The organism is Pantoea sp. SORGH_AS_0659 (genome assembly GCF_031453915.1).
GTDB lineage: Bacteria > Pseudomonadota > Gammaproteobacteria > Enterobacterales > Enterobacteriaceae > Pantoea > Pantoea leporis.
This window is the reverse complement of sequence record NZ_JAVJAK010000001.1, coordinates 2,466,865-2,693,596: the sequence shown is the minus strand read 5'-3', so window position 1 is coordinate 2,693,596 and position 226,732 is coordinate 2,466,865. Positions and strand designations below refer to the sequence as shown.

Here is a 226,732-nt window from a genome sequence, read left to right as displayed (position 1 = left end):
TTTGTTGATATCTCTATCGGCAGAACAACAGGGTTCTTTAACGCTTTATAGCGATATCAGAATATTCCCATCCGCGTCGACGCGACCACTGACAACCTGACCATTTCCCATCCTTACGCGCACCATTTGTGCCGCGCTGGCGTTGTTCAGCGCACGTCCTTCGCTGCTGGCATTAAACCCGTTTCCACTGGCGACTACCATCACATTTTGACCGGCTTTTACGCGCCACGGCTGACGCACCATGGTGGCAGTGACCGGCTGTCCTGGCGGGATATCGCGTAGCGCGATCGCATCGATGACGCCGCTGCTATCCATCAATGCGCGTGCTGGCAGTTCATCGAGTCGTCCGGTTGCCAGACGCACGTCCGTCGGGCTGAGATTACTGCCGCGCGCCACCTGACGGCTCGCCACCAGATATTGCCCGGTGACCTGCACCTGAACCTGCAGGAAACGACGATTTTGATCGCAGTTAGCAGCGATGCTGATGTTGCCCCACTGACGGCTATTGCCCGGCAGCTGCAGTTCAGGGGTTTCGCAGTTTGGCCACTGCGCCTGTGGCGTACGCACCACCACCGTCATGCCGGCGGCATGTTGTGGGTCGCGCGCTTTAAAAAATTGGGTCAACTGCGCGGTAAGGTCCGCAGCAGAACTGGGTAGCGCCAGTGCCAGCAAAAGTGTGGCTAGCAACGTGGAATATCTGCGCATAACGCCTCCTGACGAGAAGATGGCACTGAGTCTACGCCTCGCGCAAAAAAATCAATGTCAAAAATAGCCGTCATTTTTGCTGCTATTCAGACGATCACCCTTGCATTTGTCCACTTAAGCTGTCAGCTCGAAATTCTCATTCGCGGAGGAAGCATGCTCGACAAACTCGATGCCGCGCTGCGATTTGGTACTGAAGCGTTAAACCTACGTGCTCAGCGTCAGGAAATCCTGGCGTCAAACATTGCCAACGCCGATACCCCGGGCTACCAGGCGCGGGATATCGACTTTGCCAGCCAGCTGAGCAAGGTGATGCAAAACGGTCGCGCCGAAGGCAGCAGTCTGGCGCTGAATGTGACGTCCTCACGCCACATTGAAGCGCAAACCAACTCTCAGCCGTCACTGGATCTGCTGTACCGCATTCCCGATCAACCCGCCGCGGATGGCAACACCGTGGATATGGATCGCGAACGTACGCAGTTTGCTGATAACAGCCTGAAATACCAAACCGATCTCACCCTCATCAGTAGCCAGATCAAAGGCATGATGAGCGTTCTGCAGGGGCAATAAGCATGGCATTGCTGAATATCTTTGATATCGCCGGTTCTGCGATGACAGCGCAATCACAGCGCCTCAACGTCAGCGCCAGTAACCTGGCCAACGCCGACAGCGTGACCGGTCCAGATGGCCAGCCTTACGTGGCGAAGCAGGTGATTTTCCAGACCGACGCCGCACAAGGTGCAGCCACCGGCGGCGTGAAGGTCGCTGGCGTGGTGAACGATCCTACCCCGGCAAAACTGGTGTATGACCCTGGCAATCCGCTGGCGGATCAGAAGGGCTACGTCAAGATGCCAAACGTTGATGTGGTGTCCGAAACCGTTAACACCATGTCCGCGTCGCGCAGCTACCAGGCCAACGTTGAAGTGCTGAACACGGTGAAGTCAATGATGATGAAAACTCTCACTATCGGTCAGTAACGGAGAACGAATATGAGCGTAGCAGTAGGAATTAAAGACAGTCTGGATCCAACGGTCCTGACTTCCAGTAGCGCTTCGAGCGGTAACTCTTCCGCCGACCTGCAGAATCAGTTCCTGAACATGCTGGTGGCGCAGCTGAAAAACCAGGATCCCACTAATCCTATGGATAACAGCCAGCTCACCACGCAGTTGGCACAGATCAACACCCTGAGCGGTATTGAAAAGCTGAATACCACGCTGGGATCCATCTCCGGCCAGATCACTACCAGCCAGTCGCTGCAGAGTTCAACGCTGATTGGTCACGGTGTGATGGTCAATGGTTCGCAGGTATTGGTGGGCAGCGGTACGACTACGCCGTTTGGCATTGAGCTGGCGACAGCGTCCACGGCCACCAGTGTCACGATTAAAGACAGTAACGGCGCCACGGTCCGCACCATTGACCTCGGCAAACTGAGCTCTGGCGTCCACACCTTCTCGTGGGACGGCAAGCTGGATGACGGTTCTACCGCCGCGGATGGCAAATATTCTGTTTCGCTGGCCGCCAGCAATGGCAGCACGCAACTGGTGGCGCAGCCGCTGAACTATGCCTACGTCAATGGCGTCAGCACCACTGATGGCACCACAAAACTGGATCTCGGCACCATGGGCTCCGCAACCCTCGATGAAATTCGTCAGATTCTCTGATTAACCTTTTAGCAGGAGAGATTACATGTCTTTTTCACAAGCGGTGAGCGGCCTCAATGCTGCCTCCAGCAATCTGGATGTGATTGGTAACAACATCGCCAACTCCGCCACAGCCGGTTTTAAATCCAGCACCATTGCTTTTGCCGATATGTTTGCCGGCTCTAACGTGGGTTTGGGTACCAAAGTTGCCGCCGTCATTCAGGACTTTGGTGATGGAAGTACGACGTCAACCAGTCGTGGACTGGATGTGGCACTGAGCGGCAACGGTTTCTTCCGCATGACCGACGCCAGCGGCGGTGTGTTCTATTCCCGTAACGGCCAGTTCACGCTGGATGCCAACCGTAACCTGGTGAACACCCAGGGTCTGAACGTCACCGGCTATCCGGCCAGCGGTACACCACCAACCATTCAGACCGGTGCCAACCCAGTGGCGCTGAGTATTCCAACCACGCAGATGGGGGCACGTGCAACAACAACTGCTACCCAGGTTGCCAACCTGAACTCCACCAGCACCACCCCGACCGTCACCCCGTTTGATAAGTCCAACGTTGATAGCTACAACGCGAAAACCACCATGACGGTGTATGACACGCAGGGTAACGATCACCAGTTAGACATGTACTACATCAAAACGGCGGATAACACCTGGACCGTGCATATGGTTGACTCCACCACCGGTAATGAAGTTGGTAATACTGCGGGCGGTGACAACCTGGGTTATCAGATGCAATTTGATGCTAACGGTAAGCTGACGCAGGTGGGGAAAATCACTGCAGCGGGTGTTGCTGACACCAGCGCTTCCCTGGCAAACCTGGTTGTGGACGGCACCAACGGGGCGAATGGCATGAACATCAGCCTGAGCATGTTGGGTAGCCTGCAGCAAAACACCGGTGCGACCACTTTTGGTAACCCAACGCAAGACGGTTATCAGCCTGGCGATCTGACCAGCTACACCATCAATGATGACGGCACCATTACCGGCACTTACTCCAACCAGAAAACACAACTTCTGGGACAAATTGTCTTGTCGAGTTTCTCTAACCCGGAAGGTCTGAAGTCTGAAGGTGACAACGTCTGGTCTGCCACCAGCTCATCAGGTCAGGCCGCCACTGGTCTGGCAGGCACCGGTACTTACGGCAACCTGACTTCAGGTGCGCTGGAAGCGTCCAACGTCGATATGAGCAAAGAGCTGGTCAACATGATCGTTGCGCAGCGTAACTATCAGGCCAACAGCCAGACCATCAAAACTCAGGACCAGATTCTTAACACCCTGGTTAACTTACGTTAATTCGCTAACGGGATTGCTTTATGGATCACGCAATATATACCGCCATGGGCGCGGCCAGTCAGACGTTGGATCAGCAGTCGGTAACGGCCAGCAACCTCGCCAACGCCTCAACGCCGGGCTTTCGTGCTCAGCTCAACGCGTTGCGCGCGGTGCCGGTCAGCGGCTGGTCGCTGCCGACGCGTACGCTGGTTGCCGCTTCCACGCCGGGCGCCGATATGTCACCGGGCTCGATGGACAACACCGGCCGTACGCTGGATGTGGGCGTCGCGCAGGACGGCTGGTTGGCGGTGCGTGCCGCTGACGGTACCGAAGCTTATACCCGCAACGGCAACATGCAGATCAGCGCGACCGGTATTTTGACTATTCAGGGCAATCCCGTAATGGGCGATGGGGGTCCGATCGCCATCCCGCAAGGCGCTGAATTGACCATCGCGGCAGACGGGACCATCACCTCGCGTAACGCCGGTGATGCACCCAATGCCACGGTGCAGATTGGTCGTCTGAAGCTGGTGCGCGCCACCGGTAAAGAGATGCAGCGCGGTGATGACGGCATGTTCCGTCCTAATCAGCAAACCCAGGCGACGCGCGGCGCTGCGCTGGCAAATGATGCCACCATGACGGTGATGCCCGGCGTGCTGGAGGGCAGTAACGTCAAGCCGGTGGAAACCATGGTCGATATGATCGCCAACGCCCGACGTTTTGAGATGCAGATGAAAGTGATCTCCAACGTCGATGAAAACGAACAAAAAGCTAACAGCTTGCTCAACATGAGCAGCTAAGGCGTAAGGAAAACACCATGATTCGTTCTTTATGGATCGCCAAAACCGGTCTTGACGCTCAGCAAACCAACATGGACGTCATCTCCAACAACCTCGCGAACGTAAGTACCAACGGCTTTAAACGTTCGCGCGCGGTATTCGAAGATTTGATGTACCAAACCCTGCGTCAGCCGGGCACGCAGTCGTCAGAGCAAACCACGCTGCCGTCTGGTTTGCAGATAGGTACCGGTGTGCGTCCTGTCACCACTGAACGTCTGCATCAGCAGGGTAACCTGTCGCAGACCAGCAACTCGAAAGACGTGGCGATTAACGGCCAGGGTTATTTCGAAGTGCAGATGCCGGACGGCACCTCGGCGTATACCCGTGATGGTTCATTCCAGGTTGACCAGAACGGTCAGCTGGTGACTAACGCCGGCTATCCGGTACAGCCAGGCATCACTATTCCGGCCAACGCCACCAGCATCACGATCTCGCGCGATGGCGTGGTGAGCGTAACGCAGCAGGGCCAGACCAACCCGGCGCAGGTCGGTCAGCTGACGCTGAGCACCTTTATGAACGATGCGGGTCTGAACAGCCAGGGTGAAAACCTCTATCAGGAGACACAGGCATCCGGTGCGGCGACGCAGAGTACGCCAGGCCAGAACGGCGCGGGTCTGCTGTATCAGGGTTATGTCGAAACCTCGAACGTCAACGTGGCGGAAGAGCTGGTCACCATGATTCAGACGCAGCGTGCCTACGAGATCAACAGTAAAGCGATCAGCACCTCCGATCAGATGCTGGCGAAGTTAACCCAGCTGTAATGCTGGTGTCGTTGGGCCAGCTCTGCTGGCCTGATTAAGCAACATGAAGAAGGTCAAAAAGTGGCGAAGCAAGTGATTCTCAAGCCTGGTCATTGGTTGGTAGCCACGCTGCTACTCACGCTTAACGGTTGTGCGCTGGTTCCGCGCACACCACTGGTACAGGGATCGACTACGGCAGAGCCGACGCCATCCGCACCGCCGGTGGTGAACGGTTCCATTTTTCAGGGCGTCGCACCGCTGAACTACGGCTATCAGCCGCTGTTTGAGGATCGTCGTCCACGCAACATTGGCGATACATTGACGATCACCTTGCAGGAAAACGTCAGCGCCAGCAAAAGTTCTTCGGCCAATGCCAGCCGCGATGGCAGCAACAGTTTTGGTGTGACGGGTGTACCAACCGGCCTGAGCGGTCTGGTGGGTGCCGGTGGCGAAAAAGCCACGCTGGATGCCAATGGCAAAAATGACTTCGCTGGTAAAGGTGGCGCGACAGCCAACAACACCTTTACGGGCACCATCACCGTCACCGTCAATCAGGTGTTGTCGAACGGCAACCTGCGCGTGGTGGGTGAGAAACAGATCGAAATTAACCAGGGCACCGAATTTATCCGGTTCTCGGGCGTGGTTAACCCACGCACCATCAGCGCCAGCAACGCGGTGCTGTCAACGCAGGTGGCCGATGCACGTATTGAGTACGTCGGAAATGGTTATATCAATGAAGCGCAGACGATGGGCTGGTTCCAGCGTTTCTTCCTGAACGTCTCGCCGATGTAAGAGGTAGTAACAATGAATATGACGACTCTGCTCCGCCTGAGCCTTGGCATGCTGCTCGGTTTCAGCTTACTGGCGCATGCTGACCGCATCCGCGATCTAACCTCCGTGCAGGGCGTGCGCGACAACCAGCTGATCGGTTACGGTTTGGTGGTGGGCCTTGATGGTACCGGTGACCAGACCACGCAAACGCCGTTCACCACCCAAACCGTGAGCAATATGCTCTCCCAGCTCGGCATTACTGTGCCGGCTGGCACCAATATGCAGCTGAAAAACGTGGCGGCCGTGATGGTGACCGCTAAGCTGCCAACCTTTGCGCGTCAGGGGCAAACCGTTGATGTGGTGGTTTCTTCGCTGGGTAACGCCAAGAGTTTGCGCGGCGGTACGCTGCTGATGACGCCGATGAAAGGCGTCGATAACCAGGTTTATGCGCTGGCGCAGGGTAACATTCTGGTCGGCGGTGCCGGCGCTTCTGCCGGTGGCAGCAGCGTGCAGGTTAACCAGCTGAACGGTGGCCGCATTACCGGCGGTGCCACGGTAGAGCGTGAACTGCAGAGCAACTTTGGTAGCCAGAACACCATTAACCTGCAGCTGAATAACGAAGACTTCAGCATGGCGCAGCGCATTGCCGACGCCATCAACAGCCGTGGGATTGGTTCGGCGCACCCGCTAGATGCCCGTACCGTGCAGATTCGCGTCTCGCCTAATAACAGTTCTCAGGTGCGTCTGCTGGCCGAAATTCAGAACCTTGATGTTGCGGTGCCGCTCGAAGATGCCAAGGTGATTATCAACTCACGTACCGGTTCGGTGGTGATGAACCGCGAAGTGACGCTGAACACCTGTGCGGTGGCGCAGGGCAATCTGTCGGTTACCGTCAATCAGCAGCAGAACGTCAGTCAGCCGGATACGCCGTTGGCGGGTGGGCAGACTGTGACCACCAACAATACCCAGATCGATCTGCGTCAGAGTGGCGGCGCGCTGCAACGGGTTAACGCCAGCGCCAACCTCAATAATGTGGTACGTGCACTGAATGCGCTGGGTGCGTCACCGATTGAGCTGATGTCGATTTTGCAATCGATGGAAAGCGCAGGCTGCTTGCGCGCCAAACTGGAAATTATCTGATGAACGATACGCAATCGCTGGTGAATGCGGCGTACGACAGCCGCTCGCTGAACGACCTGAAACGCGAAGCCGCCGCCGACCCGAAAGGGAAGGCGATGCAGGTGGCCAAACAGGTGGAAGGGATGTTCGTGCAGATGATGATGAAAAGCATGCGTGCAGCGCTGCCGCAGGATGGCCTGCTGAGCAACGATCAGACGCGGCTTTTCACCTCGATGTACGATCAGCAGATTGCGCAGGACATCGGCAAACGTGGTCTCGGCATGGCCGATATCATCGTTAAGCAGATGCAGCCCGCTCAGGAGCCGGACGAAACCGCCGGTACGGTGCCGATGAAGCTGGATAACAGCTTCATCTATAGCAACCTGCCGTCGAATCAGTTGGAGCAGATGGTGCGTAAGGCGGTGCCGCGTTTGCCGGTCTCGCCCAGCAGTTTGCCGAGCGACAGCAACGACTTTATCGCGCAGCTGGCGCAGCCGGCGCAGGTCGCCAGCCAGCAGAGCGGTATTCCGCATCACCTGATTCTGGCGCAGGCCGCGCTGGAATCCGGCTGGGGCCAGCGACAGATTCTGACGCGTGACGGCAAGCCGAGTTACAACGTGTTTGGCATTAAGGCGAGCGGCGACTGGAAGGGCGAAACCACCGATATCATGACCACCGAATACGAAGGCGGGGCAGCGAAGAAAGTGCGCGCCAGTTTCCGTGTGTATGGTTCCTATATGGAAGCGCTCAGCGATTACGTCAAACTGCTGTCCAATAATCCTCGTTATGCCGCCGTTGCCAACGCACCGAGTGCCGAGCAGGGCGCGCGTGCCTTGCAGGCCGCCGGTTACGCTACCGATCCAAAGTATGCGCAGAAACTGGTGGGAATGATCCAGCAATTCAAAAACATGGGCGAAAAAGTGGTGAAGGCGTACAGCAACGACATCACCGATTTGTTCTGATTTTTGCTCTCAAGTTTCACTTAAGCACGCCGATAACAATCACATGCCGCGGGCGTTCTCGTCCGCGCAATCGCACTGATGACTGCCAGCCCGGTTAACGGGAAATTAAGGAACCGAGATGTCCAGCATAATAAACTCAGCGATGAGTGGGCTGAGCGCCGCACAGGCTGCATTAAGCACCACCAGTAACAACATCAGTAATTACACGGTAGCGGGCTATTCGCGTCAGACGGCGATTTTGTCGCAGTCGAACAGCACCTTGCAGGGCAACAACTATTACGGCAACGGTGTAACGCTCTCCGGCGTACAGCGTGAGTATGACGAGTTCATTACTGCGCAATTGCGTGGCTCCAGCGCCAACTACAGCGCAGTGAACACGCAATACAACCAAATTTCCAACATTGACGATCTGCTGTCGACGTCGACCACCAGCTTGTCGACCTCAATCCAAAGCTTCTTCACCAACGTGCAGAACGTGGTGAGTAACGCCAACGACCCGTCGGCGCGTCAGTCAATGCTGAGCTACGCCCAAGGCCTGGTGAACCAATTCCAGACCACCGCGCAATATCTCAATAATATGCAGAACAGCGTTAATACGGATATTGCCTCGAACGTCGATCAGATCAACACCTTCACCAGCCAGATTGCCGACCTGAACAGCCAGATCGCCAAGCTGACCACCGGCGGTGGCGCGGCGCCGAACAATTTGCTGGATCAGCGCGATCAGCTGGTGAATAGCCTGAACAATGTGGTGGGCGTGAACGTATCCCAGCAGGACGGCAGCTATATTGTCTCGATGGGCAGTGTGACGTTGGTGAATGGTAAAAACTCCACCAGCTTAGTGGCGATGCCGTCCAGCAGCGATTCAACACGTACCACTGTCGGTTATGTCGATAAGCAGGCAGGTAACGTTGAGATCCCTGAGAAGACGCTAACCACCGGTTCACTCGGCGGTTTGCTGGCGTTCCGCACCCAGGATCTGGATACCGCGCAAAATCAGCTCGGCCAGTTAGCGGCAGCGTTCACCACCAGCTTCAATACTGTGCACAGCGAAGGTTATGACAGCAACGGCGACCAGGGGGGCAACTTCTTTAATATCGGTTCGCCAACCGTGGTGGGTAACAGCAAAAATACCTCAGCGGCTACCGTTACGGCGGCATGGTCAGACACCAGCGCGATGAAAGCCTCTAACTACACCGTAAGTTATGATGGCAGCAACTGGTCGGTGACCCGCATGTCTGACAACGTGAAGTTTAGCGTTACGCCAGATGCGACCGACGGCACCCTCAACTTTGATGGCCTGAAACTGACGGTGAGCACCTCACCCGCGCCTAACGCGAAAGACAGTTTCCTGGTCAAACCGGTCCAGAACGTCATTGCGGGCATGTCGATCGCGATCACCGATGAGTCGCAAATTGCTGCGGCATCCAGCGCAACCAGCGGTGAAAGTGATAACCGTAACGCGCAGAAATTGTTGGATCTGCAGGATAGCAAGCTGGTGAATGGTAATGCGACCATCGCCCAGGCTTACGCCAGCATTGTCAGCACCGTCGGTAATAAAACCAGTACATTAAAAACCGCGAGCACCACCCAGGAGAACGTGGTGACACAGCTCAGCGATCGCCAGCAGTCAGTATCGGGTGTCAACCTTGATGAAGAGTATTCGAATCTGACTAAGTATCAGCAGTTCTATATGGCGAACGCGCAAGTGCTGCAAACGGCGAGTACCATTTTTAATGCGCTGATGGGCATCCGCGGCTAAGCATAGAGGATAAAAACCATGCGTCTTAGTACCAATATGATTTTCAACCAGCAGGTGCGCGGGATCACCGATTCGCAAGCCTCCTGGTTAAAAGTGGGTGAGCAACTCTCTAGCGGACTGCGCGTCAGCAATCCTTCAGATGATCCTATCGCCGCCTCACGTGCCGTCGTGCTTTCGCAATCGCAGGCGAAAAGTACCCAATATGCCACGGCACGCAGCTTTGCCGATCAGAGCTTGTCGATGGAAGAGAACGCACTCTCCAGTGTGACCAGCAGCATCCAGGATGCGCAAACCATGATTGTGTATGGTTCTACCGGTACGCTGAGCGACGATGACCGTGCTTCCATTGCCACCAAATTAGAAGGCATTCGCTCGCAATTACTTAACCAGGCCAATAGCCGTGATGGTAACGGACGATACATTTTTGCGGGCTATCAGACTGATGTCGCGCCTTTCAGCGATGCCGGTGCGCCGGCCGGTGTCACTTATGTGGGTGGCGCGGATGCCATTACGCAGAAAGTCGATGATGGTCGCACGATGGCGGTGAGTAGCACAGGATCGTCAGTGTTTATGTCGATAACCAGCAACGCGAAAGCCGAGCCGGACGGCAGTGCCAGCGAGACCAATCTGTTTAACATGCTCGATAGCGCAATTGCAGCGTTAAAAACGCCGCAGGATGATGCTGATGACGCAACCAAGCAGGTTTTCCAGGATGCCATGGATAAAACCAACCGTGGCTTGAGCAACTCCTTGAACAACGTGCTGGCAGTGCGTTCAGCCGTGGGCTCACAGCTGGCTGAACTCGATACGCTGGACGCGCAGGGTGATGACCGTGACACCATTATGGCATCGCAAATGACGGATCTGGTGCAGGTTGATTACACCCAAGCCATTTCAAGCTACACCATGCAACAAACGGCCTTGCAAGCTTCGTATAAGACCTTCACAGATATGTCGAAGCTGTCACTGTTCCAGCTTAATTCGTAATTGACCTGAACCTTTGAGCGTACTTTAACCGGGTGCGCTTAGTTTCTCCCACCGCCTTTTGGGGCTGTGGGATTTTTTTTGCCTGTTATTCAGGTCGCCATAAATGCCGCCTGCAGGCAATAAAAAACCCCGGACTGGCCGGGGTTTGATGTTGACTGACTTGCCAGAGGTTACGCGCTTTCCGGACGGGTTGCCGGTGCGGTTGCCTGATGCGTCGCGCTGTGACCACCGGCTGAGCCGCGGCCCTCGAAGCCAAAGGCTGGACGGACCCAGTCGCTGTTGCGAACCGGTTCAGGTTCCCACGCCGGTGCCGGTGCTTTGGTCATCGGTGCGGTAGCGTGATGCTTGAAGCGCGTCTCAACCGTGGTTACTGCGGTATCACGTGCCGCAACCGGCGCATGAGGTTCAGTGACTGGCGTGACTTCGGCTTCAGCGGCGACTGGCGCAGCCAGCACGTCTTCAACCTGAGCTTCAACGGCTGGCGATACATCGATCGGCGCCTGTTCAGCAACTGCAGCCACTTCGCTTACTTCAGGCTTCGCTTCTTCAGCCACGGCAGCCGGTTCCGCTTCAGCCGCGGTTTCCTGAGCAACCTGTTCGTCAGCAGCAGAGATCACTGATGGCTCTTCGTTAACGGGCGCGGCAATCGGCGTGACGTCATCCGTATTCACCACGGGCACATCGGTGTGCGCCTGCGGTTCAACCTGATGTACGGCTTCTTCAGCGGCAACCTGCTCAACGGCCGGTTCAACAGCGGCAGCGGGTTGAGTCTCGGTATCAGGTGTTTGCTGGTAACCGTAATCCGACACTTCATGCATCGCATCTTGCGTGCTGTACTCTTCCTGCGCTTGCGCAACCGGGTAAGAGATCCACACTTTGCCTGACGCCATTTCTGGTGAAGCAGCAGCAGATTCCAGCGGCATTGCAGACTGCGTTGGGTAACGCTCGTCACGATAGCGACGACGACGCTGACCGCTTACGCGCAGATGACGCGGTGAACGACGTGAACGGCGCGGCATATTGGCGCTATCACGGTTATCGCTATCATCTTGCTCGTCATTGCTGGCTTCAGGATGCTCTTTGTACTGAGCACGCGGCGCAGTTTCAACGGCAGCATCATGAACCACCGGCGCTTCGACAGTGATGTCAGGCGTTTCGCCAACACGCACGCGCTGTGACAGCTGACGCTGCTTACGACGTGGCATGACCTGAACGCGTTCTTCTTCGTGCTCAACGTTTTCGTCAACCGCAGGCGCCTGAACAACCGGTTCAGCGGCTTTCTGATCCTGCTGCTGAGCACGTTTTTCTTCCTGACGACGACGCTGGCGATCGGCACGCTGTTCGCGGCGCTGTTGCTGCTGCTCGTCACGTTGCTCAAGCGCTTCATCGCTCAGCACTGGACGCGCTTCACGCGGCTCGTTCTGGCGCTTATTGCGACGGTTGTCCTGATTATCACGCGGTTCGCGGGCTTCACGTGGCTCACGTGCTTCACGCGGCTCGCGCGGTTCACGACCTTCGCGCACCTGACCGTTCTCGCCATTACGCGGCGTACGTTCACGACGGTTGTTGCGACGGTTATTATTGTTACGACGTTCGCCACGCTGCTGGGTGGTTTCAGATTCAGCGGCAACAACGGCTGGGGTTTCCTGCTTAGTTTCAGCAGGCGCCGCAGCGGGCGCATCACCGGCAAACAGTTTCTTCAAGCCACTCAGCAGGCGAGCCACGAAACCAGTGTTGGTTACTGCAGGCGCAGCAACTGCTGGTTTGGTTTTCACTTCTGCTGCTGGCTGAGACTCTTTCACCACTTCAACCGGCGCAGGCGGCGCATCAGGCATCGCGAAGGCGGCCAGTGCTGGCTGCTCCGGACGACGACGCTCAGCGTGCTCTTCTTCAGAAGGCAGCGCCATTTCCGCTTCGTGCAGTTTCGGTAAGTGATAGCTCAGCGTTTGCGTCTCTTCGCCAGTGCGAACACGCAGTACCGAGTAGTGTGGCGTTTCCATCTGATCGTTCGGCACGATGATGGCACGCACTCCGCCCTGGCGTTTTTCAATGGCGCTAACGGCATCACGCTTTTCGTTCAGCAGGTAAGAGGCGACCTGAACCGGAACAATGGCATGCACTTCTTTGGTGTTGTCTTTCAGCGCTTCTTCTTCAATCAGACGCAGAATAGACAGCGACAGCGATTCGTTATCACGGATGGTGCCGGTTCCGCTGCAGCGTGGGCAGACGTGATGACTGGATTCACCCAGTGACGGGCTCAGACGCTGACGCGACATCTCCAGCAAGCCGAAGCGTGAAATGTGGCTAATCTGAATACGCGCACGATCCTGACGTACTGCTTCACGCAGGCGGTTTTCCACCGCGCGCTGGTGGCGTACTGGCGTCATGTCGATGAAGTCGATAACAATCAGGCCGCCGAGATCGCGCAGACGCAATTGGCGTGCAATCTCATCGGCCGCTTCCAGGTTGGTGTTGTACGCGGTTTCTTCGATATCACCGCCGCGAGTAGCGCGTGCGGAGTTGATATCAATCGCCGTCAGGGCTTCGGTGCTATCGATAACAATCGATCCGCCTGATGGCAGACGCACTTCACGCTGAAAGGCGGATTCAATCTGCGATTCGATTTGGTAGTGGCTGAACAGCGGGATTTCACCGGTGTAGAGTTTGATTTTGCTGCTGAAGTCCGGACGACCCAGTGCAGCAATGTGCTGACGGGCCAGTTCCAGTACTTTTGGATTATCGATAAGGATTTCACCGATATCCTGACGCAGATAGTCGCGGAAGGCGCGCACGATAACGTTGCTTTCCTGATGGATCAGGAAAGGCGCTGGGCGGCTGTCTGCGGCTTTCTTAATGGCTTCCCAGTGCTTCATACGGAAGCTGAGATCCCACTGCAGTGATTCGGCAGATTTACCCACGCCCGCAGTGCGGACGATCAATCCCATGCCGTCTGGAAGTTCCAGTGCGGAAAGTGCTTCTTTTAATTCGGTACGGTCGTCGCCCTCAATGCGGCGTGAAATACCACCGGCACGTGGGTTGTTCGGCATCAATACCAGATAGCTACCGGCCAGGGAAATAAAGGTGGTGAGTGCTGCACCTTTATTACCGCGTTCCTCTTTATCAATTTGAACGATAACTTCCTGACCTTCACGCAGCACATCTTTGATATTCGGACGACCATGTGCGTTGTAATTGGCGGGGAAGTATTCGCGGGAAATTTCTTTCAGAGGGAGGAAACCGTGACGTTCTGCACCATAATCGACAAATGCAGCTTCAAGGCTGGGTTCAACGCGGGTGATTTTACCTTTGTATATGTTGGCTTTTTTCTGTTCGTGTCCAGGACTTTCAATATCCAGATCGTACAGACGTTGTCCATCAACCAGGGCAACGCGCAACTCCTCCTGCTGAGTTGCGTTAATTAACATTCTTTTCATCGTGACTTACTCGTTATTCTCACATGAGTGATCTAGCTGCGGGCATCGTTACCCTGGACGAGAATCAACCGATGGCCCCGTGTCTTAATGCACTGACGTCAACCTCACGGTTGTCGGCGGCTAAAGGGGCGCAAATCTTGTCGGTGGCCTGTTTTTCATAAGGAAATCCAGCGCCTGAAGGTGGAAATGTTACAGAGTATTCAAAAATCCACACATCCTGGTCTGTCGTCCAGGCCGCAACCCGCAGCCCGCTAAGTGCCTGATTTAACATTACGTCTTACGCCATTGCTGCGTGTCCGTTAAATCCGGCAAAATGACTTATTTCGCTCTTTTTCCTGCCTGAATCTTTCCAGGGCAGAAACCCCTGCATTATTCCATTGCTAACTCACATTAAGCAAGGCGACTTTTGCCAAGCTGAGAAGTTTATTCATCCATAACCTGTTCATTTGCAGGGCTAATCATCGCATCGCTGAAAATGTCGCCATTTTCACCGTTTCAATACGCGACAAAGAGAGAGTTAAGCACAGAAAAAGGGGTGGCGCTATCCAGGTACACTAATTAGAATCGCCGCCATGAAAACAGAGAATCCCGGCGTACAGTATGTCGCCATCACGGCTGAAAATGCCGGTCAACGAATTGATAACTTTTTGCGCACCCAGCTCAAGGGCGTGCCGAAAAGCATGATTTACCGCATTTTGCGTAAAGGCGAAGTACGGGTAAATAAAAAGCGCGTGAAACCGGAATATAAGCTGGAGGAGGGCGACGAGCTGCGTATTCCGCCGGTGCGGGTTGCCGAACGCGAAGAGAATACGGTTTCGCCGAAACTGGATAAAGTGGCGGCGCTCACCAATGCCATTCTGTATGAAGATGATTACCTGATGGTGCTGAATAAACCGTCGGGCACTGCGGTGCACGGTGGCAGCGGATTGAGTTTTGGCGTGATTGAAGGGCTGCGTGCGTTGCGTCCGGAAGCGCGTTTCCTTGAGTTAGTCCATCGTCTGGATCGTGATACTTCTGGCATTCTGCTGGTGGCGAAGAAGCGTTCTGCTTTGCGCTCGCTGCACGAGCAACTGCGTGAAAAGGGCATGCAGAAGGATTACCTGGCGCTGGTGCGCGGTGACTGGCCGTCGCATCTGAAAGTGGTGCAGGCTCCGCTGCTAAAGAACATTTTGCAGAGCGGCGAACGCGTGGTGCGCGTGAGTGCGGAGGGCAAACCTTCCGAGACGCGCTTTAAAGTAGAAGAGCGTTTTGGTTTCGCGACCTTAGTGAAAGCCAGCCCGGTAACGGGCCGTACCCATCAGATTCGTGTGCATACGCTGCACGGTGGCCACCCGATCGCTTTTGACGATCGTTACGGTGACCGTGACTTTGATGCACAGCTGGGTTCGACGGGCTTGTCGCGTCTGTTCCTGCATGCGGCTGCGTTGACCTTTACCCATCCCAACACCGGAGAAGTGCTGCGGATGGAAGCGCCACTGGATGGCGCACTGAAACACTGTCTTGCACAGCTGCGTCAGAAGAAAGACTGATTGAAGGGGCATCAACACAATGCGTTGATGCCCACCGCTCTTAACATCTCATTTAGCGCGATCAGCGGTAAGCCAATCAAGGTATTAGGATCGCGACCTTCTAGCCTGTCAAATAAACAAATCCCCAATCCTTCGCTTTTAAAACTGCCGGCGCATTGTAGCGGCTGTTCCTTTTCGACATAGCCGCGAATCTCTTCGGCACTCAACTCGCGGAAATGCACGGTAAAGGGTTCGCAAATAACCGATTGGGTGCCGCTCTGCGGTTGCAGAAGCGCCAGGCCGGTATAAAAGGTGATGGCGTTACCGCTGGCGGCCGCGAGTTGCTGGCAGGCCTTCTCCACGCTATGCGGTTTACCGGTTATCTCGCCATTCAATACACAAACCTGATCGGAACCGATAATCCAGCGGTCCGGGTAACGTGCGGCCAGCGCCTGCGCTTTGGCTAATGCCAGCCGCTGCACCAGCTCGGAGGCTGATTCGTGAGGCAGCGGGGATTCGTCGCAATCGGGAGCGGCGGTAATAAAAGGCAGGCCCAGTTTGCTTAGCAGCGCCTGACGAAAAGGGGAGGTAGAAGCTAAAACCAAAGGTGTCGTCATTTTTTTTCAGAATAGATAGCGTAAAGATGACAGTCATTTTAAACTATGCGCCGCACTGGATGCGACTAACGGGTGAAAGATGCCGTAAACCGGCCTTTTTCTTTGACTCTATGACGTTACAAAGTTAATATGCGCGCCCTATGCAAAAGGTAAAATTACCCCTGACGCTCGATCCGGTCCGCGCCGCGCAAAAACGCCTTGATTATCATGGTGTTTATGCACCTGAATTGGTGGCGCGCTTGGCCGAAACGGTCGTGAGTGTGGACAGTGAAGTTGAATGCGATATGTCGTTTGCGGTTGATAACCAGCGCCTCGCCGTTCTGCAAGGAACAGCCGAAGTGCAGGTGACTCTGTCATGTCAACGCTGCAACCAGTCGTTTCCACGTCATGTTCACGTAAGCTATTGCTTCAGTCCTGTCTCTTCTGATGAACAGGCCGAGGCACTACCGGAAGCCTACGAGCCAGTTGATGTCAATGATTTTGGTGAGATCGACTTGCTGGCAGTGATCGAAGATGAGCTCATCCTCGCGCTGCCCGTGGTTCCGGTGCATGATTCTGAACACTGTGAAGTGTCCGACGCGGACATGGTATTTGGTCAATTGCCTCCAGAGGCAGAAAAACCAAATCCCTTTGCCGTATTAGCCAGTTTAAAGCGTAAGTAATAGGAGTAAGGTCCATGGCCGTACAACAGAATAAACCAACCCGTTCTAAGCGTGGTATGCGTCGTTCACACGATGCGCTGACCACTGCTGCTCTGTCAGTAGATAAAGTTTCTGGCGAAACTCATCTGCGTCACCATATCACTGCGGATGGTTACTACCGCGGTCGCAAGGTTATCACCAAGTAATCCTCGCGATTACACAAGGCGATACCTTGACACGTTTGACCCTGGCAGTTGATGCCATGGGCGGGGACTTCGGTCCTTGCGTGACAGTGCCTGCAGCCTTGCAGGCACTGGCCTCTCATTCGGAGCTGGTTCTTCTTCTGGTCGGCGATCCCGACATCATCTCGTCATTTCTTGCCAAAGCGGATTCCTCGTTACAGAGGCGTGTGCAGGTTATTCCTGCCGAATCGGTTATTGCAAGTGATGCCAAACCTTCTCAGGCGATTCGTAACAGCCGCGGCAGCTCCATGCGTGTGGCGTTAGAGTTGGTCAAAGAGGGGAAAGCACAAGCCTGTGTCAGTGCGGGAAATACCGGCGCACTGATGGGCCTGGCGAAAATGCTATTAAAACCGCTGGATGGCATTGAGCGTCCGGCGTTGATGACGGTGTTGCCGCATCAGCAGCATGGCAAAACGGTGGTGCTGGATCTCGGCGCTAACGTTGAATCCGACAGCGCCATGCTGGTGCAGTTTGCGATCATGGGCGCAGTGATGGCCGAAGAAGTGTTGGAGATCGCCCAGCCGCGTGTTGCGCTGCTGAATATTGGTCAGGAAGAGACCAAAGGATTGGAAACAATCCGCGCCGCATCTGCGGTGCTGCGAGCGTCACCGCAAATCAACTATATTGGATATCTTGAGGGGAACGATCTCCTCACCGGCAAGACGGATGTGCTGGTTTGTGATGGCTTCGTTGGTAATGTCACGTTGAAGACCATGGAAGGCGTGGTAAGAATGTTCCTCTCTCTGATTAAATCGTCAGAGGAAGGAAAAAAACGGGCCTGGTGGCTTACATTGCTGGGACGCTGGATTCAAAAGCGTCTGGCGAAGCGTTTCGGCCATCTCAACCCCGACCAGTACAATGGCGCTTGTCTGTTAGGATTGCGCGGGACAGTGATCAAAAGCCACGGTGCGGCGAATCAACGTGCATTTGCCGTGGCGATAGAGCAGGCAGAGCAGACGGTGCGAAAGCAAGTCCCTGAAAGGATTGCGGCGCGCCTTGACACTGTATTAGCCAGGAGTGACAAAGCGTAGATGTTTACCAAAATTATCGGTACGGGCAGCTATTTGCCTGAGCAGATTCGCTCCAATGCGGATCTGGAAAAAATGGTCGAGACGACGGACGAGTGGATTGTCACCCGTACCGGCATCCGTGAGCGTCGTATTGCCGCTCCGGAAGAAACCGTTGCTACTATGGGCTTCACCGCAGCACAGCGCGCGTTGGAAATGGCGGGTGTGAATGCGAGCGAAATTGGCCTGATCATTGTGGCGACCACCTCTTCCAGCCATGCCTTCCCAAGTTCAGCATGCATGATCCAGCAAATGCTGGAGATTAACGATTGCGCTGCCTTCGATTTGGCCGCTGCTTGTGCGGGCTTCACCTATGCACTGAGCGTTGCCGATCAATACATTAAAAATGGTGCGGTAAAACATGCGCTGGTGATCGGTGCAGACGTGCTGGCACGTACGCTCGATCCTAACGATCGCGGCACCATCATTCTGTTTGGTGATGGCGCGGGCGCGGTGGTGCTGAGTCAAAGCGAAGAGCCAGGCATCCTTTCTACCCATCTGCACGCCGACGGCCGTTACAGCAAACTGCTGACGCTGCCGTATCAGGATCGTGCCCATCAGGATGAGCCTGCTTATCTGACGATGGCGGGGAATGAAGTCTTCAAAGTGGCCGTGACTGAACTGGCGCACATTGTGGATGAAACTCTGCAAGCCAACAATCTTGATCGTGAAATGCTCGACTGGCTGGTGCCGCATCAGGCGAATCTGCGCATTATTAGCGCAACCGCCAAAAAGCTCGGTATGGGCATGGAGAAAGTTGTGGTCACGCTGGATCGTCACGGTAATACCTCGGCCGCGTCAGTGCCAAGTGCACTTGACGAAGCGGTGCGCGATGGCCGTATCAAGCCGGGACAACTGATTCTGCTGGAAGCCTTTGGTGGCGGTTTCACCTGGGGTTCTGCGCTGGTTCGCTTTTGATTGACAGGAACGAAAGATGACGCAATTTGCTTATGTTTTCCCAGGACAGGGATCGCAGACCGTCGGCATGTTAGCCGAGCTGGCCGCTGAAAACCCGCAGGTTGAAGCCACTTTCCGTGAAGCTTCTGACGCACTGGGCTATGACTTATGGCAGCTGGTCCAGCAGGGACCAGCTGAAGAATTGAATAAAACCTGGCAGACACAGCCTGCGCTGCTGGCGGCTTCTGTTGCCATCTATCGCGTATTGCAGAGCAAAAATGCGGTGCAGCCAAGCATGATGGCCGGTCACAGCCTTGGTGAATACTCGGCGCTGGTTTGTGCCGGTGTGCTGAATTTCGCTGACGCCATTAAATTGGTTGAGCTGCGCGGCAAACTGATGCAGGAAGCGGTACCGGAAGGTACTGGCGCTATGCAGGCGATTATCGGTCTGGATGATGCATCCATCCGAAAAGCCTGCGAAGAGAGCGCTCAAGGCCAGGTGGTTTCGCCGGTTAACTTCAACTCGCCGGGCCAGGTGGTTATCGCGGGCAACAAAGAAGCGGTTGAGCGTGCCGGTGCAGCCTGTAAAGCTGCCGGTGCCAAACGTGCATTGCCGCTGCCAGTCAGCGTGCCATCGCACTGTGCGTTGATGAAACCTGCTGCCGATAAGCTGGCAGTGGCGCTCGAAGCGATCACCTTTAGTGCGCCTTCGGTGCCGGTGGTGAATAACGTCGACGTGAAGTGTGAAACTGAAGGTGCTGCGATTCGAAGTGCGCTGGTCCGTCAGCTGTATAGCCCCGTGCGCTGGACCGAATCGGTCGAATTTATTGCTGCGCAGGGCGTTGAGCAGCTGCTGGAAGTCGGTCCAGGTAAAGTTCTGACCGGTCTGACCAAACGTATTGTGGATAGCCTGAGTGCCGCTGCGGTGAACGATTCTGCTTCACTGAGCGCTGCACTTACCCAGGAATAAGAGGAAAAACATGAGCTTTGAAGGTAAAGTAGCGCTGGTTACCGGTGCAAGCCGTGGAATTGGTCGCGCCATTGCGGAAACGCTGGCTGCGCGCGGTGCCAAAGTGGTGGGAACCGCCACCAGTGCAAGCGGTGCGGAAGCAATCAGTGCTTACCTCGGCGACAAGGGCAAAGGCCTGCTGCTGAACGTTACTGATGCCGCCTCAATTGAGAGCGTCCTCGAACAAGTTCGCGCCGAATTTGGCGAAGTGGACATTTTAGTCAATAATGCAGGCATTACGCGTGACAATCTGTTGATGCGCATGAAGGACGATGAGTGGGCGGATATCCTTGATACCAACCTGACATCTGTCTTCCGTCTTTCTAAGGCGGTTATGCGTGCCATGATGAAAAAACGCGTGGGCCGTATCATTACCATCGGTTCTGTAGTTGGGACCATGGGTAACGCGGGTCAGGCAAACTATGCGGCAGCAAAAGCAGGTTTGATTGGCTTTAGCAAATCACTGGCGCGAGAAATTGCGTCACGTGGCATTACTGTAAACGTCGTGGCCCCGGGCTTTATCGAGACGGACATGACGCGTGCACTGAACGAAGATCAACGTTCGGGTATTTTGGCAGAAGTTCCCGCAGGTCGTTTAGGTGACCCGCAGGAGATTGCCAATGCTGTTGCATTCTTAGCCTCTGACGAAGCAGCCTATATCACGGGTGAAACGCTTCATGTCAATGGCGGCATGTACATGGTCTGATAATCACGAAAACATTTGCTTTATCTACGGTAAACACCGCAGAATAACGCAAAATCGTGGTTCGACCAGCCGGGATTTTGTTGCATCTTTTTCAACATTTTATACACTACGAAAACCATCGCGAAAGCGAGTTTTGATAGGAAATTAAATAGTATGAGCGATATCGAACAACGCGTTAAGAAAATCGTAGCTGAGCAGCTGGGTGTTAAAGAAGACGAAGTGATTAACACTGCTTCTTTCGTTGAAGACCTTGGTGCAGATTCTCTTGACACCGTTGAGCTGGTAATGGCTCTGGAAGAAGAGTTTGATACTGAAATTCCAGACGAAGAAGCTGAGAAAATCACTACCGTTCAGGCAGCGATCGACTACATCACTAGCCATCAAGGTTAATGAATATCTTCAGGCGGTCACCTCGACCGCCTGAGTTTTATGTTTGCCCCACATAGCGTTATTTTTTCCCTCCCTGGAGGACGTGCGTGTCTAAGCGTCGTGTAGTTGTGACTGGTCTTGGCATGTTGTCTCCTGTCGGCAATACCGTAGAGTCTACCTGGAGTGCTCTCCTTGCCGGTCAGAGCGGCATTAGCCTGATCGACCATTTTGATACTAGTGCCTACGCAACGCGTTTTGCGGGCTTAGTAAGAGATTTTAATTGCGATGATTTCATCTCGCGCAAAGATCAGCGCAAGATGGATGACTTCATCCAATACGGCATCGTTGCTGGTATTCAGGCTATGGCAGACTCCGGTCTGGTCGTAACCGATGAGAATGCTGGTCGCATTGGTGCGGCAATCGGTTCTGGTATTGGCGGACTGGGTTTAATCGAAGATAACCACAGTTCGCTGGTCAACGGTGGACCGCGCAAAATCAGCCCATTCTTCGTGCCTTCAACCATCGTCAACATGGTTGCTGGTCATCTCACCATCATGTACGGCCTGAAAGGTCCAAGCATCTCTATCGCAACTGCCTGTACGTCTGGTGTGCACAACATTGGTCATGCAGCGCGTATCATTGCGTATAACGATGCTGATGTGATGTTGGCGGGTGGTGCGGAGAAAGCCAGTACGCCACTTGGTGTCGGTGGTTTTGGTGCTGCTCGTGCGCTCTCCACGCGTAATGACAATCCTCAGGCGGCAAGCCGTCCGTGGGATAAAGATCGTGACGGTTTCGTGTTGGGTGACGGTGCTGGCATTGTCGTACTGGAAGAGTACGAACACGCTAAGAAACGTGGTGCGAAGATTTATGCTGAGATCATCGGTTTCGGCATGAGCAGCGATGCTTACCACATGACGTCACCTCCGGAAGACGGTTCAGGTGCAGCCGCGGCGATGGTTAACGCGCTACGTGACGCGCAGCTGAACGCTGAGCAGATCGGTTATGTCAACGCGCATGGCACCTCGACGCCAGCCGGTGACAAAGCGGAAGCGCAGGCGGTGAAATCGGTGTTTGGTGCGGCAGCTCACAGTGTTATGGTCAGCTCTACCAAGTCGATGACTGGCCACCTGTTGGGTGCGGCGGGTGCAGTAGAAGCGATTTATTCGATTCTGGCGCTGCGCGACCAGGCGATTCCACCGACCATCAACCTCGACAATCCTGACGAAGGTTGCGATCTGGACTTCGTGCCGCATACGGCGCGCCAGGTCAGCGGACTGGAGTACACCTTGTGTAACTCCTTCGGATTTGGCGGCACTAACGGCTCGCTGATCTTCCGCAAGGTTTAATCGCTCCTCAGCCATACAGAGGCCCGCAATGCGGGCCTTTTTTATATTTTTAACGGGCTAATCAAGGCGGCCAGCATGTGGATAAACGGCATACCGCAAACCGAGCTTTCAGCACGCGATCGCGCAGTGCAATTTGGTGATGGCTGCTTTACCACCGCCGCGGTGATTAACGGCCATGTTGTGATGCTGGATGCGCATCTGCAGCGGCTCAAAGAGGGCTGTGCAAGGCTAATGATGGATGCGCCGGATTTAGTTCAGCTCGCTACAGAAATGCATAATGCCGCTGCGGGACACACACAGGCGGTGCTGAAGGTGATCGTGACGCCGGGCGCAGGCGGACGCGGTTACAGCCGCGCAGGCTGCCACTCACCTACGCGCATTCTTTCGCTCTCGCCGTGGCCGCAGCATTACGCCACGTTGCAACAGCAGGGCGCTGTGCTCCACACCAGCCCAATACGTCTGGCGCGCAATCCGTTGCTGGCCGGCGTAAAACACCTAAATCGCCTTGAGCAAGTGCTGATTCGCCAGCATCTTGACCAGACGGGCGGTGACGAGGCGCTGGTGCTTGACACTGGCGGGACGGTGGTGGAATGCTGTGCGGCCAATTTGTTCTGGCGTAAGGGCAACAATGTTTTTACGCCGCAGCTTGAGCAGGCTGGCGTGGATGGCATTATGCGTCGTTATCTGATGGCGCAGATGGCCGCAAATGGCCAGACTTGTCAGCTGATTGATGGCAGCAGGGACGACGTATTGAACGCCGATGAAGTGGTGATATGTAACGCCCTGATGCCCGTTTTACCCGTGCGACAAATTGACGACGTTTCATTTACCGCACGCTCGCTGTATCAGCAACTGCGCGCCAGTTGCCCGACGATGGAAGTATCATGACTCGAATGAAAAAAATTCTCGCAGGCGTTGTAATTGTCGCAGGACTCACAGCCGCCTTTGGCTATTGGCAGATTGAACGTTTAGCTGATACGCCCTTAACACTGCAGCAAGAAACCATTTACACCTTGCCCGCTGGCAGCGGTCGCGTGGTACTGGAAGCGCAACTGGAAAGTCAGAAGATCATTCCGCAAAGTATCTGGTTTGGGCCGCTGCTGAAACTGGAACCGGAACTGGCACGTTTTAAAGCCGGTACCTATCGCCTGGAAACCGACATGACGGTGCGCCAGCTACTGCAACTGTTGGCCAGCGGTAAAGAAGCGCAGTTCCCGGTGCGTTTTATTGAAGGTTCGCGTCTTACCGAGTGGTTAGCCGAGCTACGCAAAGCGCCATACCTGAAACACACGCTGAGCGACGATCAATTTGCCACCGTTGCCGCCGCGCTTAAGCTTGATGTTAGCCAGCTGGAAGGCAGTTTCTATCCGGATACCTATCTCTATACCGCCAATACCAGCGATGTAGCGCTGCTGGAGCGTGCCCACGCGCGCATGAACAAGCTGGTCGATGAGATTTGGCAAGGACGCATGGAAAATCTGCCTTATAAGAAAGCGCAGGACATGGTCACTATGGCGTCGATCATTGAGAAAGAGACTGGCGTGAGCGAAGAGCGCGCGCGCGTGGCGTCAGTGTTCATCAATCGACTGCGGACTGGAATGAAGCTGCAGACCGATCCCACGGTGATTTACGGCATGGGCGACAGCTACACCGGCACGCTAACGCGTAAAAATCTGGAAACGCCGACCGACTACAACACTTATACCATTAGCGGTTTGCCGCCGGGACCGATTGCGATGCCGGGCCGTGCTTCACTGGAAGCGGCTGCGCATCCGGAAAAAACCAACTACCTCTATTTTGTCGCGGATGGCAAAGGTGGACACACCTTTACCACCAATCTGGCCAGCCACAACAAAGCGGTGCAGGTTTACCGGCTGGCAATGAAGGAAAAAAATGAAAAGTAAGTTTATCGTCATTGAAGGCCTGGAAGGTGCAGGCAAAACCACCGCACGCGATGCGCTGGTTGCCGTGCTGCATGAGCACGGCATTAATGATGTCGTCTTCACGCGCGAGCCCGGCGGTACGCCGCTGGCGGAACAATTGCGTATATTGGTCAAGCAGGGCATAGACGGCGAGCAGGTGACCGATAAAGCCGAGCTGCTGATGCTGTACGCGGCGCGCGTGCAGCTGGTAGAGAACGTCATCAAACCGGCGCTGGCACGCGGTGCCTGGGTGGTGGGCGATCGCCACGATCTCTCTTCCCAAGCCTATCAGGGCGGCGGACGCGGACTGGATGCGCAACTGATGACCACGCTGCGTGATGCGGTGCTGGGCGATTTCCGTCCCGATCTCACACTCTATCTCGACGTCACGCCAGAAATTGGATTGCAGCGCGCCCGCGCACGCGGTGAGCTGGATCGCATTGAGCAGGAATCATTGCGCTTCTTCGAGCGTACGCGTGAACGCTATCTGACCTTAGCTGCTCAGGATCCCTCGATACTCACCATTGATGCGACGCAAAACATTGCAAACGTGACATTGTCACTTCAACGCACCTTGCGTAGCTGGCTGGCAGGCCAATCCGCATGAATTGGTATCCGTGGTTGAATCAGCCTTATCGACAAATTATCGCCCGTCATCAAAGCGGCCAGGCGCATCACGCCTTGCTGGTACAAGCCATTGCAGGCATGGGTGACGATGCGCTGATTTGGGGCGTGAGCCGTTGGTTGATGTGTTTACAGCCGGAAGGATTGAAAAGTTGCGGCCATTGCCACGGCTGCCAGTTAATGCAGGCGCACACGCATCCCGATTGGTATCGCCTGGAAGCCGAAAAGGGGAAATCTTCGCTCGGTATTGATGCGGTGCGCGACGTCACTGAAAAGCTGTATCACTTTGCCCAGCAGGGCGGCGCAAAAATCGTTTGGTTGCCCGATGCTGCGCAGCTGACGGAAGCCGCCGCCAACGCATTATTGAAAACGCTGGAAGAGCCACCGGCCAATTGCTGGTTTTTCCTCAGCGTGCGCGAACCTTCACGCCTGCTGCCTACGTTGCGCAGTCGCTGTATGACGTGGCATCTGTCGCCGCCGGAAGAGGCGCATAGTTTGCAATGGCTGCAGAAACAGCAACCGCAGCCGGAAGAGAAGCTGCGCGCTGCCTTGCGTTTGAGTAATGGCGCACCGGCCGCCGCCTTGACGCTGTTGCAGCCCGAGCGCTGGCAGGCGCGTGAAACGTTGTGTGAAACGCTGATTAAAGCGCTCAACGGCGATGTGCTGCAGCTGTTACCCGCGCTAAACAGTGAAGATGTGGCCGTACGTCTCAGCTGGCTGATTTCACTGCTGGTGGATGCGATGAAAGTGCAGCAGGGCGCAAGTCAGTGGCTGAGCAACGGTGATCATCCGGATGTGGTCACACAGTTGGCGCAAAGAATGAACAGCAGTGCGCTCAACAGCAGCGCGCAGCAATGGATGCAGTGTCGCGAACAGCTGTTGCATGTCGCCGCACTCAACCGTGAATTAATGTTGACCGATCGTTTACTCGCCTGGGGACGTTTACTGACTCCGGCAACGGTCGGCTAAGCAAAAGAGAACTCTATGTTTATTGTCGATTCCCACTGCCATCTCGATGGCCTCGATTATGAAAAGCACCATCGCGATCTGGATGATGTCATCGCCAAAGCGGCGGCGCGCGATGTGAAGTTTATGCTGGCGATTGCCACCACCTTGCCGGATTACTACAAAATCAAACAGCTGGTGGGCGATCGTGAAAACGTCGCGCTGGCTTGTGGCGTCCATCCGCTTAATCAGGAAGCGCCGTACGACGTTGAAGAGTTCCGCCGTCTGGCCGCAGAGGATCGCGTGGTCGCGCTGGGTGAAACCGGGCTGGACTATTTCTATCAGCAGGAAACTAAAGCGCAGCAACAAGCTTCGTTTCGTGAGCACATTCGTACCGGCATTGCGCTGAATAAACCGATCATCGTGCACACGCGTGATGCGCGTGAAGACACGCTGGCGATTCTGCGCGAAGAGCAGGTAGAGAAGTGCGGCGGCGTGCTGCACTGTTTTACCGAAGATAAAGAGACCGCAGCCAAATTGCTCGATCTCGGTTTTTATATCTCTTTCTCCGGCATTCTGACTTTCCGCAACGCCGAACAGATCCGCGATGCGGCGCGCTACGTGCCGCTTGATCGTATGCTGGTGGAAACCGATTCGCCGTATCTGGCGCCGGTACCGCACCGTGGTAAAGAGAATCAGCCAGCGTTTACGCGTGATGTGGCGGATTACATGGCGGTGTTAAAAGGCGTTGATATCGAAACCCTCGCCGCTACTACTACCGAAAATTTCTCCCGCCTGTTCCACATCCCGATGAGTCGTCTCGGCGGCTAAACGCTTTATTTCAAACGCTGTAATTAATCAGAAATCATTCAACTGCACTGCGTCTTACGGGACGCAGGCAGTGATTTATTGCTGTTTATTAGCGCAAGTCAGTAAGAAATGACTGAAAGGAAAGGGGCCTCCTTAGCGAAATGTGATGGCCGTCAATTTAACAATTAGCGATTTATTTTACTCTTCGTAATAAATCAAAAGACGCTCAGCGTCACCCCGGCGAAGGATCCTCCCCCTAAGCCATGCGCACTGCGCAAAAAATTGCACTCATACTCAGGAGTTTCTATGTTCAAGAACGCATTTGCGAACCTGCAGAAAGTAGGTAAATCGCTGATGTTGCCGGTATCGGTTCTGCCGATTGCCGGTATTTTGTTAGGTGTTGGTTCTGCAAACTTCAGCTGGCTGCCGGAAGTGGTTTCCCACGTCATGGCCGAAGCGGGTGGTTCGGTATTTGCCAATATGCCGCTGATCTTTGCGATCGGTGTGGCGCTTGGCTTTACCAATAACGACGGCGTTTCCGCGCTGGCGGCCGTGGTTGCCTACGGCATCATGGTGAAAACCATGGCGGTGGTTGCACCGCTGGTGCTGCATATGCCTGCCGGAGAAATTGAGGCTAAGCATCTTGCAGATACCGGTGTGCTCGGCGGAATCATCGCCGGTTCCATCGCGGCGTATATGTTTAACCGCTTCTATCGCATCAAACTGCCTGAGTATCTCGGCTTTTTTGCCGGCAAGCGCTTTGTGCCGATCATCTCCGGTCTGGCGGCGATTTTCACCGGTGTGGTGCTGTCATTCATTTGGCCGCCAATCGGTACCGCGATTCAGGAATTCTCACAATGGGCAGCCTATCAAAACCCAGTCGTCGCCTTTGGACTGTACGGTCTGATTGAGCGTTCGCTGGTGCCGTTTGGTCTGCACCATATCTGGAACGTCCCTTTCCAGATGCAGATTGGTGAATTCACCAACGCCGGAGGCCAGGTATTCCACGGTGATATCCCACGTTACATGGCGGGCGACCCAACGGCAGGCAAACTGTCTGGCGGCTTCCTGTTCAAAATGTACGGTCTGCCAGCGGCAGCGATTGCGATTTGGCATACGGCTAAACCAGAAAACCGCGCCAAAGTGGGCGGTATTATGATCTCCGCCGCGCTGACCTCGTTCCTGACCGGTATCACCGAGCCAATCGAGTTTGCCTTCATGTTCGTGGCGCCGATTCTGTATGTGATCCACGCGATTCTGGCAGGTCTGGCCTTCCCAATCTGTATTCTGCTGGGGATGCGTGATGGCACCAGCTTCTCACACGGTTTGATCGACTTTATCGTGCTGAGCGGTAACAGCAGCAAAATCTGGTTGTTCCCGATTGTGGGTATCATCTACGGCCTGATTTACTACACCGTATTCCGTTTCCTGATTGTGAAACTGAATCTGAAAACCCCTGGCCGTGAGGAGACCGCGATGGAGCAGAGCAGCGCAACCGGCAGCGAAATGGCGGGTAAACTGGTTACCGCGTTTGGTGGTAAAGAGAACATCACTAACCTTGATGCCTGTATCACGCGTCTGCGTGTCAGCGTGGCGGATGTCGGCAAGGTTGATCAGGCTGAACTGAAAAGCCTCGGCGCGCGTGGTGTGGTGGTAGCAGGTTCAGGCGTTCAGGCGATTTTCGGCACCAAGTCCGATAACCTGAAAACCGAAATGGATGATTATATCCGCAGCATGTAACTGAAAAAGGCGGGCAGAGCTGGTGCGATGAAGCGGCGTCAGATCGTAAAGACGCCATAAACCTTCCCTGGGGCTCGGCCCAAGCCATCCATGGCTTGGGACGCTTTACTCCTCTGCCGCCGCTTCAACGCACATTACTTACTGTGCGTAAAAATGCCCTCAAATGAGGGCATTTTTTTATTTACAGATAAACCCGCAAATACTCCGTCAAACACAGCAGCGCCATGGCCTGACCATACGGCATTGAGGTGAGCGGGATTTGGCGGTAATACTCGAGATCGCTGCCCATCGCTGTTCCGAACGACACCTGCTTCAATTCCCCATCCTCATCGATATTGCCGATCACGCCGCGCAACGCTTTCTCCGCCAGCGGCAAATATTCGGGCGAAAGATAATGTTTGCGCACCGCTTTAAGAATGCCATAGGCGAAACCGGCGGTGGCGGAGGCTTCCGGATAACTGTTGGGATCGTCGAGCAAGGTGTGCCACAAACCGCTGCTGTGCTGACAGGCGCTCAGCGCCTTCACCTGACTCTCCAGCACCTGCTGCAGGAAACGCCGCGTGGCGTGCTGTTCCGGCCAGTTCATCATCTCGAGGAAATCAGGAATAACGATAGTCAACCAGCTGTTGCCGCGCGCCCAACGTGCATTGGCAAAGTTGTGCCGTCCCTCAAACGTCCAGCCGTGGAACCACAAACCGGTTTGGCGATCCATCAAATATTGGGTATGAATCAGGAACTGATAACTGGCTTCTTCGACAAACTCAGGACGATCCAGCAGCTGGCCAATCTTCGCCAGCGCCATCACGCTCATCATCAAGGTGTCATCCCACAGCTGCTGGGTGTTTTCGTTGTTGTAGACGATGTGCTGCAAGCCGCCTTGCTCGGTGCGCGGCATCTCATACATCACCCATTCAGCCCAACGCTCCAGCACCGGCCGCCACGCAGCATTTCGCGTCTCTTCATAGCGATACGCCAGCGTCAGGAACGGGCAAACGGTATTGACGTTCTTGGTTGGCGTACCTTCCGCCAGGCGCGTGCTGAACCAGTCATCGATAATCTTCAGCGTCGCTTGATCGCCGGTTTGCTGATAGTAGTGCAGCATGCCGTACAAGCCGATGCCATGCGTCCACTCCCAACCGGCCCAGCCTTTGGTATCGATCACGCGGCCATCATCGAGGCGCAGCAAAAACTCGCCGCTGTGATCGGTAATATTCACCAGATTATGGGTTAGCCGCTGAATCAACTGCACCAGCTCAGTACGTGGCAACAGATATTCAGGCTGGCGCAGTAACGCGCTGTGCTTTACAGGAAATACAGTCATGGTTCATTCCTATCGTTAATCAGGGTAGAGAGAGAAGGTAAAGATCGTGGCTGCGTCGGCAGCGGCGGTGCGGCAGGCTTATGACGGTTGAGATAGCCGACGTTGTTATTGCCCCACAGATTTTCATACGGCATGCCCGCCAGCATTTCGACCACTTCACGCGCCTGTGGCGAAATACGCTCTGGCACCACGCGTCCGGCTTCGCGCATTTTCAACGTCTCTTCGCGCAGCACGGTGTGGGTTTGCAGATTGAGTTTAAAGCGCAGTGAAATAATGAAGCCGCAGGCCAGCACACAGAGCGTGCCCACGCTGAGGATCGCCAGGATGGTATGGCCGACAGCCGGCACCTGCGTGGCCTGGCCGGAAGAGAAGCCCGCCAGCTGCAACACGATACCGACGAACATCACCGCACCCGCTTGCGAGGCTTTGCGCGTCAGCGTCATGATGCCGGCAAAAATGCCTTCGCGACGTTGGCCGGTAATCACTTCATCGACGTCAGCGATATAGGTGTAAGTATTCCACGGCACATAGTTGATGCCGCCGCGACCAAGACCGGCAAGACCGGAAATCAGTACCAGCAGAGCGAAGTTGTCGTTCATGCCGCTGTACCACAATCCGGCGTAGGAGAGGGCGCTAAGCCCAAACAGCACCACCACCATACGGTATGCGGGCGCAGGCCCAAGGCGGATACACAGCGGAATCATCGCCATCACCGCAATAAACTGCATCACCGCCATGGTGCCCATCAGGTTGGAGGCGATCTGCGCGCTTTGCATCAGCACAAATACCACATACCAGGTGAACACCGCGTTAAAAACGTCCTGCGCGATATAGCCGCCGAGATACATGCCCAGATGCTGGCGGAAAATACGAATGCGCAGCGTTGAGGCCAGCTCGGTGTAGAGGCGCTTCAGGCTCTGTAGCAAGGTCAGCTGTGATTTTTCCTGCTCGGCGCGGCGCGATTCGGCAGAGAAATCGTCAGGATCGCGTTCCCAGGTAAACAGCCACACCAACGTTAATACCAGCGCACAAATCACCGAGAACACCAGGCTGGCGTAGAAGAAGGAGATCGGATTCTCTTTGCCAAACCAGCCAATCAGTATGCCCGGCAGGAACGCTGCCAGAATGGCCGACAGCTGCGCCAGGCCAATACGCGCGCCAGAGAAGCGGGTTTTCTGTTTGAAATCATCGGTCATCTCCGGTACCAGCGTTTCGTAAGGCACCAGAATCATGGTGTAGACCATATCGAACAGCAGATAAGTCAGCAGATACCACCAAAAACTCATGTCGCCAACCCACATCAGGCTGTAGCTGAACACGCACGGAATACCGAGCAGGATAAAAAATTTGCGGCGGCCAAAGCGCTTGCCGAGCCAGGTCGAACCGAAGTTATCGGTCAGGAAACCCATCAGCGGGCTCACCACCGCATCCAGTACGCGGGCGGCGGCGAAAATGAAGGTCGCCTGAATCGGCGAGAGCCCACAAAAGGTGGTGTAAAAGTAGAGCAGCCAGGCGGCGGTTAGCGCCGTGGTGCCTGCACCGAGGAAATCCCCGGACCCATAGGCCAGATAATGGCCCAGGCCAATCTTACGAGAGCGCATGGCAGGTTCTCCTTGAATTAGTCGGTAAACACATCCCTCATCACTCCGTACAACTTGCGCGGATTGGATTGAAAGTAGAGCGGCTTAAGCTGGCAAACCTTCGTGATTTCGCAATGACCTGCAGGTGAGTGGCAAAATCACAAAGAAAAAGGCGTGATATCTCTAATTTATAAAACAGCGTTTCATTTTTGTGGTTAATGAGAGGTTAGAAATGCGAGCTGCAGCACAATGCGTGGCGAAGTGAGAAAACGGCTTAAAGGCAGCCATTTAATGCAGGAATTGTGGTCCTGAGGTTGAAAGAAATGGAATTCCTCACGCATACTGCCTGACTGAACTCAGGCTTAAGGAAATGCACCATGGCTGAAGAAACCATTTTCAGTAAAATCATCCGTCGCGAGATTCCCGCCGACGTGGTTTATCAGGACGAACTGGTCACCGCCTTCCGTGATATCGCGCCCAAAGCGCCTACCCATATCTTGATCATCCCCAACGTATTGATTCCCACCGCCAATGATGCGCAGCCCGCACACGAGCAGGCGCTGGGCCGGATGATCATCGTGGCCGCCAAAATTGCCCGTGAAGAAGGCATTGCCGAAGATGGCTATCGTCTGATCATCAACTGCAACAGCCATGGCGGTCAGGAGGTTTATCACATCCATATGCATTTGGTTGGCGGTCAGCCGCTGGGCCCGATGCTGGCCAGCTAACTCAGGCGGACAACGTGATGCGTCAATGGCTGAGTGGCTTGCTGTTGCTGACCCTTGCAGGTTGCAGCAGCGATAAGCCGATGATTAATACCTCGCAGTCGCTGGTGATGGAATCGGCGGTGTTATCCGCGGGCATTATTACCGATGATCCGAAGTTGACCGAACAAGATGGTCAGCAGCGTGCCATGAGCATGTTGTACAACCAGCGTGAAACGCCGGTGAAAGTGCACTATCGTTTCTATTGGTACGACGACAAAGGATTGGAAATCACGCCGGAAGAGCCGGCGCAAAGCCAAATCGTTCCGGCGCACGGCAGCGTAGAAGTGGCCTCACAAATGGGCAATCCGACCGCCAGTAAGGTGCGTCTCTATCTTTATCTTTGAGGAGTAAGCTGTGATTCGCAGTGTAAAACGTTCGGGCGCGTTGTTATTTGCGCTAATGCTCACCGGTTGTGTGGTGCAACAACAGACGCCGGCACCGGTAGAACCCACGCAGCCGACTACGCCCACTCAGCCGGTTGAACCTACGCCGCAGCCAGTGCCGCCGCCGCAAACCGTGCCGCAGCCACCAAAGCTGAAAACCATTAACTGGGATGCCAGCGTCCAGCCGTTGGTCGGCAAGATGGTGCAATCTTCAGGCGTGAATCCGGGCAGCGTGCTGCTGGTGGATCGCATCAAGAACAGTACTAATGGCGCGCTGCAAACCGACAAAGCCACCGATGCGATTCAGAATGCGCTGGCCAACAACGGCAAGTTCACGCTGATCACCCCAGAACAGCTGGCGCAGGCCAAGCAAACGCTGGGCTTGTCGCCGGATGACAGCCTCAACTCGCGCAGTAAAGCGATTGGCCTGGCGCGCAACGTTAACGCGCAGTATGTGCTCTACAGCAATGCGCAGGGCGATGTGAAATCACCGACGCTGCAAATGCAGCTGATGCTGGTACAAACCGGTGAAATCATCTGGTCAGGAAACGGTGTTGCTCAACCCTGATCCCCAGCTGCAAAACCTGCTTCAGCAACAATGGCCGACGGCGCAAGCTGCCGGTCATTTTTTCGCGCTGCCGGGACTGAGCGGGCAAAGCGTGCGCGTGCAGATGCCGCAGGGCGAATTGCTGGCGCGACGAGCGCCGCCGCAGCCGATCCCGTTTGTCGATCGCCAGCGCGAATACCGCATTCTGCAGCAGTTCCGGCATGCACAGCTGGGGCCGCAGCCGCTGGCGTGGCGCCATCCCTGGCTGCTGCAAAGCTGGCTGCCGGGCGAGGTGCTCACCTCCGCGCAGTTTAACGCGCAGCGGCAGGCGATTGTGGCGCTGCTGCAGCGTCTGCATCAACAGCCGCTCACCGGCTACCGTTTACGATTAGCGCCGCTGCTACAGCGCTATTGGCAGCTTTGCCGGCAGCGTCACTGGCGCTGGCAGCGTCGTCTGCAACGCTTATTACAGCAGGGCGAACCGCAGCCGCTGCGCCTGGCACCGCTGCATATGGATGTCCACGCCGGCAACCTGATTGCCACGCCGGAAGGTTTACGCCTGATCGACTGGGAATATGCCGCCGACGGTGACGTGGCGCTGGAGCTGGCGGCGGTGTGTGCGGTTGATGGCGATACGCGTTCTGCGTGGATTGCCGATTACGCCGCGCGCGCGCAACTGGATAAGCCAGCACTGGCGTGCCAGATGCAGCGCTGGCAACCATGGCTGCAGCTGTTGATGGCCAGCTGGTATCAGCTGCGTGCCGAGCAGAGCCAGGATGACACCTTACTGCAGCTGGCGCAGGCTAGCTGGCACGACCTTTAACTCAGGATTTTAATCATGACCATGAACACACCCGGACCGCTGATGCTCGACGTCGAAAGCTATGAGCTGGACGCCGAAGAACGCGAAATTCTGCAGCATCCGCTGGTGGGCGGACTGATTCTGTTTGCCCGCAACTTCCACGATGTCGAGCAGTTGGCAGAGCTGGTGCGCCAGATTCGCGCCGCTTCGCGCAATCGTCTGGTGGTAGCGGTGGATCAGGAAGGCGGTCGCGTGCAGCGTTTCCGCGACGGCTTCACGCAGCTGCCGGCGATGCAATCCTTCGCCGCGCTGCACGATCTCAATAGCGCGGGTGAACTGGCGCAGCAGGCGGGCTGGCAGATGGCGTCGGAAATGATCGCCATGGACATCGACATCAGTTTCGCGCCGGTGCTCGATATTGGTCACATCAGCGCGGCGATCGGCGATCGTTCATTCCATGAAGATCCGGCCATCGCCCTGCAGGTCGCGCGACGTTTTATCAAAGGCATGCATGAAGCCGGCATGAAAACTACCGGCAAACACTTCCCCGGTCACGGTGCGGTCAGTGCCGATTCGCATAAAGAGACGCCGCGCGACAACCGCGATGCCGCCACGCTGCGTCAGCATGACCTGGCGATCTTTAAGCAGTTGATCGACGAGCAGCTTCTTGATGCGGTGATGCCGGCGCACGTTATCTATACTGAGGTGGATCCGTTGCCTGCCAGCGGTTCGCCGTATTGGCTGCAAACCGTATTGCGCGAGGAGCTCAGCTTTAACGGCGTGATTTTCTCCGACGACCTGTCGATGGAAGGTGCCGCGGTGATGGGCAGCTACGCCGAACGCGCGCAGCAGTCGCTGAATGCCGGTTGCGATATGATCCTGGTGTGCAATCAACGCGCGGGCGCGGTGAGCGTGCTGGATAACTTGACGCCGATCGGGGCAGAGCGCGTGACGCAGTTATACCATCAAGGGCGTTTTACCCGTCAAAGCCTGCTGGCAAGCGAGCGCTGGCGGCAAAATCAGCGTCAGTTAAGCGCGTTGCAAGAGCGCTGGCTGGCGCACAAAGCCTCGGGCAGATAAGCATCGCTGCCCGGATTTCACTCCACGCTGAGGATAATCATGATCATCTATCTGCACGGTTTTGATTCCAACAGTCCGGGCAACCATGAAAAGGTGCTGCAGCTGCAGTTTATTGACCCGGACGTCAGATTAGTCAGCTACAGCACCCGCCATCCCAAACACGACATGCAGTTTCTGCTGAAAGAGTGCGACAAGCTGCTACAACAGGGCGACGATGCGCATCCGCTGATTTGCGGGGTTGGGCTGGGCGGTTATTGGGCCGAACGCATTGGCTTCCTGTGCGGCATGCGTCAGGTGATCTTCAATCCAAATCTGTTCCCGTTTGAGAACATGGAAGGCAAAATCGATCGCCCGGAAGAGTATCTCGATATCGCCACTAAGTGCGTCAACGATTTCCGCGAAAAGAACCGCGAAAAGTGTCTGGCGATTTTGTCTCGTCAGGACGAAGCGCTGGATAATCAGCGCAGCGCGACGTACCTGCAGCCGTTCTATGAAATTATCTGGGATGACGTAGCCAGCCACAAATTCAAGAACATCGCGCCGCATTTGCAGCGCATCAAAACCTTCAAACTCCTCGCCTGACCGTCCGCGCGCCGTGTGATGCGGCGCATAAAATGTGTAACATTCTGATAATGCAGCTGAAAGATTGATGTACATCAATTTTCTTATGTGATGTCTCTGACGCCGTGATATTCTGCCCTCAGCTCGCGATTTAACGTCGCCAACCCTATGTTTATTAAGGTTTTTATTAACCATTAATTAACTATTGGTTTACAACTTTGAGGGGGTCTTTGTTGACTACATCTATGGAAAAAATCGTTATCATCGGCGGTGGTGCTGGCGGCTTAGAGCTGGCAACGCAGCTCGGTCACAAGCTGGGACGCAAGAAGAAAGCCGAGATCATCCTGGTCGATCGTAACCACAGTCATCTGTGGAAACCGCTGCTGCATGAAGTGGCAACCGGTTCGATGGACGAAGGGATTGATGCGCTAAGCTATCTGGCGCACGCGCGTAATCACGGCTTCCAGTTCCAGCTGGGATCGCTGACGCAAATCAACCGTGAAAACAAAACCCTTGAGCTGGCCGAAATCCGCGATGCGGAAGGCGCACTGTTAGTGCCGCAGCGTGAGCTGGCCTACGATCGTCTGGTCATCGCGCTTGGCAGCACCTCAAATGACTTCGGCACGCCGGGCGTAAAAGATCACTGCATCTTCCTCGACAACCCGCATCAGGCGCGTCGTTTCCACAACGAAATGCTCAACCTGTTCCTGCGTTTCTCGGCCAGCGAAGGCAGCCTGGAAAAAGTCAACATCGCCATTGTCGGCGGCGGCGCCACCGGCGTGGAACTCTCTGCAGAGCTGTATAACGCGGTGAAACAGCTGCACAGCTACGGCTACAAAGGTCTTGATAGCAGCTCGCTGAATGTCACGCTGGTGGAAGCCGGTGAACGCATTCTGCCGGCGCTGCCACCGCGCATTTCGGCGGCGGCGCATCAGGAGCTGACCAAACTTGGCGTACGCGTGTTGACGCAAACCATGGTCACCAGCGCCACCGAAAACGGCTTGAATACCAAAGGCGGCGAATTCATTGATGCCGATCTGATGGTGTGGGCGGCCGGTATCAAGGCGCCAGACTTCCTGAAAGAGATTGGCGGTCTGGAAACCAACCGCATCAATCAGCTGGTGGTAAAAGAGACGCTACAAACCACGCTGGATGACGACATCTACGCCATTGGTGATTGCGCCTCCTGTGCGCTGCCGGGGGGCGGATTTGTACCGCCGCGCGCGCAGTCAGCACATCAAATGGCGTCGCGCGCGCTGGAGAACATCCTTGCACAGCGTAAAGACAAACCGTTGAAAGCCTATGTTTATAAAGATCACGGTTCGCTGGTGTCGCTGTCGCGCTTCAGCACCGTCGGCAGTTTGATGGGTAACCTGATGCGCGGATCGATGATGGTGGAAGGGCGCATTGCGCGTTTTGTCTACATCTCTCTATATCGTATGCACCAGATTGCGCTCCACGGATACTTCAAGACCGGTCTTATGATGCTGGTCGGCAGTCTTAACCGCGTCCTGCGTCCGCGCCTCAAGCTACACTGATGATTTTCGGGCGGTGAATGCCGCCCTACGCCACACCAGCTGCCGTAACCCGCTGAAAACTGCACGTTCAGCTTTAGGTTACGGCACTATTTCATCCGCTCTCGGAACTCTCCTAAAAGCTGGCCCTGATGGGTTTCCGCTGCGTTTCCTCCATTAATCTGATGTTGCAATTACGGTCCATCTGTAAAACTTATCACCAACAAACACGGCGCGGCGCGCACGCCGGTTATGCCTCGGCTACACAGGATCTGGTAGCGGCAGGAATGCGCGGTAACAACCTTCAGGAGGATATTCCTGTGAATAAATCAATGTTAGCGGGTATCGGTATCGGCGTGGCAGCAGCGTTAGGTGTTGCCGCAGTCGCCAGCATGGATGTTTTCGATCGCGGCCCGCAGTTTGCACAAGTTCTGTCGGCGACGCCGATTAAAGAGAGCATCAAGCAGCCGCGACAGGAGTGTCGCAATGTGACGCTGACCCATCGTCGTGCGGTCCAGGATGAGAATCGCATTGCCGGTTCGGTGCTGGGCGCGGTAGCCGGCGGCGTGTTGGGCCATCAGTTTGGTGGTGGACGCGGACGCGATGTGGCTACGGTAGCGGGCGCGTTAGCTGGCGGTTACGGTGGTAATCAGGTGCAGGGTGCGCTGCAGGATCGCGACACGTACACCACCAACGAGCAGCGTTGCAAAACGGTATATGACAAACAGGAAAAAATGCTGGGTTATGATGTGACCTATAAAATAGGCGACCAGCAGGGCAAAATCCGCATGGAAAACGACCCTGGTACCCGCATTCCGCTCGACCGTAATGGTCAGCTGATCCTCAATTCAAATCAGGCCTAATTGGGCAAAGATGCATCACAGCAGCAGTAACGAAAAAAGCGCCGCAAGGCGCTTTTTTTTATGTGTGAGATCCTCAACGCGCACGGATTCGTAGCGGCGCAATTTGTTGCGCATCATCAATGGCGCACGGAGTCAAAGGCGCGCGATGAATCGCGCCGCAACGATTCCGTGCGGATATCCACTAAACCCGGTTTTTCGCCAGCTCGCTGACAAATCCCTGCACCCACTCCATACGGATTTTCCGGTCCGCCATATCGCGGGTGAACTTCAATCGTGTTGGGCCATCCAGCTTCCATTGCTGAGGATCTTTCTGCAGCAGGCCAATCAGCCAGCCCGGATCAACCTGATTCTGCGGCGCAAACTCGAAGAATCCGCCTTTGTCGCTGGCTTCAATCTTACGAATCCCCAACTGGCGCGCCACTAAACGCAGCCCGGCAACATCCAGCAGATTACGCGCGGCATCCGGCAGCTTGCCGAAGCGGTCAATCATCTCAACCTTCAGCTCCGCCAAATCCTGCTCATCGGCGGCGCTGGCCACACGCTTGTAGAGCGACAAGCGGGTATTCACATCCGGGATAAAATCATCCGGCAGCAGGGCAGGCATACGCAGTTCAATTTCGGTTTGATTGCTGGTGAGATCTTCCAGCGACGGCTCGCGGCCCGCCTTCAGCGCATCGACCGCGTTCTCCAGCAGCTCCATATACAGCGTGAAGCCGATGGTTTCCATCTGGCCGCTTTGATCTTCGCCGAGCAGCTCACCCGCGCCGCGAATCTCCAGATCGTGGGTTGCCAGCGCAAAACCGGCGCCGAGATCTTCCAGCGACGCGATAGCTTCCAGACGTTTTTGCGCATCAGTGGTCATCGCTTTTGGATGCGGCGTCAGCAGCCACGCATAGGCCTGATGGTGCGAACGTCCCACGCGGCCACGCAGCTGATGCAGCTGCGCCAGACCAAAGTGGTCGGCGCGTTCGATGATAATGGTGTTGGCGCTGGGTACGTCGATACCGGTTTCGATGATGGTGGTACACACCAGCACGTTAAAGCGCTGATGGTGGAAATCATTCATCACCCGCTCGAGATCGCGTTCGCGCATCTGACCGTGACCAATGGCAATGCGCGCTTCCGGCACCAGATCGGCCAATCGCTGCGCCGCTTTCTCGATGTTTTCCACGTCATTGTAGAGATAGTAAACCTGGCCGCCGCGCAGCACTTCACGCAGGATTGCCTCGCGCACCACCAGGCTGTCGTACTCACGTACAAAGGTTTTCACCGCCATGCGTCGTGCCGGTGGCGTGGCGATAATCGACAGATCGCGCATGCCGCTCATCGCCATATTCAGGGTGCGCGGAATCGGCGTGGCGGTGAGCGTCAGGATATCGACATCGGCGCGCATCGCCTTGATCCGCTCTTTATGACGCACGCCAAAGCGGTGCTCTTCATCGACAATTAGCAGGCCGAGATCGTGCCACTTCAGGTCGCTCGACAGCAGCTTATGGGTGCCAATCAGAATATCGACTTTGCCCTCGCGCGCCTGTTCCAGCACCTGACTCTGCTCTTTGGCGGTGCGGAAGCGCGACAGCATTTCAATGCGCACCGGCCAGTTAGCGAAACGATCGCGGAAGTTGTCGTAATGCTGCTGCGCCAGCAGCGTGGTGGGCACCAGCACCGCGACCTGTTTGGCGTTCTCAACCGCCAGAAACGCAGCGCGCATCGCCACTTCGGTTTTACCAAAGCCGACGTCGCCGCACACCAGACGATCCATCGCCAGCGGCTGACACATGTCGCTCAGCACCGCGTTGATCGCCTGGCCTTGATCCGGCGTGGTTTCAAACGGGAAGCCTTCGCAGAACAGCTGATACCGATCGCGATCGTGCTTAAAGGCAAAGCCGGTTTTGGCTGCGCGCTGAGCGTAAATATCCAGCAGCTCTGCCGCCACGTCGCGCACTTTCTCAGCAGCTTTCTGCCGCGCGCGTGACCAGGCATCGCTGCCAAGTTTATGCAGCGGCGCGTTTTCATCCGCGCCACCGGCATAGCGGCTAATCAGATGCAGTGATGAAACCGGCACGTACAGCTTGGCGTCGCCCGCATAGGAGAGCATCAGATACTCAGCGACGATGCCGCCGGCTTCCAGCGTGGTCAGGCCGATATAACGCCCAACGCCGTGCTCCAGATGCACCACCGGCTGGCCAGGATGCAGCTCGGCGAGGTTGCGGATCAGCACATCAGGATTGATGGTGCGGCGATTATCCTGGCGACGACGACTGACGCGCTCGCCAAGCAGATCGCTTTCGCAGATCAACGCCAGCTGGCGTTGCGTATCGATAAAGCCGCGCTCGCTGGCGCCAATCATCAGGCTAAGCGGCTGATTGGCGGCCTGATCAAAGTGATCGATAGCCTGTGGACGCAGTTTAATGCGCGCCAACAGCTCTTGCAGGCTTTCACGGCGGCCTTCACTCTCAACCGAGAAAATCACCTGACCGCTGAATTGTTCAAGGAACTGACGCAGCAGATCGAGTGGCGCTTTGGCCTGCGCCTGCACCGTCAATTCCGGCAGCGGCTGATAACCGAGATTGATATTCGCTGCTTTTTCCGGCAGCGTCTCGCTGCTTAACTGCATGCGCGGCCAGGCTTTCAGTTCGCTCATCAGCGTGTCGGGACGCAGCCACAGCGTGACCGGCTCCAGCAGCGGGCGCATCGGATCGATACGGCGATTCTCAAAGCGCGCGTTGGCGTCAAGCCAGAAGCGCTCGGCGCTGGCCAGCAAATCGCCGCTGTTGAGCAGCAGCGTATTGGCGGGCAGATAGCTGAACAGCGTCGGCAACGCCTGCTCAAAGAACAGCGGCTGCCAGTATTCGATACCGGCGGGCAGCGTGCCTTTGCTCACCTGCTGATAGACATGCTCCGGCTCGCGCCGTACGTCAAAGGTTTCGCGCCAGCGGCTGCGGAACAGCTCGATGGCGGCTTTATCCGTGGGGAATTCATGCGCCGGCAACAGGTTGATGGCGTTGACCGCCTCCAGCGTGCGCTGCGTATCGACGTCAAACAGACGCAGGCTGTCGATCTCATCGTCAAAGAAGTCGATGCGATAAGGTTGGTCGCTGCCCATCGGGAACAGATCGAGCAGCGCACCGCGCGTGGCGTATTCACCGTGCTCCATCACCTGATCGACGTGGCGATAACCGGCCTGCTCCAGCTGATCGCGCAGCGCATCGCGCGACAGCTTTTGCCCTTGCTGCATCACCAGCGCATGGCCGTGCAGGAAGCTGTGCGGACATACGCGCTGCATCAGCGTGTTGACCGGCATAATCAGCATACCGCGCGTTAAGTTGGGCAGTTGATACAGCGTGGAGAGGCGAGCTGAGATGATGTCCTGATGCGGCGAGAAGCTGTCGTAGGGCAGCGTTTCCCAGTCAGCGAGATGGGTGACCGGCAGATCGGTGAACTGGCGAATCTCCTCCTGCAGACGCAGGGCAGATTGCATATCCGGGGTAATCATCAACACCGGACCGCTGTGGCGTTCGGTGATGCTGGCGCACTCAAGCGCTTGCGCGGCGCCGACGAGCTGGCCGAGCTGGCGATGGTCGCCGGCTTTGACTGGCAGGGTATAACGACTCTGTTCCGACATGGGATCTCGACATTCTCTCCTTGGATTACAGGGCGTCATCATTCCATAATCCGCCCTGAGGATCATCTGTCGTGGTGCGATTTCTCACACTTTTGCCGGTTGAGCTACTTACTCGATTGCTGTGTGTAGTGCATACGTGGGCGGTCGACATTGGCCCAGGACAGCTCTTTCTCCAGATGGTAGCTGTGGTTGCCGTCGTCCCACTTCACGTAATAGCCGGTTGGCGCATCTCCCTGTTCAAAAACGTTGACGATCTCGCCTTTAATTTCACCCGATTTATGCTTAACAATGCTGCTTTTGGGGAACTTGAACATGGTGTACTCCTCGTCGCCTACGGTAATTCACCTTTAAGTCTACGCCAGCCAATGACGAATAAACGTACAAATAACATCATTAATTTGTCGCAATTTTATGCATAAGCGTTGGCTGGGACGGTTTTTGACACAACTTTGCCGCAGACTCAGAGGGTTAGAGGTTTCATAAAGGGGACGCCTCCTTTATCATCCCACTACTTATTTTCAGGCAACTGCCAAGACGGATCTCATGTATCAACCAGTCGCGTTATTCATCGGTTTACGCTACATGCGTGGACGTGCCTCAGACCGCTTTGGTCGCTTCGTCTCCTGGCTCTCAACTATCGGCATCACGCTCGGCGTGCTGGCGCTGGTCACCGTGTTGTCGGTGATGAATGGCTTTGAGCGCGAGCTGGAAGGCAATATCCTCGGCCTGATGCCGCAGGCGCTGATCACCAGCGAAAAAGGCAGCATCAGTCCGGAGGCGTTGCCCGCCGATAATCTCCAACTGCAAGGGGTTAAGCGCATCGCACCGCTGACCACCGCCGATGTGGTGCTACAAAGCGCGCGTAACGTCTCGGTCGGCGTGATGCTCGGCATCAATCCCGACGAACAGGATCCGCTAACGCCATTCCTCGTCAACACCCAACAAAGCGTGCTGCAGCCGGGCCAGTACAACGTCATCCTCGGTGAACAGCTGGCTGCACAGCTGGGCGTGAAGCGCGGCGATCAGCTGCGTCTGATGGTGCCATCGGTCAGCCAGTTCACGCCGGTAGGACGTTTGCCGAGCCAGCGTATTTTCACCGTGGCTGGCACCTATGCCGCCAACAGCGAAGTGGATGGCTATCAAATTCTGGTCAATCAGCAGGATGCGTCACGCGTGATGCGCTATCCGCTCGGCAACATCACCGGCTGGCGTTTGTGGCTGGATAAGCCGTTAAGCGTTGATGCGCTCAGCCAGCAGAAACTGCCGGAGGGCCTGACGTGGAAAGACTGGCGCGAACGCAAAGGCGATTTGTTCCAGGCGGTACGTATGGAAAAAAACATGATGGGGCTGCTGCTGAGCCTGATCATCGCGGTGGCGGCTTTTAATATCATTACCTCGCTGGGCCTGCTGATCATGGAGAAGCAGGGCGAAGTGGCCATTTTGCAAACGCTGGGGTTAACCCGCCGCCAGATTGTTGCGGTGTTTATGGTGCAGGGCGCCAGCGCGGGCATTATTGGCGCGCTGCTGGGCACCGTGCTTGGCGTGCTGCTCGCCAGCCAGCTGAATAATTTGATGCCGGTGATTGGTCTGTTCCTTGATGGCGCGGCGCTGCCGGTCGACATCAACGTGTTGCAGGTGATCACCATTGCGCTGGTCTCAATGGCCGTCGCGCTGCTTTCTACCCTTTATCCGTCGTGGCGCGCTGCCGCCGTCCAACCCGCTGAGGCTTTACGTTATGAGTAATACTCCTTTGTTGCAGTGTCGTGACCTGTGCAAACGCTATCAGGAAGGCAGCGTGCAGACCGATGTGCTGCGCAATGTGGCTTTCAGCCTGCAGCCGGGTGAACTGACGGCGATTGTCGGCAGCTCCGGTTCGGGTAAAAGTACCTTACTGCATCTGCTTGGCGGTCTGGATGCGCCGACGTCAGGCGATGTGATTTTTGATGGTAAATCGCTGAATGCGATGTCGTCGGCCGCGAAAGCCGAGCTACGCAACCGCGAGCTGGGCTTTATCTATCAGTTCCACCATCTACTGCCGGATTTTAGTGCGCTGGAGAACGTGGCGATGCCGCTGCTGATTGGCAAAATTGGCAAAGCGGAAGCGGAATCACGCGCGCGTGAAATGCTGGCGGCGGTCGGGCTGGAAAAACGTGCTGCGCATCGGCCTTCTGAGCTGTCGGGCGGTGAACGTCAGCGTGTGGCGATTGCCCGCGCGCTGGTGAATCGTCCGCGGCTGGTGATGGCCGATGAACCTACCGGTAACCTCGATGCGCGTAACGCCGACGCGATTTTTGAACTGCTCGGCGAGCTGAACGTTAAACAGGGCACCGCTTTTCTGGTAGTGACGCACGATCTGCAGCTGGCGAAACGCCTGAGCCGCCAGATGGAAATGCGCGACGGTGAGCTGAGCGACCAACTGACGCTGGGAGTGATCTGATGGCTTCGTCATTATCCCTGCTGCTCGGGCTGCGTTTTAGCCGCGGTCGGCGGCGTGGTGGCATGGTCTCGCTGATCTCCATCATCTCCACCATCGGCATTGCGCTGGGCGTGGCGGTGCTGATCATCGGCCTGAGCGCCATGAACGGCTTTGAGCGTGAGCTCAACAACCGCATTCTGGCGGTAGTGCCGCACGGTGAAATCGAGCCGGTGAATCAGCCGTTCCGTCACTGGCAACCGATGATCGCGCCGATTGAGCAGGTGGCCGGCATTGCCGCCGCAGCGCCCTATATCAACTTCACCGGGCTGATTGAGAGCGGCGCAAAGCTGCAGGCGCTGCAGGTGAAAGGCGTCGATCCGCAGCAGGAAGCGCGTCTCAGCGCCTTGCCGAGCTTTGTGGCCGGAGATGCGTGGTCACAGTTCGCGGCTGGTAAACAGCAAATCATTCTGGGTGGCGGCATCGCTAAATCGCTCAACGTGAAACAGGGCGACTGGATCACCATCATGATCCCCAATAATGATGGCGAGAATAAGCTGCTGCAGCCAAAACGTATTCGTCTGCAGGTCAGCGGCGTGCTGCAACTGAGCGGCATGCTCGATCACAGCCTGGCGCTGGTGCCGCTGGCCGATGCGCAGAAATATCTGGATATGGGCGACAGCGTCAGCGGTATTGCGCTGAAGATGAATGACCCGTTCCAGGCGCAGAAGTTGATACATGACGCCGGTAAAGTGACGCACTCTTACGTCTACATCAAGAGCTGGATTGGCACTTACGGCTACATGTACCGTGACATCCAGATGATTCGCGCCATTATGTATTTAGCCATGGTGCTGGTGATTGGCGTGGCCTGCTTCAACATCGTCTCGACGCTGGTGATGGCGGTGAAAGACAAGAGCAGCGACATCGCGGTGCTGCGTACGCTGGGCGCCAAAGATGGTTTGATTCGCGCCATCTTTATCTGGTACGGCTTGCTGGCGGGCCTGCTCGGCAGCGTCAGCGGCGTGGTGGTCGGCGTGCTGGTGGCGCTCAATCTCACGCCGGTGATGCGCGTGTTTGAGCACCTGACCGGGCATCAGCTGCTGGCGGGCGATATCTACTTTATCGATTTCCTGCCGTCCGAACTGCACTGGATTGATGTGATTTCGGTGCTGGCCACCGCGATTGTCCTGAGCCTGATTGCCAGCTGGTATCCGGCACGACGCGCCAGCCGTATCGATCCGGCCCGCGTACTCAGCGGTCAGTAAAGATAAAACGCAGCCGCTGTGCGGCTGCTATTATCGGGCAGAGTAGCCCGAAAAATCCCCGATGCGCGGCAATAAACGCCGCAGATAAGGAGCTTTTATGCGCATACCGCGCCGCCGCCTACGACTTGCCCGCGACAAAAAAAACCGCCGCAAGGTGCACCAGCGCTTTCGCCAGCGCATCTTCGAGCGCGATCGCAAAGCTGAACTGGCCGCGCATCCGCAACCGCGCGTGGTGGTGCTGACTGGCGCGGGGATCTCCGCCGAATCCGGTATTCGAACTTTCCGCGCCGCCGATGGCTTGTGGGAAGAGCATCGCGTGGAAGATGTCGCCACGCCGGAAGGTTTTCAACGCAATCCGGCGCTGGTGCAGGCGTTTTACAACGCGCGGCGTCAACAGCTGCAGCAGCCAGAAATTCAGCCTAACGCCGCGCACAAAGCGCTAGCGGAACTGGAGCAGGTGCTGGGCGATAACTTCCTGCTGGTGACGCAGAATATCGATAACCTGCACGAACGCGCCGGCAGCCAGCGCGTGCTGCATATGCACGGTGAACTGCTGAAAGTGCGCTGCGTCAGCAGTGGACAAGTGCTGGACTGGACCGAAGATTTAACCGCTGACGATCGCTGCACCTGCTGCCAGTTCCCGGCCATGCTGCGCCCGCACATCGTGTGGTTCGGCGAAATGCCGCTGGGGATGGAAGAGATTTATCAGGCGATTGAGCAGGCGAATCTGTTTATCGCCATTGGCACGTCGGGCCATGTCTATCCCGCCGCCGGTTTTGTCCACGAAGCGAAACTGCAGGGCGCGCATACCGTGGAGCTGAATCTGGAACCGAGCCAGGTCGGCAATGAGTTTGCCGAGCGTCATTACGGCTTAGCAAGCGAAGTGGTGCCGGAGTTTGTGCATACGTTTTTGCGTGGGTTGTATAAGTAGGTTTGTGCGCGCTTTCCCTCATCCCAACCTTCTCCCAGAGGGAGAAGGGGCTAGACGGAACCCTCTCGCGCTTGCGAGAGAGGTTAGAGTGAGGGGAAGCCGCAGAGAGTTAACGTCCCGCCTTCAGCTTCTGGAACAACGTCTCATACTGCACGCTGGCGTCACCGACATCGTTCTGCCACTCGCCGTTTTTGATCACATCCTCAGCAGGATAAAGCGAAGGATCGCTGGCCACTTCCTGTGGCAGTAACTTCTTCGCTGCCAGGTTTGGCGTGGGATAGCCGATGGTTTCCGCCACCTGTGCCGCCACATCCGGACGCAGCAGGAAGTTAATCAGCTTTAGCGCGCCTTCACGGTTTTTCGCATTGGCCGGAATCGCCAGGTTATCCATCCAGAAAATCCCGCCTTCCTGTGGCCAGATAATCTGCAGCGGCGTACCTGCCTGGCGCGCCACGTAAGCGGAACCGTTCCAGATCATCCCAACGTTCACTTCGCCTTCCATAAATGGATTTCCCGGATTATCGGAGTTAAACGCCAGCACGTTCGGCATCAGCTTTTTCAACTCTTCATAAGCGGCTTCGATCTGCTTGGGATCGCGGGTGTTGCCCGAATAGCCCAGCTTAAGCAGCGCCATCTGGAACACTTCACGCGCATCGTCGGTCAGCAGCAGGCTTTGCTTATACTCAGGCTTCCACAAATCGGCCCAGCGGGTAATGCTTTTGGCATCCACTTCGTCAGTGTTGATGCCAATGGCGGTCGCGCCCCAGATATAGGGGATCGAGTAATCATTGTTAGGATCAAACGGCTTGTTGAGCAGGTTAGGATCGAGGTTTTTGAAGTTGCTGAGCTGGGTTTTATCGATCTTTTGCAGCATGCCTTCATTACGCATTTTGGCGACGAAGTAGGTTGAAGGCACCACCAAATCGTAGGCGCCATCTTTCCAGGTCTTCAGCTTGGCATACATGCTTTCATTGGATTCGTAGGTGGAGTAAATCACCTTGATGCCGGTCTCTTTGGTGAACTGCTCCAGCAGTCCCGGCGGCACGTATTCGGTCCAGTTATAGAAGTAGAGCGTTTTGCCGGCATCCGCCTGCGCGCTCTGCATGCCCAATGCCAGCGCCCCAGCCGCCAGCCAGTGAGACCACTTTTTCATCGATTATCCTCTATTTGGTTTTATCACGGAGCAACAGCTGACTGAGCGCCACCAACAGCAGCGACAGCAGCAGCAAAATTGTCGCCAGCGCGTTCACTTCCGGTGACACGCCAACTTTCACCATCGAATAGATTTTTAACGGCAAAATTTCGAAGCTCGGGCCGGTGACGAACGACGATACCACGACATCGTCCATCGACAGCGTAAAGCTCAGCAGCCAACCCGCTGCGACCGCCGGCAGCGCCAGCGGCAGCAGAATTTTGCGCAAAATGGTGACTTCGCTGGCACCAAGATCTTTGGCGGCTTCCAGCATGCGCACATCAAACCCTTTCAGGCGCGAATAGACGGTGATGACCACAAACGGCAGGCAGAAGGTGATATGCGAGAACAGCAGCGACCAGAAGCCCAGCGAAATGCCCAGCAGCATAAACAGCACCAGCAGCGAAATCGCCATCACGATATCCGGCGACATCATCACCACAAACAGCATGCCGCTGACGAACGGTTTACCACGGAAGCGATAGCGATAGAGCGCGACGGCGGTCAGCGAGCCGATAATCGTGGCGCAGCTGGCAGAGAGCACGCCCATCAGCAATGAATGTTGTGCCGCCTGAATCAGGCTGTCGTTATTCATCAGCAGGCGATACCACTGCGTGCTGAAGCCCTGCCAGTTAATGCCGAAACGCGAACGGTTGAAGGAGTTGACGATCAGAATGATGATCGGGATATAAAACCAGGCATAAATCACGGCCATGAAGCCGCCACGTAACCAGCGCGCCATCATTGCAGTTCCACCTTGCTGTTCAGCATACGCGCTGCGCGCCAGTAAGCCAGCAGCATCAGCCCCATCAGCAGCGTCATCACAATGCTGGTGGCAGCACCGAACGGCCAGTCACGGATATTCAGGAACTGGCTCTTGATCACGTTGCCAATTAACAGGTTTTTCGCGCCGCCCAGCAAATCCGCTACAAAGAACAAGCCCATCGCCGGGATAAACACCAGCAGGCAACCAGCGACAATGCCCGGCATGGTGAGCGGCAGAATGATGCGTAAAAAGGTTTTCACTTTGTTCGCGCCAAGATCGCGCGCCGCTTCGAGGCAGGATTTATCCAGCTTTTCCAGGCTGGAGTAGAGCGGCAGCACCATAAACGGCAGCAGAATGTAGATCAGCCCCAGAATCACCGCTTCCGAGGTGTACATGATGCGAAACGGTTTATCGATCACCCCAAGCCACAGCAAAAATTCATTCAGCCAGCCGCGCGTGCTGAGGAAGATTTTCAGACCGTAGATACGGATCAGCGAGTTGGTCCAGAACGGCACAATCAGCAGGAACAGCATCAACGGACGCAGGCGCGCCGGCAGTTTCGTCAGACACCAGGCAAACGGATAACCGAGCAGCAGGCAGCACAGCGTGGCGATCAACGCCATATTCAGCGAGTGCAGCAGCACATCAGCGTAGAGCGGATCGAGCAGCCGCGTGTAGTTATTGAGGGTGAAGGCCATACTGACAAAATGCGCATCATCGCGCGTCAGGAAGCTGGTGGCGAAAATCATCAGGTTAGGCAGCAGCACAAACAGCGTGAGCCAGCTGACGATCAGGGCAACAATGACTTTCTGCAGGCGGTTACGCATCAACTTCATACGGCAACACCACCTCCCAGTTGGCGACCCAGCTGACGGCCATTTTCTGGTTCAGCGAGTGATCAAAATCGGGATCGTCTTCGTTGAAGAACTCGCTCACCGTCAGCAGCTTGCCGTTCTCCAGCTCAACAGTAGACTCCAGCGTCATGCCTTTATAGTTGCGCTCGCGCACGAAGCCGATCAGATTATCGCTGCGGCTGTCGTGATCGATCTCTTCAACGCGCAGATCTTCCGGGCGCAGCAGCACGTGCAGTTTATCGCCGACGCTGACCGGGAAATCACATTGCAGCGTGCATTCAAGGCCTTCCACGCGCGCGCGGATTGTAGGCGCATGATCGCTGTTCAGCACCTCGGCATCGAACACGTTAATCTCGCCAATAAAGCGCGCCACAAACAGGTTGGCGGGCTCTTCGTAAATCTCGCGTGGCGTGCCGTCCTGTTCGATGCGGCCATCGCGCATTACCACGATACGATCGGACATGGTCAGCGCCTCTTCCTGATCGTGCGTCACAAACACAAAGGTGATGCCAAGCTTACGCTGTAGCGCTTTGAGCTCGTTTTGCATCTGGCGCCGCAGCTTGTAATCCAGCGCCGACAGCGACTCGTCCAGCAGCAGCACTTTCGGGCGATTAACCACCGCGCGCGCAATCGCCACGCGCTGCTGCTGACCGCCCGAAAGCTGATGCGGACGGCGATCGGCAAAACTCTCCAGCTGCACCATCGCCAGCGCATCGTTAACGCGCGTGGTGATCTCCGCCGCCGGGGTTTTCTGCATGCGCAGGCCAAAGGCGACGTTCTCAAACACCGACATGTGCGGGAACAGCGCGTAGCTCTGAAACACGGTATTAATGTGGCGATGCTCGGCGGGCAGATCGGTGATGTCGTTGTCATCAAGAGTGATATGACCGCGATCGGCCGCTTCCAGCCCGGCAATCAGGCGTAAAATGGTGGTTTTTCCGCAGCCGGAAGGGCCAAGCAGCGTGATGAACTCGCCGTGACGGATGGTCAGGTCAAAGTCAGAGATGATGGTTTTGCCATCAAAAGCTTTACTGATGCCAGAAAGCGTAACCAGCGCAGGCGCGCGTGTTTGCGTCATTTTAGTCACTCAGTCTGATGGTGAATCAGGTTACAGCATAGCCGCTGGTGGCCGCTTGCTGTGATGAAGGGCGCGATGATACCGCAAAAATGTGTCAATGCCATGTTTTGCCACGGATTTACCTTGAAAACTCTGAAAAATGCCGGAGTATGCGTAACGGATAAGTCAGACAGGCGCGAGTGAGCGAATTTTCAACGCAAGTCACGTTGAGAGAGCTAACCTGAAGGATAATGATTTGACGCAACATGGTGCCATTTGGCCACCATGATAATGACGCAGGTTCTTTAGAGGGATGACAGATGGATCAATTACTTGAGCGTTTTCTCAGTTATGTTGCAGTAGAAACTCAGTCAAAACCTCAGGCACGACAGGTGCCAAGCAGCGAAGGGCAGTGGACGCTGGCGCGTCAATTACAGGAAGAACTTATCGCGCTGGGCTTTGTTGATGTCTCTCTGAGCGATCACTGCTGTGTGATGGGCACCTTACCGGCTAACGTTGATTGGGCCACGCCGGTGATCGGCTTTATTTCGCATATGGACACCTCGCCGGATTTTACCGCCAAAAACGTCAATCCGCAGATTATTGAAAACTATCGCGGTGGCGATATCGCGCTCGGCAACGGTGATGAAATTCTGTCACCGGTGATGTTCCCGGTACTGCATAAGCTGATCGGTCATACGCTGATCACCACCGATGGCAAAACGCTGCTCGGCGCGGATGATAAAGCCGGTATCGCCGAGATCATGACCGCGATGGCGCGTCTGGCAAAAGGGGATACGCCACACGGTGCGATTCGCGTGGCCTTTACACCCGATGAAGAGATTGGTCGCGGCGCGTCGCACTTCGACGTCGAAGGCTTTGCCGCCGATTGGGCGTATACCGTTGATGGCAGCGATCTCGGCGAGTTCGAGTTCGAGAACTTCAATGCCGCTACCGCGATGGTTAAAATCACCGGCAACAACGTGCATCCAGGCAGCGCTAAAAATGTGATGGTCAATGCGTTGGATCTGGCGATGCGCTTCCACGCGGAACTGCCAGCCAAAGAGAAGCCGCAGTATACCGACGGCTATGAAGGCTTCTTCCATCTGCACACCATCAAAGGCACGGTTGAACATGCCGAGCTGATGTATTTGATCCGCGATTTTGATGCCGACAGCTATGAACAGCGTAAACAGCTACTGGAAGAGATTGGTCAGCGCGTCAGCAAAGGGCTGCAAAGCGAATGTTCGGTGAAAGTAGAGATCAGCGACAGTTATCGCAACATGCGCGAGAAAGTCGAACCGCATCCGCACATTATTGAGCTGGCGCTGCAGGCGATGCGCGATTGCGGCATCGAACCGAACGTCAAACCGATTCGCGGCGGCACCGACGGCTCTGCGCTGTCGTGGAAAGGATTGCCATGCCCGAACCTGTTCACCGGCGGCTACAATTATCACGGCAAGCACGAGTTCGCCTCACTCAATGTGATGGCACAGTCGGTGGATGTGATTGTGCGTTTGGCTGAGCTGACGGGGCAGAAGAAGGGGTGATGGTGCTTGCTTAGTGCGGGTTGTCCCCCATCCCGGCCTTCCCCCATAAATGGGGGAAGGAGACGCTGCCACATGTAGCTTCAGAACGAACATATGGCAGCATCTTCCTCCCCCATTTATGGGGGAGGACCGAGGAGGGGGACAGCCAGCACCCACCGAGCACCCACCGAGGAGGGGGACAGCGAGCACCCACCGAGCACCGTCCGAGTTTTAGAGACCCCGAGACAGACTGAAACTTACTCGCCGAAGAACCAATACCCGCTATTCACCAACGCCGCCAGCTGCGCCAGCAGTGAAGGGTCATCCAGCGCATCGCCGAAATCTTCCAGCGTCAGCACGTGATTGTGCGCCAATGCCGCCAGCACATGCGGATGGCTGCTGGTGACCGATTCACCGTTCACAAACACCACATCGCCAATGGTCAATACGCGCAGGCCGCCGAGCCGCGTCAGCGCATCGCCTTGCTGCAATGCATCGTAAATTTCGTCCGGTTGATACGGCGGCTCTGGCGGCGCGACGTCCAGCTCATGACGCGATTGAGAAATAAACTCGCCAAACCACTGATTAAACTGCTCCGGCTGGTTAATCACATCCATCATGACTTTGCGGATGCCTTCCAGTTCTGACGGCAGAATTTGCGATGGGCATTCACGCGATGGCACATCGGGATCGCTGTAGCGGTAGCTGCCCAATTCGTTGGCCAGCATGTGATCGGCAAAACCGCTGATCAGCTCGCGACCGTTCGGTGCGCGGAAGCCGACCGAATAGTTGATGGCGTTTTCCAGCGAATAGCCTTCGTGCGGGAATCCTGGCGGAATATAGAGAATATCGCCGGGCTCCATCTCTTCATCGATGATGGCGTCGAAAGGCTCAACCTGCAGCAGATCCGGATGCGGGCAGTGCTGTTTCAACGGCACTTTTTCACCCACGCGCCAGCGACGGCGGCCAGTGCCCTGAATGATAAACACATCGTACTGATCGAAATGCGGACCGACGCCGCCGCCCGGCACGGCAAACGAGATCATCAGGTCGTCAACACGCCAGTCGGGCAGAAAACGGAACGGACGCATCAGTGCGGCAGAAGGTTCATGCCAATGGTTGACCGCCTGAACCAGCAGCGACCAGTTGCTCTCACCGAGATGATCGTAGCTTTCAAACGGGCCGTGGCTGACTTGCCATTTGCCCTCGTTATGGCTGACAAGGCGGCTATCCACCTCATTTTCCATCGCCAGACCGGCCAGCTCGTCAGGAGAAATAGGATCGACGAAGTTTTTAAATCCACGTTTAAGCACCACCGGGCGTTTCTGCCAGTAGCGTTGAATAAAGTCGGGCCAGTTGATATCGAGCTGATAGTCCATATGAGGAGTCCGTTTGCTGCAAAGAATGATGGCAAGTATAACAGCCCGCGTCCCTTTCTACTCGCGGTGATGCTCGACTTCCTGGCGCTGGAAAATCACTTCCATGCGCGCGCCGCCGAGCGGGCTGGTGGTGGCGATCACCTGGCCGGCGTACTGTTCGAGGATGTCGCGCACCACGGCTAAACCTAATCCCTGGCCGGGACGCAAGGTGTCGGCACGTTGACCGCGCACGAAGATCAGATCGCGTTTGCTCTCCGGGATGCCGGGGCCGTCATCATCAATAAACAGATGCAAAGTGTTGTCGGTTTGTCGTGCGGTGACTTCAATAAATTCGAGGCAATATTTGCAGGCGTTATCCAGCACGTTGCCAAGCACTTCCATAAAGTCATTCTTATCGCCGATAAAGGTCAGCTCCGGCGAGATATCCAACGTGATCGCCACGCCCTTGCGTTGATAGACTTTATTCAGTGCCGAGCACAGGCTATCGAGCAGCGCCGAAACCGAATGCAAATCGCGCTGCAGAGGATTGTGATCGGCCTGCATGCTGGCGCGATGCAGGTAATAACCAATCTGCTGCGAGATGCGGCTGATCTGCTCCAGCATCACCGGTTCGGCCTGTTCAATGGTTAACTCTTTACCATTTCGTAACGATCGCAGCGTACTTTGCAGCACTGCCAGCGGGGTTTTAAGGCTATGGGTGACATCCGACAAGGTGGTGCGATAGCGCGTGTAGCGTTGACGTTCGTTGGTCAGCAGCAGGTTAAGATTGCGCACCAGACTGCGTAACTCTTGCGGCGGATTGTCATCAAGATTCTCGCGCTGACCGGTTTCCAGCTCGCGCACCTGCGAAGTGAGATCGCCAATCGGCCGCAAACTCCAGTGCGCCGCCAGCCACAGCAGCGGGATCACCAGCAGCAGATTGGCCGCCAGCACATAGCTAAACCACGACCACACCACATCGGAATGCTGCAACTCTTGCGGAATTGAGTCGACCACCACAATGGTCAGCGCCGGTAAGTTAGTGGTGGCATCGTAGCGATTGACCGCGACCGAGTGGGTGAAGGTGTCACTGCTGTCGCTATCCAGCGCGTGCAGCCGCTCTTTCGCCTGCGGGTTGTTGCCCATCGCCGCCATGCTGGTGCGATTGCTGGTATCGATTTCGTAGAAATCGGGCTTGAGCAGCCATTCACGATGAATCTTTTTGCGGATTTCGGGCACATCGCGCTGCTGCCACAGCAGTTTGCCGCGTTCATCGTAGATAAAGACCAGCGTGGGGAAATTGAGCGTCATGCGCTCCGGCTGCCCAATGGTGAGCTGATTGTCGTGCCACTGCGCCAGCGTAAAGAACAGATTGCTCTCGCCGCGCATCACGCGATAGGTATTTTTATCGAAGCTGACGACATAGCCAACCACCGCGACCATGCCGTAGGAGAGTGACAAAAACAACACGATCGCCGCGGTCGCCAGCAGAAAACGAGCGCGGAGAGAGAAGGGGCGTAAACGCCGGAACCACGTCATAAATCAGAGATCAAAGCGATAGCCCTGGCCGCGTACGGTGTTGATCACTTCGGTTGGATAGAGTGAGAGAATTTTTTTACGCAGACGGCCCATCAACACGTCGATGGTGTGACTTTCGCGCAGTTCGGCATCCGGATAGAGTTGCAGCATCAGCGAATCTTTGCTCACCACTTTACCCGCGTTGCGAATCAGGGTTTCGACGATGGTGTATTCGAAAGCGGTCAATTTTACCGGTTCATCTTGCACCGTCAATTCGCGGCGAGAGAGATCGACCTGGAACGGCGGCATAGAGATAATTTGCGACGCGTGTCCGCTGTTGCGACGCATCAACGCCTGCAAGCGTGCAGCCACTTCTTCAATGTGGAACGGCTTGGTGACATAGTCGTCGGCACCCGCTTCCAGCGCTTCCACCTTGGCCTGCCAGCCTTCGCGCGCGGTTAAGACCAGAATCGGTTGACGTACCGCATCGGTGCGCCAGCGGCGAATCAGCGACATGCCATCTTCATCGGGCAAACCGAGATCGACCAGCGCGATGTCGGGGACATGTTCTTGCAGGAAATAATCCGCTTCTTTGGCATCTTCTGCGGCGTCGACCTGATGGCCCATTTCACGCAATTGCACGGCGAGGTGATGGCGTAGCAGCGCATTATCTTCCACAACCAGAACACGCATAGTATTTCCTTAGCTTCGAACGTAGTGATGATGAGGAGAGTATACGCAAAGCCAGCTAAACCAGAGAACAACCAGGCGCGCGAAACGCGCCTGGCCACCGCATTACTTCAAATCATCAACCATCTGAATCGCACGGCCGAGGTAGTTGGCTGGCGTCATCTGCTTCAGACGCACTTTTTCCTCTTCCGGCAGTTCGAGGCTATCGATAAAGGTTTGCATACCGGCAGCATCAACGCGTTTACCGCGCGTCAGCTCTTTCAGCTTCTCGTACGGTTTTTCGATACCATAACGACGCATCACGGTTTGGATCGGCTCAGCCAGTACTTCCCAGTTGTGATCCAGCTCGTCCAGCAGACGATCGCGGTTCACTTCCAGTTTAGAGATGCCTTTCAGTGTGGCTTGATAAGCGATCAGTGCATAACCGATGCCCACGCCAAGGTTACGCAGCACGGTGGAGTCGGTCAGGTCGCGCTGCCAGCGTGACACCGGCAGTTTGCTGGCCAGATGCTGCATCATGGCGTTAGCCAGGCCGAGGTTGCCTTCGGAGTTTTCGAAGTCAATCGGGTTCACTTTGTGCGGCATGGTGGACGAACCGATTTCACCGGCGATGGTTTTCTGCTTGAAGTGATTGAGCGCCACGTAGCCCCAGATATCACGATCAAAGTCGATCAGAATGGTGTTGAAGCGCGCGATGCAATCAAACAGTTCAGCGATGTAATCGTGCGGCTCAATCTGCGTGGTATACGGGTTCCAGGTGAGACCTAAGGAGGTAACAAACTGCTCGCTCAGCTGGTGCCAATCCACTTCCGGGTAGGCGGAGATGTGGGCGTTATAGTTACCGACCGCACCGTTGATTTTACCCAGCACGTCAATTTTGCTCAGCTGACGCAACTGGCGCTCGAGACGGTATGCCACGTTCGCCATCTCTTTACCCATGGTTGACGGCGTTGCCGGCTGGCCATGGGTGCGCGACAGCAGCGGAATGTCACGGTATTCGTGTGCCAGACCTTTAACAGCATCGATCAGTTGGTTCCAGAACGGCACGATCACATCACGACGAGCGGTTTCCAGCATCAGCGCATGCGACAGGTTGTTGATATCTTCGGAGGTACAGGCGAAGTGAATGAATTCAGACACCGCATGCAGCGCGGGTACATCGGCCACTTTCTCTTTCAGGAAATACTCCACGGCTTTGACGTCGTGGTTGGTGGTGCGCTCGATGGTTTTGATGCGTGCCGCGTCTTCTTCGCTGAAATTGGCGACAATGGCATCAAGGAAAGCGTTTGCGTCGGCATCAAATGCAGGAACTTCCTTGATCTCGACAGTCGTGGCCAATTTTTGTAACCAGCGAACCTCAACCTCAACGCGGAATTTCAGCAAACCGAACTCGCTGAAAATGGCGCGCAGTGGGCTGACTTTATCGCCGTAACGACCATCGACAGGTGAAACGGCGGTCAGAGAGGATAATTCCATCAGTGCAACTCCTGAATCGTTTAACAATTATGCCGGGGCGGCGCTTAATACGCCGGGCCCAGGCGGGATAAAATGGTTTTGGCTTCGCTCAGCAAGCGCTGGCGCGAGAACATCAGCTGCAGACGGCCACCGCCAACCTGCTGCCATAACACCGCAGAGCGAATGCCGGCCAGCAAGGCGGCGCGCACTTTACTCTGCACTTGTGAATTCTGTAGCACCTGCGGTGAACCGGTCACCTGAATGCGCGGGCCCAGCGGGCTAATTACATCCACATAAATGCCGGCCATTGCGCTGATGATGGTGTCCGATTCCAGCTCGTAATGCGCCAGCTGGCGGTCAAGCTGGCCGATGCGTTGTGCCAGCGTGTTCATCGCGGTTTTGTTGCCATGCAGCTTACGCTCCAGCACCATCATGCTTAAGGTATAACGGGTCAGTTCAGCGCTGGCACCCTGACGATTGCTGCTGTTGAGCACCGCCATCAAGGTCTCTAATCCAACCTTTAAATTGGCTTCGTCGTTGCCAAACACTGCCAGCGTCGAACCGGGATTGAGATCGATCAGGCTGCGCAGCGACACATTCATTGCCGCGTTATTGCAATTTCCCTGCTGCGCGAGCTGTTGCACCACATGGGCGGCCTGGCATACGCCCGCCAGCGCCAGCGTAATCTCATAATAGTTCTTAGCCACGCTTAACTCCTGTCATCGCGTCGGGCAGCGCCGACCTTAGGCTTCTGCCAGAGGCAGGCGTTGTTCGATAATGCCGCCGCCGAGGCACACTTCACCGAGATAGAACACGGCGGATTGGCCTGGCGTGACGGCCGCAACCGGCTCGTCAAAACGGACTTCAATACGGTCATCGCCGTGCGGAATAATTTCACACGGAATGTCGGTCTGGCGATAGCGGGTTTTCACCGTGCAGCGCAGCGGCGCGGTCATTGGCTGGCGATCAACCCAGTGCAGCTGTTGGGCAATCAACCCCACGGACATCAGGCGCGGATGCTCGCCGCCTTGCGCCACGATCAGGCGATTGCGCGCCACATCTTTGTCGACCACATACCAGGGATCGTCGTTGCTCTCTTTACGGCCGCCGATGCCCAGACCTTTACGCTGGCCGAGCGTGTGGTACATCAAGCCCTGATGTTCACCGACGATTTCGCCGTCAACGGTTTCGATTTCGCCCGGCTGCGCAGGCAGATAACGACCAAGGAAGTCGCGGAACTTGCGCTCACCGATAAAGCAGATGCCGGTGGAATCTTTCTTCTTTGCGGTGATCAGATCCAGCTGCTCAGCGATGCGGCGCACTTCCGGCTTATCCAGTTCGCCAACCGGGAACAGGCTTTGCGCGATCTGCTGGTGGCTGAGCGTGTAGAGGAAATAGCTCTGATCTTTGTTGCCGTCGAGGCCGCGCAGCAAGCGGCTTTGGCCATCCACATCCTGACGGCGCACGTAGTGGCCGGTGGCGATGAAGTCTGCGCCGAGATCATCCGCCGCGAATTCGAGGAAGGCTTTGAACTTGATCTCTTTGTTGCACAGGATGTCAGGATTCGGCGTGCGGCCGGCTTTGTACTCTTCCAGGAAGTGCTCGAACACGTTATCCCAGTACTCAGCGGCGAAGTTGATTTTGTGCAGTTTGATGCCGAGTTTGTCACACACGGCTTGTGCGTCAGCCAGATCATCGGCGGCGGTGCAATACTCCTCGCCATCGTCTTCCTCCCAGTTCTTCATGAACAGGCCTTCAACCTGGTAGCCCTGCTGCTGCAGTAACCAGGCGGAAACGGAAGAATCGACGCCGCCGGACATTCCGACGATCACTTTTTTCTGGTTGTTGTCAGACATGACGCACTCTTAAATTACGATAAAAACAGGCGGCGCATTCTATCATGCAGAAGCGGGGCGCGCACCCTCATGAAACGGCCACTGGAACGGCGCGACCAGATGCAGCGGATAACGCTCGCCTTGTTGCCACAGTCGCACGCTCTCTGCCACTAACGGCGAACGCAGGCGATTGGCCGTCAGAATCTGCTCTGGCGGCAGCCACCAGCAGCAGTCGATGTCGCGATCGTGCGGCGAGGTATCGACTTTTTCGGCCAGATCGAGGCCAAACAGGAAACGCACAAAAGGTGTATCGTCCGGCGCAATCCACTGCTGCACGCCGAGAAAATATTCAGGTTTGGCTTCAATGCCGGTCTCTTCAAACAGTTCACGCTGGGCGGCCTCGAGCAGGGTTTCATTGGCCTCAAGATGCCCGGCGGGCTGGTTCCAGGTAATACGACCGTGCACGCGCTCTTCAACCACCAGCAAATGTCCCTGTGCCTGCACAATACAGGCGACCGTTACATGAGGTTTAAACATCCTTTCTCCGAAATTGTTAACTAAAAGTTATTAAATGGCTGCACTGATATCGCGCCATTCACCCGGGGGCAAATCGCCTAACTGATGTTCGCCCATCGCAAAGCGAATCAGGCGCAATGTCGGAAAGCCGATGTGTGCCGTCATGCGGCGCACCTGGCGATTTCGTCCCTCAAACAAGGTGATTTTCAGCCAGCTGGTGGGAATCGCTTTGCGTTCACGAATCGGCGGCTGGCGCGGCCATAGCCACTCTGGCTCGCCCACTAACTCAATCCCTGCCGGCAAAGTGGGGCCATCGTTCAGCGTCACGCCGCTGCGTAACAGGGATAAATCTGATTCCTGCGGCGCACCTTCCACCTGCACAAAATAGACCTTTCCGGTGCGCTTGCCGGGCTGCGTCAGCGCGGCCTGCAGCGCGCCATCGTTGGTCAAAATCATCAATCCTTCGCTGTCGCGATCGAGTCTGCCAGCGGCGTAGACGTCGCTCACCGGCACAAAATCCTTCAGCGTGCGGCGTCCGGCTTCGTCACTGAATTGCGGCAAAACATCGAATGGTTTGTTAAAGAGTATGACGCGTCTTGGGCCTTTCGGACGGGTATCGCGGCGCACGGGCTTACGTGCCGGGGCGCTTGCGCGCTTATCCTGGTGAATTCGTTGAGAAGTTTTTCGCATGGGCTTTGCAGTCGGAAACATTCGGCGCATTATAGCGCGAAACTACGGTGATTGGCGTAGCGGAAATAATCAAGTAGTATTGACCCGCATCTTACAAATCATTAACAAAAAATCGCTCGAAGGAGAGGTTGATGGAAAGCAAAGTAGTTGTTCCGGCGGAAGGTCAAAAAATCACCCTGGATCAGGGAAAACTGAATGTTCCGAATAACCCGATTATTCCTTACATTGAAGGTGACGGTATCGGCGTTGATGTTTCCCCGGTAATGTTGAAAGTGGTTGATGCCGCTGTGAAGAAAGCCTACAACGGCGAGCGAAAAATTTCCTGGATGGAAATTTATACCGGCGAAAAATCAGTAGAACTCTACGGCCAGGACGTCTGGCTGCCGCAGGAAACCCTCGATTTAATTAAAGAATATCGCGTTGCCATCAAAGGCCCGCTGACTACTCCAGTTGGTGGCGGTATTCGTTCTCTGAACGTTGCGCTGCGTCAGGAGCTGGATCTGTACGTTTGTCTGCGTCCGGTTCGCTACTACAAAGGCACGCCAAGCCCGGTTAAGCGTCCAGAAGAGACCGACATGGTGATCTTCCGTGAAAACTCAGAAGATATCTATGCCGGTATCGAGTGGAAAGCGGGCACGCCAGAAGCGGATAAAGTGATCAAGTTCCTGCGCGAAGAGATGGGCGTGAAGAAAATTCGCTTCCCTGAGCAGTGTGGTATCGGCGTTAAACCATGCTCGGAAGAGGGCACTAAACGTCTGGTGCGCGCAGCAGTTGAATACACCATCACCAACGACCGTGATTCTCTGACCCTGGTTCACAAAGGCAACATCATGAAGTTCACCGAAGGTTCTTTCAAAGACTGGGGTTACCAGTTAGTGAAAGAAGAGTTCGGCGGCGAGCTGATCGATGGCGGCCCGTGGATGAAGTTCAAGAACCCGAACAGCGGTAAAGAGATCATCGTTAAAGACGTGATCGCCGATGCCTTCCTGCAGCAGATCCTGCTGCGTCCGGCGGAATACGACGTGATCGCCTGTATGAACCTGAACGGTGATTACATCTCTGATGCCCTGGCGGCACAGGTTGGCGGTATCGGTATTGCACCAGGCGCCAACATCGGTGACGAATGTGCCCTGTTCGAAGCGACGCACGGTACAGCACCGAAGTATGCAGGTCAGGATAAAGTGAACCCAGGTTCAGTGATCCTGTCGGCAGAAATGATGCTGCGTCACCTGGAGTGGTTCGAAGCGGCTGACCTGATCGTTAAAGGTGTTGAAGGCGCTATCGCTAACAAAACCGTGACCTACGATTTCGAACGTCTGATGGATGGCGCTAAACTGCTGAAATGTTCAGAGTTTGGTGACGCGATCATCAACAACATGTAATAACTCATGTTATTGTCACCCCGATTTCCTTTCAGGAAGTTGGGGTGAATTAACCACCTCGAAATCTCTTCTGCAAAACTCCTGCAAAACCCTTCTGCAAAACTGGCTAAAAATCTCTCTAATTTAGACTGCCACTATCAGCCATTCTTTACCCCTGTCATCATTGTATTTGTCCGTTTGAACCTGATTTTTATGTCCAAGTAGGCGTTTTGTATCCATGCCTTGTTCACGGTAAAGCCGTTCAGCAAGTGACCTTTGTTCGTGGAATGTTGGAGGGGTACCAGATTCCCACTCGATATTGGTCAATTTCCTAGCTTTGCTGAATCCTGTGGTGATAGAGCTGATCGTCAGAGCCTCACCACGTTGTGCCTGAGAAGTAGTGTGATGGTGATGGATCACGAACTTACTCAGGATTCTGTCTCTACATCTCGAAATAACATCTTCAAGCGTCATATTTATCGAGCTGCATCGTAAAGATAAAGGGATTGCTAACTTAGTGCCGGTCTTCTCTTGCTGAATATGTAAGTGACCATCCCAAATATCACTGAATTGCATCTTCGCGATATCCCCTAGGCGTTGACCTGTTACCAGGGCGAGCAGCATTGAATTCTGAACATAGTTCGGTAAGGCTGCGGCGGCATCAAAGATAGCAGTCCATTCTTCAAGATTAAGGCGTTCCCTCTGAACCTTATTGCGGGGCATTCTCGTAGCGAGGGCAGGGTTATAACCAGGTGGAACTTCACCTGCATGTTGCGCCTCTTTATAAAGGTCAATCAGCACCATCCGCACAATCTGGGCCATACGGTTCTGCCCACGCTCTTTGTACTGGTCAAGAAGATCGGCGATTTCACGAACGGAAATATCATCGACACTCTTCAATCCAACTTCAGAAACAAAAACTTTTAGTGGTGCCAGCTTTTGCTTGTGAGTGTTGAACCGAATTTCTCCGGTCTCAAGTCGCTCTGCCTGAATTTCCAGATATTTTTCCACCCAAGCAGAAACAGAAATTCCCTTTTTCTGCTCCCGGCTTATCTCATCTCTCACTTTCAATAGCTGCGCCATTTGCCGTTCTGCCAACCTTGAGTTGGCTTCTATGGCAATTTGCTTTGCTGCGTCACCATCAGTTCCCAAACCGTGAAATTTTCCCGTCACAGGATGCTTGTACCTCCAGTAAACCTTTTGGGTACGAGCATCCGTGAAACAGGAAAGGCCGGGGATATTGACGTTATATTTCCTCGGTCTAGCCATCTTCTAATATCCTCTTGAGGAGTGGGCTATCACTATCCTTAGTCATGGGTTTATCGATCCCCACGAATTTCGCATTACATTCAACACGCCAATGTCTGCCAACCTTACGGGCCGGGGGCGATATCATGCCATTTTTCGCAAACTTATGGAGCGACGCCTTGCCGGGTATCGGCTTCCCAAATTCACTCTCAGCCCACTCTTCAAGAACTACCCAACGAGCCATAAAGAACCTCCACGCATTACCTGCTGCAACAGGTTTACTTGCTGTGACATGTCACAGCGTTATTTTGGTTTCATGCCAGCCGCGATTGGCCCAACATGCTGCTTCGTCTTTGCATGGGCAATCCTGCACCGGCAGTTGATCACCACACTTCCCACATTTCCGCTTACTGATTACCCGAATACGGCCACGCACACGCGCATCATCCTGGCGAATCAGCAGCGCTATATACTCAGCCATCTCATAGGGTTCGCGACCGGGACGACGTGCGGCGCAGTTGTGCGCCAGCATCGCTAACTCCTGACTATCCAGAACCAGCTCCAGTTTCTGCTCACCGGCAGCGGCTTGACGCGCGCGCTGTTCTGCTTTGCGCTCTGCGGGTGACTTAGCCATTTTCCCCCCTAATGACTACCGCTCGCGAATCACGCCATGCGGAGTAAGAGCGGCCAGCAATGTTGATGCGTTGTAGCTTTAGCTGGTGGCGTGGCGACTTCATATTGAGATAATCAAAGCCGGTGCGTCCCAGCTTATGAAGTTTGAACATGGTCAAACCTCCTTACTAACGACCGTAAGCACGCACTCAGGTGCAGGCTTAACAAAACGGCGTCGGTCGGCAATTCGCTGGGCCAGAAGGCGCTGATTCATCATTCGAAGGTTGATCAGCTCATCCGCCATAGATTTCACCACTTCTGGTGGCGCGAAATGATCGTTTAGGTTGTCCCATAAACGGCACATTTCGGTGCTGTTGTTTTTGTTAACATCTTCGTGGTTACCGGCGATCGCCAGTAGCACTTCGGCTGCGCACGCGCTGACATCCTGCAAAGTTTTTAACTTGAGCTTGCTCATGCATCACCCTCCACGCGCTTAAACTCAATGACCCACACCCACGGGTTAGCCTGCCAGCTTTCCTCGCCGTAGATGGATTGCCACAATCCGCCAAACTGGTAAACGGCAGTGTGTCCCATCTCTTCAACTTCGCGAGTGCCAGGCTGGAACCTCAGCGCCTCAAACGTACAACCTTCAGCCTTGGCATCATCCTCTGTAATATCCCAAAGCCGCTCCACACGAACGCCGGTAATCTCCAGCGTTATGCGGGAAGCCCAGCGCGGCATGTGGATGGACGGTGTCCACTTATCAACCACTGCTGGCTTATTGCATTTCTCAATTGGCACGCGGTGCGTCTGATGCGTCCAGCTCTGCTTCTCACTGGATTTATAAACCAGAGTGGCCACGTCAGTAGGCCGGCTATGAACCCGGAATGCCTCACGCACCCATAGGCGATCACCTACTGCACCGAACGGGCATGCAAACAGTTTTGAGCGGACATGATTGCCGGTGGCATTTGACTCGGCCCAGTGGTACTTGCCGGTATCACTGCGGTTAGTGGAGGCAGTAATGCGCAGCAGGCCAAGCTGATTTGATTCAGGCTGCACCTTCATAATCCGGCGCGTCTGCGTCTTTCTGCCTTCCAGAACTGCACGAACCATTTCGGCGTTGAAGATAATTCCGCGCTCACGCATGGTCAGCATCCTTTAAAAAGATAATCCAATGAGTCTTATCGCCTTTGCCGGTTCGCTGCCAGATTGTTGGCTTAACGTCTGTAAGGGCGATTACCAGGCTAACGGGTATCTGCGTTTCATTCCATTTGAAGATGAGCGTGCCGTGTGGCCGCAATACGCGAAACGCCTCGCTGAAACCCGCGCGGATATCGTCACGCCATGTTTTCTTGTTGAGGGCACCGTACTTTTTGCGCATCCAGCTGTTTTCGCCAGCACGCTCAAGATGCGGCGGATCAAATACCACTTGGGCAAAGCTATTATTGGGGAAGGGCAAAGCACGAAAATCTGCGATGATGTCGGGCTCAATATGAAGCGAACGACCGTCACACAGCTTGTGTGATTCTTCGCGGACATCAGCAAAGATTGCGCGCGAATCGCCTTTATCCAACCAGAACATGCGCGAACCGCAGCACATGTCGAGGATCGGCTGATCATATGCAGGCGTCATCACTCACCATCCTTGGCTGCACATAATTGCTTTGCGATAGCAGCCCGCACTTCATCCAAATAATCACGTTTAAATTCATCTGATGATGCGTTCGGCAAGAATTCAAGAGCCGTCAAAAAGCCACCGGATATGTCGTAGGCTTGAGCTGGCGTATCGTTAACAAATCCGCTTTCCCACGCAGCTAACATACGATTGACAGCAAAGTGAATACCTTCAGCCCGTAATGAATTGAGAATTACGTTCGTTTCCGGAGTTGCAAGAGAGCGACTTAAGAAAACGACATCGTCATTTTCACTGGCTTCCTCATGACCGCATGCTGAGCAAGCGGAAAAACCAGCCGCGTGAAGCTCAATGATATTTTTAACAGCGTAGTTTTCAGTAGCCAGCGCCTTATTGCAGGAATCCATAACATCAAGGCGTGTAGCCAGGTCTGATACCAGCTTTGCGATTTCAGTAAGTGGCGCATCTGCGCCCTGTGCTTTAGCTAATGCGTGACCAGCTGCCACGAGTTCTTTGTTAGTCATGCTGGTGGCCCTCAGTGAACGGTACGGCTTGCGCTGTTGAGGCGCTCGGCAGCTTTCTGAGCTGCGATTGGGTTACTGATCACTGAGCCGTCAGGCATAATCCAGCCGGCTAAAATGATGCTGTAGGGCAGGGTGACAATGCCCACGGTGATGTGATCATGCGGATGCTGCATCGACATACTCCCTCTTAGCTGAATCAAACTCGCTGCCTAAAATCTCAACCGCTTGCGCATCTTCATTTGGCTTCGCGCCAGTTTTTACGTAGATGGCATCGCCAAATCGGAAATATGTGATTCCAGTGAGGAACAACATTCCCCAATCCAGACCGATCGAGGTGTAGAACTGATCATTCTCGACTTTAGTTTTTGGATAGTTCTCTTTCCAAATGACCAAAAGTGATTTGTGTTCTTCACTTAGACCCTTTGGCGCGCGCGCTTTAGGCCACGATGCAAATCCGGTATTGCTTGTCGGTTTGGTCCAAAGGTCTTTAGCAACATAAAAACCTTTATCGAACTTCACGCCGTAGAACGTTGAACGACCAACGTCATTGGTGAACACCGGTTTGGCCTGAAATTTCTCAGCCAGGGCAAAGCCCTCGGCACGCATCAACTGCTCATCGCTGCGCAACTTATCCCACGCCGCCAATTGCTCAGGTTTAATAAATTTCCAGTACCCCATACATCCTCCACGCCTGTTTTGGGCTGTAAGAATCCCTTGCCATTGCTGGCAATAAATCACTGAGGGATTCATTTAATTGGCTGACAGGTTCTGCAAAACCTGTAGCCTCGTTACTCCACGTTGAAAGGTATTGCGGTGCCGGGTGCCTCCCGGTGCTCTGGCTGAACTGGCAATAACCAGAGCGGGTTTAGACTTTCAGACTCAACCGATCGCGTAATCGTTAGGGCCAGTTCACCACACTCGCACTTGGTGCCATCACCACAATGGTTGAGAGAACTGTTAGCAATAATTCGGTTAAAGTTCCCACGCCCACCCAATTACCGCCCATGCTCCAGATTTTTCAGTTCTCTCACCATTGTGTGCCGGTTACCCCATCCGGCGCAGGCACTGCCATCAATTATGATTAAGCAACCTGCGGATTTAAGTTGTGATGACCGGTGCTAATCTCCGGCTTTGGTATTCATTGTCATGTCACCGAACGTCTTCGGCTAAACCTCGCTGGAGGGACTTAACCACATGCCCCGCGCCAATAAAGGGTTTCACGCTTAGCTTGCGCATTCACCACAACGTTGAGAGCACTTAACGCCTCTGTGACGCGGCTCGGTGCGCCCGTCAAATGCTCTCATCGTTGTGAAAAAGTGGCGGTTAAACCGGTCGAACACTATCTTCCCTCTCCTGAATGGGTTGAAAGCCCCGGAGAAACCGCCCAAACACTCAACGTTTAAAACACAGCCTTGTATTCCACATCTACTTCACAGCATTCGAACGTCATGACACCGGTATCTGCATCACAGATGAGTTCGGCATCAGGGAAGAGGTACAGGAAGGTGATCAAGTCCCGTAAGCTGGTGTCGGCCATGTGCTTGATCATTTTCGCTGCGGCACCCTCATGTATACATCCGATGGGTTAAATATACTTGCGAGTATATTAAGTGTAAATACTCAAAGGTAAATAAATTGTACGCGCGGGTATATGGATATGAATAAAAAGAGAATTTATTTATTGGCGAGATACTGCGGGCATAAAAAACCCGGTAAAGACCGGGTTAGATGGGACTGACGATGGTTAAGGTAGGTTGGTGACTTTAGCATCCACTACAACACCTATTATCCGACAATTACCGTTAATTTCAGTCATAGGGTACTGAGGATTCAACGGCTTAAGAAATTTTCGACCTGCATCAATGACCAATTTCTTAAAGGTGGCTTCGTTCTCGCTATCAAGCTTTGCGACAACGAGCTTGCCATTTCTGGCTTCAACCTCTGGATCAATCAGAATTGCCATGCCTTCGGGGATACTTAGCCCAGCCGGCGCTGTCATCGAATCACCTTTAACGTCCAGCCAGAATGAGCTCTCAGAGCAATCAACAGTTGTTTCATACCAGCGGTCGATACTTTTGCGGTGATAGGGTTCTACAGCTTCCATCCATTGTCCTGCACTAACCCAGCTGATCACTGGAAAATTTCCCTTCGGTTCGTTCGGGCCTACGTAGGCCACATTTGAATCTTTAGTATTAGCTAAACCATCCAACCAACCGCGACTCAAGCCTAAAGAGTCTTCGATTTGGCGTGCAGATTGCTCGCCAATATTGCGCTTGTTCGCCTTACCTGAAGGGTAAAGCATTCGAGAAACGACGGTCGCATCAAGGCCTGCTGCCTCTGCGAACTTCCGCTGAGTTTCGTACCCATCAACCAGCTCTTGAAGCTTAAGTCGGCGGATTTCGTAGATGTCATGGCTTGGTTCAGTTTTCATACCCGGATCATACGAGAAATTACTCTCAGGTAAATGACTTGCAGGTATTGAATAAAATATACTTACAGGTATACTCACTTCATCAACCACAGGAGGCTACATGGAAACGTTACGAACGTATCTGAACGGCCTTGCGCTTGGTAAGCAACGGGACTTCGCTGCAACTTGCGAAACTTCACTTGAATACCTCCGTAAGGCAATTAGCAAGGGTCAAAAATTAGGACCGGCGTTGTCAGTTCTCATCGAAATAAACTCAGAAGGCGCGGTAAGTAGAAAAGACCTGCATCCCGATGACTGGATGAAAATCTGGCCCGAACTGAATTCTAAAGCGACAGCCGCTTAGCGGTAACTACAACAGGAAGAATGAAATGGTAGACACCATCAACACCGCAATTCGCCTGATGTGCAAAGCACACCCACACGGTCGTTTGGGTATGGCTGATGACATGGGCATGACCATTGATCAGTTCCACAATCATTTGTACCGCAAATGCGGCAGTCGCTTCTTCTCGCTGGACGAGCTGCAGCAGATGGAAGACCTGTCACGCAGCACTTACCTGGCTGAGTACTTCGCTAATCGCAAAGGACTGACGCTGGTGGACGTTTCAACCGTTGAGAAAGTGGACAAGGTTGACCTGTATGACATTGAGCTGCGCAACAAAGCAACTGCGGGGAAGCTGGCGATCGCTAAGCAGGAAGCGGTAGCAGACGGTGTTATTGACCAGAAGGAGCTTAAAACGCTGTCTGGATTGTTTCAGCAAAAGATGCGCGGCCAGATTCATGGCTTTCTTGGCTTCCTAGCGTTGTACGGCGTTGGCGTGACAGAGCATTCGGTAGACCTGTTTATGTCCAACCGTAAAGCGGAAGTGGGCATGCAGATTCAGGCTCAGGAATTATGAGATGGGTAGAGCAGAAAGGTTGAGCGCCCCGGTTTGCAGACCAGAGCGCTCGGCATCGTCAAATCAACTTGCGTGGAGAAGTAACGACATGAACAGCTTAATTCAAACGAGACCTTCAGTGCAATTCCGTTGCCGCGTGGAGGCAGGTCAGTTGCGGTATGAGCAAATATTACGCGTTGCAGGTAAAGCCGACAACTACCAGTCTGCGGAACCGTTGGTAGTTCAGAAAGCCTGGAATGATTTTTACTGTCAACCGGAGGCTGATAAGTGCGAGAACTTGACCGCTGGTTCAAAGATCGTCGCGGCATTCCCGTTCGGGTTATCCGCTGGGAGCCTGAATCAGGCCGCGTTATCTACCTCCGCAACAATTATGAACATGGTGAGTGCTTCTGTCCTCTGCACCAGTTCCAGCGCGACTTCCGGGAAATAGAGGCACCGCATGAGTTTACTTCTGAAGGTAAAACCGCTGGTAGTTAGCCCGGTGCTTGCATGCCGTATTGGCCTCAATGAAGCGATCGTGCTTCAGCAGATTTGTTACTGGCTGGAGGACACCACATCGGGTGTTGAGCATGAAGGCCGTCGCTGGGTTTACAACACCATTGAAGACTGGAATGAGCAATTTCCGTGGTGGTCATCCGATACGGTTAAACGCGCTCTGACATCGCTTAAAAAAAGCGGGCTTATCTACGTTGAGCAGTTAAAAAAGACGCAGCATGACCGCACAAATTTTTACGCGATTAACCACGCAAACCCACTGTTATCCGATGAGTGCAAATTGCCCTCATCGAAGGATGCAAATTGCACTCATCGAACAGGGCAAGATGCACCAATCGAACAGGGCAAATTAAACCCATCGATGGGGGCAAATTGCACTCGTCTTACAGAGAATACAACAGAGATTACTACAGAGATTACAGCAAAAGACCTTTGTCCGGTTTCTGCGAAACCCGACGTCGAAAGTGAGCCTAATCAGGATGCTTTCAGGGTGCTGGATCACCTGAACCGCGCTGCTGGTCTGCGTTATCAGAAATCTCGCTCATCACTCGGACCTATTAGGGGGCGTCTGGCTGAGGATTTCACTGCTGATGAGCTGATTCTCACAGTGGATTACACGATTGCAAAATGGGCTGATGACGCCAAGATGCGTGATTTCGTTCGCCCGGAAACGATTTTCCGTCCCGGCAAGTTTCCTGGCTACCTGAGTTCGGCACAGAAGTGGGACAAGGCAGGGCGTCCACCGTGTATCAACGGCAAGTGGCAGCGCGATGTAATGCATGTGCCGAGCGCTAACTACGAAATTCCTGAAGGCTTCCGGGGGTAACGATGAACACTGAAACGTTGATTCTTACGCACCTGATGGCCTTTCCCGGCCAGACTCCGGCGCAGATCGCCAGAGCAATTGGTCGCACGCGCAGCACCGTAGTTTCTGCTTTGCCGGTTATGACCGCAGTTGGCGATGTCTGGAGCGATGCCGAAGCCCATTACTTTACTGCAGAGCCAGCTGGCGAAGGTGACGAAAAATACATCGCCCTCTGCGACAAGGCCTACAGCCTGCAGGAACGCAATCTGTGGAACCGTGCCGCCAATGTCTGGCAGCAGGCGCAGCAGTCAACCCGTAAGGCTGGTCTCCGTGAAAAAGCGCGAATCCGGGCAAACTTGTGCGTGGCGAGGGCGAAAGAGCGTGACCCGAAGCCACTGCCCGATCCGTTCTGCGTGCGAGGTAAACGCCGATGATGGAAGCCATCAAAGCGCACTACTGGCGCAACGAAGATTACTACCGTGGCATTCGCGCAGCGGTTCTGATGATTACCGGTTTAGTTATTGCCCTGATATGGGAGTTGAAAACAGCATGAGCACCTTATCCCTGATTTACAAAGAAAAAGACAAAAACGACACGAACATAACCACGCGCAAGACTTACCTGCTGGGTGTTAGTGAGTTGTATATCGAACCTGGTTACAACGTTCGCGACATCGATCAGGCTCACGTCGAAGAATTCCGCGATGCGTACATTGCCGGTGAGAATGTTCCACCTCTGACCGTTCAGGTTACAGCGCAGGGTGTGAAGGTGATCGACGGTCACCACCGCTGGCACGGCGCGAAGCTGGCACAGGAAGCAGGACATGAAATCCGCCTGGAGTGCAAAGATTTCGTAGGCAACGAAGCCGATCGCATCGCCTTCATGGTGACGAGCAGTCAGGGCCGCGCGCTGGAGCCTCTGGAACGCGCCGCAGCATACCAGCGCCTGATTAATCAGGGGTGGGAACCGGCAGAAATTGCGAAGAAAGTTAAACGCTCTCCATCAGACATCGATCAACACCTGGCGCTGCTGAACGTCGGTGATGGATTAATCGAAATGGTTAAGACCGGCGAGGTTGCAGCGACAACTGCAGTAGCTATGGTGCGCGAGCATGGCGCGAAGGCTGAGACGGTCGCCAAAACGCAGCTGGCAAAAGCGAAAGCCGGCGGCAAGAAGAGACTGACCCGTGCCGCAGCAATGCCGCAGTTTAGTGCCACCCGCGCGCGTCGATTGCTTGAGCTCCTGCAAAAAGCCGAATACGTCCAAAGCGAAGATGTTAACTGCCTCTACGTTAATGATTCAGTTGCTTTCGAAGTGGCAGCAATCCTGGCTGAATACGCTGCGCATTCAGCCCAAACCGTGGAGGGCGCGTAATGCCTTACCAGCTCATCTACGCCGCTCCTCCCTGGCCATACAACAACAGCATCAGCAATGGTGCTGCCACTGATCACTATCAGACCATGTCTATGGCTGACCTTAAGCGCCTGCCTGTGTGGGCGCTAGGGGCAGAAAACTCAGTTTTAGCGATGTGGTACACCGGCACCCACAACCAGGAAGCGCGCGAACTGGCTGAATCATGGGGCTATCGCGTCCGCACCATGAAGGGATTTACCTGGGTGAAGATGAACCAACGCGCAGAAGAGCGTTTCAACCGCGCGCTGACCAAACAGACCATTCACGACTTCACCGACCTGCTGGACATGCTTAACGCAGAAACCCGCATGAACGGCGGCAACCACACCCGCAGCAACACCGAGGATGTGCTGATTGCCACGCGCGGTACCGGGCTGGAACGCGCCAGCGCATCGATAAAGCAGGTTGTGTATTCGTGCCTGGGCGAACACAGCGCTAAGCCGTGGGAAGTGAGAAACCGTCTGGAGCAACTTTATGGTGACGTGTCACGCATTGAGCTGTTTGCGCGAACCGCCGCCGATGGCTGGGATTGCTGGGGCAATCAGTGTGACAGCAGCGTGCAACTGATCGCCGGGAGGGTGGCATGATTCATTATCACGGTGGGCCGATTACGCCTGATACATGCGCCATTCGAGCATGGAAAGCCCGACACGCATTCATCTCTTTCGCCCACGCCAGCCAAATCGGTCTCGCCTCTGAATACTGCCAGTCATTTGCCCTCGACAACGGCGCGTTTACTGCGTGGAAAGCAGCTGGCCGGAATAAAATCGACTGGAATGATTATTACGAATTTGTCTCTCGCTGGAAAAACCATCCTGCTTTTGACTTTGCGATCATCCCTGACGTTATTGACGGCGGCGAAGCTGAGAACGAAGCGTTGCTTGATGAGTGGCCGCACGGTGAGTTTTATGGTGTGCCGGTCTGGCACATGAACGAGAGCGATGAGCGATTCATCCGGCTCTGCAACGAATATCCGCGTGTGGCGATCGGTAGTTGTGGCGAATACGACGTTAAGCGACCGAACATTGCCGTCGCGAGAATGAAAGACCTAATCCGCCATGTCATCGATGATTATGGGCAGCCCATCAGTAAGCTTCACGGCCTGCGCATGCTAAACCCGCTTATCTTCACCAAGTTGCCATTAGCAAGTGCCGACAGCACGAACGTAGCCAGAAACATCGGCATCGACAAAGCCTGGTCTGGTGCTTATGCGCCAGTATCAAAAGAGACTCGCGCTGCGCTAATGGTTGAACGAATCGAATCGCACAACAGCCCCGGCTCACTCGATTACTGCGAGAACCGGGATAAATTCAACATGCAACTGCAGTTGGCAGTATAGGGAGAAACATGAAATTGACACTGCCATTCCCTCCAACCGTAAACACCTACTGGCGTCACACGCCAAAGGGAGTATTAATCAGCGCCTCCGGGCGCTCTTTCCGTTCAAACGCGATCGCCGCGGTATACATGCAGTTAGGCCGCAAGCCTAAACCGCTGGATTGTGCTGTAGAAGTCACTGTGATTATTGCACCACCTGATCGCCGATCTCGCGACCTTGATAATTACCTGAAAGCGCTATTCGACAGCCTGACACATGCCGGAATCTGGAAAGACGACAGCCAGATTAAGCGAATGGCGGTTGAGTGGGGGCCAGTGACAAAGAGCGGCTACGTTGAGATAACCATTGATGCTTATCAGGCGGTGGCGGCATGAGGGCGATACTTACTCCGGACGTTGCGTTTAATACTGGCATTGTCCTGCTTAAGCCGGGTCGCGACCTGATACCAATGTTCCGTGAGCGTGTTTTAGTCTGCACAATGCCGCGTGACATGTCACACCTACCATCGGGTTTAATCAACGACAGTAGCCAGCCATTACTGGATAAACCAACGCTTAAAGCGTTCTTCGGTGATACCAGGGTGATCGACGCTGCTGGTGGACTGGAAGTTCATGATGCGTGGGTTCAAAAAATTGGTGTATGCCAGTATCAGGAAAAAGATTCTTATCACCATCAGCATTACACTACCTTGCGGACTGATTTTGGCTCACTTTGCCTGTGTTATTCCTGTGATAACTACTGTCGTTCAAACGGCTTGCCTGGTATCCTGGAAACGTATGCAGCAGGCAATCTGGCGCGCTGGATTATCGAATCAGCCTGCACTCAGTTGGGGTTAGGTGTTGATCACCAGATGACGCTGCCGGAGCTGTGCTGGTGGGCATGCCTGAAAGACGTTATCGACCTGATACCAGAATCACACGCACGCCGCGTTCTGCGCATGCCTAAGCCCATCGCTGACACAGGACCAATACCAGAGACGGCGATCACTCCAACCCGCTCGGCGCAGGAGATGATTCAGGAAGCAGCAGAGGTGGTGAAGCAGGTTTTGACCATCCGCATCGACACGGAGTCGCCGCAGACGTTCATGGCGCGGCCAAAGCGCTTGCGCTGGAGCAATAAAAAATACACGCGGTGGGTAAAAGCGCAGCCTTGCGCCTGTTGCCGCAAGCCAGCAGACGACCCGCATCATATCATCGGACATGGACAAGGGGGAATGGGAACGAAGGCGCATGATTTATTTGTGATACCGCTTTGCAGGGCGCATCACGATGAACTGCACCGGGACATGAGGGCATTCGAAGAAAAATACGGCAGTCAGTTAGAGCTGCTGTTCAGGTTCCTTGATCACTCGATTGCAGTCGGCGTGATCGGGTAAATTAAAAAGCGTGGAGGAATATGTATGCGTGACATGTCACAGGTATTAGAACGTTGGGCAGGATGGGCGCGCTCTGATCGTAGCGGTGTAGATTACTCACCAATTGCGGCTGGGTTCAAAGGGCTGCTACCACAGGATTCAAAAATGACCCTGTCATGCACTGATGATGATGGTTTGGTCATTGAGTCATGCTTAACCAAACTTCGCGCCCGCCGTCCTGATGAGCACGAGTTAATTGTGCTGCATTACTTTTACAACATATCTAAACGCAAGCTGGCGCAGCGCGCGAAATGCGACGAGAAGATGATCCGCATTCAGGTCCAAATGGCTGAAGGTTTTATTGAAGGTTGTCTGGCATGGCTGGATGTTCGGCTTGAAATGGACCCGGAATTAGAGCCAAGAAAAATTATTCAAAAAACATTAACGCGGTCCGCAAAATCATTGGTAATGTGATAAGAGTCGTTACTACGCAGTACTACTTATCATCAAGAATCAGTTGCAAATAACGTGAGTGATTTAAAGCGCCCGAAGCCTCACCAGCTATTGGGTGTTTTTATTCTTGACAGAAAAAATCAGATTTTGTAAATAGTAAATCGCCTGATGTGTATCGTTCTTTAGTCCAATCATTCATCTCGCATATCAGGCCGAAAGCCCCGTCTTAACCGATGGGGCTTTTTGTTTTTAATAATTAACCCTGTGGCTGACGGGCCAGGTAACTATCGCGGAAGGCGTCAGGGTTCATATTTTAGAGGGTGGCCATAGAGCGGCCTTCTTTCGTTTTTGCGCCCGCCAATCACTTTTATCCGAAAATTTTACGCCGTGGCGGTGCGCAATTTTTTATTTAAAGACCACAGACAGCACCGACCGTTATCACGGAGGTGATCATGAGTATCAACCATATGAGCAAACTAGCATCAGGAGCGGCATACGGTGCAGCTGGTTCAGCTGTGGCTAATGGCGTATTAACACGACTGAGTCCAGATGAATGGAGTGCTGTCGGTGTTATCGCCGGTATCGTGCTTGCGCTGATGACGTTTGCCATCAACGCGTATTTTAAACGCAAAGTATCTCTGGCTCAGATAAGAGCTTTAGAGCAGCGCGGATACATCCCAACCGATAAGCTTGGCGAGGAATAACTATGGCTATGTCAGCCAGTCTGCGTAACAAGTTGATTGCCGCAGCGGGCGGCGGGTCAATGATTATTGCTTCACTGTTTATTGGCGGGAAAGATGGTGTCGAGGGCCGAGTATATGAGCCCTATAAGGATGTAGTCGGGGTCTGGACCGTTTGTGATGGTCATACCGGTAACGACATCGTTAAAGGGAAGAAATATACCGATCGCGAATGCGACCGCCTGATGTGGAATGACCTTCAGCCGGTTAAACGTGTTGTTGATAGTCTGGTTAAAGTTCCTCTTGGCGAATATCAGCGCGCGTCACTGTATAGCTTCACCTACAACGTAGGCACCTCCGCATTTTCAAAATCAACGCTGCTCAAAAGGCTTAATGCTGGCGATCAGGTTGGTGCATGTGAAGAGATGCGCCGCTGGGTTTATGCCGGTGGGATGAAGTGGAGGGGATTACAGAACCGCCGCGATATGGAGCGTTCTCTTTGCTTAGCAGGTGGACCGGGTGACATTTAGAGCTAAGGCATTAATCATCGCGATGGTTGTGGTCGTTGCCGCAGGCTTGTTATCGCTCAGCCTGGCGCTTTATTACCGTGGCAACGCCATTGATTACAAAGCTCAGAGAGACAACGCCAAAGATGCGCTGAAACTTGCTGACGACACCATCAACGATATGAAAGTGCGCCAGCGTGACGTGGCTGCACTTGATGCCAAATACACGAAGGAGCTGGCTAATGCCAAAGCTGAAAATGATTCTTTGCAGCATAAGCTTGATCGTGGTGGCCGGGTGCTCGTCGCAGGCTCTTGTTCGAATCAAACCACCGGCACCGCCAGCGTGGATAATGGAACCACCGTCGAACTCTCTTCAGTTGCTGGACGAAACGTTCTCGGTATCAGAGACGGAATTAAACACGACCAGTCAAAAATAGCCGCGTTGCAGCAATACATAGACGAACTATGCAAATAACCAATGCAAATTGTTGAAGCAAAGTTTATCAGGCATTAATCTGTCCAAACGATTTTAGCTGAGACTGAGAAATGTCGATTATAAATAGCTTTGTTAGCAGCCCTGAAAAACTATATTCGTTTATTGGTGCAGCTGCTGCAGTATCAATCCCTCTCATAGTCAACACATGCAAAGATTTTTACTTTGATTATCAAAAAAGGAAAACAGAAAAAAATTACATAGCTGTTCAGCTAATCTATCTACTTGACGACTTTGTATACCAATGTGGCGAGGTGGCTTGGGATCAAGGCTACAATCCTGCCTACCCTGAGCCTGAAGACTACACCTATGAGGCACAAGTTGAATCACCAACTTTTGACATGTCCTCAGTCAAAGGTGAGCATAAATATCTTGAACCACTCATGCTTTATAAGCTTCAAAGTATAAATGTCGAGATTGCCAAAGCCAAAGATACGTTGAGAGAAATTACCAGCTCACCTGATTTTGATCATGACTCGATAAGCTATTATTTTACAGTTCGTAGAAGAGAGTTTGCTGAGGTTGGTATTAAAGCATCTTTGATAGCTGATGAAATAAGAAATAATTTCAAAGTGCCGTATCATGATGATTGGAATCCTAGAGAAACTATAATTCTCAGCCTTAAAAATATGAATAGGCAGAGAGCGGTTTCAAAAATCATTTCGATGGAAAGGCGAGCATCTAGAGTAATGCAAAAACATCGAAAGCAGCAAAATGAGCAAGCATGAAAGCTTCAAGCCGCCCCTAGGTGGTCTTTTAATTTGTACTGAAAACTGCATTCACTGAGTTCAAGTTTCAGCATAAACACAATGAATCATCGGTTGGCGATAACGCCATTGCCAAGGTTAAATCTATCTGACCAGCAGGAAAAATATATGTCTGAGCCCCGCATCTATAGCAGCCGCTGGGATAAAGCCAGATTGTCATTCCTGAAATCGCACTCGCTCTGCGTAATGTGTCACCGGCAAGGGCGGGCGGTCGCCGCCACCGTAGTCGATCACATCAAGCCTCATCGTTTGAAAGAAGCAATTAAAGGCGGCAACCAAGAAGACATTACTACAGCTCAGAAACTCTTTTGGGACAAAGCCAACTGGCAACCCCTCTGTAAGCAGCACCACGACTCCACCAAGCAGCGCGAAGAGAAGCGCGGACACATCATCGGATGCGATGAGAACGGTCTGCCACTGGACCCACAGTCGCACTGGCGTAGGTGATAAATCAATAACAAGCGGGGAGGGGCGGTTTGAAAGTTCAGGGGTTATCGTCTTCCTGACCGCCCGCCCCCCTTTGTATGCACAACCGCGAAATGAAAAGTTTTTTTCTGGGAGGTTTTCATGGCCGGAAGACGACCAAAACCTACCCATCTGAAAGTTGTTACAGGGAATCCCGGCAAGCGCGCGCTCAATAAAAAAGAGCCAAAGCCAGCCCGTGAAATTCCAAGCCCTCCATCACATCTGACCGACTGGGGTAAAACAGCCTGGGGAAAACTCACCGTTCTTCTTGATGGGATGGGTGTCCTCACGGTTGCGGATACACTTGCGCTCGAACGGCTCTGCGATCTTTATGCAGAAATTCTGCAATTGCGCCAGATAGTTGATATCGAAGGGCGCACCTATACGACTAAAACCCAGATGGGTGATTTTCTAATTAAATCTAACCCGGCTGTCGCCATGCTGGCAGATGTGGATCGCCGGTTTAAAAGTTATCTGGTGGAGTTCGGCCTGACACCGGCTGCCCGGTCAAAGGTAAATGCTGATGTTGGAGAAAAAGAAGAAGACCCGCTCAACCAGTTCTTCGGTTGATCCGGCGACGCAGTATGCAATGGACGTTACCAGCGGGGCGATTATTGCCGGACCCGACATCCGCGCGGCATGCGCCCGCCACATCCTTGATTTGGAAGAAGGGCCAGCACGAGGCCTGTTCTGGGATGTTGAAGCTGTAATGCGCGTTGTTAACTTCTTTGCTCAGGTACTGAAACTGAACGGCGGTGAGCATGAGGGGAAGCCTTTCATCCTGCTACCCTGGCAATGTTTCATAGTTGGCTCATTGTTCGGCTGGAAGTCGGAAGACGGCACACGCCGCTTTCGCATGAGCTACATCGAGTCAGGTAAGGGATCGGGTAAATCGCCCCTGGCGGGTGGTGTAGGTCTTTACCTGCTGATGGCGGACAAAGAGCCACGCGCCGAAGTTTACGCCGCGGCCACAAAAAAAGACCAGGCGATGATCCTGTTCCGCGATGCGGTAACGATGGTCGATCAGTCGCCCGCGCTGGCGCAGCGCATCACTAAATCCGGCACAGGGCTGAACGTGTGGAACCTTGCGTTCCTGCAGACGGGCTCTTTCTTCAAGCCGATCAGCTCCGATGATGGTCAGTCAGGCCCGCGTCCGCACGGCGCGCTGATTGACGAAGTACATGAGCATAAGACAAACGCCGTTGTTGAGATGATGCGTGCCGGCACAAAAGGCCGCCGTCAGGCGCTGATGTTCCTCATCACCAACAGCGGCCACGATAAAACCAGCGTCTGTTACGAGTATCACGAGTACGGGCGCAAGGTTGCAGCAGGTGACCTGGAGGATGACAGCTTTTTCAGCTTCATCTGCTCTCTCGACGAGGGCGACGACCCATTTAAAGACGAAACCTGCTGGGGCAAGGCCAACCCGTCACTTGGTCAGACATTTACCGATAAATATCTGCGGGAGCAGGTGACGCAGGCTCGGGGGATGCCGTCGAAAGAGAGCATCGTGCGACGTCTTAACTTCTGCCAGTGGGTTGAGGCGTCCGACCCGTGGATAGACAGCGACACATGGATGAATTGCGAACAGGAATTTGACCCCGAGGATTTAGCGGGTGAAGAGTGTTATGGCGGTCTTGACCTGTCCGGCTCCCGAGACCTGACGGCTCTGGCACTTTACTTTCCGAAGTCTAAAAAGCTTTTAGTTGAGTTCTGGACGCCAAAAGATTCTCTGCTTGAGCGCGCTAAGACTGACCATGTTCCCTATGATGCCTGGCTGCGTAACGGCTTTATTCACGCGCCGCCGGGTAAGGCGGTCAACTACGGTTTTGTGGCGGTGCGTATCGGTGAACTGTCGGCCAGATACGATATTAAGTGCATTGCGTTTGACCAGTACCGCATCAAGTATCTGGAGCCTGAGCTGGAAAGCGAGTCTGTAAGCGTTGACCTGATTCCTCACGGTCAGGGCTTTTACAAGGCGCAGGAGTCCGGGCTGTGGATGCCACGCTCTATCGAATTGTTTGAGGAGCATCTTAATAACCGGGTGCTGGTTATCCGGCCCAACCCCTGCCTGAGATGGAATGCTGCGTCTGCAGTACTGGAGGCAGATCAGAAGGACAATCGTATCTTTGCCAAAAAGAAAAGCACTGGCCGTATTGATGGCGTGGTGGCGTCTGCTATGGCGATTGGTGCTGCTGAGGATGCAGTGCTGGTAGACAGTGGCGACCCCGATGACTTTTTTGACGACCCGATCATGGTAGGTATCTGATGAAGGAAAAGAAACAGCCGGGCCGCATCAAAAGCGCGATTGTCAACTGGCTTGGCGAGTCCATTGGGCTTAACGATGCTGCTTTCTGGCAGGAATGGTACGGCACAAGTAGTAGTGGAAAAGTAGTGACAGCTGAGAAAGCGCTGGCGCTGGCTTCGGTCTGGGCATGTGTGCGACTTCTCAGTGAGTCGGTTTCAACTCTGCCGATGAAAGTATACGAGCGCTCAGCTGACGGCTCCCGCAAGCTGGCTATCAATCATCCTGCTTATCAGCTGCTGTGCCGCCGTCCCAACAGCGAGATGACGCCGTCGCGCTTCATGCTGATGGTGGTTGCCAGCATCTGCCTGCGTGGTAATGCCTACGTTGAGAAAAAGATGATCGGCCAGAAGCTGGTTTCTCTGGTGCCGCTACTTCCTCAGAGCATGAAGGTTGAACGGCTCGACAGCGGGGAACTGCAGTACACCTACACAGAGAAGGGCGTGCCGCGCATCATTCCGGTTAAAAACATGATGCACATCCGGGGGTTTGGTCTGGACGGCGTATGCGGAATGATGCCGATGCGCACCGGGCGCGACGTGTTTGGCGCAGCGATGGCGGTCGAAGAGTCAGCCGCGAAAATTTTTGAAAACGGTATTCAGACCTCAGGCTTCTTTCTTTCAAAGAATCTGCTGACAAAAGAACAGCGCCAGAAAAACCGTGAAAACCTTAACCGGTTCGTTGGGTCAAAAAATGCCGGTAAGGTAATGGTCCTTGAAGGCGACATGTCCTATCAGGGCATTACGCTGAACCCTGAAGATGCTCAGATGCTGGAGTCACGTTCGTTCAGCATTGAGGAAATCTGCCGCTGGTTCCGTGTACCCCCGTTTATGGTGGGTCACGTTGATAAGCAGAGCAGCTGGGCGTCGAGCGTTGAAGGTATGAACCTGCTTTTTCTGACGAATACGCTGCGCCCGATGCTGGTGAACATCGAGCAGGAGATTTCACGCTGCCTGCTTAATGGCGATGAAGATTTATTCGCTGAGTTCTCCGTTGAAGGCCTGCTGCGTGCCGACAGTGCCGGACGCTCCGCTTACTACACCACGGCGCTGCAGAACGGCTGGATGTCACGTAATGACGTGCGCCGCCTGGAGAATCTGCCGCCGATTGAAGGTGGCGATATTTACACGGTGCAGCTAAACCTGACACCGCTTGAGGACCTGCGCAAAAACAGCCAGGCCGTCAACGCTAAGCTGCTGAGCGAAGTCCACGACGCGGTTTTCCCGGATATTCCTTTAGAACAATCACCGCTTAGACAAGCGGCTTAGGAGCAACCCCCATGACATTGAAAAGTCTTCCGGCAGCGCCGGAGGGGCGGCCTTTTGCGCGCGAAAATCGCGATCTGCCGTCCTCCGCAATTGAGCGCTGGAACGGTGGTATTAAAGCCGCAAAGCAGGCAGAAAACAGTATTTCCGTCTTCGACGTCATTGGCGCTGACTGGTACGGCGACGGTGTTACCGCCAGCCGCATCGCTGCCGCGCTCCGCTCAATCGGCGGGGCTGACGTCACCGTAAACATTAACTCGCCTGGCGGCGATATGTTCGAAGGTCTTGCTATTTACAACCTGCTGCGGGAGTACGAAGGGAAAGTCACCGTTAAAGTGCTTGGTCTCGCTGCATCTGCAGCGTCGATTATCGCGATGGCTGGTGATGAGGTCCAGATTGGTCGCGGTGCCTTCCTGATGATCCATAACTGCTGGGTGTATGCGATGGGAAACCGTCATGACCTGCAGCAGATTGCAGCTGACATGGTGCCTTTTGATAAAGCCATGAACGATATCTACGGCGCTCGTACCGGTCTGGATGCTGCCACTATCGACGCGATGATGGATGCTGAAACCTATATAGGCGGCAGTGATGCGGTTGAAAAAGGTTTTGCAGATCGCCTGCTGGCGGCAGATGAGATTGCTGATGGCGACGACAGTCCTGCAGCTGCGCTGCGCAAGCTGGACGCGATGCTGGCAAAAACCGATGCACCGCGTTCCGAGCGTCGAAAACTTCTTAAAGCGTTAACCGGCAGCAAGCCTGGCGCTGCTGCCACCCCTGAAGGTATGCCGGGCGCTACCGACGAAATCAACCCCGAAAATATTGCACAACTTAAAAACGCGCTGACCGCGTTCGGCAAATAAGGATTAACAATGTCTGAAGTAAATGAAGTACTGAAGCAGGTTACTGCCAGCATCAACGAAGCCAGCGGCAAGTTTAATGCGAAGGCTGAGGAAGCGCTGGCTGAGGCGAAAAAATCCGGTTCGCTGTCAGCCGAGACCAAAGCGGCAGTGGATAAAATGGCGAGTGAGCTTAACGCCATGCGTGAAGCAGAAAAAACGCTTAAGGCAGCGCTGGGTGACCTGGAGCAGCACGTTGCACAGATGCCGCTGGCGAATGCGAAAAACGTTATCGAAACCGTCGGCGGTCAGGTTGTTTCTTCTGAAGCGCTGAAGGCATTTTCAGCTAGCATCGAAGGTAACAAGCGCCTGAGCATCCCCGTTAAGGCTGCATTGCTGTCCGTAAACGTGCCAGGCCAGATTGTTGCGCCTGACCGCCTGCCGGGCATCGATCAGCAGCCGAAACAGCGACTGTTCATCCGCGACCTTATCGCACCGGGTCGCACCGAATCCAACACCATTTACTGGGTACAGCAGACCGGCTTCACCAATAAGGCGGCGACTGTCGCTGAGAACACCACCAAGCCGTACAGCGACATTGCCTTTGCGGAAAAAATCACGCCGGTCCGCACTATCGCGCACCTGTTCAAAGCTGCTAAGCAGATTCTGGACGACATGCCGCAGCTGCAGTCGACAATTGACGCCGAGCTCCGTTACGGACTGAAGTATGTCGAAGAGCAGGAAATTCTCTTCGGCGACGGCACCGGCACGCATCTGAACGGCATCGTTCCACAGGCATCTGCGTACGCGGCTGCTTTCAGCGTTGCAAACCAGAGCGGTATTGATGATCTGCGACTGGCTATGCTGCAGGCGCAGCTGGCGCGCTTCCCGGCGTCAGGCCATGTTCTGCACTTCATTGACTGGGCGAAGATCGAGCTGACTAAGGATTCTCTGGGCCGTTATATTCTGGCGAACCCGGCAGCACTGACCGGTCCTACTCTATGGGGGCTGCCGGTTGTCGCGACCGAAGCGGCTGCGTTCCAGGGTAAATTCCTAACCGGCGCATTTAATGCCGGAGCGCAGATTTTCGACCGCGAAGATGCCAACGTGGTTATCTCCACCGAAAACGCCGACGACTTTGAGAAAAACATGATCTCAATCCGCTGTGAAGAGCGTCTGGCGCTTGCCGTCAAGCGTCCTGAGGCGTTCGTTTACGGTTCATTCACCGCTCCGGCTCCTGCAGCTGGTTAGTCATGGTAGCGGCCTTCGGGCCGCTTTTCCGGGAGTCAAATATGAAACTGCTTCTGATTAAACCGAATTACTTCGGCGGCACTGTCGTGCCTGAAGGTAATACCATCGAGACCGATGAACAGCATGGTCGCGAGCTGATTAAAAAAGGCTATGCAGAGATGTTTAAAGAAGATTCTGTTGCTCTGCCAGAGCCAGAGCCAGAGCCAGAGCCAGAGCCAGAGCCAGAGCCAGAGCCAGAGCCAGAGCCAGAGCCAGAGCCAGAGCCAGAGCCAGAGCCAGAGCCAGAGCCAGAGCCAGCAAAAGGTAAAAACAAAAAAGGCTGAAAACCATGCTGCTGACGCTCGAAGAAATTAAACAGCAGTGCCGTCTTGATAGCGACTTCACGGAAGAGGATCGGCTGCTTGAGCTTTTTGCTCTGGCTGCCGAGGCAAAGGCGGTGACTTACCTCAATCGCAATCTTTATAAAACGGTGGCAGACATTGCCCCGCTGGATACTGATGGCATGGTGATTACCGAAGATGTGCGGCTTGCGCTTCTGATGCTGGTCAGCCACTGGTATGAACATCGCAGCTCAGTGTCAGAGCTGGAGATGACGGAGACGCCGCAGGCGTTTGAGTTCCTACTCTATTCGAGGCGTCTGCCGGTGTCGGGGTATTAGCATGCAGCAACGCTCATCAAACACCAGTGCGGTATTCACGCTTCCTGACCCCGGGGAGCTGAATAAGCGTATTCACCTGCGCCAGCGCATCGACCAGGCGGCAGCGGACTACGGCACAGAGCCGGTCTATCAGAATGAAAAGGACGTATGGGCGAAGGTCCGGCAGGTGGGTGCGACCACATATCACGAATCCGTTCAGGCTGACGACATCATCACCCACTACATGACGATCCGTTACCGAAAGGGCATTACTTCTGATTTTGAGGTCGTTTATGGCGGCAATATCTACCGGGTTAAGCGCCTTCGCGATTTAAACTCCGCTGGCCGTTACCTGCTAATGGAATGCGAGGAGCTGGGCGCGGTTGAGCGCGATGGAGAGATGTATGGCTAAGCCACTGCTGCACGTCGATTTCGAACAGCCGAAAGAGCTTGTCTTTAACCGCGCCAAGATGCGAAAGGCCTTTGTGAAAATAGGCCAGGTGCATATGCGCGATGCCCGGCGTCTGGTCATGCGTCGCGGTCGGTCCGCTCCGGGTGAGTATCCGGGTTTCAGGACCGGCAGGCTGGCGCGGTCCATCGGCTATTACGTTCCCCGCGCATCAAAAAGCCGTCCGGGCCTGATGGTGCGTATCGCGCCCAACCAGAAGCGGGGCGAGGGTAACCGCCTCATTGAAGGTGATTTTTACCCGGCGTTCCTGTTCTACGGCGTGAAGCGCGGAGCTAAACGCAAAAAGAGCCATCACAAAGGCAAGTCTGGCGGAAATGGCTGGCGCGTTGCTCCGCGCAAAAACTACATGACCGAAGTGCTGGAGGCGCGCAAAACGTGGACGCGCTATGTGCTGAGTCGTGCGCTGCGTACCTCCCTGCGCCCTGAAAGGAAAAAGAAATGAAGCTATCACTGGTAATTGCCGCACTCCGGGCTCGATGTCCGATGTTCGCGGGTAACGTGGCCGGGGCGGCTGAGTTCAAGTCCATCCCCGAAACCGGCAAGATGAAGTTGCCGGCGGCGTATGTGGTTCCGACCGAAGACGTAACCGCTGAGCAGAAGTCCCTGACAGACTACTGGCAGAACGTGACCGAAGGCTTTGCTGTTGTAGTCGTGCTCGACAACACGCGCGATGAGCGCGGTCAGGCTGCCGGGTATGACGCCGTGCATGATGTGCGGCAGCAAATCTGGAAGGCTCTGCTGGGCTGGGAACCCGATTCAGACGCAGGCCCGGTGGCGTATTCCGGCGGCCAGCTTCTGGATATGGACCGGGGCCGCCTCTACTACCAGTTTGAGTTCATGCTGGCGCGTGAAATAACTGGCGAGATGACTCGCCAGCAGGGCGATCTAGACGCTCTGGATGAATTTAAAGAAATCGACGTCGACGTGGACTTCATCGGCAAAGACCAGAAACCAGACGGCATCATTGAACACAAACTTCGGGTCAACCTCAGCGAGTAACTAATGAAATTCAAACCTGTAGCCGGGCGATCAGTTCCTGATCCAGCCCGTGGCGACCTGTTGCCTAAAGAAGGGCGAAACGTCGAAATGAGCACTTACTGGCTCCGCCGTATGAAGGCTGGAGATGTTACGGAAGTCAAAGCAGAGAGCAAGACCTCTGCAAAAGACGCAACTAAACAAGGTGGCGAGTGATGACTGTCAGCTTTAATCAGGTGCCTTCTGATATCCGCGTGCCGCTGTTCTGGGCAGAAATGGATGCCAGCCAGGCGAATTCCGCGAGCTCTAGCAGCCCGGCGCTGCTAATCGGCACTGTGGCGACTACGGCCACGGTTGTGAAAAACACGCTCACTATCATGCCATCAGCTGATCTTGCCGGGAAAATCTGCGGTTTCGGCAGCCAGTTACACCGTATGGTCAAGCGCTATCGCGCCATCGACCCCTTTGGTGAACTCTGGATTCTGGCAGTAGGTGAATCAACAGGTGCGCAGGCGGCAGGCTCGATGGTCATTGCAGGCACCGCACAGGCATCAGGAACTCTCAGCCTATATATCGGGGTTGAACGTGTTCAGGCCGCCGTGGTTATTGGAGATGAGGCTGCTGACGTTGCCACTACGCTTGCGACTGCTATCAACGCGAATATCAGCCTGCCTGTCACCGCGACTGCTACTGACGGCACCGTTTCAGTCAAGGCTCGCCATAAGGGACTGACCGGGAACGACATCCCGTTGATGCTCAACTATTACGGCACGGTAGGCGGTGAAACTACCCCGGACGGCATTACCGTGACCATTACCGCGCTTTCTGGCGGCACAGGTTCACCTGACCTGACCGACACCATTGCTGCGATGGGTGATGAGCCGTTTGATTTTATCGGGCTTCCGTTCAGTGATTCAGCTTCCCTCGCGACTATGGCGCTGGAAATGAATGACGGTTCAGGTCGATGGAGCTACGCACGTCAGCTATACGGCCACGTCTACACGGCTAAAACAGGCACGCTGTCAGACCTGGTTGCCTTCGGCGACACCATGAATAACCAGCATATCACCGTTGCGGGTTATGAAGTGTCTACGCAAACCTGCTGCGATGAGCTGGTGGCGATGCGTACCGCCCGCAATGCGGTATTTATCCGTAACGATCCGGCGCGACCAACGCAAACCGGAGAACTGACCGGGGCATTACCTGCGCCGAAAGGCACCCGTTTCATTCTTTCAGAGCAACAGTCTCTGCTAACGCACGGCATTGCAACGGCCTATGCAGAGAGCGGCGTGCTACGTATTCAGCGTGATATTACGACCTATCAGCAGAACAATTACGGCGTGGCTGATAACAGCTATCTGGACAGTGAAACGCTGCATACCAGTGCTTACGTACTGCGCGAATTGAAGAGCGTGATCACCTCCAAGTACCCGCGCCATAAACTGGCCAATGACGGCACCCGATTTGGTGATGGTCAGGCCGTGGTGACGCCAGCGGTCATCAAAGGTGAGATGTGCTCGGTCTACAAACAGATGGAGCGATCAGCCATCGTTGAGAACTTTGACCTGTTCAAAACCTATCTGGTGGTGGAGCGCAACGCGGATAATCCAAACCGCGTCGATGTGCTGTTCCCGCCTGACTATGTTAATCAGCTGCGCGTGTTTGCTCTGGTTAATCAGTTCCGTCTGCAATACAGCGAGGAGAGCGAATAATGTCCCGTATTGCTGGTACCACGTATTTCAAACTCGACGGGCTTCAGTTGTCGCTGACGGGTGGCATTGAAGTGCCGATGAACACAAAGATTAATGATGATGTTATCGGCCTTGATGGTTCCGTTGATCGTAAGGAGACGCACCGCGCTCCCTACATCAAAGGCACTTTTAAGGTGCCGAAGGGCTTCCCACTGAGCAAAATTACAGAGTCCGATAGCATGACCGGTACTGCTGAGCTTGCGAATGGTCAGGTGTATGTCCTGACAGAAGCCTGGCTGTTTGGTGAGGCTAACCACAACGCCGAAGAGGGCACGGTTGACCTTGAGTTCCACGGTTCAGAAGGATTTTATCAGTGAAAGAGTTGGTACTGACTAAACCCATTGTGGCGGCAAATGAGACGCTGCATGTTCTTGAAATCCGCGAGCCAACTTATGACGAAGTTGAGCAGTTCGGTATCCCTTTCAGTTACAACGAGTCCGGTGAAATGAAGCTGGACTCTCGCGTAACGCTGAAATATATCCCGGTTCTTGCCGCTATCCCGCGCTCATCGGCGGCAAAAATGACTCTCAAAGATGTCTTTATGGCGTCGATGACGATAGTTGGTTTTTTTACGGGGTCGGAAGCGGCGGAGAGTTCAGAAAACGACTCTACAATACAGCCCACTTCTGGCGCATAAATCCGCTTGAGTTAAAAAATGTCAGCCTCAGCAGGTTTCTCGAAATGGAATCTGAGGCTGTCCGCATCTCTGAGGAAATGAACCGTGGCAGATAGTTTTCAGCTGAAGGCGATCATCACGGCAGTGGACCAGTTATCAGGTCCGCTGAAGGGGATGAGCAAAAACCTTAAAGGCTTTCAGAAGGAAGCCAAAGATATCATGGTCAGTGCGGCGGCTGTTGGCGTTGCGCTGACATCGGCGTTTTCCGTTCCGATTAGTCAGGCGATGGATTTCGAATCGCAGATGGCGGACGTTCGGAAAGTCGTTAACTTCGACACGCCACAGCAGTTTAAAGAGATGGGCGAAGACGTTCTCAAACTCTCGACTCAGCTGCCTATGGCAGCAAATGGAATCGCGCAGATCGTCGCAGCGGGCGGTCAGTCGGGGATTGCGCGTAAGGACCTGATGCAGTTCGCCAGTGATGCGGTGAAGATGGGTGTGGCATTTGACCAGACCGCCGAAGAGTCAGGTCAGATGATGGCGCAATGGCGCACAGCGTTTAAATTAACGCAGAGTGACGTTGTCGTGCTCGCCGATAAAATCAACTATCTGGGGAATACCGGTCCGGCGAACGCGCAGAAAATCTCAGACATTGTCACACGCATAGGTCCTCTTGGTGGCGTTGCGGGCGTGGCTTCGGGTGAAATTGCCGCGATGGGTGCGACTATTGCCGGTATGGGTGTAGAGTCAGAGATAGCCGCCACAGGCATCAAAAACTTCATGCTTTCATTAACCTCCGGTAAGTCAGCCACTTCCTCACAAAAGAAAGCGCTGAAATTTATCAAAATCGATCCTGCCCGGTTAGCAGCCGATATGCAGAAAGATTCGCGCGCTGCGATGTTGAAGGTGCTGGATTCGCTGGCTAAGGTTCCCAAAGACAAACAGGCAGCGGTCATGAATGCGCTGTTTGGTAAGGAATCACTTGCCGCAATTGCGCCTTTGCTGACTAACCTGGATTTACTGCGCACAAACTTTACGCGCGTTGCGGACGCTCAGCAGTATGCCGGTTCAATGCAAAAAGAGTATGAGTCGCGTGCGGCCACGACGGCAAACTCCGTTCAGCTGCTGAAAAACCAGTTCAGTGCCGCCAGTATCACTATCGGTGAGATGTTCCTTCCGGACATTGTTAAGCTGACGCAAAAGATTCAGCCGATGATTGAGCAATTCCGGCAGTTTACGAAGGCAAACCCGGAGATGGTCAGGGGAACTTTCAAATTCGGGATTGCGCTGCTTGGCACTGCGTCTGCAATGGGTGTTGCTTCCAGGGCGGTGAAGATTTTTGACTCGGTAATGAAGATGTCCACGATGGGTAAGGTTATTTCCCTCCTCGTGCTGGGCGGAAGTTTAATCATCAGTAACTGGGATCAAATCGCGCCGGTAGTGAAATCCGTCTGGAAATATGTCAATGAAGTTGTAGAAGCAATGGGGGGCTGGGAAACAGTCCTTGCCGCCGTGAGCACACTAATGGTGGGCGCGTTTGCTGATAATACTGTTGGTACCCTCGAATCTGCACTTTCTACAGCATCTTCGCTTTCAGAAGTTCTGGGGCAGATTGCCTCACTCGGAGCGCTGACTGTCTCCATTGGCGTTGCTATTTATGTTTTCAAAAAACTGAATGACATTGCTGATTCCGTAACTAAAAAGGACGGTACAACATCATTCTGGGAATCGCTCAAGAATCGCTGGAATGCGGGCGGGTGGTATAACAACCAGCAGGAGGGGCCGGGTTATCAGTCTGCAGTGCCATTATCGCGTCCAGAGCAGGGCGAACTCAAGGTCACTTTTGATAATGCGCCGCCGGGTATGCGTGTTGCTCCAGCGGGTAACGCGCTTCCATGGCTAAACTATGATGTTGGTTATAACCGTTTCAGCGGCAATAACTGATCATTAGTTGCTAAATATGTAAAATCACCTTTCTCGTCGTTAAATTTTCAAGGTGATGGATCATGATTAAACTGTTGCTAGCTTTAGTTTTTGCAATTATTTCATTTTCAACAATCGCAAAGAGTAACCCTATTACAGAAGCTTTTGTAGCAGATGTTAAGCGAGCAGCTGAAACAGATGGAGCTATTCAGAAATCAATTGATATTGTTTGTCCAGCGCCATCCGCATCAGGTACATTTTTATTGACTGAAGCGAATTATGAATTTGGTAAAAGCAAAGGCACTTATGTTTTTAAGGAAGGAAAGGGTCCTAATGCAAAGTTGGACTGGATAGGCGCCAAAACGCAAGACGATGACTTTTCCTCTGAAGAACTTGATGGATATGAGTTCGGATTTACTATGCCAAATGGACAGTTTTTTCTGACAGTAAATAAAACTGGAAAGATAAAAGCTGGTGTTAATGTAAATGGGACTTCAGGTGTTAAGGAAGTTAATTGTAAATTATCCTCCCAGTAGTTCAGTGAATATCTATCAAATAACCCGCTCCGGCGGGTTTTTTATTGCCCGGAGATCGCATGAGCTGGATTGATAACCTGCAGGATGCTTCATTGCGTGGCGTGCCCTTCAAGGTTGATGAGGATGAGGCTACTTTCGGTAGACGCGTCCAGGTGCATGAATATCCCAACCGCGATAAGCCATGGGCTGAAGACATGGGGCGTGCAACACGGCGCTTCAGTGTTCAGGCATATCTTGTTGGCGAGGACTATTTTGAACAGCGCAACAGGCTGATCGAAGCCGTTGAGAAACCCGGTAGTTGCACCCTCGTTCATCCATTTTACGGTGAAATGACGGTCACCGTTACCGATGAAGTTCGCGTCAGCCATACCAAAGACGAGGGCCGAATGTGCCGCGTCAGCTTCAGCTTCATCGAATCAGGTGAGCTGTCATTTCCCAAAGCCGGCATTGCAACCGGAACGAAACTGACGGGCGCGGCGGCGCTGATGGACAATTTCCTGTCATCTGCATTTGAGGCGTTTGGTCTCGATGGGTTGCCAGACTTCACGCAAAACGGGCTGCTGGATGATGCCACGGAGATGTTCGATACCGTTACCGATGCCATGCAGTACGTGGATTCGGGAATCAGTGCAGCATCCCGCCTGATGCAGGGTGATTTGTCTGTATTGCTGATGCCGCCGTCAAGTGGCATGAATTTTGTGGATCAGCTCCAAACCATGTGGCGCGCCGGTACAAAACTGACAGGCAATGTCACAGACGTAATCTCGATGGTCAAAGGTCTCAGCGGTATCACTCTCGATACCGGACTTGCTCCACGCGGGGTCTGGAAAACAGACAGCGCCAGTACACAGGCCAGAACGGAGCAGCGCAATTACGTTGCGCAGGCGATCCGTACTTCAGCGCTCAGTGAGGCGGTGAATACGGTGACGAATTTACCAAAGTCCACAGCCTCAACCACGGTCACAAGTGAACAATCCTCCACAGCGGTAATTGTGTCGCACCCGGCAGTAAATGATTTACTGGAAGATGATACAGCGGTGGGCGTTATCACCTCTACAGGAACGGATACGGTTCCGTCCTGGGATGATCTCACCGAAGTACGAGACACGCTAAACACCGCTATCGATCAGGAAATGGTCCGCGTCACCGATGACGGGCTGTTTCTCGCGCTGCGACAGGTACGCACCGCGCTGAACGAAGATATCACTTCGCGACTTGAGCAAACCTCCAGAACGATTGAGCGCGTACCGCCCGAAGTTTTACCCGCAGTCGTGCTTGCTGCTGACTGGTATGACGATGCCGGGCGTGAATATGACATTACCGCGCGCAACGCCATTCGGCACCCCGGCTTTGTTCCGGTAAAAAACCTGAGAGTGCCCGTCCAGTGAATACAACCGTACTTCTAAGCGTTAATGGCCGTGAGTGGGGTGGGTGGACATCCGTTCGCATTGCGGCAGGCATTGAACGCATCTCAAGGGATTTCAATGTCCAGATTACCCGGTCATGGCCGGGTGATGAATCACAGGTAAGTCGCCGCAGCCGCATCAAAAAAGCCGATAAGGTTGAAGTGCTGATTGGTGATGATCTGGTCATCACCGGATGGGTGGAAGCAACGCCTGTAAGGTATGACGCCAACAGCATCTCAATGGGTATCGTTGGCCGCAGTAAAACAGCAGACCTTGTTGATTGTTCAGCAAAACCCTCGCAGTACAACGGACGTTCAATCGTTCAGGTTGCCGCAGACCTCGCCAGGCCGTTCAGCATCAACGTTGTGGATGCGGGCGGCGTGTCCGGCGTACTGCAGGGCGTACAGGCCGACCAGGGTGAATCCGTTATGGATGTGCTTAATAAGATGCTGGGCCTGCAACAGGCGCTGGCCTATGACAACGCGGCGGGTGATTTAGTCATCGGCGGCATTGGTACGGTCAGGGCTACTACCGCTTTGGTGCTGGGAGAAAACATCCTGACATGTGACAGCGAACAAAGCATCAAGGACCGCTTCAGCTCCTATCAGGTTTCAGGCATGCGCGCCGGAAACAACGATGATTTTGGCGAGGCAACGACTACGGCGATTCGTGGCACAGCTACCGATACCGGAATAGCCAGGTACAGGCCGTTGCTGGTCAGGCAGACCGGCAATGCCACGTCAGAAACCTGTGCTGAGCGCAGCGAATTCGAGATGCGCCAGCGCGCCGCCAGGACTGACGAAGTGACTTATACCGTTCAGGGCTGGCACCAGGGAGACGGTAAGCTTTGGCAGCCCAACATGCTGGTGAACGTATTCGATCCTGTTCTGGGGTTTGATAACCGTGAAATGGTGATCGCGGAGGTGACCTACCAGCAGGATGAAAACGGCACCACCAGTGAGCTGCGTATTGGCCCTGCAGATGCCTATCTTCCCGAGCCTGCAAAGCCCGGCAAACGTAAGAAAAAAGCCGCAGCGGAGGATGATTTCTGATGGCTGGTCCACTCAATGCGCTTAATCGCGCACTTGCAAACGTTCTGGCGCGGGCGGTATTACGCGGTATCGACACGGCCAGCAAGTGCCAGATGCTGGAGATAAGCATGCCTGGCGGTGAGGGCAAAAGTGATATCGAACACCTTGAGCCTTACGGCTTCACATCAGCTGCACTGAGCGGCGCAGAGGCTGTTGCGGCTTACTTCGATGGTGATCGATCTCATGGTGTCGTGCTGGTGGTCGCGGATCGTCGCTACCGCCTGAAGGGCTTAAAGGGTGGAGAGGTTGCCATTTATGACGACGAGGCCAAGTCGGTAACACTCACCCGAGCAGGGATTGTTGTGGATGGGGGCGGGAAACTCATCACACTCAAAAATGCCCCCAAAGCTCGTTTCGAAATGGACATCGAGGCAACCGGAAATATCACCGATAACTGTGATTCTGACGGTGTCTCCATGGACCAGATGCGTGTGACCTATAACGGGCATAAGCATAAAGAAAACGGGGACGTCGGCGGCACCACGGATGCAACCTTGCAACAAATGGGTGGATCATGATCCTCACAATAAATGGCAGGCAGCAGGCGGTTTATCAGTTAACTGACCCGCTAACCCGCGCTGTGGTTATCTCACTCTTCACCTGGCGAAAAGCGGGTAAAGACGATGTGCCCGAAGAGGTCAATGGCTGGTGGGGTGACACGTTCCCTACCGTTCAGAATGACCGAATAGGCTCCCGCCTTTATTTGCTGAAGCGGTCCAAATTGACCAACCAGACGCCGCTGAAAGCCCGTGAATACATCGCAGAAGCGCTGCAATGGCTCACGGCTGATGGTGTGGCCGCGCGTGTCGATGTCACCGCTCAGAGGCTTGGCATCAATTCCATGTCAGCTTCCACGGTCATACGCAAGCAGGACGGCACAACCCTGACGCTTTCCTTTGATGATTTATGGAGTGAACTCAATGGCTGACAGCGGATTTTCCCGCCCGACACTTCCGCAGCTGATCACCGCAGTACGGAGCGATATTCTTACCCGCCTCGCGGCCGATTCAACGCTGGCAGAATTACGCAGGACTGACGCCGAAGTATACAGCCGCGTTCTGGCTGCATCAGTCCATACGGTTTATGGCTATATCGACTATCTCGCCCGGAATCTACTTCCCGATCTTGCGGACGAAGACTGGCTTATCAGACACGGCAACATGAAGCGTGCGCCACGGAAGGCAGCTACTAACGCGAGCGGCTACGTGCGCTGGGATGGCGTAACGGGCAGTGCCAGTATTGATGCTGGTGTGACCATTCAGCGTGACGATCTTGTGTCATTCACCACGACTGCCAGCGCTACGCCTTCTGGTGGCGTGCTTCGTGTGCCTGTCACTTGTGATAAGACAGGCATCACCGGCAATACTGATGACGGTATCACAATGCGGCTAACCAGTCCGGTAACAGGACTGCCTTCTGCAGGCATTGCCGACACTATTCAGGGTGGCACGGATATAGAAGACCTTGAAGTGTGGCGCGCCAGAATTATTGAACGCTGGTACTACACGCCGCAGGGTGGGGCAGACACTGATTATGAAGTTTGGGCGAAAGAGGTATCAGGAGTTACGCGCGCGTGGACGTACCGACATTGGTCAGGTCGCGGAACGGTCGGCATCATGCTGGCAAACAGCGACCTATATAACCCAATACCGGATGCCGCTGTAGTGGCTGCTGTTCAGGCACATATCGAACCGCTTGCTCCGATAGCAGGAGCGGATGTGTACGCTTTCGCCGCAACACCGCATGTCGTTGATTATCACATCCGACTTACACCAGATACAGAAGAAATCAGGCTGGCCGTAGAAGCTGAGATCAGAGCGATGAACCTCCGCGATGGTGTCCCAGAGAGCGCCCTTGAGCCTTCGCGAATCAGTGAAGCTATCAGCCTTGCTACCGGGGAATACAGCCACGTACTGGTAAGTCCAACGGATGAGGTGGTAATCGCTAAGGGAGAAGTAGGCGTTGTTGGAGACTTCACATGGACCTGACGGCGCAGTATGAGCAAATGCTGGGCGCGCTGTTACCGCGCGGGCCTGCATGGGATGGTTATGACCCATTGCTACTGGGTTTTGCTCCGGTTATGTCCCGCGCCCACCTAAGTGCTGACGCATTGATGCTGGAGACGGACCCACGTTCCGTTACCGAACTTATAGACCGCTATGAAAGCATTTCTGGCCTGCCTGACAATTGCACGCCAGCAGGCAGTCAAACGCTTCAGCAGCGCCGTCAGCGGCTCGATGCAAAGATAAATTTGGTAGGTGGAATAAACGAGACTTTTTATCGAGCGCAGCTTGATGCGCTTGGGTACGAAGCAGCAACGATTACCAGGTATCCCAAGAGCAGTTTTACCAGTAATTCGACATGCACGGACTCTCTCTATAGCGATGAGTGGCGTTATTACTGGCGCGTAAATATCCCTGAATCGACTCAAATAAGTTCAATGACCTGCATCAGTAACTGCACAGATTCAATTAGGACTTGGGGTGAAACAGTTGTTGAGTGCGTGCTTAATAAGTTGGCTCCATCTCACACCTTCTTAATTTTTTTATACACGGAGTAACTAATGCATCGTATAGATACATCTACCGCGCAGGTTGACAAATTTGGTAAGGGTAAAAACGGTTTTACGGGGGGTAACCCGCAAACAGGATTACTTCCTACAGCACTTGATGCTGATTATTTCGATACTTTTACAGGAGGAATTGGCAGGAGTAATTGAATCAGCAGGTCTTACATTAAACAAAAACACCAACTCGCAGCTTACTGCTGCCATCAAAACCTTGGTTGGCTCAGGTCGACTTCTTAATATCCAGATATTTGTTAATAATGGGCAATACACTCCAACTCCGGGAACCAAAAAAATTATTGTCGAAGCAATTTCTGGTGGTGGCGGGAGTCGTTCTGGATCAACCGCCAGCGGACAAACAGGCGGTTCTACACCGGGTTATCATGGTCAGTACAATAAATCTCGCTTTGATATCAGTGCTATTTCAACACCGCTTACTGTGACTGTAGGTTCTGGCGGTTCTGCTGGAAATTACGGTGGCGCCACATATTTTGGCCCTTATATGTCTTTAGATGGCGGTAATCCTGCTGATGGGACGCTTTCTTCATCAACTTCAGGGGTTGCAGGTAGTGCTTACCACCGCACTGGCGCGATCAATACCTCTACTGGCTTCATTCTCTCATCTTCCCAAGGTGAGACTTTATCTACACAGGTAGTTCAGGTTACGGCTGGAACAGCATGCGGATTTTCCGCTCCAAGTTCTCCATTCCCTGGTGGATGGCAGGGCAGAGGCGCGGATGGTATTTATGCAGCTGCTGGTACAAGCTACACAGGCAAAAGCGGCAACCCGGGCATGGTTATCGTACAGGAGTATGCATAATGGGATCAGATGTATATGGTGTTATCGACGTTAATGGAACGATAATTAATGTAGTTTTATGGGACGGCGACTCAGCATGGACACCGCCTGAAGGGCACACAACCTTAAAGCTCGAAAATAGTGGTGCTGGTATAGGATGGGTTTATAAAAAAGGGGTGTTTATTGCCCCTCCAGAACCCGAAATTCCTATAGAAGAAATCATGGAGCAAGCAAATATCCAAAAAAATAATCTTATTGCTGAATCTACACTAAAGATATCCATACTCGAAGACGCTGTAGATAACGGCATGGCAAATGATCATGAAATAATCCAGCTTGAGGCCTTAAGGAAATATAGAGTGTTACTCTACCGAGTAGATACGTCCAGAGGAGTTGACATCCTCTGGCCTGAAATTGAATAAACCAATGCCCGCTTAATTTTAATGCGGCGGATCTATTTTATAAGGAAGTTCAAATGCCTGGTTTTGCCAATTAATAGATAATATAAGTAACTAGCTGTTAGTGTAAAGGTTATTAAGATTGGTAATTTTATATATATTGAAATATTAAGATTCCTAGCTAAATTCATAACAAGTGTTAGCGGTATAACATGGAAAAGATATATAGCAAAGGATGATTCGCTTAACCTTGAAATGCAGGTGGTAACGAATGACGGGGATGGAGACTTTATTCTAATTAAAAGGGCGAATACACATGATGCCATCACAAAAATTGGGAATGAGTGGTACCATGTAAATCCATCACCAGACAGCCCACCTGATAACTTTAAAAAATTCTGAATGCAAAGGAGTAAAGCAAAGAAAGCTATTGATACAGTTATTAACTGAATGGAACTAATCTTAGAAAGAGTCCCTCTGGAATAAATACTATACCCCACAATAAAATAGCAAACATAATAACTGCTAATGAAAAAAGATAAAGAACCAATAAATATTTCCATTTTGAAAACATCATATAGGAATGGTGGTATAAATGTAAAAGAAACAGTGATTAGATTTAACCCCAAAAGCTTAGAGTCACTTAGGTTTGTAATCATAGCGGCAATAAAAGGAGAAGAAAGATATAACCCAATTGCTATATACAGATACCATAATTGATAAGCATATCCTGCATTGCCAACCATCAATCCTTTAAGGAATTCGATAATTACAAAGGGTTTATCAAAAAAATAACTAGATAAAAGGTTTATTAAAAATGCGTAAAATACTAACAGAAAGATAAATTGAGGGACTCTTTTTTTATAAAATTCTAACAGTGAAATTTTCGACGCCTTTTGAATGATAAGCGCGCCCGATAAGAATATGAAAAGTGGCACGCTCAGCCTGCCAGCAATCCTTAGTCCCTGATAAATGTCCCATTGATATAAGTCTAGATCCACGTATTTCCTAGCCAATAGATCAGTGCAGTGGATGACTATTACTAAGACTATAGCTACAGCTCTGCACAGTTCTAAGGAAAACACGTTGCCTTTCTTCATTGAGACTCACTCTGTAATATGCAAATAGGAAAAGAAAATGCACAAGAAATTGTAAGGAATTAGTTGGATTAGTGTAGTATTTGTTTTCCTTTTATTGCAAACTCAATTTATAAAAAGTTCCCGTTATTCCTCGATTTTTATGGCAGCATATAAGTTTAACGGGGTTTCAGGGCTAATATGAACCAACTGATTGTTGCTAGACGCCTCTAAGGTCCAATTTAATTGGTTACAGAAGCAATGCATAAAAAAGCCCCGGCGACGGGGCAGCTTAAGACCGCGTCCATCTTCATGCAGGCTGCGGGAGTGTGTAGTTAAAGCTTAGTCATTCCCTCCGGCCCCGCGCACCTAAATTTCCTTCCTCGCCAATCCCTTCGCAAAAACCACCATCAATCGACTTGATCGATCCTACCGATCAATATTACTGTGTTTATATACAGTATCTATCAGGGAGGGAGATGACCATGCCCCGCAACTACGAAATCATGATGGCCTTTAAGCAGGCTATGAAGCGAGATGCCTCAGGCCGCTTTACTATCAGCACGCTCGACTTTGTGAGCGAACTGGAGCGACTTAACTGGCATTACACGCTTCGCGCCGCCAATAGCTGGATAGAGATGTACACGACTACCTTCCGTGACATTTCAACGGCTGATGGTGATGAGCGCGTGTTTCAGGTTTTCAATCCAAACGGCGGCATGTGATGTTTGCGCTCGTTGACGTGAACTCGTTTTACGCCAGCTGCGAGACGGTATTCAGGCCTGATTTGCGCGGCAAACCGGTTCTGGTTCTGAGCAACAACGACGGGTGTGTGATCGCCCGCAGCGCCGAAGTTAAAGAGCTGAAAATCCCGATGGGTGCGCCTTACTTCAAGTTGAAGGATGAAATCCGCCGGCACAAGATTCACGTGTTCAGCAGCAACTATGCGCTCTACGCTGACATGAGCAACAGGGTGATGACGACGCTTGAGCAGATGGCGCCATCAGTGGAGGTGTATTCGATCGACGAAGCATTCCTGGACCTGACCGGCGTCCGTAATTGCCGGGTGCTGGAAGACTTTGGACGCGAGGTGAGGGAGCGAATCAAACGCGATACACATCTGACCGTTGGTGTCGGGATTGCCCAGACCAAGACGCTCGCCAAGCTTGCCAACCACGCTGCGAAGAAGTGGAAGCAAACCGGCGGCGTCGTTGACCTGTCGAATGTCGATCGGCAGAAAAAGCTGATGGCGCTGGTACCGGTTGAGGATGTCTGGGGCGTCGGCCGCCGCATCAGTAAGAAGCTCAACGCAATGGGCATCATCACCGCTAAAGACCTGTCGGAGCAGAGCACCTACATCATCCGAAAGCACTTCAACGTGGTGCTGGAGAGAACGGTGCGAGAACTACGCGGAGAGCCTTGCCTCGAGCTAGAAGAGTTCGCGCCGACGAAGCAGCAGATTGTATGCTCCCGTTCCTTTGGCTCACGCATCACCGAGTATATGGATATGCGCCAAGCGGTTTGCTCGTACGCAGAACGCGCTGCCGAGAAGTTAAGGCGGGAACGCCAGTATTGCCGACAGGTAGCCGTATTCGTCCGCACCAGCCCGCACGCAGAAGGCGAGGTGTTTTACGGCAATCAGGCCATGGGCAGACTGCTAACGCCGTCAAACGACACGCGCGACATCATCCGGGTTGCCATGCAGGGACTCGACCACATATGGCGCGACGGATGCCGGTATATGAAAGCAGGCGTGATGCTGGGCGACTTTTACAGCCAGGGTGTTTCGCAGCTCAATCTCTTTGACGAATTCAAACCACAGGCCAACAGCGAATCTCTGATGCGTGTTGTCGATGGTCTCAACCAGAGCGGGAAGGGGAAATTATGGTTTGCAGGACAGGGTATCCAGAAATCCTGGGAGATGAAGCGCGAAATGTTGTCGCCGGCATACACCACCAGACTGTCGGACCTGCCAGTGGCGAAGTAACGTTTCTGCTTCAGCCGCTGCAGCACATCCTGTCTACGCGTGAGACTACCAGCATGGTGGAGCTGAATGGCCGCAGGTGCATAATCGATAAGCAGCGTTACCCGGTAAACGGAGACACAGTGCTGATTGATATGTCGGGCATGTATGAGTGGGCGATGATCATGATTCAGCCGCGGCGGCTGATTACCGACGATGGCGCATTTCTGATGGATGACCTGCTGGAAGATATTGCGGTGGTGGGAGTGGTGACGCATGAAATCACGACCATGTATGGCGAGGATGATTTGCCGATTTAAGAAAAAAGCCCGGAAGTGGTGGCTAGCCGGGCTTGCACTATCCTGTGCCAAAAATTTCCAATGGAGTTGAGTCGTCAATACAGGGAAGTAATAGCGACTTATTGAAAATAGACTGGCTCAAAAAAATAGCTAGCGAAGCGGTAAACTTATTCTGCAAAACTAAATTCATATCTTTGATTTATAATGATTAATATTAGAGCCGGAAACTACCATTTAAGATTATTAAAACAGATAAAATTCCAACATATTCAGGTTCTTATGTTTGTTTTTTCAAGGTAATGCTGCGTCATCTGGAGTGGTTCGAAGCGGCTGACCTGATCGTTAAAGGTGTTGAAGGCGCTATCGCTAACAAAACCGTGACCTACGATTTCGAACGTCTGATGGAAGGCGCTAAACTGCTGAAATGTTCAGAGTTTGGTGACGCGATCATCAGCAACATGTAATTTGCCACTCAGGCAGAAAGCATAACGGGAGCCAATGGCTCCCTTTTTTTGTCTAAAGTTTGCGGATAATCTCGGTTTATTGCCTTGCCAGCACCGCCTGAGCATCAATAATTATGCATTTCCCTGAGCAGCTCTCATTGCCGTTGATCACTGGCGATTTGGTTAGAGTGTAATGCATACCCGCTTCTTTTTTTACGGTAAATGCCATACCGGCAAACGTCCACGGCATGCCTAAAGATAAAGAACCAAACTCATCATATTTCGATGATTTTGCAATTTTTGGCAAATTCTCACTATTTAAGCGGTAGTAAAGGGCGCCATCGAAATCTTTTGCGACCATTTTAGTTATTTCGGCTTTTAAAAGGGCATACTCTTTTTGCTGAGGTGAAGAAAAACCCTCTTTAATATTGCTGGCTGCAAGCCATCCGGCAGCGAGAGGTAGCAATAGATAAAGGAATCGTGAGTATTTTGTCTTATCGATCACCACGAATAGCCCGATAAGGAAGCAAGACGTGGTAATCAGCGAGAGCGCACTGATTGTTCGGTAAGCCGCCCAACTCTCTGTCACCAATAAGTTTGGTGTCACTGCTGCAACAGCGAACAGGAAAGATAAAATCACTTTCTCCTTGCCGTTCCCGCTAATTTTTTTCAGCCCAATAAAGATGAATAACAGAGAGATGATAACTGATAGTGCTTTTCTACCAGTGTCAAAATTACAGATGGCATTTTTTAATGGCTCTACAAAGAACCATTTTATTTTTCCCAAGAGATCAATGGTAATGTTACTTCTTGAAAGTGTCTCGCCGAATAACAGGAGCGGAATGACTTTGGCTAATATTAATGCCATCAACATGCCAAAGAAAATCATTAAGAATGTACGAATGAGTTCCTTTTTATCGACTTTACGTGAAGTCAGGCAAGTGTCCATAAACGCAAAAAAAAGAAAACACATCGCAGTGGGCTGGTAAATAGCGAAAGAGAGCGTAATCAGCAAGGCTGACAAGATGACTCCCTTGATACCGCGCAATCGGGTTAACGCTGAGTAACTCCATCCTGCAAGCAGAATAGACGTCACAAAAGGAAAACATACTGACCAGGCGTTGAATACCTGAAAAGAGGGCAGTAAACAGATCACTAAAGAGAATATAACTCTCTGCAGTGGATTTTTAAGGATATCTCTCTCAGAGATAAATTTGTAAAAGTAAAAGCTTAGTAAAATAAGAGAGACAACGGATAGCACTCTTATCAGTATCAATGAGTCCAGGCTGGATATCAGGAAAGAGAAACCATAGCGCAAAGCACCATAGGCCGGCCTTCCAGAAAGGACGTCCCACTTGAAAATGCTGGCAGGATCAGTTTGGGCGCTGAACAGATAGTACCAATCATCCGAAAAGGCATAGCTTGAAAGAAAGACAGGGCTATAGCAAACCAATAATGCCGCAGCTAAAAAAAGATAAACTTTAAAGTTATTACAAGCTATGTTTGTCATCTGCTTCCTTTTTAATATATCGAGGTCTATGCTTGGTTTCAATATATATCCTGCCAATATATTCACCTAGCACACCTATTCCAATTAATTGAATTCCACCCAAAAACAGTATTGATACCAGTAGTGATGGATAACCTGCTACCGGGTTACCCCATATTATTTTATCAATGATCATCCACGCGCCATAAACGAACGACAGGAATGCGACAAAAAAACCAATATAGGTCCACACTCTGAGCGGAAAGGTTGAGAAACTGGTCAGCCCTTCAAGCGCTAAATTCCAAAGTCGCCATCCGTTAAACTTTGCCTCTCCCGCAACGCGCGCTGAACGGCTATATTCCACGATGGCAGCATCACCCTCCACCCAACTCAGGATGCCTTTCATAAATAGATTGCGTTCCTGCAATTGCTTTATGTTTTCGACAGTCGCGCGCGAAAGTAAACGAAAGTCTCCAACATTTTCTTCAAGCTTTGGTGAGCTGATCTTATTATGCAGTTTATAAAACCATGCAGCCGTTTTACGCTTAAAATGACTATCGCTACTGCGGTCATTGCGTTTTGCCAGCACAATCGGCCATCCCTCTTGCCATTTGCTTATGAGCAAGGGAATCACTTCGATGGGATCCTGAAGATCAACGTCAACCGGAATGACTGCATCACCGGTAGCATGTTCAAGTCCGGCAAGCAGCGCGGTTTCTTTACCAAAGTTACGAATAAAATTAATGACTAACACAGATTCGTCATCATCCCGCAGCGACTTAATAATCTGCTCTGTTCTATCGGTACTGCCATCATTAATGAAGACAATTTCGAGAGGGTAAGAAGAGAGTTTTTCTTTGACGGTACGATAGAATATCGGGATTGCATCTTCTTCATTGAAGACGGGAACGACCAGAGAAATTTTCACTTTTTCACCTTAAAAACAATGAAGTTTGAATAGATGAAGCCGAATACCAGGCTTATTATAGAAAATGAAATAAGCGTGATAATCGGATTAATATGCGTATGATCGGCGAAACTGCCGATGCCGGCGGCCATTATGCCCATAAAGGCCACGAAGATGACATAGCGAAAAGTTGTCGCTTCGGCTTTAAACGTCCAGCGTGCATTGGCAAAAAATGAAAATGTTACCGCGACAATGAAAGCCAACAGATTAGCCAGCCATTGGCGGGTATTAAGAGAATACAGGGCTGCAAACACCATCCAATGAATCAGTGTGTTAATGATGCCAACTGATAAAAAACGTGAGAATAATTTCAACATAGTGAAATATTAGCCATGACGACATCATTATTTGCAAAATAGATGCGAATTTTACATGGAGGGGTTCGATAAATAAAGTTGAAAAATCAGCGTCCTCACCGGTATGTCATAAGCGCAGGCTATTCACTCATCGTCAGAAAAAACGGAAGCTAATCGCTTCCGTTTTTTTAATGCATTAATCGACTTGCTGCTCATTGGGTTTGGCGATTTGAGCGCGCTCCTGCGACAGTCGCCAGAAATCGCTGCCACCCGGTTGCTGGTACATCCGCAGTGAAAAGTGACCGACGATCGCATAGATATACTCAAAAATGGCCGACTGCGAATCCTCGTAATCCACCCACAGCACTGACGAGGTGAAGCAATAAACCTCCACCGCGCAAACCCTCGGGCGAAGGCTTCATGGCGCGTACCACGATATACATATCCTTTTTGATATCGTCGCGCTGCGACAGCCACGCCGTCAGGTATTTACGAAACACCGTCAGATTGGTAATGCCGTTTTCTGCAAACCAGCGTTCGCCCACCGCATTGCTATCGCGGCCATCCATCAGTGCTGAAAGTTGCTCACTGACGCCGCGGATTTGGCTCATCTGCTGCACCATCTCGTGATCGAGAAAGCGTATCGACATCTGATCAAGATGGAAACTGCGCATAATGCGGCGCGCGCCGGAGGAGAACATCGCCTGCCAGTTGGTGTAGGTTTCGGTGAGGAAGTTTTTGGTGGGGATACGCGACAGCGTATTGTCCCAGTTGCGAATGGTGATGGTATGCAGCGCGATATCGATCACTTCGCCGCTGATGCCGTTATCCGGCATCTCAATCCAGTCGCCGAGTTGCAGCACATCGTTCGATGACACCTGAATATTGGCCACCAGCGACATCAGCGTATGCTGGAACACCAACATCAATACCGCCGCTACGGCACCCAAACTGGAGATAATAATCACCGGCGATTTATTCGACATAATCGCCAGAATCATAATCGCCGAAATAATGTGCACCAGAATCTTGCCGACCTGAATATAACCCTTGATCGAGTGATTTTTGCGCTTGGCTTTTTTCGAATAGGAGTTATTAACGATCTCCAGCACTTCTGTAAAGAACAGCGATAAATAGACGAAGAACAGAATGCCGCAGATGGTCTTAATTGCGATCAACAAATGCTCGGGTAAATCTGGCATAAACTGCAGCAGATAATAGACCGTGATCACCGGGATAAAGTTAGAGAGCTTCTCCGACAGCCTGACGTCCTTATCCAGCGGCACCTGATTTTTGTGCGTGCTGAAGAACACCTTTCTGACCACTTTAACGATAAAGAATTTACAGATCAGATGGGCGATCATGCCGGCAAACATCAATAATACCAGGCTGAAAGCGGCCGACAGCACCGTGTTACCCTCAATAAAACTTTGTATCTTGCTTAAATAATTCATTTCAACCACATGCCGGACAGTGTTGGCGGGAATTCAAACATAATCGCGCCGATGGCGATATGCGACGCGTGCGCATTAGTCTACACCATCGTGGGTTTACATTCCCTTTCGCAGAACTTTGAAACAGTTAACATTTACGTGCTGATGGCAGTGTGCATTAAAGACTAAACCGTTATCTTCAGCGCTTACGATTCAGGAGGTGGTATGCAAGGTGTAATCAAGTTCGTTAAGGGCTGGCTGCTGTTTTCGCTGTTGTGGGGCATCTTTATGTGGTTTGTTTCGTGGCAGGCGCAGGGCAAAGAGATCGGCATGGTGATCGTGATGAGCTTGTATGCGGGATTAATTTACCAGGCGCTGATGACCATGGTTGCGCGATACAAAGCACGGCGCGCGCAGGTGTAGTTATACACAACTGACGACAGAGCTTTGCGGCACATTGACGCTCATTTTCATTTACTCGGGCAATCTGGGCCGACATATCTCAGCTTGCTGGAAAAAGAACGATGGGAAAGAAAGTTGTCGCTGCGTGGTTTTTTCTGCTGCTGTCTGTGGTCGCTTGCGCACAGCCTTCAAGCTCAATAACGTTAACCCTGCAGCACGATCGTCATTTGAAGATGGAAAACAGCACCGTAGATGTGGCTGAAACGCCGGATGAACATATCAAAGAAGGAATATATGAAGTGGGTCAGCACCATTAAAATCGGGGCCTTGAGGCCCCGTTTTAACGGATTACTTACGTCCGAGCAGAAAACCGACAATCACACCAATGCTGGCTGCAACTGCCAGGCCGGTCGCGGGGTTATCGCGTACCGATTTCACCACACAATCCGCTGCATCCTGAACCGCATAGCTGGCCTGAGCCGGATAACGACGCGCCGCGCCTTTGGCTTCATGACGGCGTGAACCGGTGAATTGACCAAATTTTTCCTGGACGGCACCCGCCGCTTCATTCAATTTTGCTTCCGCTTTATCGCTCATAATGACTCCCTGATCGTGGTGAATGTCCTGTAAAGCGTAGTCAGAGAAACTGCAGGCAGCAAATGGCGCAGCGGTAAAGGTTGTAACAGCAGTTTGCAGTACGCAAAAATTCTGCGCATGCCAGCGGAGTGGGAAAGCGAAAGCCTGAAGTTAGGGCTGACCGCGATAAGCCGGATACCAGCTCACCAGAAAGTGACGCAGGTGGTCAAAACACCATTCGGCATCGTCGGCCTGCTGGCAGTAATAGCGCAAGGTCACTTTTTCGTAGCGCATGTGGCGCTGCTGCAGCGGAGACCAGCTCCAATCAAGCACCGCACGCGCGTAGTTGATTAGCGTGCCACTCTGCATGTTGTGCTGCTTCTCCTGACGGCTGAGGTAGATTTCAAACGCCTGATCGAGGCTTTGCGTCTCTTCCGTATTGAAGCCTGCCACCGTCGGACGAAATGCCACATCGATAAATCCGCACACGCCATCGTCACGTTGCTGCCAGTCGCAGGCCAGGGTCATAAATAAGCCATCCTGCAGATTCACTTCTTCCAGCAGGCGCCGCATATTTTCGGAGTGTTTACCGGCGGTGATCTCATCAATACGATCGGTTTCCAGCGTGAGGTCAAATCCACAGGGATTCACCGAGCCATCCGCATTGGTGCTGGCCGGAAAGGGGAAATCGATATAGCCATTGTTATCCAGACTCTTTTCCATCATGCAGGTCCGCCGCGTGCGATGGGCAGACAATAAACCATCTCACGATGCGACGCACGGCTTATGGGCACGTCCAGGTAATCATGGTGTTCTGATAAGGATTGATCAGGCGGAACTGTTTATCAGACAGGCGTTGCGCGTAGAAGCCCTCTGCGGTGATGGCCGATGGCACGTACTGAAAGCGATCGGTGGAGTGCAGCGTACCGCTTTGCACCTTCACGCCATCGCGCGATACGGCGAAGGCGCTCACCAAATCAAAGATGCGCGCCTGCGTGTTGCCCATCGATTGTCCATAAATCGTCGACACTTCGCCCGGACAGTCGACACCTTTCGGTGCGGAACTGCAGCCAGCTAACATTAAAAGGGTGAGTACAACCGTGATTCGCCACATGAGCACCTGCTTCATTCCCTGTTTGCCATGGCACGCCTATGCGTACTGATAAGTGGATCATAGCAGGTCTGACGCTGCTTCCCATTTGTCATTTGTATAATCGTTAAGCGGAAGGAATGTAAAGGGGTGACTTTACTAGCAGAGAAACGGTATTCTTGCCAGCGTTGCGCACCAGGTAAGCAAAACAAGGGTAAATTAATGAAAGAAGAAGAAGCGAGTTTAATGATTCTTCAGCACGCGATCGACAAATTAGAAGCCGACAAAAAGAAGCAGGTAATGAACTGCGTAGCGGCCATTCAGGAAGTGATGCAGCGTTTTGAAGCCGAAGAAGCCGGACTGGCATTGATGTTGGTCGCGGCGCAAGTGGCTGCTGAGTAGTGCCTGCTCCCGCAGAATCTCATTGCGCTTGATGTACCAGGCTTTGCTGTTGTTGGATGAAGTTTATGGAATGCAGCAGCAAGGCCAATCCCTCCACGAAATCATCATTTAACCTCAGCGGAGAACCCAATGAAGGCATTAGTCATGGCCGTTGGCGTGCTGGCTTGTCAGATAGCGCCCGCCTGGAGCGAAACCGAATACCAAATCACCTGTCCCGGCCGTCCGACTATGACGGTATCGCGTGCCGAGTATGGTTTGAGTACGTTAATGTGGCCAACGCGCCACTTCCAGATTGCTGCCGGGCAGCAGCGCACCAGCCTGAAAGGGGGTGACAAAGTTGCCATCACCCGTTTTCGTAATGGCGATCAGTTAATCGTGAACAAAAAGAACGATGAAACTTTCTTCGTCTACGCCAACAGCAACAAGTTGTTGCCCTGCAGCCGCAGCGATAAGCGCGACGCGCAGATTCTGTCGCTGGAGCGCTACGACGACAGCGCGCGTCCAAACTCGTGAGTTAATAACCCGGTTTGATCAGTTGCCGCTGGCGCAAATCCAGCGGCGACTGTTCCGCCTCATCAATGGCTGCCAGCCAGCTCTGCAAATTCACCTTAGCCCACGAAAGATGTCCGCGCGTGGTGCTCATCAGCACGACATCCGGGCGTAACGAGCGATACAACTCCAGCGACTGCTGCAGTTCGGTGGGATTGCTTTCAGGCATCAGCACGCTGATCCAGCGGTTGTAATCGCGGGTCAGCGTATCGCCGACAAACAGATAAGTGTGGCCGAGCGGCGAGTGGTAGAGATAGCTGCTGCTGCCGGGCGTGTGTCCGGGCGTCGGCAGCAGGTGAAAATCGCCGAAGTGCGTCTCTTGCTGTGTAAAGGTTTCGTCGGGCTCAATCACCAAACTGACCGGCCCGAGCGAACGACTGTGGCAATAGAGCGCGCTATTAAAGCGCTGCTGAATGGCGATCGCCCCCGGCGCGGCTTCGTGCCAGTGAGTTAAATAGTGGCGAATGACGCCGCCGGCATCGTTAAGGAACTCATGATCGAGCGGATGCTCCACGCGACCAATCAATAAATTGCCGCGTGGGTGGCACAGCATAAAGCCATGCATCATTAAGTCACTCGCCGTCTCTTCGGCGGGGAATTCTGGCGTGGAGATCCACAAATCGTCGTACAGTGGCTTCATTGTCGGTCTCCTGCGGCAACACGTTAGCGTAATGTCGGGTGGCCGGTGAAGGCGAACTGTGCTTCTCCATTCTCAATCTGCAACGTGGCGCTAGCGCCCAGCGGCAGCGTCACGGTATCGGCATCGTGTCCAAAAGCCAGATCGCTAATCACTGGAATCTGAAACTCGTCACGAATGCGCTGCCACACGGTGGCAAAATCAAAACCGTTGTCATACGCCGACAGCGATGTGCTGGTAAAGCTGCCGGTAATAATCGCTTGCTGGCGCGACAAAATGCCACTCTGCTGCAGCTGAATCAGCATGCGCTCGATACGGAACGGATGTTCGTTCACATCTTCGATCACCAGAATGCCGCCTTCAATTTGCGGCATCCACGGCGTACCAATCAGCGAGCAAATCATCGCTAAATTGCCGCCCCATAAAGTGCCTTGCCAGCGGCCGTGATCCGGGCTGGTGCTGTGCCAGCTTAGATTGACTGTAGGTGATGTCAGCGTTTGCCAAAAGTGCGATTCGGTAAAATCAGATAATGCCTCGGCGCCGAAGTTACCGGCCAACATCGGCCCGCTAAAGGTGATCAGCCCGATTTGTGCCAGTAACGCCAGTTGCAGCGCGGTGAAATCGCTGTGGCCGCACAGCGCCACCGGTTGATTGAGCAATCGACGTTGCAGACCAACGTAATCGATCTTATCCAGCAAACGTGAAGCGCCGTAGCCACCCCGCACCGCCAGCACGATATCAGGCAGCGCCTCCAGCGTAGCCAGCGCATTGATATCATTCAGCCGCTGCGCATCATCGCCGGCAAAGCGTTGAAAGCGGCGGGTGATCGCCGATAGATTGTCAAGATGATGGCCAGCAGCCTGTAAACGACTCACCGCGCGCTGGGCGGCGTCCTGATTGTGGCAATAACCGGAAGGGGCGATGAGACGTAGTGTGCGGGGAGTAACCATAACTTCCATCCTGCTGTAGAGTGGCCTGCTGATGATGACGAAATGCGTTATCGAAGTCACGGTAGCATAAGGTTTTTTACCGATTTAGGATAAACGGTAATTTTGCATCGCGCTGCGCCAGGTATGATAGCTTGCGCCAACCCTATTGCGGAACCAAAAATCAGTGAAAATTCGCCTACTTATGCTTTCTGCACTGCTGCTTGCTGGCTGTTCCAGCGAGCCGGAAAAACCGGCACTGCCCGAGAAGAATACGCCGTTAACTCAGGCACCGCCGTCGAAAGTAAATGATGCATGGTCAATGTTTACCGAAGATGCCGCCAGTCATTATGGCGTTGATGAGAAGTTAATCAGCGCCATTATTAGTGTCGAATCCGGAGGCAATCCCACCGTGGTGAGCCGTTCCAATGCGGTTGGTCTGATGCAAATTAAGGCCTCGACCGCGGGCCGCGAAGTCTATCGCACCCAGGGCCGTCATGGTCAGCCATCCTCGTCCGAGCTGCGCGATCCGGCGAAGAACATCGATATTGGCGCGGCTTACCTGAAAATTCTGCAGGATTCCGCCTTAGCCGGAATTCGCGATCCGCTGACCCTGCGTTACGCCACCATTGTCTCCTACGCCAACGGTGCTGGTGCCTTGCTGCGTACTTTCTCACGTGACCGCGACCGTGCTATTGCGATGATCAATTCCATGACGCCGGACGAGTTTTACCAGCACGTACAGAATAAGCATCCGGCGGCACAGGCCCCGCGTTATTTATGGAAAGTCACCACCGCCTACCGCACCATCGGTTGATGCTGTACACCTATCTGTTGCGGCGCGATTTATGACGCAATGAATTGCGCCGCTACACCAACAATCGCGCCGTCGGATAATCCACAATCAACACCTGCACATAACCGCCGCGCAACGCCCCGCGAATCGCCTGCGCTTTCTCTTTGCCGCCCGCTAACGCCACCACCTGCGGACAGCGTTTTACCTGCGCCAACTCCATACCAATTACCGGATCTTCCTCTGCGCTCAGCACCGGTTGACCGTCGGCGTCAAAATAGTGCAGGCAGATATCGCCCACCGCGCCGCGTTCGGCCAGCGTTTGCAGCATCTCACCGTCGTAATAGTTGCCGGAATTGCGCAGCAGGGCGGACGGCTCGAGATCGCCGATGCCGACAATCGCCAGGTCCACCTGATCAAACTTTTCCAGTACCACCGCGACATCGGGATTAACCGATAAACGCTGGCGATCCTTTACCGAGTGTTCGATTGATTGCGACGGCAGCAGCCACGCCGGACAACTCAGCAGCGCCGCGAGATTCTGCGTCAAAATCGTGGCCTGCACATTGCCGTTAGCGCCCACGCCGCCCAGCAGCTGAATGACGCCTTGGCACGGCGCGCTGAGCGGATGCAGCGCATCGACCATGGCGCGAATGGTGCCGCTCCAGGAGGAAATGCCAATCAGCTCATCGGCACGCACCCGCGTTTCCAGATAGTGCGCGGCGGCGGAACCGATCGCCTGTTTGATCTGCAATGCGGAAGCCTGATCCGGCACATCCACCACAATCACCTGCGGCAGTTGATACAGCTGCTCAATGGCTTTTTCCAGCTCAGGGAACACATTGGCCGGCGGCACCACGCTGATCTTCACCACACCTTCTTTCACGCTGCGATTAAGGATGCGCGACACAAAAGATTGCGACAGCTTCAACAGCTGCGCAATGTCGGACTGCTTCCTGCCTTCCACATAATAAAGCGTGGCGATTTTCACCATCAGCCGCTGTTCATCCTGTTTTGCCATGGTTTTTTCTCTCTCTTAACCCGCCTGGTATTGTTAATCAGCCTGTCAAAAATAACAACGCAGAACATTTTGTGATCGTTTTCGCTTTTTGAGGATCGGGCAATGGACGTGCTCAAGAAGCCAGCGCATAGTCATTATGCATATAAAATCGCAATTGAATATATATTCAATCGGAGATAACAAATGAAAGCCTCTGTCCTCAAAGTCTCTCTACTTGCTTCAATCATGATGATCTCGGCGGCGTCGCTGGCGGCGGATAAGGGGTTGCTGGCCATTATTACGCCATCGCATGATAACCCGTTCTTTAAGGCCGAAGCCGACGGCGCGCAGGAGAAAGCCAAAGCCCTCGGTTACACCACGCTGGTGGCCTCGCATGATGATGACGTGAATAAGCAAAATCAGCTGATTGAAACCGCCATCGCGCGCAAAGCCAAAGCCATCATTCTTGATAACGCCGGTGCAGATGCCACCGTTGGCCCGGTGCAAAAAGCCAAAGATGCCGGCATTCCTACCTTCCTGATTGACCGCGAAATCAATAAAACCGGCATTGCCGTAGCGCAAATCGTCTCCAACAACTATCAGGGCGCACAGCTCGGTGCCGAGAAGTTCGCCAAACTGCTGAACGGAAAAGGGGATTATGTCGAGCTGCTGGGCAAAGAGTCAGATACCAATGCGGGTGTACGTTCGCAGGGATATCACGATGTGCTGGATGATTATCCCGATCTGAAGATGGTGGCGCAGCAGAGTGCCAACTGGAGCCAAACCGAAGCCTTTAGCCGCATGGAAACCATCCTGCAGAAGAACCCCAACATTGTCGGCGTGATCTCCGGTAACGACACCATGGCGCTCGGCGCGGAAGCGGCGCTGAAAGCGGCGGGCAAAACCAATGTGATTGTGGTCGGCTTCGACGGCAGCGATTACACCCGCGACTCCATCCTCAATAAAGGCAACATCAAAGCGACGGTGCTGCAGCCGGGCTGGGATCAGGCGCAGATGGCCGTCGAGCAGGTGGATTACTACCTGAAGAACGGCAAAGCGCAGAAAGAGGAGAAGCAGCTGATGGATTGCGTGCTGATTGACGACAGCAACGCCGCGAAGCTGAAAACCTTTAAGCTGGCGCCATAACATGGAGGCCGGCATGAAGGGGAAAGCGCTGAGCGGCACGCTGGTGGCGCTGCTGACGCTGATGTTAGCCGCCTGCACCGTGGTGGATCTCGATGCCAACGGCAAACCCATCATGCCGAAAGATCCCAACGCCAAACCGGGCTACAGCGATCAAACGCCGCAGCAGATTGCGGAGTCAAGCTGGGCCAGCCGCGTGCAGCAGCCAGCTGAGAAGCAGGCGCTGAGCTGGGCGGATATGGAAACCAAAAGCCACACCGTCAAAGCGGGCGGCAGCGAAAGCGTGTTTGTGCGCGCGGCAGGCACGGTAACGGAGTTTGATAACAGCAACGAGCGGGAACGCAGTCTCACCATGACCATCAACGGCAAGCCGGTGAAAGTGTTGATTGGTCCGGTGCTGCGCGGCAACGCGATTCGCGATGCAGCCGGTTTCCGCTTTGAAGAGTTTACTAATCAGGTGCAATACGCGCAGCTCACCAAAGCACTCAATCGCCACGCGGTGAAACAGCTGCCCGCAGTGGATGCCAGCTGGGTGGGCAAACCGGCGCAGGCGCTGCTGGCCGTCAGCATGGGCGCAGGCACGGTGGATGAGGTGGTGGCGGTGCAGCTGCAGCAGGGGAATCCATAATGAGCGACGAGATCATTCTGCAAGCTAATCAGATGTCGATGCTATTCCCTGGCACCTTAGCGCTGGATCGCGTGGATTACCGCGTGTGGCGCGGCAAAGTCAACGTCATCATTGGCGAAAACGGCGCGGGGAAATCGACGCTGATGAAGATTCTCGCCGGCGTGCAGCAACCGACCAGCGGTGAGATGTTCCTGAACGGTAACAAAGTGGCGTTTCACAGCACGCGAGACGCCGCGCGTCACGGCATCGGCATGGTGCATCAGGAGCTCAACCTGTTTGAGAACCTCAGCGTAGCGGAGAACATTTTCCTTGGCCGGGAAATCCAAAGCGGCATTCGGCCCATCAATGAAGCCGAGCAGAAACGCCGCACCGCCGCGCTGATGCAGCGCCTCGATCAGCCAATTTCACCGGATGAGAAGGTCGGCAGCCTGAAGGTTGGCCAGCAGCAACTGGTGGAGATCGCCAAAGCGCTGGCGGAGGACGCTGACATTCTGATCCTCGACGAACCGACCTCGGCGCTGAGCAAAACTGAAGTGGAGATCCTGTTTCGGGTGATCCGCGAACTGACGCGTCAGGGCGTTTCCATCATCTATATCTCGCATCGGCTCGAGGAGCTGATGGCGATTGGTGATGTGATCACCATTCTACGCGACGGGCGTTTTCAGGCCGAAGCTCAGGTCAGCGATATCGACGTGCCGTGGATCGTGCGCGAAATGCTGGGCAGTGAACCGGTCGGCACTTTCCTGCCGCCGGATCGCCAGTTCGGTGCGCCGGTACTGGAAGCCGAACACATCACCTGCGTCAGCCCGAACGGCAACACGCTGGTGGATGATGTCAGTTTTCAGGTGCGTTCCGGAGAGATCGTCGGCATTTACGGGTTGATGGGCGCGGGGCGCACCGAACTGTTTGAGTGTTTGCTTGGCACGCAGCGTAACTATCTCGGCAAGCTGTGGCTCGACAGCAAACCGCTGCCGACGCGTCTGCCGACCGCTGAACGCATTCGTATGGGCATGAGTCTGGTGCCGGAGGATCGCAAACGCTCGGGCATTTTTCCCATCTCATCGGTGGCGAGTAATCTCACCATCGCCAGCCTGTGGCGGCGTCTGTCGCATCGCACCGTGATTTCAGAGCAGGCGGAACGGGAAGTGGTGACCAGCACCGTCGGCAATCTGGCAATCAAAATCTCCTCGCCGGATGTCGCCATTAGCGCACTGAGCGGCGGCAATCAGCAAAAGGTGGTGATTGGCCGATCGCTGCTGACCAATCCGCGCTTGCTGCTGCTGGATGAACCGAGCCGTGGTATCGACGTCGGTGCCAAAGGCGAAGTGTTCCGCATGATGGTGAAGCTTTCGGAGCAGGGCATTGCGGTGGTGTTCTCCACCTCGGATTTGAAAGAGATCATGGCCGTAGCCGATCGCATCATTGTGATGTCCGGCGGCAAATTGACTGCTGACCTGCCGCGCGCTGAAGCGGAAGAGGCGGCGCTGGTTAAAGCAAGCGCACAAGGGTTCTGATATGAAAAACAACGGCGCGCTCGCGCTCGCATCGCCTGCCAAAGCGTTCAACTCACGCGAAAGCCTGATTTTGCTGCTGCTGAAACTGCGCACCTTTATTGCGCTGTTTCTGATTGTCGGCTTCTTCGCTATCACGGTGCCCGATTTCCTCGCGGTGGGCAGCATGGTGATCATGGTGAAACACATCGCCATTAACGCCTTCCTCGCGCTCGGCATCACGTTTGTCATTATCACGGCGGGCATCGATCTCTCTATCGGCGCCACGCTCGGCCTGTGCGGCATGATCGCCGGCTGGCTGATAACCAAAGGCATTGTGTTGCCGATGTTTGGCATCGCTATCTTTCCCAGCGTGTGGCTAATCGTGCCGATTGTATTGCTGATTGGCGGGCTGATTGGCGCGGTCAATGGCTGGATCATTACCCGCTATAACGTGGCTCCGTTCATCTGCACGCTCGGCACCATGTACATCCTGCGCGGCACGGCGATGCTCACCTCGGGCGGCGAAACCTTCCCCGGTTTGCAGGGCAATGAAATGCTGGGGAATACCGGATTCGACAAGATTGGCGCCGGCTATTTCCTTGGTTTGCCGTGGGCGATCTGGATGATGGTGCTGCTGGCGCTGGTGATTGCCTACGTGGCGCGCCGCCTGCCGTTTGGCCGTCAGGTTTACGCAATTGGCGATAACGAACGCGCCGCTGAACTCTCGGGCGTGAAAGTGAAGTCGGTGAAAATCTGGGTCTATGCCATCTCCGGTTTCTGCGCGGCAATTGCTGGCATCGTGGTCTCGTCGCAGCTGGTGGCCAGCCATCCGGCGAACGGAACCTCCTTTGAAATGAACGCGATTGCCGCAGTGGTGCTGGGCGGTACCTCGCTGGCGGGTGGACGCGGCACCATTCTTGGCACGCTGATTGGTGCGTTTGTGATCGGCTTCCTCGCCGACGGTTTAATCATGATGGGTGTGAGCGAGTTCTGGCAAATGGTGATCAAAGGCATCGTGATTATCGTGGCGGTGATCATCGACCAAATGCAGAGCCGCATGCAGCAGAAAGCGGCGGTGGTGGCGCAGAAAGCGCTGATTGAGGAGGGCGGTAGCCCGGCAAAAAGTTAATCGGTTGGGTGCAGGCGCTGATTGTCTGCACCTTTTTTTCTTCATCACGAATAAATATTCATCCATGCTTTAAAATTCAGAGGTGTCTATGAATCCTTTCAAATACTCGGTAGCGGATCTGGCAGCGAAAGCGCGCGCCGTGCGCCGCCGCATCATCCAGCTTAATGCGGGCAGCCCGGCGGGCGGTCACACCGGTGCCGATCTCTCACAGGTTGAGATCCTTACCGCGCTCTATTTCCGCATCCTGAACTGCGCGCCAGATCGCACCAACGATCCGCAGCGCGACATCTATATCCAGTCGAAAGGCCATGCGGTGGGCGGTTATTACTGCGTGCTGGCAGAAGCCGGTTATTTCCCCACCGAATGGCTGCCGACTTATCAGCATTCCGATTCGCATCTGCCGGGCCATCCGGTGCGTCAAAAAACGCCGGGCGTTGAGCTGAACACCGGCGCGCTGGGGCACGGTTTACCGGTGGCGGTCGGCATTGCGCTGGCGACGAAGAAAGATAACAGCGACCGACGTATTTTTGTTGTCACCGGGGACGGTGAGCTGGCGGAAGGCAGCAACTGGGAAGCGGCGCTGGTGGCGGCGCATTACGGCCTCGATAACCTGGTGATAATCAATGACAAGAACAAGCTGCAGCTGGCGGGGCATACGCGCGACATCATGAATACCGATCCGCTGCCGGAAAAATGGCGCGCCTTTGGTCTGGATGTGAGCGAGTGCAACGGCAATGACATGGCGGCGGTGGTGGACGCCATCGAAAACCTGCCGCGCAACAGCGGCAAGCCACAGGTGATTGTGGCGCATACCGAAAAAGGCTTCGGCATCTCCTTTATTCAGGGCAAACCGGAGTGGCATCACCGTGTGCCGAAAGGGGAAGAGATTGCGTTGGCACTGGAGGAATTAAAAGATGAGTAATGCAAAACATTTGGCGACGGTAATGGTTGAGGCATTTATTGATGCGGTTAATCGCGGTGTCGATTTAGTGCCGGTGGTGGCCGATTCCACCTCAACCGCGAAAATTGCGCCCTTTATCAAAGCATTCCCCAATCGCCTGATCAACGTGGGTATCGCGGAGCAAACGCTGGTGGGCACCGCCGCCGGTCTGGCGATTGGCGGCAAAGTGGCCGTAACCTGCAACGCCGCGCCGTTCCTGGTTTCCCGCGCCAATGAGCAGGTTAAAGTCGACGTCTGCTACAACAACACCAACGTTAAACTGTTTGGCCTGAATGCCGGTGCCAGCTACGGCCCGCTGGCCAGCACCCATCACAGCATCGACGACATTGCAGTGATGCGCGGCTTCGGCAACATCGAAATTTATGCGCCATCCTGCCCGCTGGAGTGCCGCCAGATTATTGAGTATGCGCTGGCGCATGTCGGGCCGGTGTACATCCGTCTGGACGGTAAAGATCTGCCGCAGCTGCACGATGAAAACTATCAATTCCGTCCTGGCCAAATCGACGTGTTACGTGAAGGTCATGACATTGTGCTGGTGGCGATGGGCTCGACGGTTCACGAGGTGGTTCACGCCGCCGAGCAACTGCATGAGCAAGGCATTACAGCAGGTGTGATCAGCATTCCATCGATTCGACCTTGTGATACCCAACAGCTGCGCGAGCTGTTAAATCACTATCCAGCGGTCATTACCGTGGAAGAACACAACGTCAACGGCGGCGTCGGCAGCCTGGTGGCGGAAGTGCTGGCGGAAGGCGGCTGTGGCATCCCGCTGCTGCGTTTGGGCATCCCCGACGGCGAATACGCGATTGCTGGCGATCGCGCCTCAACCCGTGCCCGACATGGTATTGATGCCGCCAGCGTAGTGAAGAGTGCAGCGCGCATCTGTGCAGGAGCGTAAAGATGGCAGGTTCGTTGATACTGGCAATTGATGAAGGCACCACCAACGCGAAAGCGATTGCGGTCGATCGTGCCGGCAATGTGGTGGCACGCGGCAGTCAGCCGCTGACGCTGGAACATCCGCAGCCGGGTCTGGCGGAGCAGGATCCGCTGGCGATATGGCAGGCGGTGAAGCAGGCGGTGAGCGCTTGTCTGGCGCAGTGTGCGGGGGCGCAGGTTGCGGCGGTGGCGATCAGCAACCAGCGCGAATCGGTGCTGATCTGGCAGCGACATAACGGTCAGCCGTTGACGCCGTTGGTCAGCTGGCAGGATCGCCGCTCGGAGGCGTTTTGCCGCGATCTGCGCGTGGCGGGTAAAGCACCGCGCATCACCGGACTCACCGGGTTGGCGGTGGATCCGATGTTCCCGGCCGGTAAACTTACCGGCATGCTGGCTGCGTTGCCGAATGGATTTGCGCGCGCGCAGGCCGGTGAACTCTGTATCGGCACCGTGGATAGCTGGCTGAGCTGGCAGCTGAGCGGCGGCGAAAGCTTCGTCACCGATCATGCCAATGCGGCACGCACCCAACTCTACAACCTGCACAGCGGCGACTGGGATGATGAATTGCTGGCGCTGTTCCATATTCCCCGCGCGGCGCTGCCGCAGATTGTGCCCTCGGCCAGCGCGCAAGGCGTGGTGACACGCAACGATATTCCCGGTTTAGCGCCCGGCACGCCGATTTTGTCACGCATCGGCGATTCGCACGCTGCGCTGCAAGCGCAGCGCAACGGCAGCGAAGAGGTGGTGAAAGTCACTTACGGCACCGGTTCATCACTGATGATGTCGATGGCGACGCCGTTGCTGACGGAAAATGGCCTCAGCACCACGGTGGCGTGGCACGACGGCACGCTGCGCTATGCCTTTGAAGGCAACATTACCCACACCGGTTCCGGCGCGGCGTGGCTGGGCCGCATGCTGGGCATTCATGATCCGCGAGAACTCACTGCGCTGGCGCAGCAAAGCGAACACAATCAGGGCATCTATTTTGTGCCGGCGCTTTCCGGTCTTGGCGCGCCCTGGTGGGATTTGAAAGCGCGCGGCATGGTATGTGGGTTGACCGATGCGGCGACGCCGGAGGTGCTGGCGCGCGTGGCGCTGGAGTCGATCACCTTCCAGATCGCCGATGTGTTTTTTGCCATGGAGCAGGCCAGCGGCGTGCAACTTCCTGCGCTGTGCGTGGATGGCAGCGCCACGGAAAATAGCTGGTTGATGCAGATGCAGGCCGATGTATTGCAGCGGCCACTGAAACGCGTGCCGACGGCAGAAGTTTCTGCGCTGGGCGCCGCGCTATTAGCGGGTCGCACCTTAGGCTGGTGGCAGCAGGGCAGTGAGATGCAGGCGTTACAGGGCGGTAGCGTGATCACGCCGCGAGAGGATCAGGCGAAAAACATGCAGGAGAATTATCACGGCTGGCTGGATGCGGTGGCGCGTTGCCGTTATCAGCCGCATTGATTACCGTTATTTAAATCGCGCACGCTTCGTAGCGGCGCGATTTATCGCGCTTTGTAGACGTGTATCTCATGCCACATAGCGCAATAAATTGTGCCGCTACGATGTTGTACGGTGATAAACGTCCAGCGCTACTGGAAACGGTTGGCTTTATCACGCGCCAGACGTTCCAGCGCAAAAATCACCTGCTGTAGCTGGCGTTCCTGAATCGGTTCGATGGCGGTAAAGCGGAAGCTGAGGCGCGGTGTGGCGCGGGTTTCATTCTTGCTGGTCACTACGGTGCGTTCACCAATGTGCAGCAGCTGTGCTGTCACCTCAAAGTGACCATACTCAGCTAAATCCACGCGCAGGTTTTTAAAGGTATCGCCGCGATTGAGGCCTTCCGGTAGCGCTTCGTCCAGCAGCACGCCGACGCCGCCCAGTGACAGATCCTGCAGGCGGAAACGCGCGGTACGCCCATCAGGCCACTGGCTGTGGCAATAAAAAACCGGTTCCAGCGGCGCATTGACGCGAAAGAATTCACGACGTTGAATCTGCCACACCAGTTCCGGCAGCGACGCAGCAAAAGCGGGTAAGCCTTCGAATTCAACCCGCTGTAAACCGGTTAAGCCAAATTCGACTTTGGCACCGTGCGTTTCGGCGGCAATATTCACTTCGCCACCTTGCAGCGCTAAATCGTTATCCAGCGCGTTGCTGCCGAGGTCAAAGATCACCTGATCTTCATCGGCTGACAGCAAGCGACTGATAAACTGACCGCGCGAAAAATTCACCATCAACAGGGTTTGAAAACGCAACAGGTCCTTCATCACGCCCAAAACCGCTAACGTGCCTCGCTTGAGGTATTGTTCTTTATCGGCTTCTCCCACGTCCTGCTCCACTTATCCGATTGTTATTTTCACGACTGACAATGCTGTTCGTCAGTTATCGGCGTCGATGCGCTAACCTTTAGTCAGCTAACGGCTATTTACTGCGGCAAGTTGGGATGCAGATCATAAAATCCCGTCTATACTAGAGGCGGTGAACACATTGATTAATAACGTAAGGAGCAGTACATGGGTATTCTTTCATGGATTATTTTTGGTCTGATTGCCGGGATTATCGCTAAGTGGATTATGCCGGGTAAAGATGGCGGCGGCTTTATCATCACCGTGGTTCTGGGTGTGGTGGGTGCGGTTGTTGGTGGCTGGATCAGTACCCTGTTTGGTTTCGGTAAAGTTGACGGTTTCAACTTTGGCAGCTTCGTGGTGGCAGTGATTGGTGCCATTGTGGTGCTGTGGATCTACCGTAAAGTGCGAAGTTAATCGCGCGAGGATTTGATGAAATCCGCCATCCCGCAAAGGGTGGCGGATTTTTTTTATGCCTGATTAAAAGTCGTAGCCCACCGTGGCCATGACCGTGCGCTCGGCACCGCGATAGCAGTAACCGGTGCCGTAACAGGCGGCCAGATACGTCTTATCGGTCAGGTTGTTGGCATTCACCTGCAGCCAGGCGCCTTTCAGCTTTGAGTTCCATGCGCCAAGATCGGCGCGAACCGACGCATCAAACAGCGTTACCGATGGCAGACGCGTGGTGTTCTCGTTATCCGCCCACTGTTTACCGATATAGCGCACACCCGCACCGGCGCTCAAGCCGTAGTCAAACTGATAATGTCCCCACAACGATGCCATGCTGTTCGGCGTCACATACGGCGTATGGCCATCGTTACCGTCCACCGAATCTTTAAAGCGCAGATGATTTAGTGTGTAGCCGGCGATGGTGCTAAAACGCGACGTCAGCTGATTACGCGCCTCAAGTTCAATGCCCTGCGAATGCACTTTGCCCGACGGCGTGTAAGTGCCGTCCAGCACGTTACGGTTGGCGACATCGTCCTGGGTCAAATCGTACACCGCGATTGAGTACATATCGCGCGTGCCCAGCGGCTGATATTTCACGCCCGCTTCATACTGCTCTGACGTAGTCGGTTTTAGCTGATTGCCGAAAGGATCGGTTAACGAAGCCGGCGTTATTGCCTGGCTCCAGCTGACATAAGGCGAGATGCCGTTCTCGAAGGCATATAACAGTGCAGCGCGGCCGCTGATGTGATCGTCCTGACGACGGCTGGTGCCGTTTTCCGACACGATGCGATCGTAGCGTCCTGACAAATCCAGATGCCAGCGATCGAGCTGCAACTCATCCTGCAGATACAAACCGGTTTGATAGTAGCGGCGCGTCTGCGATGTCCAGTCGAAGTCTGGCATGATGCCCACTTCTTCGCCGTTCCACGCATTCAGCGCGCTGGCGGCACCGCTGGCTTTGGTGATGTCGTTTTTATAGCGATGGTATTCCGCGCCCAGCGTCACGCGATGCTGAACCGCGCCGGTAGCGAAATCGGCCTGCAAGCGGTTGTCGTTGGCCCACGCGCTCAGCGATGAACGCTCACCGGAGTAGTAGCGGTTCAGCAGGTCTGGATTCGTTGCGTTCCAGCCAATCTGATAAACCTGATCGAGCTCGGTATTGGAGTGGCTGTAGCTGCCGGTGGAGTACACCGACCACACATCGTTGAAGCGATGCGAGAAGTCATAGCTGTAAATCTGCTCGCGACGTTTGAACTGATCGAGCGCAGTGTCACCTTCATAGAAACTGTCGCTCAATTTGCGGCCATTATGGCTATAGAGCGTGCCTTCCGCCGGTACCGAGCCGTGATAGCCGCCGGACGGATCTTTCTGCAGGTAGGCGCGCAGCACTAAGTTGGTATCTTCACTTGGCTGCCACATCAGCTGTGGCGAAATCGCATATTTCTCTTCACGGGTGTGATCGTATTGGGTATCGCTGTTGCGCGTAATGCCGGTTACGCGAAATGCCCACTGATCGTTGATGGCGTTGGTGTAATCAAAGGCGGCGTTATTGGTGGCGTTGGTGCCGGTCGCCAGGCGGAAGTGGCCCTCTTCAGCAAACTGCGGGCGCTTGCTCACCATATTCACCAATCCGCCCGGCACCGTTTGGCCGTAGAGCGCGGAGGAGGGACCTTTAATCACATCGATGCGGTCGAGGAACCAGTTATCCACCTGCAGGATGTTGAAGCTGCCGCCGTCACTCATCACGCGCAGGCCATCGAGGAAGGTGTTATCGACATCGCCGCCGTGGAAACCACGCAGCGCGATGGTGTCATAACGCGTGGCCGCGCCGCCAAAGTTGGTGAAGACGCCCGGCGTGTAACCCAGCGCCTGATTGAGATCCTGCGCGCCCTGATCTTCCATCTGCTGACGCGTCACTACCGAAATTGACTGCGGCGTAGTGATCAGCGGCTGATCGCTTTTGCTGGCACCGCTGCTGCGCGTGGCGAGATAGCCCTGCGTCGGCGAGGTGGCGCTCTCTTGCGGTTGCGCTGTCACGACAATCGACTCTTCAGCGAAGCTTGCCGCGGGTAAAGCCAGCGCAAGCGCGCACAGTACGCGGCCACGTTTAAGGGTAAACAACGAGGTCATGAGAGGTTCCTGTTATTTTAATGGGAATAGCTATCGATATCAGATTGAGAATTATTATCTTTTGTCGCGAATGTTTCAAGATGTGAGTTTGTTGCTAGAGGGATGTGAGGAAAATGCACAGATGACAGGCACGAGCCGTAGCGGCGCGATTTATCGCGCATGGCATTAGTTGCACCTTGCCCAGCTTTGGATCGCGCAGTAAATCGCGCCGCTACGGGAATGTGCAGTTGCCGGGCTTATTCGCCCGGCAGAATAGAGGTAATTACTTCGCGCGACTTAAAACCGGCATATTCGGGATATCGCCAGCGTTATTACAGGTTTTGTCTTTCGGGCAGTACTTATCCAGCAGCTTCAGCGTCACGCCATTGGTCCAGCCGAAGCCGTCCTGCAGCGGATATTCACCGCCGCCACCGCCGCCCAGCTGCGCGCCTTCAACCACGTATTTCTCGACCAGCTTATGTTCCTTGTCGTAGGTCGCCTGCACGTTCTGCAGGAAGCGCTGACCAATCTGTTGCGCCAACTTCGGCTGCTTGTAATGCTCCAGACCTTCTACCGCCACCCATTGCAGCGGCGCCCAACCGTTTGGTGCATCCCATTGCTGGCCGTTATTCACCGTGGTGGTCACCAGTCCGCCGGGTTTCAGCAGCTGTTTTTCAACTGCGGAAGCGGTGCGTTCAGCTTGCTTATCGCTCGCGAGCTGCATATAGAGCGGAAATAGCGTCGCAGCGGTCAGCTGTGAATGCACCTGCTTCTTCTGGAAATCGTAATCGGCGTACCAGCCTTTTTTCTCATCCCACAGGTAGCGATTGATCGCCGCCTGACGTTTCTCAGCATCCGCCGCGAACTGTTTGGCTTTGTCATCCTGCTTATCCAGTTTGGCGGCTTTGGACAATGTTTGTTCGAGGTGGAAAATCAGGCTGTTGAGATCAACCGGTGCCAGCTGCGTGGTACGGATGGACGCCAGATTGTGCGCATCGGTGAACCAGCGCGAACTGAAATCCCAGCCCGAAGCCGCGCCCGCACGCAGATCGCGATAGACCTGCTGCTTATTGCGCTCCGGCGCTTTATTCGCGGTGTTGACGTCATCCAGCCAGGATTCGGTACGCGGCGCATCGCGATCGTCCCAGTAACGGTTAAGCAGCGTGCCGTCGCTGAGTTTGATCACCCGTTTGCTGGCCTGGCCGGCCGCCACTTTGTCGCTGTCCGCCATCCAGTAATCGTACTCTTTCTGCAGCTGCGGCAGATATTGGCGATAGACGTCGTCGCCTTTGTGCGTTGCCAGCAGGTCAACCATCAAGCTGAAGAACGGCGGCTGCGAGCGGCTGAGATAGTAGCTGCGGTTGCCGTTGGGAATATGACCATATTTATCCAGTTCGGTGGCGAAGTTATCCACCATATCCTGCACGCGATCCCAGTGACCGCTCTCCGCCAGGCCAAGCATGGTGAAGTAGCTGTCCCAGTAATACACTTCGCGGAAGCGTCCGCCAGGCACCACGTAAGGTTTGGGCAGCGGCAGCAGCGAATCGTACTGACTGGCACTTTGCGCGGTACGCGTCAGCACCGGCCATAAACCGTTGATGTGCTCACGCAGGCTTTGCCCGGCGGGCGGCACATATTTGTCACCCTCTTTTGGCAGCGTGAAGTTGCTGTCGACAAAATGCTTGAGATCGAAGTTGCGCTGGTTTTTTTGCATCTGCCAGTCGGCCAGAATCGACGAGGGATTGGATTTCGGCACCGCATCGGCGAAGGTTTTCTGATCCGGATAAAATTTAGCCTGCTGTACCGCATTGAACAACGGTCCCAGGCGCACATCCGGTGGCTGCGGTTGGTTGCTGAGCATGCGGCTTTGATCGTCGGCGTGTGCGGCGGTGGCACCGGCCAGCAACGCGGCGCTAAGTAAAAAGGTCAGACGCGCGGGCGTGAATACGGCATTTTTTATCATCGGTTTTTCTCCTTGTCCGAAAAGGTGGTGTGCTAACGCATTGACCACCCGAACAACTTTAGTCGTAATCGCGCCGCTTAGCCTCGCACAGCGGTGGAAATGTGAAGCGCCCGGAATTAATCACGTGAGAAATTGCCTCAAGGCTAAGGTTTTTGCTTGCCCTGTACGGCTATTTGCCTGAGGCTGAAGCAAAAAAAGGAGAGTCGTATGGAGATAATCTGGTATCACCCGTCGCTGGCGCCGCAAGGTTGGCTGGAGGGTTTGCGTCAGCGTTTGCCGGAGGCGCGCGTGCGTGACTGGCAGCCGGGCGACAACGCGCCGGCCGATTATGCGGTAGTGCGTTCTCCGCCGGTCGAGATGCTGGCGGGGCGTCAGCTGAAAGGTGTGTTTGCCATGGGCGCGGGCGTCGACGAAATCCTCAAACAGCTGCGTGACAATCCACAGATGCTGGCCGACACCGTGCCGTTATTCCGCCTGGAAGATACCGGCATGGCGCGTCAGATGCAGGAGTACGCCAACTGGTGCGTGCTGGGCTGGTTCCGCCGTTTCGCCGACTATCGTCAACTGCAGCAGCAGGCTTGCTGGCAGGAGCTTGACGGTTTCGATCGCGAAAACTTTACCATTGGTGTGCTCGGCGCGGGCGTATTAGGCCGTAGCGTGCTGGAAAGTTTGCGTCAGTGGGGCTTCCCGTTACGCAGCTGGAGCCGTTCGCCGAAGCAGATCGACGGTGTGCAAAGCTTCCATGGCCGCGAACAGCTCAATGCTTTCCTGGCGGGCACGCAGGTGCTGATCGATCTGCTGCCGACCACGCCGGAAACCACCAACCTGATTGATAGCCAGCTGCTTAACGCATTGCCGCACGGCGCCTGCTTCCTCAACCTGGCGCGCGGTGCGCATGTGGTAGAAGCCGATCTGCTGGCGGCGCTCAACAGCGGTCAACTGGCCGCCGCTGCGCTGGATGTGTTCCAGCGCGAGCCGCTGCCGCAGGATCATCCGTTGTGGTCTCATCCGCATGTCACAATCACGCCACATACTGCGGCGATTACCTTGCCAGGCGAGGCGATGGATTACATTGCGGATGCCATACTTGCTCTGGAGCAAGGTCAACAGCCGGGTGGTTTGGTCGATCGCCAGCGCGGTTATTAATTCCCATTGGGTCAGGAGATGAAGATGTATCCCGTTGATTTACATATGCACACCGTTGCCAGCACGCACGCTTACAGCACGCTGCATGATTATGTGGCGCAGGCGAAACAGAACGGCCTGAAGCTGTTCGCGATTACCGATCACGGCCCGGATATGGCCGATGCGCCGCACTATTGGCATTTCGTCAACATGCGCATTTGGCCGCGCGTGATTGATGGCGTTGGCGTGCTGCGCGGTATCGAAGCCAATATCAAAAATCAGCAGGGCGAGATCGATTGCAGCGGCCCAATGCTGGATGCGCTGGACCTGATTGTCGCGGGCTTCCACGAACCGGTTTATGCGCCGCGTGACAAAGCACATCACACTGAAGCGATGATTGCGGCGATGGCGGGCGGTTTGGTGCATATCATTTCGCATCCGGGCAACCCGAAGTTCCCGGTGGATATTCGCGCAATTGCCGAAGCCGCCGCGCATTACGATGTGGCGCTGGAGATCAACAACTCCTCCTTTACCCATTCGCGTCCGGGCAGCGAACCGAACTGTCGCGCCATTGCCGAAGCGGTGCGTGATGCCGGTGGACGTCTGGCGTTTGGTTCCGATTCGCATACCGCGTTTACGCTGGGCAATTTCGAACACTGCCTGCGCATCACCAGCGAAGTGGATTTTCCCGAAGATCGCGTGTTAAATGTCACGCCGCGTCGCCTGCTCGACTTTCTCGCGTTGCGCACCGGCAAAACGATTCCCGAATTTGCTGATTTTTAACTTTTTTACCTCAAGGAATTCTGTTGCATGAATGAGTTTTCCATACTCTGCCGCGTCATCGGCTCGCTGTTTAATCGCCAGCCGCAGGATCCGCTGCTGGTGCCGCTGTTCACTCTGCTGCGTGAAGGCAAACTGCAACAGCAGTGGCCGCTGGAGCAGGACGAACTGTTGACGCGCCTGCAGCAGAATAGCGATCCGCAGGCGCTGGCCGCTGACTACAATGCGCTGTTTGTCGGCAGCGAGTGCAGCGTGCCGCCGTACGCATCACAATGGCCGAACGGTGTTGCTGAAGCAGACGTGCGTGCGTTTCTCAGCGCGCGCGGCATGCCGCTGAGCGAAGCGCCTGCCGATCACTTTGGCGTGCTGCTGCTGGCGGCATCCTGGCTGGAAGATCAGTCGGCAGAGGATGAATCTGCCGCGCAGCTGGCGCTGTTTGATGAGTATCTGCTGCCGTGGTGCGGCGCGTTCCTCGGCAAAGTGGAAGCGCATGCCACCACGGCGTTTTACCGCACGCTGGCGGCGCTGAGCCGTGAGGCAATGCAAGCGATGTACGACGAACTGAACGAAGAGCAGGGCGACGAGGCGTAATCGTTACCAGCTTGCTGCGCTGCTGCCAAGCTTCACGCCTGGCGTTGCGCAGATCATTGGCGTGCCGGGCAAATACGCTGCGGCACGCAATCTCTCCGCAATTCCCCACTGATTGATCTCTATCGCGCTCAGCGCGTCATCGTGCTGCGCGTAGATACCGTTTTGCGCATTCTGCGGCGCGTCACCGAACTGCTGCAACAGCCGCGCGGTGCGTGCCAGCGATAAGCGCGCCTGCCAGCCAACGCCGTTGGTCAAGCGCTGACGCAAACCTTCCAGCACCGCCGCGGCCATCAGATAACCGGTGGCGTGATCGAGCGCCTGCACCGGCAGCGGCGTCGGTTGATTATTGCCGCTCCAGCGCATGCCTTGTTCGGCGATGCCGCAGCCCATCTGTACCAGACTGTCGAAGCCGCGCCGGTTGCGCCATGGCCCGCTCCAGCCCCACGCATTGAGGCTGACATCCACCAGGCCCGGCGCGAGTTGGCGGCGCGTATCGGCATCCAGCCCGAGTTTTTCCAGCGCATCAGCACGATAACCGTGTACCAGCACATCGCTGTGCTGCAACAGCTGGCGCAGCTGCTCGCGCCCGGCGCGGGATTTGATATCAAGCCGCGCGCAGCGTTTGCCGCAGGTGATCTCCTCTTCCAGCGTCGGTTCGTGCCAGTCGGGCGGATCGATGCGCAGCACCTGCGCACCGAGGCTGGCGAGAAAACGCGTCGCCACCGGTCCGGCAATGATGCGCGTGAGATCCAGTACGCGCACGCCGAGCAGCGGCCGCGCGGGCGACAGTGACCAGGCGGGCGGCGGGGCGGCGTCGGTGGTCTGTTGGGCAATCAGCGCTTCCTGCTGCACGGCGCTGCCTTGCGGATGCTGCAGCCATTGCGCTTCGCTGCGCATCTGCGCGGCGCAGCCGCCGGCATCAATCACCGCCTGTTCCAGCGTGGCGGCGGGCCAGCGGGCCACCGCATCGGCCAGCGCGGCACGATCGGCATGCTGGCCGAGCACGCGCTCCATCGCCGCACGATGATGTGCCGCGTTGGTGTGCAGGCGGATCCAGCCGTCGGCGCTGGCGTAATCACCGGCGAATTCATCCCACAGCGCAGCAGGCGGTCGATTGAGCGGGATCAGGCTGTGCTGAAACCAGCGCGAGGCGAGACGGACATTAACGCTGACCGGCGCGGATTGGCCGAGCAGATCGCTTAGCGCCTGGCTGGCGAGGCCGATGCTGGTGGCCGCTAATTCGCTGACGGCAAAGGCAGAGGAAAAAGTGTCGGGCTGGAGAAAAGTCGGTGAGGGAAGCGGGTCTGCGCCTCGCAATCCCTGCCACATTTGCTGCCACAGTGCGGCAGCACGTTGAGAATCCATGTTGAGTCTCCGGAAAACGCGCGAGACTCAAGCATAGCAGAGCGCATTAACGGCGGCGCAAGCGCGGAAAACGCGCGTGCATCCGCAGGTTACGCAGGTTGATCACCGCAATCGCGGTGCCCAGCACCACCAGTGATACACCGAGGATCTTAAAGCTGTTCATGCTGTCACCCAAGACGAAAACGCCCATCAATACCGCCAGCACCGGCGTCAGCAAGGAATAGGGCATGATCAGGTTGACGTTGTATTTCTTCAGCAGCGCGTACCACAGCGTATAGGCAACAATCGACGAGGCGAGCGCGCTATAAAGAATGCCAAACCAGCCGCGCCAGCCGGCGTGGCTCAGCGCATAAAACTGATGGGATTCGGTCAGCCACGAAGCGGCACCGACAATTGGCACTGCAAGGAAGGAGATCCAGCCGGTGAGCGTCAACGGTTGTATCGGCGGCGATTTTTTCACAATCATATTGCTGATCGCCCAGCCAAACGCGCTACACAACAGAATACAAAGCACCCACCAGGCCGGAATGGTCGGACTGCCCGACAGCACCGCCACGCCGCTCAGCGAAATGGCGATACCAAACAGCTGCACCAGCCGCAATTTCTCTTTGAGAATCACCATCGCCAGCAGCATGGCAATCGGCGTACCTAGCTGAACTACGATGGCGCCGGTGCCGGCATCGGTGTAGCGCATGCCGACAAACAGCAGCGAGAAGTGCATAAAACCGAAGGTGAATGCCAGCGTCAGCAGCCACGGCAATTGTGCGCGCGTAATGCGGCAGAATGGCACCAGCACAATCGCTACCACCACAAAGCGCATCCAGGTGAGAAACAGCGGCGGAAGCTCCAGTAATCCCCACTTCACCGCCACGTTGTTGAAAGCCCAGATGGAAACCACCATCAGAACCATAAAAAAATGCCGCACTGCCACGAGGTCTTCCTTCACGCTGTACAAAGATGATCACCGGCTAATGATGGCATGAAGGCGCGCACTTCGGGCATGTCGGGCAACATTTTTTTCGCTTAAGCATTAGCTTATGCAGGAAAAAAATAAGACATGTCGCTGATTTACTGTCAAAGTGGACGTCCGAAAGGCGACCATAACGAGGACCGTATTCGGCATGACACACACCCGCGCTTTACCTCTTGCTCTGATTCAACTCGAAGTCCCGCCGCCGCAGGTTGTGGCGCAAATTGGTGAACAACCCCGCTGGTTTATCGACGCGCTGCAACTGCAGCCCGATGACTATGTGATTGTGCGTCCGCATCTGGGCGATGATTTACCGGCCTTTGACCGCGTCAGTGGCGCGATCCTCAGCGGTTCCTGGGCGATGGTCACCGATCACGCTGACTGGAGCGAACGCACCGCCGCCTGGATTCGTGGCGCGCTGGAGGCGGAGCTGCCGCTGCTGGGCGTCTGTTACGGGCATCAACTGATGGCGTATGCGCTGGGTGGCAAAGTGGGCGATAACCCGCAGGGCTGGGAGCGTGGACTGAAACCGCTGACGCGCAATGCGCAGGGGCACAACGATCCCTGGCTGGCCGATCTACCTGGCGAGTTTCAGGCGTGGTTGTCACATCGGCAATCGGTGTTAACGCCGCCGCAGCATGCGCAGGTGCTGGCGAGCTCGGCGCAGGATGGTTGTCAGATTTTGCGTTATTCACCGCAGGCGCTGTCGGTGCAGTTCCATCCGGAATTTACCCGCGAGATTATGACCGCCTGTTTATCGGCGGGCGTCAGTGACGATGGCACGGTTCTTTCAGGCGAAGATTGGTCGCGCGAACTGTTGCGCAGCTTCTGGCTACAAACGCGGCCGCAGCCGCGCGCACAGGCTCAGGGCGCGTAGTTGCGCGTGCAGCGATAAACCCACGCGGGTGGCATATTTTTCAGCACCCGCTGGCGTTCCCAGGTGAAGTAGCGTGACAAATTTGGCTGGGTGAACGAGGTGTATTGAAACTGCACGAATACGCCGCGTGGACCCAGCGCATCATGCACCGCACTGAGGATGTTATCGCGCGTGGCGGGCGGTAATGACAGCAGCGGCAGGCCAGAAAAAATCACATCATATTCCCCGGCGAGATATTCCGCCGAACAGGCGCGTACCTGCATGCGCGCATCAGGCAATCCACGCAGGCTTTTCACCAGTTCCGGGCAGATTTCGAACACATCAAGCTGTGCTTGCGGTGACATGCGCGCCAGCACGTGGCGTGTGAGCACGCCATCACCGGCGCCCAGTTCGGCGATACGCAGGCTGTTATCCCAGTTCACCGCATCGCACATGGTGCGGCACAGCGCGGCGGAAGAGGGCGTGATGCTGCCCATTTTGCGCGGGTTGCGGATAAATTGCTGAACAAAGTTCGCTTTGGCACGCATTAACGTCAGGGCTGAAGCCAACATCTGTTTCTCCTGGTTAGTATCCTGCTTCATATTGACCACATATTTCGCCCATGTTCCGCTTTTTGCGGCATAAGCGGGAAAACTCGGAATTATCTGTAGCGGCCTACGCTCGCCACATTTCCTTCGGTGCGGTCACAGTTTCCCCTTTTACGATCTGACAGGCTGGCGTGGATCGCCCAATGTTAATAACAGGTTTCATAGTTGTTAATCGCCACTCTGTCCCGCAAGGAGAAACACCATGCGTTACGCTGCTCCGGGAGAACAAGGTTCTCTTATTACTCTGCAATCGCGTTATGGCAACTTTATCAACGGCGAATTTGTTGCGCCGGTGAACGGTAACTACTTCGTCAACACTTCACCGATCAATGCTTCTACCATTGGCGAGTTTCCCCGTTCGGACCGCGCCGATATCGATAACGCCGTGGCTGCCGCCCAGGCCGCTGCCGATGCGTGGGGCAAAACCTCGCCGCAGGCACGCTCGCTGGTGCTGCTGAAAATTGCCGATCGGCTGGAAGAGAATCTGGAATATATCGCGGTCAACGAAACCTGGGATAACGGTAAGCCGGTGCGTGAAACGCTGGCGGCGGATCTGCCGCTGGCGGTCGATCACTTCCGCTATTTCGCTGGCTGCGTGCGTGCGCAGGAAGGCACCGCCGCTGAAATCGATGAGTTCACCGCCGCCTATCACTTCCACGAACCGCTGGGCGTGGTCGGGCAAATCATTCCGTGGAACTTCCCGCTGCTGATGGCGGCATGGAAACTGGCGCCTGCGCTCGGCGCAGGTAACTGCGTGGTGTTGAAACCGGCCGAGCAAACACCGCTGTCGATTACGCTGTTTATGGACGTGATCAAAGATCTGCTGCCGCCGGGTGTTATCAACGTGGTACACGGCTACGGTAAAGAGGCAGGCGAAGCGCTGGCATCCCATCCGGGCATCGCCAAAATCGCCTTCACCGGATCCACTGCCACCGGCGGCCATATTCTGGAGCTGGCGGCGAAAAGCCTGATCCCGTCCACCGTTGAACTGGGCGGCAAGTCACCGAACATCTTCTTCGAAGACATCATGGATGCTGAAGAGAGTTTCATTGAGAAAGCGGCAGAAGGCGTGGTGCTGGGCTTCCTTAATCAGGGTGAAGTTTGTACCTGTCCGTCGCGCGCGCTAGTGCAGGAATCGATCTTTGAGCCGTTTATGGCGGCGGTAATGAAGCGCATCAAAACCATTAAACGTGGCGATCCGCTGGATACCGAAACCATGATTGGCGCGCAGGCGTCGCAGCAGCAGTTCGACAAAATTCTCTCTTATCTGGAAATAGCGCAGCAAGAGGGCGCGCAGGTGCTGCACGGCGGCGGCGTAGAGAAAGTGGGCGAAGAGTTTGCCAGCGGCTACTACATCCAGCCGACACTGCTCAAAGGGGATAACAGCATGCGCGTGTTCCAGGAGGAGATATTTGGCCCGGTGGTTGGTGTGCTGACCTTTAAAGATGAAGCGGAAGCGCTGGCAATCGCCAATGATTCGATTTACGGACTGGGCGCGGGCGTCTGGACGCGCGACATCAATCGCGCCTATCGCATGGGCCGCGCCATTAAAGCCGGTCGCGTGTGGACTAACTGTTATCACCTCTATCCGGCGCACGCGGCGTTTGGCGGCTATAAGAAATCGGGTATTGGTCGCGAAACCCACAAAATGATGCTCGATCATTATCAGCAAACGAAAAACCTGCTGGTGAGTTACAGCACGCAACCGCTGGGTTTCTTCTGATTGAATACGGCGGCGGGGCAATCTCGCTGCCTTTTCATCTCTTCGTCATCTTGCCGCTGCAGGATATTCACTTCGCCAGAATTTTCTGATCAAGGTGGCATCTTTAAGCCAGGTCTTGTGTGTTTAAAGGAGGCGATTGGGCAGAATAGCCCACCTATTTTCAAGGAGATTTCATGAACACGTTGTATAACTACCTGGAACAGCATGATGAGATGCTGGACGGTGTGGAGCAAAATATTATTACCGTTAACCTGCCTGGGCGTCAGGCGGTGTATGTGATTGGCCAAAACGATGCTGACCTGCTGCTGGAAGTAAAAGCGCGCGAAATCGCCACGGCACAGCGCATGGAAACATTGCGTCAACTGGAGAGCCAATTCCGTTTTTAACCTTTCTGTTTTGCCTCATTCGATGATCAATTCGTCAGAAATATCGCAATAAAAAAGCCGCTATCACAAGATAACGGCTTTTTTGTGGTGCGATGCGCAGATTACTTCACGCAGGCGGTACAGTTATTGTGAATCTGCTGGAAGAAGTCGTTTCCTTTGTCATCCACCAAAATGAATGCCGGGAAGTTTTCCACTTCAATCTTCCAGATCGCTTCCATGCCGAGTTCGGCATACTCCACGCATTCCAGACTCTTAATGCTCTGCTGTGCCAGCACCGCAGCCGGGCCGCCGATGCTGCCCAGGTAGAAGCCGCCGTGTTTTTGACACGCATCGGTAACCTGTTTGCTACGGTTGCCCTTCGCCAGCATCACCATGCTGCCGCCATTGGCCTGCAGCAGATCAACGTAGGAATCCATACGACCTGCAGTGGTTGGGCCGAGTGAACCGGAGGCATAACCTTCTGGCGTCTTCGCTGGACCCGCGTAATAGACCGGATGGTCCTTGATGTACTGCGGCAGGCCTTCGCCGTTATCGATGCGCTCTTTCAGCTTGGCGTGCGCAATGTCGCGCGCCACGATAATGGTGCCGTTAAGCGACAAGCGGGTTGAGACCGGATAAGCCGATAGCAGCGCCAGAATTTCGCTCATCGGCTGGTTGAGATCGACATGCACCACTTCGCCTTCACCCTGCTGACGCAGCGCTTCCGGAATATAGCGGCCTGGATTGTCTTCCAACTTCTCAATCCAGATGCCTTCACGGTTGATCTTGGCCTTGATATTTCGGTCTGCGGAACATGACACGCCCATACCCACCGGGCAGGATGCGCCGTGACGCGGCAGACGCACCACGCGGATATCATGCGCAAAATATTTACCGCCGAACTGCGCGCCGAGGCCCAGCTCCTGCGATGCTTTCAGCAGTTCTTCTTCCAGCTGAATGTCGCGGAACGCCTGACCATGCTCGTTGCCTTCAGTCGGCAGCGAATCGTAATAGTGGGTTGAGGCCAGTTTGACGGTTTTCAGCGTAGCTTCGGCTGAAGTCCCGCCAATCACAAACGCGATATGGTACGGCGGACAGGCCGCGGTACCCAGCGACATCATTTTATCGATCAGGTAGTTCTTCAATTTGGCGGGCGTAATCAGCGCTTTGGTTTCCTGATACAGATAGGTTTTGTTGGCGGAACCGCCACCTTTAGCGATGCACAGGAATTTGTATTCGTCGCCATCAACGCTGTAGAGGTCGATCTGCGCCGGCAGGTTGGTGCCGGTATTCACCTCTTTATACATATCCAGCGCGGCATTCTGTGAATAGCGCAGGTTATCTTCAATGAAGGTGTTGTAGACGCCTTGCGACAGTGCGGCTTCATCGCCGCCACCGGTCCAGACGCGCTGGCCTTTTTTGCCCATGATGATGGCGGTGCCAGTATCCTGACAGGTTGGCAGCACGCCTTTGGCGGCAATTTCGGAGTTGCGCAGGAACTGCAGGGCGACGTATTTGTCGTTCTTGCTGGCTTCATCGTCGGCAAGAATGGACGCGACCTGCGCCTGATGCGAGGCGCGCAGCATGAAGGAAGCATCGTGGAATGCCTGCTTCGCCAGCAGCGTCAGCGCTTTGGGATCGACTTTCAGGACTTCTTCGCCATCGAAGTTGGCCACCGAGACGTAATCGCGGCTCAGCAGATAGTATTCGGTATCATCTTTGGCGAGAGGAAAGGGATCCTGATAATAGAAGGGTTTGTTCGACATGTTGGCTCACTTAGCTTCGTGTGGCCCGCCAGCATGACGGGCGACAAATTAGGCAGTTTGTTATTCGATTTTCTCTCGCCAGCCCTCCGCAGGGGCTGACTGGCGAGTATCATAACATTTTCACGGTAATGCGCGGCTCCGTTTTTAACATCGAAGCAACATCATCAGAACATCATCACCATCCATGGATAGGCGACAACCATCAGAAGAACCAGGAACAGCGCGCCGAAGATGGTGCCCAGGCGCCAGTAATCTTTAGTTGGCAGATAGCCGCTACCGTAATAAATCGGGCTTGGGCCGGTGCCGTACGGGGTGATAATGCCCATCACACCCAGAGAAACACACATCATCAGGCAGAACACCGGCATGTTGATGCCCGGAATGGATGCGGCGATGGTCAGCATCGCGGGCAGCAGCGCGGTGGTGTGCGCGGTGGTACTGGCGAACAGATAATGCAGCAGGTAGAAGGCGACCAGAAGGACGACGGCAGAAACCTGCGGGTCATAGCCTTGCAACAGCATTGCGCCTTCTTTACCCAGCCACGCGATGAAGCCAACGCGCGCTAAACCATCCGCCAGCGCGACCAGCGTGGCGAACCAGGCGAAGGTGTTCCAGGCGGCTTTATTGCTGGTGATGTCATTCCAGTTGAGTACGCCGGTCCACAGCATCAGCACGATGACTAACAGTGCGGCCATTGCGGGCTCAATCCAGGCGGTGGCGAAGATCCACATCATCAGCGCCGCAACCACGAAGCCCAGCAGCAGGATTTCGTTACGTTTCAGTTTACCGAGTTTGGCCAGCTCAGCGGTGGCCCAGCGCGGTACTTCATCGTTCACTTTCACTTCTGGCGGATAAAGCCAGTAAGCCAGCAGCGGCATGGTGAGAATCAGCAGCACGCCCAGCGGCAGGAAGGCGAGGAACCACATGCCCCATGAGATATCAAAGCCCACCACGCTTTTTACCAGCGCCAGCGCCAGCAGGTTTGGTGCCAGAGCAGAAAGGAACATCGAACTGGTGATACAGGCGGCGGTGATGGCAACCCACATCAGGTATGAACCAATCTTACGTGCGCTAGGATCGTTCGGTTTTGAACCATAGAGCGGCGGCAGGTTAGCAATAATGGGATAGATGGTACCACCGCTGCGCGCGGTGTTGGATGGCGTAAACGGCGCCAGCAACAGGTCAGCGAAGGTAATGGCGTAACCCAGCGTCAGGCTACGACGGCCCAGATATTTCACCAGAATCAGCGCCAGGCGGCGACCGAACTGGGTTTTATCGTAGCCTGCGGCGAACATGAAGGCACCGAAGATCAGCCAGACCGTGGAGTTGCCGAAGCCACTCACCGCCCATTTGAACGACTGCGCCGCGGTTTTGAACTTGGGATCCGCCAGTTCTGCCGGGCTAAACAGCACCCACTGGCTGAACAGCGCAATCACCACCACGCCGGTTAACCCGATAACGGCACCCGGCAGCGGCTCGAAAATCAGTCCCACAATAACCCCGACAAAAATGGCGAAGAAGTGCCAGGCGTAAGGTTCCAATCCCGCAGGAGTCGGCACCAGCAGCAACAGCACAGCCACAATAATTGGCAGGCACAACATTATCAGGCGGTTCTTTTTTTTCCCTGGTGCCGCGGGAGGCGCGGTGAGGGATTCACTCTGGGTTGTTTGTGTGTTCATAGTTTTGTCTGCAAGTTATGGAGAATGCGGATATACGTCCCGAACCAAGCTGGTTTTTTTAGTTACAAAACCCTTTTAACAGATTAGTCGTGACATTTAAAACTGAGTCTTAATAAATCGCCATTTACAAAATTCGATGCGCGAATTATCTAATGGATGCGCTTATGATGCGATTAATTAAAATATCTATTTTGATCTAGATCAATAAAATTTATTGGTGATTTTTTTGCTTTAAACCTGTGCGCCTTAATTAACGAACCATTAGGTGAAAATTAACTGTGTGAGATGAATAAAACGGCACAAATCAAGCAAAAAACAGAGAAAGGAGACGATTTATCTTTATGATAAGACTAGATTTTTTTTAAATGTAAGGAAAAAGTTGATTTTTGTCAAGTCTTGGTTAAAACTTAGCGGAGCGCAGCTTTTAGCAATAAGCCTCAAATATTATTTTCATGCGTAAAACTTATATAACTAACGAATAAGGTTATGTAAGTAAATAAAATGCTATATTTACGCCATGAAATCGGACCACTCAAATAATTATAAAATTCTCCGAACCGACAAAGAATTGAATACCAAGTTTCTTAATTCTGGAGTTGCTCATCATGAATACGCTCACCCCGATTCTTAATCCGCTTACGTTACCGAAAGGTGCGGTGCTTAAAAACCGACTGGTTATGGCACCGATGACCACCTGTACCGGTTATTACGATGGCGGTGTTACCAGTGACCTTGTCGAATATTATCGCGTGCGCGCCGGCAGCATCGGTACCGTGATTGTCGAGTGCTGCTTTATTGATAACCGTGGCCCTGCGTTTCCAGGCGCGCTCGGTATCGACAGCGACAACAAAATCCCCGGTCTGGCGAAAATCGCCCACGCCATCAAGTCGCAAGGCTCCAAAGCGATTCTGCAGATTTATCACGGCGGCCGTATGGTTGAACCTGCGCTGATCGGCGGTAAAACCCCGGTCGCACCGAGCGCCATCGCCGCACCGCGCGACGGTGCCACTCAACCTCAAGCGCTGACTGCAGAAGAAGTGGAGGTGATGATCACCAAGTTTGGTGATGCGGTGAACCGCGCGATCAAAGCCGGCTTTGACGGCGTGGAGATTCACGGCGCCAACACCTATCTTATCCAGCAGTTCTACTCGCCAAACTCCAACCAGCGCGACGACAAATGGGGCGGCAGTCGCGATAAACGCGCGCGTTTCCCACTGGAAGTGCTGGAAATCACCCACAAAATGGCTGACCGCTTCGCTGCGGCAGACTTCATCATCGGCTATCGCTTCTCACCGGAAGAACTGGAAGTGCCGGGCATCCGCTGGGATGACACGCTCTATCTGCTGGAGAAACTGGCAGAACGCGGTCTCGATTACGTGCACTTCTCGGTTGGTCAGCTGCTGCGTCCATCGATTGTTGATACTCAGGACCCAACGCCACTGATCACCAAATATCTGGCACAGCGCTCGCCTAACCTGGCGAAAGTGCCGGTAATCGGCGTCGGCGGCGTCGTCAATAAAGAAGATGCCGAGAATGCGCTGGAGCACGGTTTCGACTTGGTGGCGGTGGGCAAAGCCTGTATCGCCTATCCGGACTGGACCGATCGCGTCATCAAGAATCAGCACATGGAGCTGTATATCGACAGCACCAAGCGCGAAGAGTTGACTATCCCGGAACCGCTGTGGCGCTTCTCACTGGTGGATGCGATGATCCGCGACGTCAGCGATACCGGCCGTAAATACAAAGCGGGCGTTTATCAGGCGAAAGTCGAAGCCGAAGCGCTGAAGCTGAAAATCAACGTTACCCTCGACACCGACCGTATTACCGACATCTCGCTGGTGCCGGATCCGAGCCTCGACGTCGACTTCACCAGCACCTTCGAAAGTCTGCGTGAACGCATTCTGGTGGCGAACAGCCCGCACGTTGACGCCATCACTGGCGCCACCACGCAAAGTGAAGCGCTGAAAAAAGCGGTATCGCGTGCCATGACCACCTCAAGCAAAGAGTATGTGATTGAAGAGGGCGGTAACCCGAACGCACCGGTGAATTACGATGTGGTGGTAGTGGGCACCGGCGGTGCCGGTCTGGCGGCGGCGATTCAGGCGCATGACGATGGCGCACGCGTGGTGATCATCGAGAAGATGCCCACCATCGGCGGTAACACCATCAAAGCCTCGGTCGGTATGAACGCGGCGGAAACCCGTTATCAGAAGTTGAAAGGCATCGAAGACAGCAAAGAGCTGTTCTATGAAGAGACGCTGAAAGGCGGCAAATTCAAAAACAATCCGGTGCTGCTGCGCGAATTTGTTGAGCAGGCGCCCGAAGCGATTGAGTGGCTGGCCGCCAAAGACATCGAGCTGTGCGACATCACCATCACCGGCGGCATGAGCATCGATCGTACGCACCGTCCGGAAGATCGTTCGGCAGTCGGCGGCTTCCTGATCAGCGGGCTGGTGAAAAACGTTAATCTGCGCAATATCGAAGTGTTGCTGGAAACCTCAGTGGCCGAAATTTTAGTGGAAAACGGTGCGGTCACCGGCGTGAAAGTGGTGGATGAGTATAACGACAGCCGCATTATTAACGCCAAAAGCGTGATTGTGGCGACCGGCGGCTTCAGTGCCAACCGCGAAATGGTGGTGAAATATCGCCCTGAGCTGGACGGTTTCGTCACCACCAACCATAAAGGCGCCACCGGCAGCGGCATCGCCATGCTGCAACACATCGGTGCGGATACCGTGGATATGGGTGAAATCCAGATTCACCCAACGGTTGAGCAAACCACGTCGTACCTGATTTCCGAAGCAATGCGCGGCGGCGGGGCGATTCTGGTGAGCCAGGCAGGCAAGCGTTTCTACAATGAAATGGAAACCCGTGACAAAGTGTCCGCTGAGATCATCGCGCTGCCTGAGAAGAGTGCATGGATTGTGTTTGACGAGCAGGTACGCGCCAATAACAAAGCGGCTGACGAATACATCGCTAAAGGCTTTGTCATCAGCGCGCCAACGCCACACGAGCTGGCGGTGAAACTCAACATGGATCAGGAAGCGCTGCAAACCACGCTCGGTCGTTACAACGAGTTCGTGGCGAAGCAGGATGACGAAGACTTTGGTCGTAAAACCGCGCTGCGTCACCCGCTGAATAAAGGTCCGTACTTTGCGATTCGTATCGCACCGGGCGTGCATCACACCATGGGCGGCGTGACCATCAACACCGATACCGCGGTGCTGGATGCGCAGAAAGAGGTGATTCCAGGCGCATGGGCGGCCGGTGAAGTGGTCGGCGGCATCCACGGCGCCAACCGCATCGGCGGCAACGCGGTGGCCGATATCATTATCTTCGGTATCAAAGCCGGTCACAACGCGGCTAAACTAGCGTTAGGACACTAAGCTGTAAAGATGCCCGCCTTGTGCGGGCATCGTTTTCTTTAGAGGCATGCAATGACCGCTGGCGTCTTTTCTTACTCTGCCGTTCTGATGGGTTCGCCCATTCTGCTCAAATTGTTTGATGACAATCCCACGCTTGCCCGCCACGTATTTCAACTGATTAAACAGCAGGAAAACCTGTTCACCGTTAACCGCGCTGAATCCGAAGTGATGTCGGTCAACCACGCCGCAGGCCACCATCCGGTGATCGTCAGCGAAGCGGTGTTTGCGTTAATTAGCGTGGCACACGCCGTCAGTTTACTGCCGGACAGCGCCTTCAATTTCACCATTGGGCCGATTGTGAAGCGCTGGAAAATTGGTTTTCAGGGACGTGCGGTGCCGCCTGCGCCAGAAATCGCATCCCTGCTGAAGCTGACCGATCCGCATCAGGTCGTGCTCAATCCCGCCGATCGCTCAGTGTTTTTGCAACAGCCAGGCATGGAGATCGATCTCGGCGCCATCGCCAAAGGCTACATCGCCGATCGCGTGCAGGCGTTTTTACGCCAGCAGGGCGTGCAGCAGGCGCTGATCAATCTGGGCGGCAATGTGCAAACGCTGGGTTCGCCGCCGCACGAGCCGCAGGGTTGGGGCATTGGCCTGAAAAAGCCGTTTGGTCGTGATGATGAGCTGTTAGGCGTGCTGCAGGTGCAGGGCAAATCGGTGGTGACGTCGGGGATTTATGAGCGCTACTTCGAACTGGATGGCCGCTGCTGGCATCATATTTTTGATCCGCAAACCGGCTATCCGCTTGATAACGAACTGCTGAGCGTGACGGTGATTTCCGATCGCTCGATTGATGGCGATATCTACACCACGCTGCTCTTCGGCATGGGCGTGGAGCAAGGGCTGGCTTATCTCGCTGACCAGCCCGACATCGACGCGGTGTTTGTCACGCGCGATCGGCAGATCATCTGCTCCTCGCCGCAGCACTTTCACTTCCAGCAACTCGATGTCGACTGGCAGCTACGTTACTGACAATATTGCTGCAGCAGCGAATGGTATTCTGGCTGCAGGCGATAGCGGTACACCGGACGGCCGGTCGCGCCATAGTGAATGCTGGTGAACAGAATATTAATCTGCGCCAGCCAAATCAGGTATTTACGACACGACACGCGCGAGATGTTCACTTCAGCTGCCAGTTCGTCAGTCGAAAATTCATGCCCCGGATGCGCATCAATCCACTGACACAGCGTGCGCAGCGTTTGCGGCGTTAAGCCTTTTGGCAGGCGCTTATTGTCGTGCTGCGTTGCCGGGCTGCCGTGAATCAGCAGATCCACATCCGCTTGCTGATAATAATGCTGATTGTCCATCAGCGATTTCTTCTGCCGCCAGCCGTTCAGCGCCTCTTCAAAACGTGGGAACTGGAACGGTTTGATCAGGTAATCCACCACGCCGTAGTGCAGCGAGGTTTTGATATTCTCCGCATCGGCCGCCGACGAAATGATGATCACTTCCACCGCGCTCTGTGCCGTACGCAGCTCCGGCAACAGATCGAGGCCATTCTCCTGCTGCATATAGATATCCAGCAGCACCAGATCGACCGCAGTATCGCTATTGAACAGGATCTCTTTCGCCTGCTTCAAGGTTGAGGCGGTGCCACAACAGTGAAAGCCCTGAATTTGGCCGATATACGCGCGATTAAGCTCGGCGACCATGGCGTCATCATCGACCACTAACACATTGATCATGCGGATTGGTTTCCTCCATCCCAGGGAAGTTGGACTAAAAATTGGGTAAACACGCCGGGTTCTGACTCCACACTCACGCTGCCACCGATATTTTCGGTTTGCTGCTGCAGCAGAAACAGCCCGACACCGCGGTTTTCACCTTTGGTGGAGAAGCCTTTTTCGAAAATGGTGCTGAGATGATCGGCTTCAATGCCCGGACCATCATCACTCACTTCACAGGTCAGCCAACCGTTTTGGTAGTGCAGCATCACGTGAATCTCGCCTTCTACCTGCTCGCTCATCGCATCCAGCGCGTTCTCAATCAGATTGCCGATCACCGTAATCAGCGCCGCCATCTGCTGCTCATTGCCGCTGTCGGGCAGGAAGCTGGCATCGCTGATGGTCAGGCGATGGCCGCAATCCGACGCGCGGTTGATTTTGCTCAGCAAGAAACCAGCAATCACCGGCGACTTAATCTTATCGAGCAGGAAACCGATCTCCGTCTGGTAATTATTGGCGGTTTTGAGAATGTAGCTTTCCACCTGCGTGTAGTTTTTCATGTGCAGTAGGCCGAGGATCACATGCAGCTTGTTCATAAATTCGTGCGAGCGCTCACGCAGCGCATCGACGTAGTTTACCATGCCCGTCAGACGCTGCATCAGTTGACTGATTTCCGTCTTGTCCCTGAAGGTGCAGACCGCGCCGATAATCCGTCCCTGCGTGCGCACCGGTACGGTGTTGCTTAGCAACACGCGGCCATTCACATTCAACTCTTCATCACGCCGCGCCCGCCCGCTGTGCAGCACATCCCGCAGATGATCGTCAATCACTGAGGCATCGTAGATGCGGTCGCCGCTGATGGTGCCCATCGAATCGTTCAGCAGCGATCGCGCCGCCTGATTCACCAGCGTCACCTGCGCCTGATCGTCCATCGCCACCACGCCTTCTTTTAGCGAGTTGAGAATCGCCTGACGCTGTTCAAACAGGGTAGAAATTTCGTAGGGTTCGAGGCCAAACAGGATGCGCTTCAACACACGAACCAGTACAAAAGTACCGATGGCGCCGGCCAGCGTGCCAATAAAGATGGTCCACAGGATGCTCCAGCGGCTCTCGTTGATCTGCACCGAAACGGCATCCAGTGAGATGCCAATCGCCACCACGCCAATCTGCTGATGCTGATTGTTGTACACCGGCGTAAACACGCGCAGCGCTTTCGCCAGAGAACCTTTATTCACCGAGACGTTTTCATGGCCGCGCAGCGCGGGCTCCAGATCGTCACCGATAAAGTGTTTGCCAATCAGTTCAGGATTGCGATGCGAATAGCGGATGCCGTCCATGTTGGTGACAGTAATGAACAGCAAATTATTGGTCTCTTCCACCGCTTTGGCGATCGGCTGGATGCGCGTGCCATCCGGCGGGAACGCCAATGCACGCTGGATTTCCGGTGAGTCGGCCAGCGTGCGCGCCACCGCCATGGCTTTATCTTCCAGCTGCGCGCGGGTCGCTGCGCCAATCTGGAAGAAATAGAACATATGCACGCTGAGCAGCACCAGCACAATCACTGCGCTTAGCATCAGGGTGACCAGCGTATTAAGCTTCATCGGCTGCTTGCGCGCCGCGGTTCCTTGCTGTGAAGAAGACATGATCGCTCTCGGAGGAGAAGAGGGCACATATTATGACGGATAAACAGAAGAAGGTCGCGCACCATGTAAGGCCGCCATTCGTGGCGGCCTCGACATTGGCGGTACTGAATTAACTCGATTTAACGCGATTCGCAAAGCTCTTACGCAGCTTTTGCAGTTTCGGTGGGATTACCGCCATGCAGTAGCCGTTGCGCTGACCCGCGCCTTGCCAATAATCCTGATGATAACCTTCTGCCGCATACCACTCTTTCAGCGGCTCGATGGTGGTCACTACCGGATCGCTCAGATTCTCCTGCGCGCGCGCAATCGCGGCAATCGCTTCGGCTTCCTGCTCAGCATTCGCCGGGAAAATCGCAGAGCGATATTGGGTGCCAACATCGTTGCCCTGGCGGTTCAGCGTAGTGGGATCGTGGGTGGCAAAGCTGATATCCAGCAGATCGCCGTACTTCACCTGCTCTGGATCGAAACCGATGCGAATCGCTTCTGCGTGGCCGGTCGCACCGCTGCACACCTGCTCGTAGGTTGGATTCGGGCGTGCGCCGCCGGTATATCCACTCTCGACTGACTCCACGCCAATCACATCTTTAAACACTGCTTCAGTACACCAGAAACAGCCACCTGCGATCACCGCATATTCGGTTGCCATTATATCTACTCCTGTCAGGGCGAAAGAATCAACGTGGGGGCAAGCCCATATCAATTCAAGCAGTTAAATTAACATTTCAGGCTTAAAGTCGCCGCGCTTGTCGAGACGCAAATTGCTCATCACGCTGAAGCGTCCTTCGCCGGTGTAGTGCAGCGTCGGCGGAAACTCCGGCGTTTCAGCTACATGCGCTTTAACGATCTCAAAGATAAAGAAGTTGTAGTTATCTACCATTGAATCGTCATACAGCTGGCACTCAAAGCTGGCAAAGCAATCGCCGATTAACGGCGCATTGACCACGCTTGCCGGTTCGGGTGTCAGATTGAAGGCATCAAACTTATCGAGACGATCGCCGTGGCTGTTACCGATCGCCACCACGCTGTCCACCAGATTGGCCGACGGCACGTTAATCACGCACTGGCCGCTCTGGCGAATCAGTTCATGGCTGTAATTGCCGCCGGCAATCATGCAGCCAACCAGCGACGGCGAGAACTCCAGAATGGTGTGCCAGCCGAGCGTCATGATGTCGCGATGATCCTCAAACTGGGAACTCAGCAGCACCACCGGACCCGGCTCCAGATACTTCCGCGCTTTGCTTACCGGAAAGTCGATTTTATGCATCGGGATTCTCCTGTTGTAGGTACAGACACATTAAGTGTAGATGCCAGCCTTTACCGAGCCGAAAAATCGCGGCATGTTATCGGCTACCTCTTACCAACAGGCCAATAATATGAACAACATCCTGTGTCAGACCCTTAACCTTCGCTATCCGATCATTCAGGCGCCGATGGCGGGCGTCTCGACGCCGGAACTGGCGGCGGCGGTGAGCACCAGCGGCGCGCTGGGTTCGATCAGCGTGGGCGCTTCAACGCCGCAACAGGCGGATAGCATGATCCGCAAAACGCTCGCCCTGACAGCCGCGCCCATCAACGTCAACGTCTTCTGCCACGCGCCGGTGCAGCGCAATCCTCAGTTAGAACAGGCGTGGATCGCACGTTTCAAGCCGGTGTTTGCTCGCTATGAAGCGACACCGCCCGATGCGCTGTCAGAGATTTATCAAACGTTTGTGGATAATCACGCGATGCTGGATGTGCTGCTGGACACCGCGCCCGCCGCAGTGAGTTTCCACTTTGGCTTGCCGTCCGCCGCTGTTGTGCAGCGCTTGAAACGTCGCGGCATTATCACGCTGGCGAGCGCTACCAGCGTTGCTGAAGCAGGTGCCATCGAAGCCGCCGACATCGATTTTATTGTGGCGCAGGGTATTGAGGCGGGCGGGCATCGCGGGATATTCCACCCAAAAAATGACGATCAGCAGCTTAGCACTTTTACGCTGTTGCAGGCGATTCGCCGGGCGTCGCGGCTGCCGGTGATTGCCGCCGGCGGCGTGATGGATGGCGCGGGCATGGCTGCTATGCTCAAGCTGGGCGCGGCGGGTGTACAGCTGGGGACCGCGTTTATTCTGTGCCCGGAATCCGCCGCCAACGCGGCATATCGTCAGGCGCTGAAAAGCGCGCAGGCCAACAGCACCGAGATGATTGCCGCCATTTCTGGCCGATCGGCAAGATGTCTCACCAACGATTTTTGCCAGCTGGCGCGCGAGTTCGCGCAGGATGCCATTCCCCCTTATCCACTCACCTACGCGCTGGGCAAAGCGCTCGCTGCTGCCGCCGCCGCTAAAGGCGCGCACGGCTTTGGCGCGCAGTGGGCCGGGCAGGGCGCCGCGCTGGCGCGGGAAATGCCGGCGGCAGAATTAATTAACACGCTGGTGGCGGAGTGGCAGGCGGCGTAACGCAGCTTTTCTGCTGCGACCATCTCTTTGGTTGAGGAGACGATGATGACAAACCCAGCTGGGATAAATCCCGGAGAACAGGTCGTTTTATACGACGGCGTATGCAAACTGTGCAACGCGTGGGTGATGTTTCTCCTGCGTCACCGCATTCCACGCCATGTACGTTTTGCGGCGGTTCAGAGTGAGCAGGGGAAAGCGCTATTACGTTTTGTCGGTCTGCCAGATGAAGATATTCGCACCATCGTTTTGATTGATGGACAAAATCATTGGCTCCGTGCGCAGGCAATTTTCCGCATCATGCACTATATGCCGTGGCCGTGGCGCGTTTTGTCAGTCGTGAGGTTTATGCCTGACGTTATCAGCAATTATTGTTACGACCGCATTGCGCTAAATCGCTATCGGCTTTTTGGTCGCTACAACGAGCATTACCCCATTAAATCCGATTATCACGGACGATTTTTAGACCAGTAAAAATCGTCCGTTAATCCTCGAAACGGAACGCTTGCTGCGAAATGGTTTTAGCCATCATCGATTTAATCCATTCCGTAGGTTCCCGTTTACCGCTGCGTTTGTGTGAATAGATTTTCACGGTGAACCTTGGCGCGGGAAACGGCAGCCTGAATGAGGTCACATCGGCGGCCTGTTTAATTTTACTGGCAACGAAAGACGGGATCGCCATCAGCAATTCACTTTCCGCGATAATAAAGGGCGCACTCAGCATCGATGGCGTTCTGATGGCGATGCGGCGTTTAAGGCCAATGCGCTCAAGATGGGAATCCAGCATTCCCTGCTTTTCATTCCACGGCGTAACCACCAGATGCCCGGCGGCAAGATAGTCGTCAAGATTCAGACTGCTGCGTCGCGCATTGGCAATCACCATAAATTCATCACTGAATAAATCGGTCTCGTCGAGATCGGGATGATGCATGCTATCCGGCTCGCTAAAACTCAGCGCCATATCGATTTCACCCGCCAGTAATTCAATCAGCGCCGGATTATGCGGCAAATGGCAGAGTTCAAAACTCAGATTGGGTGCCGTATCAGTCAGCGTATGCATCAGCCGCGGAAAGACACAAAAAGCGGTGTAATCCGTTACCGCAATTCTAAAACAGTCATCACTGGTCAGCGGATCGAAAGGCTGCAGCGGACTGAGATGCCGATTTAACCCGGTTAACGTTTCGGCAATATAGGGCGCCAGCTGGCAGGCATAAACGCTGGGACACATTTTGTGGCCTTCGCGGTAGAACAGCGGATCTTTAAAAAACTCACGTAATCGGGACAGCGCGTGGCTTAACGCGGAAGTACTCAAACTGAGCTCAATCGCCGCCAGCCTGACCGAACGATGTCTGAAAACTGCGTCGAAAACGGGGAGGAGATTCAAGTCCAGTCGACGCAGCACATGATGCATGAAATTCACCTATCATTGATTTTATTGCACTTATTTCATCGAACAATACCCATTATGCTGGGCAGCATCAATCTGATTAAATAAGAAAATAATGCATGAAGATGACTATTCGGCCAGCCAATTCTGATGACGCGGACGCCATTTATGACATGATTGCTGAGTTGTCGGTTTTTGAACATGGATTACAGCCGTCATCAACTACCGTTGAAGAGATCAGATCGACGCTATTCAATCCCGAAAGCCATAGCGAAGCGTTGATGTGCGAGATTGATGGCATAACCGCCGGGTACGCAGTGATTACCCGCAGCTACTCGGCGTGGCTGGGGCGGCGCGGACTCTATATGGAAGACTTGTACTTTTCGCCCAATTTTCGCGGCCTCGGTGCAGGCAAAGCGCTGCTGCAGTATGTTGCGCAGCACGCGGTCAATCATCAGTGCAACCGCATTGAGTGGAGTGCGTTAGATTGGGATCATTCGGCCAGAGAGTTCTATCTCAGTATTGATGCGCTGCCGTTAAATGAGTGGGTGCGTTATCGGCTCGACGGGGCGGCATTAGAGAAATTTGCTGCCGCCAAGCCGCAATAGTTCTCTGCCACAAAAGGCCCGCCAAAATGGCCTGATGCTCATGTCAGCCAAGCCAACGACGAGTGTGCAGGCCGGTGGCACTTTTGGGCCGGCTGTCCTCGCGCCGCTAACGCGGTTCCTTCACTTCGCTCGTCAGCCTAACGGACCGGCGAAGACGGGACTTCCCTGTCCCGGCTTCGCCTTTCGCCCGCGTCCTGCGGGCTCTCCTGGCTTCCTCGCTTCGTTCAGCGCTGCGAATTGCCGGCCCAAAATTGCCCCCGGCCCGCTTCGACGCTTCAGTGCGTGACGCAGCCGATGTGTCAGAGCCCGCACGATTAATGCAGCCTTAAAGCCAAACTCTTTCATAACTGACAAGTATTAGGCCAAACCGGCCGATTAATGTTATTCCCGTTAAAGCGATTGCAGGAACGTCAGCAGATCGGCGTTGAGCTGATCGGTATGCGTCACCGCAAAGCCGTGCGGTGCGTTGTCATACACTTTCAGCTGCGCGCCGGCGATCATTTCGGCGGCGACTTTCCCGGTGGTTTCGAACGGCACGACCTGGTCGTTGCTGCCGTGAATCACCAGTGTCGGCACGTCGATTTTTGCCATATCAGGACGGAAGTCGGTTTCCGAGAACGCGGTAACACAATCAATCGTCCCTTTTAGTGACGCCAGCAGCGCAATATTCAACGTCTGCGTCAGCGCGCCTTCTGAAACCGTTTGACCGGCGTTGGTGCCGTAAAACGGTGTGGCAAAATCACTGATGAACTGCGCGCGATCTTTACGTAAGCCCTGACGAATGCCTTCAAACACCGACAAATCGACGCCTGCTGGATAATCATCGGCCTTGCCGAAGATCGGTGTCACCGCGCCCAGCAGCACTAAGCTATCCACGCGCGCTGTGCCGTAATTGTTGATGTAGCGCGCCACATCGCCGCCACCCATTGAGAAGCCCACCAGCGTCACGTTTTGCAGATCCAGATGGCTAATCAGGTCGTTAATATCCGATGCAAAAGTATCGTAGTCGTAGCCTTCCCACGGTTGATCGGAACGGCCAAAGCCGCGGCGATCAAAAGCGATAACGCGGTAGCCTTTCTCCGCCAGGAAATTCAGCTGGCTGTCCCACATATCCCCGTCGAGCGGCCAGCCGTGACTGAATAGCACCGGCTTGCCGGTACCCCAATCTTTGAAATAGATCTGCGTACCATCCTGCGTCTTAAATGTGCTCATGTTTCGGCCTTATTAATGTCGATGAATGAAAGCGCCTTATTCAGGTGCCACGAGATAACGAACTTCCGGAGCTGCAGTGCCTTGATGGAATCCCAGCACGCGGTTCTGAATCTTTTGATCGTTCATGGTATAGCGCTCGCGCTGACGCAGATGCTCCATCCATGAGCCAACCACAAAGGTCTCAACAAACATGTCGGGTTGCAGCATGTCCTCATACAGAGACCAGTTCAGCGCGCCACCACGTCGTCTGACGCGACGCATATCCTGCATGCACACCGCAAAGGCATGCGCATCACTGCGGTTGATCTGATAATGATAGCTGACCATCACCGGCCCGCGATCGTGACGAATCTCCAGCTCGGGCAAGGGATCGCTGACCGTGCTGAGGTCGAGGTTCAGATCCGGATCCTGATCCAGCCGCCAGCGCAGCACCGTCAGGCTCGCCAGCAGCATGCCGACAGTGGCGACAGTCAGTGACAATGGAATGCTGAATGTCGATGCCAGCTGTCCCCAAATGGCGCTGCCTAACGTCATCGAGCCAAAAAACACCGTCAGATAGACCGCCAGCGCCCGGGCTTTCACCCATTTGGCGGCACTGCGCTGCGCGCCAAGATTGAGGGTGGAAAGCACTGCAATCCACGCAAAGCCGGTAAAGAACTCGAACGCATTCAGCAACCAGAGGTGACGAATAAACGCCAGCGCCAGCAGAGTGATGGCAAACATCAGGCTCGCCAGCACCATCAGCTGATCGGGATTAAAGCGTTTGCGCATACGCGGCAACAGCAGCGCGCCGCAAATCGCGCCGATGCCGATGCAACCCAGCATAATGCCGTAGCCGCCGGGCCCGAGGCCCAGTTCGCGTCGAGCCACCAGCGGTAACAGCGCCCAACCGGCACTGCCAAACACAAAGAAAGCGATGGTGCGCACTAGCACATTGCGCAGTACCGGCGCAGCATGCACATAGCGCACGCCGGCACGCACCGCCGGGAAGAAGTGCTCCGGCGGCAAACGCTGCACGCTGGGCTGTGCTTGCCACACATACAGCACCAGAAACACGCCGAGTACCGAAAGCGCATTCAGCAGAGACACCATCCACGGACCGGCAAACGACAGAATCAGGCCGCCGAGCGCCGGGCCGATAGCGCGACTGATGTTAATGCCGAGCGAGTTAAGCGCAATCGCCGGGCCGAGCTCCTCCTTACTGACCAAATCCGGCACGATGGCCTGGAAGGGCGGAGAACTCATGGCCGCGCCGGTACTCAGCAGGAACGCCGCAATCAGCAGCACCATCGGTGTGACCAGGTCTGCCCAGGAAAGGAATGTCAGGCTCGCGGCGGCAATAAACACCCAGATTTGCGAGAACAGCAGGTATTTACGCCGGTCAACGATATCCGCCATCACGCCAGACGGCAGTGCAAACAGAAACATCGGTAAGCTGCTGGCGGCCTGCACCAGCGCCACCGAGAGCGGATCGGCGCTCAGTGTCAGCATGGTCCAGTTAACGCCTACGTCGTTCATCCATGAACCGACATTGGATACCACGGTAGCGATCCACAGCATGCGGAACACGCGCTGGCGCAGCGGCTGCCATGGTGAAACCGTCTGCGAAACGGGCGGCAGATCCGCCTCGGGGATGTCATGAATGTCATTAACCTGCGCCATGAACAACCTCCGAAACGCCGCCAAACACGCGCCAGCGACCGGGGCCGGTCAGCGCCAGCGTGGTGAAAATGGTCAGCAGCAGCCAGCCAAACTGTCCTTCCGCTATGCTCCAGTTGGGATGGACGAACAGCATCGCCACCAGCAGCACGCCGATAATCGGCAGGCAGGCGAGGCGGGTAAACACGCCGAGCAGGATAAACAGCGGGCAGACCACTTCAGCAACGATCGCCGCCAGCAGGCTGAAGTAGGCACCCAGGCCAAAGGGATCCTCGATACGCGTCAGTTCTTCACTGAAATGGAACACCTTCGGCAAGCCGTGCACGTGCAACAACAGCAGGCAGCCGGTAAGGCGCAGGAAGAACAGCCCCGCATCAATGCGAGGCGGCTGTGAGAGTGAATGTTTCATGGTTTAGAAGGCGAAGCAGCTGCAGCCGAGCGCGCCCCAGAAGGCGTTCTCTTCCGAAACCGGCAGGTTGGCGCCGCGCGCAATCTCGTGAGAATGCGTATGCACGCCGCACGGGCCGCTGCAGTGATGCGCTTGCTGCATCATGCCCACGCGTGTGGTGGCGGTCGGTGGCGCACTGCGATAGTGGCCGGGAACCTTGACCACCGGCGACCATTCCGGCAGCACCGGAATGAGGGGCGGCGCTTCCGAGCTGAAAGCGCCGGCGGCATAAACGATATTTCCGTCCACCACGGTCAGCACCGACTCAATGCCTTTGATCTCCTCTTCAGGCACGCTGAAGTAGTCTTTGCTCAGCACCACCATATCGGCCAGCTGACCGATTTTAATCTGGCCTTTTTTACCTTGCTCGCTGGAGAACCAGGCGCTGCCCTGCGTCCATAACATCAGCGCCGTATCACGATCGAGGCGCGCGTTGACGTCGTACATCTGCATGCCGCCCACAGTGCGTCCCGATACCAGCCAGTAAAGCGCGGTCCACGGGTTATAACTGGCCACGCGCGTCGCATCGGTTCCTAAACCCACCGGCACGCCGGTCTCCAGCATGCGCGCCACCGGCGGTGTATGGCGAGTGGCCTCAATGCCGTAACGCTCGGCAAAGTACTCGCCCTGGAACGCCATGCGATGCTGTACGGCAATGCCGCCGCCCAGCTCTTTGATGCGGTCAAGGTTACGCTGCGTCACGGTTTCGGCGTGATCGAAGAACCAGTGCAGGCCGTTGAACGGAATGTCGCGGTTCACTTTTTCAAACACATCCAGCATGCGGCTGATCGATTCATCGTAAGTGGCGTGCAGGCGGAACGGCCAGCGATGTTCCACGAGATGACGCACCACACGCTCCAGCTCATCTTCCATGCCGGGCGCCAAATCCGGACGCGGTTCGAGGAAATCTTCAAAATCGGCGGCGGAAAACACCAGCATTTCACCGGCACCGTTGTGACGGAAATAGTCGCTGCCCTGGCCCGGCGTCAGCATGTCGGTCCACTTCTCGAAGTCTTCCAGCTCGTGGCCCGGACGTTGGGTAAACAGGTTGTAGGCGATACGCAGCGTCATCTGCTTTTTCTCATGCAGCTCGGCAATGACTTCGTAATCTTCTGGATAGTTCTGGAAACCGCCGCCCGCATCAATGGCGCTGGTCAGGCCGAGGCGGTTCAACTCGCGCATAAACTGGCGGGTGGAATTGACCTGCTGCTCCAGCGGCAGTTTTGGCCCTTTCGCCAGCGTGGCGTAAAGGATCATGGCGTTCGGGCGCGCAATCAGCATGCCGGTCGGGTTGCCATTGCTGTCACGCTGGATCTCGCCGCCCGGCGGATTGGGCGTGTCTTTGGTGTAGCCGACGACCTTCAACGCGGCGCGGTTGAGCAAGGCGCGATCGTACAGATGCAGGATAAACACCGGCGTATCGGGCGCGGCTTCGTTGATCTCATCCAGCGTCGGCATGCGACGCTCGGCAAACTGAAACTCGGTCCAGCCGCCTACCACGCGCACCCACTGGGGTGACGGCGTGCGCAGCGCCTGTTCTCTCAGCATCCGCAGCGCATCGGCGATCGAGGGCACGCCTTCCCAGCGCAGTTCGAGGTTGTAATTCAGGCCGCCGCGGATCAGGTGCAGGTGGGAATCATTCAGGCCGGGAATGGCGGTATGGCCTTTGAGGTCAATCACTTTGGTGCCTTCGCAGTGATGCTGCATCACGTCGGCCAGGCTACCCACTTCGAGAAATTTGCCATCGCGCATCGCCACGGCCTCGGCAATCGGGTTGCCGCGATCGACGGTATGAAATCGCCCATTGGTCAAAATGATGTCTGCTTTGCCTAACGTAACCATAAAAGCTCCTGAATAAGAGGTCCTGCCAATTTCGCAGGTGAAATACTGGGTGGGATTATGTTCAGGCGGTGCGGAAAGCGTCTAGTTATACAAAAGGATAGGTATACCTTCGTATAGTTATACCTATAGATAATGGTTCGTGTGCCCAAAGGTTCTTACACTGCGCCCAGACATTCACCTCAATGGGCATACAAAAATGACAACCAGTAAATTAGAAGTACTGACACCGCATAACTGCCAGATCATCTTCATTGACCAGCAGCCGCAAATGGCGTTTGGCGTGCAGTCCATCGACCGTCAGGTGCTGAAAAATAACGTGGTCGCGTTGGCAAAAGCGGCGAAGGTGTTCAACATTCCTACCGTACTGACCACGGTGGAGACCGAGAGCTTCTCAGGTAACACCTTCCCGGAGCTGCTGGATGTGTTCCCCGGCCAGGACATTCTTGAGCGTACCTCGATGAACTCGTGGGATGACCAGAAAGTGCGTGATGCGCTGGCGGCCAACGGTAAGAAGAAAATTGTGGTTTCCGGTCTGTGGACCGAAGTGTGTAACAACACCTTCGCGCTGTGCGCCATGCTGGAAGGCGACTATGAGATCTACATGGTGGCTGACGCCTCCGGCGGCACCACCAAAGAAGCGCACGACTATGCCATGCAGCGCATGATTCAGGCGGGCGTGATCCCGGTGACCTGGCAGCAGGTGATGCTGGAGTGGCAGCGCGACTGGGCGCACAAAGAGACCTACAACGCGGTGATGGATATCGCGAAAGAGCACTCCGGTGCTTACGGCATCGGCGTTGATTACGCTTACACCATGGTGCACAAAGCGCCATCGCGTCAGAAGAGCGAGCATCGCACGCTGGCACCGGTTGCTGCGCCCGTACGCTAAATCGTCACCCAGGCGAGCGCTTACGGGCTCGCCTTTCTTTTTCAAGGAGGACCGGTGAGTCCTTTACTGATTTCTCTGGCGGCGGGTGTGTTTATCGGCCTGATTTACGCCTTGCTCAACGTGCGATCGCCGGCGCCGCCCGCCGTGGCGCTGGTGGGCTTGCTGGGCATGATTGTGGGCAGTTCGCTGGGTGGAAAATTGACGCATCCCGTAGCGCCCGTCGATAAAACCTCACGCGCGATGGCCGCTGACAGGCCGCTACCTCCCGCCATGCTCACCGCAAAACAGGCGGGTTGAACATGCTGAAAACCTATGCGATATCGCTCTCGGTCGGTATTTTAGTCGGCACCATTTATGCCGTTATCGACGTCAATTCCCCAGCGCCGCCCGTGATTGCGCTGCTTGGTCTGTTTGGTATGCTGGTCGGCGAACAGATTATCCCGCTGTGTAAGCGCCTGATAAACCGTCAACCGGTCACGCTGGCCTGGTTTCGTCAAGAGTGTGTGCCTAAAATCAGCGGCACGCCGCCATCGAGTGACAAAACCTCCTGAGGACGCGCCGCAGGCAGTGAATAATAATTAAGGAACACAGCATGCAGCTGTCGCAGCGCATTGTCGTTGTTGATGATGAACGATCGGTTCGCAGTGGTTTGAGCAATCTGCTTCAGTCGGAAGGATACGCAACGCAGGCATTTGAGTCGGCTGAAGCGCTATTAGCGGACGAGACGGCGCTAAATGACGCTGCGCTGTTTATTATTGATGTTGAGCTCAAAGGCATGTCGGGCTTTGAGTTGTTCCGTGCGCTGGTACAGCGTCGCGCGAACCCACCCGGAATTATCATCTCCGGCAATGGCGATGAGAATATGCTCTGGTATGCCATCAATTTAGGCGCGATCACCTTTATGCGAAAGCCCATTGATATCGACCTGCTGTTTGAACATATCCGTCTGGCGTTTTCCTCCCAGGCAGCGCGCCAATGAGCACGCTTTTCCTGTCGTTAAATATCGCGGATGACGCGGCGCTGGTGCTGGCGGATGACATCGTTTTCACCCCGCTGGCGCAGGAAGGGCAGGTTGAGTGGATCGAATGCCGTCACCCGATCTCCGATGAACGCTTCGTGCTGGCCACGGCGGCGGCCGAAGAGGCGGAGTTTCCGGTAACGCAACTGCTGAAAAATGAGTATGCGCTGCGCGCCTTATTAGCAGAAAGCTGGGCGCGAAAACCGCTGCGCCACACCTTATATCAGGGGCGCTACGCCCTGATTTATCCCGCGTTTCGCTACCAAACCCTGGCGGATTATCTGCGCCTGCCAGCGGGTAAAATTCAGAAGTTCATCAGCTGCGCCGTGCTGCTGTGTAATGCGCTCAGCAAGCTGCATGAGCAAGGTTTGGTGCACGGCGACATTAAACCGGCCAATTTCTTCTTTACCGATCAAGGCGACGTGGTGCTGGGCGGCTTTGGCCTGGCGTTTATCGAAGCGGACTCACAGCAGCCGCTGCGCGCCTCAGTGACCGGCGGCACGCTGGCCTACATGTCGCCCGAGCATACCTCGCGCACCGCGCACGCGGTCAGCCGGGTCAGCGATCTCTACAGTCTGGGCATCGTGCTTTACGAATTACTCACCGGCAAGCTTCCCTATGGCAGCGCGGAAGGGGGCGCGGCGGAATGGGTGCACCATCACATTGCCTCCGAAGCGCTGCCGCCGCACCGGCTGCGCAAAGATGTGCCGCTGGTACTCTCATCCCTCATTTTACGCCTGCTAACCAAATCGCCGGAGCAGCGTTATCAAACCGTCGAAGGCGTGCTGGCCGATCTGCGCCGCTGTGAATCCAACCTGATGCCTGACGGCGTAGTTGAATCTTTCGCGCTGGGCTTACAGGATGTGCCAACCACAACGCTGTTATCCGATGTGCTGTACAGCGACCATGCTCAGGCCAGCGAGATGCTGGCGGCGTTTGATGAGGTGTGCAGCAGCGGGAAACACTGCATGGTGGCGATTAGCGGCGCGTCCGGTGCCGGAAAATCGGCGCTGATGGCCTCGGCGCTTAAAATTCTGCGGGAAAAAAACGCGCTGCTGACGGTGACCAAAGCCGACCAGCACTCGCCCATTTTGCCCTACGCGGTATTTACCTCGGCGTTTCGATCGCTGACGCTGCATCTGCTCGGGTTGCCCGCCGAAGAGCTGGCGCGCTGGAAAACACACATTGCGCGCCAACTGGGGAATTATGTTGGGCTGGCCGTTAATCTGGTGCCCGAACTGGGCATCTTGCTCAATCACAAAGCCAGCGTGCAGGCGGATGCACGCTCGTTAGATGCACGCAATCGCCTGAATCTGGTGGCCTGCAGCCTGGTGAAAGCCTTTACGGTGCCGGGGCGGCCGCTGCTCCTGCTGATTGATGACGTGCACTGGGCCGATCAGGCGACCTTGCAGCTGCTACAGAATTTGCTGCGCTCCAGCGACGATATTCCCTTATTGCTGGTGATTTCTCATCGCGATCGCGCCTCGTTGCCCTGTCCGACGGTGGTCGCCAGCCTGGAGCGCATTCGTGCGGCGGCCACGCGCATTGTGGATATCACGCCCGAGCCGCTGTCGGTGAAAAATATCGCCAGCTGGCTGGCCGGCATTTTTCACACGCGCAGCGCGGAGACCACCGAGCTGGCGCAGATCATCCATGAAAAAACCGCCGGGAATCCGCTCGCCACGCGTGAGTTTTACCGCCAGGCGGTGCGCGATCACCACATCACACACGCTGCATCCCATAAATGGACCTACAATCCGCACGCGTTGAGAAACTGCCATTACACCGCGAACGTTGCCGCCAGCGTGCTGCAACAGCTGCAGTTGCTCGCGCTGCCGCTGCGCCAACTGCTGGGCCGATTGGCCTGCATCGGCAGTAGCGGCGATCTGCCGGTGTTGGCCGGCATCCTCGATACGACGCTTAGCGCCCTTCACGCCACGCTGCGCCCTGCGGCTGAGGCCCGGCTGATCTCGCTGACTGATCACAGCTACACCTTTATGCATGACAGCATGCATGAGGCCGCGCTGAAGTTGCTTTCGTCGGCGGCAAAAGATGATTTTCACTTTGCCGCTGCGCGCTATTACATGCAGGCCGCGCGCCAGGATAACGCGCATGCGCTGCTGTTCAGTGCCGCGCATCACACCATCACGTTGCAAAACCGCGCACTTTTAGCGCCTGATGCCGCTGCGTTTAGTCTGCTGTTATTAAACGCCACCCGACGCGCGAAAATTATGGGCGATTACGCTTCCGCGCTGCGTTTCTTACACGCTGCCCGAGCGCTCAACGCAGCGTCAGGCGCGGAGAAGAGCGGCCCGTTTTTGTTTGAGCAAGCAGAGTGTGAGTTTTTAAACGGCAACTTATCGGGCGCGCTGGCGTTGAGCTCTGAGATTCTCGCCACGCCCGGTGCGGTCACCGATAAAGCCGAAGCGGCGACGCTGATTGCTGAAATTCATATGCGTCAGTCCGACAGCCAGCTGGCGCTGGAAACCGCGCTGGCCTGGCTGGCGGTGTTTGACATTCATCTGCAGCGCTATCCGGATAAAGCCGAGTGCGATGTCGCCAGGCAACGGTTGAAAAAAGAGGTTGGCAAAAATCCCTATACGCGCTTCCGTTCCCTGCCGCGAGTGACCTGCCATAAAACCGAAGCGGTGATGAATTTGATGGCCAGCGCCAGCACCTTCGCCGCATTTATCAGCCCACGGCTGCAGTTCATCATCCTGTGCAAACTTCTGCATCTGACGATGGAGAAGGGCATCAGCGGTGCCTCCACGCTGGCGCTTGCCTGGTACGGCGTGGTGTGTGGCGATCAGTTCAACGAATACAGCCGAGGATTTGCCAGCGCGCTGCTGGCCCGCGAGCTGGTGTATAAGCACGACTTCGTTAGCTACAAAGCGCGCACGCTGATGCCGCTGGACCAGGTGAGCGTCTGGACCATGCCGCTCAGTTACGCCATTGAGTGCGCTAAAGCGACTTTTGATGTGGCGGTTGATATTGGCGATCGCACGTCGGCGTGTCTGGCGCTGCGTCATCTCACCATGAATTGCCTGGCGCGCGGTGACCATCTTGATGGCGTGCATACTTCGATCATGCGCGGCATGGTCTATGTGCGCAAAGCGCAGTATCGCGATGTGGAAGTGATACTCGGCATGCAGCTGGATTACGTGATGTTCCTGCGTAAGCCAGCTGGTGAGACCTTGTCCGGCGATGATTTCCATGCGCCCGCGCTAAATGTGGTGCAACCCGAATACGCCATTGAACCGCTGTTTTTGATGCAGTTCTGGACGCGGCTGTATAAAGGCATGGCGCACTTCTTTGCCGGTGAGTATGCCGCCGCCCAGCGCCAGTTCAGCGACGCCGCACCGCTCACAGACGTGATTCCCGGCCATGTGCATATGCTGGATTTCCATCTCTACAGCGCGCTTTCACTCAGCATACCGCTGCAACCGAATGAGCTTGATGCCACGCAGCGGCAGCAACTGCAGCGCCATCTTGAAAGAATTATCACCTGGGCAACGGAGAACCCCGGCACCTTCGCCGACAAAGAGGCGCTGCTGCGCGCCGAACTACTCAGGCTGGAGGATAACAGCGGCGCGGCGCTGGAGCAGTTTGAAAAAGCCATTGAGCTGTCGCGCAAAGGGCAGTTTCATCCGATCAACGCTCTGGCATGCGAACTGGCTGCGCGCTGCGCCAGTGCGCGCGGCATGGCGTTCGCCGCCGAGGGCTACATCAAAGGCGCGCTTGCCGCCTGGGATCGCTGGGGCGCGGGCGCCAAGGTGCGTCAGCTTGAAATACACTATCCGCATCTGGCGGCGCACCCGCCGCAGAGCGCGTTAAACACCGTGACCTTTGAGCAGAGCGCGGTGATCAGCGACCTGCAAAGCCTGGTCACGGCGATGCGCGCATTGACCGAAGAGATCAATCTTGATCGGCTGATCCATATTTTGATGATGATGTTGGTGGAGCGCGCCGGCGCGCAGCACTGTATTTTGATCCGCCTCATCGACGGCAATGTGCCGGAAATTCAGGCGCGCGCCTCCTCCACGGTGGAAGGCGTCAGAGTCAAAATCGTTAATGAACTGCCGGTGGCGACCGATTTGCCGCTGTCGATTCTCTCGGCGGTGATCCGCACCGGACAGGAAATCCGTACCGGTCGGCCGGAAGTGTTTAGCCCGTTTAGTCAGGATAACTATCTGGTCGCCTCTGGCGCGGCAGTGATGTGTGTGCCGATGTTCCGTCAGGCGCAAATGGTGGGTGTGCTCTATCTGGAAAACCGGCTGATGCCGGATGTTTTCACCGCGGAGCACTCGCGCATTGTCTCGATGTTAGGCGCGCAGGCTGCGGTTTCTCTGGAAACGGCGCGGCTGTATGCCGAGCTGGTGGAGGAGAACATCCAGCGGCGGAAAATTGAAAAACAGCTGCGCGCCAGCCAGACATCCCTGATGCTGGGTGAAAAAATCAGTAATACCGGTACCTGGCACTGGCATCTTGAGCCGGATATCCAGCTGGTATCGGACGAATATAAACGCATCATGGGGCTGCCCGCCGGGCAGGTGAGCACCTCGATGGCCGAGTTTCAGCGGCGGGTGCATCCAGACGATCTTCAGTGCCTGAAAGCGCTGATTGAATCCAGCGTGGCGCATGGCGTGAGCATGCAGGCTGAATTTCGTATCATCCGTGATGACGGCGAATGCCGTTATATCAAAGGCATAGGTGAGCCGGTGGAGAACTGGCCGGATGTCGCCGAATATTTCGGCACGCTGACGGATATCACCGCGCAGCGTCAGTCCGAAGATGCCGCCAGAATTGCCCAGGCCGAGCTGGCTCGCGTGGCGCGCGCCACCACGGTAGGACAGCTGACCTCATCGATCGCCCATGAAATCAATCAGCCGCTGATGTCGATTGTGGCCAATGCTGGCGCCAGCCTGCGCTGGTTGAAACGCGATCCGGCTCAGCTGGAGAAAGCCAGTGAAAGCATTGAGGAGATCATTAACGAAGGGCGGCGCGCTGGCGAAATTATTCGCGGCCTGCAGTCACTGACGCGCAATAATGTTGCGGAGTATGCATCGGCCAGGCTGCATCTGCTGGCGCGCGATATTTTAACCTTGTCGCGTCTGGAACTTGAGCGCCGCTCGGTGGCACTTGAACTGGATATTCAAGCGCCATGGGATGAGGTGTTTTGCGAGCGCGTACAGATTCAGCAGGTGCTGCTGAATCTGGTGATTAATGCCATTGAGGCGATGGCCGATAATGCCGGGGCGCGTATTCTGCGGCTCTCATCCTCCAATCCTGACGCGAATCATATTCGTATAGAGGTCGCCGACAACGGCAGCGGATTATCGGCAGAGGTTATCGGCAAGATATTCGACTCTTTCTACACCACCAAAGCGGAAGGAATGGGAATGGGCCTGACCATCAGTAATGAAATCATCAAACGTCATGGTGGTGTGCTGAGTGCGGAAAACCGCCCACAGGGTGGCAGCGTATTTAGTTTCACCCTGCCATTAAATCTGGGGAAATAGTTTATCTGATCCTCCCGCGCTATTTCACGGGAGGAAAATCGGACCGTTATCACTATAACGCGCGCCTTATTCATCTTGCAGTAAATGAAGTTTCTCAGCAGCTCTGACTAATTCTGATACTGAACGCACCGCCATTTTTTCCATTACGCGGCGTTTATGCACTTTTGCCGTAATTTCACTGATGCCCATTTCGGCGGCAATCTGCTTATTTAATAAACCGCGAATGACAAGCAGCATCAATTCCATTTCCCGTGGCGTTAAAGAGTGATAACGCCCGGTGAGTACAACTCTTTCCTGTGCGAGTGCTGCGCTTTTTTCGGCCAGCGCCATGGCAGCGGATACCACTTGTATCAGGTCATCCGGCATCACCGGCTTGGTGAGAAACTCAAAGGCGCCGGCCTTCATCGCGCGGACCGTCAGAGGAATGGTGCCAAAGCCGGTGAGGAAAATGGTGGGAATGGTGTATCCACGCGCGGTGAGATCCTGCGAGACATCAAAGCCGTCGAGGCCCGGCATATTCATATCGACAATTAAACAGCTCGGGGTGCGGTAATGCGGCTGATGTAAAAATTCAGCGGGGGAGGTAAAGGTCGAAATCAGGTAGCCTTCTGAGCTCAGCAGATTTTGCAGCGCGTTGATGACAGCGGGGTCATCGTCAACAATATAAATCGTTCTATCCATAAAAACTCATTCAGACTCTTACGAGTTCTATTCACTACATGCGCGCTAATATACCCGCAAAATAGTGCTGTAGGAATGGCGAAAAACGTATATGTGAATGTGATTATCTGCTGCGCTGTTAGGCCTAAAAAGGGTGAGGATGAAAAGCCATGCACTCACCCGCTATTCTTAAGGTAATAAATGCGTAACCTTAAGGTTCATCAATCCGCGATACCCTCAAGGTGGTTTGTTCGCCACGCCCATACACTTTTCCACTCACGCGGACTTTATCACTGGCTGAATAGGTTTTCTCTTTGAAGGCCGGCTTCTCAGCATTAATGATAATCGTGCCGGTATCATCGCGGAATTTGTAGCTATCACCTTTCAGCTTTTCAATAATATGGCCTTCGAGCGTGACATAGCCGCCCTGACGGAAATCACGAATACGTGAAATCGGGGTTTGTGCGGTGTCTTCCGATCCTTTATAACCGGCATCCTGATTCTTCTGCGGCGGTGCTGTTTCACCAGATTGGTATCCGCCTTCCGCTGCGCTCACGCCAACGCTGAACATCATGATTACTGAAGCTAAAACAACCTGTTTCATATGCTCTCCATAGATTTTCCTGCTGACACGGTGTTAAGTCTGGCACAAATATGCGCGACTGCACGACAAACGCAGCGGTAATTGAAAAAAGCACAACTGACTTATTTATGCCAGGGTATGTAGACGCGGTTTTTATTTCTTTGGCTAAGCGCGACGTTAAATTAGCGCCGTGCTTATCTGCTCATTCGAATTAAGAGTGCTAGCCACTCAGGAAAATAAATTATGAAAGCTATCGTCTATAACGGGCCTTTTGATGTCTCGGTTAAAAATGTTCCTGATGCAAAAATTGTGCGTCCTACCGATGCGCTTATTCGTATTACCACCACCAATATTTGCGGTTCCGATTTACATATGTACGAGGGGCGCACCAGCTTTGAACAGGGGCGCATCTTTGGTCATGAAAACCTTGGCGAAGTGGTGGAAGTGGGAAGTGGCGTCGAGCGACTTAAGGTTGGCGATTACGTTTGTATGCCGTTCAACGTCGGCTGTGGTTTCTGTGAAAATTGTGAGAGAGGGTTAACCGGTTTCTGTCTGACCGCCAATCCCGGCACCGCAGGTGCGGCCTACGGTTTTGCTGAAATGGGTGAGTGGGAAGGCGGTCAGGCCGAGCTGCTGCGCGTGCCGTTTGCCGATTTTAACTGTTTGCTGCTGCCACCGGATGCGGTGGAGAAAGAGGAAGATTATGTGATGCTGTCAGACATTTTCCCCACCGGCTGGCATGCGACCGAACTGGCAGGCCTGCGACCGGGCGATAGCGTCGCCATCTACGGTGCGGGCCCGGTAGGCTTGATGGCCGCGCATTCGGCGATCATCAAAGGCGCGTCGCAGGTGTTTGTGGTGGATACGCACCCCGATCGCCTGGCGCTGGCGGAGCAGATGGGCGCAACGGGCATCAATGCCGTGGGCGACGCAGCGGTGCAGCAAATCCTTGATCTGACGGATGGACGCGGCACGGATTGCGGTTGTGAATGCGTGGGTTATCAATGTTGTAATCAGCATGGACACGAAGATAACAGCGCCACCATGAACAGCCTGGTCGCTTCCACCAAAGCCACCGGCGGCATTGGCGTGGTGGGCGTGTTTATCCCGCAGGATCCCGGCGCGGCCAGCGAGTTAGCCAAAGTGGGTAAAATGCCGTTCGATTTCGGCAGCTTCTGGTTTAAAGGGCAGTCGATCCGTACCGGCCAGGCCAACGTCAAAGCCTATAACCGCCAGCTGGCGCGATTGATTGCCACCGACAAAGCGCATCCGGCGAGCATTATTTCTCATCGACTGTCGCTGGCCGAAGGACCCGAAGCGTACCGCCATTTCGACGATCGTGATGCGGGCTGGACCAAGGTGATTTTGAAACCTTAACGCATTCATAGCGCCTGTTATGCCGCATGATATTTTTGGTCGCCATTAATGGCGACCCTGTGGAGGGTGCGAAAATAATTGAAATAAAGCGCAACGGTATTTATCAGGATTAATCTTATTAATAAACCATTAAAGCTACCTTTCGGTTAAAATATCCTCGCTTTACATTCTCCTCATTAATCTCTTTAAACATCATTTCTAAACCAGACGAAATATAAATGTTTTTATGCTCTACAGTTAATAGGGTCTTAACTGGAGGAGCATGTCACATGTCGAAAGATAAAAAAGAACAGAATTTAACCCATACCGCGCCGCATAAAGGGCCAGAAACCTCTGAGCCAGGATTAGGTGATTTAGCACCGCAAGGCGGTGGACATAAACCTGCCGCTGAACCGACGCCGCCGGGCAAGCAGCCTACCGCGCCCGGCAGCCTGAAAGCGCCCGCCACGCAAAACAGCAAACTTGAGCAGCTCGATGAGTACCGCAAAAATGGCGAAAACGCCGACCTGACCACTAATCAGGGCACCCGCATCGCCAACGATCAGAACTCGCTGCGTGCCGGTTCGCGCGGGCCCACGTTGCTTGAAGACTTCATCATGCGTGAAAAAATCACGCATTTTGACCACGAACGCATTCCTGAGCGTATCGTTCATGCGCGCGGTTCGGCGGCGCACGGCTATTTCCAGCCCTACCGCTCGCTGGAAAAACTGACCAAAGCAGGTTTCCTCAGCGATGCCGAAAAAATCACACCCGTCTTCGTGCGTTTCTCCACCGTGCAGGGTGGCGCAGGATCGGCTGACACCGTGCGCGATATCCGTGGATTCGCCACCAAGTTCTATACCGATGAGGGCGTTTTTGATTTAGTCGGCAACAACACGCCAGTATTTTTCATCCAGGATGCGCACAAATTCCCGGACTTCGTGCATGCGGTGAAACCCGAGCCGCACAACGAAATTCCGCAGGGGCAGAGCGCGCACGACACCTTCTGGGATTATGTGTCGCTGCAACCTGAAACGCTGCATAACGTCATCTGGGCGATGTCGGATCGCGGTATTCCGCGCAGCTACCGCACCATGGAAGGCTTTGGCATCCATACTTTCCGCCTGATTAACGCTGAGGGTAAAGCCACCTTCGTGCGTTTCCACTGGAAGCCGGTGGCGGGCAAAGCCTCGCTGCTGTGGGATGAAGCGCAGAAGCTGACCGGCCGCGATCCCGATTTCCACCGTCGCGATCTGTGGGAAGCGATTGAAGCCGGGGACTTCCCGGAATATGAGCTCGGCCTGCAGCTGATCCTGGAAGAGGACGAGTTCAAATTCGATTTCGACATTCTCGATGCCACCAAACTGATCCCCGAAGAGCTGGTGCCGGTCGAACTGGTCGGCAAAATGGTGCTCAACCGTAATCCGGACAACTTCTTTGCCGAGACCGAACAGGTGGCGTTCCATCCGGGCCACATTGTGCCAGGGCTGGACTTCACCAACGATCCGCTGTTGCAGGGCCGTTTGTTCTCCTACACCGATACGCAAATCAGCCGTTTGGGTGGGCCGAACTTCCATGAGATCCCGATCAACCGTCCGGTTTGCCCGTACCACAATTTCCAGCGTCAGGGCATGCATCGCACGGAAATCGATACCAATCCGGCCAACTACGAACCGAACTCCATCAACAACAACTGGCCACGTGAAGTGCCGCCAGCGGCAAAAGAGGGCGGATTCGAGAGCTATCAGGAGCGGGTGGAAGGCAGCAAGGTGCGCGAGCGTAGCCCATCGTTTGGCGAATATTACTCGCAGCCACGGCTGTTTTGGCTGAGCCAGACCGCGGAAGAGCAGCAGCATATCATCGGCGCTTATTCGTTTGAGCTCAGCAAGGTAGCGCGTCCTTACATCCGCGAACGCGTGGTCGATCATCTGCTGCAGATTGACGTCACGCTGGCGCAGGCTGTGGCCACCAATCTGGGGCTGAAGCTGAGTGATGAGCAGCTCAACACCGTTCCGCCGAAAGATGTCAACGGCCTGAAAAAAGATGACAGCCTGAGTCTGTATGCGCAACCGAGCGGCGACATTAAAGGCCGTCAGGTGGCGTTACTGCTGAGCGACGGTGTGAAAGCCGCCGACGTGCTGGCGATTCTGCAGGCGCTGAAAGCGCAGGGCGTGCATGCCAAAATTCTGGCAGCGCACATGGGACAAGTGCTGGCGGATGATGGATCGGTGCTGCCGGTTGATGCCACCTTTACCGGTCTTCCTTCGCTGACCTTTGATGCGGTGATTGTGCCGGATGGCAATATCGATGCGTTGCTGCTGAGCGGTGATGCGCGCTACTTCCTGCTGGAAGCCTACAAGCATCTCAAAGCCATCGGTCTGAGCGGTGATGCACGCCGGTTTAAGGCGCAGTTTAACGTGCAGGACAATGAGGTCGAGGAAGGGCTGGTGGAAGATGTGAAAGCCGAGAGCACCTTTATGGCGGACTTCCTTTCTGTCATGGCATCCCATCGCGTCTGGTCGCGCAGCAAAAAAGCGCTGACCGTCGCAGCCTAATGCGCGGGGCGGAGTTGATTGCTCCGCCCCGTTTTCCCTGCATCTTAGGCAAAAAAAAGCCCGCTCGTAGCGGGCTGGTCGAGATGCATACCGAAGTGATCGTGTAAACGCGTACTGTGTGTTGCTGCCACTCAATGTGGTGGAACCAGACTACAGTAATATTTCGCAACTGGTCATAGGAGTTATCGATGGCCCGAAAAATAACCGCATTCGTCCACTGATGCGTGGTTTACCTGCTTAACTCTGTTGGTGGGGAAGACAGAGGACAACATGCAGTTTAAAAGAAAAATGGATAAGCCGGTTTCTTCTGACGGCGGTTTACTGAAAAGCATTGTGCTCTCTGGACTGCTGCTATTGATCACCGTAGCCAGTATGAGTATCTGGACCTTGCGTGAAGACTGGCTGGCGACCGTGCGTCAGACCCAGGAATCCGCGATGAATCTGGCGTTATCACAATCGCGTCAGGCGGAAGACACCTTCCTGCAGACCGAGCTGTCGCTACGCCAGGTACAGCGTGATCTGCAGCTACAGCTGGCAACGCGCATTCAGGGCGCTGACCTGAGTAATACCATGCGCGAATTACAGCGCCGCTTACCGCAGTTACACGGCTTGTTCTACTACGATCAAGATGGCAAGTGGATCGCCACCTCCGCCCAACGCGCACCCAACAATATCAATAATTCCGATCGTGAATACTTCACTTTTCAGCGCCATAACCGGCGCAACAGCGTGCATATCGGCCCGGTGATCAACAGCCGCAGCACCGGTGATTTGGTCATCCCCGTTTCCCTGCGCGTCAGTGATGCCAGCGGTGGCTTTAAGGGCGTGCTGCTGGCCACCATCAAGGTCGATTTTTTCCGTCGCTTCTACAGCTATTACGAACTCGGTGCGCGCGATGTGCTGGTGTTGATGCTGGCTGACAGCACGGTGCTGTATGCGCGTCCGATGCCTGACAGTTACATCGGCAAAAATCTCTCAGCCAGCCCGCTGTTTCAGGAGATGCTGGCGAAAATGGATCGCGGCAGCGGGCAGTGGAAATCGGTGCTGGATGGCCAGGCGCGGATCTTTGGTTTTGCGCGTTCCGATCGCTATCCGATTATCGTCGCCGCCGGTTACAACAGTGACGATCTGTTCCATGTGTGGGTTAACCGTCGGGCGCAGGATATTCTGCTCAGCATTATCCTGCTGCTGACCATCTTGCTACTCGGTATTTTCCAGCTGCGTCAGGCGCGTAGCGTGTTGCGCTATCAGCAGGAATTGACTCAGCTGCGCGACGAACTGCACAGCGCCAACCTCGCCCTGAATCAACTCGCGCACGTTGATGGTTTAACCGGTCTGGCGAATCGAAGGGAGTTTGATCGTTTCCTGCATCAAGCGCTGGCCCACGCCGCCGCCAGCGGTAAACCGCTCACGCTGATCATGATGGATATCGATTTCTTCAAGCATTACAACGACACTTACGGCCATATCGCCGGGGATAAGTGCCTGAAAGCGATCGGTGAAGTATTAGCTGCCGTGGTGGCGCGGCGCTCCGATATCGCCGCACGCTATGGCGGCGAGGAGTTTGCGCTGATCCTGCCTGATACCCCATTCGATGAGGGCATGACGATTGCGCATCGGGTGGTTGAGGCGGTGCGGATCAGGCAGCTTGCGCATATTTCTTCGCCCAAAGGCCAGGTGACGATCAGTGCCGGCTGCGCCACCACTGCGACGTCTGCCACCCTCAGTGCGGTAAAACTGCTGGAGTACGCCGATCACGCCTTGTACCGGGCAAAGCGTGAAGGGCGCGATGATGTGAAAGGGATTAATATAGATGAATCGCAAGCGTAATTGGCTTATTCCACGGCGGGCAGCTGGTATTTGATATATTGACGCAGCGCCTCGTGCATCTGGCTATTCCTTTCGTCCTCTAAGCCGCGCTCTTCATATTCTTTCGCCAGTTGAATAATCACCTCATCATATTTCCCTTTGAAGGTGATGTTATTTACCGCCACCTGCTTAATCATTAACTCGCGCAAGGCAGCGACTTCAATCTGCAGCTGGTTTACCGTTGCTTCCAGCTCGTTTACGCGTTCTTCATTCGACATAGGTTCTCCGGATGTTATTAAGCTGTGACCGTATCAGGGGCTGAATATCGCATTCGCATGCGTGTAATTCAAGCGTGAAGCGCTTACTTCGCTACCGGTAGATCCGCTCAGGGCTTGAGTCTGTGACGCGCTGCGAAAAATAAAAAGCCAGACCTGTTTCCTGTTGAGAAACATATGATATGATGTTTCTCAACAGGAAACGCGGAGGCGTGATGTGATTAAAAGCTGGAAGCATAAGGGATTACAAAAGTTGTTTGAGAAAGGTGATATCAGCGGTGTCCAGGCGCAGGACGCAGAACGCATTCGGCTTCGCCTTCTGGTCATTGATGAAGCGCTCTCCACGGATGAATTCAGAAACTATCCGGGGTTTCGTTTTCATCCCCTTAAAGGGGACAGGAAAAACCTGTTTTCATTAACGGTCAGGGCTAACTGGCGTATCACCTTCGAATTCACCAACGGCGATGCCTATATTCTTAACCTGGAGGACTACCACTGATGGCAATGTTCAATCCCCCGCATCCGGGCGGTCTGATCACCGAATACATCGAAGATAACAATATTGGCTTGCGCGTACTGGCGAAAGAGCTTGGTGTTTCTGCTTCAGCGCTGAGTAAAGTCGCCAGCGGTAAAGCATCGGTCAGCCCTGAAATGGCGGTGCGGCTTGAGGCGGGGCTGGGTATTGCGGCGCGCCTGTGGTTATCAATGCAGGCGGCATGTGACCTGCACAAGGCACGAGAAACCACGGACGTTTCCGGTGTCAATCTGCATCCAGGTATGAATGCCGCTTCTGAGGCGCACAGGGCAGCGAAGTAACGCACCCACGCCAGTTACCTGTACAAAACCGCGCTGGCTGGCGCGGTTTTTCTTTGGTCGGTTCAGACACCTTTAGACGAACCCGGTTCTGCGGTCGTGATGACGCTGTGTCAGGGACTGAAGAGTGTATTGACATGCGTGTAATTCAAGCGCGAAGCGCTTACTTCGCTACTGGCAGATCCGCCAGCCGGGTGGTGTAGGCCGGGGACAGCATCTCGCGCTTCATCGACCAGGGTTTCTGAATGCCTTGTCCGGCAAACCATAACGCACCGCGCTGGTAGGCATTCATCTTGTCGATCAGGGCCATTAATTGGTCACTATTGTGACGCGGCTGATATTCCGCAAACAGATCAAACTGCGCCACGCCATCGCTAAAGAAATCGCCCAGCATGACGCCGCCTTTCATATAACGCTTACCGGGCACCCAGATGCGATCTAAACAGTTGAGCGTGGCCTGAATAATATCGCGGCTGTCAGCGGTGGGCGTAATCAAGGTTTGGCTGGCCGCATTGGCATAATAAGGATGATGCGGATCGTGCGGACTGGTACGAATAAACGTCCCGATATGACGGCAATATTGCCGCTCACTGCGTAACTTCTCTGCGGCACGCGCCGCGTAATTGGCGATGGCCTCGCGCATATCCTGATATTCGGTAATGCGATCGCCAAACGAGCGCGAGCAGAGGATATTTTGCCGGTTGGGAATCACCTCTTCAAACGCCAGACAAGACTCGCCACATAATTCACGCACCGTACGCTCCAGCACCACGCCAAAGTGTTTACGGATCAGCGCGGTCGGGGTTTCAGCCAATTGCAGCGCGGTGGTAATGCCCATCAGGTTGAGCTTTTTCGATAAGCGCCGGCCCACGCCCCACACCTCTTCAACCTTGACCAGTTTCATCAACTCGCGCTGACGGTGGGGCAAAGAGAGATCCATCACGTTCTCAGCTTTGGTCCAGCGTTTGGCGGCCCAGTTGGCGAGCTTTGCGAGGGTTTTGGTCGGCGCAATGCCGACACCCACGCGCAAATGGGTGTCCTGATAAATACGGTCGCGAATGTCGCGGCCTAACTGTTCGAATGTCATGCAGGCGTTGATGCCGGTGACGTCAACGAAGGCTTCGTCAATGGAATACTCATCCACGCGCGTGGAGATCAGCGCCAGCGTCTCCATCACGCGGCGCGACATATCGCCATACAACGCATAGTTAGACGAGAACACCACCACTTTGTGGCGCATCAACTCTTCCCGATGTTTGAAGTAGGGCGCGCCCATCTTAATGCCCAGCGCCTTGGCTTCTCTGCTTAGCGAAATAATGCAGCCGTCGTTGTTCGACAGCACCACAATCGGCTTGCCGCGCAGATCCGGGCGAAACACCGTTTCACAGCTGGCGTAAAACGAATTCACATCCACCAAGGCAAACATCAGCGGCCTATGGTTTTAATCACGTGTTTAACGATGCCGAAGACTTCGAACTCATCGGCGTCAGGAATGGCGATCACCGGATGCGCGGTATTCATCGGTTTGAGATGCAGGTAAGGCTGTAACATCAGCTGTTTCACGGTGAACTCGCCGGAAAGCGAAGCCACCACAATGTCACCGTGTTTGGGTTTTAGCGAGCTGTCCACCACCAGCATGTCACCCTCATTGATACCGATGTCGATCATCGAGTCACCGCTGACTCTAATGAAATAGGTTGAACTGGGGTGATCGACTAAAAAGTCGTTGAGGTCGATACGTTGTTCAACGTAGTCCTGCGCCGGGGACGGAAAGCCGCAGGGCACGCGGCTGATGAACAAAGGTAAGGCGAGAATAGCGCGGATTTCCGCGGGCTGATAAAACTGCATGGCTGCGATCTCAAATCGTCACTGTATATGTATACAGTAATGTCGAATAGGCAGTTTGATCAAGCCAGAACCCGTAATGATTTGCAAAACAGTTGGCAACAAAGGAAATTTATTTTGTGCCAAAGGGCTTGCCGCTGCGCTTAAATCATCATCCCCATGATCTGCAGGGTGCTCTGCTGTGAAGCGGTGATAAACGGAATGTCTTTGATGTGCTGCATACCAAAGGCTTCGTAGAACTTACGTGCACGCACGTTATCGCCTAACACTTCCAGCCACAGGTAGCCTTCACGCTTGTCGCGCGCCTCATTGATGATGCTCTCGAACATCCAGCGACCGTAGTTTTTGCCGGTTTCTTCTGGATTGAGGTAGAGCTTGTTGAGCAACGCGCCGCTCATGCCGGAATCCGGCACTGGCGTGTTCCAGGTGACTTTGGCGAAGCCAATCGGCTTGTTGGTCTCGGCGATCAGCCAGCTCTCATTGGGCGCCGCGAGGCTGCTATTCAGCTCTGCCAGACCGTATTCCTTGTCGATAAAGGCATCCAGTTCGTCTGCGGAAACCCACATATGTTTGAAATGCGCACTGTAGGTCATGCGGCCCAGCAGGTGCAGCAGCTCTGCATCCTCTGCCGTGGCTTTGCGTATGGTGAACTCCATGCCAGATTTCCTTGCTTAATGCTTGTTATTAATAACGTCGTCGGTGCGAGCAGAGGCCACCGAAGGGCAGTTACCATAACGTGTTAGTAACAAAAACCCAAGATAACCAGAGCTGTCTGTTAACAAGGCGCCATGCCGATGATCTATAATGAAGAGTGAGAAGCAAGCGTAAGCCCATATTCTCAGGAGGTAGAAGATGTCAGATTCGCAACCTAAAATTATCGGCGAAGCGGCCTATGCATTACTGGTACGCCGTGAGGAAGTCAGCGTTTCCTCACTGCTGGCAGAGCTCGCGCGCATGGCGAGAAAAGAGCAAAACAGTCAACAGCAGCAGCGTATTACCCAGGCGCAGCAATGGTTGCTCACGCACCGTCAACCGGCGGGCAGCGATAATCGCGTCCATTCAGCATTGCGCGGATTGAGTCGCCAGGAAGGCAGTGTCAGAATGCCTTCGGCCGATGCCGACGACAATTGACCATCCCAACCGGCTCACGCGTCGATGACTTTCGGCGCGGAGCGCACAGATTTGGAAATAAAAGCTTTCTAATTGTCCTAATTCACACTTCTTAGCACTTTTTGCAACAAAACCTGCCTGGCATCTTGAGTAAGCTCCTTGTACAGCTTTTTGCTATCTGTACAACTTTACTTAGGTCAAATGATCTAACTTTTTCATTTATTGGGGTCAATTATGCGTCAGAACGGATACACGCCGAGTTCAGTCGAGGCCATTGCCAACTATTTCAGCAAAGCGTCGCTGCCATCGCAGCAGGAAACCTTGGGTCAGATCGTGGTTGAAATCTTACGCGAAGGCCGTAACCTCAACCGCAAATCGCTATGCACCAAGCTGCTGCGCAGACTGGAACTGGCCGCCAATGCTGAAGAAGAACATCACTATCATCAGCTGATTGGCTTGTTATTTGAACGTGAAAGCTGAGAGTCAGTCAGACGTCAAACTTGTACAAGTATTAAAATTTTACTCTGAATACGCTCCCACACTGGTTTCGCCCCGCACCGGGGCGAAGCGGCGGTCAGAGATTCGTTATGAAAATTCTTTATGAATAGAAGTGAACACCAGAAAATAATCGATGAAATTATTGGCGAAGCGGCGCTGGCGCTGTTGCAACGTACGGGCCCGGTCAATACGCAAGCGCTGTTGAATCAGCTGATGCTGATGAAGCAGCAGAGCAACGACGAAGAGCAGCGTGCAGCGATTACTGCCGCCATCACCGATGTACGCAACAGTATTTCGGCGGGAAAAAAGCTGCGCGAAGAGCAGCCGCAAAGCGACAACGTTCTTCAGCTGTTTGGTAACAACCAACAGTCTGGTAACAATCGTAAACATTGACTGATTGGCTCGCGTTTAGGCATTGTAAATTCGAGCGTAGATACAATCACGGGACTGGAATCATGTCGGAAAATCACAACCTCTACGCTGCACTGCCTGACACCGAACTGGCAGAGCATTTTCGCAATGCAGACAGTACGTTAAGAAACGAAGCTGCCGTATTGGATAGGGTTATCCGCCACGTGCTGGCCACCGAAGGGCGCGTCAGTAATAAATCGATTATTCTCTGTTTGATTATGGCGCTGGAAACCGCAGAAGGTGATGCTGAAGCTGATGTGCTGCGCAAAACACTGGAAATTGTGGTGGGTTACACGCCTGACGACGCCTGATATTCCTCTCTGTCCCCCGCGCGGGGACAATGAATTAATCCTTTCTGGCGAGAGCTAATCGGCGCTTCGCTTTGCCAATATTAATTCTGTGCAACCAGGTGCGAAACTGTTTTAACTGGACGTGTGAAGCGACATCAGTTGAAAGCGTGCAAATATACAGCTGGCTTTGGGTATGATTATTAGTGCCGGTCGCGTAAATTTCGCTTTTATTATCACGCTGTTGCAGTTCAATTCCCGTGAAGTGTAAATTCCCCCACAGCTGTAAAGTGTCCTCGAACTTTTTAAAGTCCATCATGATGCCCTTATTATTTTGACTTATTATGGAATGTTGCTGGCTCCGTGCAACATAAAGCAATTGCACGATTAAGCCAGCATCTTTGAATAGTAAATTCAGGGATAGTCGCGTTTGGGCGCGGATTTTCGCATCCACTTGCGTTTATTACCGCTTTGCTTATCCATCGCTAATGCGCTGGCGCTGGCCGGATCAAACAGCGACAAACTCTCTATTTGATGCACCATAATCACTTTACGAAACTCAAGGGCACTTTTAGGTGCGGACGAGAAATCAATGTTGTGATTGTGGTACCACAGACTGTAATTATGCTCGATCGCCAGATTGAGCGTGCGTGAATCACGATAGCCGCTCAGCATCGGGATCAACACAATGTTGGCAGTGTTTGGATATTCAAAGGTCGCCGCGTGAATCATGCCGATATAGATACGGCGCGATTTCAGTGTGACCCACGCCAGCTCGCCTTCTTCCATACATTGCAATAGCAACTGTTCAATGCCGTTGGAGCGGGAAAGGCGTTGATACAACTCCTTGCGTCCACCGGCGTTGAGCCGGGCGCTGACCGCCCAGTTGGAGCGATACATACAGAACAGGATGGCAAAGGCCAGCATCAGCACCACCGGCGCCTGAATGCCTAAAAAGCTCCACGTCATGAAATCGACGTTCCAGTGCACATTCTCCGCCGAGGTCAGCGCAAACGCATTGTTCACGCCCGATGCGGCCAGCAGAATCAGCCAGATAATCGCGGTTGCCAGCACGCCTTGCAGCACAAATATGCAGCCATACAGCGCAATGAGAAAATAGACATCCCAGCCAAAGGAACGCTTAATTTTTAAACGGCTCGACATGTCGCGGCTGGTATACCAATAGCCGCAAACCATCATCACCATAAATATCGCCGTGCCCATTTAAATATCCTTTAATGTGCTGACATGATGGGCAAAATCGCGCTGCACTTCAGGACTCAACGCATTAACCGAAGCGTTACCATCTTCATCAATAATAATTCTGTCGCCTTCCTCAATCGATTCCTGAATGTCCTGGCGCGTCATGACTTGCACTAATGACTCCGGGCTACCGAAAAGGGAAGTTAAAAAACCAAACATCATCAAGCCATCCTTATTATTTATGCCAGCGTCAACTATGGCACATCCCTCAACAACCCAGCCGCGTAACTGAAATGAAAGGGCGTTTTCCGGATTAATCTGCCAGGTCGCCGTTTAGGGCGACCTGTGATAATTACTGATTGGTAAGCGGCGTTTTACTGCCGGGTTCCGCGCCGGTAATCGGATTGGTATCGGGCTGTGAAGCGGTGCGTGTTGCCAGCGTATCCAGATCGCTCAGCTGTTTTGACGGCAGCGTCACGCTGGCGGAGCCATCACCGCCATCCACTGCGGGCTGCGGGTCGGCGACATAGTCGAAGTTCTCATCCGAGTTCCAGCTACCGCGAATATCGTCACCCTGAGACATGTTGTAGTAGGTGTGCGCATACTTCTCGATCGGCGGCAGTTTGCCCGGTGGGAAGTTGTTGTGGATGGAGTAGAGCGCTTTTTCAAACGACAGCTGATGCGCCACTTCGCGCGTCATCAGGAAACCCAGCGCATCTTTCACGCCCACGTCATCGGTGAGGTTGATCAGGCGTTCGTAGAGGATTTTGGCGCGCGCTTCGGCCGCGATGTTAGAGCGCAGATCCGCTGTCACTTCGCCAATGGTATCAATGTAAGCCGCTGTCCAGGGCACGCCCGCGGAGTTGGTTAATGCCGGGCCGCCGCCGTACAGAATCGATGTCAGATGGCTGTCATTGCCCGCGCCGGTGATGGAGCGATAAAGATCGCCTTGCTCTTCGCTGCCTTCCGCCAGTTCGCCTTTGGCACCTTTATTCAGCATGCCAACCAGCGAACCGATAATTTCCAGATGGCTCAACTCTTCAGTCGCGATATCCATCAGCATCTCGCGACGACCCGCATCTTCATCACTTAAGCCCTGCATGAAATAGCGCATCGCAGCGGCTAATTCGCCCTGCGGACCACCAAACTGCTCGAGTAATAAATTGGCCAGACCGGGATTGGGCGCATTAACGCGCACGGTATATTGCAACTGCTTTACGTGTCGAAACATAGCTCACCTCAAAAAATAAAATAAACGGAGAAAGAGAATTAATTCTGATGTTTAAAAATAAATAACGATAAGAAATGGAGGAGGGAAGGAGTGAATTTAGCCTTGTACTCATCAACTGCATGCCGCCTCATTAATACTAAGCGGGCATCCCATTGCTGCAAGCGCACCGGGTTAAATTAATTTTATTTTAAGCCGCGAGATAAATATTATTTTAAAGAGTGAATGTTGGCATGAATTAAATAAGCGCGTCGTTCTGGTGCGCATAAATGCGCACCTACAAAACACGTCGGTCGCCATTAATGGCGACCTGGTTAACGCCTAATCAGAACAACTCACGATACAGCGCAGCGATCATCGTCACGCTGCACTCCCGCGGATTGCCCGGCGTACACACATCGGCGAAAGCTGCGGTGGCAAGCGCATCCACATCCTGCTCCTGCATGCCGATATCACGTAGTCTGAGCGGAATACCGATATCGTGGTTTAGGGTGATCACCGCATCAATGGCCAGCGCACGGGCATCGGCTAATGAACAGCTATAGGCACCTTCCATGCCCAGCGCATGGGCGATATCGCGGTACTTCTCGCCGGTATGCTCGGCATTGAACGCCATGATATGCGGCAGCAGAACCGCATTAGCGATGCCGTGCGGCGTGCCATAAAACGCGCCCAGCGGATGCGCCATACCGTGCACCAGACCCAAGCCAACATTCGAGAAACCCATTCCGGCGATGTACTGACCGAGCGCCATATCCGCCACGCCCGCAGGCACGCCTTTAACCGAATCACGCAGCGAGCGGCCAATAATTTCAATCGCTTTGAGATGGAACATGTCGGTAAGTTCCCACGCGCCGCGCGTGATGTAGCCTTCAATGGCGTGCGTCAGCGCATCGACGCCGGTCGCCGCTTTCAGGCTGGCGGGCATGCTGGCCATCATGTCGGGATCGATAATGGCAATCGCCGGGATATCGTGCGGGTCGTAGCAGACGAACTTGCGCTTCTTCTCTTCATCGGTGATGACGTAATTGTTGGTCACTTCCGCTGCGGTGCCGGAAGTGGTCGGCACCGCAATGATCGGTACGGAGGGATTGCGCGTGGCGGCGCCGCCTTCCAGCATGCGCACGTCACTGAACTCGGGATTGGCAATCATCATGCCGATGGCTTTACAGGTATCCTGCGGCGAGCCGCCGCCCACCGCGATCAGATAATCGGCACCCGAACGACGAAAAGCCTCGACGCCCGCATGCACCACCTCAACGGTAGGATTGGGGATCACCTCATCATAGATGGCGAAACTGAGGTCGTGCTGCGCCAGCAGATCGGTGATGCGGGTGGCGACAGAAAACTTGATCAAATCCTTGTCGGTCACCACCAACGCTTTGTTAAAACCGCGTTTGTGAATCTCATCGACAATAGAATTAATCGCGCCCGCACCGAAATAGGCGGTCTCATTGAGGATCATTCTGTTAATCATATTAATTACCTTCACGTAGATGCCAGATTTAAGATTTTTCGATTAAATTCATCAAGATAAGAAGATTTAACCGTATCCAGATTTACGTGGTAATGACGATACAGATATTGCGTTGCCTCAATAAAATCGCGGTTTCCATTGAGTCGAATAAATGGAAGGAATCATGATCCTAAACGCATCGTCTCGGCACGCTTCGCCGTGTCGTAAACATATTGCAGCATCGGTTCCAGGTCGGTGTCGGGCCCGGAGCTGATGATCTTGGCGCGCAGCCACTCAATCTCGCTGGTGATATCCGGCGGGAAAATGGTGTTGTTCTGCGCATTACGCAGCCATTTCAGCAGGAAGTTATTCTTGCCGCGCACGCCGCCAGACTTCTTCGTTTTGGCGTTGATTTTCAGGGCGACCAGAATGCAGTAATAGAAGTGAACGCGTTGGCTGTAGCTTTGCGGGATCATCTTCGCTCACCTGCCGCGACAAGTGAAAAATGTGATGTCGATCGGTTTTCCATCATCCGGATTCCTGCCTGAATGGGTCTAACAGCCATGATCAATGCCGATCAGGGCGCTATTTCCGCGCTGTAGCCGCACGGTAAACGCACCATATGATAATCCTCGCGGCGGATGCAAGTCGGCATAATCCGGGAATTGAGGCGGGAGAAGGGCGCCATCAACGCTAAAAAAATAAGCGAAGCGGCTGAAAAAGCGCTGAGGCAATTCTTTTGCGGCATAAGGCCTAAAACGGCCACTTATCCTATAGCCAGGCCCGCGCGTATCTGGCAATATCGTGATCTGCGTCTACACTTAATTCTGACGATGTTCGCAGTCAGCCTGGCGAGTGAGTTTAAATGATGTTTGTTTGTGGAGAGTTATCTATCGAAATTCCGTGTTATCTGCAAAACCTCCTCGCACACACTTATGCGGTAGTAACCGCCTCGATCACCCAGCCAGCCTCCGAACATCCTGTAATGACAAATTCCACAAGACAGGAGAAGAGTCGTGACCTCCGCGGTTAATCACAACAGCACCTTGCCGTCATTAAGTGGCGGACTCTACGCCTTCTTTTTTGATGTCGACGGCACGCTGGCAGCGATTCAGTCGCAGCCCGAGTCGGTCTCCATTCCCGCTCCGGTACGCCAGCTGCTGCAACACATTTCCAATCTTAGCCACGGCGCCTTAGCGCTGGTTTCCGGCCGTCCGATTGCGCAACTCGACGCCTTAGTCGCGCCACTCGAAGCCCCCGCCGCGGGCGTGCACGGTGCAGAACGCCGCGATGCGGCGGGCCGCGTGCATCGCCACAGCTTGCCGGGGGATATTGCGCAAACACTGCAAACTGAACTGCAGCAGACGCTGGATCAGTGGCCCGATACGCTATTAGAAGTGAAAGGCATGGCATTTGCGCTTCACTATCGCAATGCGCCGCAGTACGAAAACGCCATTATGCAGCTGGCCGAAGACGCCGTTGCACGCTTTCCCGAGCTGGCGCTTCAGCCAGGTAAATGCGTGGTGGAACTGAAGCCGCAAGGCATCGATAAAGGCGCTGCCGTACGTGAGTTTATGCAGGAAGCACCCTTTGCCGGACGCATTCCGGTATTTGTGGGAGACGACCTGACAGATGAAAAAGGATTCCTCGTGGTAAATGCCATGCAGGGGATCTCTGTCAAAGTCGGTGAAGGGGCCAGCCATGCACGCTATCGCCTCAACAGCGTTGAGGCCGTATGGCACTGGCTTGAACAACTATTATTACAACTAGAACATGACAATGTTGGTAAGGAGTTTAGGTTATGAGTCGTTTAGTCGTCGTATCTAACCGTATCGCGATCCCCGATGGTAGCAAGGCCAGCGCAGGCGGGCTTGCTGTCGGTATTTTAGATGCACTGCGAGATACCGGTGGATTATGGTTTGGCTGGAACGGAGAGATCAGCGAATTCTCGGGTGAAGAAGAGGATGAAGAACTTACGCAGATCGAAAAAGACGGCATCACTTACGCGTCACTGCCGCTGAATCAAAACGATTACGATCAATATTATCTCCAGTTTTCCAATACCGTGATTTGGCCGGCGTTCCACTATCGCCTCGATCTGGTGCAGTATCAGCGCGAAGCCTGGGATGGCTACTGCCGCGTCAATACCTTGCTGGCGCAGCGCCTTAAACCGCTGCTGAAGCCCGACGATATTCTGTGGATTCACGATTATCATCTGCTGCCGTTTGCCGCCGAGCTGCGCAAGCAGGGCATTAATAACCGCATCGGATTCTTCCTGCATATCCCGTTCCCGACGCCAGAGATCTTCAATGCTCTGCCGCCGCATCAGGAGCTGCTGGAGATGCTGTGCGACTACGATCTGCTGGGCTTCCAGACAGAATCTGACCGCGTAGCTTTCCTTGATAGCCTGAGCCAGCTGACGCAGCTGCAGAATAAAGGAGAGAAGAAGCATCGTGCCTTCGGTAACACCTTTATGACTGAGGTCTATCCGATTGGTATTGAGCCGGACACCATTAAAGAGATGGCGGAAGGACCGCTGCCACCGAAAATGGCGGCGATGAAACGCGATTTGGGCGATCTGCAGAATATCATCGCCTGTGAGCGCCTGGATTACTCTAAAGGGTTGCCGGAGCGTTTTCTGGCCTTCGAAGCCCTGCTGGAGAATTTCCCGCAGCACCGCGGCAAAATTCGCTACTCGCAAATTGCGCCCACCTCGCGCGGCGATGTGCAGGCTTATCAGGACATCCGCCACCAGTTGGAAACGGAAGCGGGGCGCATCAACGGTAAATACGGCACGCTGGGCTGGACGCCGCTCTATTACCTCAATCAGCACTTTGATCGTCGTCTGTTAATGAAGATCTTCCGTCTCACCAACGTCGGCTTGATTACGCCGCTGCGTGACGGCATGAATCTGGTGGCGAAAGAGTATGTAGCAGCGCAGGACCCGGATAACCCTGGCGTGTTGGTGTTGTCCCGCTTTGCTGGTGCGGCCAATGAGCTGACTTCCGCGCTGATCGTCAATCCGTACGATCGTGATGACGTGGCGGCGGCGCTCGATCGCGCGTTGACCATGCCGCGTACCGAACGTATCTCGCGTTATAACGACATGATGGCGGTGTTGCGCAAACAGGATATTTCACACTGGCGTGAAAGCTTCCTGAAAGATTTAAATACTTTGCCGGTACGCAGTGATGATCACGGTACGGTAAATAAAGTCGCTACCTTTCCGAAATTAGCGTAACGCTTAATTGCACAATACATTGCGCCGCTACGGTAAATGCTAACATTGGGTGCTTTGCTCACTTATTGCACACTTCCGTAGCGGCGCGATTTATCGCGCCTCTTTGAATTTACGCTCCGCTGCACAGCGTTTTCACGCGCCACTGTAACTTCACGAAATCGATTTCATTTCTTAAAGCGCTAATGCGCTGACTCATCAGCAAAAAGCGCACGATTTGGTTAAAAAGCACACAAACGAAAGGCAAAAAGAGCTTTTTTTCCTCGCAACCCTAAAGATCTCAGGTGGTGCGCCGATAGTTATCGTGGAGCAAACCGAAAAATGCCTATTCATTCATTTCTCTAATGTAACGCCCTGTTACATCCCCTGCCGTGCGCTAAACACTCCCTACAATCCACTAACAGTTCCCTGGCGCTCTGCGCCCAGACTTCACGCTTCGCTAGCGTCTCGCTTTACGGCACATGGGCAATATTCCCTGTAAGTGATTAATTTAGAAGCGAATAGTTTCATGCTAATTTAGAGTATTATGCTGCATATAATCCTTTATATGGCGTGTTATAGCACCCTGATTGCCATAGAGCAGATAACTGATCGCGTTGTAATGACAATCTTCCGCACAGCCTAAAATCCGCATTACTTCAGCAAAATATTAAGGAAATAATCAGAAATCGCGCAAAAAATGGACAACAGAAAAGCGCTGCTGAAGGTTTAGAGAAAAAATTTGCCTTAAAAGTGTGACGTAGATCACACTTTATCTAAAATTTCGCGCCACTCACGTTGTATGTCGAAATCAGACAATATAGATTTGCCTTGTTTTCAGATTAGTCTTAAAAAACTGTAAGCAGACGTCACGGAAGATGGTTACAACTCAAGCAAAGAATGGCCTGGAGTTTTGATTACTACAGATCAGTGTCCTGACGAAAAGTGCAACAGTCAGGAGCACGTTGGCTCAAGCCTGATTATTTTTTGCCATCTTTAGATTTACCAACCAGCAGCCCGAACCATAGAACAATTTAATTCTGTGGCCGTATATGTGTCGCGTCTATCAGGATGGAAAAAAATGGGTACATCAGAATTACTAAAACATATATATGACATCAATCTGTCATATTTGCTTCTTGCTCAGCGTTTAATTAACCAGGAAAAAGCTTCAGCAATGTTTCGTTTAGGCATCGATGAATCGATGGCTGATGCATTGTCGCAATTAACTTTACCTGAGATGGTAAAATTAGCGGAAACCAACCAACTGGTTTGCCAGTTCCGATTTACCGATCACAACCATATTAATCGCCTGACTCAAGAGTCACGTGTGGATGACTTACAGCAAATCCACACCGGTATTTTATTATCCAGCCGTCTCCTGCGAAATGCGTCTAAAGATGACGTCTCTGCGAAGAAGAGGGCCGTTTAATGAGCGAAAAAAGTATTGTTCAGGAAGCGCGTGATATTCAGCTGGCCATGGAGCTGATTACATTGGGCGCACGACTGCAAATGCTGGAGAGTGAAACTCAGCTGAGCCGTGGTCGCCTGATTAAACTCTATAAAGAGTTGCGTGGTGCGCCACCACCGAAAGGTATGCTGCCATTCTCTACCGATTGGTTCATGACCTGGGAACAAAATATCCACTCTTCTATGTTCTGTAACGCCTGGCAGTTCTTGCTGAAAACCGGCTTGAACAGTGGCGTTGAAGCGGTAATCAAAGCTTATCGCTTGTATCTTGAGCAGTGTCCGCAATCGGACGAGGGCCCGCTGTTGGCGCTAACGCGTGCATGGACCCTGGTGCGATTCGTTGAAAGTGGCATGCTGGAACTGTCTGACTGTAAGTGCTGTGGTGGCAGCTTTATTAACCACGCTCATCAGCCCATCGGCAGCTTTGTCTGCAGCCTGTGCCAGCCGCCATCACGTGCCGTAAAAAGACGTAAACTTTCTGCAGATTCTGCCGATACCTTTCCACAACTGCTGGATGAACAGGTTAAACGCGCCGTTTAAGTTTGTTCGCATCGTGGAAAACATCCAGCAGCGGTTAATACCGCTGCTTTTTTTTTGCCTGCGATCAACGAATAACACCTGCGGCTCTCTGGCTTAACTTCCATCAACACGTTACGGACGTAAGGATTTTTTGTGCTGATAATTCTGGGTTATATCGTGGTCGTCGGCTCCGTGTTGGGCGGCTACGCGATGGTCGGCGGACATTTAGGCGCGCTTTATCAACCGGCGGAGCTGATCATTATCGGCGGTGCCGGTATTGGTGCCTTTTTAGTCGGCAATAATGGCAAATCGATTAAGAAAACATTAAAAGCGCTGCCATTGTTAATGCGCGGCTCGAAATATAACAAAGCCGTATACATGGATTTAATGGCGCTGCTTTATCGCCTGATGGCGAAATCCCGTCAGCAAGGCATGTTGTCATTAGAACGTGACATTGAAGATCCCAGCCAGAGTGAAATTTTCGCTAACTATCCGCGTATTTTGTCCGATAAACAGTTAGTCGATTTTATTACCGATTATTTGCGTTTGATGGTCAGCGGAAATATGAACGCCTTCGAAATTGAAGCGTTGATGGATGAAGAGATTGAGACCTACGAGCACGAGTGTGAAGTCCCCGCGCAAAGTATCTCGGCGGTGGGTGATGGCTTACCGGCTTTCGGTATTGTCGCGGCGGTAATGGGCGTGGTGCACGCACTGGCGTCAGCCGATCGTCCGGCGGCCGAACTGGGTGCGTTAGTGGCGCACGCGATGGTCGGTACTTTCCTCGGGATTTTGCTGGCCTACGGTTTTATCTCTCCGCTGGCGTCGGTGCTGCGTCAGAAATGTGCCGAAACCACCAAGATGATGCAGTGCGTGAAGGTGACGTTGCTCTCCAGCCTCAACGGTTACGCACCGCAAATCGCAGTGGAATTTGGTCGTAAAACGCTTTACTCCGCCGAACGTCCGTCGTTCTCGGAGCTGGAAGAGCACGTGCGTAACGCCAAGAACCCGGCGAAACAAACTTCGGATGAGAATTCATGAAAGCAGGCAATCGCCCCATTGTGCTGGTTAAAAAGCGCAAACATAAAGGTCACCATGGGAGCCACGGTTCGTGGAAGATTGCCTATGCCGACTTTATGACGGCGATGATGGCGTTCTTTATGGTGATGTGGTTGCTCTCCATCTCCAGCCCCAAAGAGTTGGTCCAGATTGCGGAATACTTTAAAACGCCGCTGAAAGTGGCGTTGACCGGCGGTCAGCGCAGCAGCGACAGCGAAAGTCCGATCCCCGGCGGCGGCGATGATCCGACGCAGCAGAAGGGTGAAGTGAAGAAGATTGTCGATATGGATGCGCAGAAGAAGAAGCTGGAGGAGATCCGCCTGAATCGCCTGCGTGAAAAGCTCGACCAGCTGATTGAAGCCGATCCGCGTCTGAAAGCGCTGCGTCCGCACTTGATCATCAACATGGTCGAAGAGGGACTGCGCATTCAGATTATCGATAGCCAGAACCGCCCGATGTTTAAAACCGGCAGCGCGGACGTGGAGCCTTACATGCGCGACATCCTGCGCACTATCGCGCCGGTGCTGAATGATATTCCGAACAAAATCAGCCTCGCGGGTCACACCGATGATTTCCAGTATGCCAACGGCGATCGTGGCTACAGCAACTGGGAACTGTCGGCGGATCGTGCCAATGCCTCACGGCGCGAGCTGGTGATTGGTGGCCTCGACGGCGCCAAAATGCTGCGTGTGGTCGGTATGGCCGACACCATGAAGCTGAAAAACCGTGGTGCTAATGATGCAGTCAACCGCCGCATTAGCCTGCTGGTGTTGAATCACGACACCGAAGCGGCGATTGAAAAAGAGAATGCCGAGAGCGATGCCGTTCAGGTGAGCGACCCGGCGCAAATGATTCCCAACATTACCGCACCCGCTGTACCGGCTGCGTCGACTGCTCCAACAGGTTCCACTGCAACACCGGCTGCGCCGGCTGCTGCAACGGCCCCAGCGGCAGCGGCGACGCCCACGGCGAGCGCGGTGACACCAGACCAACCCTCACAGCCGAGGTGATCCCGTGAGCATGGACATCAGCGATTTTTACCAGACGTTTTTCGATGAAGCCGATGAGCTGTTAGCGGATATGGAGCAACACCTGTTGGGACTTGATCCCCAGGAGCCCGATTCCGAGCAGTTGAATGCCATCTTCCGCGCCGCCCACTCCATCAAGGGCGGAGCCGGTACGTTTGGCTTTACGGTTTTACAGGAAACCACCCACATCCTGGAAAACATTCTGGATGGTGCGCGCCGCGGCGAGATGCAGCTCAGCACCGATATCATCAACCTGTTTTTGGAAACCAAAGATATTATGCAAGAACAGCTCGATGCCTATAAAACGGCGCAGGAGCCGAATGCAGAAAGCTTTAAATATATCTGCGAAGCGCTGCGTCAGCTGGCACTGGAAGCGAAAGGCATTGCGCCTGAAGCGCCCAAAGTCGCCGAAGTGGTTGAGATCGCAGCACCAGTTGCGGCCGCAGGTCTGCGCCTGCAACTGGTTGACCTGAAAGAGAAAGAGCCGGAGCTGATGCTGGAGGAGCTCGGCAATCTCGGTACCGTCAGCAACGTGGTGAAAGGCGCCAATTCGCTAGACGTTACCATTGATGGCGTCGGCAAAGATGACATCGTCGCGGTGCTCTGTTTTGTGCTGGATGAAGCACAGATTCACTTCCCTACAGGCGCGGCGGCCGTTGCCGACGCCCCGGTTGCTGAAGTGGCTGCTGAACCGGTGCAAACCGCCACCGTCACCGATATCACGCCAGCGGTGAAGCGCGAACCTAAACGTGCCGCCGCACCGGCCAAAGGCAGCGAATCCAGCAGCATCCGTGTTGCCGTTGAGAAAGTTGACCAGCTAATTAACCTGGTTGGCGAACTGGTGATCACCCAATCGATGCTGGCACAGCGCTCCGGTGCGCTGGATCCGGTGGCGCACGGCGACCTGCTGAACAGCATGGGTCAGCTGGAGCGTAACGCCCGCGATCTGCAGGAATCGGTGATGTCGATTCGTATGATGCCGATGGAGTACGTCTTCAGCCGCTTCCCGCGTCTGGTACGCGATTTGGCCAGCAAGCTGGGCAAAGAAGTGGAGCTGACGCTGCTCGGCAGCTCAACCGAGCTGGATAAGAGCCTGATTGAACGTATCATCGACCCGTTAACGCACCTGGTGCGTAACAGCCTCGATCACGGTATCGAAACCCCGGAAAAACGTCTGGCCGCGAATAAAACCGCCGTCGGCAACCTGACGCTGTCGGCGGAACATCAGGGCGGCAACATCTGCATCGAAGTGATCGATGACGGTGCCGGTCTGAACCGCGAACGTATTCTGGCTAAAGCGCTGTCGTCTGGCCTGCCGGTCAGCGACAGCATGAGCGATGAAGAAGTCGGCATGCTGATCTTCGCGCCGGGCTTCTCCACCGCTGAGCAGGTCACCGATGTGTCGGGCCGTGGCGTGGGCATGGACGTGGTGAAACGGAATATTCAGGAAATGGGCGGTCACGTCGAAATCTCCTCGAAGCAGGGCAAAGGCACCACCATTCGCATCCTGCTGCCGCTGACGCTGGCGATCCTCGACGGCATGTCGGTACGCGTCGCTAACGAAGTGTTCATTCTGCCGCTCAACGCGGTAATGGAATCGCTGCAGCCAACCGCAGAAGAGCTGAAACCGCTGGCCGGTGGCGAGCGCGTGCTGGAAGTGCGTGGCGAATATCTGCCGCTGGTAGAACTGTGGAATGTGTTTGAGGTGCAGAACGCCAAAACCGACGCCACGCAAGGCATTGTGGTGATTCTGCAAAGCGCAGGCCGTCGCTATGCGCTGCTGGTCGATCAGCTGATTGGTCAGCATCAGGTGGTAGTGAAAAACCTTGAAAGCAACTATCGCAAAGTGCCGGGCATCTCTGCCGCCACCATTTTAGGCGATGGTAGCGTGGCGCTGATTGTGGATGTCTCAGCACTGCAATCGTTGAACCGTGAAAAGCGTGTGGCCGGTGCCGCAGCGTAATAGATAACGAAAGGGTAAAAAAATGACTGACATGGCAACCGTGACCAAAATCGCTGGCGAAACCGTGGGCCAGGAATTCTTAGTTTTCACACTGGGTGACGAAGAGTACGGCATCGACATTCTGAAAGTGCAGGAGATTCGCGGTTACGATCAGGTAACCCGCATCGCTAACACGCCGGAATTCATCAAAGGCGTCACCAACCTGCGCGGCGTGATCGTGCCGATCATCGACCTGCGCGTGAAGTTCTCGCAGCCGGATGTGGTGTACAACGAGAACACCGTGGTGATCGTGCTGAATCTTGAGCATCGCGTGGTGGGCATTGTGGTGGATGGCGTTTCTGATGTCCTGTCGCTGACGCAAGAGCAGATTCGTCCTTCACCAGAGTTCGCGGTCACCATGTCCACCGAGTACCTGACCGGTCTGGGCGCGCTGGGTGAACGTATGCTGATTCTGGTCGACATCGAAAAGCTGCTGAGCAGCGAAGAGATGGCGCTGGTGGATAACCTGCGTACTGCCTAATCTCCGCAACGGGCCGCGCTGCTGCGGCCCGTTATCATTACACACATTAATTAATTCCTTACAAATCAACAATAAATCCGCAAAAAATCGCTGTAATATCCCTCAATCTTCTCCGCCCCTGGTCGATAACCGATCGGTACGATTTTTTCCTTCATTTTCCAGGGCAAACTATGTTTACGAGAATCCGCGTGGTCACCAGCTTATTGCTGGTGTTGTTAGTGTTTGGCTTTTTACAGCTGGCATCCGGCTCACTGTTTTTTAAAGCGCTAAGCGATGACAAAAACAGTTTTAACGTTTCACAACTGGCGAGCAAAAACACCGCCGCCATCAACGACGCCTACATGAGCCTCAATCAGAGCCGTGTGGTGTTAACCCGCATTCAGCTGCGCATGGCAACCAGCAAACTGACCGGTACCGAAGCGGATATCGCCGGTTTGTACGGCGACAGCAAAGCCTTCCAGAAAGAGGCCGCCGATAACTACCAGCTGTTTAAAGCGACGCCGGACACGCCGGGACAGGATGCCGCGCTCAACAAACGTCTCGATCAAACCTATACCGCCTATGCCAGCGCGCTAGGCCAGTTGCAGGACGCGTTGGTCGCAAAAGATCTCGATCTGGCAGCCAAAGCGCCGGTTGCGCCAAGCCAAAACGCCTTCCTGAAAGAGTACCGCCAATGGCGTGCCGATCAGGATCGCCTGACTGCGGCGGGCGTCGAAGCCAACAGCTCAGCCTACGATCACATGATCTGGCTGTTAGGCGCGGTGCTGGCGATTGTGGTGGCGGTGATTGTGCTGTGCTGGTTTGGCATGCGCAAAATCCTCATCAAGCCGCTTAATGAGAATATCCAGCATATTCAGCACATTGCGCAGGGCGATTTGACGCAGCGCATCGCGGTCGAAGGACGCAACGAAATGAGCCAGCTGGCGGAAAGCCTGCATGAGATGCAGCAGTCGCTGGTGCGCACGGTAAGTGATGTGCGTGACGGTTCGGATGCCATCTTTACCGGAGCGAGCGAAATCTCTGCGGGCAACAACGATCTCTCGGCACGTACCGAAGAGCAGGCGGCTTCACTGGAGCAGACCGCCGCCAGCATGGAACAGCTGACCGCCACCGTGAAGCAGAACGCCGAAAACGCGCGTCAGGCGTCGCAGCTGGCGCTGAGTGCTTCCGAAACCGCGCAGAAGGGCGGTGATGTGGTGCAAGGCGTGGTGCGCACCATGAGCGACATCGCCGGCAGTTCGAAGAAGATCGCCGACATCACCAGCGTTATCGATGGCATTGCCTTCCAGACCAATATTCTGGCGTTGAACGCGGCGGTAGAAGCGGCGCGCGCCGGTGAGCAAGGCCGTGGCTTTGCGGTGGTCGCGGGTGAAGTCCGTAATCTGGCCCAGCGCAGCGCGCAGGCGGCGAAAGAGATTAAAGGGTTGATTGAAGACTCCGTCAGCCGCGTGAACAGCGGATCTGAACTGGTGGGCACCGCTGGTGAGACCATGAGCGATATCGTTAATGCGGTAACGCGCGTCACCGACATCATGGGCGAAATTGCCTCGGCATCGGATGAGCAGAGCCGTGGTATCGATCAGGTCGGCCAGGCGGTGACGGAGATGGATCGCGTGACGCAGCAGAACGCCTCGCTGGTGGAAGAGTCTGCGGCGGCGGCGGCCTCGCTGGAAGAGCAGGCCAGTCGCCTGAGCCAGTCGGTGGCGGTGTTCCGCGTACCGCGCGCGGCGCAAACGCAGCCGCAGGCCAGAAGCGGCGTGCGTCATCCGCAGATCGCACCACCCACGATCGGCGCACCGCGTAAAGCGCTGACCGCCGCGGCTGGGGAGAGTAACTGGGAGACGTTTTAAGTTTCTGAGTGGTCGGTCCCTCACCCTAACCCTCTCCCACACGTGGGAGAGGGAACTGTCCGAGCCAGCGTGTGGCAGCGTCTCCCTCTCCCGCAGGCGGGAGAGGGAACTGTCCGAGCCAGCATGTGGCAGCGTCTCCCTCTCCCGCCTGCGGGAGAGGGCCGGGGTGAGGGACAACCCGCACCACCCAATGCGCCTTTATCGCTCACCCGATAAAGGCGCATTTTTTTTACTGTTAATTTCTTTAGTTATAAAACACTGCAATCATGCGCAAACGCAGAGTTTTAATTCGTAAAGTAGCTTAAGCACCCTGAAAAATTCAGATTGCCGGTCGATAACTGGGGGAGCCGAAACGCATCCCTGGAGATCCCATGTTAAAACGAATCAATGTAGTGACCAGTTTAATCGCCGTATTACTGGTGTTTGGCGCTTTACAATTACTGTCGGGTGGCCTGTTCTGGTCCGCCTTACAAAAAGATAAAGAGGCGTTTGCGGTAGCGCAGATCTCCTCCAACAACGTTGGCGCGATGTCAGACGCCTGGATTGAACTGAACCAAACCCGCACCGTACTCAACCGCGCCATGTTGCGTATGCAGGGCACCATGGCCGCGCAGTCGAATGGCGGTCAGCTGAGTGCCTTAATCGCCCAGACGGAAAAACAACTCAATGTGGCTGCCGGCCACTATCAACGCTACTACGACTTGCCGGCCACGCCAGGCTTGCCAGACGCGTTGCGCGATAAGCTGGAAGCGAACTACGCCGCTTTCAACGACGGGTTGAAAGCGATGCTGGATCGCCTGAAAGCCAACGATCTGCAAGGCATGTTTGCGCAGAACATCGAAGCTAAACAGGTCGCGATGAAAGCCACTTACGAAGAGTGGCGGACGGAGCAAAGCACATTGGCGGCAGAAGGCGTGGCGCAGAATCAGCGCGCCTTCCACACCATGATGTGGCTGCTGGCGTCGGTGGCGCTGGTGGTGATTGCGGTGATCGTTGGCTGTTGGTTCGGCCTGCGTAGCGTGCTGATTCAGCCGCTGCACCAGCTGCTGGCGCATATTCGCCATATTGCTGCGGGCGATCTCACGCAAAATATCGTGGTGGAAGGGCGCAACGAAATGAGCCAGCTGGCGGGAAGCCTGCATGAAATGCAGCAGTCGCTGGTCAGCACCGTGGGCAATGTACGTGACGGTTCCGATGCGATTTTCACCGGCGCCAGCGAAATCGCCGCCGGGAATAACGATCTGTCGGCGCGCACTGAAGAGCAGGCCGCCTCGCTGGAGCAGACGGCGGCCAGCATGGAGCAGCTCACCGCGACGGTGAAACAGAATGCCGAGAATGCGCGTCAGGCGTCGCAGCTGGCGCTGAGCGCGTCGGATACCGCGCGCAAAGGCGGCGAGGTGGTCGATGGCGTGGTGCGTACCATGCAGGATATCGCCGGCAGCTCGAAGAAGATCGCCGACATTATTAGCGTGATCGATGGCATCGCCTTCCAGACCAATATCCTGGCGCTGAACGCGGCGGTAGAAGCAGCACGCGCCGGTGAACAGGGCCGTGGTTTTGCTGTAGTGGCTGGTGAAGTGCGCAACCTGGCGCAGCGCAGTGCGCAGGCGGCGAAAGAGATCAAAGGCTTGATCGAAGATTCGGTGAACCGCGTCAACAACGGCTCGCAGCTGGTCGGCACCGCCGGAGAAACCATGAACGATATCGTCGGCGCCGTCACGCGCGTCACCGATATTATGGGCGAAATCGCCTCGGCATCGGATGAGCAGAGCCGTGGTATCGATCAGGTGGGACAAGCGGTGACCGAGATGGACCGCGTCACCCAGCAGAACGCCTCGCTGGTGGAAGAGTCCGCCGCCGCCGCCGCATCACTGGAAGAGCAGGCGAGCCGCCTGAGCCAGTCGGTATCGGTGTTCCGCATTCCGCGCGCCGCACAGGCGCAACCAAAGGCGAGCACGGTGCGCCAGATCGCCAGCGCACCGCGTAAAGCGGCTGCCGCGCCGGTGAGTGAGGGTAACTGGGAGACGTTTTAAGTTCTGAGTTGCTTCCCCTCACCCCGGCCCTCTCCCGTAAACGGGAGAGGGAGACGCTGCCATATGTTAGCTCGATCAATTCCCTCTCCCGCCTGCGGGAGAGGGTTAGGGTGAGGGACAGCGAGCACCCATCAACCCCCCGCTGGTCCAACCCCTGCGAACACACATAAAGATCCCCTCAGAAAAGCCGATAACAGAGGCGATCCGCCAACCAATGAGGTGTTTATGTTTAGTCGTATTCGTGTTGTATCCGGTCTGCTGTGCGTGCTGGCGCTGTTTGCCTTACTGCAGCTGTTCTCCGGTGGAGTGTTCTACTCCACGGTCAAAGCCGATAAAGAAAATTTTGCCTATAACCAGCGACTTAGCACGCTGCAGCGGGCAATGGGCACCTCATGGGTATCGCTGGTTCAGGCGCGTAACACGCTGAACCGTGCGGGGATCCGTTACCTGCTGGACAGTCAGCAGGCTGGCTCAGGCGCAACCGTGAAAGATCTGGTGGCGCTGGCGAGTGAGGAGTTGAAGCACGCTGATGAGGGTTTTGCCGAATTTAACGCCAACCTGTCTGAAAAGGGCAAAAAGGCCGAGAACGTGCTGACGCTACAGGCCAACTACAACGCCTATCGCGGAGCATTGGGTGAGTTGATCGATTTCCTCAGTAGTGGAAATTTCAAAGGATTTGTCGATCAGCCGACGCAGGGATTCCAGGACAAGTTTGCTAAGGATTACAACGAATGGTTGAGCTACAACATTGTGCTCGCCAATCAGGGCATTGCAGCCAATGAGGCGGCTTACAACCAATCCATCATGCTGGTGGTCGGCACGCTGCTGGTGACCTTGCTGGTGATTGCGCTGGTGTGGAGCGGCATGCGTACGGTGCTGATCCGTCCGCTAAAGCACAGCATCGAGCACATTCGTCACATCGCGCGTGGCGATTTGACGCAGCAGGTGGAGATCACGGTGCGCAACGAGATGGGCGAGCTGCTCACCTCGGTGCAAGAGATGCAGCAAGAGCTGGCGCGGACGGTGCGTACCGTGCGTGACGGTTCCGATGCGATCTACACCGGTGCGAGTGAAATCGCCATGGGCAACAACGATCTCTCCTCGCGTACCGAGCAGCAAGCGGCTTCGCTGGAAGAGACCGCTGCCAGCATGGAGCAGTTAACCGCCACGGTGAAGCAGAACGCCGAAAATGCCCGTCAGGCGTCACAGCTGGCGCTCACCGCCTCGGAGACCGCGCAGCAGGGCGGCAAAGTGGTGGATGGCGTGGTGACTACCATGAAAGAGATCACCGGCAGCTCGAAGAAAATCGCTGACATCATCAGCGTGATCGACGGCATTGCCTTCCAGACCAATATCCTCGCACTGAACGCTGCGGTAGAAGCAGCACGCGCCGGTGAGCAGGGACGTGGATTTGCCGTGGTAGCGGGCGAGGTGCGCAGTCTGGCACAGCGCAGCGCGCAGGCGGCGAAAGAGATTAAAGGATTGATCGAGGATTCGGTCAGCCGTGTCAACACCGGTTCCGTGCTGGTGGAGAGCGCCGGGGAAACCATGACCAACATCGTGAATGCGGTCACGCGGGTCACCGACATCATGGGCGAAATTGCCTCGGCGTCGGACGAGCAGAGCCGTGGTATCGATCAGGTCGGTCTGGCGGTGAACGAGATGGATCGCGTGACGCAGCAGAACGCCGCGCTGGTCGAAGAGTCGGCAACGGCGGCGGCCGCGCTGGAAGATCAGGCCAGCCGACTGAAACAGTCGGTTGCGGTGTTCAATATCGGTAAAGAATTTGTCGTTCAGGCCGTTAACGTATCTACAGCGGCAAAAAATTTGCGTTCCGGCACGCCAAAAGCACTGGCACCGGCAGGCGCACGTAGCACTGACGATAACTGGGAAACCTTTTAATCCTTGTGGCCGCCGCAAGGCGGCCCATGAGAATGGCGCGACTGGCAGCACAGTAGCAACCGCAGTATCACAATTTAAACAGTTTGTTGCCGGGTGACCTGAAATGAAGAAATCGACGTTATTGGATCAAAGTGAAGCGACCACGCTGCTCTCGCAAATGGTGCAGCGGTTACCGCTCTCAGATACGCATTTTCGTCGCATTAGCCAGCTGATCTATCAGCGCGCGGGCATTGTGCTGGCCGACCACAAACGCGAGATGGTTTACAACCGTTTAGTGCGTCGTCTGCGCATGCTGAATATTGATGACTTTGGCCGCTATCTGGCGCTGCTGGAGCAAGACCAAAACAGTGCGGAGTGGCAGGCGTTTATTAACGCGCTGACCACCAATCTGACCTCTTTCTTCCGCGAGGCGCATCACTTTCCGATCCTCGCGGATCATGCGCGTAAGCGCACGGGTAACTACAGCGTGTGGAGCACCGCCGCCTCAACCGGCGAAGAGCCGTACTCCATCGCCATGACGCTGGCGGAAACGCTGGGCACCGGTCCGGGTAAATTCCAGGTCCACGCCAGCGATATCGATACCCAGGTGCTCGAGAAAGCCGTGGCCGGCGTGTATCGCCAGGAAGAGCTACGCACGCTATCGCAGTCGCAGCTGCAGCGCTTTTTCCTGCGCGGCACCGGTCCGCATGAAGGCATGGTGCGCGTGCGTTCCGACCTCGCCAACATGGTGAACTATACGCAACTGAATTTACTGGCACACGACTGGGCGTTGCCGGGTCCGTTCGACGCTATTTTCTGTCGCAACGTGATGATCTATTTCGATAAAGAGACGCAGGAACAGATTCTGCGCCGTTTCGTGCCTCTGCTGAAACCCGGCGGTCTGCTGTTTGCCGGGCATTCAGAGAACTTTAGTCAGATCAGCAAAGAGTTCTGGCTGCGTGGACAGACAGTCTATGGACTGAGCAAGGAAAGACGATGAGCAAAATCACCGTGATGTGCGTGGATGACTCTGCGCTGATGCGACAGTTGATGACCGAAATCATCAACAGCCATCCCGATATGGAGATGGTCGCGAGTGCGCCCGATCCGCTGGTGGCGCGGGATTTAATCAAACAGTACAACCCGCAAGTATTGACGCTGGATGTGGAGATGCCGCGCATGGATGGCCTCGATTTCCTCGAGAAGCTGATGCGCCTGCGTCCGATGCCAGTGGTGATGGTCTCCTCGCTGACCGGTAAAGGTTCAGAAGTGACGCTGCGCGCGCTGGAGTTGGGTGCGGTGGATTTTGTCACCAAGCCACAGCTCGGCATCCGCGAAGGCATGCTGGCGTATAGCCAGATGATTGCTGACAAGATCCGCGCCGCCGCGCGCGCCAAGCTGCATGTGCGTGCCTCCACGCCGATGCCCGTCACGTTGAAAGCGGGCCCGTTGCTGAGCAGTGAAAAGCTGATCGCCATTGGCTCTTCCACCGGCGGCACCGAGGCGATTCGCCATGTGCTGCAGCCGCTGCCGGCGACCAGCCCGGCGCTGCTGATTACCCAGCATATGCCGCCAGGCTTTACGCGCTCGTTTGCCGAGCGTCTGAATAAATTGTGCCAAATCACCGTGAAAGAAGCGGAAGACGGCGAGCGTATTCTGCCCGGCCACGCCTATATCGCGCCGGGCGCCATGCACATGGAGCTGGGCCGAAGCGGGGCCAACTATGTGGTGAAACTGAATGACGGTCCGCCAGTGAACCGACACAAGCCATCGGTGGATGTGCTGTTCCGTTCGGTGGCGGTGCACGCAGGACGAAATGCGGTGGGTGTGATTCTGACCGGGATGGGTAACGACGGCGCGGCCGGGATGCTGGAAATGCATCGCGCGGGCGCCTGGACCATCGCGCAGGATGAAGCCAGCTGCGTGGTATTTGGTATGCCGCGCGAAGCGATTGCGATGGGCGGCACCAGTGAAGTGGTCGATTTAGGCCACATCAGTCAGCACATGCTGGCGAAAATTAGCGCCGGACAGGCATTGCGAATTTAACGAGCCCGTCCTGCTGGACGAGACAACACGGGAGTAGATATGGCTGATAAAAATATGCGCTTTTTGGTGGTGGATGACTTCAATACGATGCGTCGTATTGTCCGTAACCTGCTGAAAGAGCTTGGATTCAATAACGTTGAAGAAGCAGAAGATGGCGTCGATGCGCTGACCAAACTGCGTGCCGGTGGCTTTGATTTCGTAGTTTCCGACTGGAACATGCCGAACATGGACGGTCTGGAGCTGCTGCAAACCATCCGTGCTGACGCCACGCTGAACAAACTGCCGGTGCTGATGGTGACCGCGGAAGCGAAGAAAGAGAATATCATCGCGGCCGCGCAGGCGGGCGCCAGCGGCTACGTGGTGAAGCCGTTCACGGCGGCCACGCTGGAAGAGAAGTTAGGCAAAATATTCGAAAAACTGGGTATGTAAGGAGATGTGATGAGCGACCTTCCGAAATCAACCGAAGAAGCCTCGGCACACGACATTATTACCCGCATCGGCTCACTGACGCGCATGTTGCGTGACAGTTTGCGTGAGCTGGGGTTAGACCAGGCAATTGCTGAAGCGGCGGAAGCGATTCCTGATGCGCGCGATCGTCTGGATTATGTTGTGCAAATGACGGCGCAAGCGGCAGAACGTGCGTTGAACTGCGTTGAAGCAGCGCAGCCACACCAGGACCAAATGGAAGCCGGCGCCAACCAGCTGAAAGGCCGTTGGGATGCGTGGTTTGAAAATCCGATTGAACTGACAGATGCGCGCGAGTTGGTTTCGGATACGCGCCAGTTCCTGACTGACGTTCCGGGACACACGTCGTACACCAATAAGCAGTTGCTCGAAATCATGATGGCACAGGATTTCCAGGACCTGACCGGTCAGGTGATCAAGCGCATGATGGATGTGATCCAGGAGATCGAGCGTCAGCTGTTGATGGTGCTACTGGAGAATATGCCAGAAGCCAACGCCGCGGCGCGTAAAGAGGGCAACAGCCTGCTGAACGGTCCGCAGATCCACGCCAATGCACCCGGCGTGGTGGCGAACCAGGATCAGGTTGATGACCTGCTGGATAGCTTAGGGTTTTAAACACGTTTGTCCTCACCCTAACCCTCTCCCACAGGTGGGAGAGGGAACCGTTCGGGCCTGCATATGGCAGCGTCTCCCTCGCCCGCTTGCGGGAGAGGGCCGGGGTGAGGGACAGCGCGCACCGCACCTTACACCGCGCGCTTCTGCGCCAACGCCGACTGCGCCACCAACACCTGCACGCCTAACGCCTCAAACGCCGCGACCTGCGCCGGCGAAATGCCGCTATCGGTAATCAGATAGTGAATATGGCTCCAGTCGCACGGCAGCGCGAACATCGACACCTTATCGATCTTGCTGGAATCCGCCACCACATACACGCTGTTGGCTGACTTGATCATCGCCATTTTCACCTTGATATCGGTCTCGCTGGGAAAGCTCAAACCGAGACGCGGTGAGATACAGGCCGTGGCAAGAAACAGCTTCTCCGCCAGCACGTTTTCGAAAAACGAGGCGGCTTTCTCACCTGAAGTCGAAAGCGTCGGGAACTTAAAAGTGCCGCCGGTCAGCAAAATATTGATACCCGGCTCGCCGCCCAGCTTCAGCGCGATATTCACCGCCGTGGTAATTACCGATAAACGACGGATATGGCTGATCGCCTCGGCAATCGCCGTGGTGGTGGTACCGGAATCGAAAATCACCGTGTCGCCATTTTCCACATGCTGCGCGGCAAGGCGGCCAATCGCCTGTTTTTCTTCAAGATGTGTTTGGCGCTCCAGCAACATCGCGCCGGTATTCTGCTTGCCGGTCATCAGCGTGGCGCCGCCGTGATAACGCTGTACGTGCCCCTCTTGCTGCAACATGCGCAAGTCGGTGCGAATGGTGGCTTCGGTCAGGCCGAAGGTATCGGTCAGCGCTTTAACCGTGACGGTGCCGTCTTCGCGGATCATCTCCAGAATCTTCTCACGGCGCTGCTGCATATCTGCCAGCTGCTCAGTTTTGCTTTTCAATCGAAATGCTCCCTCTTTCCAATCACGGTCTGGTTTCGCCAATAAGGAAACCCGAGCTGATTTTACTCTGCGATTTGGCCATTTGCGAGATAGCTTCCAGAAACATTCGTTTTCGAATGAAAATCATCATTTGCTATGCGATTGATTTCGCAGAAAGCCGTCAGCAGCTCGCTCCATGTCCTGAAGGCGGTGAATTGTGCAAATTCAACAAAATCATCAAGATAATTTTATTGCTGCAATTTGTATGAAATTTGATCTCCTCCACAAACCATTATTAATCGATAGCTTATATTTTTGTTCGAAAATGATGTTTGTAAAAACGATAACCCGGCCAGTAATAACCAGCGCCGCCGTACACCATTATGGAGAGAGACGATGAGTGGGGAATATGACGTTAACCTGCGCTACGGCGTGAACATTGAGCAGGATTTAACCGGCAAAGTGGCGGTAGTCACCGGCGGGCTGGGCGGGATTGCGATGGCCAGTAATGCCATGCTGCTGGAGAAGGGCGCACGGCTGGCGCTGCTTTATCCGCCCTTCGAAAGTGACAAAGTGGCGGGCGTGCAGGATCAATTTGCTGCCGATCGCGTGCTGCTGGTGTGCTGCGACGTGACCGATCCGGCCTCGGTTGAAGCGGCATTTGATCGCGTCGAACAGCATTACGGTCAGATTGATATCCTGGTGAACTGCGCGGGCTACGTGATGTTGCAACCGGTGTTAGAAACCGATTTTGCCGAGTGGCAGAAGCAGATCGACGTCAATCTCACCGGTCCTTTCCTCTGCTCGCAGGAGGCCGGTAAACGCATGGTGCGCGCCGGTAACGGCGGCAAAATCATCAACATTGCGTCGCAGGCCGCCTCCATCGCTATCGACAACCACGTTGCTTACACCTCCGCCAAAGCCGGTCTGCTCGGCATGACCAAAGTGATGGCCAAAGAGTTCGCTCCCTATCGCATTAACGTCAATACCTTATCGCCCACCGTGGTGCTGACGCCGATGGGTGAAAAAGCCTGGCGCGGTGAGAAGGGCGAGCAGATGAAAAAGCTGATCCCGCTGGGACGCTTTGCCTATACCGACGAAATCGCCGCCGCGGTGCTGTTCTTCGCCAGCAACGGCAGCGACATGATCACCGGCGCAGATTTGATGATCGACGGTGGCTTTACCATCTGGTAAGCCGCGCCAACACCAGAACGGCTGACCCTGCGTGACCCACTATAACAATGAGAGAACCTCACCATGAAAAAACGTACCCTGCTGTTAACTGCTATTGCCAGTTGCCTGATCTCCCAAGCCAGTTTCGCTGCCGATAAAGGCACCATCATGATCCTGGTGAACTCGCTGGATAACCCGTATTACGCCTCCGAAGCCAAAGGTGCCAACCTCAAAGCGCAGGAGCTGGGCTATAAAACCAGCGTGCTGTCGCATGGCGAAGATGTGAAAAAGCAAAGTGAACTGATTGATGCCGCCATCGGCAAAAAGGTGCAGGGCATCGTGCTGGATAACGCCGACTCCACCGCCAGCGTCGCCGCGATTAAAAAAGCCAAAGATGCCGGCATTCCGGTGGTGCTGATCAACCGCGAAATCCCGGTGGATGACGTGGCGCTGGCGCAGATCACCCACAACAACTTCCAGGCCGGCTCCGACGTGGCAAACGTGTTTGTGGAGAAGATGGGGGAAAAGGGCAGCTACGCGGAACTCACCTGTAACCTTGCTGACAACAACTGCGTCACACGCTCCAAATCCTTCCATCAGGTGCTCGACCAATATCCCGATATGAAAAGCGTGGCGCGTCAGGATGCCAAAGGCACGCTGATTGACGGCAAACGCATCATGGACAGCATTCTGCAGGCGCATCCGGATGTAAAAGGCGTGATCTGCGGTAACGGCCCCGTGGCGCTGGGTGCGATTGCAGCTCTGAAAGCGGCAGGCCGTAACGACGTCATCGTGGTCGGCATTGACGGCAGCAATGATGAACGTGACGCGGTGGAAAAAGGGGATCTGAAAGCCACGGTGATGCTGCAGGCACAAGCCATCGCCGCACAGGGCGTGACCGACCTCGACAACTTTATTCAGAAAGGCACCAAGCCTGAGAAGCAGCGCGTGATGTTCCGCGGCATTCTCATTACGCCAGACAACGCCAAAGGCGTGCAGGACTTTAACTTCAAGTCGTAATCAATGCGGTGCGCCCGTAGATCGGGCGCCCAGGAGAATGTGATGCACAGACGACTCTGGTTACTGCTTCCTGTCGTGATCCTTAGCGGTTGCCGCATTGTGTCGCAGCAGGAGCTGGCCGACCTGAAAAATCCTCCCAATCCCAAAATGGGCAATATTGCCCAAACGTGGCAACAGAAACTGGTACCGCAAGTTCAACATGATGCGAAGCCGGTGGCTGAGTTGTTGAATGCGCTGAAATCCGCCAAAGATTTTGATAGCGCTTGTAAAACTTATGGCTATCGCAGTCAGGAAGAGAACCCGTGCGTGTTCAGTGTCAACGTGAGCGGTGAAATCACGGCGGTTAACACCACGTCGCGTAACGGTCGGATGACAGTGAAAGATGTGTCCGGTGACACTGTCACGGTGCAGGTTGGCCCGATTTTTCCCGGCACGGTGTTGCGTGATGCCTACAAAGGTGCCAGCTATCAGGACTTTAACGATCAGGTGCTGTTCGGCGATTACAGTCGCGCGATCAATCAGCAAGCGGCGAACATGATGAGTGCTTTCAAGCCCAAAGTGGGTGACAAAGTGCAGCTGGCTGGCGTGTTTAGCAGCTTTGATACGCCGGAACAGGTGCCGAATGTGACGCCTGCGGCGATTACACGTCAGTAAGGAGCGGATATGCAACAGCCTCAACATGACGTGATCATTGAAACCCGCAACGTGTCGCGCATCTATCCCGGCGTCACCGCGCTGGATCAGGTCAATTACCGCGTCTATCGCAATAAAGTTAACGTGCTGATTGGCGAAAACGGTGCCGGCAAATCCACCATGATGAAAATGCTGGCGGGCGTGGAGATCCCGTCATCCGGCGAGATTCTGCTGGACGGCGCAGCAGTGTCGCTGAGCTCCACGCATCAGGCGGAAAAACAGGGCATCAGCATTATTTTTCAGGAGCTGAACCTGTTTCCCAATATGAACGTGATGGACAACATCTTCATGGCCAATGAGTTTTTCCAGCGCGGCGTGATCAACGAGAAGTATCAGTATTCGCTCGCCAAAGCATTGCTGGAACGGCTGGAGCTGGATGTCGATCCCTACGCGCCGCTGGCTGAACTCGGTATCGGCCATCAGCAGCTGGTGGAGATCGCCCGCGCGCTGTCCAAGGACACGCGCGTGCTGATCATGGATGAACCGACCAGCGCGCTCAGCCAGTCAGAAGTGAAAGTGCTGTTCAACGTCATCGACCAGCTTAAACGGCGCGGCGTCACCATTATCTATATCTCACATCGGCTGGAAGAGCTGATGGAGATTGGCGATCACATCACCATCTTCCGCGACGGGCGCTTCATCAGCGAACGCGAAGTCCGCGACGCCTCAATTCCGTGGATCATCGAGCAGATGGTGGGCGACAAGAAGAAACACTTCGATTACCAACCGGCGACGCAGGGTGAAACGGTACTCAGCGTCAACGGGCTGACCGCGCTGCATCAAAACGGCGGTTACAAGCTCAATGATGTCTCTTTCTCGCTGCGAAAAGGCGAAGTGATTGGCATCTACGGTTTGCTGGGCGCCGGGCGCACCGAGTTGTTCAAAGGGTTGATTGGCATGATGCACTGTCAGTCGGGCAGCGTCAGTCTGAACGGCGAAGCGCTGGAGAAGCGCAGTTTCCAGCAGCGACTGAAAAAAGGTATCGCGCTGGTGCCGGAAGATCGTCAAACCGAAGGCGTGGTACAGCTGATGTCGATCACCGCCAACATGACGCTCAGCGATCTCAGCCTGCGGGGTTTCCGCCGCTGCTGGCGCAAGCTCAATCCGCACAACGAGCAGCGCCGTGTGGATGAAATGATTGGCCATCTCGCCATCAAGGTCAGCGATCCCGAGCTGCCGATCACCTCCTTAAGCGGCGGCAATCAGCAAAAAGTGGTGCTGGGCAAAGCCCTGATGACCGGGCCGCAGGTGGTGCTGCTGGATGAGCCCACGCGCGGCATTGATGTGGGGGCAAAAACCGATGTTTATCACCTGATTGGCAACCTGGCGCAGCAGGGATTGGCGGTGATGTTCTCCTCGTCCGAACTGGATGAAGTGATGGCGCTGGCTGACCGTATTCTGGTGATGGCGGATGGTCGCATCACCGCCGATTTACCGCGCGCGGCGGCCACGCGCGAAGCCCTGATTAGCGCCTCAACGCCACATGATTGAGCCCGCTGGAGAGTAAAACGATGAATCAAAAATACCTGATCTATATGTACCTGCTTAAGGCGCGTACCTTTATTGCCTTGCTGATCGTGGTGAGTTTCTTCAGCTTTATGGTGCCTAACTTTCTCACCACCTCCAACCTGCTGATCATGACGCAGCATGTGGCGATTACCGGCTTGCTGGCGATTGGCATGACGCTGGTGATTTTGACTGGCGGCATCGATCTTTCGGTCGGGGCGGTGGCGGGCATATGCGGCATGGTGGCGGGTGCGCTGCTCACCAACGGCGTACCGCTGTGGGGCGGCAACGTGCTGTTCTTCAACGTGCCCGAGGTGATTCTGGTGGTGGCGCTGTTCGGCGTGGCGCTGGGATTAATTAATGGCGCGGTGGTGACGCGACTCGGCGTAGCGCCGTTTATCTGTACGCTCGGCATGATGTACGTGGCACGCGGCGCCGCGCTGCTGTTCAACGATGGCAGCACCTACGCCAACCTTGTCGGCACGCCAGCACTGGGTAATACCGGCTTCGCCCTGCTCGGTTCGGGTTCGATATTGGGCGTGTATATCCCGATATGGATGATGCTCGGCTTCCTGCTGCTGGGGTTGTATCTGACGCGTAAAACACCGCTGGGTCGTTACATCTATGCCACCGGTGGCAACGAATCGGCGGCGCGCCTGGCGGGGGTGCCGATTATCAAGGTCAAAGTGTTTGTCTACGCTTTTTCCGGCTTGTGCGCCGCGCTGGTCGGTTTGATTGTGGCGTCGCAGCTGCAAACCGCGCACCCGATGACCGGCAACATGTTCGAGATGGACGCCATCGGTGCCACGGTGCTGGGCGGCACGGCGCTGGCGGGCGGACGCGGTCGCGTTTCAGGCTCGATTATCGGTGCTTTTGTCATCGTGTTTCTCGCCGATGGCATGGTGATGATGGGCGTCAGCGATTTCTGGCAAATGGTGATTAAAGGCTTAGTGATTGTCACTGCGGTGGTGATCGACCAGTTCCAGCAAAAATTACAAAGTAAGGTGGTGCTGCTGCGCAGACATGAAAAAAAGCAGCAATCGGCCGCCCTGCCTGAAGCGACACATGGATAACAGGAGGCAATATGACACGCGATTTTAGTGGAAAGACGGTGGTGATTACCGGCGCCTGCCGCGGCATTGGCGCGGGCATTGCAGCGCGTTTTGCCCGCGACGGGGCGCGTTTGGTGATGGTGTCGAATTCGGAACGCGTCTTCAGTACCGCGCAAGCCATCGAACAGCAGTTTGGCAGTGAGGTTCTGGCGCTGCAGGTCGATGTCACCGATGAAAATGAGGTACAGCAGCTTTATCAGCAGGCGGCTGAGCGCTTTGGCAGCATTGATGTGTCGATTCAGAATGCGGGGGTGATCACCATCGATCGTTTCGATGCGATGCCCAAAAGTGACTTCGAGAAGATACTCGCGGTGAACACCACGGGCGTGTGGCTGTGCTGCCGGGAAGCGGCGAAATATATGGTGAAACAGGGCAGCGGCAGCCTGATCAACACCTCGTCCGGTCAGGGACGGCAGGGTTTCATTTATACGCCGCACTATGCCGCCAGCAAGATGGGCGTGATCGGTATTACCCAGAGCCTGGCGCTGGAGCTGGCGCCGTGGCATATCACGGTGAATGCTTTCTGTCCGGGCATCATCGAGAGTGAAATGTGGGACTACAACGATCGCGTGTGGGGCGAGATCCTCAGCAGCGATAAAAAGCAGTATGGCAAAGGCGAACTGATGGCCGAATGGGTGGAAAACATCCCGCTTAAACGCGCAGGGCAGCCGGAAGATGTCGCTGGCTTGGTAGCTTTCCTCGCCTCTGACGATGCGCGCTATATCACCGGGCAGACCATCAATGTGGATGGCGGTTTGATTTTCTCCTGATAGACCGCTGTTGGGTCGCCATTGATGGCGTCATGCTAAACACTAAGCCTCATGATCGCACCTTCCAGAGCGGCGTGATTCATCGCGCAATGCATTGCGCCGCTACAATGTGCGCGCTCAATGATTTGAGATGTCATCTCTTGATGGGCAAGCAGGGCACAACACATTGCGTCGCCTGCTTACCTACATTCTGATTTTTTCGCTTTCTGCCTTAATCGAAACCAGACATGTCCGGCACTTGCATCAGAATATGCTAGGGTAGACTTATGCAGTTTTGTGAGCCACCTCTAATTCTGAACCGGGTCGAACCCTATTTTTAGCTATGTTATTTACTTTGTTATCACCCAAAAGCGTGCGTTATCTCTCTGGTTTTTCACTACTTGCCGCATCCGCGCCTGCGCTGGCGTTGATCTCTGACACTAAACTCGCCGATGCGCCGTTTAGCGATCCCACACGTTTCCAGAAAATGGCCGATCAGTTGCCTGCATTGGGTTACCAGGATGAAACGGAAGCGTTCAACAAAAAACTGGCGACCATTGCCAAAAGCATTGGTGAAGCCAGCCAGAACAGTACGGACGACAATGCCCTTGGCCAGCAGGCGGGGCTGTGGGCCTTTAACCATTTCCGCGATGAAGTGGGCAATCGACTGGTTGATGAAGGTCAGTCGCTGTTGTCACCGTATGGCAATGCTCAAATCGATTTCAATGTGGATATGGAGGGCAATTTTGCCGGCAGCGGTGCGTCGCTGCTGACACCCTGGGCGGATAACTATCGCTATCTGACCTTCAGTCAGGTCGGCTTTCATCAAACTGATGATGGGCTGGTCGGCAATGCTGGCCTCGGGCAACGTTGGGTGGCAGGAAAATGGCTGCTGGGCTATAACGGTTTTGTCGATCGGATGTTCAGCAGTGGCCTACAGCGCGCTTCGCTGGGTACCGAAGCATGGGGCGATTATCTGCGCTTCTCCGCCAATTACTATACGCCGCTGTCGGGCTGGCAGGATCGCAATCCCTTCCAGCAGCAGCGCATGGCGCGCGGCTATGATTTCACCACCCAAGGCTATTTGCCTCACTATCGCCAACTCGGTGCGTCAGTAAGCTGGCAGCAATATCTGGGTGATAACGTCGATCTGTTTAGCTCCGGCAATCGTTACCACAACCCATCGGCGTTGACCTTTGGCGTCACCTACACGCCGGTGCCGCTGGTGACCTTATCCGCCAGCCATAAAACCAGCGACAGCGGTGAGAGCCAGGATCAGCTCGGCTTGCGTCTCAACTATCGCTTTGGCGTGGCGCTCAGCCAGCAGCTGAGTCCGGATAACGTAGCGGCTGCGCACTCACTGCGCGGCAGTCGCTACGATAACGTGACGCGCAGCTATACGCCGGTGCTGGAATATCGCCAGCGTAAAACGCTGTCGGTGTTTCTCGCTACGCCGCCGTGGCAGCTAAATGGCGGAGAAAGTTTGCCGCTGAAATTGCAAATCCGCAGCACCAATCCGATCGCTAAAGTGATGTGGCAGGGCGATACCCAGGCGCTGAGCCTGACGCCGGGTGCCAATCCCAACGATCCACAGGGCTGGAGTGTGATCCTGCCCGCGTGGGATAACTCGCCGGGTGCGCATAACAGCTATCGCTTGTCGGTGGTGTTAGAAGACAGTAAACAGAATCGCGTCACCTCGAACGAGATCGTCCTGCAATTGCAGCCGCCGTTCTCACTGGATCAGGGCGATGATGATCGCTTTGATTTGATGGCGCCGTAATCGCCTCGCACCAATAAAAAAGGGCAGCTTTCGCTGCCCTTTGCGCATATTCAGCCGACACTAGCCGAACAGCCATGAGGGTATTGCCACTTAGAACTGGTAAATCAGACCCACAGCGGTGACATCATCAGAAGCGATGCCCAACGCATTATCATCTTTCAACAGGTTGATCTTGTATTCAGCGTACACAGACATGTTTTTGTTGAAGTAGTAGGTTCCACCTACAGCGACGTATTTGGTGAGATCGACATCACCAATATTTTCAATCTCTTTGCCTTTAGATGAAACATAGCCGATTGAAGGACGCAGTCCGTTAATGAACTGATACTGCGCAACGGCTTCAAAGTTAACGGCTTTGTTAGCGAAGCCACCAGTGATTGGGGTTGCGTTGAGCGTTTCGCCGTACATGGTTGCCAGGTAAATCTGGTTAGCATCGTATTTCAGGCCCGTGGTCCAGTGCTGTGCTTTCTCGCCTTCGCCACGTAAGGCCTGGTTCTGCGTATTGGTACGATCCAGGCTCGCGTAAGCGCCAACCAGGCTCAGACCGAAATCGAAATCATAAGAAGTGGAGAGCGCGAAGCCATCACCATTCGAACGGCGTACTGCAACGTTTGCATCGCTACGATCGTTTTTACCTTCGTACTGTGCAGCAACGTTCCAGCCTTTCACCAGACCGAAGAAATCTTTGTTGCGCCAGGTCAACACGCCACCTGAGCGGCTGGACAGGAACCCATCAGAGTAACCTTGATCGCCACCAAAGAAGGGCAGCATATCGGTGTAACCCAGCACGTCATAAATCAAACCGTAGTTACGACCGTAATCGATCGAGCCGAACTGACCAAACTTCAGGCCAGCAAAGCCCAGGCGGGTTCTGTTACCGCTGTTGGCATCGCTGCCTTCAGAGTTGCTCAGGCTGTACTGGTACTGCCATTGACCGTAGCCGGTCAGTTGATCGTTGATCTTGGTTTCGCCTTTAAAACCAATACGGGTATAAGACGAGGTATCACCATTTGACCCTTCGTTATCGGAGAACAGATGCGAGACGTTAATTTTGCCAGTCAGGTCCAGCTTGTTGCCATCTTTGTTATAGATTTCGGCGGCCTGAGCCGAAGAAAGTCCCAGCAGTAAAGGCATCACTGCTGCCAGTAAGGAGCGCTTCATCATTTAATTTTTACCCTGTGATATTTTTTAATTTTGTCCCCATTTGCGGGGTGAAAAGAAAATGACACAAAAGGTTCAAGATCGACAGTGCAATATATGTAACTAAATATTTCTCGTTAACTTTTTGTGTGATTTTTAATCTTAAATTCCATTATGTGGAATTTTGTATTGGTTAAACTTATCCATAAGACAACATGTGTAATGATGATTTTAATATTTATCTGTATGATTTTATTGAATAACTTTAAATTTAAAGATGCGTAAATAAAATCAGTAGGTTGTTCGTGAAATAGCACAAGCCTATGCATTATTGTTCAATAGCAAATATCTGAATCCAGCTAATCATTAGCAGAGTAATTATCGGCTTTATGGTTTTGTGTCCTTTTATTTCTGTTCTGATAATAACCTTGGTCACAAAATGTTATTTAGCTTTACGCTTAACAATGAACTGGCGAAATAATATTCAATTCAGTGAGGGAAATGTTAAAACCCGATTAATTCGCGCCATGCTAAATTTGCACCGCGCTATCACTTTCCTGCACCAATCAGGCACATTGCGCCCCAAAAAAGTGCGTTTATCGCATTAATTTGGCGAAATATTTCCTGCCCGATCACAAAAGCAATATTTCATTTTGCCGATGCATAAATCCGCTAAATAAATTACTGCTATTCAGCCTGCATCAGACTGATATTCACTTTTTATGCAATTAAAGTGAATATCACCACCTGTTAAGTTATTGATATTCCGTAGTGGTAAGACGGTTATGCATTTTTGCGGCTGGCTGGCACGCTATCTGCAATATACAGTAGAGCTGCCACTTAACATTTTTAACAATTTCAAAACAAAAGGCTTCACCGGGTGTGGAGCAGGAGAAAGGGCTATGTCACTGCAGGTTTCACGTCAGAATTTCGATCAATGGATGATGCCAGTTTATGCACCCGCGGCTTTTGTTCCGGTCCGCGCGGAAGGTTCAACGCTGTGGGATCAGCAAGGCAAAGAGTATATCGATTTTGCCGGTGGCATTGCGGTTAACGCATTGGGACATGCGCATCCGGCGTTGCAGCAGGCGCTGATCGAACAGGCCGGCAAACTGTGGCATACCGGAAATGGCTATACCAATGAACCTATCCTGCGTCTCGCCAAACAGTTGATTGATGCCACTTTTGCCGATCGCGTGTTCTTCTGTAACTCCGGCGCTGAAGCGAATGAAGCGGCGCTGAAACTGGCACGTAAAACCGCACACGACCGTTTCGGTGCTGAGAAAAATGGCATCGTTGCTTTTAATAATGCTTTTCACGGTCGCACGCTGTTTACCGTGACAGCAGGCGGACAACCGGCCTATTCCCGTGATTTTGCGCCGCTGCCACCGGCGGTCGAACACGCTAATTTCAACGATCTGGCCTCGGCGGCCGCGCTGATCAATGACCAAACCTGCGCGGTGATCGTCGAGCCGATTCAGGGTGAAGGCGGCGTCCTGCCAGCCGATCCCGCTTTCCTGCGCGGACTGCGTGAACTCTGCGATAAACATCATGCGCTGCTGATTTTTGATGAAGTGCAGAGCGGCGTGGGTCGCACCGGTTCGCTGTATGCCTATATGCATTACGGCGTGACGCCGGATGTCTTAACCACCGCCAAAGCGCTGGGTGGCGGCTTCCCGATTGGCGCAATGCTGACGCGTGAAGATCTGGCGCAGGTGATGGGCGTGGGCACGCATGGAACCACCTACGGCGGCAATCCGCTGGCGGGCGCAGTCGCGGGCAAAGTGATGGAGCTGATTAATCAGCCGGAATTTATGGCCGGCGTGGCCGAGCGTCATCAATGGTTTGTTACGGCGTTGCAGGAACTGAACAAGCGTCTGCCGGTATTTAAAGAAGTGCGCGGGTTGGGTCTGCTGATTGGCGCTGTGCTTAACGATGATTTCGCCGGTAAAGCCAAACAGTTCAACCTCACCGCGGCCGAAGAGGGCGTAATGGTGCTGATAGCAGGTGCTAACGTGGTACGTTTTGCGCCAGCGCTGAACATCAGCGAGCGCGAAGTTAAAGAAGGTTTGGCGCGTTTCGAACGTGCCTGTGAACGCGTGCTCAAAGGAGCCACATCATGATGGTGATTCGCCCCGTCGAACGTGACGATCTCTCGCAGTTGTTGTCGCTGGCGGGCAAAACCGGGGGTGGCTTAACCTCGCTGCCCGCGGATAGCGAAACGCTTAAAGCCCGTATTGAGCGTTCGCTGCTCACCTGGCAAGGTGCCTTGCCGCCTGCTGAGCAAGGCTATGTGTTTGTGCTGGCCGACAGCGAGGATAATCGCGCCGTCGGCATTTGCGCCATCGAAGCGGCGGTGGGTTTGCAGGATCCCTGGTACAACTTCCGCGTTGGCACGCAGGTACACGCCTCGAAAGAGCTGAACGTTTATGCCAGCCTGCCGACGCTGTCGCTGAGCAACGATCACACCGGCAGCAGCGAACTCTGCACGCTGTTCCTCGATCCCGATTACCGCGATGGAAAAAATGGCCATCTGCTGTCGAAATCGCGCTTTCTGTTTATGGCTAACTTCCGCGACCGCTTTATGCAACATGTGGTGGCGGAGATGCGTGGCGTCAGTGATGACAATGGCCACTCGCCATTCTGGGACAGCGTAGGCAGTCGCTTCTTCTCGATGGAGTTCAGCAAAGCCGACTTTCTGAGCGGCACCGGGCAGAAAGCCTTTATCGCCGAACTGATGCCCAAACATCCGCTCTACATTCATTACCTGTCTGAAGCGGCACAAAAAGTGATTGGCGAAGTCCATCCGAAAACCGCGCCCGCGCGTGCGGTGCTGGAGGCGGAAGGTTTCCGCTATCTCAACTATGTCGACATCTTCGACGGCGGCCCGACGCTGGAATGCGAAATTGATCGCATTCGTGCCATTCGCAAGAGTCGCCAGTTAACCGCTGAGAGCGGTGCAGCCGATGAAAGCTGGCCGCTGTGTCTGGTGGCCAACGCGGATTACCAGCATTTCCGCGTGGCGCTGCTGCCGGTGGATATGGCATCCGGCACGGTAAAACTGAATGAAAGCCAGCGCGCGGCGCTGCATTGCAACATTGGCGATCAACTGCGTGTGGTCACGCTGTGTCGCGAGGAGAAAAAAGCATGACGCATTTTATTCAAGGTCAATGGGTGACCGGCGGCGCTGACGCCCTGAGCAAACTCAATCCGGTTAGCGGCGAAACGCTGTGGCAGGGCAAAGCGGCATCGGCAGCACAAGTGGCTGCGGCCTGCGAAGCGGCGCGCGCGGCGTTCCCGCAGTGGGCGAGAAAACCGTTTGCGGAGCGTCAGGCGCTGGTGGAAGGGTTTGCCCGTCTGCTTGAAAGCCACAAAAACGCGCTGGCGGAAACCATCGCCCAGGAAACGGGCAAGCCGCGCTGGGAAACGCTGACCGAAGTGCAGGCGATGATCAACAAAATCGCCATTTCGATTAAGGCCTATCACAGCCGCACCGGCGAACAGGCCGATGGCGAGAGCTCGCTGCGCCATCGTCCGCACGGCGTGTTGGCGGTGTTTGGTCCGTATAATTTTCCTGGCCATCTGCCGAACGGCCATATTGTGCCAGCTTTGCTGGCGGGTAACTGCGTGGTGTTTAAGCCGAGCGAGCTGACGCCGTTGACGGCGGAGAAAACCGTGCAGCTGTGGCAGCAAGCGGGTTTACCGGCGGGCGTGATGGCGCTGCTGCAGGGCGGTCGTGAAACCGGCCAGGCGCTGGCTAATGCGTCGCAAATTGATGGCCTGCTGTTTACCGGCAGCGCCGCCACCGGCTATCACCTGCATCGTCAGTTTGCCGGGCAGCCAGAAAAAATGTTGGCGCTGGAGATGGGCGGCAACAATGCGTTGATTGTTGAAGATCCTTCTGATCTCGATGGTGCGGTACACATCGCCATTCAGTCGGCCTTTATTACCGCCGGACAGCGCTGCACCTGTGCGCGTCGTCTGCTGGTGAAGCGCGGTGCGGCGGGCGATGCCTTCCTGCAGCGTTTGGTTGAGGTTAGCGCGCGCTTGCAGCCTGGCGCGTGGAACGCCGAACCGCAGCCGTTTATGGGCAGCGTGATTTCCCCTGCCGCCGCTGGACATATTTTTGCTGCCTGGCAGCAGCAGGTGGAAAAGGGCGGGAAAGTGTTGCTCGGCATGCACTGGCCGGACCGCGACAGTGCCATCATCACGCCGGGCATCATTGATGTGACCGAAGTGAAAGATTTAGCGGATGAAGAAGTCTTTGGTCCGTTGCTGCAGGTGATTCGTTACGACAGCTTCGAGCAGGCGATTGCTATCGCCAATAATACCCGCTATGGCTTGTCGTGCGGTCTGATTTCGCCGCAGCGCGCGCAGTTTGATCAGCTATTGCTGGAAGCGCGCGCCGGTATCGTTAACTGGAACAAACCGCTGACCGGCGCGGCCAGCACCGCCCCCTTTGGTGGCATTGGCGCATCCGGGAATCATCGTGCCAGCGCGTGGTACGCCGCCGATTACTGTGCATGGCCAATGGCGTCGCTGGAGAGCCCAAGCCTGGCGCTGCCGGGCAGCTTGGCGCCGGGCCTCGATTTCTCCGCGCAGGGAGCGAAATAATGCAAGCGTTTGAAGCGAACTTTGATGGGCTGGTCGGCCTGACACATCACTACGCGGGATTGTCGTTTGGTAACGAAGCCTCGACGCGCAATCAGCTGCAGCCCTCGAATCCGCGTCTGGCGGCGAAGCAGGGTTTGCTGAAGATGAAAGCGCTGGCGGATATGGGCTACGTGCAGGGCGTGATCCCGCCGCACGAACGTCCTAATCTGCCGCTGCTGCGCCAGCTCGGCTTTGGCGGCAGTGATGAGCAGGTGCTGGCGCAGGCGGCTAAGCACGCGCCGCAGCTGCTGTCGGCGGCCAGCTCAGCCTCAGCGATGTGGGTGGCGAATGCCGCCACGGTGTCGCCGTCGGCGGATAGCGCCGATGGTCGCGTGCATTTCACCGTCGCCAATCTGAATAACAAATTCCATCGCGCCATTGAGGCGCCGGAAACTGCCGATCTGCTGCGCGCGATTTTCCGTCATCCGCAGCACTTCTGCGTGCACGATGCGCTGCCGCAGGTGGCGCAGTTTGGTGATGAGGGCGCGGCCAATCACAATCGTTTCGGCAGTGATTACGGTGATGCGGGCGTGCAGCTGTTTATTTATGGCCGTGATGGTCAGCAGCAGGGCGCAACGCCAGCACGTTATCCAGCGCGTCAAACGCGGGAAGCCAGCGAAGCGGTGGCGCGGTTGCATCAGCTCGATGCGCAACGCACGCTGTTTGCTCAGCAAAATCCAGCGGTGATTGATCAGGGCGTGTTTCATAACGATGTGATTGCGGTGAGCAATCAGCAGGTGCTGTTCTGCCATCATGATGCCTTTGTGAACCAGCCGCAGTTGCTGAGTGACATCGCCGCCCGCGTTAGCGGTTTCCAGCCGATTGAAGTGCCGCGCGATAAAGTATCGGTAACCGATGCAGTCAATACCTATCTGTTTAACAGCCAGCTGTTGCAGCGCGCCGACGGCGGTATGCTGCTGGTGCTGCCAGAAGAGTCACGCCAGCATGCGGGCGTGTGGCGTTATCTCACTGAGCTGGTGGAGAGCGGCGGGCCAATCCGTGAACTGAAAGTTTTCGATCTGCGTGAAAGCATGTTTAACGGTGGCGGTCCGGCCTGTTTGCGTCTGCGCGTGGTGTTAACCGAAACCGAGCGTCAGGCGCTGAATCCGGCGGTACTGATGAACGATCGCCTGTTTGCCACGCTCAACAATTGGGTGGATCGCCACTACCGCGATCGCTTAACTCAGGCCGATTTAGCCGACCCGCAACTGCTGCGTGAAGGGCGCACCGCGCTGGATGAGCTGACGAAGCTGCTAGACTTAGGCAGTGTCTACGCGTTTCAGCGTTAACGCCGGGGTGAGAGGTTCGCCCCACGTCGTTAAAAAGGAGTGAACATGCAGGATTTTTTACAGCAGACCTTGTCTGGTGAGCCGCCACAGCAAAGAGAGGGCAGCAACGATCATCTCAGTTGGCAATGGCACAACGAGGGACTGATGTCCCTCACGCCGCATACGCCCACACAGCAGGCGCTGGTGCTCTCTGCGGGCATTCACGGCAATGAAACCGCGCCGGTTGAGATTCTCAATCTGTTGCTGACGCCACTGTTAAAAGGCGAGAAGCCGCTGGCAGTGCGCTTACTGGTGATTTTGGGTAATCCCGCCGCGTTGCGCAGCGGCAAGCGCTACCAGCAACATGATATCAACCGCCTGTTTGGTGGACGCTGGCAGCAGGTGGCCGATGTACCCGAAGCGCAGCGCGTGCTGCAGCTTGAGCAGGAGCTGGAGAGTTTCTGGCGCGCCTGTCTCGATCATGAAGTGCGCTGGCACCTCGATCTGCATACCGCGATTCGCGGCTCGTATCATGCGCGTTTTGGCGTGATGCCGCTGAATCCCAATCCGTGGCCCGAGGCGTTTATGCACTGGCTGGCGGCGGCAGAAATGGAGGCGCTGGTGTTCCATCGTTCACCGGGCGGCACCTTCACCCATTACAGCTGCGAGCACCATAATGCGGCGAGCTGCACGCTGGAGCTGGGCAAGGCTTTGCCGTTTGGTGAGAACGATTTAAGTCAGTTTGCCGGCGTGCAGCGGGCGCTGGCGGCGTTGCTGTATGGCGATGCCTTACCGGAGGTGCGTGAACAGCCACGCCATTATCGCGTGGCGCAACAGCTGACCCGGCACGGCGATAAGTTTGTGTTGCACATGGGGCCGGAGACGCTGAACTTCACCGCTTTCCCGCAGGGCACGCTGCTGGCGGAGGAGGGTGACCGGCGTTACTACGTGCAGCAGGCGCGCGAGTATGTGCTGTTTCCCAATCCGAATGTCGCGCCAGGATTGCGCGCGGGGCTGATGCTGGTGGAGGAGAATGAACAGACGCAGGCGCTGGCGTTGTGATTTTCCCTCACCCTAACCCTCTCCCGCAGGCGGAGAGGGAACCGAACTAGCGAATATTTGGATTGAGTGACATGTGGCAGCGTTTCCCTCTCCCTGTGGGAGAGGGCCAGGATGAGGGCATCAACGCGCCGACATTTCCCTTCCTGAAAACCGACAATACCGTTACACTCCTCCTTGATTCCTGCGTTTTTCCCTTGATTGTCATAAACTTTTTCAATTCCTCACGCATTTCTTCTCTTTCTCTCCATGATTGCCTGATCTCTGTCTTTTATGCTTTCAGGGCTTTACTCAGCCTCTGAGTAGTTGACGTTCAGCGTCGTATGCTTGTTTCCGAAGACGCGACACAGGCTGTCGTCATTAAACTGATAAGTAAGGACAATATTATGCGTAAATTAACTTCTGTGTTCCTGGCTACCGCAATGGCTTTTGGTGCTGCAAATATCGTCCATGCAGCGGCAGACAACCTGACTCCGCCGCCAGCAGGCAGCGAAAAACCGATGCATAAGCCGCCGATGCGCCACCACGGTATGGAGATGATGTTTAAAGGTCTGAACCTGACCGATGCGCAGAAAGCGCAGATCAAAACGATTCTGCGTGATGGACATAAAGAGATGAAACGCCCGTCGCTGGAAGAGCGTCGTGCCGACCATGCCATCATCGCTTCCGATACCTTTGACCGTGCGAAAGCCGAAGCGCAGGCTGAGAAGATGACGGCGAATGCCAAAGATCGTGCGCTGCAGATGATGGAAACCCAGAACAAGATCTACAACGTGCTGACACCAGAGCAGAAGAAACAGTACAACGCGAACTTTGAGAAGCGCTTAACCGAGAAAGGCCCGCACGATGGCAAAACGCCACCACCGCCGGCTGATGCTGAATAAGTTCCTTCACTAACGGAATAGAGACCGCCGGGGTTGTCCATCGCATCTGATGCTTTGGGCAACCTCGGCGGTTTTGTTTTTACAGCTCGATCAGCGGGAACACGCCAGAAAGCAGCGGGCGGCAGAGAATTTTATAGCCGTCATGATCGAAGCCGTGCGAGGCGCGCTGCAGCTGGCGCGCTTCGGCCTCGCTGCTGACCGATCCCAGCCAGAACCAGTGATCGATCACATGGATTTGCGTAATGTTTGTCCCCGTTTCCACCATGCCAACCGGGCCTTGCCACGGCCAGCATTGAATGCGCATCTGCTCTAATGCCGCATGCAGGCGCTGCTGATGCTCAGCAACCGACTCGTTACCACAGCAGGCACCGGCGCAGCGTTTTAGTGCAGCGCGAAAACAGCCGCGTCCCGGACGCAACGACTCCAGCCCAAGCAAGCCGTGGCACAAGCGCTGCTCATCGGCGATGGCTTTTAGCTTCTCCAGCGCGGCAAAGCGACTGCGAAACAGGCCATAAAGATTGGGCGAGCGGGAGAAGTCGAGATCCTTTGCATACACCACCTGCGGCGCACCGTCGCCCAGCTGCAGCGAACAGAGCTGGCGGTTCTTACGCAGGCGCTTATTAAACAGCGGCTGTTGCGTTTTGATCATCTGCGCTTCCAGCAGCTGAGCGCCGACATCGCCAGCGGTGGGGATCCAGGTGACGCGCCGCGCCTGACGCAGCATTTTGGCTTCATCCGGCGCCCGGAAATGCGCCATCACCCGACTGCGCAGGTTGACGCTTTTGCCGATATACAGCGGCAGATTTTCGCTTTCACCGTGAAAGGTATAGACGCCCGGCTGGTTGGGTAAACCTTCCAGCCACTGACGTAGATGTTCGGGATATTGATAGATGGCTGCCGCATCGAAATCGAGGCGGTGGCTGGCTGCACGTCTGACCAAAGCACACTCCAATTACTGGTTGTCCATCCAGTGTATCAAACTGTGCTTTTTCTCGCCAGTCAGCGGCGATGAGAAAGTTTCCCGCCCGGACGGCGGGAAACGCCATGCACTTACTTCTTCCAGAAGTCGTCGAACACGGTGATCGGTGGACGACGTTTGTGCTCAGTTTTCAGATACCAGCCTTCGATGGTTTTTGCTGCGCCGGCATCGATGGTCTTGCCTTCCAGATAGGCATCGATTTGCTGATAAGTCACGCCGAGCGCCACTTCATCCTGCAAGCCAGGACGATCATCTTCCAAATCGGCAGTAGGATGCTTGAGATAGAGGTGTTCCGGGCAGCCCAGCGTTTTCAGCAGCTGTTTGCCCTGGCCTTTATGCAGGCGGAAGATCGGGTTGATGTCGCTGCCGCCGTCACCGTACTTGGTGAAGAATCCGGTGATCGCCTCTGCCGCATGGTCAGTACCGACCACCACGCCTTTGGTCATGCTGGCGATGCTATACTGCGCTTTCATGCGCTCACGCGCTTTTTCATTGCCGCGCACGAAATCCGATACCGTAATACCCGCATCTTTCAACGCACGTTCGCTGGCCAGGATCGCTTCTTTGATGTTCACCACCAGCGTGCGATCGGGTTGGATAAATGCCAGCGCATCCTGACAATCCTGCTCATCGGCCTGCACGCCATACGGCAAACGCACGGCAATAAAGGTGTAATCGTTATCGCCGCTCTCTTCACGCAGTTCGCGAATCGCGGTTTGCGACAAAATGCCGGTCAGTGTCGAATCCTGGCCGCCGCTGATGCCGAGTACCAGCGTTTTCAAAAAGGGATGGGCTTTCAGGTAAGACTTCAGAAAATCAACGCTGACGCGGATCTCCTGCTGCGGGTCGATAACCGGTTTTACACCAAGGGCTTCAATGATTTCCTGTTGCAGTGACATGAACCTCTCCTCAAGTCAGTAGCCTGACGGCACAATGCGAATCATCTGCTAAAGCTAACGCCTCTCCCCACAAACAACAAGCCGCACGGCTGGTTGTTCAGGTTATTTGCTGGCAAATCAGACGTTTTTTGCCTTCTGCACCAGCAGATTGAACGACACAATCGCCAGCATAAAGCAGCCAAAGATGGTGCCGGTCATGCTCGCGACCGAGGTGCCGCCCAGCCCGGTAATGGGTACGCTGATGGCACCAAAGGTGAACATGCCGACGCCAATCACCGCCGAGGCGCTGCCCGCGCGCTGGCCCTGGCTCTGCATCGCCAGCGAAGAAGCGGTGGTGGCGATCACGCCATTACTGGCGATGGTGAAGAACAGCGCGACCAGCAGAACTGGCAGCGCTGCGCCGGTAAGTCCCGCCAGCAGCAAGCAGCTCGACGCAACAAACGCCAGCGTCAGGCCACCCTTCAGTACGCGATATTCTCCCCACAGCGGACAGAGGCGTGCACTGGTTTGTGATGCAATAATCAGGCCGAAGCCGTTGGCAGCGAAGCAGAAGCTAAAGGCTTGCGGCGTCAGGCCATACAGCTGTTGCAGTACAAACGGCGAGGCGCCGATATAGGCAAACATGCCGGACATCATAAAACCTTGCGTCAGGCAGAAGCCCATAAACTGCCGATGCGTGACGACCTGGCCGAGCGCCGCCCAGGCGGAAAAGATCGAGCCCTGACTGCGGCGCGCTGGTGGTAAAGTTTCGTGCAATTTCCAGCGGGCAAGGAAGATCAGCAGGACGGCAATGCAGCCGAGCACCACGAAAATGCCGCGCCAGTTAAGCACCGTCATCAAGGCGCCGCCCAGCACCGGCGCACCAATCGGCGCTAAACCGTTGACCAGCATCAGCAGTGCAAAGAAACGCGTCAGCTCATGGCCGCTGTACATATCTCGGGCAATGGCACGCGACAGCACCGCGCCGCCGGCGCCTGCCAAACCTTGAAACAGACGCGCCACCAGCAGCGAGTGGATGTCTTTTGCCAGCGCACAGCCAATCGAGGCAATAAACAGCAGCACCAGCGATAACAGCAGCGGACGGAGGCGACCAAACTTGTCGCTCATTGGCCCAAACAGCAATTGACCCGCACCTAAACCCAGCAAGCCAGCGGTGAGGCTCAGCTGCGCCGTGGCGGTTTCGGTGTGCAGATCGCGCGCCAGCTCCGGCAGCGCCGGCAGGTAAAGGTCGATACAAAGTGGCCCGAGCGCAGCGAGCAGGCCCAGCGTGATGGCATAAACCAGCCGATGAGAAGATGCAGGTGTCATTAATCCTCTGTCTTTATTCATTGCTATAGGTATTTTTTCGCGGGTGATTATACGAACCGTAGCGCATCAACACAGCATTTTTACCAAATCCTAACGCTTCGGAATTTAGCTAAATTATCCCATAAAGTTGATAAATCTGGATTTATGTTCCAGGCTAATTTCACACGGACAAAAAAACGAGGAACAACAACATGAATAAAGTGATGGGATGTATCGCTGCCGCTATGACGCTGGCAGCCCTGTCTGGTTGTACGACTTATGACAAAGCCGAAAGCTACGTAACCAAGCCGGTAGTGAAGGATGTTAAGAAAGGCATGACGCGCGATCAGGTTCGCCAGATTGCCGGCCCAGCGTCTACTGAAATCACCATGGTTCACGCCCGCGGTACTTGCCAGACTTACGTGATTGGCGAGCGCGACGGCAAACCGCAGACCTACTTCGTGAGCTATAACGATACCGGTCGCGTCATGAACTACGGTTTCCAGAGCTGTAAAGACTACGATACCGATCCGCAAGCGGCTCAGTAATCGCAGCAGAATAAGGTAATCGCAGCAGAATAAGAAACGGCCCGTCATTGACGGGCCGTTTTTCGTTGTGGCGCTCATAAACCGTAAGGACGCGGCACTTCGATATACTCGCCGCCGATCTCGCGCTGGTAGTAATGACCTTCCTGCACGTAATAACGCTTGCCGTTGAAATCCAGCACGCGCATACCACCGCCCGGTGGGGCTTCAGGCGGCTGCACCACCACATAGGTGTCGCCCTGACGCTGATAGTAGTTACCGTTCAACATGTAATAGGTCAGACCGCCCAGCAACACGGCGGTTGCCGCTTCGGGTAGGAAACGCAGCGGGCCGGGACCGGCCCAACGTGGACCTCCACCCCAATGCGGGCCTGGGCCGGGGCCCCAACCGCCGGGATGGGCAAAACTGATGGCTGGTGTTAATAAGGTTAACGCCAGCACCGAGGCGATAACTTTTTTCATCGGTGATTCTCCTGCTGTGATTAACAGCAGAATTGGCTTTACTGAGCGAAAACTCAAGCGAAAAGCGGCTGATTTTTCCTCTGTTTACCATGCTTAACGCTTTCCTGACGCTAGCGCCATGATTGGGTTGAATTGGGGAGGAAAGCGGGGAAGGTCGTCATAAACGGCGACCTTACGGGGCATATCGCAGGCATAAAAAAACGGCAGACCTTGCGATCTGCCATTGTTGCAACTCATCAATTTAGCGGTGTGCCAGTTCGGCGTGTTCGTCGCTCTCCAGCACTTTCTTGTCGGTCAATCCGAGCCAGCGGCTGGTGAGTGAACCGGCGGTCATTGAACCATTAACGTTGAGCGCGGTACGCCCCATATCGATCAGCGGTTCGATGGAGATCAGCAGCGCAACCAGCGTGACCGGCAGGCCCATCGCCGGCAGCACGATCAGCGCGGCGAAGGTGGCGCCGCCGCCGACGCCAGCCACACCGGCAGAACTCAGCGTCACGATACCTACCAGCGTTGCAATCCACATTGGATCAAACGGGTTGATGCCCACGGTTGGCGCAACCATCACCGCCAGCATGGTGGGATAGAGACCGGCACAGCCGTTCTGGCCGATGGTGGCACCGAATGACGCCGAGAAGCTGGCGATCGATTCTGGCACGCCCAGGCGACGCGTTTGAGTCTCCACGTTCAGTGGAATACTGGCGGCGCTGGAACGGCTGGTGAAGGCGAAGGTGATCACCGGCCATACTTTACGGAAGAAGCGCATTGGGTTGATGCCGTTAACCGACAGCAGCAGCGCGTGTACGGCAAACATGATCGCCAGACCGAGATAAGAGGCCACCACGAAGCCACCCAGCTTGATGATGTCCTGCAGGTTGGAACCGGCTACTACTTTGGTCATCAGCGCCAGCACACCGTACGGCGTCAGCTTCATGATCAAACGCACCAGCTTCATGACCCAGGATTGCAGGGTATCGATCGCTACCAGCACGCGCTCGCCTTTTACCTTGTCATCTTTCAGCAGTTGCAGCGCCGCCACACCGAGGAAGGCGGCGAAAATCACTACGCTGATGATCGAGGTGGGATTGGCGCCCGCCAGATCGGCAAACGGGTTTTTCGGAATGAAGGAGAGCAGCAGCTGCGGCGTGCTGAGATCAGCCACTTTGCCCACGTAGTTGCTCTGAATCGCGCTCAGACGCGCGGTTTCCTGCGCACCTTGCACCAGACCTTCAGCGCTCAGGCCAAACAGGCCGGTCACCAGCACGCCGACCAGCGCGGAAATCGCGGTGGTAAACAGCAGTACGCCAATGGTCAGCACGCTGATTTTACCCAGCGATGAGGCATTGTGCAGACGTGCGACCGCGCTCAGGATCGAGGCGAACACCAGCGGCATCACGATCATCTGCAACAATTGCACGTAGCCGTTACCGACGATATTGAACCAGCCAATCGACGCTTTCACGGTTGGACTGTTTTCGCCATAGATGGTTTGCAGCGCCAGGCCAAAGGCCACACCGAAAACCAAACCGGTCAGCACGCGTTTGGACAGGCTCCAGCTTTGGTTGCCAATCCGATTCAGCAGAATCAGGAGTGCGATAAACGCCACGATATTAATAATGAGGGGAAAATCCATGCTCTACTCCAGAGTGTGACGTGCCATCCTGAGATGGCACGAAAAACAGTAAGTCCCCGTTAGGGAATATTTGGAATGTTATCAGTTCAGCGTGGGGCGGGCTTATACCCAAAAAGAATGCTTTATACGATATTGTTATATTGTTTTATATGGAGTTTTCATAAAAATTATGAGGTTAGAGGGATTAGGTTAGCTATGGTTTACTATGAGTTGACACATTGTGCCGCCAATTCGTCGCCATTTTTTACCTCAAGCCCTGCACCAAAAAAGGGATTTTTACTAATTGCATCTTCAAGATGATTGGGTGAAAAGTGAGCATAAATCATAGTCATATTTATGTTTGAATGGCCAAGTATGTCTCTCAGAACGAGTATATTGCCGCCGTTCATCATAAAGTGACTCGCAAACGTGTGCCTTAAAACGTGCGTATTTTGGGATTTTGGCAGATCTATGCCAGCCATCGCTATCACGTTCTTAAAGTCGTTATATACATCGCTGAACAGATCCCCCTGTTTCTTAGGCAAGCTGCCATAAAGGGATTCTGATATTGGTACAGACCTGTTTTTTCCGCTTTTAGTGTTGTTAAATGTTATCTTGTATGGGATTACTTGCGATGACCTAAGCTTTGCAGCTTCATTCCAGCGGCAGCCAGTACTCAAACAAATCCTGACAACAGTGGTGAGGTCGTCTTTTCCGTAACTCTCGCAAGCGTCCATTAAGTTCTTTATTTCTTCGATACGAAGGAAATACAACTCACCTTGTTTAACTTTGAATGATTCAACATCTTCTAAAGGGTTTGGATATTTTAGGTATTTCAACTTTCGTAATTTGCTAAATACACCGTGAAGCCTAATACATTCAATGTTAACGGTCGAGGCTTTTACTGTACGCATAAAGCGCTTTTTACTTTTTAAGTAAAGTGTACCGCTGAGTCTTTTTTTTCGAAATTCGGCAATGTCTCCACTTGTAAGATTTGCTGCTATTGGATCGTCCAATGCTGCGCAAACAAGTTTTAATCTTCTCAAAGTCTGATCAGAATCGGCAAGGGTTACGCCGTGTACTGAATGCCACAATTCAATGATCTCACTAAGTCTGCGATTATCGTCCTTCTCAGCTAGCCAAGGCTTACTTTTGAATTCTTCCATTGTGTGTCTTTCAAAAGCTACAGCTTCGCCTTTAGTTGAGAACTGGCGGCGCACGCGCTTACCTGTGCGTCCACTGGGGTAGCACTCGCATATCCATTTTCCGGTATCCAATTTTCTGATAGCCACAGCTTTACCTAAATATTATTCACTGTCATTGCTACACGGCCAATTGGTTTGATGTCATCAAGCCCACACTCAAAAGAAACCTGATCATCACTAACCTTTAATTTTTTATTAGGAATCTTCGATATTTTTTTCAAGCTACAAGTGCCATCAATTTCAACTAACCAAAGACCATCAGTAATATCGCTGAAAGATGTTTCTAAGATATAACGTCCATTACCATCAATTAATTGAATGGGTTGCTTTAAGTCTCTTTTTAAAAAAGATAAGTCGAACATGTTATATCCGGCTTGATGAATAACACCATCGATGATCTTAATGTTGTTAATACTAATAACATCAGATTCTTTAGCATCAAACATAGGGCCATTACCCGTCATTAGCCAAGCAAGTGAGGCTTTTGTTTCAGCCGCGCAGACAATTACCCAATCATAGGGGAAAGTGTCACGCATCCATCTATTACCAATCCCGCCTTTTGACACGCCCATGTGGTCAGCTAATTGCTGACGAGTGCCGTATCCATATGCGGACATTATACGTTCAATAGCCTCGCGCCCACCTTCAGTAGGTTTAAGCTCTATCCCATGTGCGAATGTTTTAGTTGACATATCCCAGCTGTGATCCTATCTTCTGCGTATCCCAGCTGCGAACTGGGTGATACTAAATGTTAGCTCATGGTAACCCAACAGGAGACTATGCCTTATGGCTGCTTCAATTTCAATTTATATCCCTAAAGCAAAAGTGACACCTAAAGAATTCAGTGAGTTACAGGGTGTTAAGGTACGTACTGTCTATTCATGGTGTGAAAAAGGCATTCTCTCTAAAGATAAGAAAGACCATAAAAACGGACGTACATCAATTCATTACCTGAAGTTCATCGAGCGCCAGACCCGCCAAGCATTAGGTCACAACCGCTTTCAGATTATTGTGGGTCGTGAACCTTTTTGATCCCACTCGCGAACCACACCCGATAAGTTATCAATTAGGACTGCGCGAAACATGTACGATTATAAGGTTTCTGCACGCAACTATCTGGATGATGCCTGCCGTCAGTTTTCATTGGCACATAACATCACCAATCTGGCCAAAACCGTTGGAATGCAACCGGCCACGCTTCGAAACAAGCTTAACCCTGACCAGCCGCATCAACTTACGCTGCTAGAACTGCTGGCTATAGTCGATCACACAGAAGACCCGACCATTCTAGACGGATTTCTACGTCAACTAAGTTGCCAGCCATCTGTTCCGGTCAACAATGCTAAGCCGGAAAACATGCAGTTTTGCGCATTAACCGCAGTGGCAAATGTAGGGGTTATTGCAGGAGAAGCGGTTTCAACGGAGAAGATGACCGTAGCACGCCGCAATCAGATTCTGGATAAGGCAAGTGATGCAATACGCAGCCTGTCTCTTCTCGTCTACTCCGTTGAAAGTCGTTTCCAAACCATGCCGGTATTAGCAGCTGCAGTTGATGTTGTCAGCACTGCAATGCCTGGCATCGTCGCGTGAGGTAAACAATGTTCGTATTCGTAAATTTCCTTAAACGGCAATCCCCAACGCCTCAATTGGCGTCTTATGGACATGGCACGATCGCGCTGCCAGATGGCCGCCGCTGGAATCCGGGCTTAACTCCTAAAAACCAAGGAGGAAAAAGTGAAAGAAAATGATGAGCGCTGGCTGGCTGTGCTTCGCCAGATGGTATCTGGCCATCACTCTCAGGCGCACCAAATCTGGGAACGTCTCAGCGAACATCAGCGCGCAATTATCTTGCACGCTGCTGGCCTTAAAGCGCGCCACTGCCGTTATTCGTGGGAACAGTTTTCAGACCGCGAATTGCATCAGATTAAGCGTGGTTTACCGCACGCCGGAGCAGGCGGCGCTGAATGCAAAGAACGGCAGCGGCATCAGCAACAGCCTGCATACGCAGCGGCTGGCGGTGGATTTTAACCTCTTCGTTAACGGCCAATACAAAACTCGCACCGAGGATTATCAGGCGCTGGGTGAATACTGGGAGTCACTGGGCGGCAGCTGGGGCGGGCGCTTCAAAAAGAACCCGGACGGCAATCACTTCAGCCTGGAGCATAACGGGGTGCGCTGATGGCCAGACAGATTCTGTTTGCGATTGCCGGTCTGGCGCTGGCGTTCTGGGCAGGCTGGACGGGTGCAAACTGGCAGCGCGACAGCGTGGAACTGGTGGCTGAACGCGCCGCCGGGCTGGCCGCCGATAAGGCGCGCAGTCAGTTGCAGGGCGTGGCCAGCGAATCGGCCAGAGCGCTTGAGGTAAAACTGGAGGAGTTAAAAGGTGCGATCCCCGACGGATTACGCACTGAAGTGGTTAAGCCTGTTTTTACTAACGTGTGCGTGTCTGATGACTTTGTCCGCATGTACAACGAAGCCAGCGAAAAAGCAGAGCGTACCCTTTCAGGAAAATCTAAAAACTAAATGCCCGGTTAATCTTCCACGATTACAGGGAAATGACGGCAGAGCAGCAGCGGAATTATTAACGACGTGGGTTGAACTTTATTCAGCCTGTGCGGCTCGCCACAATCTGATTGTTGATGAAATTATATTAAGAGAGAAAAAGAACCATGAGTGAAAAGTTAATTGAAATGAAAATTGCGGGTAAAGACGTTTCTTTTTCCCCGAACGTCACCGCCTATAACAAATATATCAACGAAATCACGATGGGAAATAAAGTTTCCCCGGCGCATAACTTTCTGGTGCGCATCGTAACGCCGGAAACAAAGGAAGCGCTGACAGAGCTGCTGGAGCGTCCCGGCGCGGCATTACAGATTGTGGGTAAGGTTCTGGATGAATATACGCCGGAACTGGAAATCACCGTAAAAAACTAACCGATCGGGTTCGTAATATCGATTCAAACGGACTCGAACAGTATTCAATTTTACGCCGTCGCTGGCTTCCCGGGGAGGAAGACAGTTTAGACAGCCTTTCCGCCGCGTTGTGGCTTGATAACCGTTACTGGGAAAACCAGCGCGTTGCCGTCGCCAACGGCATCGCGCTGGCACTTAAGGGAAGCGAATGAGGCAGCTGGAATTTACGTTAGCGCTGATCGACAAAGTGACGCGCGGCCGCTGCGACAGGCGCAGGCAGGCGTGACGGAGTTTGCGGATAAATCCCGCGCCTCATTTCAGCGCGTTGCAGTAGGTGGCGCGGCGCTGTGGGGCGTCGGGCAGGCAATTAAGGGCGCATTAGGCCCGGCGATTGAAATGTACGACGCGCTTCAGGAGCAGTCAGCGCGCGGCATTGACAGTTCAGCGCTAAAGCAGGTGGAGAAGGACGCGAACACCTTCGCCATGACCTACGGCAAAAGCGCGGTGGAGTTCGTTCAGTCAACGTCCAGCATTAACGCGGCCATTGGCGGACTCACCGGCACCGAGCTGCCCAAAGTCACGCAGGTGGCCAACCTGATGGCGGCGGCGGTGGGCAGTTCGGCGGCGGAGTCGGCGGAGTTTCTGGGCCAGATGTTTGGCAACTTCAGGGAAGAAGCGGACAGGCTGGGCAAGGTGCAGTTTGCCGAACAGCTGGCCGACAAAATGGCGTTTATGCGCCAGCGCTTCGGCGTGGAAATGGGGCTGGTTAAAGACCTGATGGAAGGCGCGCGCGGCGTCGGCACAAACTATGGCGTCGGGCTGAATGAGCAGCTGGCCGTGATGGGTGAGCTACAGCGCACGCTGGGTTCAGAGGCATCCGGCGCGTATGAAGGCTTTCTGACCGGAGCCGAAGACGGTGCCAAAAAGCTGGGGCTGAGCTTTAAAAATTCGGCTGGCCAGATGCTGTCTATGCCGGAGATCCTGACCAAACTCCAGGCCAAATATGGCGACAGTATCGCCGGAAACGTGGAGGCGCAGAAGGCGCTTGATGACGCGTTCGGCGACAGTTCGGCGGTGGTCAAACAGCTGTGGGGCAACGTCGGCACGCTACAGCGCAACATTACCGAGCTGGGCGGGAGCGACGGGCTTAAGCGCACGCAGGAAATGGCCGCGAAGATGGTGAAGCCGTGGGACAGGTTCATTGAAATCCTGACGGCCATCCGGCGCGTGATCGGGATGACGCTTATCCCGGTGCTGTATCCGCTGCTGAACCGCCTGGCGGATATGGGGCAGACGTTTGCCCGCTGGATGCAGATGTTCCCGAACATCGCGCGCGTGGTGGGTTATGTTGCACTGGCGGTGCTGAGTTTTGCCGGAGCCGGTGCGCTGGCCAATATCGTGATGGGCGTGGGCGGCTTCGTGATGGTCGGGCTGACGGCCATCTGGCGCGGTCTGCTGCTGGTGACAAAGCTGTACACCGGGGCGCTGTGGCTGGCGCAAAAAGCCACGCTGGCATATGCCACTGTCATGCGCACGCTGCGCGGCGTCCTGCTGGCGGTACGCATAGCGGCCATGCTGACCGGGACGGCCATTAACTTTATGAGCTGGCCCATCCTGCTGATCGTCGGCGCGATTGCGCTACTGGGTGCTGGTTGCTACCTGCTGATTTCTCACTGGGACGCGGTGAAAGCGGCGGTAATGGATACCGCAGCCTTTCAGGTGGTGACGGCGGCGATTGAATACATGGCTGGGGTGTTTGGCCAGGCGTGGGCGTCCATCAAAGACGGCTGGAATAGTTTTGTCGCGCTGCTGTCCGGTTTTTCCGTTACGGCGACGTTAGGCGGCATGGCGTCCGGGATTATGAAACTGTTTGCAAACCTTTGGGACAGCATTAAATCCACGGCGCTGAGTTCGCTGAACTGGATTATTTCAAAGCTTAATAAAATTCCCGGCATTGATATTGCCGAGCTGGGCGCACCCGTGCCGACGCCCCCGGTAATGGAAAATAACTTATCTACTGGCGGACAGCTTAAAGGTATTGATTCCGGCGGCGTGAGTAAAACCATCAACAGCAACAGCCGCGCCGTTACGGATAACAGCCGCCGGATTGATAAGGTGGAAATTAATATGGCGAACGGAATGACGCCGCAGCAATTAACCGAGTGGCAGGAGCTTGCCGGATGAGTGAATTACTTTATATCGACCTGCTTATTGAGAATGGCGACTTTGTTTTAAATACGGGTAATGAACCCGTGACGTGTAATAACCGCAAAAGTATTCAGCAGGATATTGCGCACGCCATTCTTGAATCCGGCCTGCTGACCGAAATGATCGCAGAGAGAAGCCCGACATTGCGCGCCGATATTCTGACGCGTCTTGAGCTGCTGATTGAGGACGATGAGCGGATTATCCCCGGCACCATTGAGCTGACCGAGGAAACGCTTTCCCGCCTCTGGGTGACGGCCAGCACGTATGAGTTCGGCGCTATTTCTTACGGAGTGGATATATGACGGAAAAGCCGCAGGTTGATTTTACGGAGGTGGTGAAGGCCAGCGGGATGCCGGTGACGGATGCGGAGCTGCGCGCGAAGTTCACCGCGATTGCAACTGAAGAGGGGCTTATCACCAACACATCCCGCATGTCGCCATTCTGGCGGCTGGTCACGGCCATTATTACCGCGCCGGTGCTGTGGCTGGTCGATGTGCTGGTGAACACCGTGCTGGCCAATATGTTTGTGGCCACCGCCAGCGGCAAGCTGCTGCGCCTGCTGGCATGGGCGGTGAACGTGACCGCCAAACCGGCGAGCCGTGCGGAGGGCGTGATCCGGTTCTGGAAAGAAAGCGCCGGTGCTGAGGTGGTGGTGACGGCAGGCACGCGGGTTCTGACCGAGCGCATCAACGGCGTGGTTTACGAGCTGGTCACGACGGGTGATTTTACGATTGAGTCAGGCGTGGGCAGCGCACTGGTGCCGGTCAGGGCAACACAGGCCGGGGCCGCGTACAACCTTGCGCCGGGGTATTTCCGCATCCTGCCGGTGGCCGTGTCCGGTATCACGCACGTTGAAAGCGAAGAAGACTGGCTAACGGTGTCCATGCAGATTCAGGACAAAGACCAGTCCGGACAGACCAGCGCTACGACGAAGGCAGAGCAGGGCGTAAAGGGCAAGGAACTGCGCATTTCAGGCGAAATCAGCTTCAGCAATGCCGCTTTGCTTAAACGAATTTTTGAACTCGCTTCGGCAGCGGATGCCAGCGGAGTGCGCCAGAGATACCGCGTTGCGCATGAGGTCGCGCGTGCCGTGAGCTTTCGTGAAGCGACTTTTACCGGCAACGTCGATGCGCCGCAGCAGGAAGGAAAAATGGCATGGCTGGTGACGTTCACGCTCACCGAGCACGTCAGCGTGCAGGAAAAGCGGGAAGCGCGGGCCAGCGGAAAAACCACGGCCACCAAGCAGACCGGCGGCGCAACGGCTGGCGGTGGAAACGCAGCAGGCGAAAGCGAAGAGAAAATGACGTGGTTTGAGCGCAGAGTGCTTAAGCCGGTCAACGATGCACTGGAATAACGATGAAACCATTAACCCGACTCTATCTCTCAACCGATGAGGTACATCTGGCCGATGCCAGTCTGGTGCTGGAGCTTAACAGCTGTGGCCGGGGCTTTATTACCGCGCAGACCCAGACCGATTACACCGGCAAAATGGTGCGCATCGACGTGGGCTACCCCTCGCTGGTTCTGCGCTGGTTTACCGGCTACGTTGAGCGTTCGCAGCCAGCGGAGAGCGGCTTTCAGCGCCTGTTTGTGCGTGAGGTGTGCGGCGTGTTTGATCGCAACTGGCCGTGCTCTTTTCAGCATCCCACGCTGCGCCAGATTGCCGCCTGGCTGGAAGAAAACAGCGGACTTACTTTCAGCGTGCCGAATGCCGCTTACAGCGATAAGCCGATCCCACACTTTACGCACAGCGGCACCGGCTTCCAGCTGCTGGGCAATCTGGGCAAAGCCTTCGGTATTAACGATTACGTCTGGTATCAGCTGCCGGACGGCGGCGTATACGTCGGCGGGGCGGAAAAATCGCTGTTTGCTGGCAAGCCGGTAGACGTTCCGGCGGAGTTCAGCCAGGGCGCGGCGGGCGGCAATTCGATGATTGTGCCGCTTATCCAGACCGTGCGGCCCGGCGTTGAGCTGAACGGCCAGCGGGTGACGAAAGTGCAGCTGAATAACGACACCATGACGATCACCTGGATGCCGCGCAACCGAGTCACCGGGCAGGCTTTGCAGAAAACGCCCATCCAGCGTCAGATTGAAAGTCAGTATCCGGAGCTGGCCAGCGGGCTGCATCTGCCTAAGTTTGCCCGTGTGGTTGCGCCCAGTGAAGCAGTGAAAAGCGGTAACTTTGCCGACCCGTTCAGGCCGCGCTATGCCGTTGATCTCCAGCTTCTTGATGCAGACGGTAAGCCGGACGGCACTACGCCGGTTTATCCTGCCGTACCGCTGCCCGTCCCGATGGCCGGTAATGACTCCGGCATGTTCCAGTTTCCGCCTGAAGGCACGCTGGTTGAAGTCGGATTTAACGGTGGGCGTCCCGATAAGCCGTTTGTGCGTCAGACCATGCCGGACGGCACCAGCCTGCCGGACGTGAAGCCGGGCGAGCAGCTACAGCAGCAGCGCGAAGAGGTATCACAGCGCGTCACGCAATCGGGTGACTGGGAGCGTAAAACCGATCAAGTTATCCGTGAAACCTCTATGGTGCGCGAGGTGAAGGCCGACAGTGAAACGCGGGAGCTGGTCAGCCGCGAAACGACGGTGAAGGCCGCCGATAAAACTACCGTGATTGGCACTGTCACGCTGCTGGCCGGTGCTATACAGCAGGTTACAACGGGAAGTTACACCACCGGAGTTAAGGGCGATCATCTGATTACAGTGGGCGGTAACGCTGAATCTGACATC

240 protein-coding genes and 6 pseudogenes (1 of these 246 cut by a window edge) are annotated in these 226,732 nt (G+C 54.6%); 165 read left to right on the top strand and 81 right to left on the bottom strand.

Annotated elements, in window-relative coordinates; translation table 11 throughout:
• Positions 1–45: 45 nt before the first annotated feature.
• Positions 46–705 carry a flagellar basal body P-ring formation chaperone FlgA gene (flgA, locus tag Q3H59_RS12710; RefSeq protein ID WP_101760850.1) on the bottom strand — a complete coding sequence of 220 codons (660 nt, stop codon included), beginning with the start codon at positions 703–705 and terminating at the stop codon, positions 46–48.
• Positions 706–858: 153 nt separating this feature from the next.
• Between flgA and flgB the strand changes: the two genes are divergently transcribed.
• The 11 genes from flgB (at position 859) to flgL (ending at position 10,810) form a co-directional block, all read left to right on the top strand.
• Positions 859–1,272: a flagellar basal body rod protein FlgB gene (gene flgB, locus Q3H59_RS12705; protein ID WP_008103091.1), complete on the top strand. Its 414-nt coding sequence runs from the start codon at positions 859–861 to the stop codon at positions 1,270–1,272.
• 2 nt (positions 1,273–1,274) lie between these two features.
• Positions 1,275–1,679 (top strand): flagellar basal body rod protein FlgC, encoded by a 405-nt coding sequence (gene flgC / locus Q3H59_RS12700; RefSeq protein WP_064740862.1) that lies wholly within the window; start codon positions 1,275–1,277, stop codon positions 1,677–1,679.
• Positions 1,680–1,691: 12 nt separating this feature from the next.
• Positions 1,692–2,363 carry a flagellar hook assembly protein FlgD gene (gene flgD / locus Q3H59_RS12695; protein ID WP_110865917.1) on the top strand — a complete coding sequence of 224 codons (672 nt, stop codon included), beginning with the start codon at positions 1,692–1,694 and terminating at the stop codon, positions 2,361–2,363.
• 25 nt (positions 2,364–2,388) lie between these two features.
• Positions 2,389–3,651 carry a flagellar hook protein FlgE gene (flgE, locus tag Q3H59_RS12690; protein ID WP_137385553.1) on the top strand — a complete coding sequence of 421 codons (1,263 nt, stop codon included), beginning with the start codon at positions 2,389–2,391 and terminating at the stop codon, positions 3,649–3,651.
• A gap of 20 nt (positions 3,652–3,671) precedes the next feature.
• Positions 3,672–4,430: a flagellar basal body rod protein FlgF gene (locus Q3H59_RS12685; RefSeq protein ID WP_101760847.1), complete on the top strand. Its 759-nt coding sequence runs from the start codon at positions 3,672–3,674 to the stop codon at positions 4,428–4,430.
• Positions 4,431–4,447: 17 nt separating this feature from the next.
• Positions 4,448–5,230 carry a flagellar basal-body rod protein FlgG gene (flgG, locus tag Q3H59_RS12680; RefSeq protein ID WP_007885801.1) on the top strand — a complete coding sequence of 261 codons (783 nt, stop codon included), beginning with the start codon at positions 4,448–4,450 and terminating at the stop codon, positions 5,228–5,230.
• 60 nt (positions 5,231–5,290) lie between these two features.
• Complete coding sequence (locus Q3H59_RS12675; protein WP_097094260.1) at positions 5,291–6,001, top strand: flagellar basal body L-ring protein FlgH; 711 nt, start codon at positions 5,291–5,293, stop codon at positions 5,999–6,001.
• 12 nt (positions 6,002–6,013) lie between these two features.
• Positions 6,014–7,120: a flagellar basal body P-ring protein FlgI gene (locus tag Q3H59_RS12670; RefSeq protein ID WP_309835183.1), complete on the top strand. Its 1,107-nt coding sequence runs from the start codon at positions 6,014–6,016 to the stop codon at positions 7,118–7,120.
• Entirely contained in the window at positions 7,120–8,061 is a 942-nt protein-coding gene (gene flgJ, locus Q3H59_RS12665) for a flagellar assembly peptidoglycan hydrolase FlgJ (protein WP_192413667.1), read from the top strand. Before Q3H59_RS12670 ends, flgJ begins: the two co-directional genes overlap by 1 nt.
• 118 nt (positions 8,062–8,179) lie before the next feature.
• A complete protein-coding gene (gene flgK / locus Q3H59_RS12660) occupies positions 8,180–9,823 on the top strand; it encodes a flagellar hook-associated protein FlgK (protein WP_309835180.1) in 1,644 nt (547 codons plus the stop codon).
• Between the two features lie 18 nt (positions 9,824–9,841).
• On the top strand, positions 9,842–10,810 hold the full coding sequence (flgL, locus tag Q3H59_RS12655) for a flagellar hook-associated protein FlgL (protein WP_137385556.1): 969 nt from the start codon (positions 9,842–9,844) through the stop codon (positions 10,808–10,810).
• Between the two features lie 170 nt (positions 10,811–10,980).
• On the opposite strand, the gene rne is transcribed toward flgL, so the two are convergent.
• Together rne and Q3H59_RS12645 are read right to left on the bottom strand one after the other, a co-directional pair.
• Complete coding sequence (rne, locus tag Q3H59_RS12650; RefSeq protein ID WP_309835177.1) at positions 10,981–14,244, bottom strand: ribonuclease E; 3,264 nt, start codon at positions 14,242–14,244, stop codon at positions 10,981–10,983.
• 64 nt (positions 14,245–14,308) lie between these two features.
• Positions 14,309–14,515 (bottom strand): hypothetical protein, encoded by a 207-nt coding sequence (locus Q3H59_RS12645; RefSeq protein ID WP_101760841.1) that lies wholly within the window; start codon positions 14,513–14,515, stop codon positions 14,309–14,311.
• A 301-nt stretch (positions 14,516–14,816) separates the two neighbouring features.
• Between Q3H59_RS12645 and rluC the strand changes: the two genes are divergently transcribed.
• Complete coding sequence (rluC, locus tag Q3H59_RS12640) at positions 14,817–15,773, top strand: 23S rRNA pseudouridine(955/2504/2580) synthase RluC (protein ID WP_137385558.1); 957 nt, start codon at positions 14,817–14,819, stop codon at positions 15,771–15,773.
• An 11-nt stretch (positions 15,774–15,784) separates the two neighbouring features.
• On the opposite strand, the gene Q3H59_RS12635 is transcribed toward rluC, so the two are convergent.
• A complete protein-coding gene (locus Q3H59_RS12635) occupies positions 15,785–16,369 on the bottom strand; it encodes a nucleoside triphosphate pyrophosphatase (protein ID WP_309835174.1) in 585 nt (194 codons plus the stop codon).
• 140 nt (positions 16,370–16,509) lie between these two features.
• Here Q3H59_RS12635 and yceD point away from each other — a divergent pair, with 140 nt between their 5' ends.
• The 14 genes from yceD (at position 16,510) to ptsG (ending at position 28,690) form a co-directional block, all read left to right on the top strand.
• On the top strand, positions 16,510–17,031 hold the full coding sequence (yceD, locus tag Q3H59_RS12630) for a 23S rRNA accumulation protein YceD (RefSeq protein ID WP_007885785.1): 522 nt from the start codon (positions 16,510–16,512) through the stop codon (positions 17,029–17,031).
• A gap of 14 nt (positions 17,032–17,045) precedes the next feature.
• Positions 17,046–17,216, top strand: a complete 171-nt coding sequence (rpmF, locus tag Q3H59_RS12625) for a 50S ribosomal protein L32 (RefSeq protein WP_007885783.1) — start codon at positions 17,046–17,048, stop codon at positions 17,214–17,216.
• Between the two features lie 26 nt (positions 17,217–17,242).
• Positions 17,243–18,283, top strand: coding sequence for a phosphate acyltransferase PlsX (gene plsX / locus Q3H59_RS12620; protein ID WP_008103068.1), 1,041 nt, complete (start codon positions 17,243–17,245; stop codon positions 18,281–18,283).
• Entirely contained in the window at positions 18,284–19,237 is a 954-nt protein-coding gene (locus Q3H59_RS12615; RefSeq protein WP_110865925.1) for a beta-ketoacyl-ACP synthase III, read from the top strand.
• Between the two features lie 16 nt (positions 19,238–19,253).
• Positions 19,254–20,186: an ACP S-malonyltransferase gene (fabD, locus tag Q3H59_RS12610; RefSeq protein ID WP_110865926.1), complete on the top strand. Its 933-nt coding sequence runs from the start codon at positions 19,254–19,256 to the stop codon at positions 20,184–20,186.
• A 10-nt stretch (positions 20,187–20,196) separates the two neighbouring features.
• Positions 20,197–20,931, top strand: a complete 735-nt coding sequence (gene fabG / locus Q3H59_RS12605; RefSeq protein WP_007885776.1) for a 3-oxoacyl-ACP reductase FabG — start codon at positions 20,197–20,199, stop codon at positions 20,929–20,931.
• Positions 20,932–21,084: 153 nt separating this feature from the next.
• Positions 21,085–21,321: an acyl carrier protein gene (gene acpP / locus Q3H59_RS12600; protein WP_101760835.1), complete on the top strand. Its 237-nt coding sequence runs from the start codon at positions 21,085–21,087 to the stop codon at positions 21,319–21,321.
• A gap of 86 nt (positions 21,322–21,407) precedes the next feature.
• Positions 21,408–22,649 (top strand): beta-ketoacyl-ACP synthase II, encoded by a 1,242-nt coding sequence (gene fabF, locus Q3H59_RS12595; protein WP_101760834.1) that lies wholly within the window; start codon positions 21,408–21,410, stop codon positions 22,647–22,649.
• Positions 22,650–22,724: 75 nt separating this feature from the next.
• Positions 22,725–23,537 carry an aminodeoxychorismate lyase gene (gene pabC, locus Q3H59_RS12590; protein WP_192413662.1) on the top strand — a complete coding sequence of 271 codons (813 nt, stop codon included), beginning with the start codon at positions 22,725–22,727 and terminating at the stop codon, positions 23,535–23,537.
• Positions 23,534–24,553, top strand: coding sequence for an endolytic transglycosylase MltG (mltG, locus tag Q3H59_RS12585; RefSeq protein WP_192413661.1), 1,020 nt, complete (start codon positions 23,534–23,536; stop codon positions 24,551–24,553). The genes pabC and mltG overlap by 4 nt, the downstream gene beginning before the upstream one ends.
• Positions 24,543–25,178: a dTMP kinase gene (gene tmk, locus Q3H59_RS12580; protein ID WP_101760831.1), complete on the top strand. Its 636-nt coding sequence runs from the start codon at positions 24,543–24,545 to the stop codon at positions 25,176–25,178. The genes mltG and tmk overlap by 11 nt, the downstream gene beginning before the upstream one ends.
• The gene (holB, locus tag Q3H59_RS12575; RefSeq protein ID WP_210080518.1) at positions 25,175–26,164 is read left to right on the top strand and encodes a DNA polymerase III subunit delta'; all 990 of its coding nucleotides are present in this window, start codon (positions 25,175–25,177) and stop codon (positions 26,162–26,164) included. The genes tmk and holB overlap by 4 nt, the downstream gene beginning before the upstream one ends.
• Positions 26,165–26,179: 15 nt before the next feature.
• Entirely contained in the window at positions 26,180–26,971 is a 792-nt protein-coding gene (locus Q3H59_RS12570; protein WP_101760829.1) for a metal-dependent hydrolase, read from the top strand.
• Between the two features lie 285 nt (positions 26,972–27,256).
• A complete protein-coding gene (gene ptsG / locus Q3H59_RS12565) occupies positions 27,257–28,690 on the top strand; it encodes a PTS glucose transporter subunit IIBC (RefSeq protein ID WP_309835164.1) in 1,434 nt (477 codons plus the stop codon).
• 181 nt (positions 28,691–28,871) lie between these two features.
• Here the strand turns inward: ptsG and Q3H59_RS12560 are convergent, their stop codons facing one another.
• Together Q3H59_RS12560 and Q3H59_RS12555 are read right to left on the bottom strand one after the other, a co-directional pair.
• Positions 28,872–30,011: a glycoside hydrolase family 105 protein gene (locus Q3H59_RS12560; protein WP_210080517.1), complete on the bottom strand. Its 1,140-nt coding sequence runs from the start codon at positions 30,009–30,011 to the stop codon at positions 28,872–28,874.
• Positions 30,008–31,612 carry an MFS transporter gene (locus tag Q3H59_RS12555; protein ID WP_277974740.1) on the bottom strand — a complete coding sequence of 535 codons (1,605 nt, stop codon included), beginning with the start codon at positions 31,610–31,612 and terminating at the stop codon, positions 30,008–30,010. The genes Q3H59_RS12560 and Q3H59_RS12555 overlap by 4 nt, the downstream gene beginning before the upstream one ends.
• Before the next feature lie 356 nt (positions 31,613–31,968).
• Here Q3H59_RS12555 and hinT point away from each other — a divergent pair, with 356 nt between their 5' ends.
• From hinT to Q3H59_RS12515, 8 genes are all read left to right on the top strand, one after another.
• Positions 31,969–32,319 (top strand): purine nucleoside phosphoramidase, encoded by a 351-nt coding sequence (hinT, locus tag Q3H59_RS12550; RefSeq protein WP_137385568.1) that lies wholly within the window; start codon positions 31,969–31,971, stop codon positions 32,317–32,319.
• Between the two features lie 17 nt (positions 32,320–32,336).
• On the top strand, positions 32,337–32,702 hold the full coding sequence (locus Q3H59_RS12545) for a YcfL family protein (protein ID WP_110865934.1): 366 nt from the start codon (positions 32,337–32,339) through the stop codon (positions 32,700–32,702).
• 10 nt (positions 32,703–32,712) lie between these two features.
• Positions 32,713–33,309 (top strand): penicillin-binding protein activator LpoB, encoded by a 597-nt coding sequence (gene lpoB, locus Q3H59_RS12540; protein WP_101760823.1) that lies wholly within the window; start codon positions 32,713–32,715, stop codon positions 33,307–33,309.
• The gene (thiK, locus tag Q3H59_RS12535; RefSeq protein ID WP_405041743.1) at positions 33,269–34,111 is read left to right on the top strand and encodes a thiamine kinase; all 843 of its coding nucleotides are present in this window, start codon (positions 33,269–33,271) and stop codon (positions 34,109–34,111) included. Before lpoB ends, thiK begins: the two co-directional genes overlap by 41 nt.
• Positions 34,112–34,126: 15 nt before the next feature.
• Positions 34,127–35,170 (top strand): beta-N-acetylhexosaminidase, encoded by a 1,044-nt coding sequence (gene nagZ / locus Q3H59_RS12530; protein WP_309835159.1) that lies wholly within the window; start codon positions 34,127–34,129, stop codon positions 35,168–35,170.
• 39 nt (positions 35,171–35,209) lie between these two features.
• Positions 35,210–35,752, top strand: coding sequence for an alpha/beta hydrolase YcfP (ycfP, locus tag Q3H59_RS12525; RefSeq protein WP_309835157.1), 543 nt, complete (start codon positions 35,210–35,212; stop codon positions 35,750–35,752).
• Positions 35,753–35,964: 212 nt separating this feature from the next.
• Complete coding sequence (locus tag Q3H59_RS12520; RefSeq protein ID WP_085982480.1) at positions 35,965–37,269, top strand: NAD(P)/FAD-dependent oxidoreductase; 1,305 nt, start codon at positions 35,965–35,967, stop codon at positions 37,267–37,269.
• Positions 37,270–37,565: 296 nt separating this feature from the next.
• Positions 37,566–38,108, top strand: a complete 543-nt coding sequence (locus Q3H59_RS12515) for a glycine zipper 2TM domain-containing protein (protein ID WP_007885735.1) — start codon at positions 37,566–37,568, stop codon at positions 38,106–38,108.
• Positions 38,109–38,289: 181 nt separating this feature from the next.
• Here the strand turns inward: Q3H59_RS12515 and mfd are convergent, their stop codons facing one another.
• The gene (gene mfd, locus Q3H59_RS12510; protein ID WP_309835152.1) at positions 38,290–41,733 is read right to left on the bottom strand and encodes a transcription-repair coupling factor; all 3,444 of its coding nucleotides are present in this window, start codon (positions 41,731–41,733) and stop codon (positions 38,290–38,292) included.
• A gap of 104 nt (positions 41,734–41,837) precedes the next feature.
• On the bottom strand, positions 41,838–42,047 hold the full coding sequence (locus Q3H59_RS12505) for a hypothetical protein (RefSeq protein WP_008103029.1): 210 nt from the start codon (positions 42,045–42,047) through the stop codon (positions 41,838–41,840).
• 229 nt (positions 42,048–42,276) lie between these two features.
• Here Q3H59_RS12505 and lolC point away from each other — a divergent pair, with 229 nt between their 5' ends.
• From lolC to cobB, 4 genes are all read left to right on the top strand, one after another.
• Entirely contained in the window at positions 42,277–43,476 is a 1,200-nt protein-coding gene (lolC, locus tag Q3H59_RS12500) for a lipoprotein-releasing ABC transporter permease subunit LolC (RefSeq protein ID WP_277974744.1), read from the top strand.
• Entirely contained in the window at positions 43,469–44,170 is a 702-nt protein-coding gene (lolD, locus tag Q3H59_RS12495; protein WP_008103026.1) for a lipoprotein-releasing ABC transporter ATP-binding protein LolD, read from the top strand. Before lolC ends, lolD begins: the two co-directional genes overlap by 8 nt.
• On the top strand, positions 44,170–45,414 hold the full coding sequence (lolE, locus tag Q3H59_RS12490) for a lipoprotein-releasing ABC transporter permease subunit LolE (RefSeq protein WP_277974745.1): 1,245 nt from the start codon (positions 44,170–44,172) through the stop codon (positions 45,412–45,414). The genes lolD and lolE overlap by 1 nt, the downstream gene beginning before the upstream one ends.
• A gap of 97 nt (positions 45,415–45,511) precedes the next feature.
• A complete protein-coding gene (cobB, locus tag Q3H59_RS12485) occupies positions 45,512–46,345 on the top strand; it encodes a Sir2 family NAD+-dependent deacetylase (protein ID WP_101760816.1) in 834 nt (277 codons plus the stop codon).
• 109 nt (positions 46,346–46,454) lie between these two features.
• Here cobB and potD read toward each other — a convergent pair whose 3' ends face one another.
• From potD to potA, 4 genes are read right to left on the bottom strand one after another with little or no spacing between them, the layout of a single operon-like run.
• A complete protein-coding gene (gene potD, locus Q3H59_RS12480; RefSeq protein ID WP_309835146.1) occupies positions 46,455–47,498 on the bottom strand; it encodes a spermidine/putrescine ABC transporter substrate-binding protein PotD in 1,044 nt (347 codons plus the stop codon).
• A 10-nt stretch (positions 47,499–47,508) separates the two neighbouring features.
• A complete protein-coding gene (gene potC, locus Q3H59_RS12475) occupies positions 47,509–48,282 on the bottom strand; it encodes a spermidine/putrescine ABC transporter permease PotC (protein ID WP_061716930.1) in 774 nt (257 codons plus the stop codon).
• Positions 48,279–49,139 carry a spermidine/putrescine ABC transporter permease PotB gene (gene potB / locus Q3H59_RS12470; protein ID WP_101760814.1) on the bottom strand — a complete coding sequence of 287 codons (861 nt, stop codon included), beginning with the start codon at positions 49,137–49,139 and terminating at the stop codon, positions 48,279–48,281. Before potB ends, potC begins: the two co-directional genes overlap by 4 nt.
• On the bottom strand, positions 49,123–50,235 hold the full coding sequence (gene potA / locus Q3H59_RS12465) for a spermidine/putrescine ABC transporter ATP-binding protein PotA (protein ID WP_110865941.1): 1,113 nt from the start codon (positions 50,233–50,235) through the stop codon (positions 49,123–49,125). The genes potB and potA overlap by 17 nt, the downstream gene beginning before the upstream one ends.
• Positions 50,236–50,534: 299 nt before the next feature.
• On the opposite strand from potA, the gene pepT reads away from it, so the two are divergent.
• Complete coding sequence (gene pepT / locus Q3H59_RS12460; protein WP_309835141.1) at positions 50,535–51,764, top strand: peptidase T; 1,230 nt, start codon at positions 50,535–50,537, stop codon at positions 51,762–51,764.
• Positions 51,765–52,000: 236 nt separating this feature from the next.
• On the opposite strand, the gene Q3H59_RS12455 is transcribed toward pepT, so the two are convergent.
• The 8 genes from Q3H59_RS12455 to rluE form a co-directional block, all read right to left on the bottom strand.
• Positions 52,001–53,122 carry a cupin domain-containing protein gene (locus Q3H59_RS12455; protein ID WP_101760811.1) on the bottom strand — a complete coding sequence of 374 codons (1,122 nt, stop codon included), beginning with the start codon at positions 53,120–53,122 and terminating at the stop codon, positions 52,001–52,003.
• Between the two features lie 57 nt (positions 53,123–53,179).
• A complete protein-coding gene (phoQ, locus tag Q3H59_RS12450; RefSeq protein ID WP_101760810.1) occupies positions 53,180–54,640 on the bottom strand; it encodes a two-component system sensor histidine kinase PhoQ in 1,461 nt (486 codons plus the stop codon).
• A gap of 3 nt (positions 54,641–54,643) precedes the next feature.
• Positions 54,644–55,312 (bottom strand): two-component system response regulator PhoP, encoded by a 669-nt coding sequence (gene phoP / locus Q3H59_RS12445; protein ID WP_101760808.1) that lies wholly within the window; start codon positions 55,310–55,312, stop codon positions 54,644–54,646.
• A gap of 102 nt (positions 55,313–55,414) precedes the next feature.
• A complete protein-coding gene (gene purB / locus Q3H59_RS12440; protein WP_101760807.1) occupies positions 55,415–56,785 on the bottom strand; it encodes an adenylosuccinate lyase in 1,371 nt (456 codons plus the stop codon).
• Between the two features lie 44 nt (positions 56,786–56,829).
• Positions 56,830–57,471, bottom strand: coding sequence for a high frequency lysogenization protein HflD (gene hflD / locus Q3H59_RS12435; protein WP_222233269.1), 642 nt, complete (start codon positions 57,469–57,471; stop codon positions 56,830–56,832).
• Between the two features lie 36 nt (positions 57,472–57,507).
• Complete coding sequence (mnmA, locus tag Q3H59_RS12430; protein WP_309835134.1) at positions 57,508–58,620, bottom strand: tRNA 2-thiouridine(34) synthase MnmA; 1,113 nt, start codon at positions 58,618–58,620, stop codon at positions 57,508–57,510.
• 42 nt (positions 58,621–58,662) lie between these two features.
• Positions 58,663–59,136 carry an NUDIX domain-containing protein gene (locus Q3H59_RS12425; RefSeq protein ID WP_101760804.1) on the bottom strand — a complete coding sequence of 158 codons (474 nt, stop codon included), beginning with the start codon at positions 59,134–59,136 and terminating at the stop codon, positions 58,663–58,665.
• Positions 59,137–59,166: 30 nt separating this feature from the next.
• Entirely contained in the window at positions 59,167–59,805 is a 639-nt protein-coding gene (gene rluE, locus Q3H59_RS12420) for a 23S rRNA pseudouridine(2457) synthase RluE (protein WP_370581444.1), read from the bottom strand.
• A 131-nt stretch (positions 59,806–59,936) separates the two neighbouring features.
• On the opposite strand from rluE, the gene icd reads away from it, so the two are divergent.
• Entirely contained in the window at positions 59,937–61,187 is a 1,251-nt protein-coding gene (gene icd, locus Q3H59_RS12415) for an NADP-dependent isocitrate dehydrogenase (RefSeq protein WP_309835130.1), read from the top strand.
• Between the two features lie 123 nt (positions 61,188–61,310).
• On the opposite strand, the gene Q3H59_RS12410 is transcribed toward icd, so the two are convergent.
• From Q3H59_RS12410 to Q3H59_RS12355, 12 genes are all read right to left on the bottom strand, one after another.
• Positions 61,311–62,435, bottom strand: a complete 1,125-nt coding sequence (locus tag Q3H59_RS12410) for a phage integrase Arm DNA-binding domain-containing protein (RefSeq protein ID WP_309835128.1) — start codon at positions 62,433–62,435, stop codon at positions 61,311–61,313.
• On the bottom strand, positions 62,428–62,658 hold the full coding sequence (locus Q3H59_RS12405) for an excisionase (RefSeq protein ID WP_309835126.1): 231 nt from the start codon (positions 62,656–62,658) through the stop codon (positions 62,428–62,430). Before Q3H59_RS12405 ends, Q3H59_RS12410 begins: the two co-directional genes overlap by 8 nt.
• Before the next feature lie 51 nt (positions 62,659–62,709).
• Entirely contained in the window at positions 62,710–63,048 is a 339-nt protein-coding gene (locus Q3H59_RS12400) for a hypothetical protein (protein WP_309835124.1), read from the bottom strand.
• Entirely contained in the window at positions 63,041–63,199 is a 159-nt protein-coding gene (locus Q3H59_RS12395; RefSeq protein WP_309835123.1) for a hypothetical protein, read from the bottom strand. Before Q3H59_RS12395 ends, Q3H59_RS12400 begins: the two co-directional genes overlap by 8 nt.
• Positions 63,200–63,201: 2 nt before the next feature.
• Positions 63,202–63,501: a hypothetical protein gene (locus Q3H59_RS12390; protein ID WP_309835121.1), complete on the bottom strand. Its 300-nt coding sequence runs from the start codon at positions 63,499–63,501 to the stop codon at positions 63,202–63,204.
• Positions 63,498–64,175, bottom strand: coding sequence for a hypothetical protein (locus Q3H59_RS12385; RefSeq protein ID WP_309835119.1), 678 nt, complete (start codon positions 64,173–64,175; stop codon positions 63,498–63,500). Before Q3H59_RS12385 ends, Q3H59_RS12390 begins: the two co-directional genes overlap by 4 nt.
• Positions 64,168–64,662 carry a class I SAM-dependent methyltransferase gene (locus Q3H59_RS12380; protein WP_309836696.1) on the bottom strand — a complete coding sequence of 165 codons (495 nt, stop codon included), beginning with the start codon at positions 64,660–64,662 and terminating at the stop codon, positions 64,168–64,170. Before Q3H59_RS12380 ends, Q3H59_RS12385 begins: the two co-directional genes overlap by 8 nt.
• On the bottom strand, positions 64,662–65,186 hold the full coding sequence (locus tag Q3H59_RS12375; protein WP_309835116.1) for a hypothetical protein: 525 nt from the start codon (positions 65,184–65,186) through the stop codon (positions 64,662–64,664). The genes Q3H59_RS12380 and Q3H59_RS12375 overlap by 1 nt, the downstream gene beginning before the upstream one ends.
• 11 nt (positions 65,187–65,197) lie before the next feature.
• Positions 65,198–65,359 (bottom strand): DUF1317 family protein, encoded by a 162-nt coding sequence (locus tag Q3H59_RS12370; RefSeq protein WP_309835112.1) that lies wholly within the window; start codon positions 65,357–65,359, stop codon positions 65,198–65,200.
• Positions 65,343–65,864 (bottom strand): hypothetical protein, encoded by a 522-nt coding sequence (locus Q3H59_RS12365; protein WP_309835110.1) that lies wholly within the window; start codon positions 65,862–65,864, stop codon positions 65,343–65,345. The genes Q3H59_RS12370 and Q3H59_RS12365 overlap by 17 nt, the downstream gene beginning before the upstream one ends.
• A 721-nt stretch (positions 65,865–66,585) precedes the next feature.
• Positions 66,586–66,723 carry a hypothetical protein gene (locus Q3H59_RS12360; RefSeq protein WP_309835108.1) on the bottom strand — a complete coding sequence of 46 codons (138 nt, stop codon included), beginning with the start codon at positions 66,721–66,723 and terminating at the stop codon, positions 66,586–66,588.
• Positions 66,724–66,930: 207 nt separating this feature from the next.
• Positions 66,931–67,617 carry a LexA family protein gene (locus Q3H59_RS12355; protein WP_405041733.1) on the bottom strand — a complete coding sequence of 229 codons (687 nt, stop codon included), beginning with the start codon at positions 67,615–67,617 and terminating at the stop codon, positions 66,931–66,933.
• Between the two features lie 100 nt (positions 67,618–67,717).
• On the opposite strand from Q3H59_RS12355, the gene Q3H59_RS12350 reads away from it, so the two are divergent.
• The 42 genes and pseudogenes from Q3H59_RS12350 to Q3H59_RS12150 all read left to right on the top strand — a co-directional run bounded on the left by Q3H59_RS12350 (position 67,718) and on the right by Q3H59_RS12150 (position 96,137).
• Positions 67,718–67,960 (top strand): Cro/Cl family transcriptional regulator, encoded by a 243-nt coding sequence (locus tag Q3H59_RS12350; protein WP_309835106.1) that lies wholly within the window; start codon positions 67,718–67,720, stop codon positions 67,958–67,960.
• A 25-nt stretch (positions 67,961–67,985) separates the two neighbouring features.
• A complete protein-coding gene (locus tag Q3H59_RS12345; protein WP_309835103.1) occupies positions 67,986–68,516 on the top strand; it encodes a YmfL family putative regulatory protein in 531 nt (176 codons plus the stop codon).
• A 267-nt stretch (positions 68,517–68,783) separates the two neighbouring features.
• A complete protein-coding gene (locus tag Q3H59_RS12340) occupies positions 68,784–68,993 on the top strand; it encodes a DUF4222 domain-containing protein (protein WP_309835102.1) in 210 nt (69 codons plus the stop codon).
• A complete protein-coding gene (locus tag Q3H59_RS12335) occupies positions 68,956–69,837 on the top strand; it encodes a conserved phage C-terminal domain-containing protein (protein ID WP_309835100.1) in 882 nt (293 codons plus the stop codon). The genes Q3H59_RS12340 and Q3H59_RS12335 overlap by 38 nt, the downstream gene beginning before the upstream one ends.
• Positions 69,838–69,839: 2 nt before the next feature.
• A complete protein-coding gene (locus Q3H59_RS12330; RefSeq protein ID WP_309835098.1) occupies positions 69,840–70,250 on the top strand; it encodes a helix-turn-helix domain-containing protein in 411 nt (136 codons plus the stop codon).
• Entirely contained in the window at positions 70,247–70,369 is a 123-nt protein-coding gene (locus Q3H59_RS12325; protein ID WP_309835096.1) for a hypothetical protein, read from the top strand. Before Q3H59_RS12330 ends, Q3H59_RS12325 begins: the two co-directional genes overlap by 4 nt.
• On the top strand, positions 70,366–71,190 hold the full coding sequence (locus Q3H59_RS12320) for a DNA-binding protein (protein WP_309835094.1): 825 nt from the start codon (positions 70,366–70,368) through the stop codon (positions 71,188–71,190). The genes Q3H59_RS12325 and Q3H59_RS12320 overlap by 4 nt, the downstream gene beginning before the upstream one ends.
• Entirely contained in the window at positions 71,190–71,816 is a 627-nt protein-coding gene (locus tag Q3H59_RS12315; protein ID WP_309835092.1) for an MT-A70 family methyltransferase, read from the top strand. The genes Q3H59_RS12320 and Q3H59_RS12315 overlap by 1 nt, the downstream gene beginning before the upstream one ends.
• Positions 71,813–72,568 (top strand): hypothetical protein, encoded by a 756-nt coding sequence (locus tag Q3H59_RS12310; RefSeq protein ID WP_309835090.1) that lies wholly within the window; start codon positions 71,813–71,815, stop codon positions 72,566–72,568. Before Q3H59_RS12315 ends, Q3H59_RS12310 begins: the two co-directional genes overlap by 4 nt.
• A gap of 8 nt (positions 72,569–72,576) precedes the next feature.
• The gene (locus Q3H59_RS12305) at positions 72,577–72,942 is read left to right on the top strand and encodes a RusA family crossover junction endodeoxyribonuclease (protein WP_309835088.1); all 366 of its coding nucleotides are present in this window, start codon (positions 72,577–72,579) and stop codon (positions 72,940–72,942) included.
• Positions 72,939–73,943 (top strand): DUF968 domain-containing protein, encoded by a 1,005-nt coding sequence (locus Q3H59_RS12300; RefSeq protein ID WP_309835087.1) that lies wholly within the window; start codon positions 72,939–72,941, stop codon positions 73,941–73,943. The genes Q3H59_RS12305 and Q3H59_RS12300 overlap by 4 nt, the downstream gene beginning before the upstream one ends.
• A 24-nt stretch (positions 73,944–73,967) precedes the next feature.
• Entirely contained in the window at positions 73,968–74,396 is a 429-nt protein-coding gene (locus Q3H59_RS12295) for an antiterminator Q family protein (RefSeq protein WP_309835085.1), read from the top strand.
• A 431-nt stretch (positions 74,397–74,827) separates the two neighbouring features.
• Positions 74,828–75,079, top strand: a complete 252-nt coding sequence (locus tag Q3H59_RS12290; protein WP_048781446.1) for a phage holin — start codon at positions 74,828–74,830, stop codon at positions 75,077–75,079.
• An 8-nt stretch (positions 75,080–75,087) separates the two neighbouring features.
• Positions 75,088–75,585: a lysozyme gene (locus Q3H59_RS12285; protein ID WP_405042222.1), complete on the top strand. Its 498-nt coding sequence runs from the start codon at positions 75,088–75,090 to the stop codon at positions 75,583–75,585.
• Positions 75,586–75,607: 22 nt separating this feature from the next.
• A complete protein-coding gene (locus Q3H59_RS12280) occupies positions 75,608–76,036 on the top strand; it encodes a lysis protein (protein ID WP_309836692.1) in 429 nt (142 codons plus the stop codon).
• Between the two features lie 71 nt (positions 76,037–76,107).
• On the top strand, positions 76,108–76,782 hold the full coding sequence (locus Q3H59_RS12275; RefSeq protein ID WP_309835080.1) for a hypothetical protein: 675 nt from the start codon (positions 76,108–76,110) through the stop codon (positions 76,780–76,782).
• A gap of 147 nt (positions 76,783–76,929) precedes the next feature.
• A complete protein-coding gene (locus Q3H59_RS12270) occupies positions 76,930–77,268 on the top strand; it encodes an HNH endonuclease signature motif containing protein (RefSeq protein ID WP_309835077.1) in 339 nt (112 codons plus the stop codon).
• Between the two features lie 120 nt (positions 77,269–77,388).
• A complete protein-coding gene (locus Q3H59_RS12265) occupies positions 77,389–77,856 on the top strand; it encodes a phage terminase small subunit P27 family (RefSeq protein WP_309835075.1) in 468 nt (155 codons plus the stop codon).
• Positions 77,810–79,555: a terminase TerL endonuclease subunit gene (locus Q3H59_RS12260; RefSeq protein ID WP_309835073.1), complete on the top strand. Its 1,746-nt coding sequence runs from the start codon at positions 77,810–77,812 to the stop codon at positions 79,553–79,555. Before Q3H59_RS12265 ends, Q3H59_RS12260 begins: the two co-directional genes overlap by 47 nt.
• Complete coding sequence (locus tag Q3H59_RS12255; protein ID WP_309835071.1) at positions 79,555–80,859, top strand: phage portal protein; 1,305 nt, start codon at positions 79,555–79,557, stop codon at positions 80,857–80,859. Before Q3H59_RS12260 ends, Q3H59_RS12255 begins: the two co-directional genes overlap by 1 nt.
• A gap of 11 nt (positions 80,860–80,870) precedes the next feature.
• Entirely contained in the window at positions 80,871–81,719 is an 849-nt protein-coding gene (locus Q3H59_RS12250) for a head maturation protease, ClpP-related (RefSeq protein ID WP_309835069.1), read from the top strand.
• 9 nt (positions 81,720–81,728) lie between these two features.
• Entirely contained in the window at positions 81,729–82,946 is a 1,218-nt protein-coding gene (locus Q3H59_RS12245; RefSeq protein WP_309835068.1) for a phage major capsid protein, read from the top strand.
• A gap of 41 nt (positions 82,947–82,987) precedes the next feature.
• Positions 82,988–83,269 carry a hypothetical protein gene (locus Q3H59_RS12240; RefSeq protein ID WP_309835066.1) on the top strand — a complete coding sequence of 94 codons (282 nt, stop codon included), beginning with the start codon at positions 82,988–82,990 and terminating at the stop codon, positions 83,267–83,269.
• Positions 83,270–83,274: 5 nt separating this feature from the next.
• Positions 83,275–83,604 carry a head-tail connector protein gene (locus tag Q3H59_RS12235; protein WP_309835064.1) on the top strand — a complete coding sequence of 110 codons (330 nt, stop codon included), beginning with the start codon at positions 83,275–83,277 and terminating at the stop codon, positions 83,602–83,604.
• A 1-nt stretch (position 83,605) separates the two neighbouring features.
• On the top strand, positions 83,606–83,995 hold the full coding sequence (locus tag Q3H59_RS12230) for a phage head closure protein (protein WP_309835062.1): 390 nt from the start codon (positions 83,606–83,608) through the stop codon (positions 83,993–83,995).
• Positions 83,988–84,494, top strand: coding sequence for a hypothetical protein (locus Q3H59_RS12225; protein WP_309835060.1), 507 nt, complete (start codon positions 83,988–83,990; stop codon positions 84,492–84,494). Before Q3H59_RS12230 ends, Q3H59_RS12225 begins: the two co-directional genes overlap by 8 nt.
• Positions 84,491–85,051, top strand: coding sequence for a hypothetical protein (locus Q3H59_RS12220; RefSeq protein WP_309835058.1), 561 nt, complete (start codon positions 84,491–84,493; stop codon positions 85,049–85,051). Before Q3H59_RS12225 ends, Q3H59_RS12220 begins: the two co-directional genes overlap by 4 nt.
• Positions 85,052–85,054: 3 nt before the next feature.
• Positions 85,055–85,243, top strand: coding sequence for a DUF2635 domain-containing protein (locus Q3H59_RS12215; protein ID WP_277268969.1), 189 nt, complete (start codon positions 85,055–85,057; stop codon positions 85,241–85,243).
• Entirely contained in the window at positions 85,243–86,739 is a 1,497-nt protein-coding gene (locus tag Q3H59_RS12210) for a phage tail sheath subtilisin-like domain-containing protein (protein WP_309835056.1), read from the top strand. Before Q3H59_RS12215 ends, Q3H59_RS12210 begins: the two co-directional genes overlap by 1 nt.
• Positions 86,739–87,095 (top strand): phage tail tube protein, encoded by a 357-nt coding sequence (locus Q3H59_RS12205; RefSeq protein WP_309835054.1) that lies wholly within the window; start codon positions 86,739–86,741, stop codon positions 87,093–87,095. Before Q3H59_RS12210 ends, Q3H59_RS12205 begins: the two co-directional genes overlap by 1 nt.
• A complete protein-coding gene (locus Q3H59_RS12200) occupies positions 87,092–87,415 on the top strand; it encodes a phage tail assembly protein (protein WP_309835052.1) in 324 nt (107 codons plus the stop codon). Before Q3H59_RS12205 ends, Q3H59_RS12200 begins: the two co-directional genes overlap by 4 nt.
• A gap of 84 nt (positions 87,416–87,499) precedes the next feature.
• Complete coding sequence (locus Q3H59_RS12195) at positions 87,500–89,338, top strand: phage tail tape measure protein (protein WP_309835051.1); 1,839 nt, start codon at positions 87,500–87,502, stop codon at positions 89,336–89,338.
• A 62-nt stretch (positions 89,339–89,400) separates the two neighbouring features.
• On the top strand, positions 89,401–89,853 hold the full coding sequence (locus Q3H59_RS12190) for a hypothetical protein (protein WP_309835049.1): 453 nt from the start codon (positions 89,401–89,403) through the stop codon (positions 89,851–89,853).
• A gap of 59 nt (positions 89,854–89,912) precedes the next feature.
• On the top strand, positions 89,913–91,241 hold the full coding sequence (locus tag Q3H59_RS12185; protein ID WP_309835046.1) for a DNA circularization N-terminal domain-containing protein: 1,329 nt from the start codon (positions 89,913–89,915) through the stop codon (positions 91,239–91,241).
• Positions 91,238–92,311: a phage baseplate assembly protein gene (locus Q3H59_RS12180; protein ID WP_309835044.1), complete on the top strand. Its 1,074-nt coding sequence runs from the start codon at positions 91,238–91,240 to the stop codon at positions 92,309–92,311. The genes Q3H59_RS12185 and Q3H59_RS12180 overlap by 4 nt, the downstream gene beginning before the upstream one ends.
• Complete coding sequence (locus Q3H59_RS12175) at positions 92,311–92,868, top strand: phage baseplate assembly protein V (protein ID WP_309835042.1); 558 nt, start codon at positions 92,311–92,313, stop codon at positions 92,866–92,868. The genes Q3H59_RS12180 and Q3H59_RS12175 overlap by 1 nt, the downstream gene beginning before the upstream one ends.
• Positions 92,865–93,278, top strand: a complete 414-nt coding sequence (locus tag Q3H59_RS12170; protein WP_309835040.1) for a phage GP46 family protein — start codon at positions 92,865–92,867, stop codon at positions 93,276–93,278. Before Q3H59_RS12175 ends, Q3H59_RS12170 begins: the two co-directional genes overlap by 4 nt.
• On the top strand, positions 93,271–94,338 hold the full coding sequence (locus tag Q3H59_RS12165) for a baseplate J/gp47 family protein (RefSeq protein ID WP_309835039.1): 1,068 nt from the start codon (positions 93,271–93,273) through the stop codon (positions 94,336–94,338). Before Q3H59_RS12170 ends, Q3H59_RS12165 begins: the two co-directional genes overlap by 8 nt.
• A complete protein-coding gene (locus Q3H59_RS12160) occupies positions 94,329–94,910 on the top strand; it encodes a YmfQ family protein (RefSeq protein ID WP_309835037.1) in 582 nt (193 codons plus the stop codon). Before Q3H59_RS12165 ends, Q3H59_RS12160 begins: the two co-directional genes overlap by 10 nt.
• Positions 94,911–94,913: 3 nt before the next feature.
• Positions 94,914–95,065: pseudogene (locus Q3H59_RS24725) on the top strand (hypothetical protein); the annotation flags it as partial.
• A complete protein-coding gene (locus Q3H59_RS24720; RefSeq protein WP_405042243.1) occupies positions 95,053–95,736 on the top strand; it encodes a hypothetical protein in 684 nt (227 codons plus the stop codon). The pseudogene Q3H59_RS24725 and the gene Q3H59_RS24720, both read left to right, overlap by 13 nt.
• A complete protein-coding gene (locus tag Q3H59_RS12150; RefSeq protein WP_309835035.1) occupies positions 95,736–96,137 on the top strand; it encodes a tail fiber assembly protein in 402 nt (133 codons plus the stop codon). The genes Q3H59_RS24720 and Q3H59_RS12150 overlap by 1 nt, the downstream gene beginning before the upstream one ends.
• Positions 96,138–96,169: 32 nt before the next feature.
• Here Q3H59_RS12150 and Q3H59_RS24715 read toward each other — a convergent pair whose 3' ends face one another.
• The gene (locus tag Q3H59_RS24715) at positions 96,170–97,213 is read right to left on the bottom strand and encodes an acyltransferase (protein ID WP_405041722.1); all 1,044 of its coding nucleotides are present in this window, start codon (positions 97,211–97,213) and stop codon (positions 96,170–96,172) included.
• 461 nt (positions 97,214–97,674) lie between these two features.
• Here Q3H59_RS24715 and Q3H59_RS12145 point away from each other — a divergent pair, with 461 nt between their 5' ends.
• From Q3H59_RS12145 to Q3H59_RS12130, 4 genes and pseudogenes are all read left to right on the top strand, one after another.
• Complete coding sequence (locus Q3H59_RS12145; protein ID WP_309836690.1) at positions 97,675–97,914, top strand: DNA polymerase V; 240 nt, start codon at positions 97,675–97,677, stop codon at positions 97,912–97,914.
• On the top strand, positions 97,914–99,176 hold the full coding sequence (gene umuC, locus Q3H59_RS12140) for a translesion error-prone DNA polymerase V subunit UmuC (protein ID WP_309835033.1): 1,263 nt from the start codon (positions 97,914–97,916) through the stop codon (positions 99,174–99,176). The genes Q3H59_RS12145 and umuC (Q3H59_RS12140) overlap by 1 nt, the downstream gene beginning before the upstream one ends.
• 119 nt (positions 99,177–99,295) lie before the next feature.
• Positions 99,296–99,472 (top strand): hypothetical protein, encoded by a 177-nt coding sequence (locus tag Q3H59_RS12135; RefSeq protein WP_309835031.1) that lies wholly within the window; start codon positions 99,296–99,298, stop codon positions 99,470–99,472.
• Positions 99,473–99,747: 275 nt separating this feature from the next.
• Positions 99,748–99,915: pseudogene (locus Q3H59_RS12130) on the top strand (isocitrate/isopropylmalate family dehydrogenase); the annotation flags it as partial.
• A gap of 76 nt (positions 99,916–99,991) precedes the next feature.
• Here Q3H59_RS12130 and Q3H59_RS12125 read toward each other — a convergent pair.
• The 4 genes and pseudogenes from Q3H59_RS12125 to Q3H59_RS12110 form a co-directional block, all read right to left on the bottom strand.
• On the bottom strand, positions 99,992–101,404 hold the full coding sequence (locus tag Q3H59_RS12125; protein WP_309835029.1) for a glucosyltransferase domain-containing protein: 1,413 nt from the start codon (positions 101,402–101,404) through the stop codon (positions 99,992–99,994).
• Complete coding sequence (locus Q3H59_RS12120) at positions 101,385–102,311, bottom strand: glycosyltransferase family 2 protein (RefSeq protein ID WP_192413623.1); 927 nt, start codon at positions 102,309–102,311, stop codon at positions 101,385–101,387. The genes Q3H59_RS12125 and Q3H59_RS12120 overlap by 20 nt, the downstream gene beginning before the upstream one ends.
• A complete protein-coding gene (locus tag Q3H59_RS12115) occupies positions 102,308–102,667 on the bottom strand; it encodes a GtrA family protein (RefSeq protein WP_280172708.1) in 360 nt (119 codons plus the stop codon). The genes Q3H59_RS12120 and Q3H59_RS12115 overlap by 4 nt, the downstream gene beginning before the upstream one ends.
• Positions 102,668–102,842: 175 nt before the next feature.
• Positions 102,843–104,100, bottom strand: a pseudogene (locus Q3H59_RS12110) (mechanosensitive ion channel family protein).
• Between the two features lie 204 nt (positions 104,101–104,304).
• Here Q3H59_RS12110 and Q3H59_RS12105 point away from each other — a divergent pair.
• Both Q3H59_RS12105 and Q3H59_RS12100 read left to right on the top strand, forming a co-directional pair.
• Positions 104,305–104,502 carry a DUF6404 family protein gene (locus Q3H59_RS12105; RefSeq protein ID WP_007891509.1) on the top strand — a complete coding sequence of 66 codons (198 nt, stop codon included), beginning with the start codon at positions 104,305–104,307 and terminating at the stop codon, positions 104,500–104,502.
• 101 nt (positions 104,503–104,603) lie between these two features.
• Complete coding sequence (locus Q3H59_RS12100) at positions 104,604–104,798, top strand: hypothetical protein (protein ID WP_101760798.1); 195 nt, start codon at positions 104,604–104,606, stop codon at positions 104,796–104,798.
• Positions 104,799–104,829: 31 nt separating this feature from the next.
• Here the strand turns inward: Q3H59_RS12100 and Q3H59_RS12095 are convergent, their stop codons facing one another.
• From Q3H59_RS12095 to Q3H59_RS12085, 3 genes are all read right to left on the bottom strand, one after another.
• The gene (locus Q3H59_RS12095; protein WP_101760797.1) at positions 104,830–105,078 is read right to left on the bottom strand and encodes a DUF883 family protein; all 249 of its coding nucleotides are present in this window, start codon (positions 105,076–105,078) and stop codon (positions 104,830–104,832) included.
• Positions 105,079–105,228: 150 nt separating this feature from the next.
• Positions 105,229–105,780, bottom strand: coding sequence for a hypothetical protein (locus tag Q3H59_RS12090; protein WP_309836687.1), 552 nt, complete (start codon positions 105,778–105,780; stop codon positions 105,229–105,231).
• A 61-nt stretch (positions 105,781–105,841) separates the two neighbouring features.
• On the bottom strand, positions 105,842–106,171 hold the full coding sequence (locus Q3H59_RS12085) for a hypothetical protein (RefSeq protein ID WP_101761034.1): 330 nt from the start codon (positions 106,169–106,171) through the stop codon (positions 105,842–105,844).
• A gap of 198 nt (positions 106,172–106,369) precedes the next feature.
• On the opposite strand from Q3H59_RS12085, the gene Q3H59_RS12080 reads away from it, so the two are divergent.
• Both Q3H59_RS12080 and Q3H59_RS12075 read left to right on the top strand, forming a co-directional pair.
• The gene (locus Q3H59_RS12080) at positions 106,370–106,549 is read left to right on the top strand and encodes a hypothetical protein (RefSeq protein ID WP_008108187.1); all 180 of its coding nucleotides are present in this window, start codon (positions 106,370–106,372) and stop codon (positions 106,547–106,549) included.
• Positions 106,550–106,678: 129 nt separating this feature from the next.
• Positions 106,679–107,062 (top strand): hypothetical protein, encoded by a 384-nt coding sequence (locus tag Q3H59_RS12075; protein WP_309835021.1) that lies wholly within the window; start codon positions 106,679–106,681, stop codon positions 107,060–107,062.
• Between the two features lies 1 nt (position 107,063).
• On the opposite strand, the gene Q3H59_RS12070 is transcribed toward Q3H59_RS12075, so the two are convergent.
• Positions 107,064–107,738 (bottom strand): MBL fold metallo-hydrolase, encoded by a 675-nt coding sequence (locus tag Q3H59_RS12070; RefSeq protein ID WP_101760794.1) that lies wholly within the window; start codon positions 107,736–107,738, stop codon positions 107,064–107,066.
• A 23-nt stretch (positions 107,739–107,761) separates the two neighbouring features.
• A complete protein-coding gene (gene ldcA, locus Q3H59_RS12065; protein ID WP_110865951.1) occupies positions 107,762–108,685 on the bottom strand; it encodes a muramoyltetrapeptide carboxypeptidase in 924 nt (307 codons plus the stop codon).
• Between the two features lie 163 nt (positions 108,686–108,848).
• Here ldcA and emtA point away from each other — a divergent pair, with 163 nt between their 5' ends.
• Entirely contained in the window at positions 108,849–109,478 is a 630-nt protein-coding gene (gene emtA / locus Q3H59_RS12060) for a membrane-bound lytic murein transglycosylase EmtA (protein WP_072093393.1), read from the top strand.
• 52 nt (positions 109,479–109,530) lie between these two features.
• Here emtA and Q3H59_RS12055 read toward each other — a convergent pair whose 3' ends face one another.
• Complete coding sequence (locus Q3H59_RS12055; protein ID WP_309835015.1) at positions 109,531–110,475, bottom strand: sugar-binding transcriptional regulator; 945 nt, start codon at positions 110,473–110,475, stop codon at positions 109,531–109,533.
• Positions 110,476–110,658: 183 nt separating this feature from the next.
• Between Q3H59_RS12055 and Q3H59_RS12050 the strand changes: the two genes are divergently transcribed.
• The 7 genes from Q3H59_RS12050 to Q3H59_RS12020 all read left to right on the top strand — a co-directional run bounded on the left by Q3H59_RS12050 (position 110,659) and on the right by Q3H59_RS12020 (position 118,196).
• Positions 110,659–111,600, top strand: coding sequence for a D-ribose ABC transporter substrate-binding protein (locus Q3H59_RS12050; RefSeq protein WP_101760789.1), 942 nt, complete (start codon positions 110,659–110,661; stop codon positions 111,598–111,600).
• 13 nt (positions 111,601–111,613) lie between these two features.
• Positions 111,614–112,225 (top strand): DUF2291 family protein, encoded by a 612-nt coding sequence (locus Q3H59_RS12045; protein ID WP_192413615.1) that lies wholly within the window; start codon positions 111,614–111,616, stop codon positions 112,223–112,225.
• The gene (locus Q3H59_RS12040) at positions 112,225–113,739 is read left to right on the top strand and encodes a sugar ABC transporter ATP-binding protein (protein ID WP_110865954.1); all 1,515 of its coding nucleotides are present in this window, start codon (positions 112,225–112,227) and stop codon (positions 113,737–113,739) included. The genes Q3H59_RS12045 and Q3H59_RS12040 overlap by 1 nt, the downstream gene beginning before the upstream one ends.
• A gap of 1 nt (position 113,740) precedes the next feature.
• Positions 113,741–114,847 carry an ABC transporter permease gene (locus Q3H59_RS12035; RefSeq protein WP_309835011.1) on the top strand — a complete coding sequence of 369 codons (1,107 nt, stop codon included), beginning with the start codon at positions 113,741–113,743 and terminating at the stop codon, positions 114,845–114,847.
• Between the two features lie 88 nt (positions 114,848–114,935).
• Positions 114,936–115,769: a transketolase gene (locus tag Q3H59_RS12030; RefSeq protein WP_309835010.1), complete on the top strand. Its 834-nt coding sequence runs from the start codon at positions 114,936–114,938 to the stop codon at positions 115,767–115,769.
• Positions 115,762–116,706 (top strand): transketolase family protein, encoded by a 945-nt coding sequence (locus Q3H59_RS12025; protein ID WP_210080494.1) that lies wholly within the window; start codon positions 115,762–115,764, stop codon positions 116,704–116,706. The genes Q3H59_RS12030 and Q3H59_RS12025 overlap by 8 nt, the downstream gene beginning before the upstream one ends.
• A 2-nt stretch (positions 116,707–116,708) precedes the next feature.
• A complete protein-coding gene (locus Q3H59_RS12020) occupies positions 116,709–118,196 on the top strand; it encodes an FGGY-family carbohydrate kinase (RefSeq protein WP_309835007.1) in 1,488 nt (495 codons plus the stop codon).
• A 128-nt stretch (positions 118,197–118,324) separates the two neighbouring features.
• Here the strand turns inward: Q3H59_RS12020 and Q3H59_RS12015 are convergent, their stop codons facing one another.
• Positions 118,325–119,059 (bottom strand): flagellar brake protein, encoded by a 735-nt coding sequence (locus Q3H59_RS12015; RefSeq protein ID WP_110865957.1) that lies wholly within the window; start codon positions 119,057–119,059, stop codon positions 118,325–118,327.
• 186 nt (positions 119,060–119,245) lie between these two features.
• Between Q3H59_RS12015 and Q3H59_RS12010 the strand changes: the two genes are divergently transcribed.
• The gene (locus Q3H59_RS12010; protein WP_008102737.1) at positions 119,246–119,494 is read left to right on the top strand and encodes a GlsB/YeaQ/YmgE family stress response membrane protein; all 249 of its coding nucleotides are present in this window, start codon (positions 119,246–119,248) and stop codon (positions 119,492–119,494) included.
• 63 nt (positions 119,495–119,557) lie between these two features.
• On the opposite strand, the gene Q3H59_RS12005 is transcribed toward Q3H59_RS12010, so the two are convergent.
• Together Q3H59_RS12005 and treA are read right to left on the bottom strand one after the other, a co-directional pair.
• Positions 119,558–121,657 carry a TonB-dependent siderophore receptor gene (locus tag Q3H59_RS12005; RefSeq protein WP_309835004.1) on the bottom strand — a complete coding sequence of 700 codons (2,100 nt, stop codon included), beginning with the start codon at positions 121,655–121,657 and terminating at the stop codon, positions 119,558–119,560.
• Positions 121,658–121,919: 262 nt separating this feature from the next.
• Positions 121,920–123,599 (bottom strand): alpha,alpha-trehalase TreA, encoded by a 1,680-nt coding sequence (treA, locus tag Q3H59_RS12000; protein ID WP_277974759.1) that lies wholly within the window; start codon positions 123,597–123,599, stop codon positions 121,920–121,922.
• 207 nt (positions 123,600–123,806) lie between these two features.
• Here treA and ghrA point away from each other — a divergent pair, with 207 nt between their 5' ends.
• Genes ghrA through Q3H59_RS11985 form a run of 3 tightly spaced genes read left to right on the top strand, consistent with a single transcriptional unit; the run spans position 123,807 to position 126,095 of the window.
• Positions 123,807–124,745 (top strand): glyoxylate/hydroxypyruvate reductase GhrA, encoded by a 939-nt coding sequence (gene ghrA / locus Q3H59_RS11995; protein ID WP_192413605.1) that lies wholly within the window; start codon positions 123,807–123,809, stop codon positions 124,743–124,745.
• Between the two features lie 24 nt (positions 124,746–124,769).
• On the top strand, positions 124,770–125,507 hold the full coding sequence (locus tag Q3H59_RS11990) for a phosphatase (RefSeq protein ID WP_137385589.1): 738 nt from the start codon (positions 124,770–124,772) through the stop codon (positions 125,505–125,507).
• Between the two features lie 27 nt (positions 125,508–125,534).
• The gene (locus Q3H59_RS11985) at positions 125,535–126,095 is read left to right on the top strand and encodes a molecular chaperone (protein ID WP_101760778.1); all 561 of its coding nucleotides are present in this window, start codon (positions 125,535–125,537) and stop codon (positions 126,093–126,095) included.
• 3 nt (positions 126,096–126,098) lie between these two features.
• Here the strand turns inward: Q3H59_RS11985 and Q3H59_RS11980 are convergent, their stop codons facing one another.
• Together Q3H59_RS11980 and Q3H59_RS11975 are read right to left on the bottom strand one after the other, a co-directional pair.
• Positions 126,099–127,460, bottom strand: coding sequence for a CoA transferase (locus Q3H59_RS11980; RefSeq protein WP_309835000.1), 1,362 nt, complete (start codon positions 127,458–127,460; stop codon positions 126,099–126,101).
• 46 nt (positions 127,461–127,506) lie between these two features.
• Positions 127,507–128,391, bottom strand: a complete 885-nt coding sequence (locus Q3H59_RS11975; protein WP_309834999.1) for an EamA family transporter — start codon at positions 128,389–128,391, stop codon at positions 127,507–127,509.
• A 190-nt stretch (positions 128,392–128,581) separates the two neighbouring features.
• Here Q3H59_RS11975 and Q3H59_RS11970 point away from each other — a divergent pair, with 190 nt between their 5' ends.
• The gene (locus Q3H59_RS11970) at positions 128,582–129,307 is read left to right on the top strand and encodes a glutamine amidotransferase (RefSeq protein ID WP_309834997.1); all 726 of its coding nucleotides are present in this window, start codon (positions 128,582–128,584) and stop codon (positions 129,305–129,307) included.
• Here Q3H59_RS11970 and Q3H59_RS11965 read toward each other — a convergent pair.
• Positions 129,295–129,858 (bottom strand): class I SAM-dependent methyltransferase, encoded by a 564-nt coding sequence (locus tag Q3H59_RS11965; RefSeq protein WP_137385593.1) that lies wholly within the window; start codon positions 129,856–129,858, stop codon positions 129,295–129,297. The genes Q3H59_RS11970 and Q3H59_RS11965 overlap by 13 nt on opposite strands.
• A gap of 238 nt (positions 129,859–130,096) precedes the next feature.
• Here Q3H59_RS11965 and Q3H59_RS11960 point away from each other — a divergent pair, with 238 nt between their 5' ends.
• The gene (locus Q3H59_RS11960) at positions 130,097–131,617 is read left to right on the top strand and encodes an aldehyde dehydrogenase family protein (protein ID WP_110865966.1); all 1,521 of its coding nucleotides are present in this window, start codon (positions 130,097–130,099) and stop codon (positions 131,615–131,617) included.
• A 173-nt stretch (positions 131,618–131,790) separates the two neighbouring features.
• Positions 131,791–132,003 carry a hypothetical protein gene (locus Q3H59_RS11955; RefSeq protein ID WP_110865967.1) on the top strand — a complete coding sequence of 71 codons (213 nt, stop codon included), beginning with the start codon at positions 131,791–131,793 and terminating at the stop codon, positions 132,001–132,003.
• 101 nt (positions 132,004–132,104) lie between these two features.
• Here Q3H59_RS11955 and fumA read toward each other — a convergent pair whose 3' ends face one another.
• Together fumA and Q3H59_RS11945 are read right to left on the bottom strand one after the other, a co-directional pair.
• Positions 132,105–133,748: a class I fumarate hydratase FumA gene (fumA, locus tag Q3H59_RS11950; RefSeq protein ID WP_309834996.1), complete on the bottom strand. Its 1,644-nt coding sequence runs from the start codon at positions 133,746–133,748 to the stop codon at positions 132,105–132,107.
• A gap of 164 nt (positions 133,749–133,912) precedes the next feature.
• Positions 133,913–135,427 (bottom strand): anion permease, encoded by a 1,515-nt coding sequence (locus Q3H59_RS11945; RefSeq protein ID WP_137385596.1) that lies wholly within the window; start codon positions 135,425–135,427, stop codon positions 133,913–133,915.
• A 605-nt stretch (positions 135,428–136,032) separates the two neighbouring features.
• Between Q3H59_RS11945 and Q3H59_RS11940 the strand changes: the two genes are divergently transcribed.
• Together Q3H59_RS11940 and Q3H59_RS11935 are read left to right on the top strand one after the other, a co-directional pair.
• Positions 136,033–138,813, top strand: coding sequence for a flavocytochrome c (locus Q3H59_RS11940; protein WP_309834994.1), 2,781 nt, complete (start codon positions 136,033–136,035; stop codon positions 138,811–138,813).
• A 51-nt stretch (positions 138,814–138,864) separates the two neighbouring features.
• Positions 138,865–139,824, top strand: coding sequence for an FAD:protein FMN transferase (locus Q3H59_RS11935; protein WP_192413594.1), 960 nt, complete (start codon positions 138,865–138,867; stop codon positions 139,822–139,824).
• Here the strand turns inward: Q3H59_RS11935 and dcuR are convergent.
• The 4 genes from dcuR to Q3H59_RS11915 form a co-directional block, all read right to left on the bottom strand.
• Positions 139,818–140,537: a two-component system response regulator DcuR gene (gene dcuR / locus Q3H59_RS11930; protein WP_309834991.1), complete on the bottom strand. Its 720-nt coding sequence runs from the start codon at positions 140,535–140,537 to the stop codon at positions 139,818–139,820. The genes Q3H59_RS11935 and dcuR overlap by 7 nt on opposite strands.
• Positions 140,534–142,159, bottom strand: coding sequence for a sensor histidine kinase (locus tag Q3H59_RS11925; RefSeq protein ID WP_222233286.1), 1,626 nt, complete (start codon positions 142,157–142,159; stop codon positions 140,534–140,536). The genes dcuR and Q3H59_RS11925 overlap by 4 nt, the downstream gene beginning before the upstream one ends.
• A gap of 109 nt (positions 142,160–142,268) precedes the next feature.
• Positions 142,269–142,805, bottom strand: a complete 537-nt coding sequence (gene msrA / locus Q3H59_RS11920; protein WP_101760767.1) for a peptide-methionine (S)-S-oxide reductase MsrA — start codon at positions 142,803–142,805, stop codon at positions 142,269–142,271.
• A gap of 63 nt (positions 142,806–142,868) precedes the next feature.
• Complete coding sequence (locus Q3H59_RS11915; RefSeq protein ID WP_101760766.1) at positions 142,869–143,423, bottom strand: flavin reductase family protein; 555 nt, start codon at positions 143,421–143,423, stop codon at positions 142,869–142,871.
• 109 nt (positions 143,424–143,532) lie between these two features.
• Between Q3H59_RS11915 and Q3H59_RS11910 the strand changes: the two genes are divergently transcribed.
• Together Q3H59_RS11910 and Q3H59_RS11905 are read left to right on the top strand one after the other, a co-directional pair.
• Positions 143,533–144,591: a nitronate monooxygenase gene (locus Q3H59_RS11910; protein ID WP_309836685.1), complete on the top strand. Its 1,059-nt coding sequence runs from the start codon at positions 143,533–143,535 to the stop codon at positions 144,589–144,591.
• A gap of 45 nt (positions 144,592–144,636) precedes the next feature.
• Positions 144,637–145,062, top strand: a complete 426-nt coding sequence (locus Q3H59_RS11905) for a thiol-disulfide oxidoreductase DCC family protein (protein ID WP_110865972.1) — start codon at positions 144,637–144,639, stop codon at positions 145,060–145,062.
• 10 nt (positions 145,063–145,072) lie between these two features.
• On the opposite strand, the gene Q3H59_RS11900 is transcribed toward Q3H59_RS11905, so the two are convergent.
• On the bottom strand, positions 145,073–145,999 hold the full coding sequence (locus Q3H59_RS11900; RefSeq protein WP_309834986.1) for a LysR family transcriptional regulator: 927 nt from the start codon (positions 145,997–145,999) through the stop codon (positions 145,073–145,075).
• A 95-nt stretch (positions 146,000–146,094) separates the two neighbouring features.
• Between Q3H59_RS11900 and Q3H59_RS11895 the strand changes: the two genes are divergently transcribed.
• A complete protein-coding gene (locus Q3H59_RS11895) occupies positions 146,095–146,583 on the top strand; it encodes a GNAT family N-acetyltransferase (RefSeq protein WP_210080479.1) in 489 nt (162 codons plus the stop codon).
• A gap of 390 nt (positions 146,584–146,973) precedes the next feature.
• On the opposite strand, the gene Q3H59_RS11890 is transcribed toward Q3H59_RS11895, so the two are convergent.
• The 4 genes from Q3H59_RS11890 to Q3H59_RS11875 are packed head-to-tail and all read right to left on the bottom strand — an operon-like array spanning position 146,974 to position 151,744.
• Complete coding sequence (locus Q3H59_RS11890; protein ID WP_309834984.1) at positions 146,974–147,795, bottom strand: alpha/beta hydrolase; 822 nt, start codon at positions 147,793–147,795, stop codon at positions 146,974–146,976.
• A gap of 36 nt (positions 147,796–147,831) precedes the next feature.
• Positions 147,832–149,457 carry an MFS transporter gene (locus tag Q3H59_RS11885; protein ID WP_309834982.1) on the bottom strand — a complete coding sequence of 542 codons (1,626 nt, stop codon included), beginning with the start codon at positions 149,455–149,457 and terminating at the stop codon, positions 147,832–147,834.
• Positions 149,444–149,863, bottom strand: coding sequence for a DoxX family protein (locus tag Q3H59_RS11880; RefSeq protein WP_280172719.1), 420 nt, complete (start codon positions 149,861–149,863; stop codon positions 149,444–149,446). The genes Q3H59_RS11885 and Q3H59_RS11880 overlap by 14 nt, the downstream gene beginning before the upstream one ends.
• A 3-nt stretch (positions 149,864–149,866) precedes the next feature.
• Entirely contained in the window at positions 149,867–151,744 is a 1,878-nt protein-coding gene (locus Q3H59_RS11875; protein ID WP_192413579.1) for an amidohydrolase, read from the bottom strand.
• A 196-nt stretch (positions 151,745–151,940) separates the two neighbouring features.
• Here Q3H59_RS11875 and Q3H59_RS11870 point away from each other — a divergent pair, with 196 nt between their 5' ends.
• The 5 genes from Q3H59_RS11870 to Q3H59_RS11850 are packed head-to-tail and all read left to right on the top strand — an operon-like array spanning position 151,941 to position 159,170.
• Positions 151,941–152,633, top strand: a complete 693-nt coding sequence (locus tag Q3H59_RS11870) for a hydrolase (protein ID WP_101760759.1) — start codon at positions 151,941–151,943, stop codon at positions 152,631–152,633.
• Positions 152,634–152,687: 54 nt separating this feature from the next.
• Positions 152,688–152,930: a DUF1427 family protein gene (locus tag Q3H59_RS11865; RefSeq protein ID WP_192413577.1), complete on the top strand. Its 243-nt coding sequence runs from the start codon at positions 152,688–152,690 to the stop codon at positions 152,928–152,930.
• A gap of 2 nt (positions 152,931–152,932) precedes the next feature.
• On the top strand, positions 152,933–153,184 hold the full coding sequence (locus tag Q3H59_RS11860) for a XapX domain-containing protein (protein ID WP_192413575.1): 252 nt from the start codon (positions 152,933–152,935) through the stop codon (positions 153,182–153,184).
• A 41-nt stretch (positions 153,185–153,225) separates the two neighbouring features.
• Positions 153,226–153,612, top strand: a complete 387-nt coding sequence (locus Q3H59_RS11855; protein WP_192413573.1) for a response regulator — start codon at positions 153,226–153,228, stop codon at positions 153,610–153,612.
• Positions 153,609–159,170 (top strand): AAA family ATPase, encoded by a 5,562-nt coding sequence (locus Q3H59_RS11850; protein WP_309834976.1) that lies wholly within the window; start codon positions 153,609–153,611, stop codon positions 159,168–159,170. The genes Q3H59_RS11855 and Q3H59_RS11850 overlap by 4 nt, the downstream gene beginning before the upstream one ends.
• 66 nt (positions 159,171–159,236) lie before the next feature.
• Here Q3H59_RS11850 and Q3H59_RS11845 read toward each other — a convergent pair whose 3' ends face one another.
• Together Q3H59_RS11845 and Q3H59_RS11840 are read right to left on the bottom strand one after the other, a co-directional pair.
• Complete coding sequence (locus tag Q3H59_RS11845) at positions 159,237–159,851, bottom strand: response regulator transcription factor (RefSeq protein ID WP_210080474.1); 615 nt, start codon at positions 159,849–159,851, stop codon at positions 159,237–159,239.
• Positions 159,852–160,041: 190 nt separating this feature from the next.
• A complete protein-coding gene (locus Q3H59_RS11840) occupies positions 160,042–160,434 on the bottom strand; it encodes a YgiW/YdeI family stress tolerance OB fold protein (RefSeq protein WP_137385635.1) in 393 nt (130 codons plus the stop codon).
• 222 nt (positions 160,435–160,656) lie between these two features.
• Here Q3H59_RS11840 and Q3H59_RS11835 point away from each other — a divergent pair, with 222 nt between their 5' ends.
• The 3 genes from Q3H59_RS11835 to Q3H59_RS11825 all read left to right on the top strand — a co-directional run bounded on the left by Q3H59_RS11835 (position 160,657) and on the right by Q3H59_RS11825 (position 166,154).
• The gene (locus Q3H59_RS11835) at positions 160,657–161,790 is read left to right on the top strand and encodes a glutathione-independent formaldehyde dehydrogenase (protein ID WP_101760752.1); all 1,134 of its coding nucleotides are present in this window, start codon (positions 160,657–160,659) and stop codon (positions 161,788–161,790) included.
• A gap of 269 nt (positions 161,791–162,059) precedes the next feature.
• Entirely contained in the window at positions 162,060–164,324 is a 2,265-nt protein-coding gene (gene katE, locus Q3H59_RS11830) for a catalase HPII (RefSeq protein WP_309834973.1), read from the top strand.
• Between the two features lie 270 nt (positions 164,325–164,594).
• Positions 164,595–166,154: a sensor domain-containing diguanylate cyclase gene (locus Q3H59_RS11825; protein WP_101760750.1), complete on the top strand. Its 1,560-nt coding sequence runs from the start codon at positions 164,595–164,597 to the stop codon at positions 166,152–166,154.
• 5 nt (positions 166,155–166,159) lie between these two features.
• Here the strand turns inward: Q3H59_RS11825 and Q3H59_RS11820 are convergent, their stop codons facing one another.
• Complete coding sequence (locus tag Q3H59_RS11820) at positions 166,160–166,411, bottom strand: hypothetical protein (RefSeq protein WP_101760749.1); 252 nt, start codon at positions 166,409–166,411, stop codon at positions 166,160–166,162.
• A gap of 214 nt (positions 166,412–166,625) precedes the next feature.
• Between Q3H59_RS11820 and Q3H59_RS11815 the strand changes: the two genes are divergently transcribed.
• A complete protein-coding gene (locus Q3H59_RS11815) occupies positions 166,626–166,907 on the top strand; it encodes a type II toxin-antitoxin system RelE/ParE family toxin (protein ID WP_309834970.1) in 282 nt (93 codons plus the stop codon).
• On the top strand, positions 166,907–167,224 hold the full coding sequence (locus tag Q3H59_RS11810; protein ID WP_137385638.1) for a HigA family addiction module antitoxin: 318 nt from the start codon (positions 166,907–166,909) through the stop codon (positions 167,222–167,224). Before Q3H59_RS11815 ends, Q3H59_RS11810 begins: the two co-directional genes overlap by 1 nt.
• 160 nt (positions 167,225–167,384) lie before the next feature.
• On the opposite strand, the gene umuC (Q3H59_RS11805) is transcribed toward Q3H59_RS11810, so the two are convergent.
• From umuC (Q3H59_RS11805) to Q3H59_RS11795, 3 genes are all read right to left on the bottom strand, one after another.
• Positions 167,385–168,647, bottom strand: coding sequence for a translesion error-prone DNA polymerase V subunit UmuC (gene umuC / locus Q3H59_RS11805; protein WP_309834966.1), 1,263 nt, complete (start codon positions 168,645–168,647; stop codon positions 167,385–167,387).
• Positions 168,647–169,069, bottom strand: a complete 423-nt coding sequence (gene umuD, locus Q3H59_RS11800; RefSeq protein WP_137385640.1) for a translesion error-prone DNA polymerase V autoproteolytic subunit — start codon at positions 169,067–169,069, stop codon at positions 168,647–168,649. Before umuD ends, umuC (Q3H59_RS11805) begins: the two co-directional genes overlap by 1 nt.
• Before the next feature lie 140 nt (positions 169,070–169,209).
• Complete coding sequence (locus tag Q3H59_RS11795; RefSeq protein ID WP_309834963.1) at positions 169,210–169,722, bottom strand: GNAT family N-acetyltransferase; 513 nt, start codon at positions 169,720–169,722, stop codon at positions 169,210–169,212.
• A 196-nt stretch (positions 169,723–169,918) separates the two neighbouring features.
• Between Q3H59_RS11795 and Q3H59_RS11790 the strand changes: the two genes are divergently transcribed.
• The 4 genes from Q3H59_RS11790 (at position 169,919) to Q3H59_RS11775 (ending at position 171,396) form a co-directional block, all read left to right on the top strand.
• Entirely contained in the window at positions 169,919–170,197 is a 279-nt protein-coding gene (locus Q3H59_RS11790; RefSeq protein ID WP_137385641.1) for a hypothetical protein, read from the top strand.
• A 213-nt stretch (positions 170,198–170,410) separates the two neighbouring features.
• Entirely contained in the window at positions 170,411–170,656 is a 246-nt protein-coding gene (gene ycgZ, locus Q3H59_RS11785; RefSeq protein WP_007891089.1) for a regulatory protein YcgZ, read from the top strand.
• Between the two features lie 120 nt (positions 170,657–170,776).
• Positions 170,777–171,067 (top strand): hypothetical protein, encoded by a 291-nt coding sequence (locus Q3H59_RS11780; protein WP_101760744.1) that lies wholly within the window; start codon positions 170,777–170,779, stop codon positions 171,065–171,067.
• Between the two features lie 62 nt (positions 171,068–171,129).
• A complete protein-coding gene (locus tag Q3H59_RS11775; protein WP_101760743.1) occupies positions 171,130–171,396 on the top strand; it encodes a biofilm development regulator YmgB/AriR family protein in 267 nt (88 codons plus the stop codon).
• Positions 171,397–171,430: 34 nt separating this feature from the next.
• Here Q3H59_RS11775 and Q3H59_RS11770 read toward each other — a convergent pair whose 3' ends face one another.
• The 6 genes from Q3H59_RS11770 to Q3H59_RS11745 all read right to left on the bottom strand — a co-directional run bounded on the left by Q3H59_RS11770 (position 171,431) and on the right by Q3H59_RS11745 (position 175,735).
• Positions 171,431–171,691 (bottom strand): hypothetical protein, encoded by a 261-nt coding sequence (locus tag Q3H59_RS11770; protein ID WP_101761031.1) that lies wholly within the window; start codon positions 171,689–171,691, stop codon positions 171,431–171,433.
• Positions 171,692–171,786: 95 nt separating this feature from the next.
• Positions 171,787–172,596, bottom strand: coding sequence for a hypothetical protein (locus tag Q3H59_RS11765; RefSeq protein WP_101760742.1), 810 nt, complete (start codon positions 172,594–172,596; stop codon positions 171,787–171,789).
• Positions 172,597–172,794, bottom strand: coding sequence for a hypothetical protein (locus Q3H59_RS11760; protein WP_101761030.1), 198 nt, complete (start codon positions 172,792–172,794; stop codon positions 172,597–172,599).
• 133 nt (positions 172,795–172,927) lie between these two features.
• On the bottom strand, positions 172,928–173,806 hold the full coding sequence (locus Q3H59_RS11755; protein WP_101760741.1) for a manganese catalase family protein: 879 nt from the start codon (positions 173,804–173,806) through the stop codon (positions 172,928–172,930).
• A 322-nt stretch (positions 173,807–174,128) separates the two neighbouring features.
• The gene (fucO, locus tag Q3H59_RS11750) at positions 174,129–175,280 is read right to left on the bottom strand and encodes a lactaldehyde reductase (RefSeq protein ID WP_309834955.1); all 1,152 of its coding nucleotides are present in this window, start codon (positions 175,278–175,280) and stop codon (positions 174,129–174,131) included.
• A 161-nt stretch (positions 175,281–175,441) separates the two neighbouring features.
• A complete protein-coding gene (locus Q3H59_RS11745) occupies positions 175,442–175,735 on the bottom strand; it encodes a hypothetical protein (RefSeq protein ID WP_218168224.1) in 294 nt (97 codons plus the stop codon).
• 540 nt (positions 175,736–176,275) lie between these two features.
• Between Q3H59_RS11745 and otsB the strand changes: the two genes are divergently transcribed.
• The 15 genes from otsB to cheZ all read left to right on the top strand — a co-directional run bounded on the left by otsB (position 176,276) and on the right by cheZ (position 193,925).
• Positions 176,276–177,064 (top strand): trehalose-phosphatase, encoded by a 789-nt coding sequence (otsB, locus tag Q3H59_RS11740; protein ID WP_101760738.1) that lies wholly within the window; start codon positions 176,276–176,278, stop codon positions 177,062–177,064.
• Positions 177,061–178,500 (top strand): alpha,alpha-trehalose-phosphate synthase, encoded by a 1,440-nt coding sequence (gene otsA / locus Q3H59_RS11735; protein WP_101760737.1) that lies wholly within the window; start codon positions 177,061–177,063, stop codon positions 178,498–178,500. The genes otsB and otsA overlap by 4 nt, the downstream gene beginning before the upstream one ends.
• A gap of 1,057 nt (positions 178,501–179,557) precedes the next feature.
• Entirely contained in the window at positions 179,558–179,908 is a 351-nt protein-coding gene (gene flhD / locus Q3H59_RS11730; protein WP_008102850.1) for a flagellar transcriptional regulator FlhD, read from the top strand.
• Positions 179,908–180,486, top strand: coding sequence for a flagellar transcriptional regulator FlhC (flhC, locus tag Q3H59_RS11725; RefSeq protein WP_101760736.1), 579 nt, complete (start codon positions 179,908–179,910; stop codon positions 180,484–180,486). Before flhD ends, flhC begins: the two co-directional genes overlap by 1 nt.
• A gap of 132 nt (positions 180,487–180,618) precedes the next feature.
• Entirely contained in the window at positions 180,619–181,506 is an 888-nt protein-coding gene (gene motA / locus Q3H59_RS11720) for a flagellar motor stator protein MotA (protein WP_007891047.1), read from the top strand.
• Entirely contained in the window at positions 181,503–182,534 is a 1,032-nt protein-coding gene (gene motB / locus Q3H59_RS11715; protein WP_192413558.1) for a flagellar motor protein MotB, read from the top strand. The genes motA and motB overlap by 4 nt, the downstream gene beginning before the upstream one ends.
• 10 nt (positions 182,535–182,544) lie before the next feature.
• Complete coding sequence (cheA, locus tag Q3H59_RS11710; protein ID WP_192233597.1) at positions 182,545–184,515, top strand: chemotaxis protein CheA; 1,971 nt, start codon at positions 182,545–182,547, stop codon at positions 184,513–184,515.
• Positions 184,516–184,537: 22 nt separating this feature from the next.
• Positions 184,538–185,035, top strand: a complete 498-nt coding sequence (gene cheW, locus Q3H59_RS11705; protein WP_008102858.1) for a chemotaxis protein CheW — start codon at positions 184,538–184,540, stop codon at positions 185,033–185,035.
• Positions 185,036–185,205: 170 nt separating this feature from the next.
• Positions 185,206–186,885, top strand: a complete 1,680-nt coding sequence (locus Q3H59_RS11700) for a methyl-accepting chemotaxis protein (protein WP_192413556.1) — start codon at positions 185,206–185,208, stop codon at positions 186,883–186,885.
• 371 nt (positions 186,886–187,256) lie between these two features.
• Entirely contained in the window at positions 187,257–188,918 is a 1,662-nt protein-coding gene (locus tag Q3H59_RS11695) for a methyl-accepting chemotaxis protein (RefSeq protein WP_192233601.1), read from the top strand.
• Positions 188,919–189,143: 225 nt separating this feature from the next.
• Complete coding sequence (locus Q3H59_RS11690) at positions 189,144–190,820, top strand: methyl-accepting chemotaxis protein (protein WP_137385648.1); 1,677 nt, start codon at positions 189,144–189,146, stop codon at positions 190,818–190,820.
• Between the two features lie 103 nt (positions 190,821–190,923).
• Entirely contained in the window at positions 190,924–191,799 is an 876-nt protein-coding gene (cheR, locus tag Q3H59_RS11685) for a protein-glutamate O-methyltransferase CheR (RefSeq protein ID WP_101764604.1), read from the top strand.
• Positions 191,796–192,845, top strand: coding sequence for a chemotaxis response regulator protein-glutamate methylesterase (locus tag Q3H59_RS11680; protein WP_008102868.1), 1,050 nt, complete (start codon positions 191,796–191,798; stop codon positions 192,843–192,845). Before cheR ends, Q3H59_RS11680 begins: the two co-directional genes overlap by 4 nt.
• Before the next feature lie 39 nt (positions 192,846–192,884).
• Positions 192,885–193,274, top strand: a complete 390-nt coding sequence (gene cheY, locus Q3H59_RS11675; protein ID WP_008102871.1) for a chemotaxis response regulator CheY — start codon at positions 192,885–192,887, stop codon at positions 193,272–193,274.
• 9 nt (positions 193,275–193,283) lie between these two features.
• Complete coding sequence (gene cheZ, locus Q3H59_RS11670; RefSeq protein ID WP_101764603.1) at positions 193,284–193,925, top strand: protein phosphatase CheZ; 642 nt, start codon at positions 193,284–193,286, stop codon at positions 193,923–193,925.
• Positions 193,926–194,053: 128 nt separating this feature from the next.
• Here the strand turns inward: cheZ and Q3H59_RS11665 are convergent, their stop codons facing one another.
• Positions 194,054–194,872, bottom strand: a complete 819-nt coding sequence (locus Q3H59_RS11665; protein WP_277974772.1) for a DeoR/GlpR family DNA-binding transcription regulator — start codon at positions 194,870–194,872, stop codon at positions 194,054–194,056.
• 375 nt (positions 194,873–195,247) lie between these two features.
• Between Q3H59_RS11665 and Q3H59_RS11660 the strand changes: the two genes are divergently transcribed.
• The 7 genes from Q3H59_RS11660 (at position 195,248) to Q3H59_RS11630 (ending at position 202,884) form a co-directional block, all read left to right on the top strand.
• Complete coding sequence (locus Q3H59_RS11660; protein ID WP_192413554.1) at positions 195,248–196,045, top strand: GolD/DthD family dehydrogenase; 798 nt, start codon at positions 195,248–195,250, stop codon at positions 196,043–196,045.
• A 63-nt stretch (positions 196,046–196,108) separates the two neighbouring features.
• Positions 196,109–197,044, top strand: coding sequence for a D-ribose ABC transporter substrate-binding protein (locus Q3H59_RS11655; RefSeq protein WP_192233605.1), 936 nt, complete (start codon positions 196,109–196,111; stop codon positions 197,042–197,044).
• Between the two features lie 42 nt (positions 197,045–197,086).
• A complete protein-coding gene (locus Q3H59_RS11650; protein WP_101764599.1) occupies positions 197,087–197,698 on the top strand; it encodes a DUF2291 family protein in 612 nt (203 codons plus the stop codon).
• A 9-nt stretch (positions 197,699–197,707) separates the two neighbouring features.
• The gene (locus Q3H59_RS11645) at positions 197,708–199,228 is read left to right on the top strand and encodes a sugar ABC transporter ATP-binding protein (protein WP_101764598.1); all 1,521 of its coding nucleotides are present in this window, start codon (positions 197,708–197,710) and stop codon (positions 199,226–199,228) included.
• A gap of 20 nt (positions 199,229–199,248) precedes the next feature.
• Positions 199,249–200,316 (top strand): ABC transporter permease, encoded by a 1,068-nt coding sequence (locus tag Q3H59_RS11640; RefSeq protein ID WP_101764597.1) that lies wholly within the window; start codon positions 199,249–199,251, stop codon positions 200,314–200,316.
• Positions 200,317–200,327: 11 nt separating this feature from the next.
• The gene (locus tag Q3H59_RS11635; protein ID WP_309834937.1) at positions 200,328–201,125 is read left to right on the top strand and encodes a glucose 1-dehydrogenase; all 798 of its coding nucleotides are present in this window, start codon (positions 200,328–200,330) and stop codon (positions 201,123–201,125) included.
• A 322-nt stretch (positions 201,126–201,447) separates the two neighbouring features.
• Positions 201,448–202,884 carry a YchO/YchP family invasin gene (locus Q3H59_RS11630; protein WP_110865999.1) on the top strand — a complete coding sequence of 479 codons (1,437 nt, stop codon included), beginning with the start codon at positions 201,448–201,450 and terminating at the stop codon, positions 202,882–202,884.
• 90 nt (positions 202,885–202,974) lie between these two features.
• Here Q3H59_RS11630 and Q3H59_RS11625 read toward each other — a convergent pair whose 3' ends face one another.
• The gene (locus Q3H59_RS11625; protein ID WP_271459883.1) at positions 202,975–204,048 is read right to left on the bottom strand and encodes a porin; all 1,074 of its coding nucleotides are present in this window, start codon (positions 204,046–204,048) and stop codon (positions 202,975–202,977) included.
• Positions 204,049–204,926: 878 nt separating this feature from the next.
• On the opposite strand from Q3H59_RS11625, the gene Q3H59_RS11620 reads away from it, so the two are divergent.
• The 6 genes from Q3H59_RS11620 (at position 204,927) to spy (ending at position 211,888) form a co-directional block, all read left to right on the top strand.
• Entirely contained in the window at positions 204,927–206,147 is a 1,221-nt protein-coding gene (locus Q3H59_RS11620; RefSeq protein ID WP_110866001.1) for an aspartate aminotransferase family protein, read from the top strand.
• Positions 206,144–207,175, top strand: a complete 1,032-nt coding sequence (astA, locus tag Q3H59_RS11615) for an arginine N-succinyltransferase (RefSeq protein ID WP_309834932.1) — start codon at positions 206,144–206,146, stop codon at positions 207,173–207,175. Before Q3H59_RS11620 ends, astA begins: the two co-directional genes overlap by 4 nt.
• Positions 207,172–208,638 carry a succinylglutamate-semialdehyde dehydrogenase gene (astD, locus tag Q3H59_RS11610; protein WP_309834930.1) on the top strand — a complete coding sequence of 489 codons (1,467 nt, stop codon included), beginning with the start codon at positions 207,172–207,174 and terminating at the stop codon, positions 208,636–208,638. The genes astA and astD overlap by 4 nt, the downstream gene beginning before the upstream one ends.
• On the top strand, positions 208,638–209,966 hold the full coding sequence (gene astB / locus Q3H59_RS11605; protein WP_309834929.1) for an N-succinylarginine dihydrolase: 1,329 nt from the start codon (positions 208,638–208,640) through the stop codon (positions 209,964–209,966). The genes astD and astB overlap by 1 nt, the downstream gene beginning before the upstream one ends.
• A gap of 45 nt (positions 209,967–210,011) precedes the next feature.
• On the top strand, positions 210,012–211,007 hold the full coding sequence (gene astE, locus Q3H59_RS11600; RefSeq protein ID WP_101764588.1) for a succinylglutamate desuccinylase: 996 nt from the start codon (positions 210,012–210,014) through the stop codon (positions 211,005–211,007).
• Between the two features lie 383 nt (positions 211,008–211,390).
• Positions 211,391–211,888: an ATP-independent periplasmic protein-refolding chaperone Spy gene (gene spy, locus Q3H59_RS11595; RefSeq protein WP_137385657.1), complete on the top strand. Its 498-nt coding sequence runs from the start codon at positions 211,391–211,393 to the stop codon at positions 211,886–211,888.
• 79 nt (positions 211,889–211,967) lie between these two features.
• Here the strand turns inward: spy and cho are convergent, their stop codons facing one another.
• From cho to Q3H59_RS11580, 3 genes are all read right to left on the bottom strand, one after another.
• Entirely contained in the window at positions 211,968–212,828 is an 861-nt protein-coding gene (gene cho / locus Q3H59_RS11590; RefSeq protein WP_101764586.1) for an excinuclease Cho, read from the bottom strand.
• 110 nt (positions 212,829–212,938) lie between these two features.
• Positions 212,939–213,766, bottom strand: coding sequence for an ammonia-dependent NAD(+) synthetase (gene nadE, locus Q3H59_RS11585; protein ID WP_309834925.1), 828 nt, complete (start codon positions 213,764–213,766; stop codon positions 212,939–212,941).
• 117 nt (positions 213,767–213,883) lie between these two features.
• The gene (locus tag Q3H59_RS11580; protein WP_309834923.1) at positions 213,884–215,074 is read right to left on the bottom strand and encodes a multidrug effflux MFS transporter; all 1,191 of its coding nucleotides are present in this window, start codon (positions 215,072–215,074) and stop codon (positions 213,884–213,886) included.
• 191 nt (positions 215,075–215,265) lie between these two features.
• On the opposite strand from Q3H59_RS11580, the gene osmE reads away from it, so the two are divergent.
• The gene (osmE, locus tag Q3H59_RS11575) at positions 215,266–215,601 is read left to right on the top strand and encodes an osmotically-inducible lipoprotein OsmE (RefSeq protein ID WP_007892614.1); all 336 of its coding nucleotides are present in this window, start codon (positions 215,266–215,268) and stop codon (positions 215,599–215,601) included.
• Between the two features lie 74 nt (positions 215,602–215,675).
• On the opposite strand, the gene Q3H59_RS11570 is transcribed toward osmE, so the two are convergent.
• The 4 genes from Q3H59_RS11570 to Q3H59_RS11555 form a co-directional block, all read right to left on the bottom strand.
• Complete coding sequence (locus Q3H59_RS11570; RefSeq protein ID WP_309834921.1) at positions 215,676–216,059, bottom strand: DUF6515 family protein; 384 nt, start codon at positions 216,057–216,059, stop codon at positions 215,676–215,678.
• 241 nt (positions 216,060–216,300) lie between these two features.
• Positions 216,301–217,692, bottom strand: a complete 1,392-nt coding sequence (locus Q3H59_RS11565) for an L-cystine transporter (RefSeq protein ID WP_008102914.1) — start codon at positions 217,690–217,692, stop codon at positions 216,301–216,303.
• Between the two features lie 203 nt (positions 217,693–217,895).
• Positions 217,896–218,963: a tyrosine-type recombinase/integrase gene (locus Q3H59_RS11560; RefSeq protein ID WP_309834918.1), complete on the bottom strand. Its 1,068-nt coding sequence runs from the start codon at positions 218,961–218,963 to the stop codon at positions 217,896–217,898.
• Between the two features lie 8 nt (positions 218,964–218,971).
• Entirely contained in the window at positions 218,972–219,568 is a 597-nt protein-coding gene (locus Q3H59_RS11555) for a phage repressor protein CI (protein WP_309834916.1), read from the bottom strand.
• 94 nt (positions 219,569–219,662) lie between these two features.
• On the opposite strand from Q3H59_RS11555, the gene Q3H59_RS11550 reads away from it, so the two are divergent.
• The 12 genes and pseudogenes from Q3H59_RS11550 to Q3H59_RS11505 all read left to right on the top strand — a co-directional run.
• Complete coding sequence (locus Q3H59_RS11550) at positions 219,663–219,908, top strand: Rha family transcriptional regulator (RefSeq protein ID WP_309834914.1); 246 nt, start codon at positions 219,663–219,665, stop codon at positions 219,906–219,908.
• Positions 219,909–219,959: 51 nt separating this feature from the next.
• Entirely contained in the window at positions 219,960–220,466 is a 507-nt protein-coding gene (locus Q3H59_RS11545; RefSeq protein WP_309834913.1) for a phage regulatory CII family protein, read from the top strand.
• An 8-nt stretch (positions 220,467–220,474) separates the two neighbouring features.
• Positions 220,475–220,624, top strand: coding sequence for a phage filamentation protein Fil family protein (locus tag Q3H59_RS11540; RefSeq protein ID WP_309834911.1), 150 nt, complete (start codon positions 220,475–220,477; stop codon positions 220,622–220,624).
• A gap of 188 nt (positions 220,625–220,812) precedes the next feature.
• Positions 220,813–221,055 (top strand): annotated as a pseudogene (locus Q3H59_RS11535) (M15 family metallopeptidase); the annotation flags it as partial.
• Positions 221,055–221,399, top strand: a complete 345-nt coding sequence (locus Q3H59_RS11530) for a hypothetical protein (RefSeq protein WP_309834910.1) — start codon at positions 221,055–221,057, stop codon at positions 221,397–221,399. The pseudogene Q3H59_RS11535 and the gene Q3H59_RS11530, both read left to right, overlap by 1 nt.
• A 146-nt stretch (positions 221,400–221,545) precedes the next feature.
• The gene (locus tag Q3H59_RS11525; RefSeq protein WP_192412147.1) at positions 221,546–221,809 is read left to right on the top strand and encodes a putative phage tail assembly chaperone; all 264 of its coding nucleotides are present in this window, start codon (positions 221,546–221,548) and stop codon (positions 221,807–221,809) included.
• Positions 221,773–222,000 carry a DUF6890 family protein gene (locus Q3H59_RS24710; RefSeq protein ID WP_405042219.1) on the top strand — a complete coding sequence of 76 codons (228 nt, stop codon included), beginning with the start codon at positions 221,773–221,775 and terminating at the stop codon, positions 221,998–222,000. Before Q3H59_RS11525 ends, Q3H59_RS24710 begins: the two co-directional genes overlap by 37 nt.
• A pseudogene (locus tag Q3H59_RS11520) lies at positions 221,997–223,972 on the top strand (phage tail tape measure protein). The gene Q3H59_RS24710 and the pseudogene Q3H59_RS11520 overlap by 4 nt, the downstream one beginning before the upstream one ends.
• Positions 223,969–224,298, top strand: a complete 330-nt coding sequence (locus tag Q3H59_RS11515) for a DUF2590 family protein (RefSeq protein ID WP_192412145.1) — start codon at positions 223,969–223,971, stop codon at positions 224,296–224,298. The pseudogene Q3H59_RS11520 and the gene Q3H59_RS11515 overlap by 4 nt, the downstream one beginning before the upstream one ends.
• A pseudogene (locus Q3H59_RS24705) lies at positions 224,295–224,855 on the top strand (baseplate J/gp47 family protein); the annotation flags it as partial. The gene Q3H59_RS11515 and the pseudogene Q3H59_RS24705, both read left to right, overlap by 4 nt.
• Before the next feature lie 24 nt (positions 224,856–224,879).
• On the top strand, positions 224,880–225,350 hold the full coding sequence (locus tag Q3H59_RS24700; protein WP_405042217.1) for a hypothetical protein: 471 nt from the start codon (positions 224,880–224,882) through the stop codon (positions 225,348–225,350).
• Between the two features lie 2 nt (positions 225,351–225,352).
• Positions 225,353–226,732 carry the 5' portion of a hypothetical protein gene (locus Q3H59_RS11505; RefSeq protein WP_309834904.1) on the top strand. It continues 297 nt past the right edge of the window, so only the first 1,380 of its 1,677 coding nucleotides appear in the window; it begins with the start codon at positions 225,353–225,355; the stop codon falls past the right edge of the window.

Coding starts and splice junctions, on each gene's coding strand:
- Q3H59_RS11860 (WP_192413575.1), top strand. CDS start 152,933: ATGCTGAAAACCTATGCGATATCGCTCTCGGTCGGTATTTTAGTCGGC.
- Q3H59_RS24700 (WP_405042217.1), top strand. CDS start 224,880: ATGCAGATTCAGGACAAAGACCAGTCCGGACAGACCAGCGCTACGACG.
- mnmA (WP_309835134.1), bottom strand. CDS start 58,620: ATGTCTGACAACAACCAGAAAAAAGTGATCGTCGGAATGTCCGGCGGC.
- flgK (WP_309835180.1), top strand. CDS start 8,180: ATGTCCAGCATAATAAACTCAGCGATGAGTGGGCTGAGCGCCGCACAG.
- Q3H59_RS12145 (WP_309836690.1), top strand. CDS start 97,675: ATGCCCCGCAACTACGAAATCATGATGGCCTTTAAGCAGGCTATGAAG.
- Q3H59_RS11925 (WP_222233286.1), bottom strand. CDS start 142,159: ATGTCTTCTTCACAGCAAGGAACCGCGGCGCGCAAGCAGCCGATGAAG.
- Q3H59_RS11790 (WP_137385641.1), top strand. CDS start 169,919: ATGTCAGATTCGCAACCTAAAATTATCGGCGAAGCGGCCTATGCATTA.
- Q3H59_RS11640 (WP_101764597.1), top strand. CDS start 199,249: ATGAATCAAAAATACCTGATCTATATGTACCTGCTTAAGGCGCGTACC.
- potC (WP_061716930.1), bottom strand. CDS start 48,282: ATGATGGCGCGCTGGTTACGTGGCGGCTTCATGGCCGTGATTTATGCC.
- Q3H59_RS12115 (WP_280172708.1), bottom strand. CDS start 102,667: ATGTTGAAATTATTCTCACGTTTTTTATCAGTTGGCATCATTAACACA.
- Q3H59_RS11680 (WP_008102868.1), top strand. CDS start 191,796: ATGAGCAAAATCACCGTGATGTGCGTGGATGACTCTGCGCTGATGCGA.
- phoP (WP_101760808.1), bottom strand. CDS start 55,312: ATGCGTGTTCTGGTTGTGGAAGATAATGCGCTGCTACGCCATCACCTC.
- Q3H59_RS12555 (WP_277974740.1), bottom strand. CDS start 31,612: ATGCGCTCTCGTAAGATTGGCCTGGGCCATTATCTGGCCTATGGGTCC.
- umuD (WP_137385640.1), bottom strand. CDS start 169,069: ATGCAGTTTTATCAGCCCGCGGAAATCCGCGCTATTCTCGCCTTACCT.
- cobB (WP_101760816.1), top strand. CDS start 45,512: ATGCGCATACCGCGCCGCCGCCTACGACTTGCCCGCGACAAAAAAAAC.
- Q3H59_RS11625 (WP_271459883.1), bottom strand. CDS start 204,048: ATGATGAAGCGCTCCTTACTGGCAGCAGTGATGCCTTTACTGCTGGGA.
- Q3H59_RS11745 (WP_218168224.1), bottom strand. CDS start 175,735: ATGATCCCGCAAAGCTACAGCCAACGCGTTCACTTCTATTACTGCATT.
- Q3H59_RS11780 (WP_101760744.1), top strand. CDS start 170,777: ATGAATAGAAGTGAACACCAGAAAATAATCGATGAAATTATTGGCGAA.
- Q3H59_RS11940 (WP_309834994.1), top strand. CDS start 136,033: ATGAATACGCTCACCCCGATTCTTAATCCGCTTACGTTACCGAAAGGT.
- Q3H59_RS12330 (WP_309835098.1), top strand. CDS start 69,840: ATGAACACTGAAACGTTGATTCTTACGCACCTGATGGCCTTTCCCGGC.
- Q3H59_RS12250 (WP_309835069.1), top strand. CDS start 80,871: ATGACATTGAAAAGTCTTCCGGCAGCGCCGGAGGGGCGGCCTTTTGCG.
- rluC (WP_137385558.1), top strand. CDS start 14,817: ATGAAAACAGAGAATCCCGGCGTACAGTATGTCGCCATCACGGCTGAA.
- Q3H59_RS11905 (WP_110865972.1), top strand. CDS start 144,637: ATGACAAACCCAGCTGGGATAAATCCCGGAGAACAGGTCGTTTTATAC.
- Q3H59_RS12170 (WP_309835040.1), top strand. CDS start 92,865: ATGATCCTCACAATAAATGGCAGGCAGCAGGCGGTTTATCAGTTAACT.
- astD (WP_309834930.1), top strand. CDS start 207,172: ATGACGCATTTTATTCAAGGTCAATGGGTGACCGGCGGCGCTGACGCC.
- Q3H59_RS12355 (WP_405041733.1), bottom strand. CDS start 67,617: ATGAAAACTGAACCAAGCCATGACATCTACGAAATCCGCCGACTTAAG.
- Q3H59_RS12300 (WP_309835087.1), top strand. CDS start 72,939: ATGAGGGCGATACTTACTCCGGACGTTGCGTTTAATACTGGCATTGTC.
- astA (WP_309834932.1), top strand. CDS start 206,144: ATGATGGTGATTCGCCCCGTCGAACGTGACGATCTCTCGCAGTTGTTG.
- cheR (WP_101764604.1), top strand. CDS start 190,924: ATGAAGAAATCGACGTTATTGGATCAAAGTGAAGCGACCACGCTGCTC.
- Q3H59_RS11760 (WP_101761030.1), bottom strand. CDS start 172,794: ATGTTTGGTTTTTTAACTTCCCTTTTCGGTAGCCCGGAGTCATTAGTG.
- Q3H59_RS12105 (WP_007891509.1), top strand. CDS start 104,305: ATGCAAGGTGTAATCAAGTTCGTTAAGGGCTGGCTGCTGTTTTCGCTG.
- Q3H59_RS11840 (WP_137385635.1), bottom strand. CDS start 160,434: ATGAAACAGGTTGTTTTAGCTTCAGTAATCATGATGTTCAGCGTTGGC.
- Q3H59_RS11570 (WP_309834921.1), bottom strand. CDS start 216,059: ATGAAAAAAGTTATCGCCTCGGTGCTGGCGTTAACCTTATTAACACCA.
- msrA (WP_101760767.1), bottom strand. CDS start 142,805: ATGGCAACCGAATATGCGGTGATCGCAGGTGGCTGTTTCTGGTGTACT.
- Q3H59_RS11565 (WP_008102914.1), bottom strand. CDS start 217,692: ATGGATTTTCCCCTCATTATTAATATCGTGGCGTTTATCGCACTCCTG.
- Q3H59_RS11755 (WP_101760741.1), bottom strand. CDS start 173,806: ATGTTTCGACACGTAAAGCAGTTGCAATATACCGTGCGCGTTAATGCG.
- Q3H59_RS12505 (WP_008103029.1), bottom strand. CDS start 42,047: ATGTTCAAGTTCCCCAAAAGCAGCATTGTTAAGCATAAATCGGGTGAA.
- Q3H59_RS12635 (WP_309835174.1), bottom strand. CDS start 16,369: ATGACGACACCTTTGGTTTTAGCTTCTACCTCCCCTTTTCGTCAGGCG.
- Q3H59_RS11845 (WP_210080474.1), bottom strand. CDS start 159,851: ATGGATAGAACGATTTATATTGTTGACGATGACCCCGCTGTCATCAAC.
- Q3H59_RS12050 (WP_101760789.1), top strand. CDS start 110,659: ATGAAAGCCTCTGTCCTCAAAGTCTCTCTACTTGCTTCAATCATGATG.
- Q3H59_RS11660 (WP_192413554.1), top strand. CDS start 195,248: ATGAGTGGGGAATATGACGTTAACCTGCGCTACGGCGTGAACATTGAG.
- Q3H59_RS12160 (WP_309835037.1), top strand. CDS start 94,329: ATGGACCTGACGGCGCAGTATGAGCAAATGCTGGGCGCGCTGTTACCG.
- Q3H59_RS11555 (WP_309834916.1), bottom strand. CDS start 219,568: ATGTCAACTAAAACATTCGCACATGGGATAGAGCTTAAACCTACTGAA.
- Q3H59_RS12225 (WP_309835060.1), top strand. CDS start 83,988: ATGGCTAAGCCACTGCTGCACGTCGATTTCGAACAGCCGAAAGAGCTT.
- icd (WP_309835130.1), top strand. CDS start 59,937: ATGGAAAGCAAAGTAGTTGTTCCGGCGGAAGGTCAAAAAATCACCCTG.
- Q3H59_RS12010 (WP_008102737.1), top strand. CDS start 119,246: ATGGGTATTCTTTCATGGATTATTTTTGGTCTGATTGCCGGGATTATC.
- Q3H59_RS11545 (WP_309834913.1), top strand. CDS start 219,960: ATGTACGATTATAAGGTTTCTGCACGCAACTATCTGGATGATGCCTGC.
- Q3H59_RS11835 (WP_101760752.1), top strand. CDS start 160,657: ATGAAAGCTATCGTCTATAACGGGCCTTTTGATGTCTCGGTTAAAAAT.
- Q3H59_RS12190 (WP_309835049.1), top strand. CDS start 89,401: ATGATTAAACTGTTGCTAGCTTTAGTTTTTGCAATTATTTCATTTTCA.
- Q3H59_RS12220 (WP_309835058.1), top strand. CDS start 84,491: ATGAAGCTATCACTGGTAATTGCCGCACTCCGGGCTCGATGTCCGATG.
- Q3H59_RS12270 (WP_309835077.1), top strand. CDS start 76,930: ATGTCTGAGCCCCGCATCTATAGCAGCCGCTGGGATAAAGCCAGATTG.
- flgL (WP_137385556.1), top strand. CDS start 9,842: ATGCGTCTTAGTACCAATATGATTTTCAACCAGCAGGTGCGCGGGATC.
- hinT (WP_137385568.1), top strand. CDS start 31,969: ATGGCTGAAGAAACCATTTTCAGTAAAATCATCCGTCGCGAGATTCCC.
- Q3H59_RS12265 (WP_309835075.1), top strand. CDS start 77,389: ATGGCCGGAAGACGACCAAAACCTACCCATCTGAAAGTTGTTACAGGG.
- flhD (WP_008102850.1), top strand. CDS start 179,558: ATGGGTACATCAGAATTACTAAAACATATATATGACATCAATCTGTCA.
- Q3H59_RS12350 (WP_309835106.1), top strand. CDS start 67,718: ATGGAAACGTTACGAACGTATCTGAACGGCCTTGCGCTTGGTAAGCAA.
- Q3H59_RS12045 (WP_192413615.1), top strand. CDS start 111,614: ATGAAGGGGAAAGCGCTGAGCGGCACGCTGGTGGCGCTGCTGACGCTG.
- cheW (WP_008102858.1), top strand. CDS start 184,538: ATGACTGACATGGCAACCGTGACCAAAATCGCTGGCGAAACCGTGGGC.
- Q3H59_RS12215 (WP_277268969.1), top strand. CDS start 85,055: ATGAAATTCAAACCTGTAGCCGGGCGATCAGTTCCTGATCCAGCCCGT.
- Q3H59_RS24715 (WP_405041722.1), bottom strand. CDS start 97,213: ATGAAGAAAGGCAACGTGTTTTCCTTAGAACTGTGCAGAGCTGTAGCT.
- purB (WP_101760807.1), bottom strand. CDS start 56,785: ATGGAATTATCCTCTCTGACCGCCGTTTCACCTGTCGATGGTCGTTAC.
- Q3H59_RS12335 (WP_309835100.1), top strand. CDS start 68,956: ATGAGTTTACTTCTGAAGGTAAAACCGCTGGTAGTTAGCCCGGTGCTT.
- Q3H59_RS12560 (WP_210080517.1), bottom strand. CDS start 30,011: ATGACTGTATTTCCTGTAAAGCACAGCGCGTTACTGCGCCAGCCTGAA.
- Q3H59_RS12040 (WP_110865954.1), top strand. CDS start 112,225: ATGAGCGACGAGATCATTCTGCAAGCTAATCAGATGTCGATGCTATTC.
- Q3H59_RS12025 (WP_210080494.1), top strand. CDS start 115,762: ATGAGTAATGCAAAACATTTGGCGACGGTAATGGTTGAGGCATTTATT.
- fumA (WP_309834996.1), bottom strand. CDS start 133,748: ATGTCGAACAAACCCTTCTATTATCAGGATCCCTTTCCTCTCGCCAAA.
- holB (WP_210080518.1), top strand. CDS start 25,175: ATGAATTGGTATCCGTGGTTGAATCAGCCTTATCGACAAATTATCGCC.
- Q3H59_RS12280 (WP_309836692.1), top strand. CDS start 75,608: ATGGTTGTGGTCGTTGCCGCAGGCTTGTTATCGCTCAGCCTGGCGCTT.
- Q3H59_RS11910 (WP_309836685.1), top strand. CDS start 143,533: ATGAACAACATCCTGTGTCAGACCCTTAACCTTCGCTATCCGATCATT.
- Q3H59_RS12405 (WP_309835126.1), bottom strand. CDS start 62,658: ATGGCTCGTTGGGTAGTTCTTGAAGAGTGGGCTGAGAGTGAATTTGGG.
- ghrA (WP_192413605.1), top strand. CDS start 123,807: ATGGAGATAATCTGGTATCACCCGTCGCTGGCGCCGCAAGGTTGGCTG.
- rne (WP_309835177.1), bottom strand. CDS start 14,244: ATGAAAAGAATGTTAATTAACGCAACTCAGCAGGAGGAGTTGCGCGTT.
- ptsG (WP_309835164.1), top strand. CDS start 27,257: ATGTTCAAGAACGCATTTGCGAACCTGCAGAAAGTAGGTAAATCGCTG.
- fabD (WP_110865926.1), top strand. CDS start 19,254: ATGACGCAATTTGCTTATGTTTTCCCAGGACAGGGATCGCAGACCGTC.
- nadE (WP_309834925.1), bottom strand. CDS start 213,766: ATGTCACTGCAACAGGAAATCATTGAAGCCCTTGGTGTAAAACCGGTT.
- Q3H59_RS11770 (WP_101761031.1), bottom strand. CDS start 171,691: ATGATGGACTTTAAAAAGTTCGAGGACACTTTACAGCTGTGGGGGAAT.
- Q3H59_RS12400 (WP_309835124.1), bottom strand. CDS start 63,048: ATGGCTAAGTCACCCGCAGAGCGCAAAGCAGAACAGCGCGCGCGTCAA.
- lolD (WP_008103026.1), top strand. CDS start 43,469: ATGAGTAATACTCCTTTGTTGCAGTGTCGTGACCTGTGCAAACGCTAT.
- Q3H59_RS12125 (WP_309835029.1), bottom strand. CDS start 101,404: ATGACAAACATAGCTTGTAATAACTTTAAAGTTTATCTTTTTTTAGCT.
- Q3H59_RS12305 (WP_309835088.1), top strand. CDS start 72,577: ATGAAATTGACACTGCCATTCCCTCCAACCGTAAACACCTACTGGCGT.
- Q3H59_RS11820 (WP_101760749.1), bottom strand. CDS start 166,411: ATGTCGAATGAAGAACGCGTAAACGAGCTGGAAGCAACGGTAAACCAG.
- Q3H59_RS12385 (WP_309835119.1), bottom strand. CDS start 64,175: ATGCGTGAGCGCGGAATTATCTTCAACGCCGAAATGGTTCGTGCAGTT.
- potA (WP_110865941.1), bottom strand. CDS start 50,235: ATGACGCAAACACGCGCGCCTGCGCTGGTTACGCTTTCTGGCATCAGT.
- Q3H59_RS11870 (WP_101760759.1), top strand. CDS start 151,941: ATGACAACCAGTAAATTAGAAGTACTGACACCGCATAACTGCCAGATC.
- umuC (WP_309834966.1), bottom strand. CDS start 168,647: ATGTTTGCCTTGGTGGATGTGAATTCGTTTTACGCCAGCTGTGAAACG.
- Q3H59_RS11810 (WP_137385638.1), top strand. CDS start 166,907: ATGGCAATGTTCAATCCCCCGCATCCGGGCGGTCTGATCACCGAATAC.
- Q3H59_RS12410 (WP_309835128.1), bottom strand. CDS start 62,435: ATGGCTAGACCGAGGAAATATAACGTCAATATCCCCGGCCTTTCCTGT.
- Q3H59_RS11650 (WP_101764599.1), top strand. CDS start 197,087: ATGCACAGACGACTCTGGTTACTGCTTCCTGTCGTGATCCTTAGCGGT.
- Q3H59_RS12325 (WP_309835096.1), top strand. CDS start 70,247: ATGATGGAAGCCATCAAAGCGCACTACTGGCGCAACGAAGATTACTAC.
- umuC (WP_309835033.1), top strand. CDS start 97,914: ATGTTTGCGCTCGTTGACGTGAACTCGTTTTACGCCAGCTGCGAGACG.
- Q3H59_RS12370 (WP_309835112.1), bottom strand. CDS start 65,359: ATGCAGCATCCGCATGATCACATCACCGTGGGCATTGTCACCCTGCCC.
- Q3H59_RS11795 (WP_309834963.1), bottom strand. CDS start 169,722: ATGGAGTTCACCATACGCAAAGCCACGGCAGAGGATGCAGAGCTGCTG.
- Q3H59_RS12055 (WP_309835015.1), bottom strand. CDS start 110,475: ATGGCAAAACAGGATGAACAGCGGCTGATGGTGAAAATCGCCACGCTT.
- Q3H59_RS11775 (WP_101760743.1), top strand. CDS start 171,130: ATGTCGGAAAATCACAACCTCTACGCTGCACTGCCTGACACCGAACTG.
- Q3H59_RS11540 (WP_309834911.1), top strand. CDS start 220,475: ATGTTCGTATTCGTAAATTTCCTTAAACGGCAATCCCCAACGCCTCAA.
- Q3H59_RS11550 (WP_309834914.1), top strand. CDS start 219,663: ATGGCTGCTTCAATTTCAATTTATATCCCTAAAGCAAAAGTGACACCT.
- tmk (WP_101760831.1), top strand. CDS start 24,543: ATGAAAAGTAAGTTTATCGTCATTGAAGGCCTGGAAGGTGCAGGCAAA.
- Q3H59_RS12345 (WP_309835103.1), top strand. CDS start 67,986: ATGGTAGACACCATCAACACCGCAATTCGCCTGATGTGCAAAGCACAC.
- Q3H59_RS12030 (WP_309835010.1), top strand. CDS start 114,936: ATGAATCCTTTCAAATACTCGGTAGCGGATCTGGCAGCGAAAGCGCGC.
- otsA (WP_101760737.1), top strand. CDS start 177,061: ATGAGTCGTTTAGTCGTCGTATCTAACCGTATCGCGATCCCCGATGGT.
- Q3H59_RS12005 (WP_309835004.1), bottom strand. CDS start 121,657: ATGACCTCGTTGTTTACCCTTAAACGTGGCCGCGTACTGTGCGCGCTT.
- Q3H59_RS11935 (WP_192413594.1), top strand. CDS start 138,865: ATGACCGCTGGCGTCTTTTCTTACTCTGCCGTTCTGATGGGTTCGCCC.
- nagZ (WP_309835159.1), top strand. CDS start 34,127: ATGACCATGAACACACCCGGACCGCTGATGCTCGACGTCGAAAGCTAT.
- flgJ (WP_192413667.1), top strand. CDS start 7,120: ATGAACGATACGCAATCGCTGGTGAATGCGGCGTACGACAGCCGCTCG.
- Q3H59_RS11960 (WP_110865966.1), top strand. CDS start 130,097: ATGCGTTACGCTGCTCCGGGAGAACAAGGTTCTCTTATTACTCTGCAA.
- flgD (WP_110865917.1), top strand. CDS start 1,692: ATGAGCGTAGCAGTAGGAATTAAAGACAGTCTGGATCCAACGGTCCTG.
- Q3H59_RS12375 (WP_309835116.1), bottom strand. CDS start 65,186: ATGACTAACAAAGAACTCGTGGCAGCTGGTCACGCATTAGCTAAAGCA.
- Q3H59_RS11945 (WP_137385596.1), bottom strand. CDS start 135,427: ATGAACACACAAACAACCCAGAGTGAATCCCTCACCGCGCCTCCCGCG.
- Q3H59_RS12165 (WP_309835039.1), top strand. CDS start 93,271: ATGGCTGACAGCGGATTTTCCCGCCCGACACTTCCGCAGCTGATCACC.
- Q3H59_RS12255 (WP_309835071.1), top strand. CDS start 79,555: ATGAAGGAAAAGAAACAGCCGGGCCGCATCAAAAGCGCGATTGTCAAC.
- Q3H59_RS12570 (WP_101760829.1), top strand. CDS start 26,180: ATGTTTATTGTCGATTCCCACTGCCATCTCGATGGCCTCGATTATGAA.
- Q3H59_RS11765 (WP_101760742.1), bottom strand. CDS start 172,596: ATGGGCACGGCGATATTTATGGTGATGATGGTTTGCGGCTATTGGTAT.
- Q3H59_RS12425 (WP_101760804.1), bottom strand. CDS start 59,136: ATGTTTAAACCTCATGTAACGGTCGCCTGTATTGTGCAGGCACAGGGA.
- Q3H59_RS11630 (WP_110865999.1), top strand. CDS start 201,448: ATGTTATTTACTTTGTTATCACCCAAAAGCGTGCGTTATCTCTCTGGT.
- Q3H59_RS12615 (WP_110865925.1), top strand. CDS start 18,284: ATGTTTACCAAAATTATCGGTACGGGCAGCTATTTGCCTGAGCAGATT.
- ldcA (WP_110865951.1), bottom strand. CDS start 108,685: ATGGTTACTCCCCGCACACTACGTCTCATCGCCCCTTCCGGTTATTGC.
- dcuR (WP_309834991.1), bottom strand. CDS start 140,537: ATGATCAATGTGTTAGTGGTCGATGATGACGCCATGGTCGCCGAGCTT.
- flgG (WP_007885801.1), top strand. CDS start 4,448: ATGATTCGTTCTTTATGGATCGCCAAAACCGGTCTTGACGCTCAGCAA.
- Q3H59_RS12455 (WP_101760811.1), bottom strand. CDS start 53,122: ATGGACTATCAGCTCGATATCAACTGGCCCGACTTTATTCAACGCTAC.
- Q3H59_RS12260 (WP_309835073.1), top strand. CDS start 77,810: ATGTTGGAGAAAAAGAAGAAGACCCGCTCAACCAGTTCTTCGGTTGAT.
- katE (WP_309834973.1), top strand. CDS start 162,060: ATGTCGAAAGATAAAAAAGAACAGAATTTAACCCATACCGCGCCGCAT.
- Q3H59_RS12085 (WP_101761034.1), bottom strand. CDS start 106,171: ATGTGGCGAATCACGGTTGTACTCACCCTTTTAATGTTAGCTGGCTGC.
- Q3H59_RS11880 (WP_280172719.1), bottom strand. CDS start 149,863: ATGAAACATTCACTCTCACAGCCGCCTCGCATTGATGCGGGGCTGTTC.
- Q3H59_RS11875 (WP_192413579.1), bottom strand. CDS start 151,744: ATGGTTACGTTAGGCAAAGCAGACATCATTTTGACCAATGGGCGATTT.
- astE (WP_101764588.1), top strand. CDS start 210,012: ATGCAGGATTTTTTACAGCAGACCTTGTCTGGTGAGCCGCCACAGCAA.
- Q3H59_RS12285 (WP_405042222.1), top strand. CDS start 75,088: ATGTCAGCCAGTCTGCGTAACAAGTTGATTGCCGCAGCGGGCGGCGGG.
- Q3H59_RS12275 (WP_309835080.1), top strand. CDS start 76,108: ATGTCGATTATAAATAGCTTTGTTAGCAGCCCTGAAAAACTATATTCG.
- Q3H59_RS12545 (WP_110865934.1), top strand. CDS start 32,337: ATGCGTCAATGGCTGAGTGGCTTGCTGTTGCTGACCCTTGCAGGTTGC.
- Q3H59_RS12315 (WP_309835092.1), top strand. CDS start 71,190: ATGCCTTACCAGCTCATCTACGCCGCTCCTCCCTGGCCATACAACAAC.
- Q3H59_RS11530 (WP_309834910.1), top strand. CDS start 221,055: ATGGCCAGACAGATTCTGTTTGCGATTGCCGGTCTGGCGCTGGCGTTC.
- Q3H59_RS12070 (WP_101760794.1), bottom strand. CDS start 107,738: ATGAAGCCACTGTACGACGATTTGTGGATCTCCACGCCAGAATTCCCC.
- acpP (WP_101760835.1), top strand. CDS start 21,085: ATGAGCGATATCGAACAACGCGTTAAGAAAATCGTAGCTGAGCAGCTG.
- Q3H59_RS12645 (WP_101760841.1), bottom strand. CDS start 14,515: ATGTTAAATCAGGCACTTAGCGGGCTGCGGGTTGCGGCCTGGACGACA.
- Q3H59_RS11970 (WP_309834997.1), top strand. CDS start 128,582: ATGACACACACCCGCGCTTTACCTCTTGCTCTGATTCAACTCGAAGTC.
- Q3H59_RS12365 (WP_309835110.1), bottom strand. CDS start 65,864: ATGGGGTACTGGAAATTTATTAAACCTGAGCAATTGGCGGCGTGGGAT.
- fabG (WP_007885776.1), top strand. CDS start 20,197: ATGAGCTTTGAAGGTAAAGTAGCGCTGGTTACCGGTGCAAGCCGTGGA.
- Q3H59_RS12395 (WP_309835123.1), bottom strand. CDS start 63,199: ATGTTCAAACTTCATAAGCTGGGACGCACCGGCTTTGATTATCTCAAT.
- lolC (WP_277974744.1), top strand. CDS start 42,277: ATGTATCAACCAGTCGCGTTATTCATCGGTTTACGCTACATGCGTGGA.
- Q3H59_RS11850 (WP_309834976.1), top strand. CDS start 153,609: ATGAGCACGCTTTTCCTGTCGTTAAATATCGCGGATGACGCGGCGCTG.
- astB (WP_309834929.1), top strand. CDS start 208,638: ATGCAAGCGTTTGAAGCGAACTTTGATGGGCTGGTCGGCCTGACACAT.
- Q3H59_RS11580 (WP_309834923.1), bottom strand. CDS start 215,074: ATGACACCTGCATCTTCTCATCGGCTGGTTTATGCCATCACGCTGGGC.
- mfd (WP_309835152.1), bottom strand. CDS start 41,733: ATGTCGGAACAGAGTCGTTATACCCTGCCAGTCAAAGCCGGCGACCAT.
- Q3H59_RS11990 (WP_137385589.1), top strand. CDS start 124,770: ATGTATCCCGTTGATTTACATATGCACACCGTTGCCAGCACGCACGCT.
- Q3H59_RS12205 (WP_309835054.1), top strand. CDS start 86,739: ATGTCCCGTATTGCTGGTACCACGTATTTCAAACTCGACGGGCTTCAG.
- Q3H59_RS12090 (WP_309836687.1), bottom strand. CDS start 105,780: ATGGAAAAGAGTCTGGATAACAATGGCTATATCGATTTCCCCTTTCCG.
- Q3H59_RS12295 (WP_309835085.1), top strand. CDS start 73,968: ATGCGTGACATGTCACAGGTATTAGAACGTTGGGCAGGATGGGCGCGC.
- Q3H59_RS12230 (WP_309835062.1), top strand. CDS start 83,606: ATGCAGCAACGCTCATCAAACACCAGTGCGGTATTCACGCTTCCTGAC.
- potD (WP_309835146.1), bottom strand. CDS start 47,498: ATGAAAAAGTGGTCTCACTGGCTGGCGGCTGGGGCGCTGGCATTGGGC.
- Q3H59_RS12210 (WP_309835056.1), top strand. CDS start 85,243: ATGACTGTCAGCTTTAATCAGGTGCCTTCTGATATCCGCGTGCCGCTG.
- Q3H59_RS11980 (WP_309835000.1), bottom strand. CDS start 127,460: ATGGATTCTCAACGTGCTGCCGCACTGTGGCAGCAAATGTGGCAGGGA.
- ycfP (WP_309835157.1), top strand. CDS start 35,210: ATGATCATCTATCTGCACGGTTTTGATTCCAACAGTCCGGGCAACCAT.
- Q3H59_RS12235 (WP_309835064.1), top strand. CDS start 83,275: ATGCTGCTGACGCTCGAAGAAATTAAACAGCAGTGCCGTCTTGATAGC.
- Q3H59_RS12080 (WP_008108187.1), top strand. CDS start 106,370: ATGAAAGAAGAAGAAGCGAGTTTAATGATTCTTCAGCACGCGATCGAC.
- Q3H59_RS12175 (WP_309835042.1), top strand. CDS start 92,311: ATGGCTGGTCCACTCAATGCGCTTAATCGCGCACTTGCAAACGTTCTG.
- Q3H59_RS12100 (WP_101760798.1), top strand. CDS start 104,604: ATGGGAAAGAAAGTTGTCGCTGCGTGGTTTTTTCTGCTGCTGTCTGTG.
- Q3H59_RS11825 (WP_101760750.1), top strand. CDS start 164,595: ATGCAGTTTAAAAGAAAAATGGATAAGCCGGTTTCTTCTGACGGCGGT.
- Q3H59_RS11525 (WP_192412147.1), top strand. CDS start 221,546: ATGAGTGAAAAGTTAATTGAAATGAAAATTGCGGGTAAAGACGTTTCT.
- Q3H59_RS11620 (WP_110866001.1), top strand. CDS start 204,927: ATGTCACTGCAGGTTTCACGTCAGAATTTCGATCAATGGATGATGCCA.
- flgE (WP_137385553.1), top strand. CDS start 2,389: ATGTCTTTTTCACAAGCGGTGAGCGGCCTCAATGCTGCCTCCAGCAAT.
- mltG (WP_192413661.1), top strand. CDS start 23,534: ATGACTCGAATGAAAAAAATTCTCGCAGGCGTTGTAATTGTCGCAGGA.
- Q3H59_RS11695 (WP_192233601.1), top strand. CDS start 187,257: ATGTTAAAACGAATCAATGTAGTGACCAGTTTAATCGCCGTATTACTG.
- flgA (WP_101760850.1), bottom strand. CDS start 705: ATGCGCAGATATTCCACGTTGCTAGCCACACTTTTGCTGGCACTGGCG.
- flgB (WP_008103091.1), top strand. CDS start 859: ATGCTCGACAAACTCGATGCCGCGCTGCGATTTGGTACTGAAGCGTTA.
- Q3H59_RS12390 (WP_309835121.1), bottom strand. CDS start 63,501: ATGAGCAAGCTCAAGTTAAAAACTTTGCAGGATGTCAGCGCGTGCGCA.
- flhC (WP_101760736.1), top strand. CDS start 179,908: ATGAGCGAAAAAAGTATTGTTCAGGAAGCGCGTGATATTCAGCTGGCC.
- Q3H59_RS11915 (WP_101760766.1), bottom strand. CDS start 143,423: ATGCATAAAATCGACTTTCCGGTAAGCAAAGCGCGGAAGTATCTGGAG.
- Q3H59_RS12380 (WP_309836696.1), bottom strand. CDS start 64,662: ATGACGCCTGCATATGATCAGCCGATCCTCGACATGTGCTGCGGTTCG.
- motB (WP_192413558.1), top strand. CDS start 181,503: ATGAAAGCAGGCAATCGCCCCATTGTGCTGGTTAAAAAGCGCAAACAT.
- potB (WP_101760814.1), bottom strand. CDS start 49,139: ATGAAGTTGATGCGTAACCGCCTGCAGAAAGTCATTGTTGCCCTGATC.
- Q3H59_RS12290 (WP_048781446.1), top strand. CDS start 74,828: ATGAGTATCAACCATATGAGCAAACTAGCATCAGGAGCGGCATACGGT.
- flgC (WP_064740862.1), top strand. CDS start 1,275: ATGGCATTGCTGAATATCTTTGATATCGCCGGTTCTGCGATGACAGCG.
- Q3H59_RS12310 (WP_309835090.1), top strand. CDS start 71,813: ATGATTCATTATCACGGTGGGCCGATTACGCCTGATACATGCGCCATT.
- Q3H59_RS11855 (WP_192413573.1), top strand. CDS start 153,226: ATGCAGCTGTCGCAGCGCATTGTCGTTGTTGATGATGAACGATCGGTT.
- Q3H59_RS12670 (WP_309835183.1), top strand. CDS start 6,014: ATGAATATGACGACTCTGCTCCGCCTGAGCCTTGGCATGCTGCTCGGT.
- fucO (WP_309834955.1), bottom strand. CDS start 175,280: ATGATTAACAGAATGATCCTCAATGAGACCGCCTATTTCGGTGCGGGC.
- Q3H59_RS11985 (WP_101760778.1), top strand. CDS start 125,535: ATGAATGAGTTTTCCATACTCTGCCGCGTCATCGGCTCGCTGTTTAAT.
- spy (WP_137385657.1), top strand. CDS start 211,391: ATGCGTAAATTAACTTCTGTGTTCCTGGCTACCGCAATGGCTTTTGGT.
- Q3H59_RS12245 (WP_309835068.1), top strand. CDS start 81,729: ATGTCTGAAGTAAATGAAGTACTGAAGCAGGTTACTGCCAGCATCAAC.
- Q3H59_RS11965 (WP_137385593.1), bottom strand. CDS start 129,858: ATGTTGGCTTCAGCCCTGACGTTAATGCGTGCCAAAGCGAACTTTGTT.
- Q3H59_RS12075 (WP_309835021.1), top strand. CDS start 106,679: ATGAAGGCATTAGTCATGGCCGTTGGCGTGCTGGCTTGTCAGATAGCG.
- cheZ (WP_101764603.1), top strand. CDS start 193,284: ATGAGCGACCTTCCGAAATCAACCGAAGAAGCCTCGGCACACGACATT.
- Q3H59_RS11895 (WP_210080479.1), top strand. CDS start 146,095: ATGAAGATGACTATTCGGCCAGCCAATTCTGATGACGCGGACGCCATT.
- Q3H59_RS11635 (WP_309834937.1), top strand. CDS start 200,328: ATGACACGCGATTTTAGTGGAAAGACGGTGGTGATTACCGGCGCCTGC.
- Q3H59_RS11645 (WP_101764598.1), top strand. CDS start 197,708: ATGCAACAGCCTCAACATGACGTGATCATTGAAACCCGCAACGTGTCG.
- Q3H59_RS11900 (WP_309834986.1), bottom strand. CDS start 145,999: ATGCATCATGTGCTGCGTCGACTGGACTTGAATCTCCTCCCCGTTTTC.
- Q3H59_RS12035 (WP_309835011.1), top strand. CDS start 113,741: ATGAAAAACAACGGCGCGCTCGCGCTCGCATCGCCTGCCAAAGCGTTC.
- Q3H59_RS12360 (WP_309835108.1), bottom strand. CDS start 66,723: ATGGCCGACACCAGCTTACGGGACTTGATCACCTTCCTGTACCTCTTC.
- rpmF (WP_007885783.1), top strand. CDS start 17,046: ATGGCCGTACAACAGAATAAACCAACCCGTTCTAAGCGTGGTATGCGT.
- ycgZ (WP_007891089.1), top strand. CDS start 170,411: ATGCGTCAGAACGGATACACGCCGAGTTCAGTCGAGGCCATTGCCAAC.
- cheY (WP_008102871.1), top strand. CDS start 192,885: ATGGCTGATAAAAATATGCGCTTTTTGGTGGTGGATGACTTCAATACG.
- Q3H59_RS11515 (WP_192412145.1), top strand. CDS start 223,969: ATGAGTGAATTACTTTATATCGACCTGCTTATTGAGAATGGCGACTTT.
- Q3H59_RS12095 (WP_101760797.1), bottom strand. CDS start 105,078: ATGAGCGATAAAGCGGAAGCAAAATTGAATGAAGCGGCGGGTGCCGTC.
- phoQ (WP_101760810.1), bottom strand. CDS start 54,640: ATGACGTGGTTCCGGCGTTTACGCCCCTTCTCTCTCCGCGCTCGTTTT.
- rluE (WP_370581444.1), bottom strand. CDS start 59,805: ATGCGAAAAACTTCTCAACGAATTCACCAGGATAAGCGCGCAAGCGCC.
- Q3H59_RS11655 (WP_192233605.1), top strand. CDS start 196,109: ATGAAAAAACGTACCCTGCTGTTAACTGCTATTGCCAGTTGCCTGATC.
- Q3H59_RS12020 (WP_309835007.1), top strand. CDS start 116,709: ATGGCAGGTTCGTTGATACTGGCAATTGATGAAGGCACCACCAACGCG.
- Q3H59_RS11890 (WP_309834984.1), bottom strand. CDS start 147,795: ATGAGCACATTTAAGACGCAGGATGGTACGCAGATCTATTTCAAAGAT.
- pabC (WP_192413662.1), top strand. CDS start 22,725: ATGTGGATAAACGGCATACCGCAAACCGAGCTTTCAGCACGCGATCGC.
- Q3H59_RS12320 (WP_309835094.1), top strand. CDS start 70,366: ATGAGCACCTTATCCCTGATTTACAAAGAAAAAGACAAAAACGACACG.
- treA (WP_277974759.1), bottom strand. CDS start 123,599: ATGATAAAAAATGCCGTATTCACGCCCGCGCGTCTGACCTTTTTACTT.
- Q3H59_RS12150 (WP_309835035.1), top strand. CDS start 95,736: ATGGGATCAGATGTATATGGTGTTATCGACGTTAATGGAACGATAATT.
- lolE (WP_277974745.1), top strand. CDS start 44,170: ATGGCTTCGTCATTATCCCTGCTGCTCGGGCTGCGTTTTAGCCGCGGT.
- osmE (WP_007892614.1), top strand. CDS start 215,266: ATGAATAAAGTGATGGGATGTATCGCTGCCGCTATGACGCTGGCAGCC.
- yceD (WP_007885785.1), top strand. CDS start 16,510: ATGCAAAAGGTAAAATTACCCCTGACGCTCGATCCGGTCCGCGCCGCG.
- Q3H59_RS11955 (WP_110865967.1), top strand. CDS start 131,791: ATGAACACGTTGTATAACTACCTGGAACAGCATGATGAGATGCTGGAC.
- Q3H59_RS11690 (WP_137385648.1), top strand. CDS start 189,144: ATGTTTAGTCGTATTCGTGTTGTATCCGGTCTGCTGTGCGTGCTGGCG.
- cheA (WP_192233597.1), top strand. CDS start 182,545: ATGGACATCAGCGATTTTTACCAGACGTTTTTCGATGAAGCCGATGAG.
- Q3H59_RS11885 (WP_309834982.1), bottom strand. CDS start 149,457: ATGGCGCAGGTTAATGACATTCATGACATCCCCGAGGCGGATCTGCCG.
- pepT (WP_309835141.1), top strand. CDS start 50,535: ATGGATCAATTACTTGAGCGTTTTCTCAGTTATGTTGCAGTAGAAACT.
- Q3H59_RS12185 (WP_309835046.1), top strand. CDS start 89,913: ATGAGCTGGATTGATAACCTGCAGGATGCTTCATTGCGTGGCGTGCCC.
- Q3H59_RS11700 (WP_192413556.1), top strand. CDS start 185,206: ATGTTTACGAGAATCCGCGTGGTCACCAGCTTATTGCTGGTGTTGTTA.
- Q3H59_RS12685 (WP_101760847.1), top strand. CDS start 3,672: ATGGATCACGCAATATATACCGCCATGGGCGCGGCCAGTCAGACGTTG.
- Q3H59_RS12240 (WP_309835066.1), top strand. CDS start 82,988: ATGAAACTGCTTCTGATTAAACCGAATTACTTCGGCGGCACTGTCGTG.